The sequence below is a fragment of the Nocardia fodinahabitans genome (genome assembly GCF_052983615.1).
This window is the reverse complement of record NZ_JBRJJC010000001.1, coordinates 5883311-6113996: the sequence shown is the minus strand read 5'-3', so window position 1 is coordinate 6113996 and position 230686 is coordinate 5883311. Positions and strand designations below refer to the sequence as shown.

Below are 230686 nucleotides of genomic sequence, written 5' to 3'. Positions count from 1 at the left end.
AAGATGCCGATGGCGTTGGAGCCGCCGCCCACGCAGGCCACGACCGCGTCGGGCAGCCTGCCGACGCGCTCGGTGATCTGCTGGCGGGCCTCGATCCCGATGATGCGCTGGAAATCGCGCACCATCAGCGGGAACGGGTGCGGACCCGCGGCGGTGCCGAAGCAGTAGTAGGTGTCGTCGGCGTTGGAGACCCAGTCGCGCAGCGCCTCGTTGATGGCGTCCTTGAGGGTCTGCGAACCGGTGGTCACCGAGACGACCTCGGCGCCGAGCAGCCGCATCCTGGCCACGTTCAGCGCCTGGCGGGCGGTGTCGACCGCGCCCATGTAGATGACGCAGTTCAGGCCGAGCAGCGCGCACGCGGTCGCGGTGGCCACGCCGTGCTGGCCCGCGCCGGTCTCGGCGATGACCCGGGTCTTGCCCATCCGCTTGGCGAGCAGCGCCTGGCCGAGCACGTTGTTGATCTTGTGCGAGCCGGTGTGGTTGAGGTCCTCGCGCTTGAGGAAGATCCGCGCGCCGCCGGCGTGCTGGGCCAGGTTGGCGCACTCGAACACCGGCGACGGACGGCCGGTGTAGTCGCGCTGCAGCCGGTCGAGCTCGTCGAGGAACGAGTGGTCGGTGCGGACCTTGTCGTACTCGGCGGTGACCTCCTCGATCACCGCCATCAGCGCCTCGGGGACGTGCCGTCCGCCGTAGACGCCGAAGTGGCCGCCCGCATCGGGTTCGTAGTCGCTGTGCTGGGCAACGCCCGCACTGGCCTGGGGCAGAGTGGTCACCGGATGCTCCGCCGGGCCGGCTTCGGGCAGGACGGGTGGGTACCGGCGGTCACCAGCTCCGACACCGCCGCGCGCGGGTTGCCGCTGGTCACCAGACCTTCGCCGACGAGCACCGCGTCGGCGCCCGCACCGGCGTAGGCCAGCAGGTCGGCGGTGCCGCGGATGCCGGACTCGGCCACCCGGATGACCTCCGACGGCAGACCGGGGGCGATCCGCGCGAACACGTCGCGGTCGACCTCGAGAGTCTTGAGGTTGCGCGCGTTGACACCGATCACCGACGCGCCTGCTTCCAGCGCGCGATCGGCCTCTTCCTCGGTGTGCACCTCCACCAGGGCGGTCATGCCGAGGGATTCGGTGCGGTCGATGAGCGAGGACAGCACGTCCTGCTCGAGCGCGGCCACGATCAGCAGGATCACGTCGGCACCGTGGGCGCGGGCCTCGTGGATCTGGTACGGGCCGACGACGAAGTCCTTGCGCAGGACCGGGATGTTCACGGCGGCGCGGACGGCATCGAGATCGTCGAGCGAACCACCGAACCGCCGGCCCTCGGTGAGCACGCTGATGATGCGCGCGCCACCGTCTTCGTAGGCCTTGGCCAGGACGGAAGGATCGGGGATGTCGGCCAGCGCGCCCTTGGAGGGGCTGGCACGCTTCACCTCGGCGATGACACCGATCCCGTCCTCGTGCAACGCGACGTTCGCGTTCAGCGGCGCCTTGGCGGCGGCCGCTGCGGCTTTGATCGCCTGAAAATCGAGGAGGGCTTCGCGAGCGGCAACATCCGCCCGAACCCCGTCGAGAATCGAGTCGAGTACCGTCATCTGGCTCGAATCCTTTCTGGGGAGACGAACTTCTCACCTGAGAGTCCCCTCAGGCGCTGTCTCACCGATGCTTGACAACAATAAATGGCTGCCGCGTGTGTCACTGCGGCGGGGGTGCCGGGGGTCACGGGGCGCGGCCGGTCGACTTGTCGTCGCCGTCCGGCCCCTCGGCGGTGTCGGTCGGATCGGTGCCCGCGTCGAGCGCGTCCCACAACACCCGGTCCGACAGCGGCGCGGCGGCGCCGGTCTCCTCGCGCTGCTTGCTCACCTCCGCGCTGGCGTCGGCCCGGCGGAACACGGGGTTGTCGTATTTACCGGACAGCTGCGAGCTTCCCTCGCTGCGGCGCGTGAGCAACACCCCGGCGATCAGCGCCAGCACCGCGGCCACGATCGACAACAGCGCGGGCCCGACGTGCGCGTCGGCACTGCTGACGACCGCGCGCACCGGCAGCTCGGCCAGCGTCCCGGCCCGTTCCGCGGTCCGGCCCTCCCCCACGACCAGCGCGAATCCGGGCACCGCCGCCACCGCGGCGACGACCGCGACGACCACGCCGAGGAGCTGGCGCAGCGCGCCCTTCACCGCGAACACCGCCGCGATCGAGGCGACCAGCACCAGGGCCAGCGGGGTGAGCGCGCCGAACCAGGTGGCGCCGTCGAGCTCGTCGGTGCGCGGTTCGGTGAGCCCGTCGGCGGAGTGCACCGTCACCCAGGTCATCCGCGACGACGCCCACAACCCCGCCGCCGCCAGCGCCAGCAGCGCCACCGGGACGATGGGCTTGGCGGCCTTGGCGGTGCCTGCGGGCGCGTCGGTCACGAGGCGCCGTCCTCGTAGGTCCGCAGGGTCTGCGCGGCCGCGATCGCCTTGAGCACCGCCATGGCCTTGTTGCGGGCCTCGGTGTCCTCGTAGACCGGGTCGGAGTCGGCGACCACGCCCGCGCCGGCCTGCACGTAGGCGGTGCCGTCCTTGAGCAGCGCGGTGCGGATGGCGATGGCGGTATCGGCGTCGCCGGCGAAGTCGAGGTAGCCGACGACGCCGCCGTAGATGCCGCGCCGAGTCGGTTCGAGTTCCTCGATGAGCTCCATCGCCCGCACCTTCGGCGCGCCGGACAGCGTGCCCGCCGGGAAGCAGGCCTGCACCGCGTCGAGCGCGATCTTGCCCTCGGCGAGCTGACCGGACACCGTCGAGACCAGGTGCATGACGTGGCTGTAGCGCTCGACGTGGCGGTACTGGGTGACCCGCACCGTGCCGGGACGGCAAACCCGGCCCAGATCGTTGCGGCCCAGATCGACGAGCATCAGGTGCTCGGCGTTCTCCTTGTCGTCGGCCAGCAGGTCCTTCTCCAGCAGGATGTCGTCCTCGGCGCTCTGGCCGCGCCACCGGGTGCCCGCGATCGGGTGCGTCGTCGCGACGCCGTCCTTCACGGTGACCAGCGATTCGGGACTGGAGCCGACGATGGAGAACGCGGTGCCGCCGTCGCCGTCGGGGATGTGCATCAGATACATGTACGGGCTCGGGTTCGAGGCCCGCAGCATCCGGTAGACCGCCAGCGGGGAGCCGGTGTAGTCCATCTCGAAGCGCTGCGAGAGCACCACCTGGAATGCCTCGCCCGCCTCGATCTCCTTGATCAGGCGGCGCACGCCCGCGCCGAACTCCTCGGTGGTGCGCCTGCGCAGGTACTCCGGCTCGGGCCGGTCGAAGACCGACACGGTGGAGGGCGCGGGCGCGGCCAGCGCGGCGGTCATCCGGTCCAGCCGGGCGACGGCGTCGTCGTAGGCGGCGTCGGCGTTGTCGTCGGTGCCGTTCCAGTTCACCGCGTTGGCGATGAGGGTGATCGCGCCCTCGTGGTGGTCGAACGCGGCCAGGTCGGTGGCCAGCATCAGCACCAGTTCGGGCAGTTGCAGGTCGTCGGTGGCCAGCTCGGGCAACCGTTCGATCCGGCGCACCGCGTCGTAGCCGAGGTAGCCGACCAGGCCGCCGGTCAGCGGCGGCAGGCCGGGCAGCCGCTCGGTGCGCAGCAGTTCGAGGGTCTCGTGCAGCGCACGCAGCGGATCACCGCCCGACGGCGCGTCGGCGGGGACGGCGCCGAGCCAGGCGGCCTCGCCGTCGACGACGGTCAGCGCCGAAGGACTGCCCGCGCCGATGAACGACCAGCGCGACCACGAGCGACCGTTCTCGGCGGACTCGAACAGGAAGGTGCCCGGCCGGTCGTCGGCCAGCTTGCGGTAAGCCGAGAGCGGAGTCTCGGAGTCCGCCAGCACCTTTCGGGTCACCGGGACCACCCGGTGCTCGGCGGCGAGCAGCCGGAACTGCTCGCGGCTCGTGGTGGTTGATGTCGACGCGCCCTGCATATCCCCATCATCCCAGGCGGGTCGCGGCACCTGTGCGCTGACCCGACCCCGTGACGCGACAAGCGGTGATCGGCATCACTACACTCGCGCGCGTTCCATGTCGCATGCGGTATCCCCCTTTCCGAGAGGAGCAATGTTGTACCCCTCGCACCAGGGCGCTCAGGACGGCCGACTGGCCGCCCCGTCGCAACAGCACTACGGTCCCGGCCAGCTGTCCGCGGCGAGCGCGCTCACGTCGTTCGTCACCTACGCCAAAGAGATGCAGGATCTGGACGAGAAGGCCTATCCGGACGAGTACGCCGCGCACCGCGACCGGATCCGGCAACTCGAGCCGATGCTGCGCGTGCACGGCATCCTCGACGTGATGGAGATCCGCAACCCGGAGATCGCGGCCCTGATCAAGCGCTAGCCACCGTTCGGCGGGTGCGGTCCGTCGGGGGCGGCGCCGGTCGATCGGGACATGGTCCCCGTTCGCGTCAGCGGGCGGGGATCTTCCGTCCACCCGACCGGGTCGATAGGGTCGGGTCATGCAGCCAGGCCAGCGCGCTCCGCAGTTCGAGCTCCCCGACCAGTCCGCCCAGCTCCGCACGCTCGACGGCCTGCTCGCCGCCGGCCCGCTCGTGCTGTTCTTCTACCCGGCGGCCAATACCCCGGTATGCACCGCCGAGGCCTGCCACTTCCGCGATCTGAGCGCCGAGTTCGCCGCCCTCGGCGCCTCCTGCGCCGGCATCAGCACCGACAGCACCGAGGTGCAGGCCGGATTCGCCACCAAGCAGCGCCTGGACTACCCGGTGCTCTCCGACGCCGACGGCGCGGTGGCCGCGGCCTTCGGCGTCAAGCGCGGGCTGCTGGGCAAACTCGCCCCGGTCAAGCGCCACACCTTCGTCATCGACACCGACCGGACCATCCTGAAGGTCGTCACCGGCGAACTCCGCGCGGCCGTGCACGCCGACGAGGCGCTGGCCTTCCTGCGCGCCAGCGCGACCGCAGCGGAGTAACCGGCGAAACGCCGGACGCCGGATCGGCGTCCGGCGTCACGGCCGCCTCTACGCTGGGGAGATGACAACCGGCGAGGTGCAGTCGAACGGTCAGAAGTCCACGGCGACCGTGTGGCGCAACCGGGCGATCATCACGGTCGCCACGGCCGTCGTGCTGGTGATCGCCTATCTCATCCTGTCCTCGTTCATCCCGCGCTGGTGGGCGCAGCGACTGGCGAGCATGGTGCACGGCAGCTTCACCCAGGGCATCTGGTGGGGCCTGGTCTACGGACTGGTGTTCACCCTGGTTCCGCTGCTGCTGGTGCTGCTGGCGGTCCGCATGTGGAAACGCAAGGGCGGCAAGTTCATCGCGGGCGCCGCGGTGATCATCGCGCTGCTCCTCGCGCTGCCCAACCTGATGACGCTGACGATCGTGCTCGGCGGTAACAACGCGGCGCACGCGGGTCAGCGCATCCTCGACGTCGACGCGCCCGCCTTCCGCGGCGCCTGCCTGGTCGGCGCGATCGTGGCGGCGTTGATCTTCGCGCTCGTCCTCACTCTGATGGGCAAGCGCGGTCTGACCCGGCGCAAGGCCGCCAAGGCCGCCGAGAACCCGTCCGCCCAGACCACGCCGGTACCCGGTGAGTAATAGCTTCTCGGAATAGTCCCAGCAACACGCCACCGCAGCGGGGCTTCGGTGCCGACGCGGTGACCTAAGCTCCGTTCCCATGCCGATGGGGAGCAGCGAGACGACCACCGTCCTCGTGCTCGGCGCCGGTCCGTGCGGCCTCGATCAGCCCGGCCGCGGCCAAGGGCGCCAATCTGGCCATCCTCACCGCCCGGTCGCTCGCGGCGGTCCTGGTCGCCGCGGTCGGGCACGGCGACGAGTCCACCCTGCGGCGGCATTCGGCCGACTGTGTCCCGCGCATCCGGCGCGCGCACGAGTTCTCGCACTGGATGATCGGCCTGCTGCATCCGCCCACCGGCCCACACGCGGATTTCGATCGCGAGCTCCGGCGGGCCCGGCTGCACAGCCTGGCCACCTCACGACCACATCAGGACTTCTTCGCGGAGAACTCCGTCGGTATCTGAATCCAGGAGGATGCGTGACCCGTTCGCCGGCAGTCCAATCCCGGATCGACCCCCTCGATCGCGACCGCGTGGCCGAGGCCGTGCGGTTCGTCGGCACCCATGACACCGACAGCGTGCTCGCACGACTGTTGCCCCGCCTGAGCGAGGCCGAACGCGGGGCGATCGCCGACCGCTGCCGGTTCGCGCACACCGCGGTCATGGTGTTTCCGCCCGATCTCGCCGCACTCGACGACATGCTCGCGACGCACGACCTGACGATCGCCTCGAACGAGCCGAGCGTGGTGGTCCGGCAGCGGCTGGCGGCGCGGCACGGCCTCGACCCGCGGCGGATACCGGTCCGGATCGTGCGCGCCGAGCTCCCCGCGGCTGACGGAACACCCTGCGCGCTCGAGATCTTCGCGCTGCCCGCCGCGCCCGCCGAGGTGGCCGCGGCCGAGCGCGCCGAGACGCACGAGGCCCACATCGCGCTGGCCACCGGACACGTCGACCAGGTGACGCTCGCCGGACTGCGCGCGCTGCTCACCGGACCGGGCGGGTTGCGCCCCGACCACGGTGGCTACAACGACCGCGACGACGCGACCAGCTTCTATTTCCGCAGGCCGGGTGCGCGGACCGACCGGCGGGTGGAGCTCTGTGCCGCCGGTGCGCATCCCCGCGAACTCGCGCGGCACACGGGCGAATCCGCCGACCCCGCGACCCGGCTGCTCGGGCTGCTCACCGGTGCCTGGGCGACCCAGGCACTGGCCGTCACCGCCGCGTCCGGCATCGCCGACCGCCTCGCCGAGACACCGGGTGGCCCGCTCGGCGAGCTCGCCGCGGCGACCGGAACCGACCTCGACGCGCTCGGCCGGCTGCTGCGCTACCTGACCCAGCTCGAGATCGTCGAGCCGCTCGGCACGGGCTACACGCTCACCGAGATCGGCGCGCTGCTCGTCGCCGGCGCCCAGCCATCGCTGCAACCGCTGGTGTGCCTCTACGGCGGTGCGTTCTACCAGTCCTTCGGCGAACTCGGCTACGCCGTGCGGACCGGCCGGACGGCATTCGACAACCACTTCGGGATGCCTCACTTCGACTACTTCCGTGCCGACCCGGAGCGTGCGAGCTTGTTCGATCGGGCCATGGCGGCGAGCGCGTCGATCTCCGGCCAGGTCGCCGGGCTCGTCGGTACCGCCACCGCGCACACGGTGGTCGACGTCGGCGGCGGCACCGGCGAATTGCTGGCACGCGTGGTGGCGGCGGACCCGCAGCTACGCGGCATCCTGTTCGAGCGCGAGACCACCCTGCCGCGCGCGCGGGCGACGCTGGCGGCGGCGGGCTGCCTGTCCCGCTGTGAATTGGTGGGCGGGGACTTCGTCACCGCCGAGGTGCCGACCGGCGGTGACATCTACCTGCTGTCGCGGGTCCTGCACGACCGGGACGACTCGGACTGCCGAGCGATTCTGCGCGGTTGCGCCGCGGCGATGTCCGAGCATGCCCGGCTCTACATCGTCGAACGGCTGCTGCCCGAGGACGGGTCCCGTTCCCTCGCGCCCGCGTGGGACCTGCACATGCTGTGCAATGTCGGCGGCCGCGAACGAACCGTCACCCACTATCGCGCGATGCTGAAATCGGCCGGACTCGAGCTGATCGGGCACGACGAACTGCCGCTGGGATTCGCGCTGCTGCACGCCCGGCACGCCGGCTGACCGAATCACCCCGGCACCGGGTCCGCGCGCACCGCCGGTGCGCGCGGACCCGACAGCGACTGGGACGACGGGCATTTCGCGATACGGCGCCCGCGATGCTGTGAGTGACCTCACGACCGCGACCAACTCGCGGACGCCACAGCGACGTCGTGGCAAACTCGGTTCGGTGCGTGCCCAACTACACCCGCCCTGTCGTTCGGCCGCGAGGCAGTGCCGGCGATGACCCAGTGGCTCGACCCCGTCGAACAGCGCGCCTGGCAGGCGATCGTGGCGCTCATGGCCCGGATCCCGGGTGCGCTCGATACGCGGCTGCAGCGCGAGGCCGGGCTGACCCATTTCGAGTTCCGGGTGTTGAGCCTGCTCTCCGAGGAAGCGGGCCATCGCCTGCAGATGAGTGATCTCGCACACAAGGCAAATGCGTCGCTATCGCGACTGTCGCATGTGGTGTCGAAGCTGGAGCGGCTGGGCTGGGCCCGGCGCGACTCCACCGTGGGCAGGCGCGGCGTGCACGCGGTGCTCACCGACGCCGGTTTCGAGAAGGTACTCGCGGCCGCGCCGGGCTACGTGGACGCCGTGCGCAGACTGGCGCTCGACGGCCTCGACGCCGAACAGATCGCCCAGCTGGCCGATCTCGGGGAAGCCCTGTCGACGCGGCTGAACCGCGTGCTCGCCGAGGACGGGGACTAGTCGGCGGCCAGCAGCACGTCGGTGTCGAAGCAGGTGTGCGTGCCGGTGTGGCAGGCCGCGCCCTCCTGGTCGACGATCAGCAGGATCGTGTCGCCGTCGCAGTCGAGCCGCACCTCGTGCACGTACTGGGTGTGGCCCGAGGTCTCGCCCTTGACCCAGTACTGCTGACGCGAACGCGAGTAGTAGGTGCCCTTGCGGGTCTCGATGGTCCTGGCCAGCGCTTCGTCGTCCATCCAGGCCATCATCAGCACGTCGCCGGTCGACTTCTCCTGGGCGACGGCGGCGACCAGACCCGCCTCGTTGCGCTTGAGGCGTGCGGCGATGGCGGGATCCAGGCTCATGCCTCGTTTATAACAGCCGCGCCGGGACGACCCGACTGCCCGGTCCGCTAGCTCGATCGCCATGAGCGGTTCTACCCAGCTCGGAGACGCCGCGCACAGTGCGGCCGGTCGCCCAGCAGCCGCCCGGCGCGCGGCTGGTCCTCGGGGTGGTCCGGAACTACCGAGGTGCCGACCTCGAGCCCGGTGACCTCACGGCCGATCACCGCGTTCATCCCGGAATCAACCCGGCCACACCGGAATTCACCGCGATCGGCGCACGAGGATTCCCACTGCGCCCGCGACTTCAGCGGACGGTGATGCCGTCCGCGCGCATGGCGTCCTTGACCTGGCCGATGGTGAGATCGCCGAAGTGGAAGACGCTCGCGGCCAGCACCGCGTCGGCGCCGGCGTGCACGGCGGGCGGGAAGTGCGCGACCGCGCCCGCGCCGCCGCTGGCGATCACCGGCACCCGCACCGCGGCCCGGACGGCGGCGATCATCGGCAGGTCGAAGCCGGCCTTGGTGCCGTCGGCGTCCATCGAGTTCAGCAGGATCTCGCCGACGCCCAGTTCGGCGCCGCGGATGGCCCATTCGACCGCGTCGATGCCGGTGCCGCGCTTACCGCCGTGGGTGGTGACCTCCCAGCCGGACGGGGTGTCGGGCTGACCGTCCGGCACGGTGCGCGCGTCGACGGAGAGCACGATGCACTGCGAACCGAACCGCTGCGACATCTCCGAGAGCACCTCGGGGCGGGCGATGGCGGCGGTGTTCACCGACACCTTGTCCGCGCCGGCGCGCAGCAGCCGGTCGACGTCCGCCACGGTGCGCACGCCGCCACCGACGGTGAGCGGGATGAAGATCTGCTCGGCGGTGCGGGTCACCACATCGAGCATGGTGCCGCGATCGCCGGTGGAGGCGGTGACATCGAGGAAGGTGAGTTCGTCGGCACCCTGGGCGTCGTAGGTGGCGGCCAGTTCCACCGGGTCGCCCGCGTCGCGCAGGTTCTGGAAGTTGACGCCCTTGACCACCCGGCCCGCGTCGACGTCCAGGCACGGGATCACCCGGACGGCCAGCGTGCTCGGCGCCGCGGTATCCGGCCGTTCGTCGGTGCGCGGTGTCATGGTGTTCAGCCTCGTTCCTCTTCGCTGACCGTGCAAATCATTTCCAGGAGCTCCTCGTGCACGCCGGGGGCGGCGGCCAGCACCGAGCCGGAGGTGATCGTCCAAGGCGCGCCGGCCAGATCGGTGACGACGCCGCCCGCGGCCCGCACCAGCGCGACACCGGCCGCGTTGTCCCACGGATGGTGCCCGAACACGACCGCGCCGCCGAGCGCGCCCGAGGCGGTGAACGCCAGATCGATGCCCGTGGCGCCGTGCATGCGTACCCGCGAGGAGAGCCTGCTCAGCGCGCCGAGCAGGTCGAACCGGAACTGACCGGGGATGCGCCCGGCCGAGTCCACGTTGAACGCGCCGAAGCCGATCATCGCCTCGGCCAGCTTGCCGGGTTGCAGCGGCGGCAGCGCGACATCGTCGAGGTACACCGGGCCGCCCTGGATCGCCGCGTACCGGCGGCCGAGCAGCGGCAGCCAGGTCAGGCCGATCACCGGTTCGCCCTCATGGACGAGCGCCAGCAGGGTGCCCGACATGGGGTGGCCGGAAGAGTAGTTGAAGGTGCCGTCGATCGGGTCGAGCACCCAGGCCGTGCCGGAGGTGAGCGCCGGGCCGCCGAATTCCTCGCCGTGCACCGCGATCCCGGTGCGCTGCTGGAGTTCGGACGAGATGGTGCGTTCCAGCTCGAGATCGAGTTCGGTGGCGAAGTCGTTGCGGCCCTTGGTGACCGCGCTCGGCGCACCGATGCCCTCGACGAAACGCGGGACGACCCCGTCCAGTATCCGGGTGGCGACGGCCAGCAGGTCGGTCAGTTCGGCGGTGCTCGGTGCGGCGGTCATCGTCGGTGTCAGCGCACCGCGGCCAGGGCCTCGGGCAGCGTGAACCGGCCCGCGTACAGCGCCTTGCCGATGATCGCGCCCTCCACGCCCTCCTCGGCCAGCCCGGCGATGGCGACGAGGTCGTCGAGCACCGAGATGCCGCCGGAGGCGACGACCGGTGCCTCGGCGGCGTTGGCCACCTCGCTCAGCAGTTCCAGGTTGGGGCCGGTCAGCGTGCCGTCCTTGGAGACGTCGGTCACGACATAGCGCGCGCACCCGTCGCGTTCGAGGCGTTCGAGCGCCTCCCACAGGTCGCCGCCGTCGGTGACCCAGCCGCGACCGCGCAGCCGCCATTCCCCGTCGATCTGCTTGACGTCGAGCCCGACCGCGATGCGGTCGCCGTACTCGCCGAGCACCCGGGCGCACCACTGCGGGTTCTCGATCGCCGCGGTGCCGATATTGACCCGCGCGCACCCGGTGGCCAGTGCCGCTTCCAGGGACGCGTCGTCGCGGATGCCGCCGGACAGCTCGACCTTGACATCGAGTTCCCCGACGACCTGGGCGATCAGCTCCCGGTTGCTGCCCTTGCCGAAGGCCGCGTCCAGGTCGACCAGATGCACCCATTCGGCGCCGGCCTGCTGCCACGCCAGCGCCGCGTCCCTGGGCGACCCGTAGCTTGTTTCGCTACCGGCCTCTCCCTGCACGAGGCGCACGGCCTCCCCATTGGCGACATCGACGGCGGGCAACAGCACAAGACTCACGGGATCAGACTAGTAGGTCCGGACTGTCGATCTCCGCACCGGTCCACGCCCGGTGCGGCCCGTGTCACGTCGATCGGGTTCAGCTACAGCGGCGACGGAGTTCGGGGACGCCGCCGCCGGTGAGCTCGTCGAGGACGACGGCGCGGCCGACAACGGCGAGAGCGATCGCCTCGCCGGGTCCGCGGACCTCGGGCCCGTCACCCCACGCCCAGTCCACGTCGGTGGCGATGAAGCGCAGCCCCTTGGTCCGCTTGCCCGGGAACGCGAACGGGTCGGGGTAGGACAGCACCGCGATCAGGCGATCGGGGGCGATGATGCGCGGGCGGCGCAACGGCCGGCGGATGTCCTGCTGGTGCACCAGCAGGTCCGAGAGCATGAGCCGTGGCGAGAACCGCGACAGCCGACCCGACTCGTGCTCGAACATGTGCACCAGCTGCGCGGTCGGCAGGCCCGCGAAGGACGCCGCGAGCGCGTTGTTGATCCGGTCGACCGAGCCGCGATTGCGCGCCGCGGCGGCCGCGTAGTCGAGGGGACCGAGCGTGTCGGTCAGCAGGTGACCGACCACGTCACGCACCCGCCACCCCGCGCACAGCGACGGTGTCTCCCACTCCTGCTCGGTCAATCCACGTAGGAGTTCGATCAGCTCGGCACGTTCCGCGGCCAGCATCCCCCGAAAGCTCATGCCCGTCACTGTAGGGCGAGGTCCAGCGCCGCTGCCCCCGATTCCGGTGCACGAGAGCGAAATACATTCCGACGGGTCTGTCTGTCCACGGCCCCGCAATCGACCGGCACACGGGGGTGCGGCCCACGGCGTCGCGCCCGGTGCGACGCCGGGACAATGGGACGATGGTCGCTGGTCGGCCGCACCGTGACCGCGCGCCGCCCGACCGGCGCCACGAAGGAGAGGACGCCCGGACACCGTGGGCAAACAGAATCGGCGACGCCGCACCGGACGCCGGGCCGGGCCGACCGCCGGGCCGGTCCTGGACGCCGAAACGCTGGCCGACCCGACGCGGCTCGCCGAGGCGATCGCCACGGCCGCCGCGTCCGCGGCCCAGGGTGACGCCGCCGGGGTCCGGCGGTTCGTCGAGCAGCTGGCCGGTCCGGACCGGGTGCGCCCGGAGGTGGCGGCCGGTGTCGACCTGGCGGGCCGGCGAATCATCGCCCACGCCTTCGACTTCGGCTGGCTCCCGAGGGATGTCCACCAGGCCGCACGCCGCCGTCTCGACGAGTTCGCGGTCGGCTATCTGACCGATCTGATGGCCGATCATCGCGCCCCGTTCGCCGACGACACCGTGGACGAGATCTGGCAGGCCCAGCTCGACGAGCTCGGCGCCACCGTCTGGTGGACGCCACCGCACCTGATCCCCTGGGCCGACCGCGCGCTGCTCACCGGCGGGGAAGCCGTGACCACCGTCCTCGACGCCCTCGCGCTCCTGCTGCGCCTGCCGAAACTGGAGCCGATCCGTCCGCTGCCCGGCACCGCGCACCGTCACCGGACCGCGCATCACGGCGTCGACGAGAAGACCCTCGGCCGGGTCCGCGGGCTGCTCGCCAAGGCCGAGTCCACCGCCTTCCCCGAGGAGGCCGAAACCCTCTCGGCCAAGGCCCAGGAACTGATGACCAAGTACGCGATCGACCGCGTGCTCCTGGAGACACCCGTCGTCGACGCCGATCTCCCCGGCGCCCGCCGCCTCTGGCTCGACACTCCCTACACCGAGGCCAAGGCCCTGCTCATCGATCTCGTGGCCCGGGCCAATCGCTGTCGCGCGATCTTCGTCGCCGACTGGGACTTCGTCACCGTCGTCGGCGAGGACCCCGACCTCGACGCCGTCGAACTGCTGTCGACCTCCCTGCTCGTCCAAGCCACTCGCGCGATGATCGACACCCCATCGGCCGCCGGCGACTCCCGCTCGCGCGCCTACCGCAAGGCCTTTCTCACCGCCTATGCCACCCGCATCGGCGACCGCCTCACCACCGCCGCGGCCACCACGATCGCCGATGCCCCCGACCCCACCACCCTGCTCCCCCTCCTGGCCACCCACGACCATCGCGTCGAGAAGGCCTTCACCACCTACTTCCCCACCACCCGCTCCCGCGGCATCACCATCCGCAGTGCCGAAGGCTGGGACGCGGGGACCGAGGCCGCCGATCGCGCCCGGCTCGGCGACCGCTGAACCGATCCATCCTGACCGACCCGGGGCGAGTTCAGGGTTCGCCTCCGTCGAACGGGTGACGACACCACGCCCGATCCGTCATGAAGATGATCCGTATGGTCACTCCGAAATCGATCGTCTGCGGTGTCCTGATCGCGGTGGCGCCCGTCCTCGGCGGCTGCGGCGCCGCCGAGCAGCCGAGCCGGTCGGTCGCCACGGTCGCCGAACTGGTGGCGCAGGCCGATGCCGTGCCGACACCCCGGATCGAGTGGGCGCCCTGCGCGGAGGAAGCGCTGCGGGCCAGGGAATGCGCTCGGGTGGCGGTGCCGCTCGACTACGCCGATCCGTCGGGACGGCAACTGGAACTCGCTGTGGTCCGGCAGCCTGCCCGCGACCCGGAACACCGGATCGGCACCTTGTTCACCGCGGCGGGCGGACCCGGCGGCTCGGGGATCGAGTGGGCCGCGAAAGGTGAGTTGTTCCCCGGCGAGCTGAGCCGGCGATTCGATGTGATCACCTTCGACCAGCGCGGCGTCGGACGCAGCTCCTCGGTCCGCTGCTTCGCGAATCCCACTGCCCAGCAAGAATTCTGGCGCACCCTGGCGCTGCCACCCATCGGCACCGACCAGCAGGGAGCCACCGAGGACGCGAGCCGCCGACTCGCGGAGGGCTGCCTGCGCCATGACGGCGAGCTGATCGGCCATCTGACCGCCGTGGACGCGGCCCGCGATCTCGATCTCCTCCGGCGTGCCGTCGGTGACCCGGCACTGACCTACCAGGGCGGTTCCTACGCCAGCTACCTCGGCACCGTCTACGGCGCGCTGTTCGCCGATCGCGTTCGCGCACTGCAACTCTCCTCGATCCTCGATCCCGCCTCCTACACCACCGACACCCGCGCCGGCATCGACGCGACCGCGATCGGCACCGAGGAGGTTCTCGGCGAGTTCCTCCGCCTGTGCGCGGCGGCCGGGCCGCAGCGCTGCGCCTTCGCCGCGGGCGCGGCGTCGGCGGCGGACCTGCGCGCCCGCGACACCGCCCTGCTCGACCGGGCGAAGACGGCGGCGCTACCGGTCGGCCAGGGCGCGTCGACGGTGTCGGTGACCTACAGCGAGATCGTCCAGGCCCACGCCATGCTGCTCTACGACGCGACCCTGGGGTGGCCGGCGCTCGCGGCACTCCTGACCGAGCTCGAGCGGGGCCCCGCAGGCAATCCCGCTGTGGTGCGGACGGTCCTGACCGCGATCGGCTCGACCGGCGACTTCCTGGATTCCTTCGTCGCCATTTCCTGCGCGGACAATTCCCTCCCCCGGCAACCCCACCGCTGGCCGGAATTCGCCGCCGAATCCGCCGGCACCGCTCCCGTCTACGGCCCGTTCTGGCTCTACCTCCGCCAGCCGTGCGCCACCTGGCCCACCCCCGCCGACGGCTACCCCCAGCGCTACACCGGCCCATGGACCCAACGAGCCACCGTCCCCCCGCTGCTGTTCAACAACCGCTTCGATCCGGCCACCCCCCTCACCGCCGCCGAGCACGCCGCCGAAGCCATGGGCGAAGCCCGGCTGGTCGTCGTGACCGACGGTTACGGCCACGAACCGGCCGGCGCCTGCGTCACCGACCTCAGCCGGCGCTACCTCATCGACCTGCACCTCCCCGAACCGGGCACCACCTGCACGATCGGCCTGGCGCCCTTCAGCGAATGACGCGGGCGTTCGCCGCGACATGCCCTGACCGACACCAACAATCTACTTGACAGTCCCTGTCATATAGCTAGATACTTTCGCCAGACGGACAGTCAGGCGAGTACGGAGGTGTGGGGTGTCCTTGCGGGAGAGACAGCGGCGGCAGGTGCGTGCCGAGATTCAGCACGCGGCGTTCGCGTTGTTCGCGCGGTCCGGCTTCGACGAGGTGACCACCGAGCAGATCGCCGCGGCGGCGGGGATTTCGCCGAGTACCTATTTCCGGCACGTGCGCAGCAAGGAGGATCTGCTGCTCGACCCGGTGCGCGAGGGCGGCGCCGGGATCGCCGCCCTGCTCGAGGGCCGCCCCGACCAGGAACCGGCCGATACCGCACTGGCCCGGGCGATCCTGGACCGCTCGACCGCGCTGGGCACCGAGGAGCTCGAGCAGTGGCGCGCTGCCTTCGCCACCGCACCGCATCTGCTCGACCGGGTCGCGCTGATCCCACCGGATCACCGGGCGCGGCTGGTCGAGCTGGCCGCGCGGCGAATGGACACCGACCCGGTCACCGACAGCCGCCCCGGGCTGCTGGTGCATCTGATGCTCGCGGCCGCCGAGTTCGGCTATCTGCAGTGGTTGCGCAGCGCGCACACGCCCTCGGCCTCGCTCCCGGTCTGCGTCGAAGCGGCGGTGGCCGCGGTGCTCGACGACCGCTGGCGCACCCCGCGCTGACCCACCCGACGGATCGGACAGAAGAGGCAGATATGAAGCAGGACAGCATGATCCCCGAGACGGTGGATGTCGTGGTCGTCGGATCGGGTGCGGCGGGAATGGCCGCCGCGATCACCGCGGCCCACCACGGCCTGACGGTCGTGATGGTCGAGAAGGCGAGCCGCTGGGGCGGTTCGACGGCCCGCTCCGGTGGCGGGGTGTGGATTCCGGGCAACGCGGCGCTGGGCCGACAGTCCTCGCCCGACGATATCGACGACGCCCGCGCCTACCTCGCCGACATCGTCGGGGACGCCGTCGCACCCGAGATGATCGACACCTACCTCGATCGCGGGCCGGCGGCCTTCGAATTCCTGGCCCGCCACGCACCACTGACGATGCGCTGGGTTCCGGGCTACAGCGATTACTACCCCGAAGCGCCCGGCGGGCGAGCCCACGGCCGATCGGTCGAACCGAAGCCCTTCGACGCGCGCGGTCTCGGCGACGAGCTGGCCACCATGGAGCCCGACTATCTCCGGGCGCCGCGCAACATCGTCTTGACCCAAGCCGATTTCCGGCAGATCCATCTGGGACTGCGCAATCCGCGAAGCCCGTTCCGGGCGGCCAGGATCGGGGCCAGATGGCTGGGCGGCATGCTACGCGGCCGGCACCTGCTCGCCCGCGGTCAGGCGCTGAGTGCGATGCTGCGCCAAGGGATGCGCGACGCGGGAGTACCGCTGTTCCTGGAGACCGCGCTGGTCGAGCTGGCCGTGGCCGATGACCGGGTCGTCGGTGCCGTCGTCCGCCGCGACGGCGCCGAACAGGTGATCAGCGCGCGCCGTGGCGTGATTCTGGCCTGTGGCGGTTTCGAGCACAGCGCCGCCATGCGCAAGCAGTACCAGCGCGAGCCCATCGGCACGGACTGGACCGTGGGCGCGGCCGCCAACACCGGTGACGGCATCCGCGCCGGCCAATCCATCGGCGCGGCCACCGCGTTCATGGACGACGCCTGGTGGGGCCCGTCGATCCCGCTACCGCGCACGCCGTTCTTCTGCGTGTCCGAACGCAATCTGCCGGGCAGTCTCATCGTCAACGACCGCGCGCAGCGGTTCATGAACGAATCCCTGCCCTATGTCGAAGCGACCCATCGCATGTACGGCCGGGGCGACGGCCCGGCCGAGAATCTGCCCGCGTGGCTGATCTTCGACCAGCGCTACCGCAACCGCTATCTCTTCGCCGGCCTGCCCCCGCGCGCGCCCCTGCCCCGGCGCTGGTTCGATGCCGGAATCCTCACGCGCGCAGACACCGTCGGCGAACTCGCGGACAAGATCGGCGTCCCGGCGGACCGCCTCGCCGCCACGGTCACCCGGTTCAACCAGTTCGCCCGCACCGGTGTCGACGCGGACTTCGGCCGCGGCACCAGCGCCTACGACCGCTACTACGGCGACCCCCGCCAGCGCCCGAACCCCAACCTCGGCGCCCTCGACACCGGCCCCTACTACGCCGCCCAGCTCGTCCCCGGCGATCTCGGCACCAAGGGCGGCCTGCGCACCGACACGCACGGGCGCGTGCTGCGCACCGACGGAAAGACCATCGACGGCCTCTACGCCGCGGGCAACACCAGCGCACCCGTCATGGGACACACCTACGCCGGCCCCGGCGCGACCATCGGCCCCGCCATCGTCTTCGGCTACCTCGCCGCCGTCCACGCCGCCACCGCCTGACCGTCCACGGGCCGCACGACCCGCCCGTTCAGCGAGCGGGCTCGAGGACGACGACGGGGATTTCGCGACCGGCCCAGGCCTGGTAGTGGTCGAAGTCGGCGTAGGCGTCGACGAGCAGTGGCCACAGCCGCGCGCGCTCCTGGGGATCGGCGGTCCGCGCGCGGACCGGACGGCGGTCCCGGCCGATCTGGATGTGGGTATCGGGGGTGGCGCACAGGTTGTGGTACCACTGCGGATGTTTGGACAGTCCGCCCTGGGAGGCGACGACGATGATGTCGGCGCCGTCGACGATGTACAGCAACGGCGTGGTGTATTCGACCCCGGATTTGCGGCCTCGGTGGTCGAGCAGCAGGGTGGGGACAGGTTTGCGGAAGCCCGCGCCGACACGCCATTTCGCGCCGATCCGGCCACCGGTGCGCCGGTAGACCCACACCTGCGTCTTGCCCATGTACTTGAAGATCGTGGGCAGCTTCGGGGAGTCGAGGTGTTTCGGGCGCGGCGGTATTGCGGTCATCCGCCGACCATACATCGACACCGATGTGTATGGTCTGGATTGATCCGAGGCGGTGAAGGGAACAGCCGATGCGCACGCATGGATGGTCGGGAGCCACACCGGCCGACGACGATGAGGCGCGAGCCCGGATACTGACCGCCGCGCGGGTGGCGATCGACCGGTCCGGCAACGAGTTCAGCGTCGCCGAGATCGCGCGTGAGCTGGGCGTCACGCGCCAGACCGTCTACCGCTACTTCCCCAGTACCGGAGCGCTGCTGGCGGCGACGGCGATCGCGCACACCGGCCCGTTCCTGGATCTCCTGGCCGAGCGGCTCCGCGGTATCCGCGACCCCGCGACGGCGGTCGTCGAAGGCATCGCCTACACCCTCGAACAGCTGCCCCACGAGAAGTACCTCGGCCTGCTGCTCGCGCCGGGCCGAGCGAGCTCGCTCACCGCCGGGGTCACCTCGGACACCGCGCTGGCGTTCGGCCGCTCGATCCTGCACCGCTTCGACGTCGACTGGGCGAGCGCGGGCATCACCGGCACCCGCTTCGACGACCTGGTCGAGCACATGCTGCGGATCGTCCAGTCGTTCGTGATCGACCCGGGACGCCCACCGCGCCAGGGCGCCGGACTCCGCGCCTATCTCACCGCGTGGGTCGCCCCGGCGCTGCGCACGCCCAGCCGGTAAGGGCTCCGGCTACAGCGAATCGAGCCAGTTGCGCAGGAGCTGGGCGCCCGCGTCGCCGGATTTCTCCGGGTGGAACTGGGTGGCCGAGAGTGCGCCGTTCTCGACGGCGGCGAGGAACGGGACCCCGTGCTCGGCCCAGGTCAGCTTCGGGGGTGCGATGTGCTCGTTCTCCGGGAGTTCCCACTGCTGGGCGGCGTAGGAGTGGACGAAGTAGAAGCGGGTGTCGGCGTCGAGCCCGGCGAACAGGGTGCTGTCGGCGGGAGCTTTCACCGTGTTCCAGCCCATGTGCGGGAGGACCGGCGCGTCGAGGCGGGCGACCGTGCCGGGCCATTCGCCACAGCCTTCGGTCTCCACGCCGAACTCGACGCCACGGTCGAACAGGATCTGCATGCCGACGCAGATGCCGAGCACCGGACGCCCGCCGGCCAGGCGCTGGCCGATAATGCGATCACCGCGCACCGCACGCAGCCCGGCCATGCACGCCGCGTACGCGCCGACACCGGGGACGACCAGTCCGTCGGCGGCCAGCGCGGCCTGCGGATCGGCGGTCACTTCCACCTGGGCACCCGCCCGCACCAGCGCGCGCTCGGCGGAGTGCAGGTTGCCGGAGCCGTAATCGAGCAGGACGACCTTCGAACTCACAGCACGCCTTTCGTGGACGGGACGCCGCTCACCCGCGGGTCGATCTCGACGGCGGCCCGCAGTGCCCGGGCGACCGCCTTGAACTCGGCCTCGGTGATGTGGTGCTGGTCGCGGCCGTAGAGCACCCGCACGTGCAGCGCGATCCGCGCGTTCTGCGCGATCGACTCGAAGACGTGCTTGTTGAGCACGGTCGAGTACGACGCGCCGGGCCCCGCGCTGGGAATGATGGTGTGCACCAGGTGTTCCGGCTCGCCGGTGAACACGCAGTAGGGCCGCCCCGACACGTCGACGGCGGCGTGCGCGAGCGTCTCGTCCATGGGGATGAACGCGTCACCGAAGCGGCGGATGCCCTTCTTGTCGCCCAGCGCCTTGCCCAGCGCCTGGCCGAACACGATCGCGGTGTCCTCGACCGTGTGGTGCGCCTCGATCTCGATGTCGCCCTCGGCCCGTACGACGAGATCGAACCCACCGTGCTGGCCCAGCGCGGTCAGCATGTGATCGTAGAACGGGACACCGGTGGAGATCTCGGTCTGCCCGGTGCCGTCGAGGTTCAGTTCCACCAGGATCGACGATTCCTTGGTGACCCGTTCCACCCGTGCGGTTCTGCTCATGATGTGTTCCTCCACAGGGGGATTCGTCAGTGGGTCAGGTCGGTGGCCGCGATGCCGGCGCTCACCCGCAGGAACTCGTCGTTCTCCGCGGCGAGGCCGACGGTGGCGCGCAGGTAGCCGGGGATGCCGACGTCGCGGATGAGCACCCCGGCGTCGAGGTAGTGCTGCCAGGCGCGCGCGGCGTCGGTGAACCGGCCGAACAGGATGAAGTTGGCGTCGCTGGGGATCACCTCGAAGCCCTGCGCGGTCAGCGCGGCGGCGACCCGGTCGCGCTGCGCTGCCAATTCCGCGACGCTGCCGAGGGTTTCGTCGGCGTGCCGCAGGGCGGCGCGCGCGGCGGCCTGGGTGACCACCGAGAGGTGGTACGGCAGCCGCACCAGCAGGATCGCGTCGATCACGGCGGGCGAGGCGGCCAGGTACCCGAGGCGACCGCCGGCGAAGGCGAAGGCCTTGCTCATGGTGCGGGTGACCACGAGCTTGGTCGGGAACCGGTCGATCAGCGTGATCGCGCTCGGCGCGGCCGAGAACTCGCCGTAGGCCTCGTCCACGACGACGATGCCGGGCGCCGCGTCGAGGATCCGCTCGAGCTCGTCGATCGGGATGCTGTGCCCGGTCGGGTTGTTCGGGCTGGTCACGAACACCACGTCGGGGCGGCGCTCGGCGATCTGCGCGACGGCGTAGTCGATGTCGAGGGAGAAGTCGCCGCTGCGCTTGGCCTCGATCCACTCGGTGTCGATGCCCTCGGAGATGATCGGGTGCATCGAGTACGAGGGCACGAAACCCAGTGCGCTGCGGCCTGGTCCACCGAAGGCCTGCAGCAGCTGCTGCAGGATCTCGTTGGAGCCGTTGGCCGCCCACACGTTCGCGGCATCGACGGGCACGCCGGTCTGGCGGGTCAGGTACGCGGCGAGATCCGCGCGCAGGGCCACGGCGTCGCGGTCCGGGTACCGGTGCAGATCCGCGGCGGCCGCGCGCACGGATTCGGCGACATCGTCGATCAGCGCCGTGCTCGGCGGGTGCGGGTTCTCGTTGGTGTTGAGCTGCACCGGCACGGTCAATTGCGGTGCGCCGTAGGGCGATTTGCCGCGCAGGTTGTCGCGCAGCGGCAGCTGGTCCAGGGTCGCCGAGGCGCCGGGCACGGTGGGCGTACTCACGACAGGGCCTCGAAACGCGCCCGCACGGCCTGCCCGTGCGCGGGCAGGTCCTCGGCGTTGGCCAGGGCGACGACGTGACCGGCGACGTCCTTCAGCGCGGCCTCGGTGTACTCCACGATGTGGATGCCGCGCAGGAAGGTCTGCACGCTCAGCCCCGAGGAGTGCCGCGCGCAGCCCGCGGTGGGCAGCACGTGGTTGGACCCGGCACAGTAGTCGCCCAGGCTGACCGGTGCCCACGGCCCGACGAAGATCGCGCCCGCGCTGCGCACCCGCGCGGCGACGGCGGCGGCGTCGACGGTCTGGATCTCGAGGTGTTCGGCGGCGTAGGCGTCGACGACCCGCAGACCCTGGGTGATGTCGTCGACGAGGACGATCCCGGACTGCTTGCCGCTCAGCGCTTCCCGCACGCGGGCGTCGTGCTTGACGACAGTGAGCTGGGCGTTGAGGGCAGCGTCGACCGCGTCGGCCAGCGCCACCGAGTCGGTGACCAGCACACTGGCGGCGAGCACGTCGTGCTCGGCCTGGCTGATCAGGTCGGCGGCCACGTGCACCGGGTCGGCGGTGGCGTCGGCCAGGACCGCGATCTCGGTGGGGCCCGCCTCGGCGTCGATGCCGACCAGGCCGCGGCACAGCCGCTTGGCCGCGGTGACGTAGATGTTGCCGGGGCCGGTGATGAGGTCGACCGGCGCCAGCGGGGCGCCGTCGGTGTCGGTGCCACCGTAGGACAGCAGCGCCACGGCCTGCGCGCCGCCGACCGCCCACACCTCGTCGACGCCGAGCAGCGCGGCGGCGGCCAGGATCGTCGGGTGCGGCAGACCGCCGAACTGGGCCTGCGGCGGCGAGGCCACCACCAGTGACTCCACGCCCGCGGCCTGCGCCGGGACGACGTTCATCACGACCGAGGACGGGTAGACGGCATTGCCGCCGGGCACGTACAGCCCGACCCGCTCGACCGGCACCCACTTCTCGGTGACGGTGCCGCCGGGCACGACCTCGGTGACGGTGTCGGTGCGGCGCTGGTCGGCGTGCACCTTCCTGGTCCGCTCGATCGCGACCTCGAGCGCGGCCCGCACGGCCGGGTCCAGCTCCGCGAGCGCCTTGGCCAGTTCCGCGACGGGCACGCGCACCACGCTCGGGCGCACACCGTCGAACTTCTCGCTGTAGTCCAGCGCGGCCTCGGCGCCCCGGTCGCGGATGTCCTCGACGACCGGCCGCACGTGATGCAGCACCGAGTCCACGTCGACCCCGCCACGCGGCAGCGCGATGCGCAGCTCGGCAGTGGACGGAGTACGACCGCGCAGATCGACGCGGGCGAGCTCGATGCGGGGAGTCATATCGGGGTGCAGTCCTGTCTGTGCTGGGCTCAGGTCAGATACCAGCCTATCGGTCGCCCGCCATCGCTTTTCCGGCACATCCCGCCGAAGACGACGGACCCGGCGGGGTCACCCCCACCGGGTCCGTGCTCACTTCGTCGTTCGCGGGGCGAACCGCACCGACCTCAGCGGGTGTCGCCGTCGATGCGCAGGCTGCCGCCGGAGTTGACGACGCGCATGACCATGGCCTTGGTCTGGCCGTTGATGGTGATGCTGGCCAGGCGCATGTCGGTCGAGCCGTCGGCGTTGTTGCCCTTGACCGCGGTGATGCTGGCGAAGGTGTCGACGGTGCGGTCGTTCCAGTACTGCCGGAACGCGGCCTCACTGCCGTAGACCTTCTGCGCGGCCGGGGTCAGCAGCGACCAGGACCCCGCCGGATTGCTGAAGAAGTCCTCCACCAGCAGACCGGCCGAGCCGATGTCGACGGTGCCGACATTGGCGGTCTGCCCGAGCGCGACCGGGGCCGCGCTGCTCGAGGCCGGACCGGCCGTGGACTTCACCGAGGTCGACGGATTCGCCTGCACCTGCGGGGAATTCGAGTCCGAGCTGTTCAGGGCGCTCACCGCGACGGCGATCGCGGCGACCACGGCGCCGACGCCGGAACCGATCAGCACCGCACGGCCCTTGCCCGCCTGCTTGCGGGGCAGGGGCGCGGGCTGGGCCGCGGTCAGCGGATGCGCGGCCGTGTCGTGGCGCATCTGCGGACGCGGGTTCGACCGGATCTGGCGGGTGGTCGCGGTGGACGCGCCCGCGTGCGAAGTCCGGTTGCCGGACTGCCGGATGACCTGGGTCGCGGCCGCGGAGTTACGGCGGCTGTAGGCCTCGCTGGCGGGCACGAAGCCCGCGGGCACCGCGTCGGCGTCGGCGAACGCGGCCAGCGCCTCGCGCGCCTCGGTCATCGTGGGCCGGTCCAGCGGGTCCGGGCTGAGCAGGTCGAGCAGGAAATCGGTCGCCGGACCCGCGTTGCGCGGCTCGCGCACCTGGCCGTTGGCCGCGGCGTAGAGCACCGCCAGCGGGTTGGCGTTGGCACCGTAGGGCGGCTCGCCCTCGAGCGCGTGGAACAGGGTGGCACCGAGCGCGAACACGTCGGCGGCGGGCGTCGGATCGGAGCCGCGCGCGACCTCGGGTGCCAGGTAGGCGGCCGTGCCGCAGATCAGGCCCGTCTCGGTGAGGGTGACGTCACCGGCGGCGCGGGAGATGCCGAAGTCGGTGATCTTCACCTCACCGTGCTCGCCGAGCAGGATGTTGCCCGGCTTCACGTCACGGTGCACGAGTCCGGCCTGGTGGGCGGCGATCAGCGACGAAGCGACCATCTCGCCGATGCGGGCGACCTCGGTCAGCGGCAGCGGACCCTTCTGGCCCAGTTCGGCAGCCAGGCTGACCGACTTGAGATACTCCATCACCAGGCACGGATCACCGTTGTGCTCGGTGATGTCGAAGACGACGATGGCGTTGGGATGCTGGAAGCGTGCCGCGTTGCGGGCTTCCCGAATCGCACGCTGGCGCAGGACATCCCGCTCACCCTCGGGCAGGCTGGGCTTGATGTGGATCTGCTTCACAGCCACCGAGCGTTGGAGGCGTTCGTCGACAGCGCGCCATACAACGCCTGTGCCGCCGCTACCAATACGCTCGACCAGGCGGTAATGCTCCGCGATCTTCTGACCGGTATCGATGGCGCCTACTCCGAACCTTCTCGAAATTGTGACATCCCGCGTATTGACCATGGATATGGTCCGTCGACGAGTGTAGCTGGCCCGGTGTGGACCGCGTGCGGCAGCGTGGGTATTGCTCGCCCACAGAGCGTGACATAGATCATCGTTTGGCTCTCAGCATGCGTCCGGCCGCCTCGACCGCGGGGCCCGAGCTGCCCGCGTCGGCCACGAAGACGGCGAACGCGAGGTCACCGTCGATGCCGACGAACCAGCCGTGCGCGTGCTTGTCGTCGAGATATTCGGCGGTGCCGGTCTTGCCGAGCAGCCCCGGGATATCGCGCAGCGCGGTGGCGGTGCCCGCGGTCACCGTCTCGCTCATCATGGTCTCTATCTGCGACGTCACGCTCGCTGGCACCGGCGCGGAGGCGCGATCGGCGGTGCCGGGACGCCCACGCACGAGGGTGGGCGCCGGCGCGGAACCGTGCGCGAGCGAGGCGGCGACGAGCGCCATCCCGAACGGCGAGGCGGTGACGCTGCCCTGCCCGATGCTCGACTCGACCTGCTGCGCCGGATTCTGCGCGGCCGGAACCTTCCCGGTGACAGTCGTCAACCCGGGTGTCACATAATCCACTCCCAAACCGAGCTGCGCGGCCGCCGTAGTGAGCCCGTCGGCGGGTAATCGCACACCCAGCTCGGCCATCGTGGTGTTGCAGGAGCGCGCGAAGGCGGTGTGCAGCGGCACCTGCCCGAGATCGAAGCCGTTGTCGTTGGGAATCGTGCGGCCCTCGATGGTCGCGCGGCCGGGGCAGGGCAGCACCGTGTCGACGGTGACCCCGCCCGCCTGCAGCGCCGCCGAGACGGTAACGGTCTTGAAGGTCGATCCGGGCGGGTAGAGGCCGGTGAGCGCGATCGGGCCCTGCGCGTCGGCGGGCGCGTTCTGCGCGACGGCGAGCACCTCCCCCGTCGACGGTCGCAGCGCGACGATCGCGGCGGGCTGCGCGATCGGGGTCAGCGCGGCTTCGGCGGCGTTCTGCAGGTCGATGTCGACGGTGGTCGCGATATCGGCGGTCGGGGTCGCGTCGGGTCCGGCGATGCGCTGGGTGCCCTCGGCGGTCTGCGCGCGCACGGCCCAGCCCGCCGCGTTGTCGGCCTGCTGCTGCCACAACTCGGCCAGGCCGGCGGTGGTGGGACCGGCCAGGCTCTTGTCGACGGTGAGTAGCCGGGTCTGCGGCGCGAGCGTCACCCCGCGCACACCGGTCAGCGCCTGCTGCACCGGGGCGATATCGGCCTCCCGCAAGGCGACCGCGACCACCGGTTTGCCTTGCGCCGCCGCCAGATCCGCCCGCACCGTGGCCTCGGTGACGCCCTGTGGCGCGAGCAGCGCGGCGACGGCGGGCAGATCGGCATCGGGGGCGACGTTGACCAGCGTCACCACCTGCTGGGTCATCAGGTCACCGCCGGAGGAGTCGAGCACCCGCGCGGGTTTCGGATAGACGGGGCTGTAGCCGAGCGGGCCGAGTTCCAGGCCGGGCGCGACCGTGGTCGGGTTCCAGGTGATCTTCCAGCCGTCGGCCTCGGTGGCGGCGCCCTTGCTGGTGTAGGTCCACTCGTCGCGGCCCTCCGGGCCGAATTTCCAGGTGGATTCGAGGGTGAAGGTGTTGTCGTCGGTGGCCGAGACGCGCACCGCGTCGTTCTTGCCGAGGTTCTCGAACAGGGTGGTCAGCGTCGCGCGGGCCTGCTCGGGCGCATCGGTGAGCGCCGCCGCGGCGGCCGCGTCACCGCTGCTCAGCGCGGCGGCGAAGGACTCGGCGACCGTCTGCGGCTGATCCGGTCCGGACGAGCACGCGACGGGCATCAGGGCGAGCGCGAGGAGCAGGACCGGTGTCTTGCGGGAGAGGCGCACGCGACCGAGGGTAGCCGGACTCGCGGCGGCCGTAGGTACCTCGCGCTACCACCAGCCGGTGATCACGCCGATCTGACGGCCCAGCTCGGGCGCGAGCGAGCGCGCGTAGCTGGCCGTGAGGTGGTGTTCATCGCGGTAGATCAGGACATTGCCCTCCACCACCCGGCAGCGCTGCGGCCTGCACACGGCGTCGGAGAGGTCGAGCAGATAGACGTTCGGATAGCCGGCGGCCGGTTCCTCGGCCGGGTCGCGGGCATCGAGGGCGGCGGCGCGATCGAGCCCGCAGCTGTCGGGATCGCCGCGATGGGCCAGGCAGTCGGTGGCGCGGTAGAGCACGCCGTCGCGGCGCAGACGCGGAGTGTCGCGCAGCGCAAGCACATTCAGCCCGCGATCCTGCATGGCCGACCACACCTCGAGATATTCGCCGGGCACCTCGTCGCCGAGGCCGTCCTTGCGGTAGCGCGTCGACAGCGTGAGCACCCAGTCCGGCGGCTCGGCGGCGAGCCGGTCGAGCACCTCCCGCGACCACTCGTGGCACTCGGGGAACGGCCATTCGGCGTAGGACGGCTGGTCGGCGAGAGTGACCGGACAGCCCTCCTTGAGGTAGGAGATCACCCGGATACCGTGCTCGGCGCCGAGCAGTTCCAGCGCGGGAATCCAGTGCTCGGAATGCGATCCGCCGACGACCGCGATCGAGCGGGCGCCGTCGGGGTCACCGTAGACGCAGGTGCGGACCTCCCGGTTGGGGGTGATGCAGCCGTCGGTCGTCGGCGGTGGCGTGTCGGCCTGGCCTTCGAACACCGTGGGGCGCATCGGTTCCGGCGAGGAATCCGCGCCGGAGAGCAGGGCCGCCGCGCCCGGGTACCGCACGGTGTCCAGCGCCTGCGGCGGCACCGCCGGGTTGGCCCGCACCACCACCTGCCAGCCCACCGCCGAGACCAGGACCGTCACGGCGAGCGCGGTGACCAGCGGGCCGGTCGCCCGATGCCCGCCAGCCACGGGCTCCTGGCCGGTGGGCGACAGCCGCAGCGGCGTCTCGATCAGCCGGTTCGTCAGGTAGGCCAGCACCAGCGAGATGCCGATCACCACCAGTCCGTCGACCAGTCCGGCGTGCGCGCGACCGGTCTCGGCCAGGTAGAAGATCAGGATCGGCCAGTGCCACAGGTACAGCGGATAGGCCAGCGCCCCGAGTTCGGTGCAGCAGCGCCCGGCCAGCAGGCGGTTCGGCCAGGCTGTCACCGTCGCGGCACCGAAGCCGGAGGCGATCACCAGGCAGGCCGCGGCCACCGGCCACAGCGCCGCGACGCCGGGAAACTGATTGGCGCCGTCGAACATCGGGCCGCAGGACAGCACCATCAGCAGGCCCGCCGCGGCCGCGAGTCCGCGCAGCGCGCGCGGCACGCGCAGGTAGGGCGCGGCCACGGCGAGCGCGGCGCCCGCCAGCAGCTCCCAGGCCCGCGCGATGCTGTCGTAGTAGGTCCACGCCTGATGCTGGGCGGTGCCGAACGCGGCGTACCAGAACGAGAGCAGGCCCAGACCGGCCAGCGCGATCAGCAGCGTCGGGCGACCGGCCGCGCCGCGGCGGCGCAGCCACGCCCATCCGGCCAGGACCGCCAGGATCACCAGATAGAACTGGCCCTGCACCGACATCGACCACAGATGCTGCAATGGGCTGACCGAGGGGTCGGGCGCGAGATAGTCGAGCTCGGCGGTGGCCAGATACCAGTTCTGCGCGTAGAACATCGAGGCCAGCGTCTGCGCCGCGGTCTCCCCCAGCTGGGTGTAGGGCCGCAGCGCCACGGTGGCGACCGCGATCGCCGCCAGCACGACGACCAGCGAGGGCATCAGCCGGCGCGCGGTCCGGCGCGCGGTCGCGCCCGCGGCTACCCCACCCCGCCGTTCGACACCACGAACCACCGCGCCGGTGAAGAAGAACCCCGACAGCACCAGGAACACGTCGACGCCGCCGGACACCCGGCCCGCCCACACGTGAAACGCCACGACCAGCGCGATCGCCAGACCACGCAGCCCGTCCAGATCCCGACGCCGGACCGCCGGACCGGCGACCGGTCCGGGCCGGCTAGTCGCCTCCGGCTGAACCGGCAACGCGGATTGCACCTTCGGCACCAAACGACCCCACAGTTCGTTCCCCACACCACGGCGCAGGGGTTTGTTTCCCGGCAAGTAACCATCAATTTGCCGTAGCGACACCGTGGAAGCAAACCGCCGAGCCGTAGGTGGGACCGTGGATGTGAGCCGTCAGTCGGCGCGCCAGGGTGCGGTCGCCAAGGCCGCCGCGTCGGTGTCGTCGAGGTCGATGTCGAACACCTCGGTCAGGACTTTCGGCAGGTCGCTGGGGTCGAGCTCGCGCGCGGACGACGTGCCGTCGGGGTATTCGGTGGTCAGTGTCAGGTCGTCGAGGACGTGGTGCACCTCGGGCCGGAAGCGCTGCACGAACGGCCGGGTGGTGAACGGTGAGCGTGGCGAGGTCGACACGAAATGGTTGCCGACCGCGAAGTCGATCCGGTACTGCGGATCCAGGGTGAAGGCGTAGCGGTCCTGCCAGCCGTCGCGGGCGAACTGGTGCAGCACCCACAGGTCGTCGCCCAGCGCGCCGGTGCGGCGCTCGACCCGGAAGCGCCACTGCCCCAGCGCGAATTCGCCGTGCTCGTCGGTCAATTCGAACGGCGCGAGCGGCCCGGCGCCGAAGCCGACATCGCAGATCCACACCCGGGCGTCGTCGTCGGTGGTGACCCGGACCAGCGCGTGAGTGGCAGGCCGGATCGCGCCCGAGTCGAGCGCGCCCATGGTCACCCGGCCGCTGAGCCCGGTGACGCCGAAGCCCAGCCGCTCCAGCGCGGCGGCGAACAAGGTGACGTTCTCGTAGCAGTAGCCACCGCGACGCCGGGTCACCATCTTGTCCTGCAGGGTGGCCAGGTCGAGCGGGATCCCGCGCCCGAGGATGATCTCGAGGTTCTCGAACGGCATGGCCGTGGTGTGCGCGGCGACCAGCGCGCGCAGGGTCACGACGGTCGGTGTCCGTGGCCCGTCGTAGCCGATCCGCGCCAGATAGGCGTCCAGATCCAGATCTTCGCCCTGCCAGCGGTCCGCCCGCTGCGTCGGTTCGGTCACCATGCCCTCTTCTCGCCTCGACAACTTCCCGGACAACGCGATACCCGGGATCGATGTTCCGCCGCGCGCGTAGGCACAGGTCAGGCCGCGCATTTCGCGCCCGCCGGCGTCGCGGGCGCGGTGACCACACCCGCGGCCACGTCCACGACGTAGTCGCCGACGGCGGGCGCGAGCGGTTCGGTGCCCGCGAGCAGGCGCAGCACCACACACCCGCCCTCGAAGAACGCGGGCCCGATGTCGTGGTTGCCGGGCACGACGGCGCCGGACAGGTCGCGCCCGCTGACGACGGTGTAGAAGGAGAACGGCTTGCCCGCCGCCGTCAGCGCGTCCCGCAGTTCCACACTGGTGGTGAACGGCACGATGGCGTCGGCGGTGCCGTGGATCAGGAACGCCCGGCGCATGCTCATCCGGTCGGCGAGCAGGGCGGGCGAGCGCTCGGCGTAGGCGAGCGGGCAGCCGATCGGGGTGCAGCCGCCCGCGTCGCGTTCGATCTGGCGGGGCAGCGCGGGATCGACCGACGCGCCGGTGGCCCACATCGTGAAATCGTCGGCGGGACCGTAGTTGTCGACCCAGTAGTCGAACAGTCCGGCGGGCCCGTGCGCCACCGCGAGGCCGCTGGTGATGCCGCCCTGGCTCCAGCCCCACAGCACCGTGGTCGCCACGGCGGGGTGCGCGTCGCGGTACCACCGGGTCGCGGCGACCACGTCGTGCCAGCCCGCCCACAGATTCCACTCCCCGGCCCGCCACGGTCCGTCGGCGCTGCGCAGGTCCATCAGCAGGATCGGCGAGCCGCCGACCAGCGCCAGCGAGGTCATATACGGCGCGAAGTCGGCCGAGGAGCCGCCGTGCCCGTGCACCGCGACCACCAGCTGATCGTCCGAGATATCGCCCGGCGCACAGCGATACGGCTCGTACACCCGCCCGGTGGCCCGCTCACCGTCGACGGTGATGGCCACCGGGACGACGCTCACCCCCGGCGCGCACACCGGTTGCGCGACCGCGGCCTGCCCACCGACCAGCCCACCGCCCACCAGCACCAGCACCGCCGCGGCCACCCGGCCCCACTGCCTCATGCCGCGATTGTCCGCTGTCGCGGTCCACCGAGCCCACCGGAGGTGTCGCGACACGCGACGGGGACAACCGCGCACCGCGTCGGGTTCAGCGCAGCGCTTCCTCCGCCCCACGGTGCAGCTGCACCGGCGCGGTCTTGCTCGCGGTCTCGGCAGTGATGCCCTTGGCGGCCGGATTCGCCTGTTCCAGTTGCGGTGTGCGCGCCAACAACGTCTCGGTGAGCACGCAGGCCAGGTTCGCGTCGAGATCGTCGCGGACGACGAGCAGGTTGGGCACCACGATGGTCGGCACGTCGGCGGCCAGGCCGTAGGTGGCGGCGGGGATCGGCGCGGCCTCGTAGACCGGGTTGATCTCCTTCAGTTTCGGCAGCACCCCGGTGATGTCGAGGAAGCGGACCCTGTCCTTGGCGGTCGTGAACAGATCGGTGATGCCGGGCGTCGGCAGGCCGCCGGACCAGAACATCGCGTCGATCGAGCCGTCCTTGAGTCCGTCGACGGTCTTGGTGAGATCGAGGCGCTGGGCGGCGATATCGCTGTCGGGGTCGAGACCCGCGGCTTGCAGCACACGCTGCGCGATGACCTCGGTGCCGGATTTCGGCGAGCCGGTGGAGACGCGCTTGCCGCGCAGGTCGGCCAGGGAGTTGATCCCGGCTTCGGACCGCACGATGACCTGGGTGTAGTTGTCGTAGAGACGGGCCAGCGCGCGCACCGGCTGGGCGCTGGTGAAGCTGCCCTTGCCCGCCACCGCGTCGGCCGCGGAGTCGGCCAGCGAGAACCCGACCTGGTAGGTGCCACCGACAACCTGCTGAATGTTCTGCACCGAGGCGCCCGTCTCGGCCGCGGTAGCCTTGACCTTGCCGTCGGTGGCGGCCGAGATCTGCTCGGCGTAGGCATTGCCCAGCGCGAAGTAGACGCCGGTGGCGTTGCCCGTCGCGATGCCGATCCTGGTGTCCTGACGCACTTCACAGGTCACCGCGCCGCCTGCGTCGGTGGTCGGGGCGTCCTGGCGCCCACCGCATCCGGTGAGCAGCGCGGCCGCGGCGGACACCGCGACCACGGCGACAACTGTTCTGACCATGAGGTCCCCTCTCGTCGACGGCCACATCGCCGCCTGCTGATGTCCACGGATCACGGTGTGGCCGTGGCTGTCCGACGACGCCGATCGACGACGCCCGCGAGCGCGGCGGCGAGCAGCGCCGCGAGTCCGAGGACGGTCGCGGTCGGATTCGGGTAGAGCAGGGTCAGGCCCGCCGCGGCGGCCAGTCCGCGCGGTACCGGTCCGAGCGCGCCGATCCCGAACAACCAGCCGCCGGTGGCCGCCGCCAGCGCCGCGACGCCGACACAGGCGGCTGTGCTCACCCACAGCACGTCGAGCGGGGCACCACGGCCGAGCAGGTGCTGACCGGCGTCGGTGAGCACGAACATCAACGGCACCAGGAACGCGGGCAGCGCGTAGCGCAGGGCCGCCCACATGGTCGGCATCGTCTTCGCGCCGGTGACCGCGGCCGCGCCGACGGCGGCCAGCGCGGTCGGCGGGGTCACCTCCGAGAGCACCGAGAAGTAGAAGACGAACATCGCGGCGGCGGGCGCGGCGACGTCCAGGTCGAGCAGGGCGGGTCCGATGATCACCCAGCCGATGACGAACGAGGCCGTCACCGGCACCGCCAGCCCCAGCAGCGACAGTGCGATCGCCGCCAGCACGGCGGTGGTCGCCAGCACGACGGCGGGATCGTCCGAGAGCACCGAACCGGCGCGCACCAGCAGCGACGCCAGTTGCGCGCCGAGGCCGGTCTTGGTGGTCATCGCCGTGATCACCCCCGCCGCCGCGCACACTGCGACCACGGGCAGCGCCGCGCACATGCCCAGCGACAGCGTGCGCAGCGCCGCGAGCGCGAACCGGCCGGCGTCCTTCGCCGACCACCGTGGCCCGGGCCAGGGCTCCGCGTCGACGAGTTCGCTACCGGCGGCCGTCCGCGCGCGCAGTATCCGGTCGGGCACCGCCAGGATCAGCGCGAGCACCGTGGCGTAGACCACCGCGCGCGTCGCACTCATCCCGGCCAGCAGCAGCACCACGATCACGATCAGCGAGGAGAAGTGATACCCGAAGCGCCCCAGCAGTTTCCACCACGGGGTCGGCAGCGGCCCGTCGGCGAGGTCGGCGGGCGCGCGGCCCTCGGCGTGGATGCGCCGGGCATCGATCTCGACCGACAGCAGGATGCCGAGGTAGTAGAGCAGCGTCGGGATCAGCGCCCAGCCGAGCACCGTCACATACGACACGTTCAGGTATTCGGCGACGATGAAGGCCGCGACACCCAGGGTCGGCGGCGACAGGATCGCGCCGACACCCGCCGCCGCGAGCATGCCGCCCGCCTGTTCGGGCCGGTAGCCGGCTCGGCGCAGGATCGGCCAGGTGACCGCGCCGGTACTCACCGCGGTCGCGGTGCCCGATCCGGAGACGGTGCCGAGCAGGAATCCCGACACCACCGCGGTGCGGCCCGCCGCGCTGTGCGAGCGTCGGAACAGCGAGACCGACAGATCCACGAAGAACCGCGCGGCGCCGGAGAATTCGAGCACGGCGCCGTAGAGGGTGAACAGCACGATATAGCTGGCCGCCACGTCCAGCGGGGTGCCGTAGAAGCCGCTGCCAGAGTTGTACAGCGCGTCGACGATCTGGTCGATATCCAGCCCCGCGTGCGCGATCGCCCAGCTCTGCGGCAGCAGCCCGCCGTAGTACCCGTAGGCCAGGAACACCAGGCAGACCAGCGGCAGGATCCACCCCGTGGTGCGGCGGCAAGCTTCCAGGATCAACACCAGCAGCACCGCGCCGAACACGACGGACCGGGGCCAGCATGCCCTGGCGGTCCAGGAAGGCGTCGTATCCGCCGCCGCCCGCGCCGATCGTGAACGGCAGCACCGGATACAGGCACACGATCAGGGTCACCGCGGCCAGCACCCAGTCCAGCGGCGCGGGCCCGTCGGCCTTGTCGAGCCTGCCCCAGCCCGAGCGATAGCTCAGGAACACCAGCGGCAGCGCGATGGCGAGGAACACCACCAGGTAGTACTGGCTGCCCTGCGGCAGCGGCCGGAACACCTGCCACAGCGCCAGCGCCGCCAGCCCCAAGGCCACGACGCCGACCAGCCGGGCCGGGAAACCGGTGAGGGTGCGGGCCGGGCGTTCCTGGTCGTCGACGCCGAGTTCGGCCGAGGTCACGACCGGTGGCGCTGCGCTCATGAGCGCGACGATAACAACACCGACCTGCGCCCGGCGGCGAAAACGGCGACCGGGAATTCTGGACAAAAGTGACAGAACTCCCCCCGCCGTCGGGCCCGGTCGGCCTTGTGTCACAGCCGGATCCGGCGCTCGCCGGTCACCACGGCAGCAGCGGCTACGCGTGGATGTCGGTGGGCCCGCCTACGATCCGCGCATGCCTTCGATCGATACCGCGCAACGCCGGGCCCGCCTGGCGACCAGGCATCGGCTCGCGCCGTCGACCCGTTCGACCGAGCCGACCGAGATCGCGCGCTCGATGGTGGTGCTGCACGCCACCGATCCGGCCACGGTCTACCTGTCGGTCGGCGCGCGCGGTGTCGACCTCACCCCGGCCCACGTCGAGCGTGCGCTATACGACGACCGGACCCTGGTGCGCCTGCTCGCCATGCGACGCACCATGTTCGTGGCACCGACCGAGCTGGTCCCGGTGTTGCAGTCCTCGTGCTGCGACGCGCTGGCGATCAAACAGCGCAAGGCCTACGGCCGCTACATCGAGCAGGCGGGCGTCGTCGAAGGCGATGTCCAGGAATGGCTCTCCGACGTCGAGGCCGAGACGCACGCCGCCCTGCTCACCCGCGGCGCGGCCACCGGCGCCCAGCTGAGCAAGGACGTCCCCCGCCTGCGCACCCAGATCGATACAGCGCCGGGCAAGCCGTATTCGAAGCCGACCAGCATCACCACCTGGGTGCTGGTGGTGCTCGGCGCCGAGGGCCGGATCGTGCGCGGGCGCCCCAACGGCAGCTGGACCAGCAGCCAGTACACCTGGTCCCCCGCCGAAACCTGGCTCCCCCCAGACCTTTCCCCGGTCCCCGCCGCCGCAGCGCGAGTCGAGCTGGTGCGTCGGTGGTTGCGCGCGTTCGGCCCCGCCCCGGTGACCGATCTGAAATGGTGGACCGGCTGGACCCTCGGCGAGGTCCGCAAGACCCTGACCGAGCTCGACATCGTCGACGTCGACCTCGACGACGGCACCACCGGCATCGTCCTCGCCGACGACCTGGCACCGGCCCCGACCCCCGAACCCTGGGCCGCCCTCCTCCCCGCCCTGGACCCGACCCCCATGGGCTGGCAGTCCCGCGACTGGTTCCTCGGTCCCCACGCCCCCGCCCTCTTCGACCGCAACGGCAATATCGGCCCCACCATCTGGGCCGACGGCCGCATCGTCGGCGGCTGGGCCCAACGCCCCGACGGCGAGGTCGTCACCCACCTTCTCGAAGACGTCGGCACCGACACCAGGAAGCTCATCGACGCCGAAACCGACCGCACCACGACCTGGTTCGGCGATACCCGCGCCATCCCCCGCTTCCGCACCCCCCTCCAACGCGAACTCACCACATAGCCACCGGCACGGCGACCTTCCGCTCGACTCGGGGCGAGCACCATGACGCGTACCGCGAACGTTTCCGCTGCGCTGAAGTCAGTCGGTGGTGCGGTCCCGTCGGTCGAATATCCCGGTCAAGCCGCTGCGCACTGTCTCGACGTCGTCGATGTCGGCGCCGTAGGTCACCTCGTGCCGCGGTCCGAGCTGGTGCCCGAGCATGGCGCGGCGGCGAGGAGCGCGGTGCGATCGTAGGCCGTGGCGGCGGCGAAGGCGGGCGGTGCGCCGTCGAGGGACCAGGCCAGGTCGTTCGCGGCGTCGCCGAGGTGGGTGTCGCCGAAGTCGATCACGCCGGTGACGGGCTCACATATCCAAGCCGAGGTCCAGCACCCGCACCGAGTGCGTGAGGGCACCGATGGCGAGGTAGTCGACCCCGGTGCGGGCGTAGTCGGCGGCCTGCTCGATCGACAGACCGCCCGACGACTCGAGTTTCGTGTTCGGCGCGGCCGTGTTGCGACGCTGCACGGCGGCCTGGGTCTGCCACAGCGGGAAGTTGTCGAGCAGCACCAGCTCGACATTCTCGGCCAGCACCGCGTCGAGCTGCTCGAGGCTGTCGACCTCGACCTCGCAGGCGATAGCGGGGGCCAGCTCGCGTACGGCACGCAGCGCGTTGACGACCGAGCCCGCCGCGACGACGTGGTTGTCCTTGATCAGGGCCGCATCGCCCAGCCCCATCCGATGATTGACGCCACCGCCGACCCGCACCGCGTACTTCTGCAGCGCGCGCAGCCCGGGCAGCGTCTTACGGCTGTCCCGGATCTTGCAGTCGGTGCCTTCGACCTCGTCGACCCACGCGGCGGTGGCGGTCGCGATGCCGGACAGGTGGCACACCAGGTTCAGCATGGTCCGCTCGGCCGTGAGCAGGCCGCGGGTCGGCGCCTCGATGCTCAGCACCGAGGTACCCGGCTCCACCCGGGTGCCGTCGGCGACGCGGTCGGTGACGGTGTAGTCGCCCGCGCCGATCACCTCGTCGAGCACCAGCAGACCGACGTCGAGGCCCGCGACGGTGCCGTGCTGGCGGGAGACCACCGATGCCTTGCTCACCGCGTCGGCGGGCACGGTCGCGACCGTGGTGACGTCGGGTCCGTAGCGCAGGTCCTCGTCGAGGGCGGTACGGATCAGCGTCAGCAGTTCCTCGCGATCCAGGGCGGCATCCAGAGCCATCACTGCACTCCTGTTCTCGGGCGCGAAGTGCGCCCGTTCGATCCAGCGGAGATCCTCACCGGCCCGCCGGAATTGCGTGTGCGGCACCTGATGCCGCGTCCTGCCGGTCGGGCGTGCCACGTCGGCGCAGCTCGGACCGGTCTCCCGAGCACCGAGCCGTCTCGATCGACACTGCGCCGTCGATGCTCGCCGCCGCGCCGTGTGCACCGGTCGGTGACGAGGCCCGTCGTTCGCCGCGCACCGACGGGCGGTCGTTCACCGCGCACCGATCGGCACCGCGACGGCATCGACTGCGGCGGTGGACAGTTGGAGCGCCCCGTCCGCGCCGAGGCGAACCGCGGTGCTGTGCCGCTGATCCTCGACCGGACCCGGATACTCCGAGCGGGTGTGGCAGCCCCGGCTCTCGGCCCGGTCGGCGGCCGCGACCAGCAGCGCACGGGCGGTCAGCGTCAACGCGGCGTCCTCGATGCGGCGCAGCGTGCGCGCCGCGTCGAAGACTCCCTCGCCGGAGCCGGTCCCGTCGAGCGGCTGGACCGCCCGCGGTGCGGCGACATCGAGCGGCGACACCACCGACCGCGCTGCATCGATCCGCGCGAGCGCGGTGCCGAGCCCGGCACCGTCCCGCACGACGGACGCGTGCTCGGTCATCGCCTGCTGCACCACCGAACGCTCCGCGAATTCCACTGTCCACGAAGGAATCTCATCTACATCGGTCTGCACACCGACCCGCTCGACCGCCGCCACACCGGCGCGCTCACCCACGACCAGCCCCTCGAGCAGACTGTTGGACGCCAGTCGATTCGCTCCGTGCAGCCCGGTCCGGGCCACCTCGCCCGCGGCATAGAGCCCGGGCACCTCGGTCCGCCCGTCGGTGTCGGTCAGCACCCCGCCGCACTGGTAGTGCGCACCGGGTGCGACCGGAATCAGTTGCGCCGCAGGGTCGATTCCCGCCGCCAGGCAGGACGCGGTGATCGTCGGGAACCGCCGTGTGAAGCCGTCGATGTGGCGTGCGTCGAGGAACACGTGATCGGTCCCCGTCGCCCGCATCCGCTCCGCGATGGCCCGCGACACCACGTCGCGTGGCGCCAGGTCACCGCGCGGATGCACGCCCGCCGTCACCGAGTTGCCCTCGGCGTCGAGGAGAATCGCGCCCTCCCCGCGCACGGCCTCGCTGATCAACGGCCGCCTGCCCAGCCCGCCCGGGGTGTAGAGCACCGTCGGATGGAACTGCACGAATTCGAGATCGGCCACCGCCGCCCCGGCCCACAGGGCCAGCGCGACCCCGTCGCCGGTCGCGCCGGGCGGATTGGTGCTCGAGGCGTAGAGCTGACCGAGTCCACCGGTCGCGAGCAGCACCGCCGGGGTGCGCACGACACCGAAACCGTTGCCCGACACCGCGACAACGCCGCGCACGCCCTCGGAACCGGTCAGCACGCGCAGTGCGGCGGCACCGAACAGCACCGGCAGTCCGGCCGCGTTGAGCGCGCGCTGCACCTCCGCGCCGGTGGCGTCACCACCGGCGTGGATGATCCGGCGGGTGCTGTGCCCGCCCTCGCGGGTGCGCGAGATCTGGCCGTCGCGGCCGAGATCGAACACCGCGCCCAGGTCGGTCAGCGCGGCCACCGCCGCCTGCCCGCCCGCGACGATCGAGCGCACCGCCTCGACCTCGCACAGCCCGGCCCCGGCCTCGACCGTGTCGCGCACGTGCGAGTCGACCGAATCGCCCCGCGGCGCGACGACCGCGATGCCGCCCTGCGCGTACTGCGTCGAGGTGTCGGTGGGGCCGCCCTTGCTGAGGATGAGCACCCGCAGCCCGCGCAGCGACGCCGTGCGGGCCGCGGTGAGTCCCGCGACACCACCGCCGATGACCACCAGGTCGACCTCGGCCTCCCAGGAGACCGGAACCGTCGCCGTCATGGTCGTTACCGGCTCGATCGCGCGGCGAAGAGCGCGGTCACTCCCCACCGCCGGGGTTGCCGATCGCGATCATCCGCTGCACCGAGGCGCGGCCCGCCTCGGCCATCGCCAGATCGACGTGCACCTCGTCGGCACCCTCGACCAGGCAGCGCAGCAGCGCGGCCGGGGTGATCATCTTCATGTACTTGCAGGACGCGCGATCGTTGACGGCCTGGAAGTCGATGCCGGGCGCCGCCTTGCGCAGCTGGTGCAGCATGCCGACCTCGGTCGCCACCAGCACCTGGTTCGACGTCGAGGCCTTGGCCGCGTCGATCATGCCGCCGGTGGACAGGATGTGCACCCGCTCGGCCGGGAACGCGCCCTCGCCCGCCAGGTACAGCGCCGAGGTGGCGCAGCCGCACTCCGGGTGCACGAACAGCTCGGCGTCGGGGTGGGTGCGCGCCTGCTCGGTGAGCTCGTCACCGTTGATGCCGGCGTGCACGTGGCACTCGCCCGCCCAGATGTGCATGTTGGCACGACCGGTCTCGCGCTTGACGTGCGCGCCGAGGAACTGATCGGGCAGGAACAGCACCTCGACGTCCGGGTCGATCGAGGCGACCACGTCGACGGCGTTGGACGACGTGCAGCAGATGTCGGTGAGCGCCTTCACCTCGGCGGTCGTGTTGACGTAGGACACCACCTTCGCGTCCGGGTGCTCGGCCTTCCAGGCGCGCAGCTCCTCGGCGGAGATGGAGTCGGCCAGCGAGCAGCCCGCGCGCTGGTCCGGGATGAGGACCGTCTTGGCGGGGCTGAGGATCTTGGCGGTCTCGGCCATGAAGTGCACGCCGCAGAACACGATGGTGTCCTCTTCGGCTTCGGCCGCGATCCGCGACAGGGCCAGCGAGTCGCCGACGTGGTCGGCCACGTCCTGGATCTCGGGCAGCTGGTAGTTGTGCGCGAGGATCGTGGCGTTGCGCTCACGCGCCAGCCGCCGCACCTCCCGCGCCCACTCCGGCGTCGCTTCGACACCCGTGTACCCCGTGGGTCCGTCGAAGACCGAACCCATCAGCGTCGGCTGCGCGGTCGTCGTCGCCATGGTGGCTCCCTTCCTCGTGCGAACGGCGCCATCGCCTCGATTCGCACCAAACCAGGTTTTCGACTTAGAATCGAAAACGTGCCCCATAGTAACACCATCCACGAATCGCTGACCGCGGTGTTCCAGGTTCGCCGCTTCCCCGCCGACGTTTCCGCAGGTAGGGGCGCCGTGAGCCGATCGAGGCACCCAGAATTGGCGGTACTGCTGTGGGAACGCGCGCTCGACCCGCAGAAGGGCACCTGGTCGCTGCCCGGCGGCCGATTGCGCGACGACGAGGACCTCGACGCCTCGGCCCGCCGCCAGCTGGCCGAGAAGGTCGACGTCCGCGAGCTGGCCCATCTGGAGCAGCTCTCGGTGTTCAGCGCGCCCGACCGGGTCCCGGCGCCCCGCCGCATCGCCTCGGCCTATCTCGGCCTGGTCCCGCTGACCACCGAGCCCGAACTCCCCGCCGACACCACCTGGCACCCGGTCTCAGCCCTCCCGGACATGTCCTTCGACCACCGCACCGTCGTCGACCACGCCCGCACCCGCCTGGCCGCCAAACTCTCCTACACCAATATCGCCTACGCGCTCGCCCCCGACACCTTCACCATGTCGACCCTGCGCGAAATCTATTGCGCGGCACTTGGTTACGACGTCGACACGACCAACCTCCAGCGAGTCCTCTCCCGCCGCAAGGTGATCACCCCCACCGGCGACACCGCCCCCTCCGGCCGCGCGGGCGGGCGCCCCGCAGCGCTCTACCGATTCAGCGACTCCGGCCTGCGCGTCACCGACGAATTCGCCGCCCTGCGCCCGCCGACCTGAGCGCGCACCCCGCCGAATCTGTCGGTGGCCGCTGTCACACTACCGAGCATGGGCGACGACACAGCGAAGACACAGGTCACCTCCTACGACGATCCGGACGCGCCGTGGAACCGGAAGTTCACCGCGGACGAGATGACCGGCTGGAACGACGGCGTCATCCGCGAGTTCCGGGAGAACGACGGCCGGGTCGGCGGCGACTACCAGGGCGCCACCCTGCTGCTGCTGACCACGACCGGCGCCAGGAGCGGCAAGCCGCACGTCGTTCCGCTCGGCGCGCTGTATCGCGGGGACGTGCTGTACGTGAGTTCGTTCATCGAGGACCGCTATCCGGCCTGGTATCACAACGCGAAGGCCGATGCGCGGGTGACGATCGAGCTCGGCGGCGAGCAATTCGCGGCGACGGCAGAGGTACTCACCGGCGAGGCCTACGACGAGTTCGCGGCCTGGGCGCTGACGGAGAATCCGCTCCTGGCCGAGTACCAGGCCAAGGTCGACACGCCGCTGCCGCTGGTGATTCTGCGCCGCGCGCAGTGACTTCCCGGTAGCCGACGCCCGAGCTGCGCGCCGCGCCGTCCCGCGAAGATTCATCGTCACTTCGCCTGTCGCGCAACGGCTTACGCGCGCAGCAGGATGCCGAACAGCAGGGCATCGACACCCGCGGCGAACACCGCGTCGTTGTCGACCGGCGCGGCCGCCCCGCCAGATGCCGCGCCGAACAGCGCGGTCAGGTGCGGATAGTCGCGCACCGGATCGCCGGTCGAGGCCGCGGGCGCGCCGCCCAGATCACTGGTCGACAGGCCCGCGCTCTCCTGCGCGGCGAAGTTCGCACCCAGCCCGAGAGCATCGCGACACCCATCATCACGGCACCCGAGCGAATACCGCAGCGGCACTCGGGGCACGCAGGTGTTCCCGGCCCGCGACGAAGCCCTCGACGTCGTAGTGGTCCGAGCGGGTGTGGATCGGAGCTCGCTCGTCCCAGTGCGCCCGGTGGAGCCGGACCCAGTCGTCGGCGTCACCCGGCCGCGGTTCAGCTGTCGTACCGGCGATCTCGGTGCTTCGACGAGCGCCGGTAGGTTCGGCCGCTGGGCACGGCGGTGGCGGCGGACGAGCTGCGCAGCGCGTGCCGACGTCGCCAGGCGGCGAGATCGGGCCGCTCGGCGGGCTGTTCGGTGCTGGTCTTCTCGGTGGCGCGCACGGCCAGTCCTCCCCCGGAGCAAATGCTGACCGGTCGACGGTAGGTGAGCCGGCACCGTGCGCGCCACCGGTTTTCCGCACGGTCACCGCGCGCCGGTCCGGACCGCGACGACGAGGTGCGCCAGGGTGAGCAACAGGTCGCTGTCCGCGAGGACGGCGGGGCCGCCGTCGACGGGCTGCCCGCGCACCACCTGCCGCAGGAGCGTGCTCGCGGAGCGGACGGGGGAGCCGTCCGGTTCCGGGAACGCCGCGGTGGGCAGGTGGTCGGTGGCGGCGATCATCGTCACCCGTTCGGCGCCGCCCACACCTCGCCAGTCCCAGCTCAGCCACGTCCAGCGCAGTGCGGTGCGGTCGTCGACGACGGTGCGCATCCGCCCGACGATGCCGGCACCGAGGTCGAAATACGACGGTGGGCCGAATCGCGGTTCCGCCAGCCGGTAGAGCGCGAATTCCGGGTATCTGCCGATGCTGTCGGCGTTCCCGGCACTGATCACATCCATCGCCACCCGACGCTTGCGCCCGGCGACATCCCAGTCGGGATCGACCTCATCGGCCTCCAGCACCTGCCGACCACCGACGCTTCCTGGCCCGAAATACCTTGGTATCCAGGGAAACTCGCGACCATCGACAGCGTTCCAGCCGGGTGCGGTGACCCGCTCGCCCGCCACGACACCGGCGACCGTGGTGAACCCCGCTGCCTGGTCCCCCGGCAGCGGGATGCAGGCCAGCGCCACGGCGGCGACCAGAACCACACCGGCACCGGGCATTCCGATCAGCGCGGACCGCTCGACGCTCGCGGTTCGGACATCATCCGCCTCCGGTGAGCCCGATCGCCCGCCCGGCGCACCCACCGCCGCGAGACCACGGACGACCATCGCGACCGCGCAGGCGGCGAGCACCACCAGCACCCCGCCCGCGACCCGCTCGTCCCCGCCGAGCAGCGTCACCCACGTCCCGTACACCGGCGGCAGCAGCGCGAGCAGCAGCGCCCAGACCGGCCAGCACCGAACGGCGGGCCGCACCCCGAACACCAGCACGGTCGCGCTGATCACGAACATCCAGGCCGCCAGCAGGTCCAGGCGCAGCGGGACGTACTGCTCCCCCAGCCGCACCGTGAGCAGACCGAGCAGGCCCGCCGCGGCGGTCAGCCCCGCCAGCCCGAGAACCACGTCGGTGACCCGATCTCGTGGCACTTCCGGCGCGCGCCGCAGCGCGATACCGAGCGCGGCCATGCCGAGCAGAACGAGCAGTACCCCGCTGAACCCCGCGTACCCGCTGTCGACGAGCACACCGCTCGTCTGCCAGATCCGCCGGAACGCGACCGCGGTCGCGAGGACGACCAATGCCCACCCCGCCGCAGAACCCACCACCCGCCGCCCGCCGGAGCTCCTGATCGCCGGACCGGCGGTCGAAGTGGCTGGCGCGGACATGACGGCTCCGGTCTGTCGAGGCAGCGGGCGAGATCCCGGCCGGTTCAGTAGCGGTCGGGCTCCCAGGTGGACACCGCCCAGAGGACGGCCAGATCGAGCAGGATCACCACCACCGACCACCACGGGTAGTACGGCAGCGATGCGAAAATCGCGATGCCACACAGGATCTCGAGAATGCTCGCGACGAGCAGCAGGGCGACGGCCAGCATGGTGACGGCGGCGGCGACGCCCTGCGACACCGGACGCGGCGGGGCCGCCACCATCGTCGTCGTCACGGCCGCTCCGCTTCCCGCTCCTGTTCCGCTTCTTCGGGCACCGGCTTCGGCAGCGGCGCGCCGATCAGGACGTCGGCCCACCGCGTCGAGGGGTCGATATCGAGCAGCAGCGCCTTGACCAGCAGCGTCAGCGGGATGGCGAGCAGGGCTCCGAGCGCGCCGATCACCCACGCCCAGAACACCAACGACAGGAAGGTGATGGTCACGCCCAAACCGACGGCGTCACCGACGAATTTGGGCTGGATGATCGACTGGATGACGAAGTTGATCACCGAATAGACCACGATCACCCAGATCATCAGCACCGGCCCGCTGTCGAGCAGCGCCAGCAGCGCGGGCGGGATGACACCGATGACGAAGCCGATGTTCGGGATGTAGTTGGTGATGAACGACAGCAGCGCCCACAGGATCGGCAGCGGCACGCCCATCAACCACAGTGCGCCACCGTCGATCACCGCCACGATCGCGCCGAACACGGTGGACACGACCAGGTATTTGCGAGTGCCCTCGGCGAAGGTGAGCAGCGCGGTCGCGATGGCGGGGCGCTGCTTCTCCACTACGAGGATCCGCTTGTCCATCGTCATCCCGTCGACGGCCATGAACAGCAGCAGGGCAAGGACGAAGAACAGATTCGAGAAGACCCCGAGCACGCCGCCGAGCAGTTGCTCGATCACCTCGGCGATCTTGCCGACATCGATACCGTCGAGCACCTTGTGGACCTGGTCGGAGCTGACGCCCAGATCCGAGAGCAGTCCGCGGGCATTGTCGAGCAGCGAGTTCAGCTTGTCGCCGTATTCCGGGAGCAGCGAGGCCAGTTGCCACGCCGAGACCACCAGTGCCAAGCCGATCCCGAGCAGAATCGCCACCACCGCGGTCAGGGCGATGATCATTCCCGCCCACGAGGGCCACCCGCGCCGCCGCGCCCAGCGATGCAACGGCTGCACCGCGATGGTGAGCATGAGTGCCAGGAAGACCGGTCCGACGATGCCGGAGAAGACTTTCAGACCCCCGACCACGACCACGGCCGCGGCCAGCGACAGCAGCACGATCAGTCCGCGGGGAATCGACCAGGACGGCGCTGCGGCGCCCGCGCTCGGCTCGGACATCGGCTCTCCCTCGGTCTGGTGAACACAGCCGGAGAAGACTTCGCGCAGTGTCGCCCAGTCCTCCGGGACCGACGGTAGGGAGATCGCGGGCGTCGCACATCGCCCGTTCTGGGTGAAGTCCGGCTAGGCTACGCCGTCTTCATCTGCGGGGTCGGCGGCGGCGCTGTCGTCCGCTTGCCGAGTCTGCCGACCGCCCAGAAGGCCAGCTCCACCACCCAGAACAGCCACAGCGACAAGGTCACCACGATCACCGGCACCGCCAGGAACAGCAGCGACGGCACCGCGATCACGATCCAGCGCGCGATGTCACCCGGGGTCGCGCCGCGCAGGCGGCTGCCCAGACGCACTGCGGCCCACATCATCCAGCGCCGCGGCGTCGAGACCGCGAACTCGTGCAGGCAGCGGCGGAAGATGCCGTCGGCGTCGGCGCGGCCGACCATCTCGGTGCGGCACAGATAGTCGTGCAGGATCGCGGCGCGGGTGTAGGCGCCGTAGCGCGGGATCAGCCAGACCAGGGCCCGCGGCACCGAGGCGAAATCGGTGCGGAAGCCGGCCGGGACCGTGAACGTTTGCACCGCACCCTGATACGTGAGCGGTTCGACGAGCCGCCAGAATCTCGCGTCCAGCTCTTCGACGACCGGACCGCCTCCGATGAATCCCACGACCCACTCCTCCCGAGCCGCCCACCTGCCGATATCGGCGATGGTAGCGCTCGGCCGGGTCGTCCGAAGCGCTCAGCGGCGCGGTTGCGGACTCGAATCGAAATCGCCGCTGGGACGATATTCCCCGGCCTCGCCCGCCACCGGATAGTCGTCGAACTCGGCCGGTCGCAGGTCACCGAGCAGACCCGCCGAGCCCGAACCGAGATCGGTGCGCGGATGCAGCGCGGCCAGGAACAACAGCACGAGCGCGGCGAGGAACGGCTGGACGAGCAGTGCGAGGTCGGTGCCGACTTCGGCGGGCAGCGCGACGATCTGACCGACCGCGGGATCGTGCGGACGCGGATGCCTGCCTTCGGCGACCGCCTCGCCGACCCACATCATCACCGCCGCACCGAGTCCCGAGGCGAGCAGGATCCCGACGACCAGCGCGGGCCCGCGCACGCTGCGCACCCGCCACGCGGCGATCGTGGTCAGCACCGCGACCACCGCGCCCAGGCACAGGAACATCCCGACCGCGTCGAACAGGTGCAGGCTCTCGCCGGTGAGCACGGCGGCGCGACCGGGCTGGGTCACCCGCAGCCGTTCGGTCGGCGCGAGCAGACCCCAGGCCACCCCGGCCGCCGCGCTCGCCACGAGCACGACGACCGCGACGACACCGACGCCGATCACCTCACGGCGCAGGACCTCCGGACGCGGCGCGGCGCCGACCTCGGCCACCACTACCGGCGTTCCAGCTGCGCCGATTCGATGACCCCGTGCCGGGAGCACTTGGCCCACCAGCCGTCCGGGCTCACCTGCACGATCATCCGGCGGCCGCACTGCTCGCAGAAGCGCGGCGGCTCGAGCCCGAGCGCGGCGGCCGCGGGCATCGCGTCGTCGAGCCCCGGCACGATCCGCTTGCCGGTGAACGGGTTGTAGCGCTCGTCCATATCAGTCACCCTACTGCGCCTGCGTCTCAGAGGGTTTCGTTGAGCGCCTTGATCGGCATCTTCAGCTCACCCAGCAGATCGAGATCCGACTCGGCGGGACGGCCGAGGGTGGTCAGGTAGTTGCCGACGATGACGGCGTTGATGCCGCCGAGCATGCCCTGCTTGGCGCCCAGATCGCCGAGGGTGATCTCGCGGCCGCCGGCGAAACGCAGGATGGTGCGCGGCAGCGCCAGGCGGAACGCGGCGATGGCACGCAGCGCGTCGGCCGCGGGCAGCACCTCGAGGTCACCGAAGGGGGTGCCGGGACGCGGGTTGAGGAAGTTCAGCGGCACCTCGTCGGGCTCGAGCGAGGCCAGCTGCGCGGCGAACTCGGCGCGCTGCTCGATGGTCTCGCCCATGCCGAGGATGCCACCGCAGCAGACCTCCATGCCGGCTTCGCGGACCATGCGCAGGGTGTCCCAGCGCTCCTCGTAGGTGTGCGTGGTGACCACCTTCGGGAAGTGCGACTTGGCGGTCTCGAGGTTGTGGTTGTAGCGGTGCACGCCCATCGCGGCGAGCTGGTCGACCTGCTCCTGGTTCAGCATGCCCAGCGAGCAGGCGACCTGGATGTCGACCTCGTTGCGGATCGCCTCGACGCCCGCGGCGACCTGCGCCATCAGGCGCTCGTCCGGCCCACGGACCGCGGCGACGATGCAGAACTCGGTGGCGCCGGTCTTGGCCGTCTGCTTGGCCGCCTCGACCAGGCTGGGGATGTCGAGCCAGGCCGCGCGCACGGGCGACTGGAACAGACCCGACTGCGAGCAGAAGTGGCAGTCCTCCGGGCAGCCGCCGGTCTTGAGGCTGATGATGCCCTCGACCTCGACCTCGGGGCCGCACCACTTCATCCGCACCTCGTGGGCGAGCTCGAGCAGCGCTTCCAGGCGGTCGTCGCCCAGGCGCAGCACCTCGACGGTCTGCGCCTCGGTGAGGCCTTCACCGCGCTCGAGCACCTGCTCACGGGCGATGGCCAGAATGTCGGTCTGGACGGGTGCCTGTGTCACGACGTGATGTCCCTTCGACGGGGTGCGTGCACGTGCGCGGGTGTGATCCACCCGGCGTGGCCGTGCAACTTGAACGGTGTTCAGGCTAGGGTAGCGGGTACGAGTGAGACACGACACTCGGGTCGGTGAATCTCTGGGGAAGGACACGCGTGCAACTGCGGAAGACGGATGTGGTCGATGCCGCCGTCGCGATTCTGGACCAGTACGGTCTCGGCGATCTGACGATGCGACGGCTGGCCGGATCGCTGCAGGTCCAGCCGGGTGCGCTGTACTGGCACGTGAAGGACAAGCAGTCGCTGCTCGGCGCGGTCGCCGACCGGATCCTGACGCCGATGGACGAGCCGATCACCGCCGTCGAATGGCGCGAGCAGCTCACCGAACTCGCCCACCGGCTGCGCGACTGCCTGCTCGCCTACCGCGACGGCGCCGAACTGGTCTCGGCCACCTACGCCTCGCGCCTGACCACCAGCAAGGCGCGCGAACGCCTGGCCGGCATCGTCATCCGGGCCGGAATGACCAGGGAGGAAGCCGAACTCACGGCCTACACCCTGCTCTACTACGTGCTCGGCCAGACCGTGGACGAGCAGTCGCGCATGCAGATGGATTCCGTCGGCGCACTCGCCGACGACGCCTCACCGCTGCTCGACACCCCCGACCCGACCGCCCGCTTCGACTTCGGCCTGCAGTTGTTCATCGCGGGCGTGCGCACCATCCTGGGTACCCGCGTCCGCTAGGCACGACGCGGTTCGTACCGCTGCGCGTAGCGGGTCGGTGGTTCACCGAAGATCCGGCGGAAGTCGCGGCTGAGGTGCGCCTGGTCGGCATAACCCAGCTCGGCGGCGGTCGCGGCCCAGTCGATCGCGGCCCCGGCGCCGAGGCGTTCGGTGATCTCGTGCAGGCGGTAGCGGCGGACCACCCACTTCGGGCCGATCCCGACACAGTCGGCGAACAACCGCTGGAGCCCGCGCACCGTCAGGCCGAATCGGTCGGCGAGCGCGTCGACCCTGGTCACCGCGGTGTCCTCGGCGATCGCGGCCACCACCCGCGCGGCGAGCTCGGCCTGCGGATCAGCGGCGGGCAGGCGCTCGACGAGGAAGCGTTCCACCGAATCGACATCGGCCACCGTCGGCAACCCGGGGCCGAAAACCGTTGCGGCATCGACTGTCCGATCCCGCAAATCCGCCACCGGGCCGCCGAGGAACGGGCGGAACATACCGGGCCGGAACGCGACACCGAACACCGAACCAGCTCCGGCCAACTCGCGGTACACGTGTGACGACGACGGCCCGTGCAGCTCGGCACGCCCGTCCCGGAAGCTCAGATGGACGTTCGGCAGCGGTACCACCAGCTGCCGATACGGCTGTGCGTACTCCCAGGTGACAGCCCAGTACCGCGCTACATAGCGCGTCAGCTCCCCCGACGGCGCGGCGAACGCATGCCGTTGCGCCGCGCGCCAGGCGCCGCCGAGTTCCCGCGGATCGCGCTCCACGCGGCGAGTGTATGTCGCGTTTGTTCAAGACAGCACGGCACGGCGGTGGTTACCTCGGTGCATGTCCGAAACCGAACGCGTCGCCCGCGCCGCCGAACCACTCGCCAAGCTCCTGCGCACCATCACGGCGGACCAACTCGTCGCCCCGACGCCCTGCGCCGACTTCGATGTCCGCGCCCTGCTGAACCATCTGCTGTTCTGGGGCCCGTCCCTGGTCGGCGCGGCGAGCAAGGCCCCGATCGCCCCGCCCGCGGCCGCCGAAACCGACGTCGACCTGACCGCGGGCGACTGGTCGGCCGCCCTCGACACCCAGCTCGGCGATCTCGCCACCGCGTGGCGAAACCCCGAGGCGTGGCAGGGCACCACCCACCTGGGCGGGCCGACGGAACTCCCGGCGTCGCTGGTCGGCGGCATGGTCGTCGGCGAACTGGTCGTCCACGGCTGGGATCTCGCCCGCGCCCTCGGCACGACCGCCGACTGGGACGACGACCTGCTCCGCTACCTCCTCGACGAGACCGCCGCCACCGCCGACCAGGGCCGGGCGATGGGCATCTACGGCCCCGAGATCCCGGTCGCCCCCGACGCTCCCGTGCTCGACCGCATCCTCGGCCTCACCGGCCGCGACCCTGCCGGGAAGTAGACTGCCGGGCCCGCGGCGGCACTCGCCCGGGAACCAGCGGCAGATAGGCGGCGCCGGCCCGAGGACGGCCGGACCACCGACGACGTCGGCGGATTCGATTCTGCACGGCAGCTTGTCGAGCTCGCCGGACAACCGCAGCGCCGACTGCAATCGCGCCTGCTGATCGGCCACAACGAGCGTGGTGCCCGCGGGCACCACGCTCGGCAGGGGTGTGTCCGGGGCGGCAACACTGGCCGGTCCCCCGGTAGCTCGCCGGCACCGCGTGCCACGCTAGAGTTCGGTCGTCCTCCCCGGCGGGTGCGGGAATCCGGTGTAACTCCGGAACGGTCGCGCCACTGTGATCGCCTCGCGGCGAAAGTCAGACCTCCCTCGCCGGGCACCCTCTGAAAGGGCCGCGCCTTGCCTCTGGAGACACCGCGATGATCCGTGCCCGGACATCGCTCGCCTTCCCCCCTGCTCGGGGTGCTGTTGCTGGCCGCCATGATCGGCGCGACCGGCTTCGGCGCCGAGATCGTCCCCGTGTCCGCGGTGCTCGACACCCTCGGCGCCCGCCTGACCGGCACGACTCCCACCGATCTCGGCATCGACACCATCGTCTGGCAGCTCCGGGTGCCGCGCACCGTCCTGGCCGCCGTGGTCGGCGCCGGGCCTCGCGCTGGCGGGCGCGGCCATGCAGACACTGGTGCGCAACCCCCTCGCCGATCCCTACCTGCTGGGCGTCTCCTCCGGCGCGGGCGTAGGCGCGGCCGCGGTGATCACCTCGGGCCTGTTCGCGGGCGCGGGCATCTGGGCGCTCTCGGGCGGCGCGCTGGCCGGTGCGTTCGGCGCGGCCACCCTCGTCTTCCTCGTCGCCTTCGCCCAGGGCGGTCTCACCCCGCTGCGACTGGTCCTCACCGGCACCGTGCTCGGCTCGGCCTTCGCCGCGTTCAGCAGCTATCTGGTGTTCCGCAGTACCGATCCCGCCGCCGCGCAGTCGGTGCTGTTCTGGCTGCTCGGCAGCCTGGCCGGCGCGGACTGGACGACACTCGCGCTGCCGCTGGTCGTCGTGCTGGTCGCGGGTGTCGGCTTGATGGCCATCGCCGGCTGGCTCGACGCGCTCACGCTCGGCGCGACCACCGCGTCGTCGATCGGTGTCCCGGTGAGGGAACTGCGCATCGGGTTGTTCGTTCTGCTGGCGATTCTCGTCGGTGTGCTGGTCGCGGTGTCGGGCGGAATCGGCTTCGTCGGCCTGGTCGTCCCCCATGCCGCGCGCATGATCGTCGGTCCACGCCACCGCGATCTCCTCCCCGCCTGCGCCCTGTGCGGCGCGCTGTTCCTCGTCGTCGCCGACGCCGCGACCCGGGTCCTGGTGCGCCCCACCGAGATCCCCGTCGGCGTCCTGACCGGCTTGATCGGCGCACCCACCTTCCTGCTCCTGATGGGACGCCGGCGCTACCAGTTCGGCGCTTCATGACCACGCACGAAAACACCGCTCGGCGTCCGGCACCGTTCGCCGAGGGTCAGTCCGGCGAGCAGACGGGCGAGGACGGCACCGCATTGCCCACGCAACCGGTCGATTCCGCCGGTACGGATCATGACGACGACCGGTCTGACGCACGCACCGCTGCCGATGATCCCGGCGAGGCCGGTACCCATGTCCCTCAGGCGGCGACGGACGATCCCCTCGACGACCGGGTGAACGACGCCGAACACGGCGATACCGTCCGGGCTGTAGCCGACGCGAAGGTCGACCGCGTGGCCCGATCGAACACCGCGCTGCCCGCAGCCGTGCGGGCCGTCGAGCTGACCTGTTCGGTCGGCCGCCGGAATATCGTTGTCGGCGCGGACTTCTCGATCGAGCCCGGCGAGACAGTCGGCATCGTCGGCCCCAACGGCAGCGGCAAGACGACACTGTTGCGCACCCTAGCCGGTATCCGCAAACCCGCGCGCGGCCGCGTGCTCGTCGACGGCCGGGTCCTGCACGACCTTCGACCACGGCAGCGCGCCACCGAGGTCGCGCTGGTGGCCCAGGACGAGAGCCCGCCCGCCGACCTGCTCGTCGGCGAAGTGGTCGCGCTTGGCTTGACGCCCTATCTGCCACCGTGGGGTCTCGGCGCGCCGCGCGAGCGTCAGCAGGTGGCGGAAGCACTCGCGACAGTGGACCTTTCGGGTTTCGCCGACCGGCCGGTGCAGCAGTTGTCGGGTGGCGAGCGACAGCGAGTCCTGCTGGCCCGCGCCCTGCTGCAGGACACCCCCGTCCTGTTGCTGGACGAGCCGACCAACCACCTCGACGTCACCCACCAGCTCGAGCTTCTCGACCTGGTGCGCGGACTGCACCGCACCGTCGTCGCCGCCCTGCACGACCTATCGCTGGCCGACCGCTACTGCGACCGGATCATCGTGCTGCACAACGGCATCGCCCGCCCACCGGCACCGCCCGCCGAGGCACTGACCCCCGACGTCGTCGCCGAGGTGTTCGGCGTGGACGCCACCCGGGTCCGACACCCGGTGACCGGCGAAGACCATCTGTTGATCACCCCGCGAAAGGCTCGCTGATGAAGCACACCGGCCGGACCCTGGCCACCACCGCACTCGCCGCCGTCCTGGCGGCCTGCACCGGCACCTCGGCCGACATCGCGTCGACCGTCACGGTGCGCAACTGCGGCAAGGACACCACCTTCCCCGCACCCGCGCAGCGCCTGTTCGTCAACGACGGCAACCTCGTCTCGATGATCCTGGCGCTCGGCGCCCAGGACCAGGTGACCGCGGTGTCGAGCATCCAGCGCGACGCCGACACCCTGCGCAGGCACTACGGTGCCGCCGTCGTCGACGGGCTGAAGTCCGTGGCGCCCGAATACCCGTCGCGCGAAACCGTCCTCGCCCAGCGCCCGGACGTCATGGTCGCCGGCTGGAGCTACGGCTACGACGAGGCGAGCAACCTCACCCCCGCCTCCCTCCAGAAGGACGGGGTGGCGGCCTACATCCTCACCGAGAGCTGCCGCCAGCAGGACGGCGCGGCCGCACGCGGCACCGTCGAACCCTGGACCGCCCTGCGCACCGATCTGACCGATCTGGGCGCGATCACCGGCCACACCGACCGCGCGGCCGATGTCACCGCCGATCTCGACCGCCGACTCACCGCCCTCATCGCGGCCCCGAAGCCGGCGAAGGCCCCGACGGTCTTTCTGTTCGACAGTGGCACCGACACCATCTACTCCAGCGGCACATTCGGTGCGCCCCAGGCGATCCTCGAAGCCGCGGGTGCCCGCAACATCCTCGACGACGTCGCCGACACCTGGACCAAGGTCTCCTGGGAACGTCTGGCCGCCGCGGACCCGGACGCGATCATGTTCGTCGACTACCCCGGCCAGAGTTACGCGCAGAAGGTAGAACTGCTGCGTAGCAAGCCGGGCATCAACGGGCTGCGCGCCGTCCGCGACAGCCGGTTCTTCAATCTGCCGTACGCGCTGTGGACCAGCGGCCCGCTCAATATCGACGCCGCCGAACAAATCCGCAAGCAGCTCGAAGCGTGGAACCTGGTGCCCGCCTCGACCATCACGCCGCGCGCAGACGACGCGGTGCGCTGACCACACGCCGGGTGCGGCCGGTCAGTCGACCGTGCCGCGCTCGGCCAGGGCGGCGAGTTTCCGCAGCCCCATCCGCCAGTGCGTCTCGTTGTCGGCCGCCGTCAGACCCTTGGGCACATCCTCGTGCAGCACCTCCAGATCGGTGCCACCGTCGACGGCATCGCTCAGAGAGAACGTGATGGACTGCGCGCCCTCCATATCCGGCCTGCCGGTGACGAACTCCATCACCTCCACCACCTGCTCATCCGGAACCAACGTCAGGAACCGTCCGTAGTAGGCGTCGTGCTGGAGCTCCGGTATGCCTCTCTCGGGGGGTTCGTCGCTGGTCACGGTGATCGAGAACGAGCCGCCGGCCTCGGGTTCGAACCGGTGTACCTCACAGCTCATGCCGTCCGGCATCATCCACTGCTTCACCGCGTCCGCCTCGAGCAGCAGTCGATACACAGTCGCGCGGGGCGCGTTGATGTGCGTGCCGATCCTCGTGGTCGCCATAGCTCCACGGTAGTCCCCGAACCCGTCGAAGGGGCTTCGGGACGCGAACGCAAAAAGGCCCTCCAGCAATGCTGGAGGGCCTTTCGCAATGATGTTCCGGCGGTGTCCTACTCTCCCACACCCTGTCGAGTGCAGTACCATCGGCGCAGGTGGCCTTAGCTTCCGGGTTCGGAATGGGACCGGGCGTTTCCCCACCGCTATAACCGCCGTAACACTATGAAACTAGACAGCGCTCCCGGATTCACCGAACCCCGCAATGGGATCCAATGATCAGGTTTGCTGCAGTGTCTGTTGTTTCAGATACCGCACAGTGGACGCGTAACACCTTCGATAGTAAGCCCTCGGCCTATTAGTACCAGTCACCTACACCAGTCACCTGGCTTCCAGTTCCGGCCTATCAACCCCATGGTCTGTAGGGGGCCTTAACCCATCAAGTGGGAGAGAAACCTCATCTTGGAACAGGCTTCCCGCTTAGATGCTTTCAGCGGTTATCCCTTCCGAACGTAGCCAACCAGCAGTGCTCCTGGCGGAACAACTGGCACACCAGAGGTTCGTCCGTCCCGGTCCTCTCGTACTAGGGACAGCCTTCCTCAAGTTTCTAACGCGCGCGGCGGATAGAGACCGAACTGTCTCACGACGTTCTAAACCCAGCTCGCGTGCCGCTTTAATGGGCGAACAGCCCAACCCTTGGGACCTACTCCAGCCCCAGGATGCGACGAGCCGACATCGAGGTGCCAAACCATCCCGTCGATATGGACTCTTGGGGAAGATCAGCCTGTTATCCCCGGGGTACCTTTTATCCGTTGAGCGACACCGCTTCCACTTGCCGGTGCCGGATCACTAGTCCCGACTTTCGTCCCTGCTCGAGCTGTCACTCTCACAGTCAAGCTCCCTTGTGCACTTGCACTCGACACCTGATTGCCAACCAGGCTGAGGGAACCTTTGGGCGCCTCCGTTACATTTTGGGAGGCAACCGCCCCAGTTAAACTACCCACCAGGCACTGTCCCTGAACCAGATCATGGTCCGAGGTTAGAAGTCCAATACGATCAGAGTGGTATTTCAACGACGACTCCACCTGAACTGGCGTCCAAGTTTCACAGTCTCCCACCTATCCTACACAAACCGTACCGAACACCAATACCAAGCTATAGTGAAGGTCCCGGGGTCTTTTCGTCCTGCCGCGCGTAACGAGCATCTTTACTCGTAATGCAATTTCGCCGAGTCTGTGGTTGAGACAGCAGAGAAGTCGTTACGCCATTCGTGCAGGTCGGAACTTACCCGACAAGGAATTTCGCTACCTTAGGATGGTTATAGTTACCACCGCCGTTTACCGGGGCTTAAATTCTCAGCTTCGCGCCTAAACGCTAACCGGTCCTCTTAACCTTCCGGCACCGGGCAGGCGTCAGTCCGTATACATCGTCTTACGACTTCGCACGGACCTGTGTTTTTAGTAAACAGTCGCTTCTCTCTGGTCTCTGCGACCCCACCCAGCTCAGACCGTAAAGATCGTCACCAGATGTGGTCCCCCTTCTCCCGAAGTTACGGGGGCATTTTGCCGAGTTCCTTAACCACAGTTCTCTCGATCGCCTTAGTATTCTCTACCTGACCACCTGTGTCGGTTTGGGGTACGGGCCGTGTACCAACTCACTAGAGGCTTTTCTCGGCAGCATAGGATCACTGAATTCACCACAACGGCTACGCATCACCTCTCAGGCTATATGCAACACGGATTTGCCTATGTTGCGCCCTACAGGCTTACACCAGGTATTCCATCACCTGGCCCAGCTACCTTCCTGCGTCACCCCATCGCTTACCTACTACAGCGAAGGTCCCGTGCAGCAATCATCCCTCTCACCCGAAGGCTCGATAAGACAACATTTGGACAGTTAGTACCACTGATTCGATATTTGGCGCGGATACACGGGTACGGGAATATCAACCCGTTGTCCATCGACTACGCCTGTCGGCCTCGCCTTAGGTCCCGACTCACCCTGGGCGGATTAACCTGGCCCAGGAACCCTTGGTCATTCGGCGGACGAGTTTCTCACTCGTCTTTCGCTACTCATGCCTGCATTCTCACTCCCGTGGCCTCCACAGCTGGATCACTCCGCTGCTTCCACGGCCACAGGACGCTCCCCTACCCATCCCAGCTCCTGGCTCGAAAGCAGGATAATGCTGAAATGCCGCGGCTTCGGCGGTGTACTTGAGCCCCGCTACATTGTCGGCGCAGGATCACTTGACCAGTGAGCTATTACGCACTCTTTCAAGGGTGGCTGCTTCTAAGCCAACCTCCTGGTTGTCTAAGCGACCCCACATCCTTTTCCACTTAGTACACGCTTAGGGGCCTTAGCCGGCGATCTGGGCTGTTTCCCTCTCGACTACGAAGCTTATCCCCCGCAGTCTCACTGCCACGCTCTCACACACCGGCATTCGGAGTTTGGCTGACTTCGGTAAGCTTGTGGGCCCCCTAGGCCATCCAGTAGCTCTACCTCCGGCGTGAAACACGTGACGCTGCACCTAAATGCATTTCGGGGAGAACCAGCTATCACGGAGTTTGATTGGCCTTTCACCCCTACCCACAGCTCATCCCCTCAGTTTTCAACCTAAGTGGGTTCGGGCCTCCACGACGTCTTACCGTCGCTTCACCCTGGCCATGGGTAGATCACTCCGCTTCGGGTCCATAATGTGCGACTGGAACGCCCTATTCGGACTCGCTTTCGCTACGGCTACCCCACACGGGTTAACCTCGCCACACACCGATGACTCGCAGGCTCATTCTTCAAAAGGCACGCCATCACCCCACGTACAAGTACGAAGGCTCTGACGGATTGTAAGCGCACGGTTTCAGGTACTATTTCACTCCCCTCCCGGGGTACTTTTCACCTTTCCCTCACGGTACTAGTCCGCTATCGGTCACCAGGGAGTATTCAGGCTTACCGGGTGGTCCCGGCAGATTCACAGCAGATTTCACGGGCCCGCTGCTACTCGGGTATCTCCTACAACAGCCAAAGAGTTTTCGTCTACCGGACTATCACCGTCTATGGCGGGCCGTTCCAGACCACTTCGACTAACACTTTGGTTTCTTACTGTTGCTCAATTCGGCAGAATTGAGAAAGAAGACCCCACAACACCGCGTAGACAACGCCTGCCGGCTATCACATCTACACGGTTTAGCCTCATCCGCTTTCGCTCGCCACTACTCACGGAATCACTGTTGTTTTCTCTTCCTGTGGGTACTGAGATGTTTCACTTCCCCACGTTCCCTCCACACACCCTATATATTCAGATGCGGGTAACACGACATCACTCGTGCTGGGTTTCCCCATTCGGAAATCCTCGGATCTCAGCTCGGTTGACAGCTCCCCGAGGCTTATCGCAGCCTCCTACGTCCTTCATCGGCTCCTGGTGCCAAGGCATCCACCGTACGCTCTTAAACACTTACTAACAAAGATGCTCGCGTCCACTGTGCAGTTCTCAAACAACACACCCACTCGTAACCGTGTATCGAGATTTACTCGGCTACCGCCGGCAGTCTCTCGAAGATCCGAGTGGATCGTTTTTTGCCTAGAAAGAACGCGTGTTCTTTCAGGACCCAATAGTGTGTCGGTATATCACCACGACCAGCCACTTTGGGCTGATCTAATGCGATGAGTCAGTCAGTGTTCCACCCATGAGCGTCCGCAGTTCCACGAATGGGAACTAAACGGTCTCTGCCACAACCACATTCACCTCTGTGATGCGTCGTGGAGATGTGCTCCTTAGAAAGGAGGTGATCCAGCCGCACCTTCCGGTACGGCTACCTTGTTACGACTTCGTCCCAATCGCCGATCCCACCTTCGACGGCTCCCTCCCACGAGGGGTTAGGCCACCGGCTTCGGGTGTTACCGACTTTCATGACGTGACGGGCGGTGTGTACAAGGCCCGGGAACGTATTCACCGCAGCGTTGCTGATCTGCGATTACTAGCGACTCCAACTTCACGGGGTCGAGTTGCAGACCCCGATCCGAACTGAGACCGGCTTTAAGGGATTCGCTCCACCTCACGGTATCGCAGCCCTCTGTACCGGCCATTGTAGCATGTGTGAAGCCCTGGACATAAGGGGCATGATGACTTGACGTCGTCCCCACCTTCCTCCGAGTTGACCCCGGCAGTCTCTCACGAGTCCCCGCCATTACGCGCTGGCAACATAAGATAAGGGTTGCGCTCGTTGCGGGACTTAACCCAACATCTCACGACACGAGCTGACGACAGCCATGCACCACCTGTACACCGACCACAAGGGGGCCTACATCTCTGCAGGTTTCCGGTGTATGTCAAACCCAGGTAAGGTTCTTCGCGTTGCATCGAATTAATCCACATGCTCCGCCGCTTGTGCGGGCCCCCGTCAATTCCTTTGAGTTTTAGCCTTGCGGCCGTACTCCCCAGGCGGGGTACTTAATGCGTTAGCTACGGCACGGATCCCGTGGAAGGAAACCCACACCTAGTACCCACCGTTTACGGCGTGGACTACCAGGGTATCTAATCCTGTTCGCTACCCACGCTTTCGCTTCTCAGCGTCAGTTACTTCCCAGAGACCCGCCTTCGCCACCGGTGTTCCTCCTGATATCTGCGCATTTCACCGCTACACCAGGAATTCCAGTCTCCCCTGAAGTACTCTAGTCCGCCCGTATCGCCCGCAAGCTTGGGGTTGAGCCCCAAGTTTTCACGAACGACGCGACGAACCGCCTACAAGCTCTTTACGCCCAGTAATTCCGGACAACGCTCGCACCCTACGTATTACCGCGGCTGCTGGCACGTAGTTGGCCGGTGCTTCTTCTACAGGTACCGTCACTTGCGCTTCGTCCCTGTCGAAAGAGGTTTACAACCCGAAGGCCGTCATCCCTCACGCGGCGTCGCTGCATCAGGCTTTCGCCCATTGTGCAATATTCCCCACTGCTGCCTCCCGTAGGAGTCTGGGCCGTGTCTCAGTCCCAGTGTGGCCGGTCGCCCTCTCTCAGGCCGCTTACCCGTCGTCGCCTTGGTAGGCCATTACCCCACCAACAAGCTGATAGGCCGCGGGCCCATCTCGTACCGATAAATCTTTCCACCCACTGACATGCATCAGAAGGTCATATCCGGTATTAGACCCAGTTTCCCAGGCTTATCCCGAAGTACGAGGCAGATCACCCACGTGTTACTCACCCGTTCGCCGCTCGTGTACCCCGAAGGGCCTTACCGCTCGACTTGCATGTGTTAAGCACGCCGCCAGCGTTCGTCCTGAGCCAGGATCAAACTCTCCGTTGAAGACTCTTGAAACACCCGAAGGCGAATCAGAAATATCTAAACTAGAGTCCGAAAACCTAGCAAAGCCAAACACCAGCAAAAGTTTGCTGTTGTTTTAAATGTCCAACCTTCCAACCGGGGGGTATGGAAGGCCGGAACCAATAATAATATTGGCACTGACATTCATCGACACACTATTGAGTTCTCAAAGAACACACGCACAAGCATCCACCCACAACATTCCGTCGGGGCTTCAGTCAGGGCAAGGGTTCAAACTTTAGCGCAGGCCATCCACCGAAGCAAGTCCGGAAGACAGTGAGCCCACACACATGATCAGTCAGGCGCTCATCGTCCTACCTCGTTTCCCTGCACCATCCGCTAGCCTCGAGAGGCTCAGCAGTTCGGCACCGGGTCGGTGTCCGTGTCGCTCTGACTCGAATTAAGTTACGCATCGCCGATCATGAAGTCAAATCGGCTGGTCAGCGGGTGTTTCGCGCACAATCGATGATCATCGGCGCGCGCTCAGGGCCGCCAGTCGGCCAGGAACCAGCTCGGGGCGGCTGCGGTGAACCGCGCGCGGTCCCACTGCCCGGCCCCGGCGGGGATCGCGCCGAGCAACGGGGTCTCGGTGACGCGCGGTAGATCGTCGCGATTGCACTGCGAGGCGAGGTCGGGCTCGGCCGGCCAGGAGCCGATGACCAGTCCGGCGCAGGGCACGCCCGCGGCGGCCAGGGCGCGGGTGGTGAGTTCGCTGTGGTTGAGGGTGCCGAGGCCGGCGGCCGTCACGACGAGTACCGGTGCGCCGAGTTTCTGTGCCAGGTCGAGGAGGGTGAACTCCCCCATTCGCACGAGCAGGCCACCCGCGCCTTCGACCAGGACCAGATCGGCGTCGCTCAGCGCGTCGATGGCGGCGACCGTGTCCCCCAGGGTCAGCAGCGGCATGCCCGCGCGGCGGGCGGCGGTGTCGGGTGCGAGGGGTTCCGGGTAGCGGGCCAGCTCGACGGTGCGGGTCAGCCCGGACAGGCGGGTGACCTCGGCGAGGTCACCGGGCGCGCCGGGGGCGATGCCGGTCTGCGCGGGTTTGCACACCGCGACCGAGCGGCCCGCGGCCTGGGCGGCGGCGGCCACGGCCGCGGTGACGACGGTCTTGCCGATGTCGGTCGAGGTGCCGCTGATCAGCAGGAGGCTCATGCCGTCACCGGTTCCTCGTCACGGGCGGCGGCGAGCACGTCGCCGAGCACCTCGGCGATGGTGTCGAGTTCGGCGGGTGTGAGGTTCGCGCGCGCGGTGAGCCGCAGACGCGAGGTGCCCTCGGGGACCGACGGCGGACGGAAGCAGCCGACATCGAGGCCGCGCGCGCGGCAAGCCTGCGCGGCGTCGAAGGCGAGCTGCGCTTCGCCGAGGACGACCGACACGACGGCGGAGTCCGGTTCGGGCACCCCGGCGATGCGAGCGATATCGGCCGCGCGGTCGAGCACCCGCGACGCCATCGCGGGATCGCGGCGCAACAGCGCGAGCGCCGCGCGGGCCGCGCCGACCGCGGCGGGAGCCAGTCCGGTGTCGAAGATGAAGGTGCGGGCGGCATCGATGAGATGGGCGCGGATACGCGCGTCGCCCAGGACGACACCGCCCTGCGCGGCGAGAGCCTTGGACAGGGTCGCGGTGATCACCAGGTCGGGCTCGCCCGCCAGGCCCAGCTCGTGCACCAGACCACGACCGCCCGCGCCGCGGACGCCGAGTCCGTGCGCTTCGTCGACGATCAGGACCGCGCCGTTGGCCCGGCACACCCGGTGCAGGTCGGCGAGCGGGGCGAGGTCGCCGTCGGCGCTGAAGACCGAGTCGGTGAGGACCAGCGCGCGCTCCTCGGCGCGTTCGGCGAGCAGCCGTTCGACGGCGGCGACCTCGCGGTGCGGGGCGATCTCCACCCTGGCCCGCGACAGCCTGCACGCGTCGACCAGGGAGGCGTGGCTGCCCGCGTCGGAGACGACGAGAGTGCCACGACCGGCCAGCGCGGTCACCGCGCCGAGGTTCGCGGCATAGCCGGAGGCGAACACCAATCCGGTGTCGGCGCCGACGAATTCGGCCAGTTCGGCTTCGAGCTGGGCGTGCTCGGCGGTCGTCCCGGTGACGAGGCGGGAACCGGTGGACCCGGCACCCCAGCGGCGCACAGCCGCGATCGCGCCGTCGACGACCTCGGGATGGCGGACCAGGCCGAGGTAGTCGTTGGACGCGAGGTCGATCGCGGCCGACTCGGCGGGTCGCGGTCGCAGGTGTCTGCGTAGCCCGGCGTCGACCCGCTCGGCCGCGCGCTCGTCCAACCAGCTCAACGGATCCGTACTCACAGCTGAGGAGCTTACTTGAACGCCGTTCAGGCGGGGCGGTCGCGGCGTCATCCGAGGCTCGCCTCGACCGCGGCGCGCACGGCACCGGTGATGGTGGCGATGTCCTCGGTGCTGCTGATGAACGGCGGCATCGTGTAGACGAGGGTGCGGAACGGGCGCAGCCAGGCGCCCGCGTCGACGGCCGCGTCGGTGGCGGCCCGCATATCGACGGGGTCGTCGAGCTCGACGACGCCGATCGCCCCCAGCACCCGTACCTCGGCGACGCCGGGCAGCCCGGCGAGCGGCTCCAGGCCCACCCGCAACTCGGACTCGATCCGGGCGACCTCGCTGCGCCAGTCCCGCGATCGCAGCAGCTCGATCGAGGCGATCGCGACGGCGCAGGCCAGCGGATTGCCCATGAAGGTCGGCCCGTGCATGAGCCCGCCGTGCGCGGCGCTGATCGTCTCGGCGATCCGCGCGGTGCACAGCGTGGCGGCGAGGGTGAGATAGCCGCCGGTCAGCGCCTTGCCGACGCACATCACGTCCGGGGCGACGCCGACGTGGTCGGCGGCGAACAGCGCACCGGTCCGGCCGAATCCGGTGGCGATCTCGTCGAAGACGAGCAGCACGTCGTTCTCGTCGCAGATCCGGCGCAGTTCGGTGAGATAGCGCGGGTCGTGCCAGCGCATCCCGCCCGCGCCCTGGACCACCGGTTCGACGATCACCGCGGCCAGCTCGTCGCGATGACCCGCGACGGCCCGTTCGAGCTCGGCGACGTAGTCCGCCTCGAAGGTCGCCGGCGGTGCGGGGACGAAGACCTGCTCGGTGAGGACGTCGGTCCACAGCGCGTGCATGCCGCCGTCGGGGTCGCACACGCTCATCGGGGTGAAGGTGTCGCCGTGGTAGCCGCCGCGCCAGGTGAGCAGCCGGTGCTTGCCCGGCTTGCCGGCGCCGCGCCAGTACTGCAGGCACATCTTCGCCGCGACCTCGACCGAGACCGAGCCGGAATCGCAGAGGAAGACCTTGTCCAGACCGGCGGGGGTGAGCTCGACGAGCAGCTGGGTGAGCCGGGTGGCGGGTTCGTGGGTGAGGCCGCCGAACATGACGTGACTCATCCGCTGCGACTGCGCGAGCAGTGCGGCGTCGAGCACCGGGTGCCGGTAGCCGTGCACCGCCGCCCACCACGAGCTCATTCCGTCGACCAGTTCGCGACCGTCGGCCAGCGTCAGCCTGGTGCCCGCCGCGCTCGCGACGACCAGCGGTTCGGTGGTCGCGGGGAAGCCGCCGTAGGGATGCCAGACGTGCTCGGCATCGAGGGCGCTGATCTGCTCGGGGGTCAGGTCCACAGGTTTCCTCGTCGTCGCCCGGTGCCGTCACCGACGGCCTTGAACACCGTTCAAGTTATCACTCACCCGTCGGCTCCCGCGGGCCGATCGGCGATCGCCGCGGGAATGCGCGCCAGCCCGGCACGGACCCCGGCGAGCGCGGTCGCACCGAGTTCGGCCGCGATCGCCGCCTCGATCCGGCGGATGTGCTTGCCCGCCAGCGCGACCGCTCTGGCGCCCGCCGCGGTGGCCACGATCGAGCGCGCCCGGCGGCGGGCCCACACTGGCATCCCGACATCGGTGAGACCTGGACCGTCCGCGCCGGGCGCATCCGGTTCCGCGTCGACGGCACCGAGATCGTCGCCGGTCCGGGCGAGACGGTCGCGGCGCCGGCGCGGGCCGTGCACGAGTTCTGGAACGAGGCCGAGGACACCGTCATGGACCAGGTGATCCGCCCGCCGTTGCAGCACTGGGAGATGTTCGAGTTCTGGAGCGACCTGGACAACACCGGCCGGACCACCGCGAGCAGACTCCCCCGTAATCCGCTCGCGGCCTGGCCGGGCTGGCCCGGCGCACCGGCTACGCCCGGCGGCTGCTCGCCGCCACGAGCGCACCCGATGCCCGCTGACCAGGGGTGACGAAGCACCCACGCGCACCGCGCGCGGCCGGGGACCGGATTCCTCTACTGTCGTAGCATGTCGAGCCCGTACGACCGATCCGGTGAGGCGACCCCACTGGGCGTGTGGCCGGGCACCGCGTATCCGCTGGGCGCCACCTACGACGGCGCGGGCACGAATTTCTCGGTGTTCTCCGAGGTTGCCACGAGGGTGGAACTGAGCCTGATCGCCAAGGACGGCTCCGAGACCAGGGTCGAACTCGACGAGGTCGACGGATATGTCTGGCACGCTTATCTGCCCGCGATCACGCCGGGTCAGCGCTACGGGTTCCGCGTCCACGGCCCGTACGAGCCCGAGCTCGGACTGCGCTGCGATCCGAGCAAACTCCTGCTCGATCCGTACGGGAAGGCCTTCGACGGGCAGTTCGTCAACGACCCGTCGCTGTATACCTACGGCCTGGATTCGCTGGGCCACACCATGACCGGCGTGGTGATCAACCCGTTCTTCGACTGGGGGGCCGACCGGCCGCCGAACCGGCCCTACCACGAGACGGTGATCTACGAGGCGCACGTCAAGGGCATGACGATGACCCATCCCGACGTGCCGGAGGAACTGCGCGGCACGTACGCGGGCCTGGCGCATCCGGCGATCATCGGGCATCTGAAGAGCCTGGGCGTCACCGCGATCGAGCTCATGCCGGTGCACCAGTTCTTCCACGATCACGTGCTGACCGATCAGGGCCTGCGGAACTACTGGGGCTACAACAGCATCGGCTATCTCGCCCCGCACAACCAGTACTCCGCCCGCCCGCGCGGCGACGCCGCGGTCGCCGAATTCAAGGCGCTGGTGCGCGCGATGCACGCCGAGGGCATCGAGGTGATCCTCGACGTGGTGTACAACCACACCGGTGAGGGCAACCACCTCGGGCCGACGCTGAGCCTGCGCGGCATCGACAACGCCGCCTACTACCGGCTCGACGAGGCCGAGCCCGCGCACTACAAGGACTACACCGGCACCGGCAACAGCCTCAACGTGCGGCATCCGCACACCCTGCAGCTGATCATGGACTCGCTGCGCTACTGGATACTGGACATGCACGTCGACGGCTTCCGGTTCGACCTCGCCGCCACGCTGGCGCGCGAATTGCACGATGTGGACCGGCTTTCGGCGTTCTTCGACCTGGTGCACCAGGACCCGGTGGTGAGTCAGGTCAAGCTCATCGCCGAACCGTGGGATGTCGGCGAGGGTGGCTATCAGGTCGGCAACTTCCCGAGTCTGTGGACCGAGTGGAACGGCAAGTACCGCGACACCGTGCGCGACTACTGGCGCGGCGAGCCCGCGACGCTGGGCGAGTTCGCGTATCGGCTCACCGGTTCCTCGGATCTGTACGAGTCGACCGGCCGCCGCCCGAGCGCCAGCATCAACTTCGTCACCGCGCACGACGGCTTCACGCTGCGGGACCTGGTGTCCTACAACGAGAAACACAACGACGCCAACGGCGAGGGCAACCGCGACGGCGAGAGCCACAACCGGTCGTGGAACTGCGGCGTCGAGGGGCCGACCGACGATCCGGCGATCCTGGAACTGCGGGCGCGCCAGCAGCGCAACCTGCTGGCCACGCTGATCCTGAGCCAGGGCACGCCGATGCTGGCCCACGGCGACGAGATCGGGCGCACCCAGCTCGGCAACAACAATGTGTACTGCCAGGATTCGCCGCTGTCGTGGATGGACTGGACGCTGGCACGGACCAACGCCGACCTGCTGGAGTTCACCCGCTCGGCGATCACCCTGCGCACCGAGCACCCGATCTTCCGGCGTCGCCGCTTCCTGGCCGCGGGCCCGGGTGACGGCGAGGGCCGCAACCGCGAGATCGCCTGGTTCACCCCGGCGGGCGCCGAGATGGTTACCGACGACTGGCACAGCGGCTTCGGCAAGTCCCTGGCCGTGCTGCTCGACGGCGACGGGATTCCCGAGCCGGGACCGCGCGGCGAACGCATCAGCGACGACTCGTTCCTGCTGTGCTTCAATGCGCACGACGCAGCCCTCGATTTCGTGCTGCCGGGACCGGAGTTCGGTGCCGAATGGACCCTGGCCCTGGATTGTTCGACCCCCACCGGAGCGGCCGACGGGGCGTATCCCGCGGCCGCGTCGCTCCCCGTCCCCAGCCGCTGCCTGCTCGTCCTGCGCCGAACCGCCTAGCCGAAACGATGACCGAGACCTACGTGACCGATCCGCTGACCCTGCTGCACCGCGCGCCCATCCGGCCGAGCACGGTGCGCAGTACCTACCGGCTGCAACTGCGACCGGACGCGCTCACCTTCGGCGATGCCCGCGCCATCGCCGAATACCTGCAGCAGCTGGGGATCTCGCATCTGTATCTGTCCCCGATCCTGACCGCGGCGCACGGGTCGACGCACGGTTACGACGTCACCGATCCCACGACGGTGTCGGCGGCGCTGGGCGGGCCGACCGGGCTCAAGGCGCTCTCCGACGAGGTGCGCAGTCGCGGGATGGGGTTGATCGTCGACCTGGTACCCAATCACGTCGGTGTGGCCGATCCGCGGCAGAACCCGTGGTGGTGGGATGTGCTGCGCAACGGTCAGCAGTCCAAGTACGCCAAGTATTTCGACATCGACTGGAGTCCGGGCAACGGTGCGGGCGGGCGGCTCGCGCTGCCGGTGCTGCAGAGCGAGAACGACCCGGCCGCGCTGAGCGTCGACCGGTCCGGCCCGGAACCCATGCTGGCGCTGCACGATCTGCGATTCCCGATCGCGCCGGGCACCGACGGCGACCACGCGCTGCGCATCCACGACCGCCAGCACTACCGGCTGGTGAGCTGGAAGGCCGGCGTGTGCACCTATCGGCGGTTCTTCGCGGTGAGCAGCCTGGCCGCGCTCCGGCAGGAGGATCCCGAGGTCTTCGAGGCGACCCACCGCGAGCTGGCCGCCTGGTGTGAACACGATCTCATCGACGGCGTGCGGGTGGACCATCCCGACGGCCTGTCGCACCCGAGCGCCTATCTGACCCGGCTGCGCAGGCTGATCGGCCCGCAGCGGCTGCTGCTGGTGGAGAAGATCCTCGCCAACCGGGAACCGCTCGACGCGACACTGCCGGTCGACGGCACCACCGGCTACGACGCGCTCGCCGATCTCGGCGGCGTCCTGATCGATCCGGCGGGCGAGACCGCGATGACCGAGCTGTCCCAGCACGTCGCCGGGCACGGCAGCGACCGGGCCTGGTTCGGCGAGACCGAGCACCGGATCAAGCGCGCCGTCGCGGAGACCATTCTGGCGCCGGAGATCCGGCGGCTGGTCGCCGCGATCAAGCGCGACGGCAACGCGGGCAGCTTCGACACCCTCGCGGTGAGCAACGCGACGATCGAAGTGCTGGCGTTCATGCCGGTGTACCGGGTGGATTACGCGCCGCTGGCCGGGATCACCGCGGCGGTCGTCGCCGAGGTGGAGAAGCGCAATGCCGAGCTCACGGTGCCGCTGTCGGTACTGGTGACCGCGCTGTCGGTGGGTGGTGAGGCGGCGACCAGATTCTCCCAGGTGTGCGGCGCGATCACCGCGAAGTCGGTCGAGGACACCATGTTCTATCAGGGCGCGCGGCTGGTGTCGCTGCAGGAGGTGGGCGGCAATCCGGCCCGCTTCGGCCACTCCCTCAACGACTTCCACCTGTCCAACAGCGAACGCTCGCAGCGCTGGCCCGCCACCATGACGACGCTGTCGACCCACGACACCAAGCGCGGCGAAGATGTCCGCGCCCGGATCGGGGTGCTGTCGCAGGTAGCCGAGATCTGGTCGCAGCGGGTGCGGGGCTGGCTGGAGACGACGCCCGCGCCCGACGGCGCGACGGCACTGTTCCTGTTGCAGAACATGTTCGGGGTCTGGCCCGCCGACGGGCGGCCCGCGTCCTCGGTGCCGGGGTTGCGCGATCGCCTGCATCTGTTCGCGGAGAAGTCGATTCGCGAGGCGGGGACCAAGACGTCCTGGGAGGAACCGGACGCGGAGTTCGAGTCGTCGGTGCACGGCTGGCTGGACGCGGTGATCGACGGTCCGGTCGGCACGGGCATCGGCGATCTGGCCCACGAGCTGGCCCCGCACGCGTGGTCGGATGCGGTGGCGCAGAAGCTGTTACAGCTGTGCGGTCCGGGCATCCCGGACATCTATCAGGGCACCGAACTGTGGGAGGACTCCCTCGTCGACCCGGACAATCGCCGCCCGGTGAACTTCGCCGTGCGCGCCGGGTTGCTCCAATCCCTCACCGAGCCACCGACGCTGGACACCACGGGGGCGGCGAAGATGTGGGTGGTCGCCTACGCGCTGTGGTTGCGGCGGGAACGGCCGGAGTGCTTCGTCGGCGGCATGTACCGGCCGCTCTACGCGGTCGGCGAGCACGCGCAGCGGCTGGTCGCCTTCGGGCGCGGACCGGCGGGTGAGGCGCCCGAGGTGATCGTCGCGGCGACCAGGCACTCGGTCGGGCTGGCCGCCACCGGCTGGCTCGACACCACTCTGCGCCTGCCGGAAGGCAATTGGATCGACCGGCTCACCGGCACCACGTTCACGGGCAGTGTCCGGCTGGACAAGCTGTTCACCCGGTTGCCGGTGGCCCTGCTGGTGCGCTGAGCGACCTCACGGCCGGTGCGCGAGCACCGCGAACATGGTGACCGACAGGTGGAAGTCGCCGGTCGCGACGGCGCAGGACCCGGGCGATCTCGGCGGTCGCGGCGGCGGGGTCGTCGAGGTGCTGGAAGACCCGCTCGCAGCGGACCAGATCGACGGAGCCGTCCGGCAGCGGAAGCGCGGCGGCGGTGCCCTCGACGAACTCGGCGGCCGTGCCCCGGGCCCGGTCACGAGCGACCGCCAGCATGGCCGGGTTCGCGTCGACGCCGACGGCGCGCCCGTGCGGGCCCACCGGGTCGGCGAAGGCGAGAACCTCCGACCCGGTGCCGGAGCCGATGTCGAGAGCGGTGTCCCCGGCGCGCGGCGCGAGGATGTCCACGACCCAGCGCCGCATCCGGACGACGCCGGACAGCTCGGCCTGCCGGTCCAGCAGGGCCACCAGCAGATCGTCGGCCGCGCCCGCGGCGTCGGCGCGGAAGGACGGCAGCTGCTCGTCGGGAACGGCCATGCCGATGACGGTACGCCGCGCGAAACGCGCGGCCACGATGGTCGTGGCCGCGCGTTTCGAGGTCGCTGCTCAGTGGCCGGTACCGCGCAGTCCGCGGTACTGCAGTGCGGCGAAGGCGCCGACGGTGACCGCCTGCAGCACCCCCCACACCGCCCCGGCCACGGTCAGCCCGAGGGCTCCGGTGACCACGGCGACCAGGCTCGCCACGACCCAGGTCGCGTTGCCGATCGCGACCGCCGCCGCCCCGGTCCGGGACACCGGCGGCTTCCGGCCGACCACCGCGACCGCGAGGCCGTAGGCGGTGAGGAAGGCGCCGATCGCGAGTCCGGCCCGGGAGTCGAGGCCGAGCAGCCGCTCCAGCAGCGGTGCCAGGGCGAGGTAGGCGACGCCGTTGCCGGTGGTGACGACGGCGTCGAGGCGCAGCGAGAGCAGCAGTAGCGGCTCGCCCGGGGTGAGCAGGGTGGACAGGCGGGACGGGGCGGAGGCGGTGGTCATGGCGGATCTCCTTGGTTGTGCGGGGTGTCAGGCGGAGGCGGGGACTTGGTCGAGGAAGCCGTAGACACTGTCGATGCGGCCGTCGGTGAGGACGGCGACGTCGAAGCCGATCACCACGGCGTCACCGTCGGCGGGGCCGAGGCCCCAGGTGAAGCGCACCTGGTCGTGGTGGGCGTCGACTGGGCCGGCCAGGCGGAAGGTCCAGTCGGGGAACTGGGTCTGCACCCCGGCGATGGCGGCCTCGAGCTCGGCGTGGCCGGTGACGGCGACGAGCGGGTCGACGTAGCGGGCCTCGGGGGTGAACAGGCGGGTGACCGCGGCGCGGCGGGCGCCGGGTTCGCGGGTGTTCCAGGCCTCCAGGTACTGCGCGACGACGGTGTTCATCTCGACCTCCGAAATGTGCTGTGAGCTGGTGTTTCGCGGGTTGTTCCTGCGATGACACCTACGTTATGGCGCGGCGGGGGTCGGCCGAATCAGTCGTCTATAGGTACTTCTCGCCACGCGCATACCGCCGGTACCGGTACGGCGCTACCGTGGTGCGCATGCTGCACGGACGCGACACCGAACAGGCCACGATCGATGACCTGCTCACCGGGGCGCGCGCCGGACGCAGCGGCGCGCTGGTCCTGCGCGGTGAGGCCGGGATCGGCAAGACCGCCCTGCTGGATTACGCGGCGGCGCAGGGCATTCCGGCGATCCGCAGCGCCGGCATCGAGTCCGAGGCCGAATTGTCTTTCGCGGCACTGCATCTGCTGGTGCGGCCGGCGATGGAACTGGTGCGGCAGCTGCCACCACGGCAGCGCGACGCCATGGACGCCGCGTTCGGGCTGGGCGACAGCACGCCCGCGGATCTCATGCTGATCGGTCTGGCCGTGCTGACGCTGCTGGCCGAGGAAGCGGCCGAGGGACCCCTGCTGGTGCTGATCGACGACGCGCACTGGCTGGATCGGGCGACGGCCCAGACCCTGCTGTTCGCCGCGCGCCGACTCGACGCCGAGGGCGTGGTGATCCTGTTCGCCACCCGGTCCGGCCCCGACGATTTCCCCGCGCCGGGGCTGCCCGAACTGGCACTGTCCGGTTTGTGCGCCGACGCCGCCGCGGCGCTGCTCGACGCGGGCCCGACCCGGCTGTCGCCCGCGACGCGCTATCGGCTGCTCGCCGAGTCGGGCGGCAATCCCCTTGCCCTGCTGGAACTTCCGGCCGCGGCGGGGAACGCGGCGGATCCGAACCCGCTGCCGTTGACCCAGCGACTCCAGCTGGCCTTCCACGGCCGGGTCGCCCGCCTGCCCGCGGCGACCAGGACCATCCTGCTGGTCGCCGCGGCCGCGGTCGCCGAGGACCTGGCCCCGGTACTGCGCGCCGCCGCGACCCTCGGTGCGGGACTCGACGACCTGCAGCGGGCGCAGGACGCCGAGCTGGTGCGCACCGACGGGCAGGTGCTGACCTGGCGTCATCCGCTCTCCCGCGCCGCCGTCTATCAGGGTTCGGCGCTCACCGAGCGTCTGGCCGCCCACCGCGCCCTCGCCGCCGCGCTCGACGACGCCGACACCGCCGACCTGCGCGCCTGGCATCTCGCCTGCGCCGCGACCGGTCCCGACGAAGCCGCGGCCACCGCGCTGGAGCGCACCGCCGACCGGGCCAGGCGCCGCAATGGATTCCACGGCGCGGTCGCCGCCTACGACCGGGCCGCGGCGCTCAGTGCCGGCAGCGGCGCCCGGTTGCGCCGACTCGTCCTGGCCGCCGAGACCGCCACCGCGGCCGGGCTCACCGACCAGGCCGCGCGACTGGCCGAGCGCGCCGCGGCGATGGCGACCGACGACGCGATCGAGGCGCGCCTCGACGTGGTGCGCGCGCAGGCCGAATTCGCGGCGGGCAAACCGGGTTCCGCGCATCGGCGCCTGATGGCGGTGGCCGCACGGGAGACCGATCCGCGGGCCGCGGCGCGCATCGTCACCCGGGCGGTGCACACCGCCTGGTATCTCGGTCCCGCCGAGCTCGACGAGGTCGCGGCCTTGCTGGCCACGCTGCGGCTCGACGCCGACGACCCGGTCACCCCGATCGTGCGCTATCTGACCGGCTCGGTGGCCGGGCAGCGCACCGTCGAGCTGCGGGCGGCGGCGGAGGCGGCCCGCGCGAACGGCGCCGACAGTCCCGCCGACCTCGTCCAGCTGTGCGGCAGCGGGCTCGTCGTCGGCCAGGACGACCAGGTCGGCGAGCTGGCCGACGCGCTCATCGGCGAGGCCAGGGAGCAGGGCCGGATCGCGCTGCTCCCGCCCCTGCTGTTCTTCCGCTCCGAAGCCGAGCTGTTCGGTGGCCGGCCGGGCGAGAGCCGGATCGCCGCCGAGGAGGGACTGCGGATCGCCGAGGACATCGGTCAGCCGCAGTGGATCAGCCAGCTCACCGCGTTCCTGGCCTTCACGGCCGCGCTGCGCGGCGACGAGGAGTCCTGTCGCGCCTACGCCGATCGCGCGGTCGGCGAGGGCTTCGGTGGGGCGCAGGCGGTAGGCGCGCCGTGGACGCACGCGGCGCTGGCGCTGCTCGCGCTCGGGCAGGGCAGGCTGGACCAGGCGCAGGCCGAACTGGACCACATGACCGTCGAACCGGCCCGGCATCATGTCAGCGGGCTGCGCACACTGGCCGACCAGGTCGAGGTGGCGGTGCGGCTCGGCGACACCGAGCGGGCGGTCGCGGCGCAGGAACAGCTCGTGGCGTGGTCGGCGCGGGCCGGTCAGGAGTGGATCGCGGCGCTGGCCGCCAGGGGCGCCGCGATCCTCGCCGAGGGTGCCGATGCCGAGCGGCACTTCCTCGCCGCGCTGGCGGCCCAGCGCCCGTTCGACGAGGCCCGCACCCGGCTGCTCTACGGCGAATGGCTGCGACGCGACAAACGCAAGCTCGACGCGCGGACCCAGCTGGAACAGGCCCTCGACCTGTTCGACCGGCTCGACGCCGCGCCGTGGCGGGAACGCACCCGTACCGAACTCGCCGCACTCGGGGTCGGCGCCGCCGCCCGCCCGGCAGGCGGCCCGCTCAGCGTGCTCACCCCGCAGGAATCACAGATCGTGCGACTGGCGGCGCAGGGCTTGTCGAACCGGGAGATCGCGGCGCGGTTGTTCCTGAGTCACCGCACGGTCGGGCACCACCTGTACAAGGCGTATCCGAAATTGGGGGTGCTCTCCCGCGGGGAGCTGCGCGAGCTCGACCTAGCGGAGTGAGTGCGCCCTGGCGGCGCCGACCGACCAGCGCAGCGCGGCGACGGCGGCCGCGGCGAGCACGGCGGACTGTGCCGAACCGAGGATCAGCAGCAGCAGGGCACCGACGACGAGCCCGGCGACCAGCGCCTCGAGCTTGTAGACCGGCCACGCACTGCCCGCGATGTCGACCGTCGCGGAGGCTGCCGATGGGGTGACCACTGCCATGCACACAGGATAGACGGACATCGAAGTTCGGACCACCGAACTTTCCTGGGCGGCCCTGTCGGGAACATCACATCGCCACCGATCGTTGTGCAGGTCATGCCACTGACTGGAGAGTACGCACCGAGCACTTCGGACTGGGCTCGGACCCAGGCCGAGACCTACGAGAACTCCGGCGGAGCCGAAGGCACCTCGCTGCAGGGCAAGCCCGTCATCCTGCTGACCACCAAGGGCGCCAAGACCGGCAAGCTCCGCAAGACCCCGCTGATGCGCGTCGAGCACGACGGCGAGTACGCCGTCGTCGCCTCGCTGGGCGGCGCGCCCAAGCACCCGGTCTGGTATTTCAACATCAAGGCCGAGCCGCATGTCGAACTGCGCGACGGCACCGCCACCAAGGACTACACCGCTCGCGAGGTCTTCGGCGACGAGAAGGCGCTGTGGTGGGAACGCGCGGTCGCGGTGTGGCCGGACTACGCCGAGTACCAGAAGCAGACCGATCGCCAGATCCCCGTCTTCGTCCTCACTCCACGCTGACACCGCGTCGCCGGGCCCGTCACCGCGACGGGCCCGGCGACGGGAGGCGCGCTCTCGAGGCGCCAGACCCGCCTCGGTAGCATTTACCGGGTGTCCCCCATCGCTGACGTCGCCGAAGTGTCCGTAACCCGTCCGCCGCTGACCGCGGACGAGATCGACGCCGCCGCCAAGCGAATTTCCGACATCATCGAGCCGACACCGCTGCAGTACTCCGCGCGGCTGTCGGCGAGCACCGGTGCGCAGGTCTACCTCAAGCGCGAAGACCTCACCGCGGTGCGCTCGTACAAGCTGCGCGGCGCCTACAACCTGATGGTCCAGCTCACCGCCGCCGAGCGCGCGGCCGGTGTGGTAGCGGCCAGCGCGGGCAATCACGCCCAGGGCGTGGCCTTCGCCTGTCAGGCCATGGGCGTGCGCGGGCGCATCTACGTGCCGACCACCACTCCGAAGCAGAAGCGCGATCGCATCCGCGTGCACGGCGGCGAGTTCGTCGAACTGATCGCCATCGGCGAGACCTACGACGCGGCCGCCGCGGCCGCCGCCGACGATGTTGCCCGCACCGGCGCGACCATGGTGCCGCCGTTCGACGATCCGCGCACCGCCGCGGGCCAGGGCACCATCGCCGCCGAGTTCCTCGAGCAGCTGGGCACGGCGCCCGATCTGGTCATCGTTCCGGTCGGTGGCGGCGGCTGCCTCGCCGGCATCGGCACCTATCTGCGCGAACGCGCGCCGCAGGCCGGTCTGCTCGGCGTCGAGCCCGCGGGCGCGGCCTCGATGACCGCCGCGCTGGTGGCCGGCAGCCCGGTGACGCTGCCCGAGATCGACCCGTTCGTCGACGGCGCCGCCGTGCGCCGCATCGGCGAACTGCCGTATCAGGCGGCGTCCTCGTTCGGCGGCCGGGTGGTCTCGCACGCTTCGCTGCCGCTGCTCACCACCACCGAATCCCCCACCGGCACAGCCTCTTTCCGGATGATGCAGGTCGACGAGGGCGCGATCTGCACCGCGATGCTCGACCTGTACCAGAACGAGGGCATCATCGCCGAGCCCGCGGGCGCGCTGGCCACCGCGGCGCTGGCCGAGATCGAGATCGAGCCCGGCTCGACGGTGGTCGTGCTGGTCTCCGGCGGCAACAACGATGTCTCCCGCTACGGCGAGATCATCGAGCGCTCGCTGGTGCACCGGGGCCTCAAGCACTACTTCCTCGTCGACTTCCCGCAGGAACCCGGTGCGCTGCGCCGCTTCCTCGACGACGTGCTCGGCCCCGACGACGACATCACCATGTTCGAGTACGTCAAGCGCAACAACCGGGAGACCGGGGCGGCACTGGTCGGTATCGAGCTCGGCGCCACCGACGATCTGGCGTCGCTGCTGCATCGCATCGAGGAGTCCCCGATCCAGGCCGAGCGCCTGGAACCGGGTTCTCCCGCGTACCGCTACCTCACCTAGACGAGGCTCGACAGCCCCGGACTACGCCGCGGCGCGGTCCGGGCGCTGCGCGGCCGAGCGGGACGCGCGCGCGCCCGCCACGGCCAGCGGTAGCAGCCAGCCCATGGCGAGCTGGTCGTAGGGCAGCAGTCCCTGGTCGAGGCGGTTGTGCACGAAGGCGACCGAGAGTCCCGACTGCGGGTCGACCCAGCCGAAGGACCCGCCGAGCCCGATGTGGCCGAAGGCGTTGCGCGCGCCGGGCACCGGCATCGAGTGGTAGCCGAGGTGCCACATCATCGGGAAGTAGAACAGGGCGTGGTCGAGGCGGTAGGTCTGCACGCGCCGGATCGACCGGTGGGTGCCCGGCGCCAGGAACGGCCTGCCGTCGACGGTGAGCCCGTCGGCCAGCGCGGAGTACATCCTGGCCAGCCCCGACGCGGTGCACACGCCGTTGCCCGCGGGCATCTCGGAGTCGAGGATCGCCGGGTCGTCGCCGTCGAGGATGCTGTCCAGACCGGGAACGAACAGGCAGCGGGCCGCCGCGCCGAGCGGGCCGGGGATCCGCTGGCCGATCCGGTCGAGGAATCCGGCGGCGATCGGGTGGCCCGCCACGCTCAGGTGCGTGCCGGCCAGCCGCGCGTACTCGGTCGATGAACCGGCGGCCGGGCGGCCCAGGTGGATGCCGTCGATGCCGAGCGGATCGGTGACCTCGCTGCGGATGAGCTCGCTCATGCTCTGCCCGGTGGCGGCCCTGGCCAACCCGGCCAGCAGCCAGCCGTAGGTCAGCGCGTGGTAGGTCGGGATGCCGCGCAGCCGGTCGGGGGCGGCCAGCGCGAGCCGGTCCTCCATGAGTTCGTGATCGAGGGACTCGGCGGCGGTGGCGGCGACGGCGGGCAACGAGGACAGGCCGGCGCGGTGGGTGAGCACGTCGGCGACGGTGATCTTGCCCTTGCCGCGCGCGGCGAATCGCGGCCAGTATTCGGCGACCGGCGCCTGGTAGTCGATCAGGCCGCGATCGGCGAGCCGGTGGATGACGGTGGCGGCGACACCTTTGGTCGCGGAGAACACGATGGGCGCGGTATCCGCGGTCCACGGCCGGTCCCCCGCGCTACCGGTCCACAGATGGGCCAGGGGTTCGCCGTGCCGATAGATCGCGATGGCGCCGCCCGCGGCGCGGCGACGGCCGATCAGGGTGGCGAAGGCGCGCACCAGCGGACCGAATCCGGCCGCGGCGTAACCGCCCACACCGGCCGGAAGGGCAGCACTGTCCTGCCCGTAAGCGTCGTTGCTCATCGCTCAACAGTACGGACGTCCGTTCGCCAGAGCAACGGTCGGCTGCGGATTGTAGCCGAGCCGTGCCCTGACCGCATCACTGCGTGACCACGGCCCCCGCGCCCTCACTCTCCTCCAGGACGGCGAAGCTGTGTCCCGAAATGAGCGTTCCCGCACCGGATTCGGTAGCGGGCGCCCAGGCCAGCAGGACCCGCCCGTGCACCGGGATCACGGCCTCGTCCTCGGACAGGTTGCACACCACCGAGATCCGGCCGCGCCGCAGCACGAACCAGCGATCCGCCTCGTCGTAGTCGGCCCAGACCCGTTCCAGCCAGGGGTCGGTGAACTCGGACCTGGAACTGCGCAGGGCGAGCAGGGCGCGATAGCAGGCGAGCAGCCGCGCGTGCGGTTCGCGCGTCGGTTCGGTCCAGTCCAGCTTGGAACGGGTGAAGGTGTCCGGGTCCTGCGGGTCCGGTACCTCGTCGGTGGCCCAGCCGTGCTCGGCGAACTCGGCCCGGCGTCCGGTCGCGGTGGCCGCGGCGACGACCGGGTCGGTGTGCGAGGTGAAGAACTGGAACGGGGTCTGCGCACCCCATTCCTCGCCCATGAAGAGCATCGGTGTGCTCGCCGAGAGCAGCACCAGCGCCGCCTTCACCGCGAGCTGACCCGGGGTGAGGTAGGCGCTCGGGCGGTCGCCGACGGCCCGGTTGCCGATCTGGTCGTGGGTGCAGGTGTAGCCGAGCAGGGCACTGCCGGGAATCAGGTCGCGCGGGATCGGCGTGCCGTGGGTGCGGCCACGGAAGCTGGAATACGTCGCGGCGTGGAAGAACCCGTGCGTGAGGGTCTGCGCGAGACAGGCCAGGGAGCCGAAATCGGCGTAGTAGCCCTGCCGTTCGCCGGAAACGGCCGTGTGCACCGCGTGGTGCAGGTCGTCGTTCCACTGGCCGGTCAGTCCGTAGCCACCTGCCGCGCGGGGCGTGATCAGGCGGGGATCGTTGAGGTCGCTCTCGGCGATCAGGCTCAGCGGGCGGCCCAGATGCGCTGACAGCGCGGTGGTTTCGACGACGAGTTCTTCGAGCAGGTGGGTCGCGGTGCGGTCGACCAGTGCGTGCACGGCGTCGATGCGCAGCGCGTCGATGTGGAAGTCGCGCAGCCAGCGCAGGGCGTTGTCGATGATGTGGCGGCGGACGGCGTCGGAACCGGGACCGTCCAGGTTCAGGCTCTGGCCCCAGGTGTTGTGGCCCGAGGCGAGGTAGGGGCCGAAGCGGGGCAGGTAGTTCCCGGAGGGGCCGAGATGGTTGTAGACCACGTCCAGGCAGACCGCCAGGCCGCGCGCGTGGCACGCGTCGACGAAGCGTTGCAGGCCGTCGGGACCGCCGTAGCTCTCCTGCACCGCGTACCAGAGCACGCCGTCGTAGCCCCAGTTGTGGGTGCCGTCGAAGGCGTTGACCGGCATCAGCTCGACCGTGGTGACGCCGAGGGCGACCAGGTGATCGAGCCGGTCGATCGCCGCGTCGAAGGTGCCGTCCGGAGTGAAGGTGCCGATGTGCAGTTCGTAGAACACCGAACCGGCCAGCTGCCGGCCGGTCCAGTTCTGGTCGGTCCAGACCGCCGGGTCCAGGTCGTGCACGGCGGAGGGTTCGTGCACGCCGTCGGGCTGGCGCGGCGAGCGCGGGTCGGGCAGTACCGTCGGATCGTCGTCGATCAGGAACCCGTAGCGAGCACCCTGACCTGCATCGACGGTGACCGACCAGCGCCCGCCCCCATTGCGCCGCATCGCGTGTGTCACCCCGTCCAGTTGCAGCCGCACCGCCCCCGCCGCCGGCGCCCACACCCGAAACTGCCTCATGGCCCCAGCATCGCATGCGCGCGGTCATCGGGCAGGGCGACCGGCGCCACCGCGCTGCCCTCCCCGGCGCGGCGGACATTTCGACCTGGCGGCCCCGCGATGGACCGGCGGGCACAGCTGCGTCGGAGCCGACCGGGGATTTCGGGTGGCGCGCCGCAGGAGTAAACGGGTCAACCGTGGGCCACGACGCCGACCGGTCCTGCGCCGAAGCACAACTCGAGGTCGGGGGTGAGTGCGCGGACACGCAGGGCGGTGCCGCCACCGAGCAGGCGGAGGTAGACCGGGTGCAGGCCAGCCCTGACCTCGGCGACGGTTTCGGCGGCGCCCTCGAACGAGACGGCGATCGTGCCGTCGCGGTCGGCCAGGTAGTTCAGCTGGGCGGTCCACTCACGGATCTGCATCGGTCCGTCCAAGGGCAGCCGGACCGCCTGGCCGGGCGTCATCCGGTAACCGCACCCGGGTTCCGGGGCGGGCACGATCGAGCGGTTCCACCACACCTGGGCGTCGACGAGTTCGCCGTCGTCGGTGAACATCCGCAGGTGCGGTGTCGACCGGGCGAAAGTGTCCGGACCCGCGAGCGGGGCGAACACCCGGTCGGTCATGTTCTGGGGGAAGGCCAGGGGGTTCAGTACATTCCACGGGACCTCCTGCGGCAGCAGCGGCGCGTCCGTACCCGGGAGTGCGGCGCGCACCCCGGTGACGTAGGCGCGGGCCGGGCTCGGCTCCCAGGAGTGGGTGAAGGTGATGGTCGAATACACGCTGCTCACGACGAAGAGCACGGTCGCCGCCACGGTCATGACCGCCCGCACCGCAAGACCCCGCACCACGAGCCCGCCACCGCGCGGAATTCCCCAGCCGTCATCCGCCGCACCGCCGGGCAAGTCCTCCCTGCCGTCGACACGAACGCCATCGGCCGCCGGGGTGCCGGTTCGCCTACCGCGAGGCACGCGGTGCGAGGCAGTGATGATCAGGGCGAGTCCCACACAGGCGATGACGGCGACATCCGCGAAGTACCGCATGGACTGCAGGAGCAGCGCCGCGGTGCCCGGACCATCACGCAGCACCACGACGGGCGCGACAGTCGACACAACGTACGCGGCGGCGCACACCCAGACCGCACCGACCCGGACGCGCGTGCGGATCGTCCACGCCGCGAACAGGATCAGCCCCACCCAGCACAGCGCGACAGCGAGGCCGGGCGGAGCGGCCCACGGGGTGGCCGGCTGCCAGCGCTCCCACCGCCACGGTCCCCCGAACAGGGCGGGTACCAGGCCGTCCGAGAGTGCCTGGCGCAGCAGCGCGGTGGGCTGTTCGGGCCGGGAAAGTCCGCGCGGACGCTGGATGACCAGCAGAAAGAAGGCCGACCACGCCAGCAGTACCGCGCCCGCGGCCGTCCACAGGGCGGCGCCGCGCCGGGCAGCCGCGCGCACCGATTCGCCGGACACGGAGGCCGACAGCGCCACCACCGCGAACGCGACCGGCAGCACCACCACCGCCTTCTCGAAGCACAGCAGCGCCACCGCGGCCACCGCCGCGCCCGACACCGCGTACCGCCTGCGCCCTGTCCGCACGAGCCGGATCGCGTCCGCGCTCACCCAGGCGAGCGCGATCTGCAGCGGCAGCGCGTTCACCGCGGCCGACCACCAGGCGAAGGCGGGCACCGTCAACGGCACGAACAGGTAGAAGGTCAACGGCACCAGCAGGCGCGGCCCGGTCCCGAGCAACACGACGAGCAGCCGCAGCACCGCGAGCGAGGCGAGCAGCTGTAGGAGGACCAGGACAGCCGCCGCCGCACCCCACTGGAAGGGCGCCACCGCGGTCACCACCCAGGTCAGCACGAACGCCAATGGCATCACGTGTCCGTCGTGGCTGGTGAACAACAACTCGGCCGACCACAGCGGATGCCGCCCCACTTCGCCGATCAGGATGAAGTCGTCCCAGTAGAAGAACCCCGACGCCGCGACCCAGCCGCGCAGAACCAGCTGGGCCACGATCAGCCCGGCCGCGACGAGCAGTACGGCCCGCGGCGGCACCCGCGGGCGCGGCCGCGCGGGCCTCGCGGGTCGTGGTGGCGAATCGAGCCGAGTCGCTGACGTCACGTCTCTCGACGCTAGCCCGTCGCCCGCCGGGTTTCGATCAGCACCCGCCGAGGCATCACGATCAGCGACACCGGGATCACCGCGCGACCGGCTCAGCCCAGGCAGCCGGGACCGAGCAGTGCCTTCAGATCCCCCATCAATGCCGAGGACGGGCTCACCCGCCAGCTGTCGTCGAGCTTGAGCAGGGTGGTCTTCTCTCTGGCGCCGACGTGGCGGACATGCACGTCGGAGGTGCCGGGATGGCGCGAGAGCACCTTCTTTAGCTCACCGATCTTGTCCGGGGTGCACATCCTGGTCGTCATGACCACGGCCACCGGCTTGGCCACCCCGATCGCCGAAAGATCGGGCACGACAAGGTCGTTGGCGATCAGCGAGATGCGGTCGTCACGCACCGACACGCGCGCCTTGACCAGTACCACGGCGTCCTCGACCACGTCCATGCCGTAGACCGAGTACGACTGCGGGAAGAACAGCACCTCCACGCCACCGGTGAGGTCCTCGAGCTGCGCGGAAGCCCAGGCCAGGCCGTTCTTGTTGATGCGCCGGTTCACCGAGGCGAGGATGCCGCCGATGGTGACCTGCGCGCCGTCCTTGACGTCGCCTTCCAGGATCGCCGGGATGGGGGTGTCGACCTGGGCGGCCAGCACGTGCTCGACGCCGTTGAGCGGGTGCCCGGAGACGTAGAGGCCCAGCATCTCTCGCTCCAGGGCGAGCTTGTGCTTGGTCTCCCATTCGTCCTCGGGGACCTTCACGTTGAACACCGAGGCGACCGAGTCGTCACCGTCGTCCAGACCGCCGAACAGGTCGAACTGGCCGATCGCCTCGGCCTTCTTCGTCGACATCACCGCGTCGATCGCATCGGAGTGGATCAGCAGCAGGCCCTTGCGCGGATGCCCGAGCGAGTCGAAACCGCCCGCCTTGATGAGCGATTCGGTGACCTTCTTGGAGCAGGCGATCGCGTCGATCTTGTTCAGGTAGTCGGAGAAGTCGGTGAACTTCGACTTCTCCTTGCGCGCGGCGATGATCGAGGACACCACGTTGGCGCCGACGTTGCGGACCGCGCCCAGACCGAAGCGGATGTCCTTGCCGACCGAGGCGAAGTTCTGCTCGGACTCGTTGACATCCGGCGGCAGCACCGTGATGCCCATCTTGCGGCAGTCCGACAGGTAGATCGCGGCCTTGTCCTTGTCGTCACCGACGGAGGTGAGCAGCCCGGCCATGTACTCGGCCGGGTAGTTGGCCTTGAGGTAGGCGGTCCAGAAGGAGACCAGGCCGTAGCCGGCGGCGTGCGACTTGTTGAACGCGTAGCCGAGCGAACGGGAGGATGGTGTCCCACAGCGCCTTGATCGCGGGCTCGGAGAAGTCGTTGGCGAGCATGCCCTCGCGGAAGCCCGCGTAGGCCTCCTCCAGCACCGAGAGCTTCTTCTTACCCATGGCGCGGCGCAGAATATCGGCCTGGCCGAGGGAGTACCCGGCGACCTTCTGCGCGATCTGCATGATCTGTTCCTGATAGACGATCAGGCCGAAGGTGTCGGCCAGGATCTCTTTCAGCGGCTCTTCGAGCTCGGGGTGGATCGGTTTGACCTCTTGGCGCCCGTTCTTGCGGTCGGCGTAGTCGTTGTGGGCGTTCATGCCCATCGGGCCGGGGCGATACAGCGCGAGGACGGCGACGATGTCCTCGAAGCCGGTGGGCTGCATGCGGCGCAGCAGATCGCGCATGGCACTGCCGTCGAGCTGGAACACACCGAGCGTGTCGCCGCGGGCGAGCAGTTCGTAGGTGGCCGGGTCGTTGAGCGGCAGGTGATCCATGTCGAGATCGATGCCGCGGTTGGCCTTGATGTTCTCCAGGGCGTCACCGATGACGGTGAGGTTGCGCAGACCCAGGAAGTCCATCTTCAGCAGACCGATGGCCTCACACGACGGATAGTCCCAGCCGGTGATGATCGCACCGTCCTGCGCCCGCTTCCACACCGGGATCGCGTCGGTGAGCGGTTCCGACGACATGATGACCGCGCAGGCGTGCACGCCCGCGTTGCGGATCAGGCCCTCCAGGCCGCGCGCGGTCTCGTAGATCTTGGCGACATCGGGATTGGAGCCGATGAGCTCGCGGACCTCGGCCGCTTCCTTGTAGCGCTCGTGGTCCGGATCGGTGATGCCCGAGACCGAGATGTCCTTGGCCATGATCGGCGGCGGCAGCGCCTTGGTGATCTGGTCGGCGATGGCGAAACCGGGCTGGCCGAACAGGACTCGCGCGGAGTCCTTGATCGCGGCCTTGGTCTTGATGGTGCCGAAGGTGATCACCTGGGCGACCCGGTCGCTGCCCCACTTCTCGGTGGCGTAGCGGACCATCTCACCGCGGCGGCGATCGTCGAAGTCGATATCGATATCGGGCATCGACACGCGCTCGGGGTTGAGGAATCGCTCGAACAGCAGGCCGTGCGGGATCGGGTCGATATTGGTGATGCCCATCGCGTAGGCGACCAGCGAGCCCGCGGCCGAACCACGGCCGGGACCGACGCGGATGCCGACGTCGAGGGCGTGGCGGATCAGGTCACCGACGACGAGGAAGTAGGCGGGGAAACCCATTTCGCAGATGACGCCGAGCTCGTAGTCGGCGCGGGCGAGGTAGTCCTGCGGCGGGCCGTCGGGGAACCGGCGATCCAGTCCGTCGAGGACTTCCTTGCGCAGCCAGCTGGCCTGGGTGTGACCTTCGGGCACCGGGAAGACCGGCATCCGGTCGCGGTGGGCCCACACGTCGTCGTAGGACTGCACGCGTTCGCCGATGAGTTCGGTGTTGTCGCAGGCGCCGGGGACTTCCGCGTCCCAGATGGCGCGCATCTCCGCGGCCGACTTCAGGTAGTAGCCGTCACCGTCGAACTTGAAGCGGGTCGGGTCCGAGAGCGTCTTGCCGGTCTGGATGCACAGCAGCGCTTCGTGATTGGTCGACTGATCCTTGGTGACGTAATGGCAGTCGTTGGTGGCGATCGGCGGGATGTCGAGCTGCTTGCTGACATTGATCAGGCCCTCGCGGACCCGGCGCTCGATCGACAGACCGTGGTCCATCACCTCCAGGAAGAAGTTCTCCTTGCCGAAGATCTCCTGCCACTTCGCGGCGGCCTCGAGCGCCTCGCGTTCGTGACCGAGGCGCAGCCGGGTCTGCACCTCACCCGACGGGCAGCCCGTCGTGGCGATGATGCCCTCCGCGTACTGCGCGATGATCTCCTCGTCCATGCGCGCCCACTTGCCCAGCTGGCCCTCGATGGAGGCCAGGCTCGACAGTTTGAACAGGTTGCGCAGGCCGGTGGCGTTCTCGGCCACCATCGTCATATGGGTGTAGGCACCCGAACCCGAGACGTCGTCGCTCTTCTGCCCCGGATCGCCCCACTGCACACGCTTGGTGTCGAACCGCGAACCCGGCGCGATGTAGGCCTCGATGCCGATGATCGGCTTGATGCCGGCCTTCTTGGCACTGTTGTAGAACTCCGAGGCGCCGTACATATTGCCGTGGTCGGTCATGCCGACGGCGGTCATGCCCAGCCGTTCCGCCTCCGCGAACAGCGGCGAAATCTTCGCCGCACCATCGAGCATGGAGTACTCGGTGTGGTTGTGCAGGTGAACGAACGACCCGGACGACACGGTCAAGATGTCCTTTCGATTGCGGCACTCTCAACACCGCCGTAGCGGCGTTGAGAGTCTAGCTGGGGTTCTCCATCCTCCTTGCGCACTGTTCCAGCAGCCACCGACATACTTACATTTCCGCAGTTCAGAGGGCTATACATAGCCAATGGACTGCTAAAGGCGTCCTAGCTCAGGCCTGCCCCGAAGTCACCTTGGCGTCCTGTCGCTGGTCTGCCCCGGCGGTCATAATCGGCGGATGCCAGCCCTGCTGGCAGCGGATGTCCGGCGTCGTCGGACAGTCATGTTCTCAACGTGGCAATGGATCGATCGCGGTATGCAAAGGAGGGAGTTCGCGGTGACGACCAATGCAGTGGTGCTGGTGTGTGTGGTGGTCGTGCTGGTTGGCGCCGGGCTGGTGTGGCGGCGGACCCAGCGGGTGGTGACCACGCCTGCGCAGCGGGCGGTTCATCAGGCCTTGCATACCGCGTCGCTGGCGGCGGTGCCGTTGCGGCGGGGGCTGAGCGAGGAGGCGGCCGGGGCGGCGGCGCCGCATCTGCGGGCGCTGGCCGGGGCCGAGGCGTTGGGGGTCGTGGATGCCGACGCGACGTTGCTGGCCTGGGACGGGCCGCACACGGAGATGGTCGAGGTGTTCGCCGAGGCGGCGCGCCGGGCGATCGCCGAGGCGCGGGCCGTGCTGGTCACCGGGGACGAGCATTCGCTCATCGCGCAGCCGCTGCTGATCGACACCGGGGCGGCGGTGGGGGCGCTCGGGATGGTGACGACGGGGAAGCCGGGGCCGGGGATGCTGGGGGCGGCCGGCGAGGTGGCCCGGTATGCCTGCGGGCAGTTGGAACTGGCCGAGCTGGACGCCTCCAGGGCCCGGGTCGACCGGGCCGAACTGCGGGCGTTGCGGGCGCAGATCAGTCCGCATTTCATCTACAACGCGCTCAACACGATCGCCTCGTTCGTCCGCACCGATCCGGATCGCGCGCGCGAACTCATTCTCGAGTTCGCCGACTTCACCCGCTATTCCTTCCGCGCCACCGGCGAATTCACCGTCCTCGCCGACGAACTGCGCAATATCGAGCGCTATCTCGCCCTCGAACAGGCGCGCTTCGGCGATGCCCTGGACGTGCGCCTGCAGATCGCGCCGGAGGTACTCGGCGTGGTGCTGCCGTTCCTCGCCCTGCAGCCGCTGGTGGAGAACGCGGTGCGGCACGGGCTCGGCGGCGGCGGGCGCGGCGGCCAGCTCAGCATCGTCGCCACCGACGCGGGCACCGACTGCCTGATCAGCGTCGAGGACGACGGCATCGGCATGGACCCCGACCTCCTGCGCTCCGGCGCCCTCGACGCCGTCGACACCGGCACCGGCCCCGCCCGCACCGGCGAAGCCGCCCACGTCGGCCTCGCCAACGTCGACGACCGCCTCCGCGCCGCCTTCGGCAACGACTACGGTCTGGTCGTGGACACCGCCCCCGGCGCAGGCACGAAAGTCAGCATGCGTGTCCCGAAATTCCGCCCGGGAATCCGCGCCTGACCCATGACAGTCCGATGCCGGGAAGAGAGAGGGGACAGAGTGGGAACTGCTGCGGAACCCGGAATGGCCGACCAGTGGGCCGAGGGAATTCATCCTGATCTGCTGGCGGCGAAGCTCCGTGTCTACGACCCGAGCGGGCTCAGCTGCTCGCCTCCCGGACCGGAGGCGGAAAGCCAGGAATACGGCGCCTACGAATTCACCGTCGACCACCGCGCGGTCAGATTCCGCGTAGCGAAGACGACGTCGAAGAAGGTCGGCCAGTTCGTCACCCTGTGGAAGCGATCCGAGCAGGGACCGATCGAGCCCTGTGCCGCCGAAGACCCCATCGACCTTGTCGTCATCAGCGTCCGCGACGACCACCAGTACGGACAATTCGTCTTTCCCCGCGAGGTCCTCCGAACACGCGACGTCCTTTCCCACCATGGTTCAGGCGGCAAACGGGCGATCCGCGTCTACCCGCCGTGGTCGACCCCGACCAGCACACAGGCCGGCAACACCCAACGATGGCAGCTCGAGCACTTCCTGCCGATAGGCGACGCCAGTCCGATCGACACTGCTCGCGCGCGAGCGCTCTACCACGCATAGGACGCCGAGGGTTCGGGCGTTGTCCGCGACCCGCCCGGTTACGATGGACAGGTTGTGACCTGGAACACCGATGAGAACTCGACCGCACTGCGGGTGCTCGCTGTCGATGACGAGAAGCCGGCGCTCGACGAATTGGTGTATCTGCTGAGTACGCAGGTCGGGGTCGGGGAGATTCATCGGGCGGGTGAGGCGACGGGGGCGCTGCGGTTGCTGCGGGCGCATCCGATCGATGCGGTGTTCCTGGATATCGATATGCCGGGGCTGACGGGGATGGAGCTGGCGGGGATTCTGTCGGAGTTCGCCGAGCCGCCCGCGGTGGTGTTCGTGACGGCGCACGACGATCACGCGGTGGCGGCGTTCGATCTGGGGGCGGTGGATTATCTGCTCAAGCCGCTGCGGGGGGCGCGGCTGGCCGAGGCGGTGCGGCGGATCGTGGCGGCCCGGGTGTCGGTGCCCGCGGCGCCGCCGCCGGAGCCCGCGCATCCGAGTGAGGTGATTCCGGTCGAGCTGGGTGGGGTGACCACGCTGGTGCATCGGGCGGATGTGGCGTGGGTCGAGGCCGATGGGGACTACGCGCGGCTGCACACCGGTACGGGCTCGCATCTGGTGCGGATTCCGCTCTCGGCGCTCGAATCACGATGGGAGGACGCCGGATTCCTGCGCGTGCACCGGTCGTATCTGGTGGCCTTGCGGCTGGTCACCGGGATGCGCAGCACCGGAACCGGGACCGTGGTCTGCCTGCGTGCCGAGGGCGCGGCCGGGGCGGTGGAGCTGCCGGTGAGCAGGCGGCAGGTGCGCGAACTCAAGCAGCGGCTGGTGCACGGTCCGCGGCAGAACTGGTCGCAGCGGTGACGGGTCCGCAGCGGCCGCCGCGGGAACGGGTGGTGCTGGCGCAGCGGCGGGGTGCGCGCCAGATCCGTACCCGCACCGAGGTGGTGGAGCAGACCGATCTCGGGACGGCGCTGATCGGCGGTCTGATCCGGGCACAACTCGGATTGGCCTTGCGTCTGAGCCTGGTCGTGGTCGCGGTCTTCGGCGCACTGCCGGTGCTGTTCGGGATCGACACGGTCGCCGCGGCGACCGTCTTCGGCATCCGGCTGCCCTGGATCGTGCTCGGCGCGCTCGCGTTTCCCGCGCTGTACGCGGTGGGCCGCCTGTATGTGCGGCTGGCACAGCGCAACGAGGACGACTTCCTCGAGCTGGCCGAGGACTGACGCGTGGACGCCTTCGTGGGGCGCGATGTCCCGGCGCTGATCGGCCCCGCCACCACCGCCATGGCGCGTCGCGCGCCTGCGCCGCAGGCCCGGCGACGCACACCACTCGCGACCCGAGCCACGGTGACCACGCGGCGGCTCCGATGATGCCGGACAGTTCGGCGCTCACGATCGCGGCTCTGCTGATGGCCGCGTTCGCCACCATCGGGATCGGGTTCTACGGAGTTCGCCTCTCACGCACCACCTCCGACTTCCTGGTCGCGTCCCGGACAGTCGGCTCGCGCTGGAACGCCGCCGCGATCTCCGGCGAATACCTCTCCGCTGCCTCGTTTCTGGGTGTCGCCGGGTTGATCGCGAAGTACGGTGCCGACGCGCTCTGGTACCCGGTGGGCTTCACGGCCGGCTATCTGGGCCTGTTGATGTTCGTGGCGGCACCACTGCGCCGGTCCGGGGCCTACACCGTCCCCGACTTCGCCGAGTTCCGGCTGGGGTCGATCCGGTTGCGGCGCATGGCCGCCGGGCTGGTCGTCGTGGTCTGCGCGGTATACCTGATCCCGCAGTTCCAGGGCGCGGGGCTGACCCTGCACATCCTGCTCGGGGTCCCCCCGTGGGTGGGGGCCGTCGCGGTCGGGGCGATCGTGCTGGCGAATGTGATCGGCGGCGGCATGCGGTCGGTGACCTTGGTGCAGGCATTCCAGTACTGGCTGAAGCTGACGGCGGTGGCGCTGCCGGCACTGGTCCTCGGCCTGCATTTCCTGGCCGACGAACGGCCGGTCGACGCGCAGGCGCCGCCGGTGGTCGACCAGCGCACCACGGTCGACATCTCGACCGATGTCGTGGTGCACCTGGATGTGTCGCAGCTGGTGAGCGTCACCGGCACCCTCGACGGGCGGGTCGAGGACGGGCCGGTCCTGCTCACCCCCGGTGACCACACCCTGACCGAGGGCTCCGAACTGATCCTGGAACCGGGCTCGGCGGTGCCGGTGGTCGCCGGCGCGCCCGCCGACGGCGCGAGCTGGGTGGCCCCGGGTGGCGGGTTCGGCGGAGAGCATCCGCAGTACCAGGTGTTCTCGCTGATCGTGGCCACGTTCTTGGGCACCATGGGGCTGCCGCATGTGCTGGTCCGCTTCTACACCAACCGGGACGGTCCGTCCGCGCGCCGGACAGCGCTGACGGTGATCGGCCTGGTCGGGGTCTTCTACCTGTTCCCGATCCTGCTCGGCGTGTTCGCCCGGCTGTACGTGCCGCAGCTGCTGATCACCGGCGCCTCCGACGCCGCGGTGGTCCTGCTGCCCGGCGCGGTGCTCGGTGGACTCGGCGGCCAACTGCTGGCAGCCCTCGCGGCGGCGGGCGCCATCGCGGCGTTCCTGTCGACGTCGTCGGGGCTGCTGGTCAGTCTCGCGGGCGTGCTCAGTACCGATGTGCTGCGCGGACGGATCCGGGATTTCCGGGCCGCCGCGCTGGTCGCCGGGCTCGTCCCGCTGACGCTGGCCTTGACCGTCGCCTCGCTCGACCTGTCCCGCACGGTCGCGCTCGCCTTCTCGGTGGCCGCCTCGACCCTGTGTCCGCTGCTGGTGCTCGGCATCTGGTGGCGTGGACTGACCGCGGCGGGCGCGGCGAGCGGCCTGCTCACCGGCGGCATCACCGCCGGGGGCGCGACGGTGTTCGCCGTCCTCGGCGGCGTCTCGCCCGAGCTGGCCGGTGGCTGGCCGTCGGCGATCGTGGACTATCCGGGCGCGGTCAGCGTGCCACTGGCGTTCGCGGTGACGATCCTGGTCAGCCTGGCGACCAAGGGCCAGGACCCGCGCGCGGTCGCGGGGATCTTCCTGCGCCTGCACGCGCCGGAACGACTCGGTATGAGCGCTGATCGCGAGCCGGAAACCGCCGCTGACCGGTGATCTCGCGCTGACCGTTCGTCGCGCCATAGCGACCGTTCACCGCACCGGCGGCCACCTTCACCGAGTGACCCACGCCACATCATCCCGCGCTCATACTCGGCACCTTACGGTCATCCCACGCACGACCCCCTCACGCTAGGACCACATCGCATGACCGAGTCAAGGCCCGAAGGAGGCAGCCTGCGTAACCACGTAGGGCCTCTCGGGCGTGCACACAAGGACGCAGCATGACCGACACCGACACCGCACAAGCGCCCGACCGGCGCACGCCGGGTGCCGACGAATGGCTCGCCGTGCAGGCGAGCCCGCAGTTCCAGGATCTGCGTAATCATCTGCGCCGCTTCGTCTTCCCGATGACCGCACTGTTCCTGCTGTGGTACCTGAGCTATGTGTTGCTCGGCGCGTACGCGCACGACTTCATGGCGGCGAAGGTCTTCGGCAACATCAACGTGGGTCTGCTGCTCGGCCTCGGGCAGTTCGTCTCCACATTCCTGATCACCGGGCTCTACGTCCGTTTCGCCAATCGTGAGCTGGACCCGCGCGCCGCGGCCATTCGCGAATCTCTCGAGGAGGGCCGCGCGTGAACATTCTCGCCGCGGACACGACGGTGGGTAACCCCGTCGCCAATATCGCCATCTTCGCGCTGTTCGTCGCGGTCACCATGGTCGTGGTGATCCGGGCCAGCCGCAACAACGCCAGTGCCGCCGACTATTTCACCGGCGGTCGTGGCTTCTCCGGTCCGCAGAACGGCATCGCCATCGCCGGTGACTACCTGTCGGCGGCCAGCTTCCTCGGCATCGCGGGCGCGATCGCCGTCTACGGCTACGACGGGTTCCTGTACTCGATCGGCTTCCTGGTCGCCTGGCTGGTCGCGTTGCTACTGGTGGCCGAGATGCTGCGCAACACCGGCAAATTCACCATGGCCGACGTGCTCAGCTTCCGGTTGAAGGAAGGCCCGGTGCGCACCGCGGCCGCGCTGACCACCTTGACCGTGTCGCTGTTCTATCTGCTGGCGCAGATGGCGGGCGCCGGCGGTCTGGTCGCGCTGCTGCTCGACATCTCCAGTCGCGCGGGCCAATCGGTCGTGATCGCGATCGTGGGCGTGCTGATGATCGTCTACGTGCTGGTCGGCGGCATGAAGGGCACCACCTGGGTGCAGATCATCAAGGCGGTGCTGCTGATCGCGGGCGCCGCGCTGATGACGGTGATGGTGCTGGCGAAGTTCGGCTTCAACTTCTCCGACATCCTCGGTGCCGCGCAGGAATCGGTGAGCGAGTCGACGAACAAGGCGGTCGCCGCCCGCGATGTGCTCGCGCCCGGCGCGCAGTACGGCGGCAGCGACACCTCGAAGCTGAACTTCCTGTCGCTGGGTCTGGCGCTGGTGCTGGGCACCGCGGGTCTGCCACACGTGCTGATGCGCTTCTACACGGTCCCGACCGCGAAAGAAGCCCGACGCTCGGTGGTCTGGGCGATCAGCCTGATCGGCGCGTTCTACCTGTTCACCCTGGTGCTCGGGTACGGCGCGGCGGCCATCGTCGGCCCGGACAAGATCCTCGCCGCGGCCGGTGGCCAGAACTCGGCGGCCCCGCTGCTGGCGTTCGAACTCGGCGGCGTGATCCTGCTCGGTGTGATCTCGGCGGTCGCGTTCGCGACGATCCTGGCGGTCGTGGCCGGTCTGACCATCACCGCCTCGGCCTCGTTCGCCCACGACATCTACGCCAGCGTGATCAAGAAGGGCAACGTCGACGAGCGCAAGCAGGTGCGGGTCTCGCGGATCACCGCCGTGGTGATCGGGGTGCTCGCGATCGGGCTCGGCATCCTGGCCAACGGCCAGAACATCGCGTTCCTGGTGGCGCTGGCGTTCGCGGTGGCGGCGGCGGCGAACCTGCCGACGATCCTGTACTCGCTGTTCTGGAAGCGCTTCAACACCACCGGCGCGCTGTGGTCGATGTACGGCGGCCTGATCTCGACCATCGTGCTCATCGTGTTCTCCCCGGCGGTGTCGGGGACCAAGACCTCGATGATCACCGGGACCGATTTCCACTGGTTCCCGCTGTCCAACCCCGGCATCGTGTCCATCCCGCTGGCCTTCGCGCTCGGCGTGGTCGGCACCTTCGCCGGTGGCCGTGGCGAGCAGGTCGACACCGCCAAGGCCGCGGAGATGGAAGTGCGGGCCCTGACCGGCGTCGGTGCGGAGAAGGCGATCTCGCACTGACGTTGCCCTGCCCGTGCCGGTGGTTCCCCCACCACCGGCACGGGTCTCACCCCTGTTCGTTCGAAGGAGATTTCTTGTGACCGGTGCAGTCACCGACCCCACCAGGCCCGACCACGCGCCCAGCTACCCGCCCGCCGCGGAGTTCGTCGCGCGGGCGAATGCCGATGCCTCGCTGGCCGAGCGGGCCACCACCGACCGTGACGGTTTCTGGGCCGAGCAGGCGAACCGGCTGCACTGGCACAAGCCCTTCACCCAGGTGCTCGACTGGAGCGATGCCCCCGTCGCGCGCTGGTTCGCCGACGGCGAGCTCAATGTCGCCTACAACTGCGTCGACCGCCACGTCATCGACGGCCACGGCGACCAGGTCGCCATCCACTGGGAAGGCGAGCCCGGCGACTCCCGCGACATCACCTACCGCGAACTGCTGGAAGACGTCTCGCGCGCGGCCAACGCGTTCACCGCGCTCGGGCTGGTGGCGGGCGATCGCGTCGCGATCTACATGCCGATGATCCCCGAGGCGATCGTGTCGATGCTGGCCTGCGCGCGTTTGGGGCTCACGCATTCGGTGGTGTTCGCCGGCTTCTCGCCGACCGCACTGCGACAGCGAGTCGACGACGCGCAGGCGCGCCTGATCGTGACGACCGACGGGCAGTGGCGGCGCGGCAAGCCCGCCCCGCTGAAGTCGGCGGTGGACGAGGCGCTCGGCGACGAGCCGACCTCGGTCGAGCATGTGCTGGTAGTGCGGCGCACCGGTCTCGACGTGCCGTGGACCGAGGTCCGCGATCTCTGGTGGGACGAAACCGTCTCGCTCGCTTCGCCTTCGCACGAGGCACGGTCCTTCCCCGCCGAACACCCCCTGTTCATCCTCTACACCTCCGGCACCACCGGAAAACCCAAAGGCATCCTGCACACCACCGGCGGCTACCTCACCCAAACCGCCTACACCCACCACAACGTCTTCGACCACAAACCCGACGACGACGTCTACTGGTGCACCGCCGACATCGGCTGGGTCACCGGCCACAGCTACATCGTCTACGGACCACTGGCCAACCGCGCCACCCAGGTCGTCTACGAAGGCACCCCCAACTCCCCCAACGAACACCGCCACTTCGAAATCATCGAAAAATACGGCGTCACCATCTACTACACCGCACCCACACTCATCCGCACCTTCATGAAATGGGGACGCGACATCCCCGACGCCCACAACCTCACCACCCTGCGCCTGCTCGGCTCCGTCGGCGAACCCATCAACCCCGAAGCCTGGCGCTGGTACCGGGAAGTCATCGGCGCCAACACAACCCCCATCGTCGACACCTGGTGGCAGACCGAAACCGGCGCCATCATGATCTCCCCACTGCCCGGCGTCACCGCCACCAAGCCCGGCGCAGCGACGGCGCCGCTGCCGGGGATCTCGGCGAAGGTGGTCGACGACGACGGCACCCCGCTCGGCAACGACGCGTCGGGTCTGCTCGTGCTGGATGAGCCGTGGCCGTCGATGCTGCGCGGGATCTGGAACGACATGGACCGCTTCCGCGAAACCTATTGGCAGCGTTTCGCTGCCGAGGGTTGGTACTTCGCCGGTGACGGGGCCAAGCTCGACGCCGACGGCGACCTGTGGATCCTGGGCCGGGTCGACGACGTGATGAACGTGTCCGGACACCGCATCTCCACCGCCGAGGTCGAGTCCGCGCTCGTCGGGCATCCGGCGGTGGCCGAGGCCGCCGTCGTCGGGGCCAGCGACACCACCACCGGGCAGGGCATCGTCGCGTTCGTCATCCTCACCGGCTCGGACGCGCCGGACGACGCGCTGGTCACCGAGCTCAAGGCGGCCGTCTCGCTGGAGATCAGCCCGATCGCCCGGCCGCGCGAGATCTATCTGGTCCCCGAGCTGCCCAAGACCCGCAGCGGCAAGATCATGCGCAGGCTGCTGCGCGATGTGGCCGAGGGCCGCGAACTCGGCGACACCTCGACGCTGGTCGACCCGACCGTGTTCGAGGCGATCGCGAAGGGATGACCCGGCGATCTGACGCTCGCGCATGTCGGATGGGCACGGCATCCGACACAGCGGGCATGCTGTGAGGGTGGAGATCCCTATGTTCCCGCTGGGCGCGGTCTTGCTGCCCGGCGAGCCGTTGTCGTTGCAGATCTTCGAGCCGCGTTATGTCGCGCTGGTCGAGGACTGCCTCGATGGCCGGCGGGAGCCGGAGTTCGGTGTGGTCCTCATCGCGCGTGGGCACGAGGTCGGTGGCGGTGAGGTCCGCACCGACCTCGGGGTCCTCGCCCGCATCACCGATGTCGTCGAGCTGTCGGGCTCACGGTTCCGGTTGCGCTGTGCGGGCACCGAGCGGATCCGGGTCGACGAGTGGCTCACCGACGCGCCGTACCCGCGGGCCGAGGTGAGCGGGTGGCCCGACGGCGTGGGCGCCGACGACAACGATCTCCTGGCCGACCTGCGCAAACGCGCCGATCGGCTGCATACGCTCACCGCGCAACTCGCGCGGCGCTCCGGGATCCGGCGGCCACCGCCGTCGGCATCGCTGGAGGACCTGTCCGACGACCCGACCGTGCGCTCCTATGAGCTGGCCGCGCGCCTGCCGATCGGACCGACCGACCGGCAGGCGGCGCTGTCGGCGCCCGACCCGTACACCCGGCTGGAGAATCTCATCGTCGCGGTCGACGACGCGATCGCGATGATGGAGTTCCGCCTGCAGTGACGGCGCTCAGCCGACGGTGATCGCGACCTTCGCCCTGGCGTGCTCGGTTTCCAGGTAGTGGATCGCGGCGGGGACCTCGTCGAGGGGGTACGTCCGGTCGATGATCGGCCGGACCCGGCCGGATTCGACCAGGTCACGGAGTTCGTCGAGCGCCGCGCTGCTCTGGTTCGCCATGGGCACCCGGATCGTGGGGCGCACGAACAGGCGACTCAGCTGGGCACGGGCCATCAGCCCGATCGGGCCGAAAAGGCTACCGCCGGTGTAGTTTCCGCCGCCGGACAGGACCAGGCTGCCGGTCGGCTCGACCAGGCTCAGCAGTTCGCGCAGGCTCCGGCTGCCTGCCAGGTCGAGGACGGTGTCGTAGCGGCCGGTCACCGTGTCACGGGTGTAGTCGACAACCCGCGCGGCGCCGAGGCCGCGGATCAGCTCGACATTGCGGGTGCTGCACACCCCGGTGACCTCGGCGCCCGCGGCGAGCGCGAGCTGCACGGCGAAGGTACCGACCCCACCGGACGCGCCGATGATCAGCACCCGGTCCCCCGCCGTGACGTGCCGCAGGCAGGTCAGCGCGGTATTGGCCGCCAGCGGCACCGCCGCCGCCTCGGCGAAGCTCAGCCCCGCGGGTTTCGCGGCGACCACCGACCGATCGACCGCCAGGTACTCGGCGAACGCGCCGCTGGTCGACTCGCCGTACACCTGCGCACCCGGCCGCAGATCCGTCACCCCGGCCCCGACCGCCTCGACGGTCCCGGCGAAGTCCCCGCCGGGAATCGGTTGCGCGGGTCCACGCCGCCCGAACACCGACCGGTCCATCCACCGCGCGATCCGCGGATCCCCCCGCATGATGTGCCAGTCCCGCGCGTTGACCGACGCCCCGCGCACCCGGACCAGCACCTGCCCGTCCCCCGCCACGGGCCGCTCGACCTGGGCCACCTCCAGCATCGCCGAAGATCCGTATACCCGCTGCACGATCGCCTTCATGAGCGTGACTGTAAGCCCGCGCCCGTCCCGGCCACATCGGGGAAGTCCCGGAGAAATCGGCCCGAATCCGGCCCGTGGTCGAACCAAGGACCCGCCGATCCCGTTGATCCGTTGAGGAGCCGCCGGACCGCCCGGCCTCCGGCTCACATCGACAGTTCCGATCGGAGTTCCACGATGACCCGTCATGAGATCCAGCTCGACCGCAGGACCGTTGTCGTCGGTGCGGGGGTGCTCGCCGCGGCCGCGACGTTGACCGCCTGCGCGGGGCAGGACGAGAGTGCGCCCGCGGGGGCACAGGCCCCCGCGGGCGGGCCGACGGGGGCGTTGGCGAAGACCGCCGATGTGCCGGTGGGAGGTGGGGTGATCGTGGGCGACACGGTGATCACGCAGCCGGCGGCGGGGACGTTCGTCGGGTTGTCCTCGACGTGTACGCACGCGGGGTGCCGGGTCGGCTCGGTCGCCGGCGGCTCGATCAACTGCCCCTGTCACGGGAGCCGGTTCGGGCTCGACGGCAGCGTCACCGCTGGTCCTGCCACGGCGCCGCTGCCGTCGAAACCGGTACGGGTGGAGGGTGATTCGATCGTGCCCGCCTAGCGGGACCGGTCAGCCCGCCGCGTTCATCATCTCGTCCATGCGGCGCTGCATCTCCTCGGGCGTGACGTCTTCGATGTGGGTCGCCACCGTCCAGCGGTGGCCCCACGGATCTTCGAAGGCGCCGGTGCGGTCGCCGTAGAACTGGTCGGTCATCGGGTTGATCTCGGTCGCGCCCGCGGCGACGGCGGCGGCGAACGCGGCGTCGGCATCGGCGAGGTAGACCATCAGGTTGACCGGCGAACCGCCGACCGCCTTCGGGTCGAGGAAACCCATCTCCGGCGCCGGGTCGCCGACCATCAGCACCGAGTCGCCGACCAGGAGTTCACAGTGCGCCACGGTGCCGTCCGGACCGGGCATCCGCATGCGCTCGGTCGCGCCGAAGACCGCGGTGTAGAAGTTGATCGCGGCCGCGGCGCCCGCGCACGAGATTCCGGGACAGATACGCGGATAACCAGCGGGAAAGGGGGAAACATCAGACATCGGATACCTCCGTGTCGCGGTTGATGCTCGGACCGTTCGAGCCTATTCCCCGCACCCGGCCGGCGAAAGACCGACGGGCGAGCGGTCTTCCGACCGGCCCGAAAGACTGGTAGAACTTGTTTCAGTTTTATTGTCTGATCCGGAGGGCCGGAACATGCGGTACGGGCTCGTGTTGTTCACCAGTGACCGGGGCATCACGCCCGCCGATGCCGCTGCGGCGGCGGAGAACGCCGGATTCGACGCGTTCTACGTCCCCGAGCACACCCACATCCCGGTGGTGCGGGCCGCCGCGCATCCGCAGACCGGCGACTCCTCGCTGCCCGACGACCGCTACCTGCGCACGCTCGATCCGTGGGTCGCGCTGGCGACGGCGGCCGCGGTGACCGAGCGGATCACCCTGTCGACGGCGGTTGCGCTGCCCGCCGAGCACCATCCGATCACCCTCGCCAAGACCATCGCCTCGCTCGACCACCTCTCCGGCGGACGGGTGGAGCTCGGCGTCGGATTCGGCTGGAACACCGACGAACTCGCCCACCACGGCGTTCCGCCGAAGAAGCGGCGCACCGTACTGCGCGAGCACCTCGACGCGATGCGCACGATCTGGTCGCAGGAGGAAGCCGCATTCGACGGCGAGTTCGTGCGTTTCGGGCCGAGCTGGTCGTGGCCGAAGCCGACCAGCCCGACGATCCCGGTCCTGCTCGGCGCGGGCGGCACCGAGAAATCCTTCGGCTGGCTGGCCCAGCACGCCGACGGCTGGATCACCACCCCGACCGAGGGCGACCTCGGCGAGAAGATCGCGCTGCTGCACCGGGTCTGGCGGGAGTCCGGCCGCGAGGGCACGCCGCGGGTGATCGCGCTCGCCGGTCGCCACGATGCCGCCCAGCTCGCGCAGTGGGAAGAACTCGGCGTCACCGAGGTGGTCTTCGGCATGCCGGACCGCTCGGCCGACGAGGTGCGCGGCTACATCGCCCATCTCGGGAGCAAGATCGCGCCGCCGGTGCCCGCCGCGGGCTGAGAGCTGTCAGCCGCGCAGTTTACGAACCTGCGCGGCGGTGAGGTCGGCGAGCACCCCCGGGTCGACGGTCTCCGGCGCGGTGACCACGACCTGGACCAGGGTGTTGCCGACCTGCACCAGGGCCGTCGAGGAAGTGAGCGTGAGCCCTTCACTGGTGGCGGTCAGCGCGAAGGCCGAGCTCGCGTCGCCCGCGGGCGGCTGGGTGAGGGCGGTGGCGCGGTAGTCGATGTGCACGCCCGCGTCGTCCCCGGTGTAGGCGGCACAGCGCCGCGGCTGCGCCTGGAGCGCGTCGAAGGCGGCCGCCAGCGCGGCATCGGGATAACTCGCGGCGTCGATATCGATCGTGGCGTAGCTGGGCCCCGCGAACTGGACCGACGCGGCGGCCGACGACCCCGGCCGCTGCTCGGCGATCGGGGTGAGCAGGCGGCCGCAATCCGGTGGATCGGTGGGCGCGGCCGGCGGCACGGCTGTGTCCTCGGCGGACGTGCGCGGCGGAATGACGCTGAAGTCGCCGGGCAGGTCTTCGGCGGCCAGCAGTCCGGCCGCGAGCTGGGCGGGATCGCGCACGACGGTGCCGCTACCCGGTGCCGCGGTGGCGGCCGCGGGGAAGGAACCGGCGGGCTCGTCGTCGGCACCGCACCCGGCGACACCGGCGAGCGCGGCGCAGGCCGACGCGGCCGCGCCCGCGCGCAGCAGGGCCGACCGCATCATTCGGTCCAGGAGACGCGGGTCGACTGGGTCTGGACGAGGGTGCTCACGCTGCGCGCGTCGCGGTAGGTCTGCTGACCGCCGACATCGATGGCGCCCGAGACCGGCAGTGGGAGACCGAGATCGACGGTGATCGTGCCGGTGCCCTCCATGACGTAGCCCTCGATGTCGAGCGAGCCCGCGTTGTTGGGCAGCATCCACACCGTCTCGGTCGGGGTCTGGGTCACCTGCAGGTCGATGGTGAGCCGGTCGCCGTCGCGGCTGGTCAGGGTGGCGGTGGTGATCTGGTCGAGGGTGACGCCGCCGGTGATCTCCTGGTGCACCGTCCACACCGCACCCACGCCGACCGGCGCGTCCGGGAACGTGATCGAGCGGTACACGGCCTGGTAGAAGGCCTGTTCCAGGGCTGCGCGCGCGGAGTTGGGAGTATCCGGTGACGGCGCGAGCCGCAGTTCGGTGATCGCGCCCAGATCGCTCATCTCCAGGCCCGCGTGCGAGCCGTCGGCGGTGGTGAACGCCTTGTTCAGGGCCGGATCCGGCGTGGTGACGGTACCGACGGTGAGGTCGACGCCGTCGGTGCCGGCGCGGGCGGTCATCGGGATGGTCAGCGCGGCGGGCGAGAAGTCGCGCACGGGCTGATCGTTGACCTGCTGCTGGATGCGGTAGTCGGTGCGCAGCGTCACCTCCTGCGTGGTGCCCGCCGGGTAGCGGGGACGCAGCAGATCGCGCGGCTCGTCGCCGGCCGACACCAGAGTGGTGACCGCCGCCGTGATCGGCACCGTCACTTCCTTACCGATGCCCAGCGGCTCGAGGCCCTCGACATCGGCGGGCGATGCCGACCGGTCGGCGCACCCCGCGCCGAAGGTCGCGAACCCGAGCACGAGCGCCACGAGTAACACCCCGGGACGCGCGATGCGGGGTAAGCGAGAACTAGACAACACCGTCACAGCCATCAGCGTACGACCGCTTCCTGAGTAACAGCTGGGACTCCCGGGCACCGCGGCGCAGCACCGATCGCCACTAGGGAATGATGGTCGCGTGAGTGAAGACCGGCCATCCGACAACGCTGCCGTTCCCGAGACAGGCGACGACTCGGCGGCACCGGCCCCCGAGGTCGCGCCCGAGGCCACCGGAACGGACAAACCCGCTGGTCGCCGCCGCTTGACGACGCTGCTGATCATCGCCGCCGTGCTGTTCGGCCTCGACCTGCTGACCAAGTGCCTCGCCGTCGCCTTCATCGATCCGGGCGAATCGGTGCCGATCATCGGCGATTTCGCGCGCTTCACCCTGGTCCGCAACCCGGGCGCGGCGTTCTCGATGGCGACCGGCATGACCTGGCTGCTGACCCTGATCGCCGCGGCCGTGGTGATCGGCGTCATCCGGATCGGGCGCACGCTGCGCTCGCTGTGGTGGGCGATCGGCCTCGGCATGGTGCTCGGCGGCGCGCTGGGCAACCTGGTCGACCGGATCTTCCGCTACCCCGGCCCGCTGCAGGGTCACGTCGTCGATTTCGTCGCGGTGGGCTGGTGGCCGGTGTTCAACGTGGCCGACTCGGCCATCGTCTGCGGCGCGATCCTGCTCGTCGCGCTCACCGTGTTCGGCTTCGAGCCGGACGGCACCCGCAGCGGTCGCAAACACACCGAGGAGACCGCATGAGGGAAACAAGGACGATGCCCGTTCCCGACGGGCTGGACGGGATGCGGGTCGACGCGGGCCTGTCCCGGCTGCTCGGATTGTCGCGCACCGCGGTCGCCGCACTGGCCGAGGAAGGTTCGGTACAGCTCGACGGTCTCGCCGCGGGCAAATCCGACCGGCTGACCGCGGGCGCGTGGCTGGAAGTGGTCTTCCCCGAACCGAAGCGCGAGCTGACCGTGGAGGCCACCCCGGTGGAGGGGATGAAGATCCTCTACGCCGACGACGACATCGTCGCGGTGGACAAGCCGATCGGCGTGGCCGCGCACACCGGCGTCGGCTGGACCGGCCCGACCGTGGTCGGCGGCCTGGCCGCGATGGGCTACCGCATCTCCACCTCGGGCGCGCACGAACGGCAGGGCATCGTGCACCGTCTGGACGTGGGCACCTCGGGCGTGATGGTGGTCGCCCAGTCCGAGCACGCCTACACGATGCTCAAGCGCGCCTTCAAGCAGCGCACGGTCGACAAGCAATACCATGCCCTGGTGCAGGGACATCCCGATCCGAGCAGCGGCACCATCGACGCGCCGATCGGGCGGGCGCGCGGCAACGACTGGAAGTTCGCGGTCACCGGGGACGGCAGGCCCAGTGTCACCCACTACGACACGATCGAAGCCTTCCAGTCGGCCAGCCTGCTCGATGTCCATCTGGAAACCGGTCGCACGCACCAGATCCGGGTGCACTTCTCCGCCGTCCGCCACCCCTGTGCCGGTGACCTGACCTACGGCGCCGACCCGACCCTGGCCAAGCGCCTCGGGCTGGAACGGCAGTGGCTGCACGCGCGGCAGCTCGGTTTCCACCATCCCGCCGACGGTCGCTGGCTCGAGATCACCAGCGAGTACCCGGCCGACCTGGCGGGCGCACTGGACGTATTGCGCAATGCCTGACGACCCGCGGTCGTCCGAACCGGCGCCGGAGACGGCGCCGGACGACCGCGGGAGCGCCCAGGACCGCCGATTGCCGGGGCGGACGGCGCTGTACATCGCCGCTGCCGTCGTGCTGACCGTGGTCGTCGTCGTGCTCGGCATCCTCAATCCGCGCCCGTCCCTGGGCGTGACGACCGATCGGCTCGGTCCCGCCCAGGGCGAGCAGGTCGAGGACTATCTGCGCGAGGCCCGCGCCTCCCTCGACGGCACCGGCACCGATCCGCACTGGGCGCTCGTGTCGTTCACCGATTACCTGACCGCGCAACAGATTCCGGCCGCCGCCGACGGCCTGCGGGTCGCGGGCGTGATCCAGCACGTCCCGATCGACCGGGTGCAGACACCGGTGATCACCGTCGCGACACCGGCCGGTGACGAACCCGCCCTGCGGTCCGCCGACGCGGCGGCCGGACTGGTGGCCGCCCAGCGATTCCGTGATCAGCGCAGCGCCGACATCGCCCGCGTCACCGAGGCCAGGCTGCGCGCGGGCTGCGCGTGCACCGCCGGACTGGTCGTGCGCGGCACGCTGCCCGAATTGCGTGCGCTGGCAACACGACCCGGCGTCCGCGCGGTACAGGCGCTGCCCGCCGACGCGATCGCGGGCCGCTTCGCGGTGGCGCCGCTGCTGCCGCAGTCGACCGGGGTGATCGCGCCGACACCGGACGACGCCCCCGTCCCCACCGAGTGACCCTCAGCACCGCTGTTCCGGCCCGGCTACGCTCACGACGCCCGGGCCGGCGAGGACGGGCATCGTGGCGAAGTCCGGCTCACTCGGGCAGGGTGACCACACCGTCGAGGTAGCGGCGGCAGCGCCCGAGCAGCAGTACCCGATCGTCGGCGAGCTCGGCACGCAGGGTCCCACCGCGCCGGGAGAGCTGACGGGCGGTCAGCGTGGTGCGGCCCAGCTCGCGACTCCACAGCGGGACCAGCTGGGCGTGCGCCGAACCGGTGACGGGATCTTCCGGGATGCCGACACCGGGGGCGAACAGCCGGGAGACGACGTCGGTGGCGGTGCCGGGCGCGGTGATGATCGCGCCGCGGGCCAGAGCCGGGAAGGCGCCGAGATTCGGTGTGGCGGTGCGGACTTCGTCTTCGGAGGCCAGGACGATGACCTCGTCCTGACCGGTGTAGGCGCGGATCGGGGTGACGCCGAGGGCGGCGACCAGGGCCGGATCGGGGTCGACCCGCACCGAGGCGAGCGCGGGTAGATCCAGGACGTACTCGTCGTCGTCGGTCCGGTCGACGTGCAGCCAGCCGGAGCGGGTGTAGAAGCTGACCCGATCGTGCTCGGGATGCAGGTCCTCGATGATCTGGGTAGCCGAGGCGAGAGTGGCGTGCCCGCACATGTCCACCTCGACCGCCGGGGTGAACCAGCGCAGGTGGAAGGCGGGCCATTCGCCAGGCGGGCCGCCGGCGTCCGGGGGTAACTCGGAGGTGTAGAACGCGGTCTCGGCGAGGTTGTTCTCCTCGGCCAGCTGTTGCAGCAGCGCGTCCGGCAGCCAGCGGGGCAGCGGCATGACCGCGGCCGGGTTGCCCGAGAACGGTGCGTCGGCGAACGCGTCGATCTGGTGCAGCAATACCTCCATAGTGCGCAAAGGTACTCCAACACCGAATGTGCGTCCGGCGCAAGGGTTCTCGAGGCAAACCCGGCCTGGTCAGCGCGCCGTCAGGCGCCCTGGGCGCCCACCGCGGGCACGAACTTGCCGGTGTCGCCGGACAGCCGCGACTGCACCCACCACGCCAGCTCCACCAGCACGATGCCGACCGCGCCGCAGACGAACGCGGCCAGGGTCAACCGCGGGTTCGACGGGTCGAGCTTGAAGAACTCCCGGGTGAACGGAATCGTGAACAGCGCGATGTAGGCGAGCACCGACACCGCGATCAGCACCACCTTCCACCACACGTACGGCCGGGCGACCAGTGCCAGCACCCACACCGCGATCATGATCAGGGTGATCAGCGCGGTGGTGCCCGCCTGGATCTTCTGCGTCTCCGAGGCTTCCGGCCCGGCGTAGGCGATGAGGTAGGACACGAACGTCGCGACGCCGATCACCACGCCCGAGGGCACCGCCAGGCGCATGACCCGGCCGACGAAGCCGGTGCGGGCGCGCTCGTTGTTCGGCGCCAGCGACAGGATGAACGCCGGGATGCCGATGGTGAACCAGGCGGCGATGGTGACGTGGCGCGGCAGGAACGGATACCCGATCGGGTCGTAGCCGAAGATCTGCGAACCGACACCGGCCAGGCCGACCAGGAACGCCAGCAGCACCGAGTACACGGTCTTGGTGAGGAACAGATTCGAGACCCGCTCGATATTGCCGATCACCCGGCGGCCCTCGCCCACCACGTACGGCAGGGTCGCGAACTTGTTGTCCAGCAATACGATCTGGGCCACCGCGCGCGTGGCCGGGCTGCCCGCGCCCATCGCGACGCCGATGTCGGCGTCCTTGAGGGCGAGCACGTCGTTGACGCCGTCACCGGTCATGGCGACGGTGTGCCCGCGCGACTGCAGCGCACCGACCATGGCGCGCTTCTGGTCCGGGCGCACGCGACCGAAGGTGGTGTCGCGCTCGAGCACGTCGGCGAGCGCGTCGCGGTCCTCGGGCAGCGAGCGCGCGTCGACCGCGTGGTCGCCGCCGGGCAGGTCCAGCGAGGAGGCCACCGCGCCGACCGAGACGGCGTTGTCGCCGGAGATCACCTTGATCGAGACATGCTGGCTCGCGAAGTATTCCAGCGTGCCCTTGGCATCGGGGCGGACCCGCTGTTCGAGCACGACGAGCGCGGCGGGCTCGACCCGGCCGGGGGCGTCGTCGGCGTCGACCGGGCGGTCGGAGCGGGCCAGCAGCAGCACGCGCAGGCCCGAGGAGCCGAGGTCTTCGGCGCGCTCGGCGTCGGCGGAGGCGGGATCGAGCAGCACGTCGGGTGCGCCGAGCAGCCAATCACCGTGGGCGCCATAGGAGATGCCGCTCCACTTCTTGGCCGAGGAGAACGGGGCGATGGCGGTCTGCGGCCAATCCGGTGAGTCGGGGAAGGCCTCGGCGATGGCCTGCACGCTCGCGTTCGGGCGTGGATCGTCGCCCGCCAGCGCGGCCAGCACCTGCCGGACCTGGTCCTCGTCGAACGCGCCGAGCGGTTCGATCTGCGACAGGCGCATGCCGTTCTCGGTCAGGGTGCCGGTCTTGTCGGCGCACACCACGTCGACGCGGGCCAGGCCCTCGATCGCGGGCAGTTCCTGCACCAGGCAGTTGCGCTTGCCCAGGCGTACCACGCCCACCGCGAACGCGATGGAGGTCATCAGGACCAGGCCCTCGGGCACCATCGGCACCAGCGCGGCGACCATGCCGGTGACGGCGGGTCGCCAGGACTCCTTGCTGGAGACCAGCTGGTTGTAGATGCTCAGCGCGCCCGCCGGGATCAGCAGGTAGGTGATGAACTTGAGGATCTTGTCGATGCCGGAGCGCAGTTCCGAGTGCACCAGGGTGAACTTGCTGGCCTCCTCGGCCAGCTTGGCCGCGTAGGCGTCCTTGCCGACCTTGGTCGCGCGGTAGGCGCCCGAGCCCGACACCACGAAGCTGCCCGACATCACCGGGGCGCCCACACCCTTGTGGATCGGGTCGGCCTCACCGGTGAGCAGCGATTCGTCGACCTCGAGCGCGGCGGCTTCCTCGATCTCGCCGTCGACGACGATCTGGTCGCCGGCGCCCAGCTCGATCAGGTCGTCGAGGACCACCTCGCCCGGGGCGACCTCGTGGGCGACACCGTCGCGGCGCACCGTCGGCTTGGCCTGACTCACGATCGCCAGCTGGTCCAGCGTCCGTTTGGCCCGGATCTCCTGGATGATGCCGACCGCGCTGTTGGCCACGATGAGCAGGCCGAACATGCCGTCGATGATCGAGCCGGTGGACAGCACCAGCAGGAACAGCACGCCCAGAATGGCATTGATGCGGGTGAAGACATTCGCGCGCACGATCTCGCGCACGGACCGGCTGGCTCTGGCCGGTACATCGTTGGTTCGCCCGTCGCGGCGTCGTTCCTCGACCTGTGCTGCGGTGAGCCCGGTCGCCGCGGGCTCCTGCACGGAAATGGACATGCTCGTCAGGCTACGTCAGTCGTAACATGGGATGAATGCAGCGCAGCCCCTCTCCGCCCGGTGTCGTCTTCGGTACCGGCGCCTATCTGATCTGGGGCATGTTCCCCGCGTTCTTCGGGTTGCTGGCGTTCGCGTCGGCGGCCGAGGTGGTGGCCCAGCGCATCATCTGGACGCTGGTCGTCGTGTTGATCGTGCTCGCGCTGGCCGGGCGGCTGCGGGAGATGCGCGGGATCGACGCGCGGACCTGGCGGCTGGCGGCGGCGGCCTCGGCGGCGATCGCGATCAACTGGGGCACCTATGTGTACGGCGTGAATTCCGGGCAGGTCGTGGAGTGCGCGCTGGGGTACTTCATCAATCCGCTCGTCACCGTGGCGTTCGGCGTGGTGCTGTTCCGGGAACGGCTCACCCGCGCGCAGTGGCTGGCGCTGGGACTGGGCGCGCTGGCGGTGGTGGTGCTCACCGTCGACTACGGCAGGCCGCCGGTGATCGCCCTGGTGCTGGCCTGTTCGTTCGCCACCTACGGACTGGTCAAGAAGGTGATCAAGCTCGACGCGCTGCGCGGCATCGCCGCCGAGGGCATCGTCGCCGTCCCGTTCGCCCTGGCCTTCCTGATCGCGCTGATGGCCACCGGCCGCACCGAATTCACCTCCACCCCCGCACATTTCGGTCTGATGCTGGCCACCGGCCCGGTGACCCTGATCCCGCTGCTGCTGTTCGCGGTCGCCGCCCAGCGCGTCCCGCTCTCGACCATGGGCATCCTCCAGTACCTCACCCCGGCCCTCCAGATGGCCTGGGGCGTCGCCGTCATGCACGAACCCATGCCCGCCTCCCGCTGGGCCGGCTTCGCCCTCATCTGGGCCGCCCTGGCCGTCTTCACCACCGACGCCCTGCGCCGTGCCCGCCGCACCCGCCGCGATACCCCGGCCCCGGCTCCCGCCGACGAGGTCGCCACGTCCTGACCGGGCCGGATCCGCCCGCCGACACGGGCGCGCCGGGGGGCGAAAGCTTGGTGTGTCGCACAATCCGACCGGTAGGCTCGACAGCTGGACACACGGAGAGCGGGCGCCCGAGAGGGGTGGATTTCTGTGCATGATGCGGGGTTCTCTGATCGGGTGGCGGGGGTACTCGTCGGTGGGGCCGCGGGGGACGCGCTGGGGGCGGGATACGAGTTCACGGTGCCGGGGCCGGGGGTGGTGATCGACATGGTCGGGGGCGGACCGTTCCGCTGGGCGCCGGGCGAGTGGACCGACGACACCTCGATGGCGCTGGCGATCGTGCTGGCGGCGGTGAACGGGCCCGGTATCGATCTGGACGCGGTCGCGGCGGGGTTCCTCGCCTGGTACGACTCCGTGCCGCCCGATATCGGGAACCAGACCCGGACTGTGTTGTCGGCCCGGCCGTCCTCGGCGCTGAGCATGCAGGCGGTGGCGATGTCGCTGTCCGGCCGCACCGGCGGCAACGGCTCGCTCATGCGGACCGCGCCGGTCGCGCTGGCCTATCTCGACGACGCCGCGGCCTGCGTCGCGGCGGCGGGCCGGATCGGCATGCTGACGCACTACGACGAGCACGCCGTCGAGGCGTGCAAGATCTGGACCTACGCCGTTCGGCACGCGGTGCTGCACGCCGATTTCGAGGGCGTGCGCGAATACGTCGGCGGCTCACGGCAATCCGGGTATTGGCACGACCGCCTCGACGAAGCGGAGAAGGGCACCCCGGCCGACTTCCCGAACAACGGCTGGGTGGTGCACGCCCTGCAAACGGCGTGGTGGGCCATCACCAGCACCGACCAGTCGACGCCCGAGCACCTGCCCCGCGCACTGGAAGCCTGCGTGCGCGCGGGCAACGACACCGACACCACCGCCGCCATCGCCGGTGGTCTGCTCGGCGCCCGCTGGGGCGCGTCGGCGGTCCCGGCGCGCTGGCGGGCGCTCCTGCACGGCTATCCCGGTCTGACCGGAGCCGATCTCCCGGATCTCGCCCAGCGCATCGCCGCCCACGCCCGCTGAGAAGAACGTGAGGCGCTGCCCGGCCGTGCGCCGATGACGAACGGCCCCGGCGCGACCACAACTCCGCGCCGGGGCGGCCCGCCTACCAGGTGGTGATGATCGGGCCGGGAGTCCAGGTCCCCCAGCGGTTCTCCGCGTCGACCTGCGGTCGGGCCGGGACAGCTGCGGTGTCCAGCGGCAGGTACTGCTCGATCGAACCCCAGTCCCGATCCCAAGCGTGGTTCAGGTAGGTCGGCAGCGTACGGGCGGTGAACAGCAGCTGGGTCCAGCCGAGCGGCCCACCGCCTTCGTGGCTCTGCCACAGGTTGGTAATGGTGGCGCCGTTGCGGTCGGGCAGGATGCGGTACTCGGGTATGTCGGCGATGCCGTTGTAGGTCGGCAGGTGGTTCTGGCACGGGAAGTGCAGGCCCACCTCCCAATCCAGCAGCACAGGGGTCTCACGGCCGACAAGGGCACTGAGCGTGGTGGTTTGCGGCATCCGCGGCGGGGTGACCGCCAGCCACTGATCGGGTCCCAGATCCTTGTCCTGCGCGACCAACCGCACCACGCTGGTGTCGGCGGGCAGCTGGTCGAGCGGGACGCGCAGGTTGCGCCACATGGGCGCGGGACCGATGTCGATCGGCGCGACCTGACCGGTCACCGTGACGGTGCCGTCGGCGGCCGCGGTGCCGTATTCGACGGCCAGTTCCTGACCGGGGTGCACGATGCCGTCGGCGTCGACGGAGCGGATCCGGCCCGCCACCGACACCGCGAGCAGCGGACCGCGCGGGCCGTCGGGCAGGCGGAACCAGCCGGTGGTCAGCGCGGCGGGCTCCTGCGCGCCGGCGCGGTAGCTGCCCAGCACGGGCGTGGTCGCCGGGTCGAGACCGAACGGCAGGGCCAGCGAACCCTGCCGGGACTCCGAACCCGCCGAAGTCGACGCGTCGCGTAGCTTGTCGGGATCGTCGGAGACCGAATTCGCCTGGCCCGTAGTCGATTCCACCTCGTCGGAGGTGAGGACCGGAGCCACGCCGTCGGGCCGGAACCCGGTCGAGTCGCCGGCCATGGCGGTCGCCACGTCGCCGGTCAGTGGCGCGAGCATCGACGCGTTCGGGTCGGTCTCGACGAGCACCTCGTCGGCCATGCCGCAGCCGCCACCGAAGGCGGCCTCGAGGTTCGAGCCGGCCAGCGAGTAGGCCGGGTATTGCGCGAGGGTCGCCTTCGCGAAGGAGGCCACCTCGAACAGCACCATCATCGCGGCGACCACGGCGAGCACCGGCACCCGTGCCAGCCGCCCCGACCGGGTCGAGGGGCTCGGATGAATGTGGAACCACGCGGCGATCGCCAGGCACAGCACGGTCAGGCCGACGAACGCGGTCGAGATGCCGTAGCCCGCGACGCTCGGCGGCTTGTCCCACCAGGGAATACCCCACGACGAGACGTACCAGTAGCCGTTGGCGCCGACGAAGGTCATCGACAGCGCGAAGAAGACGGCCGCGGCGAACAGCGCGCGGTTGCGCAGCGGCCGCAGCACGGCCGGGCTCACCGCCACGGCGGTCACCGCGGCGACACAGGTGGCCAGGCCGGCGAACACGCCGAACTGGTGGGTCCACTTGGTCGGCGAGAACATCATCAGCACCATGGCGGCGAGGGTGATGCCGAGCAGCCTGCGGGTCGGGCCGACCGCGGTGCCGGGGATGTGCCCGCCGCGGCGCAGCATGGTGGCCGCGCAGACGATCAGCCCGAGCAGCATGGCGAAGACACCGAAGCGGCGGGTCAGCCAGCCGTCGGCATTGAGCTGCAGCAGGTACTGGTAGCGCAGGAACTCGAAGAACCAGGACTCCCCCGGCCCGATCTTGCCGTGCACCTCGAACATCTCCCGCACGCCGGCCAGGGTCCGGTCGGCGAACACGACCGTCAGCACCAGCGTGCCCGCGGCCAGGATCGGCAGCACCTGCGCGAGGTAGCCCACCGTCTTCGCCCGCCGCACGATCACCGCGGTGACGACGCGGGCACCGGCCACGAGCGCGCCCAGGCAGATCAGGCCCGACGGCGCCCCGGTGAGGGTGAACGCGGCGACGATCACCGCGACCGCGAACGGCAGCAGCCGCCGGGTCGCGATGGCCCGCTCGACCGAGACCCAGGTGACCAGCACGCCCAGCGCGACGACGAACTCCGCGCGCAGGCCGTTGTTGTAGGGCAGCCAGAACGCCAGGAACACCAGCGCCGCGGTCCAGGTCGCGGCCCGCTGACGGCGCACGGCCGTCCCGAGCCGGGGCAGCACCTCGCGGCTGATCAGCCACCAGGTCAGCAGGCCCGCGCCGAGGGCGGGCAGCCGCACCAGCGGGCTGACGGCGGAGATATGGGTGATCCAGCCGATGATGTCGGTGTAGGGCGTGTAGAACGGCCCCTCGTCGACGCTGAACCAGCGGTAGTAGTTCGACATGTTGCCCGAAGAGCGAGCGCCCCTGGCCATTCCGAGGATGTAGCCGTCGTCGGAGGTGTTGGCGCCGATGAAATGCCAGACGACCAGGACCGCGAATACCAGCCAGTCGACCGGCCGCAGACGCCACCAGCGCTGCGGCAGGAACCGGCGGGCCGAGCGGCCGTCGAGCGCGTCCAGGCGGTGCAGCGCGAACAGCGAGAGCGCGGTCGCGAGCAGGCACAGCACGATCACGCCGAGCTTGAGCCAGGTCGGCGAGGTGATGTAGCGCGAGTCGGCAACCACCCGCACATCCAGCCCCGCGGGCGGCGGGCCGGTCAGCTCGCTGAAGACGCCGACCACCTGCGGACGCAGGTCGGTGGGCAGCACCGCGCCGGACGCGCCGAGACCGGTCGCGGTGACCGCGGCTTCCTGCGGCGTGAGGGCGACGGAGATCGCGCAGCCGCTGCCCAGGACCTCGGCCAGCGGCACCGTCCACAGCAGCGTCGACCGGGAGACCACGTCGACGCGCCCCGCGCGTTCGGGCGTGTCGGCGACGACCTTGACGACGAAGCCGTACTTCTCCATGTCGGCCGACTGATGCGGGATCGTCGACACCGCGACGCCACCGGTCTCGGCGAGCGCGCTCAGCGCCGCGCACGGCACGGTCGCCGTCAGCTCGGCGGGCGCGTAGGCGACGAGCGGGGATTCGATCGAGGTGGTCGCGCCGCGCTGCGGCCAGGAGATCGTCGCGGTGTCGACCCGGACCGGCAGGAACGGGACGGCGATCGCGCTGAGGACACCGACGAGCGCGGCGACGATCGCGACGATGCGCACCCAGCGGTCGGGCCGAGCCCGTCGCACGGAGTCCGCAACATCCTCGGGCGGATGCCCCTGCCGCACGATCGTCTCTACCACGGGGCCCGATAGTAGCTGCGCGGACGACGGCTCGCGAAACACGTGCTGGTCACTCGCGATCGAGCAGGGTCGCTCAACGCGCGAACCCCGGCCTCGACGAGGTCGGGGCCGGGGTTCGCGGCGGGAGAATCAGGCGCAGGCGACCGACTGCTGCCCCAGGTTGGTGAGCATGCCGCAGGCCCAGGTCTTCTGGACCTTCCACTTGCCGTCCTCGGCCACGAACGGCACATCCACGACATTGGTCTGACCGTTGAGGGTGAAGTCGGCCTTCGCGTTCACGCTGTCACCGAACGAGGTCACCTCGGTGACCTGCACCTGCACACCGGCGTCCGTGGCCGCCACGGCCAACCGGTTCGGCAGCTCGGGATCGGCCGCGCCACCCTGCACGAAGTCCAGCTTCTGCTCGTTCGGGATCGACGGATCCAGCGCGGTGGTCAGCTGCTCGTTGAGCTGCTCCACGGTCGGCACCGCGGGCAGGTTCGCAGCGGTCGTGGCCACGGCCTTGGCGCTGGTGGTGGTCTTGGAGGCGGGCTTGTCACCCTTGTCGTCGCTGCACGCGCTCAGGCCGAGTGCGGCGACCACTGCCAGTCCGGCGATCGCGACACGTCCGGTCGTACGAAGCTTCAACTGCTCGTCCTTTGCGTTCGAGGTGGGAGTGGTTCCATCGCGGTAGCCGAGGCTACTTCACGTGAGGCTGTCGAGCGGATCTGCCCGCGTCAGATCCTTGTCGTCGGCTGGAAACGTACGCGCCGGGCCGGGGCCTGTCGAGCTGGTCTCGAATCGGACCGTCACCACGCCGTACCCCGCACCCTGGACCCAGCCGTGACCGAAGTCGGGGTGACTCACGTCCATACCGGGAAACCATTGTCCGGCAAGCGGATCGGGGGTGTCGACGGGCTCGCCGGGCGGTGGGGTTTCCTCGACCTGCTCGACGCTCAGGTCCTCGGGGACGGCCTGATCCAGTTCGGGGAACAGCGATTCCTGGCGGACCAGCGACAAACCGCCGTAGCCGACGCCGACGAGCCGGATCGGGCCGAGTTCGGCCGGGTCGATCGCCGAGCGTTGCGCGGCGGCGGCCAGCGTGGTCAGGTCGGCGGTGGCGTAGGGCAGGGTGAACGACCTGGTCACGATGCTCATGTCGGACTTCTTGAGTTTGAGCACCACGGTGCGGGCGGCGCGGCCGTCGCGCTCGAGCCTGCGGTGCGCGGCCGCCGCCATGGCGGTGATGGCCGTGCGCAGGTCGGGCAGGGTGACGATGTCGCGCTCGTAGGTGTTCTCGGCGCTGATCTGTTTGGCCTCGGCCCGTTCGGTGACCGGACGGTCGTCGATGCCGCGGGCGAGCCGGTGCAGGGCCGCGCCGATACTGCCGCCCAGGATCGAGGCGGCCTCCGATTCCGGCAGCGCGGCGAAGGCGCCGACCGTCTCGATGCCGAGACTGCGCAACCGGCTCTCCGCGACCGGGCCGATCCCCCACAGTTTGCGCACCGGCAGCCCGGCCAGCAGCCCGCTCTGTTCGGCCGGGGAGATCACCCGCATGCCGTCGGGTTTGGCCAGGCCGGAGCCGATCTTGGCGAGCTGCTTACCGGTACCGGCGCCGATCGAGGCGGTGAGCCCGGTGCGCGCGGTGACCAGGGCCCGCAGCATGGCGCAGTACTCCTCGACCTCGGCCACGCTCGCGCCCGCCAGTTCGGCGGGTTCGGCGAACGCCTCGTCGAACGACAGCGTCTCCAGCACCGGGATCCGGCTGCGCAGCGTGTCGAACACCGCGGCGCTGAGCACCGAGTACACCGCGCCGCGCGGCGGCACCACCACCGCCGACACGCCGATCAACCGCCGGGCCTGATGCATCGGCATGGCCGAGCGGGCGCCGTAGACCCGCGCCTCGTAGCTGGCCCCGGCGACCACCCCGCGCTGTCCCGCGCCACCGACGAGCACCGGCCGGCCGCGCAGGGTCGGCCGGGTGAGCTGTTCGACCGAGGCGAAGAACGCGTCCATATCGATGTGCAGCACCCAGCGGCGGGCGGTGACCGCCGCATCCGCCCTGGCCGGGGCGCCTGCGGTGTTGGCGTCGGTGCTCACGCCCGCAATCTACGCGGCGCCGCCGACACATTTTCACCAGCCGGATGACAGCCGTGGCACAGCGATCACCCAGCCGGATATGTGATGATCGGGGGATGAAGATCCGCAAGGCTGTCATTCCGGCTGCGGGAATCGGCTCCCGGCTGCTTCCGCTGACCAAGGCGACGCCGAAGGAGATGCTGCCGGTCGGCGACAAGCCGGTCATCGAGCACACCGTCCGGGAACTGGTCTCCTCCGGGATCACCGACATCACCATCGTCGTGAGCAGCGGCAAGTCGCTGATCCAGGACCACTTCCGCCCCAACCCGGCGCTGGTCGCGCAGCTGCGCGCCGACGGCAAGTCCGCCTACGCCGACGCGGTCGAGGAAGTCGGTGAGCTCTCGCGCGCCGGCCACATCACCTACCTCGACCAGCACGGTCCGTACGGCAACGGCACGCCGGTCCTCAATGCCGCGCGTCACCTGGGCGACGAGCCGATGCTGGTGCTGTGGCCCGACGACGTCTTCGTCGCCGAGGTGCCGCGCGCCCAGCAGCTCATCACCGCCTACGAGTCCACCGGCTGCCCCGTGCTCGCCCTGCTGCCGATGGCACCGGGTGAGTCGCAGCGCTACGGCGTTCCGGTGGTCCGCGAGGACCTCGACGACGGACTGTTGCGCATCTCCGGCCTGATGGAGAAGCCCAAGCCCGAGGACGCGCCGTCGGCCTACGCCGCCATCGGCGGGTACGTGGTGACCCCGGGCATCATCGAGGAGCTGCAGACCCAGACCGAGAACTGGTACACCCACCAGACCGGCGAGGTCTACCTGACCGACGCGATCAACAACTACGCCGCCAACCACGCGGTGTACGGCCAGGTCATCCAGGGTCGCTGGTACGACACCGGCAACCCGGCCGACTACCTGGTCGCCCAGTTCGCCTCGGCGCTGGCGCATCCCGAGTACGGGCCGCTGCTGCGCCAGCTGATCGACTGACGCTCAGAAGCGCCGGATCGTGAAGATGTCGAATTCCCGCAGGGGATGCAGCCCGACCGGAACGCCCCAGTCGTGGGCGTCGAGGATCTGGCCCAGCCCCGCGTAGATGCCGACGTGCGAGCCGTCGCCGTTGAGGATGACGACATCACCGGGCGCGAGCCCGCGGAAGGTCACCGGCATGCCGACCTTCGCCTGCTCCCAGGTGGTGCGCGGCAGGTCGACGCCGACCTGGCGGAAGGCCCACTGCACCAGCGCCGAGCAGTCCCACGCGTGGGGTCCCATGGCGCCCCACTCGTAGGGTTTGCCGATCTGGGTGGCGGCGGCGGTGAGTGCGCCGATCCCGGTCGCGCTGGGTAACGGGATCGCGCCGGAGCCACTGGAGCTGCCGGACGAGGAGCCGCCCGAGCCCGACGCGCTCCCGGTCTGTGACCAGGCGGGCCCGGCGAGGACGAGGGTGATGATGGTGGTGGCGACGAACCCGAAGGCCAACCGTCGCAGGACTTTTCGCCGCATATGCTGTTCCGCCTCCCCGCGATTCCTACCTGACGTAAGAGCGTGGCGGGAAACTCGCCGGGCCGAGGTCCCGGTGTCGGGCGTACCCGGCGAGCTACCCGTGTTCGGACGAGATCAGACGTAACACACAGCTACTGTCGCCTCAGCGGTTCCATGCGCATCAGCAGTAACACTTCGATTGTGCGGGAAGTTCCGACCGCTGTCACGCGTTTCAGCAACTTTCCAGCATCGTTACGATCGGCGGAGCCGGCGCACACGAACGGGGCGGGACCGAAAGTCGGTCCCGCCCCGTCGTTGTCGCCGGTCAAGCCTTGCGGACCTGGGCCTTCACGCCACCGGTGAGTTCGGCGGCCTCGGCGACCGTCACACCGAAATCGAGCGTGGTGGCGAGGACTTCACCGGCGATCAGCTCGCGATGGGTCTGCGCCCAGGCCAGCCGCTCGGCCGGGACCTCCAGGATGACGGTGATCCGGTCCGACACCTCGAGGCCCTGCGCCTTGCGGGTCTCCTGCAGATCGCGGATGAGGTCACGGGCCCAGCCCTCGGCCTCCAGTTCCTCGGTGACCACCGAGTTCAGCACCACCAGGCCGGCATTGCCGGGCAGGGCGGCGGTGGACTCGGGTTCGGCGGCCACCAGGCGCTGGGTGTACTCCTCGGGCAGCAGGGTGATCCCGGCGGCAGTGACGACACCCTCGGCGGATTCGCTCCACTCCCCCGCCTTGACCGCCTTGATCACCGTCTGGACCTCTTTGCCCAGCCGCGGGCCGGCGGCGCGCGCGTTCACGACCAGCTCGAAGCGGCCGTGCGCGTCGACGTCGGTGGTCAGGTCGACCTTCTTGACGTTGACCTCGTCGGCGATCAGCTCGGTGAACGGCGTGAGCCGTTCCGCGTCGGCCGCGGCGATGGTGACCTCCGCCAGCGGCAGCCGCACCCGCAGGTTCTGCGCCTTGCGCAGGCTGAGCACGGTGGAGCAGACCACCCGCACCTCGTCCATCGCGGCGACGAGCTCGGGATCGTGCGGCAGCTCGGTCTCGGCGGGCCAGTCGGCCAGGTGCACCGAGCGCTCACCGGTGAGCCCACGCCAGATGACCTCGCTGATCAGCGGCAGCAGCGGCGCGGCGAGGCGGGTGACCACCTCGAGCACCGTGTGCAGCGTGTCCACCGCGTCGCGATCCTCGGACCAGAACCGCGAACGCGACCGGCGCACATACCAATTGGTGAGCGCGTCGGCGAACGAGCGCAACTCGTCGGTGGCACCGGCGATGTCGTAGGTCTCGAGCGCCTCGGTGATCACGTCCCGGGTTACCGCGAGTTTGGCCAGGATGTACCGGTCCAGCACGTGCGGCGAATCCGTGCGCCACACACCGGGCTTCGAGGCGTAGAGCTGCAGGAAGGTCCACGCGTTCCACAGCGGGCGCAGCGCGTGGCTGACGCCCTCGCGGATGCCGCGCTCGGTGACGATGAGGTTGCCGCCCCGCAGGATCGGCGAACTCATCAGGAACCAGCGCATCGCGTCGGAACCGTCGCGGTCGAAGACCTCGTTGACGTCGGGGTAGTTGCCCTTCGACTTCGACATCTTCAGGCCGTCGTCGCCCAGCACGATGCCATGCGCGGCAACGGTTTTGAACGCGGGCGAGTCGAACAGCGCGGTCGCGAGCACGTGCAGCGTGTAGAACCAGCCGCGGGTCTGCCCGTTGTACTCGACGATGAAATCGCCGGGGAAGTGACTGTCGAACCACTCCTTGTTCTCGAACGGGTAGTGCACCTGGGCGAACGGCATCGAGCCCGACTCGAACCAGCAGTCGAGCACCTCCGAGACCCGGCGCATGGTCGACTTGCCGGTCGGATCATCGGGATTCGGCCGGGTCAGCTCGTCGATGTAGGGACGGTGCAGGTCGGCCGGGCGCACGCCGAAGTCGGCCGCCAGCTCGTCGAGCGAGCCGTAGACGTCCAGGCGCGGGTAGGCCGGATCGTCGGAGACCCACACCGGGATCGGGCTGCCCCAGTAGCGGTTACGGCTGATGTTCCAGTCGCGCGCGCCTTCGAGCCACTTGCCGAACTGGCCGTCACGGATGTGCTCGGGCACCCAGCTGATCCGCTGGTTCAGCTCGACCATCCGGTCGCGGAACTTGGTGACCGCGACGAACCAGGACGGCACGGCCATGTAGATCAGCGGCTGGCCGGAACGCCAGCTGTGCGGGTAGGAGTGCTCGATCGTCTCGTGCCGCAACAGCTTTCCGGCGGCCTTGAGATCCTTGATGATCACCGGGTTGGCGTCGAAGACCATCAGGCCCTCGTACGGCGGCACCATCGAGGTGAACTTGCCCGCCGGGTCCAGCGGCTGGACGATCTCGATCCCGTTCGCCGTGGCGACGTCCATGTCCTCCTCACCGAAAGCCGGCGCGAGGTGGACGACGCCGGTGCCGGAGTCGGTGGTGACGTAGTCGGCCTCGAGCACGCGGTGCGCGTTCGGGTGGCCGAGGAAGAAATCGAACGGCGGGCGGTAGGACAGGCCGGCCAGGGCGGCGCCGTCGTACTCGCCGAGCACTTCCGGCTCGTCGCCGAGCTCGCGGGCGTAGTGCGAGACCCGTTCGGCGGCAAGCACATAGCGCTTGTCGTCGGCGCCGCGCACATGCACGTAGCGCACGTCGGGGTGCACCGCGATCGCCAGGTTGGACGGCAGGGTCCACGGCGTGGTGGTCCAGATCAGCGCGTTGGCACCGTCGAGCGCCGCGAAGGGATGCTCGGCCGGGACGACCAGCTGCATGTCGACGGTGACCGCCGGGTCCTGCCGCATCTTGTACGCGTCGTCGAGGCGGGTCTCCTGGTTCGACAGCGGCGTCTGCTCGTACCAGCTGTAGGGCAGCACGCGGAAGCCCTGGTAGATCAGGCCCTTGTCGTAGAGCGACTTGAACGCCCACATCACCGACTCCATGAAGTCGAGATCGAGAGTCTTGTAGTCGTTGTCGAAGTCGACCCAGCGGGCCTGGCGGGTCACGTAATCGCGCCACTCGCCGGTGTAGCGCAGCACCGAGGACTTGCAGGCGGCGTTGAACTCGGCCAGCCCCATCTCGTCGATCTGCGACTTGTCGGTGATGCCGAGCTGCTTCTCGGCTTCGATCTCGGCGGGCAGGCCGTGGGTGTCCCAGCCGAAGCGGCGGTCGACCTTCTTGCCGCGCATGGTCTGGAAGCGCGGGATCAGGTCCTTGACGTAGCCGGTGAGCAGGTGGCCGTAGTGCGGCAGGCCGTTGGCGAAGGGCGGGCCGTCGTAGAACACGAACTCGGCGTCGCCGTCGCGGTTGGCCAGACTGGCGCGGAAGGTGTCGTCGCGCGCCCAGTAGTCGAGTACCTGCTGTTCGAGTTCCGGGAACGACGCGCCGGAACCGGCGCCGAAGTCGACCCGGGGGTACGCACCGGTGGTTGTCTCGTCCGCCATCGCGGATCTGCTCCTCGTGCCGCCGCGCCGTCGGCGCGAATCCTGGGCACGGGGACGATGCCGGCGCCGGTGCGCCGTACCGCGGTACCACCCCGTTTGCCCGTTCCGTCCCGAAGGAGCGGCGCGGGCCTCTCGTTGTGTGAGCTGTGACGGGCTCACCCGTTCGGTTCTACTGAGCGCGAGCGCCGTTCTTCCGAAGGCTCCCCGGTGATGGCCGGATCAGTGCCGTGTGTAGTTCGATTCTAACCGGGACCGTCCAGCGGATATTTCGCGCCGTCAGTCCCGCCGGGCGTGTCGTCCGGGTGGGACCGGGTCGTTCTCGGGTTTTCGGGTGGCCAGCGCACTCACGAGCAGCGTGGCGGCGCCGACGATACAGATCAGAATGCACCCCCACGCCCACAACACCGAACCGGTGGCGAGCGCCGCGACGAGCAGACCGAAACCGATAGCCGCGAGGACGAGCGTCAAGACGAGCATGCTGACTCCCAAGAACCCGAGCAGCCCGACGAAAGCTGGGCGTTTCCCGGGTCACACGGCGCGCCGTGTGACCCGGGTCCAGTTTACTTGCCGCCCTTGGCGAAGGAGGCGGGAGCCAGACTGTTGGCCGAACCGTTGGTTTCGCCGGCGAACTCGCCACCGTCGACCGGAACAGCCGAGCCGCGGTTCTCCAGCTCCTCCAGCTGCGACTCCAGGTACGACTTCAGCCGCACGCGGTACTCGCGCTCGAAGGTCTTCAGCTGCTCGATGCGGCTTTCCAGCACCGTGCGCTGCTGGGTGATGGTGGCCATGATCTCGGCGTGCTGGCGCTCGGCGTCGGCGGTCAGCGCCTCGGCCTTGTCCTTGGCCTGGCGGATCTGGGTGTCGGAGCGGTTCTGCGCGTCGGTCAGCATCGCGTCGGACTTCTGGCGCGCGTCGGCGATCATCGCTTCCGAGCGGGTGCGGGCGTCACCGACCAGTCGCTCGGAGTTTGCCCGCGCGTTCGAGAGCAGCCCCTCGGCCTCGGTCTTGGCGTCGGTGGTGAGGCGGTCGGCCATCTCCTGCGCCAGGGTGAGCACCTTCGCGGCCTGCATGTTCGCGTCCGGGCCGGAGTTGTCGCGCACCGGAGCGGCGACCGGCATCGGCGCGGGCGGTGCGGGTGGCACCGGCGGCGCGATCGGTTCCGGCGCCGGTGGCGGAGCCTGTTGGACGGGCGCCTTCACGGCGTTGACCGGCGCGGATGCGCGGTTCTTCTTGGCGTCGGCCAGCTCGGTGTCGAGTTCGGCGACCCGCTGACGCAAGTCGGCGTTCTCCTCGATCAGGCGCGAGAGCTCCTGCTCGACGAGATCCAGGAAGGCATCTACCTCGTCCTCGTTGTAGCCGCGCTTACCGATCGGCGGTTTGCTGAACGCGACGTTATGCACATCGGCGGGAGTCAGCGGCATCGAAGGATCCCTTCACGCGTCTTTTGGAGAACTAGCAAGCGGTCTTCTCGATTCAGTATGTCACACGGAGGTCACGGGCTGCCCGAGCCTACCCACGATAGACATCAGGATGAACACCACGAAGAGCAGGACCATTATCGACAGATCGAGCCGAATACCCCCGAGATTCACAGGAGGTATCAACCGCCTCAGGAGTTTCACCGGCGGGTCGGTCACCGTGAAGATCACCTCGAGGATGATCACCACCACGCCGGTCGGGCGCCAATCGCGCGCGAAACTGCGAATGAACTCGACGATCACCCGGCTGATCAGCAACAGCCAGAAGATGAAAAGCACCAGGTACAGAACCGCGAACAGGGCCACGTCTTCACTCTGCCGCAAAATCGGCGGCGTGCAAAATGGCCGCGCCGCGCAGTGCGCGGGCGGCCATCACGGTGTTGCGGATGTGGTGCCTATTTCTGGTTGTAGAAGCCGTTTTCGGCGATTCGGCGACGCTCTTCCGCCGATACGTCGACATCGGCGGGTGAGAGCAGGAACACCTTCGTCGCCACCTTGTCGAACGAACCGCGCAACGCGAACGCGAGCCCGGCCGCGAAATCGACCAGCCGTTTCGCATCGGCATTGCTCAGGTCGACCAGGTCCATGATGACCGGGTTGCCCTCGCGGAAACGCTCGCCGATGATCCTGGCCTCGCTGTAGTCCCGGGGACGCAGCGTGGTGATCTTGGACAAGGGACCTCCGTCCTCGAAGATCCCAGGCCGCCGCGCGGCGGCAGGCTCGGGGCGCATGCGCTCCTCCAGCCTGCGCTCCTCGGCGTCGGGATCGACCGCGAGCGCTCCACGCGTGGAGCCTCGCATGCCGGGTGCGACCCCGCCGGCCCGGAACGAGCGACCCGACGACGGCGCGGTCTCGATCCTGGTCGGGCGACGTGGCGTCTCGTAACGATCGTCGGCGTAGGTGTCGGCGACGTAATCGTCACGACGCGCCTGGTAGGCCGGTTTGTAGGCCGGCTGCGGGTAGTCGTCGGCCTCGTCCTCGAAACGGTCGGCGCCGTATCGGTCTTCGGCGTAGCGGTCGTAGCTGCGCGGGCGAGTGCGACCCGCGCGCTCTTCGGCGCCGCGAGGGGCGTGATCGTCGACGTAATCGTCTTCGTACTCGTCGAGCGGAACCATGCCGAAGTACGCCTTGAACTTGTGCAGCGTGCTCATCTGGTCGACCTTCCTTCGGCCCCGGTGGCGGCCGGGTGTTGAAGTTCTTGCTCAGCGCCTCGTCGGCCCAATCGTATGTGTCGAATGTGACTGATGAGGTTTCTTTGCTACGCCGAGGTTATCGGTCGCGCGCCCATCAAGGCGGTACCGACACGCACACACGTCGAACCGTGTTCGACCGCAACTTCCAAATCACCCGACATACCTGCAGAAAGTTCGGTGGCATCGGCGTGTCGAGCCAGCAGCGAAGTGTGCAAAGTCGCAAGATTCGCAAACGACGCATCACTCGCGGCGTCAAGGGGCGGAATCGCCATCAGACCGGCCAGATGCAGGCCGGGGGCCTTCGCCACGAGGTCGGCCAGGGCGGGCAGATCGGCCGGTGCGACACCCCCGCGCCCGGGGTCGTCGTCCAGGCTCACCTGGAGCAGGACACGCAGGGGCGCGGTACGCTCGCCGGCTGCCATGGCGTCCTGCGCGGCCCGGTCCAGCGCGGTTGCCAGACGTTCGCTGTCGACCGAGTGCACGGTGTGCGCCCAGCGCGCCACCGCGCGCGCCTTGTTCCGTTGTACACGGCCGATCATGTGCCATTCGACGTCGTCGTAGCCGAGCTCGGTGACCTTGGCCGAGGCCTCCTGCTCCCGCGACTCGCCGAACTCCCGCCTGCCGAGGCGGTAGAGGATGTCGACATCGGCGGCGGGGAAGAACTTCGTCACCGGCAGCAGCCGGACCGAACCGGCCGGTCGGCCCGCCGCAGCCACGGCGGCGTCGATGCGGGCCAGCAGACCGTCGAGCCGGGCCGAGAGTTCCGCGGCGCGGGCGGTGTCCTGATCGGCGGTCGTCACACCGTACCTCCGGTACGCGGTGCCGCCTCCTGGCGCTGACCGCTCATGCGGTGGGGTCCATCCAGATCACGCCGGCGATGCGGCCGGTCGGCGCACCACGGCGATGGCTGAACAGGGTCTTGTCCTCGATGGTGCAGCGCGGGTCCAGCGCGATCCCGCCGACACCGGCCTCGGTGAGCTGCCTGCTGATGCCCGCGCGCAGATCCAGACCAGGAGTTTTGCGGACCGTGGTGGTGGCGCTGCCGGGCAGGTGTGCCTCGACGTCGGCCCGCATCGCGGCCGGGACCTCGTACTGGCGGCCGGAGGCGGCGGGGCCGAGGAAGGCGCCGATCCGCTCGACGCGCGCGCCCACCGACACCATCGCGTCGAGCACCCTGGGCACGATCCCGATCCGGGCGCCGATACGGCCGGCGTGCACCGCGGCGATGACGCCCGCCTCGTCGTCGGAGAGCAGGATCGGCACGCAGTCGGCGGTGAGCACGACCAGGGCGAGGTTCGGCACCGTGGTGACCAGCGCGTCGGTCACCGGCACCGGTTCGGCGCGCGGCCCGTCGACGATCTCCACATTCCGCCCGTGCACCTGCTCCATCCACACCAGCCGGTCCGGGGTGAGCCCGATGCCCTCGGCCAGCCGAACCCGGTTGCGGCGCACGGCGTCCGGATCGTCCCCGACATGATCGCCCAGGTTGAACGAGTCGTACGGGGCGGCGGAGAAGCCACCGGCGCGGGTGGTGGTCACCCGGCGGACGGTCACGGTGGTGGGTGCGGAAGTCATGACTTCGAGCGTAGTGCCGTCCGGGCGGGGTCGGTCGCCCGTGGGCGGTGACGTCGGTCAACCTCGGCTGCCGCCCGGAGACTGGACAGCGGCGGCGAGCCGGAGCCGACGTTCCGCGCGACAGGCCAGAGCCAGGACGTCGAGGCAGTCGGCGCCGACCACGCTCAGCGAGGCAGGCCGCGGTCGGACGAGGCCGCGTCGCCGGAGTGGGCGCTCGTTCTGCCCAGCTCGTCGAGCTTGCGGGCGATGCCGGCGCGGCTGGTGAGGCCGAGCTTGCGCAGGACGCGGCCGAGGTGGTCCTCGACGGTGCGGGGGCTCAGGTAGAGGTGGGCCGCGATGTCCTTGTTCGCGTGGCCCTGCGCTGCCAGGTCGGCGACTTCCCGTTCGCGCCTGGTCAGGATGGTGGCGCCGGGCGAGCGGCTGCCTGCCAGGCGGCGCTGAGCCGTGGTGGTCTCGGCCAGCAGCCGTTGGGCGCCCGCGGCGGCGAAAACCGCGCGCGCCGAAGCGAATCGGCTCGTCGCCCGACCGAAGTCGCCGCGGCGGCCCGCGACGATACCCGCGATCAGTTCGGCCTGCGCTCGGTTGACCACCATTCCGGCACGGGCGAACGCGGCGATCGCCTGCTCGGCGGATGCTGCCGCGGTACCGAAATCCCCGACAGCGGCGGCATAATCGGCCCTGGCCAGTGCGGCCGCACCCACCTGGCTGCCCAGACCCTCCTCGGCGTTGTGCGCCGCGCGGGCCGAACCACCCAGACCCTCACCCGGCAGATGCGCCGCACAGGCCGAACGGCGCAGAGCCTCGCCTCGCGGGTGCGGCGCGCGGGACCCACTGCCCGCACTCTCGTCGGCGAGGCGCATGGCTCGGCGTGATGCGTCGCTCGAACTGCTGGTGCGAGTGTCCGAGTCGGTGGGAGCGGCGAGAATCCGTGTCGGTTTGCGATCGGCGTGTTCGGCCGGTAGGTCCGGCGCGGTGGAAACGGCATCGCCTGCACCGGTTGCGCGGGTGTCGGCGGCCAGTGTTTGCGAACGTGCCGCCGTGGTCGCTCGGGTGACCAGGTCAGCGGCTGCCGTCAGGTCGCCGTCGGCGATGGCGGCGTGGGCGGCCCGGGCGAGGTGGGTCGGGTGCAGTGGGCCGGGGCGGGTGGCGAAGGCCGGGACGGCAGATATCGAAGCGTCAGGGATCACAGAGAGGCCGGGCGCCGGCACACCCTGGACCGGCAGACCGGAGGCCGGCACACCCGGGACCGGCAGACCGGAGGCCGGCGCATCCCGGTCCGGCAGACCGGGCGCTGAGGCTCGAAGGTCCAGGGCACCGGGAGCCTGGACGGCCGGGACCGGGAGGCCCAGGGAGCGGGCGGTTTCGGCGAGGGTGGTCTCGACGACCTGGCGCCACCAGCGCATGGCGGGGCGTGGGAGGGCGGCGACGGTGTGCCACTGGGTGGTGACCGTGTCGGTGGGGGCGGTGAGGAGGAGGGTGCGAAGCTTGACCGCGCCGGCGAAGGAGAGCAGGTCGGGGTGGTGGAAGGTGGTGGCGGCGTCGGTCGCGGCGTCGGCGGCGGCGATCGCGGCGTCGAGGCGGCCGAGCTTGGCCAGGGAGTAGGCGCGGACGGTCTGGAGTTCGGCGAGGGCGTAGCTGCGGCCGAAGCGGTGGCTGACGCGGATGGCGCGGTCGAGGTGGACGAGGCCGTCGCGGTCGTGGTCGAGGAAGTAGGCGCACCAGCCCAGGGCGGGGATCGCGTGGACGACCTCGCGGAATCCGGCGTCGGTGAGGTTCTCGAAGGCCTGGTGGCAGCCGGGGTAGAGCTCGGCCGCGGTCCGGATCTGACCGTCGGCGACGAAACCGAGGCAGCGCAATGCCGTCGCCGCGGCGCGCACTGCCGGATCCGCGATCTCGGCGGAACCGAACAGGGCGTTGAGGCGGGCGTGCCCCTCGACGTCCTGGTGGTCCTGCAATTCCAGGATGGCCAGTTCCAGCTGGACCGGACCGTCACCGACGCGCCGGGGCAACGTCGCGGCGGCGGCGAGCAGGGTCCTGGCCTGATCGACCCGGCCACACATGCGGGCGCATCGCGCCGCGAGCAGCAGCGCTTCCAGCTGATGCGGGCCCGGCTCGGCGGCCGCCGGCTCGAGTGCTTCCGCCGCGCGCTCGCCCGCACCCGCGAGCAGCAATGCCCGGCCGAGTGCCACCGCGTCGGCGAGTGGATCGGTGACCGAGGGGGCGATCCGGTGGGCGAGCGCGAGCCAACGCGCGGCCGAGGCCGGTGCGTCGGCGAGGACCTGGTCGGCGGCCAGCCGCAGTTCGGTGCCCGCGAGCTCGTCGCGGCCGAGCAGGGCGTGCTCGAGCTGCGTGGCTCGCGCGGTCATCGGCGCGGCACGGGCACGCAGGGCCAGCGCGGCACGGCGGTGGGCCAGCGCCAGCCAGCCCTGCCCGGCCAGCCGATAGGCGGCCGTGCGGATCAGCGGGTGGACGAAGGTCACCGCGCCATCGATCGTGCGGACGACGCCACGGGCGACCAGCCCGTCGAGCGCGTCGGCCACCGTCACCGCGGGTAGATCCGCTGTCGCGGACAGCAGTTCGAGGTCGGGCGGGGCGCCACACACAGCAGCGGCCTGCGCGACCGAGCGTTCGAGCTCGGGCAGCTGGGCGAGTTCGGCACGGATCGTCCGGTCCACGGCCGCGTAGTCGGTCGAGGTGGGATCCGGGTTCTCCCCGCGCAGCGCACGGTCCAGTTCCCGGTCGGGCAGGTCGGCCAGCAGGGACAGATACAGCGGATTGCCCTGGGACGCGTCGAGCAACCGGGCGCGGCGACGGGGGTCCTCCGCCGGGAGCAGACCGTCGACATCGACGCCGGTGAACGGCGGTACCCGGACAGCGGCCGAGCGGACCAGCGGCACCCGCAGCAACCGGGTGAGCGACGGCGGACAGCCGCCGTCGCGGAAGGCTAGGAGCAGCCGGAATCCACCGACCGGCCGATTGCGGATCAGGAAGGCCAGCAGCCGAACCGATTCCGCGTCGGCCCACTGCGCATCGTCGACGACCAGCAAGGTCTCGACCGTGCCGAGCGCACGCCGCATCCCCCGGGCGAGCGCCGTGTCGGCGACTACGTCCGCCGAGGACACATCGGCTTCGGTGGCGGATCGGGTGCCAGGTGCGACGACCGCCGCGCGGGGCGCGAGGTCGCCGAGTTGTTCGGCGAGATCGTCGGCGAGATAGCGCGGTTGGGTGCGAGCGTCCTCGGCACCGGTGACCGAGAACACCCGGCACGGTGCGGTCTGGGCGAAGTGGGTGATCAAGCGGGACTTGCCGATTCCGGCGGGGCCCTCCACCAGCAGCAGCCAGGGGGCGTCGGGACCGGTGAAGGTGGAGGTCAGGATGGCGAGTTCGGCGGCGCGGCCGACGAAGGCGCGTTCGATCACCGCCACCACCCTCTCCTACCCGGTTTGTCCGGGGTGAGCCTAACCCGGGCCACCGACGGGCGAAATGCCGTGGTTTCCCGGATGCTCCGCGATCGGGCGTGGGGTTGGGTGGGCGAGGCCGATCACCGCCGAAGGGTCCGCGGTGAGGTTCTTCAGAAAGAAGGTTCGCATGACGTTCACCGGCAAGGGAATGGTTTCGCGGTTCACGCTCGCACTGCTGGCGGTCACGGCACTCGGTGCCGCAGGCTGCTCGGCCGTGGACAAGGTCACCGAGGTGGCCAAGGACGCGGGCAAGTCCGACACCGCCCGTTCGAAGGTCGGTGACTGCATCAACGTGATCTCGGCGTCGATGATCGACTCCAAGACCGAGCCCGTCCCCTGCTCGGCCGAGACCGCCGTCTACAAGGTCGTGCAGGTGCACGACCAGAAGGTCGAGTGCCACGAGGATTACACCTCCTACGAGGAGACCTTCGGCAGCGGCGGCACCCTCGCGTTCCTGTGTCTCGCCCCGAACTTCAAAGAAGGCAGCTGCTACAACGAGGGCATGATGACCGGCTACAAGTTCGTGCCGTGCACCGCCACCGAGGCCGACTTCAAGGTCGTCTCGCGCATCGACGGCCAGGTCGACGAGCAGCTGTGCGGCGAGGACGCCGACTCGGTGCTGGTGGTCAACGATCCGAAGACCACGTTCTGCCTGGGCAGCGCCAAGGGCTGACCCCCGGAAAACGAAAAAGCGCCCGGACTCCGCGGAGTCCGGGCGCTTCTCGTTGTGTTGCCTATCGACGCATGAAGATCGGCACTTCGATGTCGTCGTCATCGTCGCCGTCGTCGCCCTGGTCGGGGTTGTTGACGCGGTTCATGGCCTGCTCGGTGACCCGCTGACGCTCCGACTCCCGGTACCGCTCGGTATCGCGGTAGCTCGGCGCGCTGGTCCGCCCGCTCGACACCCCGCTGGTGGCGGGCTCGGTCGCGCGGACCGGTGCCTCGCTGCGCGCCTGACCGACCTCGCCCGCGCGCCCGGCGCCGATCGGGTTGGACCCGACCCGGGTGCTGTGCGATTCGGGCACCGCCCGCCGGGACGGGCCGCCACCGTCGAAGCCCGCCGCGATGACGGTGACGCGCACCTCGTCGCCCAGCGAATCGTCGATGACCGTACCGAAGATGATGTTGGCCTCGATGTGGGCCGCCTCCTGCACCAGCGAGGCCGCCTCGTTGATCTCGAACAGACCGAGATCGGAGCCGCCGGCAATCGAGAGCAGCACGCCGTGCGCGCCGTCCATCGACGCCTCGAGCAGCGGCGAGTTGATCGCCGTCTCCGCGGCCTTCACCGACCGGCCCTCACCGCGCGCCGAGCCGATGCCCATGAGCGCCGAACCGGCGCCGGACATGACGGACTTGACGTCGGCGAAGTCGACGTTGATCAGACCCGGGGTGGTGATCAGGTCGGTGATGCCCTGGACACCGTTGAGGAGCACCTCGTCGGCGGAGCGGAACGCGTCCATCAGGCTCACCGCCGCGTCGCCCAGCTGCAGCAGCCGGTCGTTCGGAATGACGATGAGGGTGTCGCACGACTCGCGAAGCAGGTTGATCCCCACCTCGGCCTGGTTCCCACGCCGCTTGCCCTCGAAAGAGAACGGCCGGGTCACGACACCTATGGTCAGCGCGCCCAGCTTGCGGGCGATGCTGGCGACGACGGGGGCGCCACCGGTACCGGTGCCACCGCCCTCGCCCGCGGTGACGAAGACCATGTCGGCGCCCTTGAGCACCTCTTCGATCTCGTCCTTGTGGTCTTCGGCGGCCTTGCGGCCGACTTCCGGATCGGCACCGGCGCCGAGGCCGCGAGTCAGCTCGCGGCCGACATCGAGTTTGACGTCGGCATCGCTCATCAGCAGGGCTTGGGCGTCGGTATTGACCGCGATGAACTCGACTCCCTTGAGTCCCTGTTCGATCATTCGGTTGACGGCGTTCACGCCGCCGCCGCCGATACCGACGACCTTGATCACTGCAAGGTAGTTGTGCGGGGGCGTCATGGGCTCTCGCCTTCCTTCGATCTTAAACCCTCAACCTCAACCATAGGGTTGGCGTTATGTCAAGTATCCGACTGCTGCGGAACGCTATTCGCAGCCACTGCGATCCCGGCGCAGGCGCGCCGAGACGAGAGCCAGAATCTTGTGCCACAAAGAGTGTCGCTCACTTTACCGTGACCAGATTCGGACTCGACACGTCGAACACGGTCCCCTCACGGGTCAGCAGCGGCAACACGACGGCAGCTTTGCGCTCGCCGTCGCCCGTGCCGCCCCACACTACCTTCCTACCGTCACGTAGGTTCAAGGAGACGTCCGAAATCGACCGTGCGACAACCTCACCCACCTGCACCGACAGCGCGGGTGGCAGCGTGACCAGCACATCGACCGCTGCCCTGGCCGCCGCGGGCCCGGTGAAGGCCCCCTCGGTGAGCAGCTTGGGCACCCCGATCGGCGGCGCCGGCTCGATCGCGAATTCGACGCTCTCGGCGTCGATCAGGTGCGCGCCGTCCGGTGATTCGATGTACAGCACCGGCGTTCGTTCCACCACGCTCACCAGCACGGTGGAGGGGAACTTGCGCTGCACCCGGACCGAGCGCACCTTGGGGATCGCGGCGACGCGCTGGGCGATCGCGGTGGTATCGATGCGCAACATCGAACGGCCGTCCGGGATTTCGAGCAGTCCCCGGACCTCCTCCTCGGAAACCGCGGCCAAGCCGTCGATCCGCACGGTACGCACCGACAACACCGGGGTGAACCACGCGAGCACGACGAGCACCGTCAGCACGAGGACGCCGACCACCGTCCAGAGCCGGTAGCCGCGCCACCCGCGCGCGGCGGGCATCGGCAATCTCACCGGCCGCCCTGTTGCGGCCGGGCGCGCAAACCGTCGAGGATCTGGCTGCCGAGCATGGTGACATCGCCGGCGCCCATGGTGATCACGACGTCGCCGGGCTGCGCGAGCGCGGCGACCTGCCTGCCCACCTTCGACATGTCCGGCTGGTAATGCACCGGGCTCGTCACCGCCTGCGCCACCAGCGCGCCGTTGACACCGGGCAGCGGCTCCTCGCGAGCGCCGTAGACGTCGAGCACGACGACCTCGTCGGCCAGACTCAGCGCGGTGCCGAACTCGGTGGCGAAGGTGGCGGTGCGGCTGTACAGATGCGGCTGGAACACCACGATCACCCGGCCACGCCGGGTCCGCGCGCCGTCGCTCGCCTCCTGGGCGACCAACTGGGCCGCGGCCTCGAGCACGGCGCGCACCTCGGTGGGATGGTGGGCGTAGTCGTCGAAGACGCGAACGCCGTTCTCCCGGCCGGTGAACTGGAACCGGCGGTGCACGCCACCGAACCCCTCCAGGCCCTGCACGATCTCGTCGATATCGGCGCCGGTGGACCTGGCGGCGAGCAGCGCGGCGAGCGCGTTGAGCGCCATGTGCCTGCCCGGTACCGACAGCCGCACCGTGCGCGGCGTGCTCTCCCCCGCCAGCTCGAATTCGACGATGCCGCCGATATCGCGCGGCTGCCAGTCGATCAGGCGCGCACCGACCGGCACCGGAGCGCCGGACAGATCACCGGAGCCGTAGCCGAGGATCTCGACGCCGCGCTCGCGCAGGCGCGGGGCGACGCGATGTGCCAGCGCCAGCGAGCCCGGGTCGTCCAGGCACACCACCAGCAGGCCGCCGGGGGCGAGCCGGTCGGCGAAGTCGTCGAACACCTGGATGTAGGCCTCGTCGGTGCCGAAGAAATCGAGGTGATCGGATTCGATATTGGTGACCACGGCGACGTCCGGGTCGTATTGCAGCAGTGAGCCGTCGGACTCGTCGGCCTCGGCGACGAAGATGTCACCGCTGCCGTGGTGGGCGTTGGTGCCCGCCTCGTTGAGCTCGCCGCCGACCGCGAACGACGGATCGGCGCCGCAGTGCTGCAGCGAGACGATCAGCATCGAGGTGGTCGAGGTCTTGCCGTGCGTGCCCGAGACCAGCAGGGTCTTGTGCCCGCGCATCAGCGCGGCGAGCACGGTCGGGCGCAGCAGCACCGGGATGTGGCGCCGATTCGCCTCGACCAGTTCCGGATTGGTCTTCGGGATCGCGGCATAGGTGGTGACGACGACCGTCGGGCCGCCGGGCAGCAGGTCGAGCGCGTCGGCGTCGTGGCCGATGCGGACCTGCGCGCCGCGCGCCCGCAGCGACAGCACGCCGCGGCTCTCGCGGGCATCCGAGCCGGAGACCGCGCCGCCACGGGCGAGCAGGATCCGGGCGATGCCGGACATGCCCGCACCGCCGATCCCGACCATGTGCACCCGTTCGAGTTCGGGCGGCAGCGCCGTCGCGATGTCCTCGCCGCTCGAGCTGCGTCCACTGTCGATGATCGGGCGGCCTGCGTGGTCACGCTCCGCTGCCGCCTCCGGCCGCTGACCGCTCATCGGGCGACCTCGGTGACAATCCTGGCCACCGTGTCGGCAGCGTCGCGATGGCCGGCGCCTGCGGCGGCGCGGCTCATCTCGGCGAGTCGAGCGGGGTCGAGCAGCAGCGGAATCACCTCATCGATCACGTATTTCGGGGTCAGGTCGGCGTCGGCGACAATTCTGCCACCGCCCTGGGCGACCACCGGCCTGGCGTTGAATTCCTGCTCGCCGTTGCCGTGCGGCAGCGGCACATAGAAGGCGGGCAGCCCGACCGCCGACACCTCGGCGACGGTCATCGCGCCGGAGCGGCAGACCACCGCGTCGGCGGCGGCGTAGGCCAGGTCCATCCGGGACAGGTACGGCACGGCGACATACGGCGCGGCCGCGTCGGCGGTGCTCACCTCGACGCTGTTCTTCGGGCCGTGCGCGTGCAGCACCGAGATGCCCGCGGCCGCCAGCTGCGGCGCGGCGCCGGCGACGGCCTCGTTGAGGCTGCGCGCCCCCTGCGAACCACCGAACACCAGCAGCACCGGGCCATCGGCGGGCAGGCCGAAGTGGGCGCGAGCCTCGGCGCGCAGGGCCGCGCGGTCGAGACCGGTGATGGAGGCGCGCACCGGGATGCCGACGACCTGGGCGTTCGCCAGGCCCGAATCGGGCACGGCGGCAAGCACCTTCGCCGCGATCTTGGCACCCACCTTGTTGGCGATGCCTGCCTTGGCGTTGGCCTCGTGCACGACCACCGGCACGGCGCGCTTGCGGCCGAACAGGCCGCCACGCGCGGCGAGGTAGGCGGGCAGGGCGACATAGCCGCCGAAGCCGATGATGACGTCGGCCTGTACCTCGTCGATGACGGCCCTGGTCGCCTTCACCGAGGCGCGCACCCGGCCGGGCAGGCGCAGCAGGTCGGCGGAGGGCTTGCGCGGCAACGGGACCGGTGGGATCAGCTCGAGCGGGTAGCCGCGTTCGGGAACGAGCTTCGTCTCCAGTCCGCGTTCGGTGCCCAGCGCGGTCACCCGGATCGACGCGTCGAGCGCGCGCAGGGCGTCGGCGACGGCGAGCGCGGGTTCGATATGGCCTGCGGTGCCTCCGCCTGCGACGATCACCGACAACCCGGGACGCGGGTGACTCACTTGGATCTACCTCGTTCTTTCGCGTGTGGCATCGGATAGGTCGGTTCCCATGCTCGGGTCGACCGTAGCGAACTGGTGCCGCGGCTCTGCGGGGCGCGTCGGCGACGGGGGGCCGGGCTCTCACGGCGCGCGGCCGGACGAGGCCGCTCGGCCCTGGCTTTCGAGGCGGACCGGCGCGGGGCGTCGGCCTTGAACGGCGTGTACACCTCGGGCACCGGCAGTCGCAGCATCCGGCTCACCCGACCGTCCTGCCCGGCCTGCAACGCCGAGACCGCCTCCGGTTCGTGCCGGGCGGCGCTGGCGATGATGCCGAACATGAACAGCGTGATGGCCAGCGAGGACCCACCGGCCGACACCAGCGGCAGCTGTAGACCGGTCACCGGCAGCAAGCCGACGACGTAGCCGATGTTGATCAGCGCCTGCGCGGTGATCCAGGTGGTGGCGGTCGCGGTGAGCAGCCGCAGGAACGGGTCGACCGAGCGCAGCGCGATCCGGATGCCCGCGTAGACGAACAGCGCGAACAGGGCCAGCACGAGCATGCAGCCGAGGAAGCCGAGCTCCTCGCCGATGATGGCGAAGATGAAGTCGTTGTGCGAGTTGGGCAGGTAGCTCCACTTCGCCCGGCTCTGGCCGAGGCCGCGACCCCAGATGCCGCCGTCGGCGAGGGAGTACTTGGCCTGGCGCGCCTGATAGTTGACGCCCTGCGGGTCGTCACCGGGGTTGAAGAACGCGCGCACCCGGTCGGAGCGATAGCCGGCCGACAGCGCCAGCACCGACGCCGCGACCACACCGGTGACCATGATCCCGACGAACAGCCGCACCGGCAGCCCGCCGAACCACAGCAGCGCCATCAGCACGATGCCGAGCGCGATCGTGGTCGACAGGTTCGGTTCCAGCACCACCAGCAGACACACCAGCAGACCGGCCGGCACCAGCGGCACCAGGATGTCCTTGAGCTGGGCGCCGCGGCGCGAGGCCAGCAGATGCGCGCCCCACACCACCAGCGTCACCTTGACGACCTCGGACGGCTGGATCGACAGCGGGCCGATGTCGAACCAGCGCCGCGCGCCACCGTGGATGGAGCCGATGCCGGGGATCAGCACCAGCACCAGCGCGAGCACCGAGATGCTGAAGATCGGGAACGACCACTGCCGCAGCAGCCGCAACGGCAGCCGTAGCGCGATATAGAAGGCGACGGCGCCGAGCGCGGCGAACATGGCCTGCTGGATGAACAGCGCGTACGCCGAACCGCCACCGGCGTAGGCCTCGACGCTCGACGCCGAGAGCACCATGACCAGACCGAGCACGGTCAGCAGGGTCGCGATGGTGACGATCAGATGGAAGGACGCGAGCGGACGGGCCAACCAGGCGCCGAAGCGCTCCCCCGCCCATCCCGGCTGTGCCGCGTTCCGTCTGCCCCGGCGCCCCACGTGGTTACGCACGTTGCCTCCTCCGGGCGCTGACGGTTCAGCCGGGCGCGTCTTTGTCATAGCGCCCGCCCGATGTCACCGTCTTCCAGTGCCGTCACCGCGTCCACGAAGCAGCGTCCGCGGTGGGTGTAGTCGTCGTACATGTCCAGGGAGGCGGCCGCGGGGGCGAGCAACACGGTGTCTCCGGCGCGGGCCAGACCCGCCGCGGCGCGGACCGCGCGGCCCATGACCGCTTCGGCACGCTGGGATCTCGACGACTCCATGTCTGCATCGTCTCGCGCATCCAGCTCGATGACCGGGACCTCGGGTGCGTGTCGCGCCAATGCGGCGGCGATCACCGGCGCGTCGGCACCGAACAGGACCGCGCCGACCAGCCGGTCGCCCACTTCCTCGATGAGGTCGTCGACGCTCGCGCCCTTGAGCAGACCGCCCGCCACCCAGACCACGTGCGGGTGCGCCAGGATCGCGGCGCGCGCGGCGTGCGGGTTGGTGGCCTTGGAGTCGTCGATGAAGTCGACCCCGCCCAGTTCACGGACGAACGCGGTGCGGTGCGGGCCCACCTTGTGCTCGGCGAGGCCTTCCTTCACGAACTGCGGCGCCACGTCGATCGCCCTGGTCAGCGCGGAGGCGGCGAGCGCATCGGCGATGCCTGCCGGGCCCTGCGGGCTGATGTCGGAGGTCTCGGCGAGGATCGCGGCCTTGGTGAACGCGCGGTCGAGCAGCTTGCCGTCGACCACGCCGAGTTCACCGTCGGCGGGCACGCCGATCCGGAAGCCGACGGTGCGCCGGGCCTTGGCCTTGCGGGCCAGCGAGCCCGCCACCGGATCGTCGAGGCCGACGACGCCGACCCGGCCGGTCAACGCGCGGGCCTTGGCGGCGGCATAGGCGTCGAGGCCGCCGTGCCAATCCAGGTGATCCTCGGCGACATTGAGCACGACGCCGGCCTCCGGGCGCACCGAGGGCGCCCAGTGCAGCTGGAACGAGGACAGCTCGACGGCGAGGACCTGCGGGCCGGGATTACGGCGCAGCGCGTCCAGGATCGGCAGGCCGATATTGCCGCAGGCCACGCTGGCGATGCCGGCGGCGCGCAGGATCGAGTGCGTCATCTGGGTGGTGGTGGTCTTGCCGTTGGTGCCGGTGATGACCAGCCACTTGCGGACCGGACCGTAGATCCGGGCCTGGTCGACCCACCAGGCGAACTCGACGTCACCCCAGACCGGGATGCCCTCGGTGACGGCGGAGACCAGCACCGGCGAATCCGGCCGCCAGCCCGGGCTGGTGATGACCAGCGCGAACCGGCTCAGATCGGCGTTCTCCAGCTCGACGCTGGTAGCGACCTCGAGACCCAGTTCGGCGGCCTCGGCCAGCGCCTTGGCGCCGCTGTCGGTGACCACCGGGTGCGCGCCGATATCGCGCAGCGGTTCGATCAGTGAGCGCCCGGAGACGCCCCAGCCCGCGACGAGAACGTCACGGCCACGCAGGAATTCGAGCATGGGGCCCGGGGAGCGGAGGGCGCGGGGAGAGTGTTCGACCATGTTCGTCCTCACCCGACCTGCGAAAGATATTCGCTGTAGAACAGTCCGAGACCCACGGCGGCGGCGATGCCTGCCAGGATCCAGAACCTGATGATCACCGTGGTTTCGGCCCACTTGCTCAACTCGAAGTGGTGATGGAACGGCGCCATCTTGAACAATCGGTTACGGGTGGTGCGGTAGACCGCCACCTGCAGCACCACCGACGCCGCCTCGGCGACGAACAGCGCGCCGATGACGACCATCAGCAGCTCGGTGCGGGTGGTGACCGACAGACCGGCCAGCATGCCGCCCAGCGCCAGCGAACCGGTGTCGCCCATGAAGATCTTGGCGGGCGCGGCGTTCCACCACAGGAAGCCGATGCACGCGGCGGCCGCGGCGGCGCACACCAGCGCCAGGTCCAGCGGGTCGCGCACGTCGTAGCAGCCGGCCTCGGGGCTGGTGGAGCAGGCGTTGCGGTACTGCCAGAAGGTGATGATCACGTACGCGCCGAGCACCAGGCTCATCGACCCCGCGGCCAGACCGTCCAGGCCGTCGGTCAGGTTGACCGCGTTGGACCAGGCCACCACCAGCAGGCAGACGAAGACGACGAACACGATCGCGCCCATCGACACCGTCGAGATGTCGCGCACGTAGGAGATGTGCTTACTGCCCGGGGTGAGCCCGTTCTGGCCGCGGAACTGCAGCACCAGCACCGCGAAGATGACCGCGGCGCCGATCTGGCCGATGTACTTGCCCGCGGCCGACAGGCCGAGGTTGCGCTGCTTGCGCAGCTTGATGAAGTCGTCGAGGAAACCGACCACACCGAGCGCGGTGGTCAGCCCGAGCACGAGCAGACCCGAGGCCGTCGGGCCCTCCGCGTCGTAGCCGATGCCGATCAGGTGCGAGCCGAGGTACCCCGCCCACATGCCGATCAGGATGGCGACGCCGCCCATGGTCGGGGTACCGCGCTTGGCCTGATGACTGGCCGGGCCGTCGACCCGGATCTCCTGGCCGAAGCCCTGTCTGGCGAAGACCCGGATCAGCAACGGCGTCAACAGGATCGACACCGCCAGTGCGATCCCCGCCGCGAATAGAATCTGCCTCATCGAGCCGCCTCCGTGCTACCTTCCCCTGCCCTGGTCAGGTGCTCGGCGACGGCCCACAGACCCACCGCCTTCGACGCCTTGACCAGTACCACATCGCCCGCGGCGATCTCGTCGTCGAGCAGCGCGATCGCCGCTTCGATATCGGGCACGAGGATCGACTCCTCGCCCCATGAGCCTTCCATCACCGCACCCTGGTGCATTCCCCGGGAGGGCCGTCCGGTGCCGACCACGATCAACCGGTCGACGTCGAGGCGGACCGCGAGGCGGCCGATCGCGTCGTGCTCGATCACCGAGGTGTCGCCGAGCTCGCCCATCTCGCCGAGCACGGCCCAGCTGCGGCGCGGCTCCTCGCCCGCCTCGGCCAGGGTGACCAGTGCCTTGAGCGCGGCCTTCACCGAGTCGGGGTTGGCGTTGTAGGAGTCGTTGATGACGGTGACGCCGTCGGCGGTGGTGCGCACGTCCATCCGGCGCGCCGAGGCCGCGGTGGCGCCGGACAGCGCCTGCGCGACGGTGGCCAGGTCGGCGCCACATTCCAGCGCGACGGCGGCCGCGGCCAGCGCGTTGCCGACCTGGTGCTCGCCGTGCACGGCCAACCGCACCGGGACGGACTCCCCGCCCGCGTGCAGGGTGAACCGGGCGCGGGCCTGCTCGTCGGTGACCACGTCGGTGGCGCGGATGTCGGCGTCACCGGCCAGGCCGACCCGCACGACGCGGGCCTCGGTCCGCGAGGCCATGGCGGCGACGTTCGGGTCGTCGGCGTTGAGCACGGCCAGGCCGTCGGCGGGCAGCGCCTCGACCAGCTCGCCCTTGGTCTCGGCGATGGCCTCGCGGCTGCCGAACTCACCCAGGTGCGCGGTGCCGACATTGAGCACGACACCGATCCGCGGCGGCGCGATGCGCGCCAGCGCGGCGATGTGGCCGGGTCCGCGGGCGGACAGCTCGAGCGCGAGGAACTTGGTGTCCAGACCGGCGCGCAGCGCGGTCCAGGGGTGCCCGAGTTCGTTGTTGAACGAGCCGGGCGGGGCGACGACCGGACCCAGCGGCGCCAGCACGGCGGCCAGCAGATCCTTGGTCGAGGTCTTGCCGGAGGACCCGGTGACGCCGACGACGGTCAGCCCCGTGTGCTCGGCCAGCCGCTCGGTGCTGGCCCGCGCCAGCGCGGCCAGGGCGGCCAGCACGGCAGCGCCGGAGCCGTCGCCGTCGTGGCTCAGCGCGACCGAGGTCGCCGGGACCGAGCCGCGGTCCGGCGCGACGACGATCGCGGGCACGCCGACCGGCCGGGCCGCCAGCACGGCGACCGCGCCCGCGGCCACCGCGGCGGCGGCGTAGTCGTGTCCGTCGGAGTTGGCGCCCGGCAGCGCGAGGAACAGATCGCCGGAACCGATTCGGCGCGAATCGAATTCGACCGACCCGGTCACCAGTGCCTGAGGGTCGGGTACGTCGTGCAGCTCGCCGCCGACGACGTCCGCGATCTCCCGCAGTGTCATCTCGATCATGAAACCGTCAAGTCCTCCGAGTCCGTCTGCGGACTGTGTCGTCTCCGCAGGGTTTCCAGCGCCGCCGCGACCACCTCGCGGTCGTCGAAGGGATGCTTGACGCCCTGGATCTCCTGCCCCGCCTCGTGGCCCTTGCCCGCGATGAGCACCACGTCGCCGGAACGCGCCCAGGCGAGGGCGGCGGCGATGGCCGCCGCGCGGTCACCGATCTCGCGGACCTCGCCGCGATCGGTGGCCGGGAGTTCGTGCGCACCGGCCACCACGGCGGCCCTGATGGCCGCCGGGTCCTCGGTGCGGGGATTGTCGTCGGTGACGATCAGCAGGTCGGCGCCGCGTGCGGCGGCCGCGCCCATCAGCGGGCGCTTGGCCGCGTCCCGGTCGCCACCGGCGCCGACGACGACGGCCAGCCTGCCGTGCCCGGCCTCGGTGAGGTGTCCGCGCAGGGTGGCCACCACCGATTCGACCGCGGCGGGCTTGTGCGCGTAGTCGACGACGGCGAGGAAGTCCTGGCCGCGCTCGACCCGCTGCATGCGACCGGGGACGTCGACCGTGGCCAGCGCGGCCGCGGCGACGGCCGGATCGACTCCGGCGGCGGCGCAGGTCGCGACGGCCAGCAGCGCGTTGGCGACGTTGTAGCGGCCGGGCAGCCGCAGCCGCACGGTCAGCTCGCCGTCCGGCCCGGCCGCGGTGAACTCCTGTTCCCCGCCGGTGGCGCGGACGTCACCGGTCACGTGCCAGGTCGCCGCGCCGCGATCGGCGGGCCCGGAGGCGGTAGCGGAGACCGTGATCGGCGCGGTGAGGTCGCCCGCGAGGCGGGTGCCCCACTCGTCGTCGACGCAGATCACCGCGGTGCGCGCGGCAACCGGCGAATCCGCGTCGAAGAGCTTGCGTTTGGCGGCGAAGTAGTCCTCGAAGTCGGCGTGGAAGTCGAGGTGGTCCTGGGACAGGTTGGTGAACGCGCCGACGGCGAAGCGCACGCCGTCGACCCGGCCCAGCGCCAGCGCGTGGCTGGAGACCTCCATCACGACCGCCTGCACGCCCTGCTCGACCATCGCGGCGAACATCGCGTGCAACTGGGGCGCCTCGGGCGTGGTGAGCGCGCTGGGCACCCGCCTGCCGCCGATGCGGGTCTCGATGGTGCCGATCAGCCCGGTGGACAGGCCCGCGGCGGCGAGCCCGGCCTCCACCAGGTACGAGGTGGTGGTCTTGCCGGAGGTGCCGGTGATGCCGATGATGCGCAACCGGTCGCTCGGGTGGCCGTAGATCTCGGCCGAGAGCTCGCCGAGCGCGGCGCGTGGCCGCTCGCGCACCAGGACCGGGACGGCGACCTCGCCGATCAGGGCGGCACCGTCGGCGTCGGTGTATACGGCCACAGCGCCGCGGTCGACGGCGTCGGCGGCGAAGCGCGCGCCGTGCGCGTTCGCGCCGGGCAGCGCGGCGAACAGGTCACCGGGGCGCACGGCGTTGGAACGCTGCTCGATGCCGGTGACGGTGATGTCGGTGGTCACCGGGGTCGCCACCGTGGCGCCGGTGAGGTCCAGCAGGGCCCGCAGCGACGTCGACGGCGGCGTGGTGGGCCGGAGCGCGTGCGGGCTGGACTGCGCGGGCACAAGGCTCCTCTCTGAGAGTGATCGAGCGCGTGGGCGAGACGAGCAGTCAGGTTACCGACGCGCGGTGTCGGAGGGACAACGCGGGTTGCCTAGGCGGAGGAGTTAGAGCCCGGCCTCCAGCACCAGCCGTTTGGGCTCCGGCGACGGCGGCACGCGGTCGCGCTGCAACGCCCAGGAGGCGATGCTGTGGAACAGCGGCGCGGCCGACCCGCCGCCACTGCCGTCGGAGCTGCGGACCGGCGCGTCGAGCATCATGCCGATCACGTATCGCGGGTTGTCGGCGGGCGCCATCCCGGCGAAGGTGATGTAGAACGACGACGACGAATAGCACCGGCAGGCCGGGTCGACCTTCTGCGCGGTACCGGTCTTGCCCGCCACCTGGTAGCCCTCGATGGCCGCCGGGGCGCCGGTGCCCATCTGGTAGCCCATCGGGTCCTTCTGCACGGTCGCCTGGAAGACGGTGCGCAGCGTGTTCGCGGTCTGCGGGCTCACCACGCGCACACCGTCGGGCTGCAGTTCCTCGGTGCGGGTGCCGTCGGGGGCGATCCTGGCCTTGACGATGCGCGGCGGGATGCGCAGGCCGTCGTTGGCGATGGCCTGGTACATGCCGGTCATCTGCAGGGTCGTCATCGAAAGGCCCTGGCCGATGGGCAGGTTCGCGAAGGTGCCGCCGGACCACTGATCGCGCGCAGGCACCTGGCCCGGGCTCTCGCCGGGCAGGCCGATCCCGGTGCGCTTGCCGAGGCCGAAGCGGTCGACCATGTCGGCGAAGCGGTCCTCGCCCACCCGCTGGGCGAGCATGAGAGTGCCCACGTTGGAAGACTTCCCGAAGATGCCGGTGGTCGTGTACGGCGCGGTGCCGTGCTGCCACGCGTCGTTGACGGTGACCCCCGACATCCGGATCGAACCGGGCACCTGCAGCACTTCGTCGGGCGTGGTGAGCCCGTATTCGATGGCGGCGGCCGCGGTGACGATCTTGTTCACCGAGCCGGGCTCGAACGGTTCGGCGACCGAGGGGTTGCTCATGTCGGCCGAGGCCCAATACTGCGGTCCCAGTGCGGGATTGAAGGTGTTGTCGTTGGCCATCGCCAGCACCTGGCCGGTCTTGGCGTCGAGCACCACCGCTGAGGCCGAGGACGCGCCGGAGAGCTGCTTGGCCTGCTGCACCTGCTGCTGGACGTAGTACTGCAGGTCCTCGTCGAGGGTCAGTTCCACGCCGTAGCCGTTCACCGCGGGCTGCTGGTCGCGGTAGCTGCCGGGAATCACCGCGCCGTCGGAACCGCGGTCGTAGGTGCGCGAACCGTCGGTGCCCGCGAGCACCGAGTCCAGCGCGGATTCCAGGCCGATCTGACCGTGCCCGTCCCAGCCGGTCGCGCCGACCACATTGGCCGCCAGTGCGCCACCGGGGTATTCGCGCAGGTCCTGCCGTTCGGCGCCGACTTCGGGGAACTTGGCCAAAATCTCCGCGGCCACCCGCGGATCCACATTGCGGGCCAGATACGTGAAGGTCTTGTCGCTGCGCAGCTTGTCGAGCAGCTCTTCTTCCTTGGGCGCCGCGGTGCCGAGCTTGTCGTGGACGAACTTCGCGATGTCCTTCAGCCGCTGCTCGGGATCGGGCGCGCTCGGCTTGGCCTTCTTGGCGTCGGCCAGCTGCTGGCGCACCCGGACCGGCTGGAAGGTCAGCGCTTTCGCGGTGATGGTGAAGGCGAGCTGGTTGCCGTGCCGGTCGGTGATCGGGCCGCGCACGGCGGCCTCGGTCTCCTTGGTGGTGCGCTGGGACGCGGCCTGCGCCGAGAGCGCGGGCGCGGCGAGGCTCTGGATGTAGAGCAGCTGCAGCGCCACCACCGCCAGCGTCGCCAGCAGGGTGACCCGGCCGACGCCGAGGCGCAACCGGATCGGCCGGTCCGGCGAGAGCGACCCCGAACGGCGGGCCCTCGACGAGACCGGCCCGCGTCGCTGCTGCGACGCGGGCCCGCTCTGCCTCATCGACCATCCTCCGGAGCGACGATCCGCGGTGACTCGCTCGGCGGCCCCGCGGCCCGGCCGGGTAGCCCTGCCGCGACACCCGCTGTAGGCGGCGGTGTGTCGGCCGGTGCGGGCGGCGGCGTGTCAGCCGATGCGACCGGCTCGCCCTGGTCGACGGGCGCGGCGACATCGACCCGGTCGGGCACGGTCACCGGCGCGATCGGCGCAGGTGCCTGACCCTCGGCGGGCGCGGGCGCCTGCTCGCCGGCGGGCGCGGGCGCCTGCTCGCCGGCGGGTGCGGGCGCCTGCCCCTCGGCGGGTGCGGGTGCTTGTCCCTCGGCGGGCGGGGCGGCGTCGACCGGGGCCAGCGGCGCCGGAGCCGGTGCGACAGCGGGCTGCGGCGCGACTGCCGGGGCCGGCGGCGCGGCGGGCGCCGGTGCGGGAGCTTCCGCCGCAGGCCCGCCCTGGGTGGCGGGCGCGGCGAGCACGTTCGCCGGCGTTCCGCTCGGCGTGGCCGGGCCCGCGGTCGAGGCGCCCGGCTGCACCGGAACCACCCGCTCGCCCTGGGCCTGCGCGTGTCCGGGCGCGGGGTTGGGGGTGGTGGTCGGCGGGCCGTTCAGCGGCGGCACCGGCGCGCCTTGCGCTGGCGTCGGCGTGCCGATGACGGTCACTTCCCCACCGGGACCGAGCACCAGCCGGGCCGGGTCCTTGGCCGGGATCATGCCCAGTTCCCTGGCGCGCGCGGCCAATTCGGGGGCCGAGTCGGCGGCGGCGACCTCGCGCTGCAATGCGGCCCGCTCGTCGGCGAGCTTGCGGTTGACCGCCCTGGCGTCACCGAGCTGGTAGCTGTCCTCGGCGGCGCGGGTGGTCAGCAACAGGGTCAGGGCCAGGCCGCAGCCGAGCAGTCCGATGATCGCGGTGACGAAGGGAATCCGCCCGGCCATCGTCGAGGCCCGTTCGGGCAGCTCGATCCCGTCGAGCAGCTGCTCCCTGGTGCGCTTGCGCGCGTAGGCCCGCTGCGCGGCACCGGATTTCACCCGTTCGGCCGCCTCGACGCGACGGGCCGTACGCCCCGGCACGGCGACGGTGCTCGTCCGCACGCTCATCGTGTCCCCTCCTGTGTCCTCCCTGACCTCTCCGCGATCCGTTCGGCCGCGCGCATCCGCACCGGAGCGGACCGCGGATTGACCTCGATCTCGGACTCGGTCGCTTTCTCCGCACCTCGGGTCAGCATCCGGAATTCCGGTCCCATGCCGGGCAGTTCGACCGGCAGGTCCATCGGTGACCTGGACACGATCCGTGGCGCGAACTCCTGCTTGACCAGCCGGTCCTCCAGCGACTGGTACGACATCACGCAGATCCGCCCGCCGACGCGCAGCGAATCCAGGGCCGCGGGCAGCGCGGCCCGCAGCGAGTCGAGCTCGCCGTTGACCTCCACCCGCAGGGCCTGGAACGTGCGCTTGGCCGGATGACCACCCGTGCGCCGCGCCGCAGCCGGAATGGTCGCGTAGAGCAGCTCGACCAGCTCGGCGCTGGTGGTGAACGGCTTGACCGCACGCCTGCGCAGCACCTCGGAGGCGATCTTGCCCGCGAACCGTTCGTCGCCATAGGTTTTCAGCACCCGGGCCAGGTCGCCGTGGCTGTAGGTGTTGAGCACATCGGCGGCGGTCGGGCCGGTGGTCGGGTCCATCCGCATGTCCAGCGGCGCGTCGACGGAGTAGGCGAAGCCGCGATCGGCCTCGTCGAGCTGCATCGACGACACCCCGAGGTCCATCAGAATCGCTGACACGGAACCGATCTCGGGCAGGCCGGCCTGGCTCAGCGCGTCGGCGATGCCGTCGTAGCGGGTATGCACCAGGGTGATCCGGTCGGCGTACGGCGCGAGCCGCTCGCCCGCCAATTTCAGCGCGGTGGTGTCGCGGTCGAGACCGACCAGGTGCGCATTCGGATAGGTGCGCAGGAAATGTTCGGCGTGCCCGCCCAGGCCGAGGGTCGCGTCGATGTAGACGGCGCCCGGTTCGCTCAGCGCGGGGCCGAGCAGTTCGTCGGCGCGGGTGAGCAGGACCGGCACATGACGGGGGTTCTCGGTGTCATGGTTCACCTCGACCTCCCGGGATACTGCCTCGCGTCGCAGACGGGTCGCCTTGCCACACAGTGCTTTTCGAATGAGATTGCGGTCTGAATGAAGCTGCCCCACCGCCCTTGCGGTGGAACCGGCGAATGCGTCGAGGTCTCTGACCGAGGCGCGGCACCTGGCGTCGGGGAAGTACGTCAGGGTCCGCGCCCGGGCAGAGGCCTCGCAGCACTCGCGTGCTCCGAGCTAGAAGATCCCGCCCAGCGACTCGTCTCTGGCTTGCGCGTAGTCCTCCTCGTGCTCGGCGAGGTAGGACTCCCACGCCTGCTTGTCCCATATCTCGAGGAAGTCGACCGAACCGATCACCACGCAATCTCGCGTGAGATCGGCATAGCGTCGATGGTCCGGCGACAACGTGATCCGGCCCTGTGCATCCGGACGTTGCTCGTCGGTGCCCGCCGCCAACGCTCGGACGAAAGCCCTTGCCCGCGGGTTGCTTCGAGACGCCGCGGCGGCCCGCCGCGCGAGCGCGGTGAACTCTTCCCTCGGATACACGGCCAGGCTGTGGTCTTGACCTTTGGTGACCATCAACCCTCCCGCCAGTTCGTCTCGAAACTTCGCAGGCAACGTCAGTCGCCCTTTGTCGTCCAGGCGGGGGGTGTAGGTACCGAGGAACATCTCGGCCACCTCCCTACTGGATCACCTCGCCGTACGGCCTCTCCTGTAGTGCGCGACCCACATTACCCCACTTTCCCCCACTTTCAATCGAAACCCCGGGTGATCTCGCTCCCCGCCAACACAATTCCGCAGGTCATTCCAGCTATCACCGAGATTCGGTGTTATCGCGTGTTCGGGCAACCCGCGCGGGTCGGAAACCCCTGGTTCCGACAACGTTCAGCAAACTTCGCAGGTGCTCTCGGCGGCGACGCCCACCGTGGGGGCGCGGTGGGGAACGGTGGGGAAAGTGGGGGAACCACCCTGACCACCGATCCGCCGAGCGCGCCACCCCGAAAACAGGCGAAGGCGGCGCCGCACCCGATCGGGTGCGGCGCCGCCTTCGATGCTGTTACGCCTCGGCTACAGCCGAGCTACTCCTGCTCGAACCTTCGGCGGAACCGGTCTTCCATGCGCTCGGAGAAACCGCCGGACTTGCGCGGGCGACCACCGCGTCCGGTCGAGCCACCCGTGGGGCCGGAGCCCGCGGCGGGGGTCTCGGTGGAGTCCGGCCGAGCGGACCTGCGCGAGTTGCCGATCATGAGCAGGACGCCCGCACCGAACATGGCGATGAAGCCGACGAGGCTGATGATCGGGAAACCGCCCGGCTTGAACGGGGCGGCGATGCCGGCGACGAGCAGGAACAGGCCGATGGCGAACAACGCCGCGGCCTGCAGTCTGCGTCGACTCGACGTGGAGCGAAGTCGTCCGCCGCGGACGGACGAGGCGAACTTCGGATCCTCAGCATAGAGAGCGCTCTCGATCTGTTCGAGCATGCGCTGCTCGTGCTCGGAGAGTGGCACGGTACCTCCCCCGGCACTAGGCGTGGCTGGTCGCCTCCGGGTAGGCGACGGGTAGCCGACCTTGGCGGCTATCTGCTCCCCATGATACGAGTTCGATCGAAGCCGTACCACCTACTCGGTGATAACTAAGCAGTCATGTCCCGGTCGCGACTCGGCTGCGGGCGTGTCTTGGCGGCGGCGACCAGCGCATCGTCGACGTCGTAGAGGAACGCGCCCACCCGTGAGCAGAACTCGTCGGCGCGGGTGTCGGTCACCGCGCGGTCCAGTCCGGCCTCCAGATCGGCCCGCAATTGCGAGTGCGCCTCGAAGTAGTCCGCCCACATCGCGAATTCGGGGCTCGCGCGGCGCAGCAGGACCCAGGCGCTGCGCGAGCGCGCCCGTGGCGCCCGATCGGCGCCGGTGAGGGCGATCATCGCGCCCGCGCCGCGCAGCGCGGCCAGGTAGGCGGTGCGGAACCGCTCACCCGGATCGTGCTCCCAGGCCGAATCGGTGAGCAGGGCGTCGGCTTGGCGGAGTAGCCCGCCCGCGCGACCGTCGTGCCCCGCGTGCTCCCGACCATCGTTGCGACCAGCCATCTGCTGCCCCTTTCGCCCCTCGCACAGATCGAACAAGCATTCGAACGTTTGAATTGAGATTGAATATAGGGACACCCACCGACAACTTCCGCGCCAGCGCGCCATCGACGAGAGCCATGACAGCCGTCACGCCGAATCACACCCCCGCACCCGTCGTCGTCGACCTCAGCGTCGCTGCCTTGCGCGCGCGCCTGCACGACGCCCTGTCGGTGTATGTCGCCGCCATGGACTATCCGCGCGGCACCGAACATCACCGCGCCCCGATGTGGACCGAGCACACCACCCGGGCCGGCTGGCGTGCCGTGGCCGCCGTGCTGCCCGACGACTCGGGCGGGGTCGACCTGCGCACCGCCCCGATCCTCGCGATCGCCTACGGCTACAGCGGCGCGCCGCGGCAGTGGTGGCACCAGCAGGTGCACACGGGGATGCGCCGGTGCGGCTGGCCCGAGGCCGCGACCCGCGAACTGCTCGCCGACTACTTCGAGCTCACCGAACTGCACGTGCATCCGGCGGCGCAGGGCCGCGGGATCGGCTCGACGCTGCTCGAGCGGCTGCTGGCCGACCGCACCGAGGCCGCCGTGCTGCTGTCCACGCCCGAGGTACCCGAGGAGGACAACCGGGCCTGGCGGTTGTACCGGCGGGCCGGATTCACCGATGTGATCCGCAATTTCGTGTTCGCGGGTGACACCCGGCCGTTCGCCATCCTGGGTCGGCGGCTGCCGCTGCCCGGGTCCGGCGCGTGAGGGCGGCAGGCACGACGGTCGTCGTCGGTTCGGGCCACAACGCGCTGGTCGCGGCCTGTTATCTGGCGAAGGCCGGGCAGCGGGTGCAGGTGCTCGAACGCGACGAGGTGCCCGGCGGCGCGGTGTCGACGGTCGAGCGGTTCCCCGGTCATCTGGTGGATCGCGGGTCGTCCGCGCACATCATGATCCGGCACACCGGGATCATCGAGGAGCTCGAGCTCGACCGCTTCGGACTGCGCTATATCGACTGCGATCCCTGGGGTTTCACGCCGTCGGACGGCGGGCGCGCGCCGATCGTCTTCCATCGCGATCTCGACCTGACCTGCGCCTCGATCGCCGCGGCCTGCGGTGCGCGCGAGGCCGACGCCTACCGCCGCTTCGTCGGCGTGTGGGGCGAGCGCAGCGCGCGGGTGATGCGCGCGTTCGGCGGTCCGCCGACGCCGGGCAGGCTCGTTCGCTCGTTCTGGGGACTGGACGCGCGCGACGGCGGCAGCGCCCTGTCGCGGGAGTTCCTGCAGACCGGTGACGCGCTGCTGGACTACTGGTTCGACGACGAACGCCTCAAGGCGTCGCTGGCCTGGTTCGGCGCGCAGTCGGGCCCGCCGATGTCGGAACCCGGGTCGGCGCCGATGGCCGGTTTCGCCGCGCTCATGCACACGCTGCCGCCCGGCCGGGCCGTGGGGGGAAGTGGGGCGCTCAGCGCGGCCCTGATCGCCCGGCTGCGCGCCGACGGCGGCGAACTGCACACCGGCGACGCCGTCACCGCCCTGCGCCGCAGCGGCGACGGCTGGCGGGTGACAACGGCCTCGGGCCGGAACCTGCACGCCGACACCGTGATCGCGGGCGCACACATCCTCGCGACCCTGGACTTGCTGCGGGCGGGCGATTTCGACGCGGCCACCCTGGACGACTGGCAGCGCCGGATCCGGGTCGGCCCCGGCATCGGCATGGTGGTGCGCCTGGCCACCGACCGGCTCCCCGACTACCCCGGTGCCTCCCCCGCCGAGTCCGCCCGCGGCCTGCAGTTCCTCGTCTCGGACCGGAACCAGCTGCGGCTCGCGCACGGCGCGGCCCTCGGTGGTGCGCTGCCGCCCCGGCCGGTGGTACTGGCGATGAGCTTCAGCGCGCTCGATCCCACCATCGCGCCGCCGGGCGAGCACCAGTTGTCGCTGTGGGCGCAGTGGCATCCCTACGCGCTCGCCGACGGCAGCGCGTGGGCGGCGCACGGCGAGCGCGAGGCCAACCGGATCATCGCCGAGGTCGAGCGATACGCCCCCGGCTTCGCGTCGTCGGTGCGGCAGCGGTTCGTGCAGACGCCGGTCGATCTGGAACGCGAGATGGGCTTGCGCGGCGGCAATGTCATGCACGTCGAGATGTCGCTGGACCAGATGATGCTCTGGCGCCCGCTGCCGGAGTTGTCGGGACAGCGGGTGCCGGGTGCGCCGGGCCTGTATCTGACGGGCGCGTCGACCCATCCGGGTGGCGGGGTGTCCGGCGCCAGTGGCCGCAGCGCCGCACGGCTCGTCCTCCGCGATCGCCGGACCCGCCGGTTCTCGTTGCCGCGCAGCCGATGAGGCCGGGACCGACCGTGCCCGACTCGGAACCGGCGCGACAGCGACCGAACTGCGCTTCGCCCCGCGTAGCCGGCCGGATCGCCCGCGTGCCGGTCGACGGGCCGCCCCGGTGATCGGCACCGAGCGCCACCGGCTCGTCGACCGGTCGGGCAGCCTCGTGGCCGCGTTCGGTCGATGGTTGCGAGCCGAGCCGTCGCGCGCGGTGCCGACCGCCACGGCGATCCTGCTGGTCCTGGTTCAGATCGCGTATCCGTTGAGCGCGGGCACGGTCCGTGACCGGATCACGATCGTCGTCGTCGCGCTCTCGGCGGCGACCGCGCTCCTGCACGCGGCGACGACTCGCGGCGGGCGCTGGGCCACGGGGTTTTTCGTCATCGTGTCCGGGCTCGGGCTCGCCGCCGAGATCGTCGGCACGGCCACCGGGTTTCCGTTCGGTAGTTATGCCTATGCGGTCGACCGGATCGGGCCCGCGCTCGCGGAGGTGCCGCTGGTGGTCCCGCTGGCGTGGACCGGCGGGCTGTATCCGATCTGGATCGTCGCGGGGCTGATCGTGCGCCGCGCGCCGGGTCGCGCCGGGCTGTTCGTCGTCGGCGCGGTCGGCTGGGATCTGTTCCTCGATCCGCAGATGGTGGCCGACGGCCAGTGGACCTGGGCGGTCACCGATGCCGGGTTGCCCGGTCTCCCCCAGATCCCGTCCACCAACTATCTCGGCTGGGCGCTCGTCGCCACGCTGATGGCGGTGCTGCTGACCCTGCTCGACCGGCGGTTACTGCCCGCCCACGACTCCTCGGTGGCGGTTCCGGTGGCGGTGTTCGTCTGGACCTGGCTCGGCTCGACCCTGGCCCACGCGGTGTTCCTCGGGCTGCCCGCCTCGGCGATCTGGGGGTTCCTCGGCCTGGCTCCACTCGGCATTCCGCTGCTCCTGCGTGGGCGCGCGCGAATCGGCGACCGCTCTTCCTGACCGGCCGGATCCGCCGAGCACGGCGGGTCGTCGTCGACGCCCACCCGTCACCGATTCGTGGGCGAATTGCCTGTTCGGCACCGCCCGGCACCTCCGGGTGGGCCCGTCGTGTGGGTTCTCGGGCCCGGGCCTGGCACGATGACACCCGTGCAGCCGAGTCTCGTCGCCGACATGCCTACTCCCTCACCGCGTCGTTCCGTGCGCGCGCGACGCGTCACCGCCGTCGCCGTCCTGCTGGCGATGCTGGTGCCCGCGCTGGCCGGGTGCCTGCGCGTGCAGGTGTCGATGGGCGTGTCGTCCAACGACCGGGTGTCGGGGCGCATCGTCGCCGCGGTGGTGCCCACCGGACCCACCGACAAGGGACCGCAGCTCAAAGCTCCGGACCAGCTGGCGGCGAAGGTGCGCGTCGAGAACTACAACCAGGACGGCTTCGTCGGCACCCAGGTGTTCTTCGACGACCTGTCCTTCGGCGAGGTCGGCCAGCTCGGCGGCCTGTCGGATCAGACCCAGGGCATGTTCACCCTGGAGTTCCAGCGCACCGGCGACCTGGTGAGTCTCAAGGGTCGCGTCGATCTGGAGTCGGTCCCGCCGCACGGCTCGGACGTGCAGTTCTCCATCGCCTTCCCCGCCCGCGTCGCCAAGACCAACGGCACCCGCGAGGGCGACAACACCGTGTCGTGGAAGCTGCCCGCAGGTGAGACCTCGACCCTGCGCGCCGAGGTGAAGTACGCCGACCCGAACACCCGCTCGTTCGCCGGCTGGGCAGGCATCGTCGGCGGTATCACCCTCGCGGTGGCCGCGCTGATCGCCGGTCTGGCCTTCCGCGACCGCAACCCCGGTCCGCCGAACGCGCCGCGCGGCGGCTTCTCGCCGCAGGAGATGTGGCGCGAGGTCGCCAGTCGCAGGCTGGGCCGCTGACATGGGCGCGGCGGGCCGCTACCTGACCTGGGCGGGCACCGGTCTCGCCGCGCTGGGTGCGACCACCGCCGCCTACAACCTGGTCACGCTGCGCAGCCTGCCGCGCCGGGTCGCGGGCGTGATCGAACCGGTGACGGTCTGCGTGCCCGCCCGCGACGAAGCCGAGCGGCTGCCCGATCTGATCGCCGACCTGCGCGCCCAGACCGGCGTCCCCCGGCTGCGCGTGCTGATCCTCGACGACGCCTCCACCGACCGCACCTACGAGGCGGCCCTGGCCGCGATCGGCGGTGACGACCGGTTCACCGTGCTGCGCTCGGCCGCCCACCCGGCGCCCGGCTGGACCGGCAAGGCCGCGGCGTGCGCCCGGCTCGCCGCCCGCACCGATGCCGCGGCCCTGGTCTTCGTCGACGCCGATGTCCGGCTCGCCCCGCACGCGATCGCCGCGTCGGTGACCGAGTTGCGCAGGCGCGGAGCGGGTCTGGTCTCGGCCTGGCCGGTGCAGGAGTCCGGCTCGACCACCGAGCGCCTGGTCCAGCCGCTGCTGGCGTGGTCGTGGGCGTCGACGCTGCCGGTCGGCCCGGCCAATCACAGTCTGCGGCCGTCGACCGCGGTGGCGTGCGGGCAGTTCCTCGCCGTCGACGCCGCCGCGTACCGCGCCGGTGGCGGCCACGCCGCCGTCGCCGCCAGCGCCACCGAGGATCTCGACCTGGCCAGGGCGCTGCGGCGGGCCGGTCATCGCACCGCCCTGGTGGCCGCGGGCCCGAGCGCGGGCACCCGGATGTACACCGGCGCGACCGAACTCACCGACGGCTACACGCGCTGGCTGTGGTCGGCTTACGGCGGCCGGGTCGACGCGGGCGCCGCAGTGGGCGCGCTGGCGGCCCTGGCCTACTGGCTGCCCCCGCTGGCCGCGCTCTGCGGCCGCGGCCGGATCCGCCACGCCGGACTACTCGGGTATCTCGCCGCCGTGGCGGGCCGCCTCGCCGCCCGCGCCACCGAGACCCGGCAGACGCCGACCCGCACCGACATCACCTCCGCGATCGCCCACCCGCTCGGCGTGGCGCACTACCTGGCGCTGTGGACCCGGTCGCACTATCGCCACCGCACCGGCACGCTGCGCTGGAAGCAGCGCCCCCTCGTCGCGCCCGAAACCGTGGGCGCCCAGCACGCCTGACCCGGCGTCCTCAGCGGTCGACGAGCCGGAACGCGAATTCCCGGCCCATCCCCTGCCCCATCGCCAGCGTCAGCCACAGCCGCATCACACCGTCGACGACATCGTGATTGCCCTCCCCGACGAAGACCGGCCGCAACCCGACCGCGGAGACCAGGTCCTCGACCGCCGCGCGATCCGCGGCCGCACACGAATAGAACAGGTCCGCGGGCGCACCGTCGAACCTCGGGTCCGCGAAGGCCTCCGCGCCCAGGCTGTTGAACGCCCGCGCGTACCGGGCCGACGGCGCGTGCTCGGCGAAGGTGCCTGCCGCATGCGCTGATCCGCCACCGAAACTGTAGGCGCACACCGACGATCGACGCTTCTTCATTCCTGACCGAGCCCCGGCGAAGACCACTCAGGGCACCTCGGTGATCCCGACGGTCGGGAAGAAGAAGCAGGAGCGGCCGGCGTTGTCGGTGGTGCCGAAGACGGCGGCCAGGACGGTGCCGCGGCCGGTGTCGACCGGGACGGCGCGGACACCGCCGATCGGGATGGCGGCGAAGAGGAAGTCACGGAGGGCGGTCTCGGCGATCGGGCGCAGTTCGGCGGGGACCTCGGGCGGGACCAGCGCGCGCACCACGTCGGCGATCGAGCCCATCGACGCCATGCCGCCGCGCCCGGTGCTGATGTTGAGCCAGGCCACCTGCATGCCGGAGGTCTTGGTGGCCGCGGTGTCGGGCGACAGGCCGTAGGGCAGGAAGGTGAACATCGTCTGGCCCGACTTCACGGCGGTGAGGTCGAGGCCGGGGATCTGCACGGCGTTCGCGGGCCACGGACCTGGCACCGCGCCCGCGACGGCGGGCACGAGACCCAGGCCGTCACCGCCGCAGTTCGCGGCGACCGTCGGGTACAGGAACGGCTGGATACCCAGCGCTTCCAGGGTGTCGACGACGGTCTGGTACGCGCCGAGCAGGTCACCGGGACCGGCCGTCTGCGTGGCGGGCGCGTCCCTGGTGACCGTCGCCGGCGCGGCCGCCGCGGTGGGCGCGGCCAGCAGCAGCGCGGCGGCGCAGGCCGCCAGCGTGGTCAGGGCGGTGTAACGACGCGGCTCGGTCACGACGCACTCCTCATCGACGCGGAGACATCCGACGCTACGCCGGTATCCGGCGGAATCCGCGCAGGTGAGGCGCGTCGATCCGTCGGCGCGTCGCGAACAGTGTGCACCGGCGCGGCCCCGGTTCCCAGCTCTGCGCTCACGCTGATCCTGACCGTTGTGCAGCATTGCGGCAGTGCCACATGCTGATTCGGTACCGGCCCCGGTGGCGGTTCACCGCGTGCGGCACCGCGCGCACCGTCACCACCCACCCGGCGGCGCGGCCGCTGGCGATCGGGCGGTCGAGGCCGACGGCACCCGGTCTACGGGAATCAGTCGAAGAGGTCGGCTGTCTCAGCTGCGTCGATCGCGCGCCTTAGCCAAGCATCGAGCTGGGTCAGGTCTCGGCAACCCTGGATACGCTCCCGCTGGTCGTCGGAGACAGCGAGTCGACGCGTACCGAGGACTGTCAGGATACTTGCCGCGGCAGCTTCTTCACGGCCCTCTTCACGGCCCTGCTCGACGTACTTGCGGGCGATCCGGCCCTGGTATTCGTAGGTCATCGTCATCAATTCCTCCAACCGTCGGCTGGCCGCCTCGGACAACACCTCATCGACCAGGTCATGGTACATCCGCGCACGCTCGTCATCGGTCTTCGTCAGGCCGACGAGGAGGGCGGTGAAGACCTCGTCGGAGTGGGGGCCGTTGCCGTGTGCCATGGCCGAGAGGACCGCACGTTCCGGGGAGGACGCGGCCTCCATGGGATCGGTCACCAGTGGCACGCGCTCAGGGCCGACGACAAGGGGCCGAAGGGCGAAGCCCGGGTGACCGAGGTCGATCGGTTCGGCCGCCCAGGTCGCTACGCGAGTGGTGGGGACGACGACCAGAAGTACTACGGGACACCGCAGACTTCGGCGATCAGTGTGGCGGCCAATGTGAGGTCCGCGCGGAACAACTCCAGGACACCTTCGTGCAGGTAACTGGGCATGCCAGGGATCCTAGGCCGCGAATTTCTTGATGCACCAACGACGTTCGGCGAGTCTGGTGCGCCGCGCCGTTGCTGTCCGAAATATCCAGAGCCGAGTCGGCTTGGACACAGGCGTGTCCGCAGCCCGCAGGCGCAGAGGAGATCGATCGATTGCCGCTGCCGCCCGAATCAGGTCTATACGTAGGCGTACAACAGCGGTAGCCTCTTTCCATACGCATCCGTACGGAGAGAGGTTTCTCATGCGAGTTCCGACAGTGGCGCATAGTGGGCGGGCGTGGCGTATTCACGAGATCGCCCCGGACTTCGAGGTCGAGGATGTGTGGCGTTTCCGGACGCCGGGTGGGGCGGCGGGGGATTTTCCGGCGCTGCTCGCGGCGTTGCAGGCAGCGCGGGCGTCGGAGTCTTCCGGGGTGACCGGGGTGTTGTTCGAGATCCGATGGAAGTTGGGGGCGATCTTGGGGTGGGATCGGGAGTCGGCGGGGACCGGGCGGCGGGTGGCGTCGCTGCGGGATCGGTTGCCCGCCGATCTGCGGGAGACGCCGCGGCCCGATGACGCGGGGAGTCCGTTCACCAGCCTGTATGCGCTCGACGACGAGTACGCGGCCGAGATCGCCAACGACACCATGCACGGGGTGATGCACCTGGGGTGGGTGCCCGACGACGACGGGCCCGGATACCACCTGCAGATGGCGGTGCTGGTGAAGCCGAACGGAGTGTTCGGGCGCGCCTATATGGCCTTCATCAAGCCGTTCCGGTACCTGATCGTCTATCCGGCGATGACCAGGAACTGGGAACGCGTGTGGAACGAGCTCACGCTCACGCGCTGAGCGGGGCCGCCGTCACGCCGTAGCCGAGGTTGGTGAGCACCTCGCTGGTCGCCTTCGCGAAGTTGAGGGTGATGAAGTGCAGGCAGGGGGCGCCCTCGTCGATCAGACGCTGGGCCATCTCGGTGGCGATCTGGATGCCCTCGGCGCGCACGGCCGCCTTGTCCTCTTCCGGGCCGGTGCCCGCGGCGCGGGTCAGCCGGGCCAGCACCGACGGCTCGAGCGGGCGGCCGCAGAGTTCCTCGGCGCGCTGCACGGTGCGCAACGAGGTGATCGGCATCAGCTCGGGGATGATCGGCTTGGCGCCCTCGATCGGGTCCATGGCCACCACCCGGTCGCGCAGCCGCAGGTAGTGCTCGACGTCGAAGAACATCTGGGTGATCGAATACTCCGCGCCCGCACGCAGTTTCGCGACCAGCTGCCGGGTGTCGTGATCGAGGTCGGGCGAGCGGTGGTGGCCCTGCGGGAACGACGCGACACCGACGTGGAAGTCGCCCAGGTCGCGCACGATGCGCACCAGTTCCTCGGCGTACTCGACGCCCTCGGGATGCTTGCGCCACTCGCCGAGCGGATCGCCCGGCGGGTCGCCGCGCAGGACGAGCAGGTTACGGATGCCGGAGTCGGCGTAGGAACCGACCAGCGCGCGCAGCTCGTCGATGCTGTGGCCGACCGCGGTGAGGTGGGCAACCGGGAGCAGGGTGGTCTCGGTGGCCAGTTCACCGGTGATCCGCACGGTGCGGTCCTTGGTGGAGCCGCCGGCGCCGTAGGTCATCGACACATAGGCCGGGTGCATGCACTCGAACTCGCGGACCGCGCGCCACAGCCGGGCCTCGCCCGCCGCGTCACGGGGCGGGTTGAACTCCACCGAGAAGGGCACGCCGCTGCCCGAGTGGGCACGTAAGCTCTGCACCACCGAGGGGGTGTTCGAGACGATCGACTGCTTCCGGGCGGGTCGATCAGGGGTCGAACGTCCCCGTCCATCGTCGAATGTCACCGGTTCAGTGTAGTGGTGCGCCCCGACACCGCGGCGCCGACCGGGAATCGCAGGCCGAAATCGGGCACGGACCTGCCACTCGATCGTCAAGTCGGCTGAACGAGACTTGCGCGGCACCGAATCGCCGGGTGTGGGGTCGGTCGCAGCGGCCCTGTGCGCCGACGACACCCCCGCGCCACCCGCGTATTCTGCGACGGAATGCCGGTGATCGCACCGCCGCGTGCGATTCGGTCCATCCGCTCGCCCACTTCCGCACCTGGAGGCCACCCTGTCCGCCGGAATCGGTACCCCGCTTTCCCGGTCCGTCGCCGACACCCCGGCTTCGGTCGATCTCGTCACGCTCACGCCGGGCACGCCCGCGTTCGTCGCCGCGGTCGAGCGGGTGCTGACCGATTTCTTCGCGTCCCGGCGCGAGATCGTCGAGCCGCTCGGCCCGGTCTTCGTCGATGCCGCCGCGGCGCTGGAACAGTTCGTCATCCGGGGCGGCAAGCGCACCAGGCCGGGCTTCGCCTGGACCGGCTGGCTCGGCGCGGGCGGCGATCCGGCCGGGCCGGACGCGGCCGCGGTGCTCACCGCCTGCTCGGCGTTGGAGCTGGTGCAGGCGTGCGCGCTGGTGCACGACGACATCATCGACTCCTCGCAGACCCGGCGCGGCTACCCGACGGTGCACATCGACTTCGCGGACCGGCATCGCGCGGCGGGCTGGCCCGGTGACGGCGCCGAGTACGGCCGGGCCGTCGCCATCCTGATCGGCGATCTCGCCCTGGCCTGGGCCGACGACCTGGTCCACGAGGCCGGGCTCGCCCCCGCCGCGCTGGCCCGGTTCGCGCCGGTGTGGGCGCGGATGCGGACCGAGGTGCTGGGCGGGCAGCTGCTCGACATCAACGGCGAGGCCGGTGGCGACGAATCGGTGGCGGCCGCGCTGCGGATCAACCGGTACAAGACCGCCGCGTACACGATCGAGCGCCCGCTGCACCTGGGCGCGGCGCTGGCCGGGGCCGACGACGCCCTGGTGGCGGCGCTGCGGACCTACGGCACCGACGTGGGCATCGCCTTCCAGCTGCGCGACGACCTGCTCGGGGTGTTCGGCGACCCCGCCGTCACCGGCAAGCCGTCCGGCGACGACCTGCGCGAAGGCAAGCGCACCGTGCTCATCGCCGAGGCGCTACGGCGCGCCGAGCCGGAGCCGGCCGCCCTGATCCGCACCGGACTCGGCACCGACCTCGACGACGCGGCGGTCGACCGCCTGCGCGCGCTGCTCACCGAACTCGGCGCGGTCGACGACGTGGAACGCCGGATCACCGAGCTCACCGACACCGGCCTGCGCGCCGTGGCGACGAGCAGCGCGACCACGCAGGCCAAGCAGCTGCTGCACGATATGGCGCTGGCCGCCACCCGCCGAACCGCCTGAGCACGCGATGAAAAGCATTGTGGGACCAGCGAATAATGTCGTCGTGGTCGGCGCGGGACTGGCCGGGCTTGCCGCGGCGCTGCATCTGCGCGGCGCGGGCCGCGAGGTGACCGTGCTCGAACGGGCCGATCATCCGGGCGGCCGGGTCGGGCGCTACCGGTTCGACGACTACGAGATCGACAACGGCGCCACCGTGCTCACGCTGCCGGAGCTGATCGACGAGGCGCTGGCCGCGGTAGGGCAGACGCGCGAGGACGTCGGTCTGCGGATCCACCGCCTCGCGCCCGCCTATCACGCGCGCTACGCCGACGGCACCGACATCCGCGTCTTCGACGACGCCGAGGCGATGGCCGCCGAGGTCGCCGCGACCTGCGGACCGGCCGAGGCCCGCAACTACCGGCGGCTGCGCGGCTGGCTGGGGCGGATCTACGACGCCGAGTACGACGAGTTCATGGACGCGAACTTCGATTCACCGCTGGACCTGGTGCGCAGCGGGACATCGCGCGCCGGGCTGACGGCGCTCGCCCGCCTCGGCGGCTTCGGCAAGCTGGGTCCGCGGGTGCGGTCCTATCTGCGCGACGAGCGGCTGGTCCGGCTGTTCACCTTCCAGGCGCTCTACGCCGGCACGGTGCCGGACAAGGCGCTGGCGCTCTACGGCGCGATCCCGAATATGGATACCTGCCTGGGCGTCTACTTCCCCGAGGGGGGCATGCGGGCGATCACCACCGCGCTCGCCGACGCGTTCACGGCGGCGGGCGGCACCCTGGTGCTCGGGGCCGAGGTCGCCGGCATCGACTACGCGACCGGCACGCGAACCACCGACGGTGCGTCGCCCGCCGGCGGCCGGCGCGCGACGGCGGTCCGCACCGCCGATGGACGTGGTTTCGCCTGTGATGCCGTCGTCCTGACCGCGGATCTCGGCTCGCTGCCCCGGTTCGGGCTGCGGTACCGGCGCGGACTGCGGGCGTCGCCGTCGGCGGTGGTCGCGCACGGCACCGTGCCCGCCGAGATCGCCGCACGGTGGCCGGTGCAGGCGCATCACACGATCGATTTCGGTGCCGCCTGGGCCACCACCTTCACCGAGATCTCCGCGCGCCGGGGGCGCGGACGGGTCATGAGCGATCCGTCCCTGTTGCTGACCCGGCCCGCGCTGACCGACTCCGGTCTGTACATCGACCGCGCCGACGGCCGCCACGAACCGTTCTCGCTGCTCGCGCCGTGCCCCAACCTGGACGCCGCGCCGTTGGACTGGGACCGCCTCGCCCCGGCGTATCTGCGCGAACTGCTCACGGAGCTGGAGCGGCGCGGCTACACCGGCATCGCCGAGCACTTCCGGATCGATCACGTCGACACCCCGGTCACCTGGGCGGCGCAGGGCATGATCGCCGGCACACCGTTCTCGGTGGCACATCTGTTCCGCCAAACCGGCCCGTTCCGGCCGCGCAATCTGCCAAGGGGCGTGGACAACGTCGTTCTCGCAGGTTGCGGCACCACTCCGGGGGTGGGTGTGCCCACCACGTTGTTGTCGGGCAAGCTGGCCGCGGCACGAATCACCGGCAGCCGGACGCGCAACGCCACCGACCACCGGGCTAGTGTTCCAACGTGAAGCCGTAAACTGACGGCCGACTTATCAGCTCGCGGTTGCGACCGCCGACCATCCGGGGGGACCGACCGAACATGCCGCCCCCTGAGACGACCGTAGGCCCCATGGACACCACGCGCACCCTCGAGCCGCAGCGCCACATGCCCACCGGGACCGATCCCGGCGTCCGGTCCCGGCTACGGACCGCGGGCGACTTCGTCCGCAGTCCCGAAGGCCACGCGGCCGTCATGGGGTTCTTCGGCGCGGTGATGATCACCTTCGGCGGTTTCGGCGCGGGCGCGGTGCGCAAGCGCGACCCGCTGCTCGAGGCCCTGCACCTGTCCTGGCTGCGGTTCGGCCACGGCTACGCGCTCTCGACGATCGTCATCTGGATCGGCGTGCTGATGATGATCACCGCGTGGGTTCGGCTGGGCCGCAACACCCTCGGCAAGGACGGCGTGCACGTCACGCTGAACGAGCTGCGGGCGATCGTCGGCATCTGGATCACGCCGCTGCTGTTCGCGGCGCCGATGTTCAGCCGCGACGCCTACTCCTATCTCGCCCAGGGCGCGCTGTTGCGCGACGGTTTCGACCCCTATCAGGTGGGTCCCGTCGCCAATCCCGGTGTGCTGCTGGACAATGTGAGCCCGGTCTGGACCACCACCACGGCGCCCTACGGCCCGATGTTCCTGCTCATCGGCCGCGTGCTCACCATGATCACCGGCGACAACGTCATCGCGGGCACCATCGCGCTGCGGGTCGTGATGCTGCCCGGCCTGGCCCTGATGATGTGGGCGGTGCCGTACCTGACCAAGCACCTGGGCGGTAAGCCGACCGTGGCGCTGTGGCTGGCGGTGCTCAACCCGCTCGTGCTGGTGCACCTGATCGGCGGCGTGCACAACGAGATGCTGATGGTCGGGCTGATGTGCGCGGGCATCGCGCTGGTGCTCGAACGCCACCATGTGGCGGGCATCGTCGTCGTCGCGATCGGCGTCGCGATCAAGGCCACCGCGGGCGTCGCGCTGCCGTTCCTGGTGTGGATCTGGATCCTGCACGAGAAGGAGCGCCGCGCCGCCGAACGAGGCGCCACCGAGGTCTCCGAGGACCAGCAGCATCCCGACGCGGCCCGCCCGTCGGCGGATATGCCGCATCCACTGTTCGTCTTCGCCAAGATCGCCGGTATCGGTGTCGGCGTGTTCGCGCTGGTGTTCGGTGCCGCCTCGGTGATCGCGGGGGTCGGGTTCGGCTGGGTCACCGCGCTGCAGGGCTCGAACAAGATCATCAACTGGCTGTCGCTGCCGACCATCCTGGCGCACATGGTCACCTGGGTGACCCCGCTGCGCCTGGACTCGGTGCTCAGCGTGACCCGCGAACTCTGCAAGATCGCCCTGGTGGTGTTGCTGGTCGCCATCTGGTGGCGGTTCCGGCACTCCGAGCGTGAGGCGGTGCTCGGCATCGTGATCGCGTTCGTCGCGATCGTGCTGCTCTCCCCCGCCGCGCTGCCCTGGTACTACTCGTGGCCGCTGGCGCTGGCCGCCGGTTTCGCGTTGTCGACCGTGACGCTGCAATGGCTGGTCGGGCTGTGCACCTGGTTGATGCTGGTGTTCCAGCCGGACGGGTCGATCGGGCTGTACAACTTCTGGCATGTCGCGCTGGCCACCTTCGCCGCCGTCGTCGCCGCGGTGTCGCTGCGTACCGTCGATCCACTGCACCTGCGTTCGGCCAGTTCCCGCCCCGTCACCAGGGAACCGGCGCCCACCCTCCGGGCATGAGCGATCGGCGTCCGGGCGCGGTCGCACCGAAGCACCCGGCTGTCCCGACCACGGGCAGCGTCGCCGGAGAAGACGACGGCACGGTGATCCCGCTCGAGACGGCATACGCGAGCTGTCGACGGATCGCGGCCGAGCACGGTCGCACGTACTACCTGGCGACCACCCTGCTCACGCCGCCGCGGCGACGAGCCGTCCACGCGCTGTACGCCTTCGCGCGCATGGTCGACGACATCGTCGACCACGCCGACAACCCGGCTCGCGTGCTCGACCCGCGCGACGGCGCGTTCCTCGCGGCACCGGACGCCACTGCCACGATCAGCCCCGCCCAGCACCTGGATCTGGTGGAGACACAGCTCCGCCTCGCCCTCGAGCACGGCGGCATCGACACCGGCGATCTGCGCCGCCGCCAGATCCTCACCGCCGCCGCCGACACCATCGGCCGCTACGACATCGCGCACACCCACTTCTGGACGTTCCTCGACGCCATGCGCATGGACGTTCCCGGCACCGCGGACCACCGCACCCGCTACGCCACCATGTCCGAACTGCGCGAGTACATGCGCGGTTCCGCGGCCGCCATCGGTCTGCAATTGCTGCCGGTGCTCGGCACGGTCGTCCCGGTCGCCGACGCCGAACCGGCCGCCGCCGCGCTGGGCGAGGCCTTCCAGCTCACCAACTTCCTGCGCGATGTCGCCGAGGACCTCGACCGCGACCGGATCTACCTGCCCACCGAGGAACTGGCCGCCTTCGGCGTCGACGAAGCCCGGCTGCGCGCGTGCCGTGCCACGGGCCGCACCGATCAGCCGCTGCGCCGCGCGCTGGCGCATCTGATCGCCGTCAATCGCGATATCTACCGCCGCGCCGAACCCGGCATCGAGTTGCTCGAGCCCCGGGTCCGTCCGGCGATCCGCACCGCGGCCGCGCTCTACGCCGAGATCCTCGACCGCATCGAGGCGGCGGATTTCCAGGTGTTCGAGCGACGTGCGACGGTGCCCAACCATCGCCGGATCCTCGTCGCCGCCAAGGGATTCGCCACCGTGCGACGCTGACGCCGACAGCAGGGCCGCGGCACCGACCCGTTCGGCCACGCGGCACGGGGTCAGCCCGCGGTCCATCCGACGACGTGGCGCGGCCCGACACCGGACGACGACGCCGGCAGCTCAGCCGGCGATCTCGGGGCGCTCGGCGAGACCGAGACGCAGATGCTCGCTGTGGTAGACGGCCTCGTCGAGCAGCTGGGCGACGTGCTGGTCGTAGAGGGTGTAGACGATGCTGCGGCCGGCGCGGGTACCGGTGACCAGGCCCAGATTGCGCAGCAGCCGCAGCTGATGCGAGACGGCGGACTGCTCCATCCCCACCGCCTCGGCGAGCTCGGTGACCGGGCGCGGGCCCTGACGCAGTTCGGAGAGGATCAGCAGCCTGCTCGGGGTGGCCAGCGCCTGCAGAGTGGTCGCCACGTGTGCGGCGGCCGCGGCGTCCAGGCGCGTCGACGGCCGGTCGCCTTCCACACCGTGTCCCATGGCGTGGAGTTTAGCGGACCAGATCACATGAATATCTCTTCATATGATCTGTTATTCTCAGGTCCTCGTTCCCCGCCTCGGAGGTGCCCTGTGGTCTCGCCCACCGCCACGCCGACCCGTTCGGCCGTCACCGGCGCGCGTGGCCCGACCGCCCGGACCGGGCTGTTCGCGATTCCCGAGATGCGCTGGGCCGCCGCGGCGACCGCGCTGTTCGCCCTCGGCCTGCTCGCGAAGCTGACCGGCGGACCGTCCTGGCTGTGGTGGTCGCTGCTGCTGGCCTGCTACCTCGTCGGCGGCTGGGAGCCGGGGCTGGCCGGCCTGAAAGCGTTGCGGGACAAGACCCTCGACGTCGATCTGCTGATGGTGGCGGCCGCGCTCGGGGCGGCGGCGATCGGCCAGGTCGTGGACGGGGCGCTGCTCATCGTCATCTTCGCGACCTCCGGCGCGCTCGAAGCGCTGGCCACCACCCGCACCGAGGACTCGGTGCGCGGCCTGCTCACGCTCGCCCCCGACACCGCGACCCGGCTCACCGACGACGGTGACCAGACCGTCGCCGCCGCCGAGCTCGCGGTCGGTGACGTGATCCTGGTCCGCCCGGGCGATCGGATCGCCGCCGACGGCCGCGTCGTCGACGGGGCGAGCGAGGTCGACCAAGCCACCATCACCGGCGAACCGCTCCCGGTGGACAAGGCCACCGGCGACGAGGTGTTCGCCGGGACGCTCAACGGCACCGGCGCGCTCCGGGTCCGCGTCGAGCGCCGGGCCGGGGATTCGGTGGTCGCGCGGATCGCGGCGCTGGTCGAGGAGGCGGGCCGCACCAAGGCCAGGACCCAGCTGTTCATCGAGAAGATCGAGCAGCGCTATTCGATCGGGATGGTCGTCGCGACCCTCGCCGTGTTCGTCGTCCCGCTGATCCTCGGTGCGGCGCTGCGGGATTCGCTACTGCGCGCGATGACGTTCATGATCGTGGCCTCCCCTTGCGCGGTGGTCCTGGCCACGATGCCGCCGCTGCTGGCCGCGATCGCCACCGCCGGCCGCCACGGTGTGCTGGTGAAGTCGGCCGTCGTGATGGAACAGCTGGGCACGACCACCCGGGTCGCCTTCGACAAGACCGGCACGCTCACCCGCGGGACCCCGGAACTCGTGGAGATCCACCCGCTGCCGGGCAGCGATGCCACCGAAGACCAGGTCCTGCGCCTGGCCGCCGCGGTCGAGCATCCCAGTGAGCATCCGTTGGCCGCGGCAACCGTGCGCGCCGCCCGGCAACGCGGTCTGGACTTCCCTGTCGTCCACGACTTCGCCGCACAACCCGGCCGTGGCGTGTCAGGGCGGGTCGACGGCCGCCTCGTGCGCATCGGCTCGCCCACCGTTCTCAGCGGCGATCCCAGTGCCTTTTCGACGTCTGTCGGCACCGGCGACCACGTGGTGGCCTACACAATCCCGGACTCCGACGCACCGGCCGCCCGCCGAGACCACGACACCGAGGCGGCGGGATCGTTCGGCGGCGCCCCCGTGGTCGGCATGCAGGGTGCAACCGACACCCACTCGGTCGCGAACGCCGCGCGAGCGCGGCACGCGTCGAGCGTCAGGCCGACGCGCTCGATCGCCGCCGAGGACATCGTCACGATGGTGCAGTCCCGTGGCCACACGGCGGTCGTGGCGCTGCGCGACGACGAACCCCTGGCGGTGCTCGGCTTCACCGATCAGGTCCGCCTCGAGGCGGCGGGCGCAGTGGCCGCGCTCACCGAATCCACCGGCAGCACACCGGTTCTGCTGACCGGCGACAACCCCGCCACCGCGAACTGGCTCGCCCGGCAGCTCGGAATCGGCGAGGTGCGCGCCGGATTGCTGCCGCACGACAAGGTCACGGCCGTGCGGAAGCTGGCGGCGGACGGCCACCGGGTGACCATGGTGGGTGACGGCATCAACGACGCGCCCGCCCTGGCCGCCGCGCAGGTGGGGATCGCGATGGGCGGGGCCGGCTCGGATCTGACGGTGCGGACCGCGGACGCCATCGTCGTCCGGGACGACCTGACCACCATCCCGGCCGTCATCGCGCTGTCACGGCGGGCACGCCGGGTGGTGCTGGCCAACCTCGCCATCGCGGCGAGCTTCATCGGCGTCCTGGTCGTCTGGGACCTGGTCGGCCACCTCCCCTTGCCGCTCGGGGTACTCGGGCACGAAGGTTCGACGGTCCTCGTCGGCCTCAACGGCCTACGACTGCTGCGCTCGTCCGCCTGGCGCCGGGCGCACGAGCAGGCGACCGGGCGCGGCGCGTCCTGAACGCAGGGCGTCGTCGGCTCGAGGCCGCAGGCCTGAGCCGCGTACTCGGCGAGCCACCGACCGGGCTCAGGGCCTACTCAACGGACGCAGGCTGCGGCACACCGACCAGGCTCAGCACAGATCGGCGGACGCAGGCTGCGCCGCCACCGACCAGGCACAACCCCAGGTCGACAGACGCGGACAGAGACGCCGCTGACCAGGCTCGAGGTCGGAGCGATGGACGCGGGCTACCGGGCCGCCGACCGGACACGCCATGGGCCGGGTGGGCGGGCGCTGGTGCGACGGCGCGGGATCAGAAGGGTTCGGCGGCGGCGCGGCGGACGACCTCGCGGGCCAGCGGGCCGTGCAGGGCGTCGACGGGGCGGCCGGGCAGCGAGTCGTCCACGGTGTAGATCCAGCGCAGGATGTCCTCGTCGGAGTACTTGCCGTCGCGCATCACGGTGATGAGGCCGGGCAGCATCCGGACGATCTCGTCGTTGTCGTCGAAGAAGCGGGACGGAATGCCGGCGACGCCGTTGCGGCGGATCGCGAGGAGCTGATGGTCACGCAGCAGCTGGTGCACCGCGGTGACCGGGATACCGAGTATGTCGGCGGCCTCGGGGAGCGAGACCACGGTTTCGGTGTCGGGCAGCACATCGTCGCTGCAAGGGAAGGCACTCACTCGCACAACCGTAGTACGTGCGGCCGCGCGCGCATCGGCTGGCATGCCATCATGACCCGGTTACGATCGTGGGGGCCGCACACGGTGGCCTGGTCGCTTGTCGCAGTGTCGCGAGGGGTGAGAAGTTTGTGAAAGCCGGAGGACGTCACTTGATCGGCCAGATGCTGGAAGGGCGCTATCGCATCGATGCGCCGATCGCGCGCGGCGGAATGTCGATGGTGTTCCGGGGCACCGACACCCGGCTGGATCGCCCGGTGGCGATCAAGGTGATGGATCCGAAGTTCGCCGGGGACCCCCAGTTCCTCACCCGCTTCGAGTTCGAGGCGCGGGCGGTGGCCAAGCTGAAGCATCCGTCGCTGGTCGCCGTGTACGACCAGGGCGTCGACGGTGAGTACCCGTTCCTGATCATGGAATTGGTCGAGGGCGGCACGCTGCGCGAACTGCTGCGCGAACGCGGTCCGATGCCGCCGCACGCCGTGCGCGCCGTCGCCGAGCCGGTCCTGCGCGCCATCGGCACCGCCCACGACGCCGGGCTCGTGCACCGCGACATCAAGCCGGAGAACGTGCTGATCTCCGACGCGGGCGAGGTGAAGATCGCCGACTTCGGCCTGGTCCGCGCCGTCGCCGCCGCCAACACCACCTCGGCCAGCGTCATCCTCGGCACCGCCGCCTACCTGGCGCCCGAACAGGTCACCACCGGCACCGCCGACGCCCGCAGCGACGTCTACTCCTTCGGCATCCTGATCTTCGAATTGCTCACCGGCCGGGTGCCGTTCACCGGCGACAACTCGCTGTCGGTGGCCTATCAGCGGGTCGAGAACGACGTGCCGCCGCCGAGCCAGTTCATCGGCGGCGTACCGCCGGAGCTCGACGCCCTGGTCACCAAGGCCACCTCCCGCGATCCCGAGCGCCGCTACGCCGATGCCAACGAGATGGCGGCGCAGCTGCAGATGATCGCCATGGAGCTGAACCTGCCGCCGTACCGGGTTCCGGCGCCCCGCGACTCGGCCGAACACCTCAGCGAGAGCTACCGCACCGGCGACGCGCGCCACCCCGGCGACCGCCCGGTCACCCCGAATCCCATTGCCGCGCACCCGATGCCGCATGCCCAGCCACAGCACACCAGGGTGGTCACCGCGCCCCGGCCGCGCCCCGACGAGTACTCCGCGGCGCACTCCCCCGCACCACAGCACAACCCGTTCGCGTCCAACGAGAACCCCTCGCGCCGGACCGGCCTGATCTGGGCGTCGATCGTCACCGCGCTGACCCTGCTGGTCGGCATCGGTGGCTGGTGGCTCGGGGTGGGCCGCTACACCGCCGTGCCGCCGATCGCGGGCATGGACTCCGAGCGCGCCGTCGCGGTGCTGCAAGAGGCCGGTTTCGAGACCGTGCTGCGCAACAAGGCCTCCGATACCATCCCGGCGGGCGGCGTGGTCGGTACCGACCCCTCGGCCGGTTCGCGGGTCACCAAGAGCTCCACCATCGCGGTGCTGATCTCCAACGGCAAGCCCCGGGTGCCCGACATCAAGCCCGGCGACCAGATCAGCGCCACCAACCAGGCGATCCGCGACGCGGGCCTGCAGCCGATCGACAGCGGCGAGGCCGCCAGCACCGCGCCGAAGGGCTCGCTGGCCAAGGTGGAGCCCGCGCCCGGCACCATCCTGCCGATGGGCGCCCAGGTGAAGGTGTACCGCAGCAAGGGCTCGCAGCCGGTCAATGTGCCGGATGTGCGGGGCAAGACCGCCGAGGAGGCGGCCAGGGCCCTGACCACCGCCGGGCTGACCGTGCGCGAGACCCGCGTGCAGTACGACAAGAGCGTCGAGGGCGACAAGGCGATCGGCACCGACCCCGCCGTCGGCACCACCCTGCAGTCCGGCGACAGCGTCACGCTGATCGTGTCGAACGCGGTGAAGGTGCCCAACGTGATGGGTCAGACCGTCGGCAACGCCCGCAGCAAACTCCAGCAGCTCGGCCTGCGGGTGGAGGTCAAGTCCATCACCGACTCCGACAGTTCACTGGTGATCGGCCAGGTCCCGGGCTTCAACTCGAACGTGGAGGCGGGCAGCGTCGTCACGCTCACCGCCCTGCCTTGAAGAGATCAGGCCCCGGACAAAGACGACAAGGAAAAGGAAAAGCCCGGACGCGGTCATCGCTGACCGCGTCCGGCCCGCACCGCCCGAACTCCCAGCCCCGCACATCCCGACCCCGAGGAGGGATCGGCCACGCAGTGGCCGGTTCGCGGCCGTCCCGTCGATCAGGCGCCGTTGCGTACGCGACGAAGGAGCAAGCAACGGTGCCTGATCGACGGGACCGAGGGGCCGCGAACTCGAGCGCGCCAGCGCTCCAACTAACGCAGCATCTCGGCGACCAGGAATGACAGCTCCAGCGACTGCTGGGTGTTCAGGCGCGGGTCGCACGCGGTCTCGTAGCGGTCCTCGAGGTCGAGGTCGGAGATGTCCTGCGCGCCGCCGAGGCACTCGGTGACGTTCTCGCCGGTCAGCTCGATGTGCAGGCCGCCCGGGTGGGTGCCCAGCGCGTGGTGCACCTCGAAGAAGCCCTGCACTTCGTCGACGATGCGGTCGAAGTGGCGGGTCTTGAAGCCGGTGGACGACTCGTGGGTGTTGCCGTGCATCGGGTCGCACTGCCAGATCACCTGGTGACCGGTGGCCTGCACCTTCTCGATGATGGGCGGCAGCACGTCGCGCACCTTGCCGTTGCCCATCCTGGCGACCAGGGTGAGCCGGCCCGGCTCGTTGTGCGGGTCGAGCCGCTCGACGTACTCCACGGCCTGATCGGGCGTGGTGGTGGGGCCGATCTTCAGGCCGATCGGGTTGGCCAGCAGCTCGGCCAGCGCGATGTGCGCGCCGTCGAGCTGACGGGTGCGCTCGCCGATCCACAGGAAGTGCGCCGAGAGGTCGTAGAGCAGCGGCTCGCCGGTCTCGCTCTGGCTCAGCCGCAGCATCGCGCGCTCGTAGTCGAGCACCAGCGCCTCGTGCGAGGCGTAGATGCGGGCCGACTTCAGGCTCGGGTCGTTGACCTGACAGGCGGTCATGAAACGCAGACCGCGGTCGATCTCCTCGGCCAGCGCCTCGTAGCGGGCGCCCGCGGGCGACTGGGCGACGAAGTCGCGGTTCCAGTCGTGCACCTGGTGCAGGTCGGCCATGCCGGCCGTGGTCAGCGCGCGGACCAGGTTCATCGCGGCGCTGGCGTTGGCGTAGGCGCGGACCAGGCGCGAGGGGTCGTGGCGGCGCAGCTGCTGGTCGGCGACCAGGGAGTTGACCATGTCGCCGCGGTAGGAGGTGAGCCCGAGCGCGTCGGTGTCCGAGGAGCGCGGCTTGGCGTACTGGCCGGCGATGCGGGCCACCTTCACCACCGGCAGGCTGGCGCCGTAGGTGAGGACGACGGCCATCTGCAGCAGCGTGCGGATGTTGCCGCGGATGTGCGGTTCGGTGTTGTCGGCGAAGGTCTCCGCGCAGTCACCGCCCTGCATGAGGAACGCCTCGCCGCGCGCGACGGCGGCGAGCTGGGTCTTGAGCTCCTCCACCTCGGCGGGCAAGCAGATCGGCGGCACACTCTCGAGCACGGTGCGCATCGTCGCGGCCTCGTCGGCGTCCCAGGACGGCTGCTGCAGCGCGGGCCGGGCCAGGGCGGCGTCGAGCCGGCTGCGCAGCTCGTCGGGCAGCGGCGGCAGTTCCGGCAGGCGGTCAATGGGTACGTCGACGGTCCAGGTCACCAGATCAGAATACGGAACCCGGGCGCAGAACCCCACCGCCGGGCCGGTCGAGCGTCCCGGGCCGGTGAGCTGTCCTCACGCCCGCCAAACAGGCGAGTTGGTGAACTCTGTGTGCTGGTCGCGACACGGCGACCGCACCGAGAAAGGTTGACCGACGATGAAGTGGAACCACCTGGCGACGCGCACCCCTGGCGGCACGGCGCTCGTGATCGGCCTCGCCACCCTCGCCATGGCCACCGCGGCCGGTGCGGCCGCTGCCGCGCCGGCCGACCATTCCCATCCGATGCTCGACACGACGTGCTCGGTGGAGCAGATCGAGGCCGCCCTCGCCACGCACGCGCCCGACCTCGCCCAGAAGCTCGCCGAGCACCCCGAGCATCGCCGGAAACTCACCGAGCTGCTGGCGAAGTCGCCCGAGGAACGACGGATCATCGTCCAGCAGCGGCAGGGCGAGCACGCCGGACACCACGACGGAAACGACGACGGGCAGCACGCCCGAATGCTCGAAGTACTCAGGGTGTGCGCGTCCTACTGACGGGCCGAGCGGTCCGCACCCGAGGGCTGTCGAACATGATCCGGACCGGGGATCACAGCGGCCGGCAGTGACACCGTGACCGTCAGCCCACCCGCGGGGTCGGCCGCCGCGCGCACGGTGCCGCCGTGCGCGTGCGCCACCGATGCGACGATCGACAGCCCGAGACCGGCGCCGCGGCGAGCGCCGGTCTCGGCGGCACGGCGGGTGGTCGCCGAGGCGCGGCGGAACGGCTCGAACAGGCCATCGAGCTCGAAGTCGGGAACCACCTGGCCGGTGTTGGCAACGATCAGCCGAACCGCGCCGGTCTCGGTGCCACACTCGATGCGCACCCGGCCGCCCGGATGGTTGTACCGCACCGCATTGTCGACGAGGTTGGATACCAGCCGCTCCAGCAGGATCGGGTCGCCATCGACCGGCGCGGTCAGCGCGTCGCAGTCGAGGGATACCCCGGCGCCGGTAGCCTCGGTCGCGCTGAGCCCGGACACATGCCGGGCGATGTCCGCCAGGTCGCAACGCCGTTGCTCGAGGAGTTGCTGCTCGCTCGATACCAGCAGCAGCAACCCGTCGATCAGCCGTTCGTGCCGCCCGTTGACGTCCAGCAGGGTCTCGCCCAGCTGCCGCAGCGACTCGGGCGCGTCGGGCCGGTCCAAGGCCACCTCGATCACGGTGCGGTTGATCGCCAGCGGCGTGCGGAGTTCGTGCGAGGCGTTGGCGACGAAACGTCGCTGGCCGTCGAAGGCGCGGTCGAGGCGTTCGAGCATGGCGTCGAAGGTGTCGGCGAGATCCTTGATCTCGTCGGGTGGCCCTTCCAGCGCGATCCGCTCGTGCAGGCTGCGATCGGCGACTCGGCGCGCGGTAGCGGTGACCCGCTGCAATGGCTGCAACGCGCGCCCGGCGAGCAGCCACCCGAAACCGGCGGCCGCGATCCCGACCACGGCCAGCGCCGTCAGCGACGAGAACAGCATCGCCCGCAGGACATCCCGGCGCTCCTGTTCGGCTTGCTCGGCGATCGCGGCGGCGAGCCGTTCGGTCGCCGGGAGCTGGTCCCCCAGTGCCAGGTGCTTACTGATGATCATGTGTGTCGTGGCCGCGGGCCGCCGATCCAGCCACTGCTCGAGCGAGAAGTACGTCACCGCGATCAGTACAGCTCCGGCCACGAAGAACGATCCGGCGTAGAGAACGGTCAGCCGTAGCCTGATGGTCGAGCGTGGGCGCCTCATCGAATCCGGTACCCCTCGCCCGGCTCGGTCTCGATCAGCGGTGGGCCGCCGAGCTTGCGGCGCAACATCATGATCGTGTACCTGACGACGCCGGTGAACGGATCGATGTTCTCGTCCCAGGCCTTCTCCAGCAGTTGTTCGGCCGAGACCACACCACCGTCGGCGCACATCAGCTCCCGCAGCACCGCGAACTCCTTGCGCGACAGTGCGATCGGCAGGCCGTCGCGGGTCAGGGTGCGGCGGTGGACGTCGAGACGCAGTCCGGCGCGGGTGAGGACCGGCGGTATCCCCGGACGCGCCCGGCGGCCCAGCGCCTGCACCCGGGCGACCAGTTCGGCGAACGCGAACGGCTTGGTCAGATAGTCGTCGGCGCCGAGGCCGAGCCCGGCGACCCGCTCACCGACCGCTGCCGCCGCGGTCAGCATCAGCACCCGGCTGCCCACCTCGTGCTCGACCATCCAGCCGCACACCTGGTCCCCCGACGCTCCGGGGATGTCACGATCGAGGACGACGACGTCGTAGTCGTTGACCGGTACTCGTTCCAGCGCGGCATCACCGTCGTAGACCACATCCACCGCCATCGCATGCCGTCGCAACCCCGTGCCGATCGCCTCGGCCAGTACCGTCTCGTCTTCGACCACAAGCACCCGCACGCGCGCCATCTTGCCCGCAGACCCTGTTTGTTCGCTGTGAGGTCGGCGTTTCCTGGATGTCGCCTACCCGTGCGCCCGGCTTCCGGACCATCGACATAGGGTTTCTCCCGACCCATCGTGGGTCACGGACCGCGTCGTCCTCCTCGGACGGTCACGGCCGCCCACCGGCACGAAGAGGCGATCTCCCTGCGATATTTCTACGACTCGGAATTCATCGAGGACGGCGTGACGATCGATCTGATCTCGATCGGCGTCGTCTGCGAGGACGGTCGCGAGTACTACGCGGTCTCCACCGAATTCGACGCGGGACGAGCCGGTCCGTGGGTGCGCAGACATGTGCTACCGAAGTTGCCGCCCACGGGATCGCCGCTGTATCGCTCCAGGGCACAGATCCGCGACGACCTGTTCAAGTTCTTCCTGCCCCGCCCGAGCGTGCAGCCGGAGCTGTGGGCCTGGGTCTCGGCCTACGACCACGTCGCGCTGTGCCAGCTCTGGGGTGACATGACCGCGCTGCCCAAGGGCATGCCGCGCTACACCAACGAGCTGCGCCAGCACTGGGCCGCGCACGGCAGCCCCGAGCTGCCGCCGATCCCCGACGATGCCCACGACGCGCTCGCCGACGCCAGGCACAACCTCGCCAAGTTCGACGCGATCGAGGCCTACCGGCGCACCCCGCGGCTGTAGAACACCCGAGACAACGAGGAAGGCCCCGAGTCGTAGCGACTCGGGGCCTTCCTCGTGTGCGTGCCGCGCGGTCAGTGACCGTGCGGCTCGTCACCGTGGGCGCGGGCCTGCTCCTCGGCGAGCGCCGTGAGCATCTTGTGCTCCTCGACGTGCTCGTTCTCGAAGTAGGCGTCGGACTCCGCCTGCGGGTCGGCCCGCAGGAAGCTACCGGTACCCGGCTTGCCCGCCGAACCCAGCTTGTTCATCTTCTTGGGCACCGGGGCACCCTGGTACTCCAGCGGGATCGCGTGGCCGTGGTCGTCGACCGGGCCCAGCGGCTGGTGCACCTCGATGTACTCACCGTGCGGCAGGCGCTTGATGACACCGGTCTCGATGCCGTGCTCGAGCACCGCCCGGTCACTGCGCTGCAGACCGATGCAGAACCGGTAGGCGACGAAGTACGCGATCGGGGGCAGCAGCAGCACGCCGATACGACCGATCCAGGTGGTCGCGTTCAGCGAGATGTCGAACTTCAGCGCGATGATGTCGTTGACACACGACAGCGTGAGCACCACGTAGAACGCGATCGCCATGGCACCGATGGCGGTACGCACCGGCACGTCGCGCGGACGCTGGAGCAGGTTGTGATGCGCCGTGTGGTCGTTGGTGAGGCGCTTCTCGATCCACGGGTAGGCGATCAGCAGCGTGAACACCAGACCCATGACCAGCGCGACCCAGAACACCGCCGGGATCGTGTAGCGACCCAGGTAGATCTCCCACGGCGGCATCAGACGCGCCATGCCGTCGGTCCACATCATGTAGAAGTCGGGCTGCGAACCCGCCGAGACCTGGGACGGGTTGTACGGACCCAGGTTCCAGATCGGGTTGATCTGCAGGATGCCGCCCATGATGCCGACGATGCCGAGGGTGAACGCGAAGAACGCGCCCTGGTCCGCGGCGAACACCGGCACGATGCGCGCGCCGACCACGTTGTTCTCGGTCCGGCCGGGGCCGGGGAACTGGGTGTGCTTCTGGTACCAGACCAGCGCGACGTGCGCGCCGATCAGCGCCAGGATGATGCCGGGCAGCAGCAGCACGTGCGCGATGTAGAGGCGCGGGATGATGATGTCGCCGGGGAAGTCGCCGCCGAACATCAACCAGTGCAGCCAGGTACCGACGACCGGGACACCGATGGTGATACCCGAGAACGCGGCGCGAAGACCGGTGCCCGAGAGCAGGTCGTCGGGCAGCGAGTAGCCGAAGAAGCCCTCGAACATCGCCAGAATCAGCAGCAGCGAGCCGATCACCCAGTTCGCCTCACGCGGCTTGCGGAACGCGCCGGTGAAGAAGATGCGGAACAGGTGGATGATGATCGACGCCGCGAACAGCAGGGCCGCCCAGTGGTGGATCTGCCGGACGAACAGACCGCCGCGCACCTCGAAGGAGATGTTCAGCGCGGTCTCGTAGGCCCGCGACATGCCGACGCCGCGCAGCGGCTGATAGGCACCGTCGTAGGTGACGTGCGCCATCGACGGGTCGAAGTACAGCGTCAGGTAGATACCCGACAGCAGCAGGATGATGAACGCGTACAGCGCGATCTCACCGAGTAGGAACGACCAGTGGGTCGGGAAGACCTTGTTGATCGACCGCTTCATGAACGCGGCGGCGCGATACCGCTCGTCCATCTCGTTGGCTTGGTTCGCCACCAGAGTGCTCATGAACGACGCTCCCAGAAGGCCGGGCCGAGCGGCTCGATGAAGTCGCCGTTGGCGACCAGGAAGCCCTCGGAGTTGACGGTGATCGGCAGCTGCGGGAGCGCGCGGGCGGCCGGACCGAAGACCGGCTTACCCCACTCGGTCGCCGAGAACTGCGACTGGTGGCAGGGGCACAGGATGCGGTTGGTCTGCTGCTCGAACAGCGAGGTGGGGCAGCCGAGGTGGGTGCAGATCTTCGAGTAGGCGAAGTAGTCGCCGTAGTTGAAGCTCTCCTGGCCCTTGCGCTTGATCGCCTTCTCCGCGTCGGCGGTGCGCAGGCGGATCAGCATGACCGCGTTGCGGATGCCGCGCAGCGACTGCAGCGTCTCGTGCTCGTTGCCGCGCCACTTCTCCTTCCACGGGAAGACGGTCTCCATGGCGCCCGCGTCCAGATCCTCCGGACGCACCAGCACGACATCCTGCGGGCGACCGGTGTCGCGGCGGATGTAGATGGTCTCGCCGGGGAAGTCCGGGGTCCAGCCCGAGACCCACAGCGGCGACTTGTCGCCCTTGGCCCACGGGTTCTTCACCATGCCGCCGACGAACACCAGCAGCGCGCCGATACCGAGCACGCCGACACCGGCGCCCGCGGTACCGAGCATCATCTTGCGGCGAGCCAGGGTGGAGGTGTCGAGCGCGTCCTGCAGCTCGGCCGCCAGGGTGCGGCGCTCGACCTCGTCGGACGGGCCGTCGTGGCGCTGCTGGATCGAGATCTCGGCGGGGATGAACCGCTTGCGGATCAGCACGACCGCGATACCGATGACCAGCACCGAGATGCCGAAGGTCAGACCGACCAGCGGGGTGAACAGCGAGTAGGCCGCATGGCCTTCGTCGCCGTTGCCCTTCCACTCCCACGGCCAGAACAGGAAGACACCGATCAGCGCGGCGGCGGCCAGGCCGGAGATGGCGAACCAGAACGTGACCGCGCGCTCGGCGCGCTTCTCGGCGCGGGTGCCGGGCACCGGCCAGCGCTCGCCGCGGTACGCGACGTCGACGCCGTCGCGCGCGGTACCGAGCTCGACCAGCTCGTCACGCGTCATCGCGTCCAGTTCGGCTTCGGTCGGTTCCCGACCCATGTCGTTGTGCTCCTGTCCACTCATGTGCGAGATCCGATCCACATCGCGGCACCCACCACGGCGGTGATGCCGATAACCCAGATCGCCAGACCTTCGGTCGCCGGGCCGAAACCGCCGAGGTCCCAGCCGCCGGGCGCCTTCTCTTCCGCGGCGTTCTTGACGTAGGCGATGATGTCGCGCTTCTCCTCCGGCGTCAGCTGCCGGTCGGAGAACTTCGGCATGTTCTGCGGGCCGGTGATCATGGCGTCGTAGATCTGCTGCTCGTTGGCCTCCGCCAGCGGCGGGGCGAACTTACCGCCGGAGAGCGCGCCACCACGGCCGGTGAAGTTGTGGCAGGAGGCGCAGTTCATGCGGAACAGCTCCGAGCCGCGGCCGATGTCGTCGCCACGCAGCGATTCCTGCGCGATCTCACCGTTGGCGTCGCGGATCACCGAGGGGCCACCGCCGTTGGCGGCGACGAACGCGCCGAGCGCGTCGGTCTGATGCGCGTCGAACTTCTCGGGCTTGCGCATGGCCTGGGCCTCGTTGCGCACCATCGGCATGCGGCCGGAGGACACCTGGAAGTAGACGGCGGCCTCGCCGACGCCGATCAGGCTGGGGCCACGATCTACCACGCCCTGCAGGTTCGCGCCGTGGCAGGTGATGCACGAGGTCTCGTAGAGCTGCTTGCCCTCGCGGATCAGCGCGGACTGGTCCTCGTTCGCGGTGGCGACCTGGGGCGCGGGGGTGAGTGCCGCGGCGAGGAAGCCGGCTCCGACCAGACCAACCAGCAACGCGAGGCCACCCGCGATACGACGGCGAACGCGACGCTGCTTACGCGCCTTGGTGGCCTGACCGTTGTCAGGGCCGGCGGGCTCGGGGGCCGACGGGGGAGATGAACTCATCTGTGTCCCTTTGGAGTAGACGGAACCGACTTGTGCAAATGCTGTGCGCCCGCGCGCTAGCGGACGAAGTAGATCGTGGCGAACAGCCCGATCCAGACGATGTCGACGAAGTGCCAGTAGTACGACACCACGATGGCGGCGGTGGCCTGGGCGGGCGTGAACTTGCTCAGCGTGGTGCGGACCAGCAGGAACACGAACGCGATCAGACCGCCGATCACGTGCAGACCGTGGAAGCCGGTGGTGATGTAGAAGACCGAGCCGTACGAGCTGCTGGAGATCGAGGTTCCCTCTTCCACCAGGTGGTAGTACTCGTAGCCCTGGCCGGCGACGAAGAACGCGCCCATCAGCAGGGTGATCATGTACCAGCGACGGAGGCCGAACACGTCGCCCTTCTCCGCGGCGAACACACCCATCTGGCATGTGAACGACGATGCGACCAGCACGGCCGTCACCGGAACGGCGAGCTTCATGTTCAGCTCGGTCGGCTCCGGGGGCCAGTTGCCGTGCGCTTGCGCGCGCGCAACGAAGTACATGGCGAAGAGGCCGGCGAAGAACATCAGCTCGCTCGACAGCCAGATGATGGTTCCGACGCTGACCATGTTGGGCCGGTTCAGCGAATGCACACGCTGAGTAATGGCCGATCCTGGGGTGCCTACTGCGGTCGTCACGGGGTAAGTATGACTCTTCGTAGTACGACAGCTGTACCCGGGTACGAAAGTTTGTCGCGAGAGTCGGAAAACCCACGCACAGAGGGGGTCTACGACCTCCGTCGGCGTGTTGGCGACGATCACGTGACAGCCCATTGTGACAGCGTTGGATGTGGATAACCTGAGACGAGGAGGCGGCGATGGTCGTGGTGCGGATGTGGCGGCGGTTGTTCGGCGGGCAGCGCGAGTCGCTCGACCCCGCGCGGACCGATCTGGTCGTGGTCGCGTCGAGCTTCGACGACGCCGAAGCCTGCTCGGCGGCGCTGGATCGGGCCGGTGAGCTCGATCGCGACGCCGACGCCGTGCTACGCCACCATCTGCGCCTGCCCGCGGACCGGATCGACGCGGCCGCCGAGATCGCCGGATACGACGGCTACGTGCGAGCCGAGGCCGTGGGCACCACCGCGGGCGAGCTGGTGCCGGTGGTCCTGCAGCGAGTGCAGCGCCTCGATCCGCTGACCTGTTCGCAGGAGCGATCCCGGATGGCCGGGCTCGCGCAGCGCCACGACGGCGTCGCCGACGGCTGGGACGCGCTGCAGCCACCGCGTCCCGCGCCGTAAACTCTGCCAACGGCGCAATAGGCTTGCGCCACCCCGCCGCGCCCGATCAGAGTTGCGCGATGGCGATGTCGAACGGAGATGCGGAGCAGATGAGCGTGCGCAGCTGGCCCCAGGTGCTCGGAACCCTCGCCGACGGCGGCGACCTGGCCGCGGACGACACCACCTGGGTGATCGACGAGATCTTCACCGACAACGCCACCGCGGCCCAGATCGCGGCCTTCGGCGTCGCCATGAAGATCAAGGGCCCCACCCCGACCGAGCTGGCCGGCATGGTCGCGGGCATGCTCGGGCACGCCCGCCTGGTGCACGTCGACGGCGACGCGGTCGACATCGTCGGCACCGGCGGCGACCGCTCCGGGTCGGTCAACATCTCCACCATGTCCTCGGTGGTCGTGGCGGCCGCCGGCGTGCCGGTGGTCAAGCACGGCAACCGGGCCGCGTCGTCCAAGGCGGGCGGCGCCGACGTGCTCGAGGCGCTGGGCGTGAAGCTGGCGCTGGGTCCGGAGTCGGTGGCGCGGTCGGTGCGCGAGGCCGGGATCGGCTTCTGTTTCGCGCCGCTGTTCCACTCGGGGCTGCGCTTCGCCGGTCCGGCGCGCAAGGAGATCGGCATCCCGACCGTGTTCAACGTGCTCGGCCCGCTCACCAACCCCGCCCAGCCGCGCGCCGGCCTGATCGGCTGCGCGTTCGCCGACCTGGCGCCGGTCATCGCGGGAGTGTTCGCCGAGCGTGGCGCGAGCGCACTGGTGGTGCGCGGCCGTGACGGGCTCGACGAGATCACGACCTCCGACGTCACCGACGTGTGGGTGGTCAGCGGCGGGCGGATCCGGCAGACCGTGCTCGATCCGATCCGGCTCGGGATTCCCCGCGTCGACCTGGACGCGCTGCGCGGCGGTGACGCCGTGGTCAACGCGGGCATCGCGCGCGAAGTGTTCGCGGGCGCGCCGGGCGCGGTGCGCGACGCGGTGCTGCTCAACTCGGCCGCCGCGATCGTCGCCTACGACCTCTCGCGCGGCGCGGGCGATGTCGACCTGGATCTGGACGCCGCCCTGACCGGCGGGCTCGAGCGCGCCGCCGCCGCGGTGGACAGCGGCGCGGCGGCGAAGCTGCTGCAGAGCTGGGCCGAGCTCACCCAGGTCCTCGACGAGTCCTGAGCGCGCGAAAGCCTCACTCCCCCAGCGAGAATCCGGCTTCCACGTCGGCGCTCGAGTACGACTTGAAGGCGATGTGGGTGGTGGTGCGCACCACGCCGGGCACCTTGTCGATGCCGCTGGTGACGACCTCGGCGATGCGCTCGTGATCGCGCACCCGCACGATCGCGATCAGATCGACGTCACCGGCGCAGGAGTACACCTCGGCGACTCCGGCGGTGTCGGCGAGGGCTTGCGCGGTCTCGGGGATACGAGAGTTCTCGGCCTGGATCAGCACGATCGCGGTAATCATGGGATCAGCGTAGAACTTCGGGGCGCTCGGTGGCCGCTTTGAACCGTCGCATCAGGTCCAGGCTCTTCACCCCGGGCGCCGATTCCACGGAACTGGACACGTCGACGCCGTACGGGCGGTGCCGGGCGATGGTGTCGGCGACGTTGTCGGCGTCGAGCCCGCCGGCCAGCACGACCTTGCCCGGCAGCGCACGCACCCAGTCGGGGAACTCCTCGAAGATCCCGGAGCCCGCGCTGGCGTCGTAGAAGAAGTACTCGCTGGTCTGTTCGGGTGCGGGCGGGGTGGACGAGCAGAACGCGAGATTCGGCAGGTCGGCCCACTGGTAGAGCTGCACCACGTCGAAGGCGTCGGCCACCTCGGCGACCTCGGCGGCCGCCAGAGCCACGACGAAGGTGGTGATCCGGCCGCGCGCGTAGCCGGCGAGGGCGCGGGCCTGCGCGGGCGTGCGGTACCGCTTGCTCTTGGGCGTGGCCATGACGCCGATCGCGGAGTAGCCGAGCTCGACGGCCCAGTCGATCTGTTCCTCGGTGGTCAGGCCGCACACCTTCACGAACATTCGCGCCTTCGCCCTTTCTTCCGCCGTCACCGGGCGTGACAGGCGGTTCCATGATCCTCCGGGCGCGCGGTCACCGTTCGGCCAGGTATCGCTCCTCCGGGCTGAGCGTGGTGGCGGCGGTGCGGGCCAGCTGGGCCCAGCCCTTCCAGCGGGCCGCGCCGTGCAGGGGTTCGCGGTAGCCCTCGCTGGTGCTGACGATGCGGGCGCCGGGCTCGGCCAGCCAGCGGGCGATGACGCCGACCTCCTCGGGGGGCGCGCCGCGCAAGGGGGGAATGTCGTCGTCGGGTAGCAGTCCGCAGCCGAAGCGAGCGTCGCCGGTGTCCGCCATGTCCGCGTAGGGCGCGGGTGTATCGACGGCGGTTGCCGTCGCCGTGACAGCCATCGGCGTGGTGGCACCGACCGACCGGCCGTGGGCGGCGCCCGCGTCACCCAGATCAGGGATGACGGTTTCGGCGGCCGCGACGATCTGGTCGACGACCGCCATGGGCGGGGTGCCGCGCCGGGCGGTGCCCGCGGCGGCGAGGCGGCCGTAGCGGATCACCGAGAACTCCCAGCCGCCCGCGCCGTCGGGCAGCGCGATGATCAGTTCCGCGAGCCGGGCCAGTGCGGCGAGGCGCTGGGTGCGGTGCAGCATGGTGACGACGGCGGCGGCGCGGTCACGCAGGCGGGCGGCTGCCTCGAAATGTTCAGCGGTGGAATGTGTTTCGATGCGGTCGAGCATCGCGCGCAGCAGGGCGTCGGAGCGGCCGGTGAGCAGGTCGCGCACCGCGTCGACGGCCGGGGCGTAGCCGGTGGCGTCCAGGTCGGCCGCGGGGCGCGCGGCCGGACAGCCGCCGACGACCGCGGGCGGGCAGGTGTGTCGCGCCGCGCGGGTGAGCCGGGTGGCGCAGGTCCGCAGGCCGGCGAATTCGGCGATCGTCGCCGCCACGTCGACGGCGTCGGTTCGGGAACCGAACGGCCCCAGCGCGATTCGTGTCGGGGTGCGTACCGCGACGAGCCGGGGGAACGCTTCGTCGCTGAGGGTGAGCCACCAGCCGCGCCGGGGGAATTTCGAGCGGCGGTTGTAGGGCGGCGCGTGCGCGGCCAGCAGACGTAGCTCGCGCACCCCCGCTTCCAGACCGTGCGCGCACACCACGTGGTCGACCCGGATCGCCAGTGCCACCATCTCTTTCATCCGGCCGCGGGTCTCCGATCCGGTGAAGTAGTTGCGGACGCGGCGGCGCAGGTTGACAGCCGTCCCTATATAGAGGACTTCATCGGACGGTCCACGGAACAGGTACACGCCGGGCGCGGTCGGCAGATCGCCGGCGAAAGTGCGCTTGGCGCGCTGGGTTCCGGTGACGCCGGGCAGGTAGTCGAGCAGCTCGGTCAGGCTGTGCACGCCCTGGTTGCCGACCCGGCCGATCAGCGCGTGCAGCACGTCGACGGTGGCGCGGGCGTCGTCGAGGGCGCGGTGCGTCGGCGTGGTCGAGGCACCCAGGATCTGAGCGAGCACGCCGAGCCGCGCCGAGGGCGCCTCGTCGCGGGTCAGCACCCGCCGGGCGAGCTTGACCGTGCACAGCACCTGCGGGTTCGGCCAGTCGATATCCTGCCGGGCTGCCGCGGCTTTGAGGAACGCGGTGTCGAAACGGGCGTTGTGCGCCACCAGGACCGCGCCCGCGGCGAACTCGAGGAAGCCGGGCAGCACCGCCTCGATCCGCGGCGCCTCGTACACCATCGCGGTGGTGATCCCGGTGATCTGCACGATCGCCGGCGGGATCGCGAACCCCGGATTCACCAGGGTCGCGAACTCCCCCAGCACTTCTCCCCCGCGCACCTTCACCGCTCCGATCTCGGTGATCGAGTCCCCGTCCGGGCTGGTCCCGGTCGTTTCCAGGTCGACGACGACGAAGGTGGTGTCGTACAGCGGTGTGTCGAGTTCGTCGAAGGCCAGCTGACGCGCGGCAGCCGGGAGCGGAACAGGATCGGGCACGGCGAGCAGCGTAGGACGAGGGTCCGACACGCTCGCCCTCGGCAATTCACCGCGAGACTTTCGTTCCGATGCGAACAAAATGACCTCGAGCAGACCCGAATGAGACCGGGCTCACAGTTTGCCGAACATCACATGACCGGGGCGAATTTCATCGGGTAAGACCGATTACCGATCCAAGGCCGCCGGAGCGCACGGCGCGCCGCCCGCGGGCACGACTGGGCGACCGACCGGTTCGACAGCCGACGAGCGGAGGCGACCTGGGGATTAACCCCTAGGGGTAGACCAATAGGCCGCGATCAAGCCGTCCACGACGCGCCGGGTAGCGGCCGGGAAGCTCCCCGAAGCCGACCTGGCGTTATCGTTTCGTGATTGGTGTGACGCAGCTCGCACGGAATGTTCGGGCGGATCGCCCGAATTGCCTTTCGGACCGATGTCCGACTTTACAAACCACCGTGATGTCTTCGTAACCTTTTCGAGACCTCACGGAGTCCACTCGGCCACGAACGGTTCGACGGGATGAAGCCCGCCGCGTCAAACGGACACGGCGTCGTGGGGCAGATTGGAAGTACCCGCATCATGGCGACCAACACCGTCAAGCGTCAGGCGCAGCGAGCCGTTGCCGCCGGAGCCGTCGGCGCTGCCACCATCGGCGCGTTCCTCCTGCCGGCCGCTCCCGCGTCGGCGACGCCGGTCACCGTCCCCGGTATCGGCACCTTCGAGGTGCCCAACGAGATCCCGCTGCCGCAGGGTATCCCCGGCATCGAGACCCCGTCGGTCCCGCAGGCCTTCACCGCGCCGCGCGCCACCGCCGCCGACATCGCCCTCGATGCCGCGCTGAGCAAGGTCGGCTCCCCCTACGTCTACGGCGCCGCGGGCCCGGACGCTTTCGACTGCTCGGGTCTGGTCCAGTGGGCCTACCGGCAGGCGGGCATGGAGCTGCCGCGTACCAGCGGCGCCCAGCTCGGTGCGGGCACCCCGGTCTCCTTCGAGGACCTGCGCCCCGGCGACCTGGTGTCCTTCTACGGCGGCGGCCACTCCGGCCTGTACGCGGGCGACGGCAACGTCGTGCACGCGGCCACCTCGGGCAGCCCGGTGCACGTCGCGTCGGTCTCCTCGATGCCGTTCGCGGGCGCTCGCCGCTTCTGATCGACGGGTACGGTGCGTCGTTCGCGGGGAAGGGCGCACCGTGACCCTTCCGTGGCCTACTGGACACGGGCATACGCGGTTCCGTAACCTGATCGAGACCTTCTCAGCGGACGAGAGGATCCGGTTCGGGTAAGGCGCTGCATCGGCGGACATCGAGAGAACGGGGCACGGCGCACTGTGACTGACCACCACCGGAACCCACGCGTTGCGCGGGGCATCGCCGGAGCCATGTCCGCCGCGATCCTGGTGTGCGCCACCTACGCCGCGGGCCCCGCCCTCGCCGATCCGGTCGCCCTGCCGACCACCGCCGGTGACGCCATCGCCCGGATGATCGACCTCTCCCGGCAGGCCGAGGCACTCAACCAGGCCTCGCTCGACGCGCAGTCCGATCTCGACGCCAAATGGGCCGTCCAGCGCGAGGCCGACGACAAGCTGGCCGCCAGCACCGCCGTCGCCGACGCCGCCCGCGCCGAGGTCCGCAAGTTCCAGCCGATGATCGATCGCACCGCGATCGCCACCTACACCGGCGCGCGCACCGATCGCATGTTCGCGGTGCTGTCGAGCAACTCACCGCAGCAGCTGCTGGACAAGATGTCCACGCTGGATGTGCTCGCGCAGCAGACCGCCGACGGCGTGCGCCAGTTCAAGAAGGCCGCCGACGCGGCCACCGCCGCCGAATCCGTGACCCGCGCGGCCGCTGATACCGCCCGCGCCGCGACCGCGGCCGCCGAGGCCGTGCGCGCCGACGTCGACCGCAAGCGCGCCGATCTCAGCGTGGCCACCACCCAGGTCGTCGAGGCCTGGGGCGCGCTCTCGGCCAAGGACAAGTCGACCCTGGCCGGTTCGCCCTTCCCGCCCGGCTTCGATCGCGACTCCCTGCTGCAGGGCCTGGTCCCCGGCAGCGGCACCAGCGCGCTGGCCGCCGCGCTGACCCGCATCGGCGACCCATATGTCTGGGGCGCCACCGGCCCCGACCGGTTCGACTGCTCCGGGCTGGTGCAGTGGGCCTTCAAGCAGGTCGGCAAGAACGTCCCGCGCACCAGCTCCCAGCAGGCGAACTTCGGCACCCCGGTGGCCAAGGACGACCTGCAGCCCGGCGACGTCGTGCTGTTCTACCCCGAGATCTCGCACGTGGGGATCTACGCGGGCAACGGCATGATGGTGCACGCCTCCACCTTCGGCGTCCCGGTCGCTGTCGCGCCGATCAACACCACCCCGTTCCACTCGGCCCGGCGATACTGAGCCGGCGGTGACCGATCCGTCCCGCCGCGCGTCCGGCCTACGATCCTGGTTCTCGGCCAACGGCCGCCTCGAATTCGCGCTCACGCTCGCCTCGGTCACCCTGTTGACCGGGGCGTGCGTCGCACTGATCCTGGTGCCGCGCAACGCCGGTCCGCTCCAGCTGGCCACCGACGAGGCCGAGGTGCTCGACACCACCGCCGACATCGACGACCCCCGGCTGACCCCGGTCCGCCGCGAGCTGCAGCCGTTCGGGCCGATCCTGGTGCGCCGGGTCGCCGCGGGTGGCGACGCCGACGCACTCGTGGTCGCCCACTCCGGGCACCGGAGCGACATCGACGTCCTCGAAAAGGAACTCGCCCCGGCGATCGCCGACGTGAGCACCGCGTGGGGCACTGACTGGAATCGCGCGCCGGTGCTCGTCGTCGCGAGCACGCCCACCGAGTTCACCGCACTGACCAGGGCGGCGGGCGCCTCGACCGGCGCCGATGTCGCCGCGGTCTCGCTCACCGGCTCCTACGTGCCCGGCACCCGGCCGACCGACCAGCGGATCGTGTTCAACCCCGATGCCCGCCGCCGGGTCGGCGACGAGGGCATGGCGACGCTGCTGCGCCACGAACTCACCCACGTCGCGACCAGGGCGGCCACCGCCGACGGCGCGCCGCTGTGGCTGGTCGAGGGCTACGCCGAGTACGTCGCGCAGCGCGCCGGGGCCACCACGTTCTCCCAGATCGCCCCCACGCTCACCACCCGGCTGCGCGCGGGCGCCCTGCCCACCGACCTGATCGGCGACGCCGAGTTCACCGGCACCGACGCGCCCTACGCCTACGAATCGGCCTGGAGCGCGTGCGCCTTCCTCGCCGACCGCTACGGCCCGGCCGCTCTCACCGCGCTGTACAGGAAGCTCGCGACCGGCCCACAGTCCCCCGCAGCCCAGGACGCCGCCTTCGCCGCCGTGCTCGGCACCTCGCGCGCCGATCTGCTCGACGGCTGGCGCGCCTGGTTACGGGGCCGCGCCGTCTGACCACCCGCCGCCCGATCACCACCCCTGGTCGAGTCACTCCGTGACACTCGCCCACCCGCCGCCCGACCACCACCCCTCATCGAGTCACTCCGTGACACTCACCTATTAGGTTGTTCACTTATGGCCCGAACTCTGCTGGTTACCAATGATTTCCCGCCTCGGCCGGGCGGCATCCAGTCCTATCTCAACGCGCTGGCCGATCAGCTGCCGCCGGACGACCTGGTCGTCTACGCGCCGCGCTGGCGCGGTGACAGCCACGAGAAGTTCGACGCCGCGCAGAAGTTCCGCGTCGTTCGGCATCCCACGACGCTCATGCTGCCGACTCCGGGCGTGATCAAGCGCGCGGGCAACCTGCTGCGCGAACACGACTGCGACACCGTGTGGTTCGGCGCGGCCGCCCCGCTGGCCGCGATGGCGCCGATGCTGCGGCGCGCGGGCGCCGAGCGCATCCTGGCCAGTACCCACGGCCACGAGGTCGGCTGGTCGATGCTGCCCGGCGCGCGGCAGGTGCTGCGCTCGATCGGCGAGCACACCGACGTCGTCACCTATGTCAGCAAGTACACCCGGGGCCGGTTCGCCTCGGCGTTCGGTCCGCGCGCCGCGCTGGAGTACCTGCCGCCGGGCGTCGACCCGGCCGAGTTCCGGCCCGACCCGGGCGCGCGCGCCGAACTGCGCGCCCGCTACGGCCTCGGTGACCGGCCGACTGTGCTGTGCCTGTCGCGCCTGGTCCCGCGCAAGGGTCAGGACATGCTGATCGTGGCGATGAGCGAGATCCGCGAACGCGTCGACGGCGCGGTCCTGGTGATCGCGGGCGGCGGACCCTACGAGATCCGGCTGCGCGGACTGGCCGAGGCGCTCGGGGTCACCGATTCCGTGGTGTTCACCGGGCGGGTGCCCTCGGGCGAGCTGGCCGCCCACCACACCATCGCCGACGTGTTCGCGATGCCGTGCCGCACCCGGGGCGCCGGGCTGGACGTCGAAGGCCTCGGGATCGTCTACCTGGAGGCCTCGGCCACCGGGGTGCCGGTCGTGGCGGGCAGTTCCGGCGGCGCGCCCGAGACCGTCCGGGAGGGCGAGACCGGTCTGGTCGTGCACGGACGCTCCGCCGAGCAGATCAGCGACGCCCTCGTCGAGCTGCTCACCGACCGCGACAAGGCGGCCGCCATGGGCGCCGCCGGGCGCGCGTGGGTGGAGGAGAACTGGCACTGGGACCGCCAGGGCGCCCGGCTGCGGGAGCTGCTGCGGTGACACCCCGGCCGCGTCCGGTGTGGCGTCCACTACGCTCAGCGAGGTGAGCAGTATCCAGGTCGCAGATCAGACCTTTCTCGCGGCGCCGCCCGCCGCGATCGCCGACGTGCTGAGCGCCACGAACAACTGGCGCCGCTGGTGGCCCGATCTCCGTCTCGACGTGCGGGAGGATCGCGGCGACAAGGGCATCCGCTGGACGGTGGCGGGCCCGCTGGACGGAACCATGGAAGTGTGGCTGGAGGCCGTCCCCGAGGGCGCGATCCTGCACTACTTCCTGCACGCCGAGCCCACCGTCGCCAAGCCGCTGACCCCGCGCGCGCTGACCGCGGCGAATCGGGCCCGCCGGGTGGCGGGCAAGCACATGTCGTTCGAATTGAAGGCACGGCTCGAGGCCGGTCGACCCGCGGGCGTCGCGCCCGTGGGCGCCGCGGCGTCCTGACACCACCGGCACCGACCGCTCGTCCCGCAGGAAAGGAACCGTTGTCCGCCATGGCCGACCGGACCCAGAGATCGATCGTCATCGAGGCGCCCTCGCAGCAGGTGATGGCCGTCATCGCGGACCTGGAGTCCTATCCGGAATGGGTGGCGGCCGCGCAGTCGGTCGAGGTGCTCGACACCGACGCCGCCGGCCGGGCGGCGACCGCGCGATTCGTGCTGGACGCCGGCGTCGTCAAGGACACCTACGTGCTGGCCTACACCTGGCGCTCCGACGGCCACGCGGTGAGCTGGCGGCTGCTCAGCGGTGACCTGCAGAAGGCCCAGGACGGCAGCTACGAACTGCGCGACCGGCCCGACGGCGGCACCGAGGTGGTCTACCAGCTGACCGTCGACTTGAACATCCCGATGATCGGCATGTTCAAGCGGAAGGCCGAGAAGGTGATCACCGATACGGCCTTGAAGGAACTGAAGAAGCGGGTCGAGGGCTGAGCGCCCCGGGCGGTACCCGCGTCGAACTGTTCGTCGGCAAGGGCGGAGTCGGCAAGACCACGCTGGCCTGCGCGACGGCCATGGCCTACGCCCGCGCCGGGCAGCGCGTGCTGATCGCCTCGCTCGACCAGGCGCATTCGCTCGGTGACGCGCTCGGATTCCGTTTCCCGCACGATCCGGGCACCGTCGCCGGGGTCGCCAGGGTGGCGCCCGGACTCGAGGTGATCGAAATCGACTCCCTCGCCCTGCTCGAGGACCGGTTCCGCGACGTGGTGCGGATGCTGGCCAAGGGCGGCGGCCACGATCACGGCGTCGACCTGACCGCGATCGATCCGGCCGAGCTGACCGGCCTGCCCGGCGTGCAGGAACTGCTGATGCTGGTGGAGATCGCCCAGTTCACCGAGGAGGACGACTGGGACGTCGTCGTCGTCGACTGCCCGCCTTCGGCCGACATGCTGCGTCTGGTCACCGCGCCGGACACCCTGCTCACCTACCTCGAACGGCTCTGGCCGCGGCACGCGCGCACGATGAGCGCGATCGGCCCCGACCTGCGCAAGGCGGTGCTGGCCGCCACGGTCGAGCGGATCGTCGGCGCCGTCACCGGGGTCCGCGACCTGCTCGCCGATCGCACCCGCACCAGCGCCCGGCTGATCACCGGTCCCGAACAGGTCGCCGTCGCCGAGTCCCGGCGCGTGCGTTCGGCGGCCGCGCTGCTCGGCCTGCGGCTGGACGCGGTGGTGGTGAACAAGGTGCTGCCGCAGGTGCCCCCGCCCGGCGAGAACGCCCACCCGGCCGTGCACTGGTACCTGAACCGGCGCGCCGAGCAGCTCGAGGTGGTGGCGCGGCTGCACGAGCAGATCACCGACGTCCCGATCCTGATCGCCCAGCACGCGGGTGCCGAGCCGGCCGGACTGAGTTCGCTGTCCGCGTTCTCCTACGCGGTCGACACGCTGCCCGGCCCGCACGCTCAGAGCGCACAATCGGGCGAACCGATGGTTCGATGGGAGTCGGGCTCCGGTGTCGACTCCGTGTACGCGATGCGGATGCGGCTGCCGGTGGTCGATCCCGGCACCTTGCGGCTGGGCCGAGTGGAGGACGATCTGATCGTGGGAGCCGACGGGGTACGCACACGCGTACGGCTCGCGCCGGTGCTGCAACGCTGCACGGTGGCGGGCGCCGAACTCGACGACGGTCATCTCGTGGTCCGCTTCCGGCCCGATCCGCAGCTCTGGCCCGCCGATCCGAACTACACGAAGGCCACCGCAGATGAGCAGTGACTCCCAGTCCGACCGCCGCGGCCACCACCCCGACGGCTTCGCCGAGTTCACCGAGGAGCTGCGGCTGCTGGCCGAAGTGCTGCTGGCCAGAGTCGAACCGGTGCTGCGCCGCACCGCCGCCGACGGGCAGGCCGATCTCGGCGGCTGCGCCTGGTGCCCGGTCTGCGCGGCCGCGGCGCTGGTGCGCGGCGACCACCACGACGTGGTCGCCGCCCTCGCCGAGCACGGCACCTCGATGGTGACGGTGCTGCGCGAAGCGCTCGCCGGTGTCCCCGTGGAGCCGGTGCTACCGCCGGAGTGGGCTGAATACGCTGCCGCACACCATGATTCGCACGATCCCGCGTGGTCTCACCAGCACGGCGCCACCGACGCCCGACCGGGTCACGGCACCGAAGGGCCGCACAACGGCGCCCACGGCCACGCCCCGGCGTCCGGCGACGGCACCCGGTCTGCCGCCGGCACCGGAGGGCAGCACAACGGTGCCGCGGGTCCGGACAGCGGCTCGGCGACCCCGGCCGATCCCGCGGACGAGTCCCGCTCCGCCCCGGACGAACACCCCGACACCGCGCCCCGATCCCGCCTCCGCTGGGGTTCGGCCCGTCCCGACGGCACCCCCCGCCCACGCCGGGTCGACGAATACACCGCGCCCCGGCCACCGGGCGCCCCGACCCGCACCGCGGCGGGCCCGCACGTCCCGGCCGACAACGACGCGGGCACCGGCCTCTTCGCGACGCAGGCGCCGCACCAGGCCGAGAACGCCGAGCGTCCCGGCGACGATCGATCACGGCCCACCCGCGCGCCACGCTCGCGTTATGTCGATATTCCGGTGACGATCCGGGGATGACACAGCGGATCGACCGTCAACACCTGCTCACCGTCGGCGTCGATGTCGGTGGCACGAACATCCGCGCCTCGGTCGTCGACGCCGAGGGCGAGCTACTCGATTCCGTGCAGGCACCGACGCCGCACTCGGCACGCGCGCTCGAGGACGCCATCGACCGCGCGGTCCGCGAACTGGCGGGCAGGCACCCGATCGCCGCGGTCGGCCTGGCCGTCGCCGGTTTCATCTCCGAGGACCGCTCCACGGTCCGGTTCGCGCCGCACCTGCCCTGGCAGGACGCCCCGGTCGCGCAGCGGCTGACCGCGCGGCTCGGGCTGCCGGTGATCCTGGAGCACGACGCGAACGCCGCGGGCTGGGCCGAGTACCACTTCGGGGCCGCCGCGGGCGGGCACACCGTGGTCCTGGTCGCGATCGGCACCGGCATCGGCGCCGCCCTGCTCATCGACGGAAAGCTCTACCGCGGTAGCCACGGCGTCGCCCCCGAACTCGGGCATCTGCAGGTGGTGCCGGAGGGCCGCGCCTGCGCCTGCGGCAAGCGCGGCTGCTGGGAGCGCTACTGCAGTGGCACCGCGCTGGCCGACACCGCGATCGAACTGCTGGCCACCGATCCGGTGCGCTCGGTGCTCGCCAGGGACGTCATCCGCGATCCCGGCTCGCTGACCGGCCGCCGGGTGGCGGGCGCGGCCCAGGACGGCGATCCGCTCGCGGTCCGGGTGATGGCCGATTTCGCGCGCTGGCTCGGGCTCGGCCTGGCCTTCGTCAGCGACATCTTCGATCCCGATCTGGTGGTGATCGCCGGTGGCGTGAGCAGTTCGGCGCCGCTGTTCCTCGACGAGGCGCGCGAGCACTACGCGAGCGCGGTCACCGGTGCCGGGCACCGCCCCCTGGCGCGACTGCGCACCACCCAGCTCGGAGAGGCAGCGGGCATGATCGGCGCGGCCGAATTGGCCAGGGCCGCGGTCGACACGCCGGTGGCGGGTCGCACCGGGAGATGAGTGTCACAACCATGCATTGCGGCTACCGTCCTGGGTTGGTTGTGACCTGCGACCAGCGGTAAAGTCGCTTTCCGACGAGGCTGCACACAACGATCCCGGTTCCGGTCCCGGGGAAAGGACGCCATGTTCTACTGGCTGCTCAAGTTCGTTCTCGTAGGACCGTTCATGCATCTGTACAACCGGCCCGAGGTGGAAGGCGTCGAGAACATCCCGACCGACGGTCCGGCGATCATGGCGGGTAATCACCTCTCCTTCGCCGACTGGCTGTTCGCGCCGCTGCTGAGCCCGCGCCGGATCAACTACCTCGCCAAGGCGGAGTACTTCACCACCCCCGGCATCAAGGGCCGCCTGCAGAAGTTCTTCTTCAGCGGCACCGGCCAGTACCCGATCGACCGCAGCGGCGCCTCCGCCGCCGAGGACGCGCTCAACGCGGCCCGCAAGCTGCTCGACGAGGGCAGACTGGTCGGCCTGTACCCGGAGGGCACCCGCTCCCCCGACGGCCGCCTGTACAAGGGCAAGACCGGCATGGCGCGGCTGGCACTGGAGACCGGCGTTCCGGTCATCCCGGTCGCCGTCATCGGCACCGACAAGGTGAGCCCGCCCGGACCGTTCAAGTGGCGTAGGCAGAAGGTCACCCTCAAGTTCGGTGCCCCGCTGGACTTCTCGCGCTACGAGGGCATGAGCGGTAACCGCTTCGTCGAGCGCGCCGTCACCGACGAGGTGATGTACGAGCTGATGCGCCTCACCGGCCAGGAATACGTCGACGTCTACGCGCACAGCCTGAAGAAGGGCGTCGCCCCCACCGACCGCCAGCTCGAGGCCACCCGCATCCCCGACACCGCCGCCGGCTGAGGCGTCATGCGGCGCCCGGCGCCGCGATGAGCTGACCCACAGCACCGGCCGACGGCAAGCGGATCATAAGCGCCGTCGGCCACACTGCTCACATGTTCAAGCAATTACTGGCCGCGGCCGGCGTCGGCGGCGCCGAGGTGGAAACCGAATTGTTCACCCCGGGTGCGCAACCCGGCGGGATCGTCGAGGGTGTGGTCCGGCTGCGTGGCGGCCGCGTCGACCAGTCGATCGGGCACGTGGCCGTCGAGTTCGTCACCCGCGTCGAGCGTGAATACGCCGACGGCGAGGAGCACGTCAGCGAGCACGGCTTCGGCCGGGCCGGGGTGGCCGGGCCGTTCACCCTGATCGCGGGCACGGTGGCCGAATTGCGGTTCGCCGCACCGGTTCCCTTCGAGACACCGATCACCTTCTTCGACGGCCGGCACCTGCCGGGCGCCGGTGTCGCGCTGCGCACCGTGGTCGACATCCACGGCGCCGTCGACGCCACCGACACCGATCCGCTCGGCATCGGGGCACTGCCCGCCCAGCACGTCGTGCTGGATGCCGTGCGGCGCATGGGCTTCGGGCTGCACCGCACCGATGTGGAGGCGGGCACCATCGCGGGCACGCCGCAGCTGCTGCCGTTCTATCAGGAGATCGAGTTCGGTCGCTCGCACCATTTTCCCCGGGTGAACCAGCTCGAACTCACCTTCGTCGCCGCCGAGCACGGCATGAGCGTCGTCCTGGAGGCCGATATCGAGGGCGGCTGGTTCCGCGAGGACCGCGACGGCATCGGCTCCTTCTGGGTCGACTACGCGCAACTGGCACACCACGACTGGACCACCGAGATCCATCGCACGCTGCAGGGGCTCGGCGCGCTCGGCTGAGCTACCCGCGCCGACCCGCGACGCGCCGCCCACCCGGTTGATAGCCTGCACAGAGCACGACGCCGGGCAGGCGTCGACTCATTCCGGCGGGGCAGTGAGGTGAACATGGTCGGTCGCGACCCCGAGCGCACGGTGGTGCCGTTCGCCCGCTCCGCTCCGGATCCGCGCACCGGCCATCCCCCCACCGGCAAGGTCGTGCGCGGCGCCCGGCTGGCCGCGGTCCCGGTCGCCTATGCCGGGCGGCGCATCGCCGGGTTCGGCAAGAAGGCGATCGGGCGGGCGCCCGAGGCCGTCGACCGCGACATCCGGGCGCGCACCGCCGAGCATCTGTTCCAGGTACTCGGCGAGCTCAAGGGCTGCGTCGCGAAACTGGGTCAGCTGCTCGGTCTGCTGGAGCTGGGTCTGGCCCCCGATCTGGCCGAACCGTTCCGGCAGGCGCTGGCGCGGCTGCACGATTCGGCGCCGGCCATGCTGCCCGCCGCCGTGCACACCGAACTCGCCGCGCATCTGGGCCCCGACTGGCGTTCGCTGTTCCTGGAATTCGACGACCGCGCTGCCGCGGCGGCGTCGGTCGGCCAGGTCCACCGCGCCCGCTGGCACGACGGCACACCGGTCGCGGTGAAGGTGATGTATCCCGGTGCGCGCCGTGCCGTCCTGGCCGACCTGCAAGCCCTGCGCCGCGCCACTCCGCTGTTCACGGCGCTGCTGCCCGGCGCGGACACCCGCCCGGTGATCGAGGCACTGTGCGAGGAGATCAACGCCGAACTCGACTACGCCCGCGAGGCGGCCAACCTGCGGGTGTTCGCGGCCGCCTTCGCCGACGATCCCGATGTGGTGCTGAGCCGGGTGATCGCTCAGCACGGCGACGTCCTGGTCACCGAGTGGCTCGACGGTGTCCCGTTGTCGCGGTTGATCATCCGTGGCGAGGCGGCCGAGCTCGACCGGCTCGGCGTGCTGATCCTGCGTTTCTTGTTCTCCGCGCCCGCCCGCGCCGGCCTGGTCTACGGCGACCCGCACCCGGGCAACTTCCTGCGTATGCCCGACGGCCGCCTCGGCGTCGTCGACTTCGGCGCGTGCACGCCGTGGCCCGCCGCCTTCCTCGATGTCGCGGGCGATGTCGGTGCCGCGGTGATCGCCGACTCCCCCGCCGACCTCGAGGCCGCCATCCGCCGCCACGGCTTCGTCGCACCGGGCCGCGAGCTCGACATCGCCACCGTGGCGGCCCGCCTGCAACCGGTGCGCGACGCCCTGCTGTCCCCCACCTACCCGCTCTCCGCCGACTGGCTGCGCAAGCAGGTCCGCATCGCCACCGACCTGCGCCTGTCGAACGTGTTGCGCCAGTTGACGATGCCGCCCGGCCATACCCCCATCCTGCGCTCCTTCCTCGGCGGCGTCGCCGTGCTGTGCCAGCTGCAGACCGAGGTCCCGCTCCGCGCCGAGTGCACCCGCTGGTACCCCGACACCGCCGCCGCGGTGGGTCTGTGAATCCGCCCGCCGCCTAGGATCGGCCCGTGGTGCACTGGGACATTCCGCGCACGCCGATGGGGGCGCTGCTGACGACCCGCCTCGGCGAGGAGCGTGGCGTCCCGACCGCGGTCTGTCTACGCGGCACCGGCCTCACCGCCGGGATGCTGGCGGATCCGGCCGCCGAGATCTCCGCGGCCGCCGAGCTGGCGGTGATCGCCAATCTGATCCGGGAACTCGGCGATCCGCCCGGCCTCGGTGTGCGGGCGGGCAGCCTGTTCCGGCTCACCTCCTACGGCATGTGGGGTTTCGCGCTGATCAGCAGCCCGACCCTGCGCTCGGCGATCCAGGCGGGCCTGCAGTTCATCGACCTCACCTTCGCCTTCAGCGATATCCAGGTGCGCCGCAGCGAGGAGGAACTCCAGCTGGTCCTCACCGCCCCCGATGTGGCCGCTCCGCTGCGGCGCTTCGTGATCGAACGCGATATGGCGGCCATCCAGATGCTGAACCGGGACCTGCTCGCGGCACCGATACCGATCAACCACGTGCGCTTCGCCTTTCCGCCGCCGCCCCCGGCGGCGGGCTGGCTCTACACCGAGACTTTCGGGCTGACACCGGAATTCGATGCCGGGGAGTGCCTGGCGGGATTCGACCAAGCCCTCGTCGATGCCCCGCTGCCGCAGGCGAACGAGCACACCGCCGCCGTCGCCATCGAGCACTGCCGCGAGCTGCTGGACCGGCGCGTCGCCCGCAGCGGGACCGCGGGGCAGGTGCGCGACATCCTCGTCGCGCAGCTCGCGCACCCGCCGGACGCGGCCCGGCTGGCAGCGATGCTGTTCGTCAGCGAACGCACCCTGCGGCACCGGCTGGCCAGGGAGGGTACCTCCTACCGAGCGCTGCTCGACGAGGTCCGCGAACGCATCGCCGAGGAGATGCTGGTGACCCGCGGCCTACCGGTCACCGAGATCGCCCACCGCCTCGGCTACGTCGAGGTCTCGAGCTTCTCCCAGGCGTTCCGCCGCTGGAAGGGCATGGGCCCCCGCGCCTATCGCGATCGACTCGCCACCCGCTGACGTCAGTTCCGCGCCGCCACCGCGTCGTCCAGGGCGGCCGGAAACCGGTGCTCGGGCGCCAGCCGGTAGTCGAGCAGGTACACCGGGTGGCCTGCCGCGTCGGCCAGGTGGGCCACCAGGGGTTCGCAGCAGCGATTCGGCCGCGCTCATCGGGCCGGCACGACCGGTTCGGTGGCCGGGGTGACGATGAACTCGGCGTCGTCGAACCGGCGCAGCCGCCTGCGATAGTCGAAGGTGAACCCCGGCCAATTGTTGGTGTTGCGGCCCGCCGCGGTGGTGTACCAGCTCGTGCAGCCGCTGTTCCACACCGTCGCGCTGATCGCGTCCTGCACTGCGGCAGTCGATCGCTGCTGGACCTCCGGCCGCACCTCGATCGCACGCGCGCCGCGGGCGAGCCGGTCCACTGCCTGGAGTACATAGCCGAACTGGGACTCGAGCATGTAGACGATCGAGTTGTGGCCCAGGTTGGTGTTCGGTCCGTAGAGGATGAACAGGTTCGGGAAGCCCGCGACCGTGATCCCGTGGTGGGCGTGCGCGCCCTCGCGCCAGACGTCGTCGAGGCGCAGGCCGTCACGGCCGTGCACCGTCATCGGCGCGAGGAACTCGTTGGCCTGGAATCCGGTGCCGAGCAACAGCGCGTCGACCTCGTGCAGAACGCCGTCGGCGGTGCGCAGGCCGGTCGGTTCGATGCGGGTGATCGACTCGGTCACCACGTCGACGTTCGGCCGGTTGAGGGCCTGGTAGTAGTCGTTGGAGATCAGGATCCGCTTGCACCCGATCTTCGTCGCGGGCGTGAGCCGTTCCCGTAGCGCCGCGTCGGGCACCTGCGCGGCCAGATAGCGTTCGAAACGCCGCTGCACCAACGCCATCGCCTGCGGGAACTTGGTGAATGCGAACGCGCGCGGCTCCAGCGCGAGATAGGTGGCCGCGCGCGAGAGCGCCAGCAGTCCCGGCACCCGGCGCAGCGCGGTGTGGGCGAGGGCGCTGTAGGCGTAGTCCGGCTTGGGGATGACGTGGGCGGCCTCGCGCTGGAACAGTTCGAGGCGCGCGGCCCGCTGCGCCACCCGGGGCACGAACTGGATCGCCGACGCGCCGGTGCCGATCACCGCGACGCGTTTGCCGTCGAGGTCGTAGTCGTGATCCCAGGTAGCGGAATGGAACATCGCACCGGCGAAGTCGTCGATACCCTCGATCGCCGGAACAGCCGGGCGGCTGAGCTGACCGGTCGCGGCCACCAGCGCGCGCACCCGGAACTCCTCGCCGTCGGCGACGCGCACCACCCACTCGCCACGGTCCGCGTCGTAGTCCGCCGAGGTCACCTCGGCGCCGAAGCGGATGTGCCGGCGCAGGTCGTACCGGTCGGCGACCTCGCGCAGGTAGGCCAGAATCTCCGGCTGCGCGGCGAAGCGGCGCGTCCAGTCCGATTTCGGGGCGAAGGAGAACGAGTACAGGTGGGACGGCACATCACACGCGGCACCCGGGTAGGTGTTGTCGCGCCAGGTGCCGCCGACGTCGTCGGCGCGTTCGAACAGCACGATGTCGTCGTAACCCGCCGCTTTCAGGCGCACGGCCATACCGAGCCCGGCGAATCCGGTCCCGATGATCCCCACCGAGGGACGAGTGGTGTGTGCAGTCATGCCGATCACGGTAGGTCCGCCGCGACCCGCGTCACAGTGCGCGAACGGCGGCAAAGTTACTCGATTCGGCAAGGTGACGAAACTTCCGTACGGCACCGTTCACGTGGCGTTGCCGCGCCCGCGTCCCGGCGTTCCGACCGGCGAGGCACCGTGACACCCATGGCTGGTTCAGATTTCGCGATGTCCCGGCGCACCCTGTTGCGCGCCACCGCCGTCGGTCTGGTGACCGCGCCCGCGCTCGCCGCGTGCGGCGACGGTCCCGGCCTGGTCGCGGCCAGGCCGACACTGACCCACGGCATCGCCGTCGGCGACCCGCGCAGCGACGGCGCGCTGATCTGGGCGCGCTCGGACCGGCCCGCGACGCTGGTCGTGGAGACCGCGGCGACCGAGAAGTTCAGCGACGTCAAGCGTTTCACCGGCCCTCTGCTCACCCCGGCCACCGACGGTACCGGCCGGGTACGCGTCAACGGCCTGCCCGCGGGTCAACTCGTGCACTACCGGGTGCGCCTGGAGGGCGAGGACGGCGCGAGCTCGGAGACCCTCACCGGCGTCTTCCGCACCGCCCCGACCGCGCCCGCCGACATCAGCCTGCTGTGGTCCGGCGACGTGGCAGGCCAGGGCTTCGGCATCAACCCCGAGCTGGGCGGCATGAAGGTCTTCGCCACCATGGCCGCCCGCGACCCGCACCTGTTCCTGCATTCCGGCGACTGCATCTACGCCGACAACGCGCTGAAGGAATCGGTGACCCTGCCCGACGGCCGGGTGTGGAAGAACATCACCACCGAGGCCAAGAACGCCCCCGCCGAGACCCTCGACCAGTTCCGCGGCAACTACGCCTACAACCTCACCGACGACAACTACCGCCGCTTCAACGCCGCCGTCGCCCAGGTGGTGCAGTGGGACGACCACGAGACCACCAACAACTGGTACCCCGGCGGCACCGTGGCCGCCGACAAGGGCTACACCGAGCGCAGCATGGACACCCTCGCCGCGCGTTCCTGGCAGGCCTTCCACGAGTGGATGCCGTTGGAGCCCAGGGAAGCCGTCGACGGTCGCCTGTACCGCAAGATCTCCTACGGCCCGCTGCTGGACGTCTTCGTCCTGGACATGCGCGCCTACAAGGACGCCAACGGCGCCAATACCGCACCGCAGGGCGCCGTCCTCGGGGCCGCGCAGACCAGGTGGCTCATCGAGGGCCTGCGTGATTCGAAGGCCACCTGGAAGATCGTGGCCGCCGATCTGCCGCTGGGCCTGATCGTCCCCGACGGCAAGACCGCCTTCGAGGGCCCGGCCAACGCCGCCCCCGGCGCGCCGACCGGCCGCGAGACCGAGATCGCCCAGGTGCTCTCGGCGATCAAGACGAACAAGGTCGCCGACGTCGTCTGGCTCACCGCCGACGTGCACTACACGGCGGCGCACCACTATTCGCCCGCGCGCGCCGCCTTCACCGATTTCGACGAGTTCTGGGAGTTCGTCTCCGGTCCGCTCAACGCCGGCGCCTTCGGACCGAACGAGCTCGATCCGACCTTCGGGCCGGAGGCGGTCTTCGTGCACGCGCCGCCGGCGCCGAACACCTCGCCGCTGGACGCGCAATACCAGCATTTCGGCGAGGTCCGCATCGACGGGCGCTCCGCCGAACTGACCGTCAACCTGTGCGACGCGACCGGGAAAGTCCTGTTCACGAAGCAACTCGCGCCTACGCGGAAGTAGGTCTGAGGTACCGTGCGCAAGAATCGCCCAGCTGTGGTTAGCTATGCGGTCATGGGCACGCCGCACTCCGTCATCTCCGAAGAATATCTCCCCCGGGACACCGCGGATGTCGTTCGCACTGTACGTGATTCGCGCGATCGTTCGGAACGGTTGACGGTTCGGGGCGGCGAACAGACCGAAGAATCCTATGGGCTGACCGATCAGCGCGCGGTGCTCTCGCTGCGCAAGATGAACTCGGTGCTCGACATCAACCTGGGCCGGCGGACGGTCCGGGTGCAGGCGGGTGCCAAGCTCTCCGAGATCGACCGCCGCCTCGGCGCGCACGGCCTCGGCCTGCCGGTGGTCGGCGACCATCGCGACATCACCGCGGGCGGCTTCGCCTCGGTAGGTGGCGTCAGCACCGCCTCGCATCGCTACGGCATGTTCATCGATCAGATCGTCGACCTCGAATACGTCGACCCCGACGGCCGGATCGGCACCTGCGGACGCGGCCACCACACCGAGCGGTTCCATCGCATCCTCGGCGCGGGCGGGCGGGCCGGCATCATCACCGCGCTGACCCTCGATGTCGTCGAGGTCGACAAGGACCACACCTGGCTCACCACCGACGCCGACCGGTTCCTCGATTTCGATTCCTTCGTCGAGCACGCCACCACCGAGATCACCAACCCGGGCAGCGCGGCGCTGCAGGTCGGCCGCTGGGTCGACACCGCGCCGCTCAAGGTGGCCCGCCCGGTCGGCACCGGCCAGGTGACCCTCGGCGCCGTCCGCTTCGGCCAGTGGTCGAGCCTGTACCCCACCGCCCCCACCCGCGGCCTGCGGGCGCGGCGCGAGGTCGGCACCCGCACCCGCAAGTCGCTGGGCGCCATCGCCTCCGCGGCGGGCGGCCGGGCGGGCATGCCGGTGCGCAACGCCGCGGCGGGCGCGCTGATGTTCGCGCCGAAGGTGCTCACCATGCGCGACGCGGAGTACCTGGCCGACACCGTCATCAGCTCCTCCGAGCGCGGCCCGGCCTACCGGGTCGGCGTGTTCGCCCCGCTGGCCAACTACGGCTCGGTGTTCTACGGCCTGCACGACCTGTTCGCCGACCACCGCGAACGCACCGGCTGCTTCACCGTCATCTCCGCGATGACCTACGGCGTGCGCTCCCCGTACCTGCGCGCCGAGGCCGCCGCCCGCGGCCTGTCCCCCGCCGACTACGGCCTGATCACCTTCACCTGCCGCCTGCGTCCCTCGGCATTGCCGTCGGAGCAGCTGCGCGAGATCGTCTCCGGCATCGACGACATCTGCCGCTCGGAGCAGGCGCTGCGCTACAGCGTCTAGCTCCCGGCACCGACTACACAGGAAGGGCCCCACCGGAATCCGGTGGGGCCCTTCCCTTGTGTCTGTGTAGTTGTCGCTCAGTGCTTCTCGGCGCCGAGGTAGTACTCGAACACCAGGCCCGCGGAGGCAGCGAGCACAAGGACGACGCCGAGGCCGATCAGCCAGAACTGGAAGAAGGCCAGGCCCAGCGCGGTCACCGAGCCGGCGGCGGCCAGGGTGATCGGCCAGAAGCTGCCGGGCGAGAAGAAGCCCAGGTCACCGGCGCCGTCGACGATCTCGGCCTCCTCGTAGTCCTCGGGCCGCAGGTCGATGCGGCGCGCGACGAACCGGAAGTAGGTACCGACGATCAGCGACAGGCCGGCACTGAGCACAATCGCGGTGGTACCGGCCCACTCGATGCCGGTCCGCGACTGCGCGGTGAAGAATCCGTACACGATGGCGACCAGCACGAAGAACGCCGTGAGCAGTTCGAAGATCCGCGCTTCGATCCTCATATCAGAATCCTCACTTGCTCTCGTTCACCGAAGCGCTCTTGATATCGCGCTTGGTGTTGAAGGGGTACGTGGAGGTGGCCACCGGCGACTCGCCGATCGACTCGAGCGCCTCGCCGTTGGTCTTGCCGTCGATGCGCGCCTGCATGTACTTGGCGTACTTCTCCGGCGAGACCGCGCGGACCTCGAAGTTCATCATCGAGTGGTAGGTGCCGCACATCTCGGCACAGCGGCCGACGAACGCGCCTTCCTTCTCGATCTCGGAGATCTGGAAGACGTTGTCGGACTGGTTTTCCTTCGGGTTCGGCATCACGTCGCGCTTGAACATGAACTCCGGCACCCAGAAGGAGTGGACCACGTCGGCGGCGGCGAGCTGGAACTCGATGCGCTTACCGGTCGGCAGCACCAGGACCGGGATCTCGGCACTGGAACCGACGGTCTCGACCTTGTCGTAGTGCAGGTACGAGAGGATGTCGTTGGCCGGCTTGCCGTGCAACGGACCCGGCTGCGGGTGACCCTCTTCGTTCTTGCGCTCCTCGTACTGCGCGAGCTGCTCTTCGTTCGCCAGCTCACGCTCGGAGTCGATACCGTTCCAGGTCAGCCCGCCGACGTTGTTGATGTTGCGGTAGCCGAACTTCCAGTTCCACTGGAAGGCGGTCACGTCGACCGTGACATCCGGGTTGTCCGTCTTCTCGATCACGTAGTTCTGCACGACCACGGTGAAGTAGAACAGGACCGCGATGATCACGAACGGGATCGCCGTGTAGGTCAGCTCCAGCGACACGTTGTAGCCCGTCTGGCGCGGGAACTCCGGGGAGTTCTTGCGCTTGCGGTGCATGATGACGGTCCAGAAGGTCAGACCCCAGACCAGCACGCCCATGGCGAGCGCGGCCAGCACGGACCAGGTCCACAGCTCCCGCATCCGGGTCGCCTGCGGCGTGATGCCCGAGGGCCAGCCGAACCGCAGCCAAACATTGTCGATCGAGCAGCCCGAGACGAGGACGGCAGTGATCCCCAAGGACACCGCCAGCCCGGCCCGTCGAAGGATGCGGCCCTGCCGACCCCGAACGGGTCGTGCCCCGATCTCTTCGCTCGCCTTGTGCGCCACGCTCACGCCTTCCTGGTCGCTACACATTCCGACACATTGCGTCGTCCGGGCCGCGATCCGCCCGTTCCGACACCGCTTTCAAGCACGTTTCAGGCCGCCCTCGAGTATTGCCGCTGTGACGCCTGCACACCTGAGAAGGACCTGAGTACTACGCAGCGTAGACCAAAGCGGGCGCTGTCTTGTCGCGGGGTCGTGTTCGACACTCCGCTGTGACCACACCGGACGCGGCGACCTGCGGTTTGCCGCTCGAAACGGGTCGCGGTCGCCGCGGCGACGGGTTGCGCGCGGCGCGTCGTGCGGGTGTGCGGCATACTCGGACACAGCGTTTCGGCCCGAGGAGTGGCCACCCCATCATCGAACGAGAGAAGGTTGCCGACACCGTGTGCGGACTGCTCGGATTCCTGACAGCTGATACGGCGACGACCGAGGTGGTCGATCAGGTGTACGACGCGCTGCACTGCCAGCGGCACCGCGGCCCCGACGAGAAGGGCACCTGGCACGACGATCACATGATCTTCGGCTTCAACCGGCTCTCCATCATCGATATCGAGCACTCGCACCAGCCGCTGCGCTGGGGCCCGGCGGACAACCCGCAGCGCTACGCGATGACTTTCAACGGCGAGATCTACAACTACCTGGAACTGCGCGAGCAGCTGGCCGCCGAGCACGGCGCCGAGTTCGGCGACGGCAAGATCTTCGCCACCGACGGTGACGGCGAGTCGATCGTGGCGGCCTTCCACTTCTGGGGCCCCGAGGCCGTGCGCAAGCTGCGCGGCATGTTCGCGTTCGCGATCTGGGACACCGAGACCCAGGAACTGTTCCTGGCGCGCGACCCGTTCGGCATCAAGCCGCTGTTCTACGGGACCGGCCCCGGCGGCACCGCCTTCGCCAGCGAGAAGAAGAGCGTCCTCGAACTGCTGAGCCCGCTCGGGGTCTCCGACGAGCTCGATCCGCGCGCGCTCGAGCACTACACGGTGCTGCAGTACGTGCCCGAGCCCGAGTCGCTGCACCGCAACATCCGCCGTCTCGAATCCGGCACCTACGCCACGGTGAAGGTCGGGCAGGCGCCGACGACCACCCGCTACTTCCGCCCCGACTTCCGGGTACGACCGTTTGCCGAGGGCGCCGCGCAGGCCCGCTACGCCGAGATCGCCGCGGCGCTCGAGGACTCGGTCGCCAAGCACATGCGCGCCGATGTCACCGTCGGCTCGTTCCTGTCCGGCGGCATCGACTCCACCGCCATCGCGGCGCTGGCCATGCGGCACAACCCGAAGCTGATCACCTTCACCACCGGGTTCGAGCGCGAGGGCTACTCCGAGGTCGACGTGGCCGCCGAGAGCGCCGCGCTGATCGGCGCGCGCCACATCGTCAAGGTGGTCTCCCCCGCCGAGTTCGCCGCCGCGATCCCGGAGATCGTCTGGTACCTCGACGACCCGGTAGCCGACCCCGCCCTGGTGCCGCTGTACTTCGTGGCCAAGGAGGCCCGCAAGCACGTCAAGGTGGTGCTCTCCGGTGAGGGTGCCGACGAGCTGTTCGGCGGCTACACCATCTACCGGGAGCCGTTGTCGCTCAAGCCCTTCGAGTACCTGCCGGCCGGGCTGCGCAAGCTGGTGGGCAAGCTCGGCGACAAGATCCCCGACGGCAGGCGCGGCAAGTCCCTGCTGCAGCGCGGGTCGCTCACCCTCGAGGACCGCTACTACGGCAATGCCCGCAGCTTCAACGACGCGCAGCTGCGCTCGGTGCTGCGCGAGTTCCGCCCCGAGTGGACCCATCAGGACGTCACCGCCCCGATCTACGCCCAGTCCGCGGGCTGGGACCCGGTCGCGCGCATGCAGCACCTGGACCTGTTCACCTGGCTGCGCGGCGACATCCTGGTCAAGGCCGACAAGATGACCATGGCCAACTCGCTGGAACTGCGCGTGCCGTTCCTGGACAACGAGGTCATGCGCGTCGCTCAGGGCCTGCCCTACGACCAGAAGATCACCAGGGAGACCTCGAAGTACGCGCTGCGCCAGGCCCTGGACGGGATCGTCCCCGACCACGTCCTCAACCGCGCCAAGCTCGGCTTCCCGGTCCCGCTGCGGCACTGGCTGCGCGGCACCGAGCTCTACGACTGGGCGCAGACCCAGATCGCCGAGTCCCAGACCGACCACCTGATCGACAAGGCCGCGGTCCTGCAGATGCTGCGCGACCACAAGGCCGGCCTGTCCGACCACAGCCGCCGCCTGTGGACCCTGCTGGTGTTCATGGTCTGGCACGGCATCTTCGTCGAGGACCGGATCAAGCCCGAGATCCAGGAGCCGGTCTACCCGGTCTCGCTGTAGTCCCCCGCGACGGACGAACGCCCCCTCGATCGCAAAGATCGAGGGGGCGTTCGGTTTCCGCTTACAGCAGCGCGGACAGCTCGTCGGCGGCGTCGGCGCCGTAGGCCTTGGTGAGGCGGACGAGGGCCTCGTCCTTGTTGAGGGTCCACTCCTGGGTGCCGGTGGTCTCCAGGACCAGCACGGCGATCAGGGAGCCGAGCTGGGCGGAGCGCTCCAGGCTCAGGCCGGCGCGGTGGGCGGTGAGGAAACCGGCGCGGAAGCCGTCGCCGACGCCGGTCGGGTCGACCTTGGCGACCTCGGGCACCACGCCGACGCGCACCTCGGTGCCGTCGGCGTCGACGACGAGCACGCCCTCGGAGCCCAGGGTGGTCACCCGGATACCGACCTTGGCGGCGATCTGCTCCTCGGTCAGGCCGGTCTTCTGCAGCAGCAGGCCCCACTCGTACTTGTTGGTGAACAGGTAGGCCGCGCCGTCGACCAGCTCGGCCGCTTGCTCGCCGTCGAGGCGGGCCAGCTGCTGGGACGGGTCGGCGGCGAAGGCGATGCGCTGGGCCTTGGCCTGGCGGGTGTGCGCGACCATCGCCTCGGGATCGTTCGCGCCGACCAGCACCAGCTCGACATCGTGCGCGTCGGCGATCGCGGCGACGTCGATATCGCGCGCCTCGCTCATCGCGCCCGGGTAGAACGAGGCGATCTGCGCCATCGCCTCGTCGGTGGTGCAGACGAACCGCGCGGTATGCGCCGTGCTCGACACGTGCACCGCCGAGCAGTCGACGCCGTTGGACTCCAGCCACTGCCGGTACTCGGCGAAGTCGGCGCCCACCGCGCCGACCAGCAGCGGACGCTGCTTCAGCAGGCCCATCGCGTACGCGATGTTGCCTGCCACGCCGCCGCGACGGATCTGCAGATCGTCGACGAGGAAACTCAGGGACACATGATCGAGCTGATCGGCGAGCAGCACATCGGCGAACTTGCCGGGAAAACGCATGAGGTGGTCGGTGGCGATGGACGCGGACACAGCAACAGACACGAGGCGAGGCCCCTTCGACACTAGGCGGGGGAACAGAAAAAGCCCGGGATCACCCGATCCCGGACTTCAACGGTAGCAAGCGCCACACCCCCTGTGGTTCACCTCCGCGCTACCACAACGTTTTCGGCCGCCCCGCGACCGAGGGGCGATACGTCACGGCGAAGCCGGAGTATCGCCCCTCGGTCGCGGGGTCACGAGGCCGAAAACTCGCGGCACCAGCCGCCAATCGACGCTGCCGAAAACTCGCGGCACCAGCCGCTAGTTGAACGAGTCGCCGCAGGCGCAGGAGCCGGTGGCGTTCGGGTTGTCGATGGTGAAGCCCTGCTTCTCGATGGTGTCGACGAAGTCGATCGAGGCGCCCTGGATGTAGGGGGCGCTCATGCGGTCGACGGCGAGCTTCACGCCGGAGAACTCGACGACGATGTCACCGTCGAGGACGCGGTCGTCGAAGAAGAGCTGGTAGCGCAGGCCGAGCACAGCCACCCGGCTGGACGGCGATGCGCAGGGCGAGGTCGTCGCGACCTTCCTGGTCGAGCAGCGCCTTCGCCTTGGCGGCGGCAGCGTCGGTCAGCGTCGCACCGTGGGTCTCGGTGGCGGTCTCGTTCTGCACAGTCATGGACACTCCTAAGTCGGCCGGCCCGCGTAACGGACCTCAGGTGCACAGCGCACGACTGATTTCAACACCATCGCGGCGGCTGCTATTCCTATTTTGCCACCCCCGCCACGCAGTGTGGATTCGACCTGGGTGGTTCACCCCACAGTACGCGTCGCGCCGGCGTGATCCAGCTCGCACTCCAGGCCCCGATGAGACCGCGCGCACCGCACAGCGGACCGCATTTCCCCCGGCTCGGCATCATCGAATAGCCTGGTGAACGTGAAATTGTTCCGTCGCGACGAGTCCAGCACCATCGACGAGTCCGTCGACCCCTTGGTGCCGGACGTCGAACAGACCGCCACCGCACCCGCCTCCACCACCCCGGGCAAGGGTCGCCCGACCCCGAAAAGGCGTGAGGCCGAAGGCAAACGGCGCGGCCCGGTCGCGCCCGCCCCGATGACCGCCAAGGAAGCCCGCGCCCGCCGCAAGGCCGCCAAGGGCTCCAAGGAAGACCGCAAGGCCGCCGCGGCCGACCGCCGCGCCGCCGTGCAGGATCGCCGCGCCCGGATGCTGGCCGGCGAGGACAAGTACCTGCTGCCCCGCGATCAGGGCCCGGTCCGCGCCTACGTGCGTGATCTGGTCGATGCCCGCCGCAACCTGGTCGGCCTGTTCATGCCGATGGCGCTGGTGCTGATCATGTCGATGTTCGTCGCCCCCGGGCTGCAGACCATCGTCACGCTGGCGATGCTGGTCATGATGGTGTTCATGATCATCGAGGGCTTCGTGCTCGGCAAGATCGTGAACAACCGGGTGATCGAGCGGTACCCCGACACCACCGACACCGGCTTCAAGCTCGGCTGGTACGCCTTCGTGCGTGCCTCGCAGATCCGCAAGATGCGCGCCCCCAAGCCGCGGGTCGGCCCCGGCGACGCCGTCTGAGTTCGTCCGGTCACGAATGCCGTTCCACCCGAGGGTGGGGCGGCATTTGCGTTCAGTGGTGACCGGGCCGGATGTTGGTGGCATAGCCGGCGATGGCGGCGAGCTCGGCTTCGATGCGCTGCGCGTCGCGGTCGACGACCCCGGTCGACCCGGCGGTTCCGCGCCCGATGAGGACGGCGAGTCCGATGATGGCGGCGAGGACGATCGAGAAAGTAACCATGGCAGAAATTTTGCGCTCGCCAGTTTTCAGCCGAAAGTGGCTGTTCTGTCATTGTGCGTAAAAATTCAGCCAGATAACATGGGGTGATGCTGTCCAAGGTGTCCGTCGTCCTCAACGACAAACTCGCCATGTTCGAATTCGGCGTCGTCTGTGAGGTCTTCGGCCTCGACCGCACCGCCGACGGTCTGCCCGGCTTCGACTTCAAGGTCTGCGGGGCCACCCCGGGCAAGCCGCTGCGCTCCACCACCCCCGGTGTGTCGGTGACGCCGGAGTACGGCCTCGACGAGCTCGCGCACGCCGATCTGGTCGCCGTTCCGGCCTTCCCGTTCACGCTCGGTCACCGCTACGACGAACGCGTCGTCGAGGCGGTCCGCGCGGCCTCGGACGCGGGCGCGATCGTGCTGACCGTCTGTTCCGGCGCGTTCCTGGCCGGTGCGGCCGGGCTGCTGGACGGGCGCAAGTGCACCACCCACTGGCGTTATGTCGACATCCTGGCTGCCCAGTTCCCCGCCGCCACCGTCGACCCGGACGTGCTGTTCGTCGACGAAGGCAACCTGATCACCAGCGCGGGCACGGCGGCCGGCATCGACGCCTGCCTGCACCTGGTGCGCCGCGAGATCGGCAGCGCCGCGGCCAACGGCATCGCCCGCCGGATGGTTGTGCCCCCGCAGCGCGACGGCGGCCAGCGCCAGTTCATCGAGCAGCCGGTGCCCGAGTGCCGGTCCGAGGGCCTGTCGACCATGCTGAGCTGGCTGTCCGAGAACCTCGCGCACCCGCATACCGTCGACGAGCTGGCCGCCAGGTCGAGCATGTCCACCCGCACCTTCGCCCGCCGCTTCGCCGCCGAGACCGGCACCACCCCGGTCAAGTGGCTCACCACCCAGCGGGTCCTGTTCGCCAAGCACCTGCTCGAGGCCACCGATCTGCCGCTCGAGCGCATCGCCGACCAGTCCGGCTTCGGCTCCGGGGCGCTGTTGCGGCATCACTTCCAGCGCCAGGTCGGCATCGCCCCCACCGAATACCGCCGCCGCTTCGGCGGCCCTACCCGCGAACCCGCCACCGATACCCGTCTCGCGCGGTGAGCGGATCGCCGGATCCGCCTGCTGCGGGGTGACGCCCTCCTCGTCGAACGAGCAGCAGCGGCGCCGAACATTGGTGAACAGCACAGTTCCCCACCCTGCCGGACTGTAGACCCTCAGCATCGCCTTGACCGACCCGTTCACCGCTCGCCACGCTGGGTGGGTGTTTCGCACTGGGTGGGAAAATCTCCGGACGCTGAGCAGAGCGCTCTCGATCGCCACGGTGGCCGTGGTCCTGTCGTCGATCGGTATGTCCGCCGCCGCGGCCGGTCCGCTCGCCGCGCCGGTATCGCGGGCTCCCGCAGGGGGTTTCGAGGAGCTGCTGGTCCCGTCGAGCATGGGACCGGTCAAGGTCCAGGTGCAGTGGGCCGCGCGGGGCGGAAGTTCGGCGCTGTATCTGCTCGACGGGCTGCGCGCACCCGCCGAGCACAGTCAATGGACCACCGACACCGATGTGCTGCGCCGATTCGCCGGTGACGACGTCACCTTGGTGTTCCCCGTCGGCGGGCACTCCAGCTTCTACACCGACTGGTACCGCCCGAGCAGCACCAATCGGCAAACCACGACCTACAAGTGGGAAACGTTCCTCACCCGCGAGCTGCCGGATTTCCTGGCCGGGTACGGGGTCTCGCGCACGAACAACGGGATCGTCGGCGTCTCGATGGGCGGCAATGCCGCGCTGACCCTGGCCGCCCATCACCGTGACCAGTTCCGGTTCGCCGGATCGTTCTCCGGCTTCCTCAACCCGACCTCCCCGATGTGGAACCAGGCCATGCGCGCCGCCATGCTCGACGAGGGCGGGTTCAATATCGACGACATGTGGGGCGCCGCGGGCGATCCCGCCTGGAGCCGCAACGACGCCACCGTCCAGGCCGAGCGGCTGCGCGGTCTGCCGGTCTACGTCACCAGCGGCAACGGCGTCCCCGGCCCGCTGGACCTGGCCAACGGCGTCGGCAACACGATCAACGCGGCAGGCATCGAGGCGTTCGCGGTGATCGCGGCCAGCGTCTTCCGCGACCGGACCGCGGCCCTCGGCATCCCCGCGCGGGTCGACTTCGGCAACGGCACCCACACCTGGCCGTACTGGCAGCAGTCGATCACCACCGCCCGCCCGATGATCCTCGACGCGCTCGGCGCCCACTGATTGCTACCGTGCTGGCATGCCAGCCAGCGTCGCCCCGACCCGCACCCTCGTCCTGGGCGGCGCCCGCTCCGGTAAGTCCGGCTTCGCCGAGAATCTGCTGGCCGACGCGTCCACGGTGCGCTACCTGGCCACGGCCGTGCTCGATCCCGCCGACGAGGATTTCGCCGCCCGGATCGCCGGGCACCGGGACCGGCGGCCCGCACACTGGACGACCGTCGAGAACACCGAGCCCGCCACGGTTCTCGCCACCGCGGCACCCGCGACGCTGCTCGACGACATCGGCACCTGGCTCACCGCCCGCCTCGATGCCAGGGCCGCCTGGGACGCCCCGCGCGGCACCGTCGCCCCCGACTGCGACGCGCTCGTGGCGGCCGTCGAGACCTACCGGCAGCGGCTGGTGATCGTGTCGCCCGAGGTCGGGATGGGCGTCATCCCGGCGACCCGCTCGGGCCGGTTGTTCCGCGACGAGATCGGCACCCTCAACCAGCACCTCGCGCGGGTGTGCGACGAGGCGTTCCTGATCGTCGCCGGGCTGCCGGTCCGGCTGAAATGAGCCGGGCCGGTCGGCGCGACACACCGTGATCCGGGCAAGATGAGCGTCGAACACCCGGCACCCCAGTCGAAAGGCTTGCAAGTGACACACGGATTCGGACCCGTCGCGGCCCCGGACGCGCAGGTCCGCGCGGCGGCCGAGCAGCGCCAGACGCAGCTCACGAAACCGGCCGGATCGCTGGGACGGCTCGAGACCCTCGGCAACTGGATCGCGGCCTGCCAGGGCGTGTGCCCGCCCCGGCAGTTCGAGCGGGCCCGGGTGGTGGTGTTCGCCGGGGATCACGGCGTCGCCCAGCACGGCGTCTCGGCCTACCCGAGCGAGGTCACCGGGCAGATGGTGGCGAACTTCCTGGCGGGCGGGGCGGCCGTCAACGCGCTCGCCGCGGTCGCGGGGGCGACGGTCCGGGTGGCCGATATCGCCGTCGCCGGTGACACCGATCCGTCGGTCGCCCAGCACAAGGTGCGCCGCGGCAGCGGCGCGATCGACCGCGAGGACGCGCTCACCGAGGACGAGGTTGCCGCCGCGCTGACGGCGGGCCGCGCGATCGCCGACGAGGAGATCGACGCAGGCGCCGACCTGCTGATCGCCGGCGACATGGGCATCGGCAACACCACCCCGGCCACCGTGCTGATCGCCACGCTGACCGGCACCGAGCCGGTCGCCGCCGTCGGGCGCGGCACCGGCGTCGACGACGCGGGCTGGATCCGCAAGGTCGCCGCCATCCGCGACGCCATGCGCCGGGCCCGGCCCGTCGCCACCGATCCGGTCGACCTGCTGCGGGTCGCCGCCGGCGCCGACTTCGCCGCCATGGCCGGGTTCCTGGCCCAGGCCGCGAGCCGCCGGACGCCGGTCGTGCTCGACGGTGTCGTCGTCACCGCCGCCGCGCTGATCGCCGAGGACCTCGCCGCGGGCGCCAAGGAATGGTGGCTGCCGGGCCATCGCTCCACCGAACCGGCCCACGACCTGGCATTGCAGCACCTGCGCCTGGAACCGCTGGTCGACCTGGGCATGCGCCTGGGCGAGGGCTCGGGCGCGCTCACCGCGCTGCCGATCCTGCGCGCCGCCGTCGCCACCCTGGCCGAGATGTCGACCTTCGCCGACGCGGGCGTCAGCACGGCCGACGAGCCGGACACCGTCGACCTGAGCAAGTGATCCCGGCGTCGACGGCCACCCTCCTGAGCCGGTCGTTCCCCGCGAGCGCCAGGTCGGGCCATCGCGCTCGACCTCGGCCCAGCGCACCGGGTGGCCGATCCGGCCACGACGCCGGACTCCGTTCTCCCCGGAAGCCGGGCGCGTCGTGAACAGCCTGCGCCTGGCCGTTTCCTGGCTCACCGTCCTGCCCGTGACCGGGCCCGACACCGTCGACCGGCGGGCAGCGGGCCACGCCATCGCGCTCGCACCGCTGGTCGGGCTGCTGCTCGGCGGGCTGGCTGCCGCGGCGATGCGTCTGTCGGTGGCCGCGGGGCTCACCGCGTTGCTGGCGGGCCTGCTCACCGTCGGACTGCTCGCCCTGCTCACCCGGGGCATGCATCTGGACGGGCTCGCCGACACCGTCGACGGCCTGGGCAGCTACGGTCCGCCCGAGCGGGCCAGGCAGATCATGAAGTCCGGCGGCGCGGGGCCGTTCGGTGTCGCGGCGCTGATCTTCGCCATCGCGATCCAGGCCGTCGCCTTCGCCGCGCTGGCCGGCGAGCACCGGTGGTTCGCGATCGTCCTCGCCGTCGTCCTGGGCCGGGTCGCGGTCGTGCTCGCCTGCCGTCGCGGTATCCGCGCGGCTCCCGACTCCGGATTCGGCACGCTGGTGGCGGGCACCCAGCCGCTCGGCCCGGTGCTGAGCTGGCCGATTCTGGCCGTCGCGGCGGCGGTGTTCGCGGTTCCAGCCAATCTCTGGCTCGGCCCGCTGGTCGCCGTCGCGGTGCTCGCGCTGACGATCCCGCTCACCCGGCATTGCGTCCGCCGCTTCGACGGGCTGTCCGGCGATGTGCTCGGCGCTGTCGTCGAGATCACTGTTTCACTTGCGGCCGTTGGGTTCTCACTCGCGAGCTAGTCCACCGCCCGGCGATGTGAAACCTGCATTGGTCACAAGCTCGGGGCGGCGGCGGTTGTGTGGTCGCACAGACAGTCCGCTCATCGGTACTCGGGTGCTCCCCCAGCACACCGGTGGCAATACAGTGTTGACATGTCTTCCGAGCGCCTCTACTTCCGCCAGCTGCTGTCCGGCCGGGATTACGCCGTCGGCGATCCGATCGCCACGCAGATGCGCAATTTCGCGTATCTGATCGGCGACCGGGAGACCGGCGAGACCGTCGTGGTCGATCCCGCCTACCAGGCAGCGGACCTGGTCGACGTCGCGACCGCCGACGGGATGACCGTCACCGGCGTGCTCGCCACCCACCACCATCCCGACCACGTCGGCGGCACCATGCTCGGCTTCACCCTCGGCGGCGTGCGTGAGCTGCTGGAGAAGACCAGCGTCGCGGTGCACGTGAACAAGCAGGAACTGGACTGGGTCGCCCAGACCACCGGGATCGCGCCGAGCGAGCTGACCGGCCACGACAACGGCGACAAGGTGAAGGTCGGCGCGCTCGAGATCGAATTACTGCACACCCCCGGCCACACCCCGGGCAGCCAGTGCTTCCTGTTCGACGGCCGCCTGATCTCCGGCGACACCCTGTTCGTCGACGGCTGCGGCCGCACCGACTTCCCCGGCGGCGACTCCGACGAGATGTTCCGCAGCCTGCGCCACCTCGCCGCCCTCGACGGCAACCCGGTCGTCTACCCCGGCCACTGGTATTCCGAACAGCCCAGTGCAGACCTGTCGTCGATCCGCGACAACAACTACGTCCTGCGCCCGCAAACCCTCCAGCAGTGGCAAGCCCTGATGCCGGGCTAGGCAGGTCAACTCGACCACGGACCCCGACCTCGAGGAGGGGCAGGCCGCGGAGCGGCCGTCGCGGCCGTCCCGTCGATCAGGCGCCGTTTCGTCAGCGACGAAGGAGCAAGAAACGGTGCCTGATCGACGGGACCAAGGGGCCGCGACCTCGAGCGCGCCAGCGCTCAATCAAACACCGCTCAATCACACACTCTTCATCCAGCCGTGGGTGTCGGCGAAGGTACCGCGCTGGATGCCGGTCAGCGTGTCGCGCAGCGCCATCGTCACCTCGCCGGGCTCACCGCCGCCGATGCTGAACTCGCCGTCGGCCGAGCGCACCCAGCCGACCGGGGTGATCACCGCGGCGGTGCCGCACGCGAAAACCTCACTGATCTCCCCGGATTCGGCACCCTTGCGCCATTCCTCGACCGAGACCTTGCGCTCCTCGACCGGGTAGCCGGAGTCGGCGGCCAGGGTGAGCAGCGAGTCGCGGGTGATGCCGGGCAGCAGCGAGCCGGACAGCTCCGGGGTCACCAGCCGGGCCTCGGAACCGGTGCCGTAGACGAAGAACAGGTTGTTGGTACCCATCTCCTCGACGTAGTGGCGCTCGCAGGCGTCGAGCCACACGACCTGGTCGCAGCCCTTCTCGGTGGCCTGGGCCTGGGCCAGCAGCGAGGCGGCGTAGTTGCCGGCCACCTTCGCCTCGCCGGTGCCGCCGGGAGCCGCGCGCACGTACTCGGTGGACAGCCACACCCGCACCGGCTTCACGCCGCGCGGGAAGTACGCGCCCGCCGGCGAGGCCAACAGCAGGTACTTGTAGGCCGCCGCCGGCTTGACGCCCAGGCCCGCCTCGGTGGAGAACATGAACGGGCGCAGGTACAGCGAGTCCTCGCCACCGGCGGCGGGCACCCAGTCGGCGTCCACGTCGAGCAGCTGACGCACGGATTCGACGAACAGCTCCTCCGGCAGCTCGGCCATCGCCATCCGGGCGGCCGAGCGGCGGAAGCGCGCCGCGTTGGCGTCGATCCGGAAGGTGGCGATGCTGCCGTCGGGCTGCCGGTAGGCCTTGAGACCCTCGAAGATCGCCTGCCCGTAGTGGAACACCATGGTCGCCGGGTCCATCGACAGCGGGCCGTACGGCTCGACCCGCGCGTTGCCCCACGCGCCGTCGGCGTAGTCGATCGACACCATGTGATCGGTGAAGAACCGCCCGAAACCGGGGGCCGCCAGTACCTCTTCCCGCCGCTGCGCCGAAACGGGCGCCGGATGCGGAATACGAGTGAACTGTGCAGCGACTGTCATGATGCGATCCTATCCATTGCGCGGAATTACTTCGTTTTGGTGTCGACGAACGGCGGCTTGACCACCTCGCAACGCAGCCTGCGCCCACGCACGTCGACCTCCACCTCGTCACCGGGCTCCAGCTTCGCGGTGGTGTCGAGCAGGGCCAGCGCGATGCCGACCTTCAGCGACGGCGAGAACGTCCCCGAGGTGGTCTCCCCGACGGGTTCGCCGTCGCGCAGCACGGTCTGGCCCTGCCGCAGCACGCCGCGATCGAGCGCCTTCAGCCCCATCAGGGTGCGGCGCGGGCCGTCGGCCTTCTCCTGCTCGAGCGCCGCCTTGCCCCAGAACTCCGGCTTCTTCCAGCCGACCGCCCAGCCGGTGCGGGCCTGGTTCGGGGTGATGTCGAGCGACAGTTCGTGGCCGTGCAGCGGATAGCCCATCTCGGTGCGCAGCGTGTCGCGCGCGCCCAGTCCGGCCGGCTGACCACCCGCGGCGACGACCTGCGCGGTGAGCGCGCGGAACACCGGCTCGGCGTCGGCCCAGCGGGGCAGCAGTTCGTAGCCGTGTTCACCGGTGTAGCCGGTCCGGCACACCCGCACCGGCCGGCCGTCCCATTCGGCGTCGGCGTAGGCCATGTATTCCATGTCGGTGGGCAGGCCGAGCGCGGCCAGCACCTCGGTGGACTTGGGGCCCTGCACGGCGAAGACCGCGTAGTCGCGGTGTTCGTCGGTCACGGTGATGCCCTCGGGCGCCACCTTGCGCAGCTCGGCGACGACGGCCGCGGTGTTCGCGGCGTTGGGGACGAGGAACACCTCGTCGTCACCGACGTAGTAGGCGATCAGATCGTCGATCACGCCGCCGTCGGCGGCGCAGCACAGCGTGTACTGGGCCTTGCCGGGGCGGATCCGGGCCAGATCGTTGGTCAGCGCCGAGTTCACGAACGCCGCCGCGCCGGGGCCCGCGACCGTCGCCTTGCCCAGGTGACTCACGTCGAACAGGCCGACCGTGGTGCGCACGGCGGTGTGCTCGCCGACGGTGCCGCCGTACTGCACGGGCATCTCCCACCCGCCGAACGGCGCGAAGGTGGCGCCGAGTTCGACGTGAACAGCGTGGATGGGGCCCTCGAGCAGCGCGTTGTCGGTCATGGGCGAGAGCTTATCGGTCCCTCCCGGCGCCGCGCGAACCTCCGCGCACGGGCATCCCCGCCGCTCCCGGCGTCCTGACCGCGGCGTCCGGGTCCGGCTTCGCCGAAAGCCGATGCCGGGCAACGGCGGTAAGGTCGTGGCCGTGAGTGAGATGTCCGGCCGCAAGTTCCGCACCGTCTCCCGGATGGACCGGGTGCTGAGCCGGACGGTGTCCAGGATCCCCGAGTCCGCGGCGGATCGTGGCATGCTGCGCCTGACCAAGTCGGCCAACACCGGCGGCCTGTGGCTGGCCACGGCAGCGGTGCTGGCGGTCAAGCCCGGCCAGCCACGGCGCGCCGCCCTGCGCGGGGTGATCGCGCTCGCCGGGTCGAGCTTCGCGGTGAATGTGGTGCTCAAGTCGCTGATCCCGCGCCGCCGTCCCCCGGCCGAGCTCATGCCGCACGGCAGGCGCCTGATCGACGCGCCGGTGTCGTCGTCGTTCCCGTCGGGACACAGCGCCAACGCGGCCGCCTTCGCCACCGCCGTCGCCCTGGAGAGCCCGCGCACCGCGCTCGCGGTCGCCCCGGTGGCCGCCGCCGTCGCCTATTCGCGCGTCCACACCGGCGCGCACTGGCCGTCCGACGTCCTCGTCGGCGCGGCCGTCGGCACCGGCGTCGCGCTGGCCACCCGCCGCTGGTGGCCGATTCGCGAATCCGACGAGGCCGAGGCGCACGTGGTGCGCGACGTGCCCGTCCTGGTCGACGGCAAAGGTCTGCTGCTGCTGATCAATCCGCGCTCCGGCGACTCCACCTACGACCCCACCGCCGATATCGCCGAGGCGCTGCCCGCGGCGACCCTGCTGCACACCGAGCCGGGCCGCGACGCCGTGGAGTTGTTGCAGGAGGCCATCGACTCCTCGACCGTCGCGGTCGGCGCGGCCGGTGGTGACGGCACCATCGCCGCGGCGGCGGCCGTCGCGGTGCGCAACGATCTGCCGCTGGTCGTCGTCCCGGCGGGCACCCTCAATCACTTCGCGCGCGACCTGGGCGTCTACGACCTGCGCGAGGTCGTGGACGCGACCGGCGCGGGCGAGGCCGTCGAAGTCGATATCGCCGCAGTGGAATTCGACACCCCCGACGGCCCGCGCACCCACTACCTGATCAACACCGCCAGCATCGGCGCCTACCCCGACCTGGTCCGCCTGCGCGAGCAGTGGGAGGGCCGCTGGGGCAAGTGGCCCGCGTTCGCTGCAGCGCTGATCGTCATGTTGCGCCGGGCCGAACCGACCCGCATCCGGATCGACGACCGCTGGCACGATCTGTGGTTCCTGTTCATCGGCAACGGTCCGTACCACCCGCACGGCGCGGTCCCCGCGTTCCGGTCCCGGCTGGACGAGGGGCTGCTCGACGTCCGCTGGCTGCGCGCCGATGTCCGGTTCTCCCGCACCAGGGCCGTCATCGCGCTGATGCTGGCGGCGATCGGGCACAGCCGGGTCTACGGCGAACGCCAGATGCACGAGCTGTCGGTCGCCGTGCACGTCCCCGTCCCGGTGGCCGCCGACGGCGAAGTCGTCGGCACCGCACGCGATCTGCGCTTCTCCATCGCGGGCCGCGTTGCGGTCTATCGTCGCGACGAGGACAACCCGCGCTGGGAGAACCGGGCGCGCCCGCACCATCGCCGCCCGCTGGCCTGGCTCACCGACCGCCGCCGCTGATTTCCTCACGAACCCGTCTCACCTCGATCACCATCGGCCACAACAGCCTTGCGCGGGCACCCGCACCTGTGGACATGATGGATTCATGAGCTCACCGGACGCCGCCCGTCCGATCACCGACACCGAAGCCACCCGCCGCTGGGACCCGTGGACCCCGAGCGTCGTCGCCGCCCGTCTCGATTCCTGCTTCGCGCCGTGGGCGGTCGCCGGCGGCTGGGCCGTCGACCTGTTCGCCGGGGGTATCTCGCGCGCCCATGACGACATCGAGATCGCCGTCCCCCGAACGGATTTCCCCGAGATCGCCGCCGCCTTCCCCGAATACGAGTGGGACATCATCGGCGACGGCCACCTCTGGCCCTACGCCGACGCCGCCGACCGCGACGACCTGCACCAGACCTGGCTCCGCGACCCCTACACCGGCGCGTTCCACCTCGATGTCTTCCGCGAACCGCACGACGGCGACACCTGGATCTGCCGCCGCGACCCGGCGATCACCCTCCCCTACCGGGACCTGATCCTCACCACGCCCACCGGCATCCCCTACCTGATCCCCGAAGTGGTCCTGCTGTTCAAGGCAAAGGCCAACCGCCCCAAGGACGACGCCGATTTCCGCCTGGCGCTGCCGCTGCTGTCCGAGGAGCGACGCGCGCGGCTGACATCGTGGCTGGAACTGGTCCACCCCGATCACCCCTGGTTGAGCCGAACCGCCGCCTGAACACTCGGCGCACCGAGTACCGCCGGGAGGGGAAACGGCGCCCGTCCGACGGCGCGCCCGACTCAGCTGGGCAGTCGGCACCAACGCTGCCGGTAGTCGGTCCAGTCCTGCGGCCTGGCCGCGAAATCCACATACAGTGCCACACCGAAGTTGGCGCGGCCCACGTCGGTTCGCGTCAAACCGAGCCGGATGCCACGGATGGCGGCGGCGACCGTCTCCGAGGAGCCGTCGTGACCCGGGTCGTCGGCCCAGAACGCGGGCGCGCCCAGGAGCAGGTCGACCTCGTGCGGGGTCACCTCGGTGGCCAATTCGGTCTGCTGGGCCAGGTATCCGCTGTAGAGCGCCTGCGTCGGCATCGCGGTGTCGTAGGACATGACCGCCACCTGATCGACCCGGCGCGCGACCTCGGCGAAATAGGCTTGGCTCCACCATTTCCCGTGGTCGGCGAGCGCGAGACCCACCGAGTGCAGGCCCGGCAGGGGATCGATGACGGGCGCCGACACCGACAGCGCCACCCCCGCCGCCGCGGTCACCGCCCTGGTCGCATCGAGCAGCGCGAGGAATCCCGGTGCCCCGGACCGGATCGGCTCCAGATCGTAGTGGATCCCGTCGAAGCCGTACTCCAGTACCCGCCGCGCCGAGGTGACCACGCGGTCGCGCGACTGCGCCGATTCCACATCCAGCCCGTCGAATTCGGGCTGCACGATGTCACCCAGCCACGACTGCACCCGGATCCCCGGCAGCTCGGCATGCACCGCGTCGACGAACCACCGCGCCCGCGGCGCCAGCTCGTCGCGCAGGCTCCCGTCGTGTTCCAGCGGTCCGGTGTGCACGTACAGATCCCTGATCCCGGTGCCCGCCAGCAACATCGCCAGCTGATCGATGTCGGCGTCGGTCTTGCGGCCGTCGACCCACGCGTGGCCGAGCCAGAACGCGTCCTTACCCCTGGTCCGCGCCTGCTCGGACTGCTCGCCGATGTTGTGCACCAGCAACGCCGTCACCACCCCCGCGACCGGCAACGACACCACGGCGAGCACCACGGCAACGACCACCGCGCCGCGCACCCGCCACGACCACGCCCGCCACTTCCCCCGCATTCCGGCCTCCCTCATGCCTGAGACCCCGAGATTACCCGAAGGTACCGACCCGCAGATTTCCGGCAAACCGCCCACCCATGAAAAGCTGTGCGCCGCTGTACAACTGAACGGAGCACCATGAAATACGCCGTCACCCTGGGATCGGCCGCCCTCGCGGCCTTCGCTTTCGCGATCGTGACACCGGCCGTGGCCACCGCCCAGCCGTCGGGCAACTGCCACAAGTCCTACTCCCCCTGCCTACCGATCGTGAGCGATGTCGACTGCGAGGGCGGCAGCGGGAACGGGCCGGTCTACACCGGGCGCGTCCAGGTGATCGGGCCCGACGAGTACGGCCTCGACCGTGACGGCGACGGCATCGGCTGCGAGTAGCACGAAAGGGGGCGTGCGATGCGGTGCATCGCACGCCCCCTTCGTGTTCGGGGTCAGCGGTCGATATCGGGCCCGCTGGTTCCCTCGCCCGGCTTGCCCAGGTCGGGCCCACCTTCGGGGCCGCCCGGGGTGCCGGAGCCCTGGCCCGAGCCGGGGGTGCCGTAGCCCGGCTGACCGCCTTCGGCCGGACCGCCGTAACCAGGCTGACCACCTTGGGCCGGACCGCCGTAACCAGGCTGACCGCCCTGGGCCGGGCCACCGTACCCGGGCTGACCACCCTGAGCGGGACCGCCGTAACCAGGCTGACCGCCTTCGGCCGGGCCACCGTAACCGGGCTGACCACCCTGAGCGGGACCGCCATAGCCGGGCTGACCACCTTGAGCCGGACCACCGTAACCGGGCTGACCACCTTGAGCCGGACCACCGTAACCGGGCTGACCGGGGTACCCGGGCTGACCGGGGTACCCGGGCTGACCCGGCTGGCCGAATCCGCCTGCGGGCCCGCCGTACTGCTGCGGGTAGCCGGGATCGACGACGGCCGTCGCCGCACCGACGACCGGACCGCCGGTCACCACCCGGTACGCGTAGGTCGAGGCGATGATCGTCAGCGGAATCGTCACCAGCAGGCCGAGACCGCACAGCAGCGCGCCGACGATGTTGATGCCGAACAGCGCCAGCGTCAGCAGCAGCAGCGGTCCCGCATTACTGGATATCGCCGAGAAACTCGATTTGATCGCCGTCACCGCGTCCTGGTTCCGGTCGATCACGAACTGCATGGTCCACCAGGTGAAGAACGCGATCACCAGACCCGGCAGGATGCACAGCACGAAGCCGATACCGGTCGCCAAACCGACCAGGATGCCGGCCAGGATCACCGCGCCGACATTGGTGAACTGGAAGAAATCACCGAATCCCGGTTTGCGCCCGTCGGTTTCGTGCAATGCGCCGCGCACGAACGCGGCGGAGATCAAGTAGCCGATGACGGCGCTGACGATGGTGCCGATGAACTGCCAGATACCGAAGCCGATGCTGATGCCACCGTCGGCATCGGTATCGGTCGTGTTCCCCAGGCCGAACAGGAAGTTGATCGCCACCTGGATGACGAACGCGATCAGCACGATGGCGATCCACACCACCGCGTTGTTCTTGAATTTGTCCCACCCGTAACCGATGGCGTCGCCGACACCGAGTTTCGGCCCCGCCGGTGGATACCCGGGTTGCTGCTGTCCATACGTCATCCGAATCGCATCCCCTCACCTTGTGCGACGACCGAGGCCGCCGATTATGAGTCTTCCGATCCGGCGCCACGGTCACGCCGATGGATCCGATCATTTCACACCACCCGCCCCACGTGCGGTTTTCCTGCGCCGAACCCGGCACAGCGGGTAATTCGGTCGCCCCGCGGGAAACGGCACCGCGGTTCGGCAGGATCGGCCGTGGACGAATTCGAAACGAATACCGACCGGATCATCGGCAGGAATGCGGCGGCGGCCGGGAATCTCGGCGGGTCGACCCACCGCACCGAATACCCCGCCAACGCGACCGCCCGCTCGCCCCGGCGCGAGACCGGGGCGAGCGGGTCGGGGAGGGCTACTTCTCGGCGTCGGCCCGCTTGGGCAGTTTCCAGCCCGGACGGGGGAAGTGGCAGGTGTAACCGTCGGGATAGCGGATCAGGTAGTCCTGATGCTCCGGCTCGGCGTCCCAGAACGTGCTCGCGGGGGTCACCTCGGTGACGACCTTGCCCGGCCACAAGCCGGAGTCGTCGACGTCGGCGATGGTGTCGATCGCCGTGCGGCGCTGGTCCTCGTCGAGGTAGAAGATCGCCGAGCGGTAGCTCGAGCCGATGTCGTTGCCCTGGCGATCCTTGGTGGTGGGGTCGTGGATCTGGAACAGGAACTCGAGCAGGGCCCGGTAGTCGGTCTGCGCCGGGTCGTATTCGATCTCGACGGCCTCGGCATGGCCGGGGTGGTTGCGATAGGTGGGGTGATCGTTGCTGCCACCGGTGTAGCCGACCCTGGTCGACAGCACGCCCGGTTGACGGCGGATCAGATCCTGCATGCCCCAGAAGCATCCACCGGCCAGAATCGCCTTACGGGTTTCGGTCACGCGTCCTCCTTCAGAGAGCTCCACGGTCGCACAGAACGGCCACAACCGCCTCTATGCAACTCCCCTGCCCGGCACGGAATTCCCGCCAGTAAGCTCGCCGCGCGAGCGATACCTCATGAACGTCCGTGTGTGCCCCAGCGTCACCGAGGAAACAGGAGGAATTCGGCGAAATGCCATGTAGCGTCGTTGCCCGGTATTCGATGATCGGATTGGCCGCAGCAGCTCTGAGCGCGGGTGCGGTGACCAGCGCGGGAGCCCATCCCGGCAGCACCGACACCGTCGAGCAGACCTCGACCTGCGAAGCCAGACAATCGCGACAGAACGACCTAGCACTACGCTCGCCCGACCTGGCGGCCACCGGCCAGATCGACGCCGTCTTGCTCGACGAGTCCACTCGCGACCCGATCACCGGCGGCAAGGTGGTCCTGACCGGCTTCGACGCCTGTGGCGACACCATCCACCGGCACCTGTCCACCGGTGCCGACGGCCAGGTCAGCTTCCGCGGCCTGCAGCCCGGCCGCTATCAGGTGCGGGCCTATCCCGGCGAGGCGACGGCGAAGACGGTCGCCACCGCCGATGTCGAACTGTCGACGCCGACGCTGAAAACGCTGCAGTTCACGGTCGCCAGCGGCCGCCGTTAGCCGCCGTTCGGGCCGGGTGCGCGCTGCCCGGCCCGAAACCCGGTGACACCGAGCACGGCCGCACGACCCGTGATACAAATCACCCCAGAGTGAGAAGGGGTGGTTTCCGTATGGAACCAACAGCCGAACAGCGGGCAGCGCTGGGCCTGATCTGTGACACATTCCTACCGGGCGACGAGGCCGGACTACCGCCGGCGACCACCCTCGGCACGGTCGACACGATCTTGCGGATCCTGGGCCGCAATCCACGGGAAGCGGATCGCAAGCAGCTGGGAATGTTGTTGGGGCTGTGGGATTCCCGCGTCTTCGGCCTGCTGACCGGCAGTGGCTTGCGCCGGTTCTCGTCGCTGTCGCAGCAGCGGCGCGAGGCCGCGCTGCTGCGGCTGGCCGATTCCGGGCTGGCACCGGCACGCGCGGTGTTCCAGGCGCTCGAGCAGGCCTCGCTGCTGGCCTACTACGTGACCCCCGGCCCGACCGGGACGAACCCGCTGTGGGAACAGATCGGCTATCCCACCCCGACCGGACCGCTGGCGAACGCTCCCGCGCCCGCGCTCACGCCACAGCGATTCACCGAATCCACCACGCTCGACTGCGATGTCGTCGTGGTCGGCTCGGGCGCCGGTGGCGGCGCGGCGGCCGCGGTGCTGGCCGAAGCCGGCCTCGACGTGGTGGTGCTCGAACGCGGAAACTACTACGACGACAAGGATTTCGGCAACGGCGAGCTCGACGCGCTGACCAGTCTGTACGCCGCCGGTCCGCCGGCGTCGGCGGAGGGGCAGATCACGCTGGTGGCGGGGTCCTGTCTCGGCGGCGGCACCGTGGTCAACTGGAGTACCTCGCTGCCCACCCCCGACCATGTCCGCAAGGAATGGGCCGAATCGGGTGTCCCGCAGTTCGCCGACGACGAGTTCGGTGACGCGCTCGACACGGTGCAGCGCCGGATCGGGGTGACCAGCGGACGATCGCCGCTCTCGGCCCGCGACGGCATCCTCGAACGCGGCGCCAAGGCGCTGGGCTGGGATGTCGACACCCTGCCGCGCAACGTCGGCGACGCCTGCGACGCCGCGGTCGAATGCGGTCGGTGTGGCTACGGCTGCCGGCTCGGCGCCAAGCAGTCGGTGACCAAGACCTGGCTCCAGGACGCCGCCGGGCACGGCGCGCGCCTGGTGGTCGACGCCGACGTCCGCACGATCACGGTGAAAGCCGGTCGGGCGGAATCGGTCTCGGCCCGCACCGCCGACGGCGTCGAGATCACGGTGCGGGCGCGCGCAGTCGTCGTCGCCGCAGGCGCGATCCAGACCCCGGCGCTGCTCCAGCGGTCGGGCCTGCGCAACAAGAACATCGGCAAGCACCTGCGCCTGCATCCCGCCGCCGCGGTGTTCGGGGTGTTCGAGGAAGAGATCCGGCCCTGGGAGGGCGCGCTGCAGGCGCGCATCAGCAGGCAGCACGCCGATCTCGACGGCAACGGCTACGGCGTCATCTACGAGACCGGACCGATCCATCCCGGCCTGGCGACCGGGTTCATGAGCTGGCGCGGCGCGGCCGCGCACCGCGCCACCATGCTCGAGTTCGCCCGCACCACCTCGATCGGCGTGATCACCCGCGACCGCGATCCCGGCACCGTCTCGATCGATAGCAGCGGTGAAGCGGTGGTGAAGTACCGGCTCTCCGACTACGACGCGAACCACCTGCACACCGGCATCGTCGGCGCGGCCTCGGTGCTCGAAGCCGCTGGCGCGCAACGCATCTACTCCGGTCATCAGGCGGGTGTCTCGTTCGAGCCCGGCGTGCGCGGCTCGCTCACGGAGTTCGACGCGGCCTGCAAGAAGGCGGGCTACGGGCCGGGCCGGTGCTCGCTGGGCGCGCTGCACATCATGGGCTCGGCCCGGATGGGCGGCAGCGCGGAGCTGTCGGCGACCAATCCGGACGGCGTCACCTGGGACGTGGACAACATCGTCGTGGCCGACGGATCCAGCTTCCCCACCGCCCCGGGCGTGAACCCGATGGTGACCATCGAGGCGATCGGCTACATGAACGCCAAGCGACTGGCGGCCAGGCTCACCTAGCCGTCGACCCGGCGGATCCCCGCGAGGACGGCGCGCAGCACCCCGAGGTCGGGACTGTCGACTGTGCGGTGCTGCGGGGCGCGGGCGATCAGCCTGCCCTCGTCGATCAGGTCGGCGATGAGCACCTTGGCCAGGTTCAGCGGCAGCCCCAGGTGCGCCGACACCTCGGCCACCGCCATCGGTGTCCGGCACAGGTCGACGATCGCGGCGTACTCGGGTTCGGCGCGGCGCAGTCGCGTGCCCGCACCGGCGTCGACGAGCAGGGTTGTGAGGTCGAGTTCGTCGCGCTCGGTCCGGCCGCGGCCGCGGGTCACCGCGTAGAGGCGCACGATCGGTCCGGCGTCCTCCTCGTACCAGTGCTCGCGCTCGTCGGTCATGCGCGCGGCGCGACGGCGGGGAACTGGCCGGAGATCGGCGCGGACTGATCGGTGGCCTCGGCCAGCGCCGAGGGAATCAGCACGATCGCGCGCACACCCCCGTAGACCGATTCGGACAGCCGCACCGAGATGTTGTGTCTGCCTGCCAGTTTCGCGACGACGAAGAGCCCGAGCCGGGAGCTGCCGGACAGCGTCGCCACACTGAATTCGGGTGGGTCGGCCAGCATCGCGTTGCGCTCGGCGAGATCGGCCTCCGGGATGCCCAGACCCTGGTCGATGATCTCCACCGCCACTCCGCGCCCGACCACGACCCCCGACACCACGACGTGCGCCTCCGGCGGCGAGAACGCCGTCGCGTTGTCCATCAGCTCGGCGAGCAGGTGGATCACGTCGGCGACGGCGTGACTGGCGATGCGCACCTCGGGCATCTGCTTGGTCTGGATCCGGGTGTAGTCCATGCTCTCCGCGATGGCACCGCGGACCAGTTCCAGCAGCGCGACGGGATTACGCCAGCGCCTGCCCGGCTGCTCGCCGCCGAGGATGATGAGGTTCTCGGCGTTGCGGCGGGTGCGGGTCGCGAGATGGTCGAGCTGGAACAGCAGTTCGAGCTGATCGGCGTTGCCCTCGTCGCGTTCGGCGCGGTCGAGCAGCGCGAGCTGGCGGTGCACGACCACCTGACTGCGGTGGGCGATATTGAGGAACACGGTATTGATGCCCGCCCTGGTCCGGGCTTCGGCGATCGCCGCCGACACCGCGGCGAGATGCGCGCGGTTGAACGCGGTCGCGACCTGGCCGAGTTCGTCGGAGCCGAAGTCCAGCCGGGAGGTCTCCGCGCGGGCCTCGACATGCTCGCCCGCCGCGAGCCTGCGCATGAGGTCGGGCATCCGCTCGTCGGCCAGTTCCAGGGTGTCGTGGCGCAACCGCCGCATGCGGGCGATGAACCGGTTGGCCAGCACCAGCGCCACCAGGAAGGCGCCCACCGCGAGCGCCGCGACGAGTGCGCCACCGAGCAGCGCGTTGCGGGTGTCGGTCTCGCCCTGCCGGCGGGCGATCACGTGCGCGTCGGCGCTCTGGTCCTCCCACAGCTGCTGCAAGGCGAGATTCACGTGCCGGGAGGCGTCCTGCCAACCCGCCAGGCTCAGCGGCAGCGCCACGTCCCCGCGATCGTCGGCGACCGGACCGCGGGTCACCAGCGCGTCCTGCATCGAGGTCACCTGCTGCCAGTCCGCGCTCGCGGTGATCGCACCGAGCTGGGCGAGCCGGGTGCCCTTCAGCACCGTGGCCGAATACGCCACCTCCCCACGGAATTCACCGACCCGGCGGCCGAAGTCGGCCAGTTCGGCGGCCGACATCCGGCCGTTGGTCAACGCCACCGAGCCGAGGGTGTCGGCCTGCGAGAGCGCCTCGGCGGCGCGCAATTGCTCGACGCCGTAACGGAGTTCGATGCCGATCTTCGCGTCCGGCGCCACCCGGGCCGCCAGCATGGACGCGGCGACGATCGTGCCGATCACCTGGGAGAAGAAGGTGAACACCCGATCCGGTGGGATCTGGAGCGCGTCCACTCCGCCGCGCACTGTCGGCACCATGGCGAAGAGCTTGTTGTAGCCCTCGATGTCGGCGGCGGAACCGTCCGGATCGAGCTCGCGCGCGGCGTCGCCCTTGGCCATCACCGCGGCGAGTGCCTCGTCGGAGCGCTGACGCGCGGTGACCAGGGCGGGCGTGGACGGCGGGTCACCGGCCAGCCGCAGCAGCGACAGCCTGCGTTCCTCCTGGAACGCCGACACCATCAGGATCGCCGGCGCGGTGGTGCTACTGGCCAGCTCGGCCCATTCGGTGGATTCGCGCGCCGAGTCCACCAGATACACCGCCCCGCCACCGCCGGTGACCAGCAGAGTCACGCTGGAGATCAGCACGATCGAGAGGAGCCGGATCCGTACGCTCACCCGGCCGCGAACACCGCGCCCGCCCCACCACGATGTCCCGAGCAACGAGCTACGCCAGTTCTTCACACCGAAACTTTCCGCTCCCGGAGCCGCCCCCGGCGCTCCGCTGCGTGCCTGCGCCCGCGAAACAGACGATCCGGCACGCTTGTCTTCGGGCCAGAGACTAACCGACCCGCCGCACCCGCGCGCGGTGTGCGAAGCACCCGAAAAAGTCGTCGTGTCAAGCAAACTCACAGCTTATGGACGGTGATCCGTCACGTGATCTCAGTGCGTGGCCGCCCGCACCCGATGCCGGGTCAGATGGCTCAGCACGGACTGGTTCGCCTCCCAGCCGTCGGGGAACTTCACCGGCACGCCGAGGTGGACCGGTTCGGCCGACGGGTGGGCGTCGAGCAGTTCGGGGATGCCGGCGCGGCCGACCAGGATGCAGGCGTGGCGGTGCCGGGAGGCGAGCACGCACAGGCGGCCCGCTTCGAGGTGGAAGGCGCTCGCGTCGCGACGGCCCGACAGCGGGTGCAGTACCAGGGTGACGTCGTACTCGCGGCCTTGCAGCCGGTTGGCGGTGTCGACGGTGACGGGCTCGGCGGCGGTGCCGCGCAGGGCGGTCCGCACCGCATCGGCCTGGTCGCGATGGGCGGTGCCGATGGCGACGCGGTCGGTGGTGACCGGGTGACTGCCCGATTCGGGAGTGCGCGGTGGCGCCGCGCTCGATCAGCCGGGCGGCGATCGCGGCGAGGGCGTGCACCGCCTCGCGATCGGTGCGCAGGGTGTGCCGGGCGGGCAGTTCGTACCAGCCCCAGCCTGTCGCGGCCGCTTCCTCGAGCACCGCGTCGATCGGTCCGCCGAGGCCGCGGGTGGTGAAATCCATACTGCGGTCACCGAATCCGGTGCCGGACTCGAAACCGGTGAACGGGTAGAAGGCCTGCGAGACGACCGGCGCCGCGGTGGCGGGCAAGCGCCATGACACCGGCAGCCGGTGGATCGGGATGTTGTCGTTGTTGGCCAGCATCACGCTCACCGCGCTCATCGTCGGATCCCAGGTGAGCCCGGCCCAGCGCGCGGTCTCGACGGTCGCGAACGGATCGAGCTGCCCCGGATCGCCGACGAACAGCCCGCGATCGAACCGATTCGCGATGCGCAACAACATGTCCGAGCGCATCTGATACGCCTCGTCGATGATCGCGTGCGACCAGCTGCCGTCGGTGATGGTGGCCCATTTGGCGGCGGTCCCGATGACGATCGTGCGATCGGCCAGGTCGGCGGGTTTGGTCGCGACGCGGACGTTCGCGTGCTGGTCGACCCGCTCGCTGGTGACGTAGGCGGTGCTGGAGAGGCGGCCGATGCGCATCGCCGGGTCGGCGCCCGCGAGACGGTCGATGAGGTCGTCGACCTGTTCGTTGGTCTGGGCGACGATCATCCGCTGGTCGTCGTCCTCGGCGAGCTGGCGGGCGGCGCGCACGACCAGTGTGGATTTGCCCGCGCCGGGCGGCGAGTCGACGACGATGGCGCGATGACTCGCGTCGCGCAGGTCGGTGAGAATGTTCGCGACGGCCTCGTCCGGCGTGGTCATTGCAGCTCCTCTCCTTCGTCGTCGGTGGGCGGCACCCATTCCGGCGGCGGGCCGCCGTGCGTCCACGGGGTGTCCTCGCGCGCGGGCAGATTCAGCTGACCGTTGAACGGCGACGGCGAGAACCGCGCGAACCCGAGGGCCTCGCCGTCGGTCGGCACCGAGCCCGGTTCGGCGACGAGCTTGCGGCCCATCCCGCCCGAGAGTTCGAGAACCATGCTGTCGCCATCGATCTCGACGACGACCCCGCTCTGCTTCGGCCGCTCCACACACGTCAGCTCCTCGCCGACGACCGCCAGGAACGGATCGGTGGTGCGGATGTGGATGTGCGGGCGCAGTTTCGGGCGCGCGCCCGAGCGGTCGACGCGGTCCGGTTCGCTGTGCACGACGGTGCCGCGAAAGGCCGCCCCGGTGACCCGATGCTCGAGCATCCGCAGCGGATCGTCGAAGGCGCACTGGGCCTGCAACGCCTCCAGCGCTCGCTCGCGTTCGAGCAGCCTGCGCACCGCGCGCACGGCGGGATCGCGCCGGGCCTGCGGCGTGCCCTCCGCCACCTCGGCCGCGAAATAGGAGAACGCGCCGCGATCGTCGGTCCACCGGTGCTCCACGCTGGCGCCCGGCGGCAGCGCGCGCAGCAGGTCGAGCGCCCGCCACATCAGCTGCCAGGTGGGTTCGAGCTGACCACGCAGCGACCGCTCGAGCCGTTCGGCGGCCACGGCTCTGGCGTTCTCGTCCACGGCGGCGTTGTAGGCGGCGATCAGCGGCGCGAGCTCCTCGTTGTCGAAGCCGGGATCGGTGGCCGGGCCCGCGGGCGGCGACTGCAACGGGTCCTCGGCGATGGCCGCGGCCTCCGCGCCGGTGCGGCCCGGCGGCGGGTCGATCCAGCCGAGCAGGGCGGCCAGATTACCGTCCTCCAGCGCGGATTGGCCGGTGGCCCAGTGCGCCGCGAGCGCCGAGGTCATCGCGGGCAGCACCGCCGAACCGGGATGTTCGGCGCGGTCGCCGAACCAGGTCAGCCAGCGGCCCAGCAGCGGAATCGATAACGGCACCGGGGTGTCGCCGTCGGTGCGGTGGAAGCGGACCGAGCGGCCCAGCAGCTTCAGGAAGTTCACCCCGCCCTCGTTCGGCGTCCAGATCTGGGGCGCGTCGAGGCAGCGGGTGTAGGTCTCACCCGCCTTGCTGGTGAGTTCCTCGCTGTCGGCCAGGAACGACGAAAGATAGGGCAGCACGATGTCGGCCAGTTGTTCGATGAACCGCAGCCGCAGGACCCGGTCACGCGGCTGCGGCACGATCAGCACGTTCTGGTCGCCGCGCGCGGTGCCGATCATGATCGCCAGCGGCGCCGCGGCCTCACCGGCCAGCCGCAGCGGCACCGCCACCAGCGGCCGCTCGGCCAGGTGCAGGTGGCGCACCGCCGCGGTCGGCTGCGCCCGGCCCGCGCGAACCGCCTCGGCCTTGGCCAGGGCCGACAGCACGCTCATGCCTCCGCCTCGCTGTCGGCTGTGCCCATCTGCCGCTCGCTGCCCTCGCTCATCCGGCGATCTCCAGCCGCAGCCGGTGCGCGGTGCGCAGCATGGCGGTGATGTCGGCGTGCTCGGGTCCCGGTTGCAGCGTCCCGTCGGCCAGACCGAGGACGGTGTGCAGGTTCTCGATGCCGCCGACCTCGTCGCACACGCCGCGGCCGAGCGCGTCGACCGAACCGCAGGTCCTGGCCTCGTCGCGGCAGGCGAACGCGAGCTCGCAGCTCGACATGCACTCGGGGGCGTACCGGGCGGGGATCGCCGCGATCGTCTTCTCCAGGTCCTCCCCCGGCGCGAAGGTGGCCTCGGGCGGCAGCAATTCGAGCAGCTCGGGAATGGCGGTGAGCCGGGTCAGCTGGCGGGAGACCACCGCGAGCTGCTTGCGCAGATCGACCAGGGCGGCCGTCGGCCGGTTGGTGAAGTCCTTCGCGCACACCAGGATCGTGTTGTGCGAGACCAGCTCCGGCGACTCGCCGATCTCGGTCATCAGCTCGCGCAACGCGATCACATACACCGCGGACTGGCGCGCCGCCGCCGCGACCTGGGCCGGGTCGGCCTGCCCGTCGATCACCGGGAACGCCTTGATCTCGACGACGTGGAACTTGCCGTCGAGCTGCACGGCGACCACGTCGGGCTCCAGATAGGCGGTGGCGCCCGCGATGTCGAGGCGCAGCATCGGATGGTCGAACAGGGTGCCGTCGCCCGCGGCGATCGTCGATTTCAGCAGCTGCCTGGTGCGCTGATATCGCACGGCGTTGCCGGTGTTCTCACCGACCGAGTTCAGGTCGTGATAGGCCACTTCGGGGATGGTGAGGCCGAGCTTGTCGCGCAGCAGCGCCAGCAGTTCCGCGCAGCCATTGGCCTTCACCATCGACTCGAAGGCGTTGCCGCGGGTAATGGCGAACTGGGACTGACCGAACTGTGGTGGGAAACCGAGCGATTGGGCGATCACGGTCTTGTCGACCGCGGCCGCGTCGAGCAGGGCGCGCCGGGCGCACCCGGGATTGGCCGTGAGCGCGGCGATGGTGCGGGCGTTGTGCCTGGTCGCGGGCGCCGCGCCGCGCAACTGGTCCAGCTGTGCTGCGAGAGTGCTCATTTCACCTCGATTCGTCGCCGGTCGGCCACCCCGAGCCGAACACCGAATAGTTGTGCGGCCGGATCGGCCAGCTGTTCGGCCGCCCGGCGCGCGGCCGCGTCGCGCTGCCGTGCGTCCTCGTCCTCGTGGACCGCCAGCTCACGCCGGGCGGCCTCGATCACCTCCGCCGGATCAAGCATGTCCGGCGCGCCGGACACGCCAGGAATCGATACGGCGAGCCGCCACAGTACGCGCTGTCCGGCCTGTGTCGCGGCAGGCTGCGCCGAAAGATGCCCGGCCAGGCGGATCGCCGAGATCAACAGGCCGACACGCGGACTCAGCGGACCCACCATCCGGCGCTCCAGCGGCCACGAACTGACCGCCAGCAACCCCCGCGCCTGCGACAGCAGATCCGTCGTGAGCGCCGCGCACAGGTAGTACGGGCGGGCATAGGGCGCCGAACGGAACGAGCGTTCCTCGTCGCGGCGCAGGCTGGTGAGCCGGGCGGGCAGCAGTTCGCCGGAGAAGAATGCCTCGTGCACGGCCAGCACGAGTTTGGGCGAGGACGGCACCGACAGCAGCGTCAGCGCGCGGTGCACGTGCTCGCGCACCGGCACGGCGGGCGCGTCGGCCCGCTCCGGCGCGTCGGCTGGTTCCGGGATCGAGCCGAGGACGACCGCGTCCCAGGCGGATTCGGTCTTGCGCAGCTGTGCGCGCAGCTGACGGGCGGTCGCGCGGTCACCGGACGCGGCGGCACGGCGCACCTCGGCGCGGAGGTCGGCGATGCGCTCCTCCAGCTCCTCGGCCGTGTCCGTCACGAGCGTGAGCGTATTCAGCGGTTCCAGTGTTGTCCAGTGTTTGCCAGTATTCACCACCGGATTGCCGCGCGGCCCACAACGCGGATCCGCCCCCGTAGCCCGGGGTCACCAGAATTTGCCCTCCGCCGCCGGACGGCGTAGCACTGCGGGACGGTACGGGTCAGCCTCGGTGCCACATGGGCAGCAGGGTCGGTCCGCCGTCGGGCAACTCGATCGGATCACCCTCGTGCGCGAATCCGTGGCGGGCGTAGAGCCGCGACGACCGGACCGTGCTGGCTTCCAGGAACGCCGTTTCGCCGGCGTCGGCACACGCCGCGAGCCGGTCGGCGAGGATCGCGCCGCCCGCGCCTTTGCCCCGATGTTCGGGCACGGTGACGATGACATGCAGGTAGCGGTGCGGGAATTCGCGCGGATGCGCGGCGGCGACCAGGCTCGACACCGCCGCCATCCGCTGGAACGACACGACATCGGGCGCCGCCTCCAGCAGCGCGCGCGCTTCGTCGGCTTCGGCGGCGAGCCGGTCGGCGGAGGTGACCGTCTGCCACAGCGACACCGCCCAGATGTCCTCGCCGTCGCCCGCGACCCACACCTCGTCCTCGGCCATGGCCTTCGCCACGAACTGCGGTCCGAACGTGGTGCGATAGGCCTGCTCGACCTCCGGGTCGCCGGCCCGGATCCACGCCGAGACGACCTCGTCCAGGCTCGCCGCGACGAAAGCGTCGGCGACGGCGGCGAGCTCGTCGGGTCGGGCCTGTCTGACGTGGGCATTCATCGGTCTCTCCTCCTGGGTGAACAGCGTCCGTAGTCGCCAATCTAGGAGTGCGACAGCAGGGTTACGAGGATTTCGTCACACTGGTTGGTGTGCGGAAATCGACGCTGTGCGTGCACTGTGGACGCGAGGTGGAGCAGGCCGACCGAGGCAGGGTGCGCCGCTATTGCTCACGGTCGTGTCAGGGGCGGGCCTACCGGGCCCGCCGGGACCGGCGCCCGCCGGTGCGCCGCGCCCGGCCGACGAGGTTGTCCCCGGTCCACATCGCCGCCACGGCGATCGAGGTCGCCGACCGGGACGGGCTCGACGGCCTCACCATGCGCCGCCTGGCCGGCGAACTCGGCGTCGCGACCGCCGCGCTGTACCGGCACTTCCCGGATCGCGAGGCCCTGCTGGCGGCGATGACGGAACTGGCCCTCGCGGAAATACCCGCACCCGCGCCTGCTCCGCACTGGCGGGCGGTGCTGGCGACCGAAGCCGACGGGGAATGGCGGCTCTACCGGCGTCATCCGTGGATCCTCACCGTGCTCGCCCGCACTCGGCCGCCGCTGGGCCCAGCCCTGCTCGACTCGCTGGAACGCTCTTTCGCCGCGCTCGACGAACTCGACCTGACCAGCGCCGAGATGCTCACGATCTATCTCGCCTACTCCGGCATGGTCCAGGGACTGGCGCTGATGTGGAGCACCGATCGCGGCGACCGCATCGGTGCCGCGGCGATCGCGACCGCCGACCCGGTGCGCGCCGAACTCGCCGAACTCCTCGACCCGCGCGCCCGCCCGGTGCTGCACCGGATGTTCGCCGCCGAGCCACACGGACCCGACCTCTCCTTCGACGAACTGCTCACCGCCGGTGTCGCACTACTGCTCGACGGCGTCGCGATGCGGCACCCGAGGCCGACCGCATAATCTGGGGCGATGACCGCTGTTGCAGATCGTTCACTCGGACCGGAATTGGCACGTACCGAAACCATCAACCCGGACACCGATGTATTGGTGATCGGCTTGACATCCTCGGAGAACGGACCGGCCATCGTCCCCGCCGACCTGTTCGGCGACGTGCTCACCGCCGAGGTTCGCGCGGAGCTGCTCGATGCTCTCGGCGCGGTCGGCGCGAAGGGCAAGCCCGAGGAACTCACCCGGGTGCCCGCGCCCGCGGCCCTGGCCGATGTGACCAGCGTGCTCGCGGTCGGCCTCGGCGCGGCCGACAAGGTCGACGCCGAGCAGGTGCGCCGCAGCGCCGGTGTGGCCGGGCGCGCGCTCAGCGGCACCGAACTCGTCGCGACCACCCTCTCGGGCGTCGACCTCGCCGCCGCGGCGGAGGGCTTCTATCTCGGCGCGTACACCTTCACCTCCTTCAAATCGGCCAAGAGCGCGCCGAAGCCGGACGAGCAGCCGGTGCTGCGCGTCGAATTGCTGGTTCCCGAGCCCGAATTCGGTGTGCTGGAACTGCTGCGCGGCCAGCTCGTCGCCGAAGCCGTCGCGACCGCGCGCGATTTCGTCAACACGCCGCCGAGCGCGCTGTACCCGGCCGAGTTCGCCGAGCGGGCCCGCGTGCTCGCCGAGGCAGCCGGGCTCGAGGTCGAGGTGCTCGACGAGGAGGCGCTCGCCGCGGGCGGCTACGGCGGCATCGTCGGCGTCGGCCAGGGCTCGGCGCGACCGCCGCGCCTGGTGCGCATCACCTACGCGGGTGGCCCCAAGAAGATCGCGCTCGTCGGCAAGGGCATCACCTTCGACACCGGTGGCATCTCGATCAAGCCCGCGGCCAACATGGAGAACATGACCTCCGACATGGCGGGCGCCGCGGCGGTCATCGCGACCACCCTGCTGGCCGCCCGGCTCGGCCTGCCGGTCACCGTCACCGCGACCGTGCCGATGGCCGAGAACATGCCCTCGGCTACCGCGCAGCGCCCCGGCGACGTGCTCACCCAGTACGGCGGCACCACCGTCGAGGTGCTCAACACCGACGCCGAGGGCAGGCTCATCCTGGCCGACGCGATCGTGCGCGCCGCCGAGGACGAGCCCGACTACCTGATCGACGTCGCCACCCTGACCGGTGCCCAGATGGTCGCCCTCGGCACCCGCACGCCCGGCGTGATGGGCACCGAGGAGTTCCGCGACCGCGTCGCCGCCGCGTCGCGGTCGGTCGGTGAGCACGGCTGGGCGATGCCGCTGCCCGCCGAGCTGCGCGCCGATCTCAACTCCAAGGTCGCCGACCTGGCCAATGTCGCACCGCACCGGTGGGGCGGAATGCTCTCGGCCGCACTGTTCCTCAAGGAGTTCGTGCCCGAGGGCGTGCAGTGGGCGCACCTGGATGTCGCGGGTCCGGCGTACAACACCGGCGGGCCGTTCGGCTACATCGGCAAGGGCGGCACCGGTGTCCCGGTGCGCACCCTGATCACCGTGATCGAGGAGATCGGCGCGGAGTAGTCACTCCTGCTGTTCCCTGGCCCGCCGCTGCTCGATGCGGCGGCGGGCATCGTAGTCGCGCATGCGCTGTGGATAGCCCGTGCGGTTGACGTCGTAGACCGGAATCTTCAGCGCGCCGGCCAATCGCCGCGCACCCCGCTCACCGACGATGCGCCGGGTCCATTCACCGTCCGAAGCGACCAGAACCGCTGTGACATCGGTCACAGCGGTTTTCGGTTCGACGAACGCCTCGACGCCGCGCCGGGCGCGCGCCCAGTCGGCGAGCGCGGCGATCTCCGACGCGCTGTCGCGAGCGACTGTCCTGCTCCGGCCGCGCGCACCGCGGAAACGATCCAGCAAACCCACCGGTAACAACCTCCTGCGCTCCGACGGAAATCTGCTCACCGCCGTACATTCCATGGTGCCAGCTCTGCCCGGAATGCCGCCCTGCGCTACGTCGGTGACGAGCGGGTGCAAGGATGGTTGCCGGAACAAGAAACCGACGATTCCCGGACGCCTCGCTCTTACGGCGGGGTGGACGTACGCCGCGACCCGCGACGGGTGTCTGCCGGGGTCGAAGCACTGTTGTATTACCCGTCTAACAGTCAGATCAGAGGAGACAGAGGACATGGCCTTCTCCGTCCAGATGCCGGCTCTTGGTGAGAGCGTCACCGAGGGAACGGTGACCAGGTGGCTGAAGCAGGAAGGAGACACGGTCGAGGTCGACGAACCGCTGCTCGAAGTCTCCACCGACAAAGTCGATACCGAGATCCCGTCGCCCACCGCCGGTGTGCTGTCGAAGATCGTCGCCCAGGAAGACGACGTCGTCGAGGTCGGCGGTGAGCTCGGTGTGATCAGCGACGCCGGCGAAGCCGCCGCTGCCGCTCCCGCACCGGCTGCCGCGCCTGCCGAACCCGCTCCGGCTCCGGCCCCCGCGCCTGCCCCCGCCGCCGCGGCTCCCGCCCCGGCCCCGGCACCCGCGCCCGCCGCTGCCCCCGCCGCCGCTTCCGGCACGCCCGTGAAGATGCCCGAACTCGGCGAGTCGGTCACCGAAGGCACCGTGACCCGCTGGCTCAAGGCCGTGGGTGACACCGTCGCCGTCGACGAGCCGCTGCTCGAGGTGTCCACCGACAAGGTCGACACCGAGATCCCGTCGCCCGTCGCCGGCACGCTGCTGGAGATCTCGGCGCAGGAAGACGACATCATCGCCGTCGGTGGTCAGCTGGGTGTGATCGGTAGCGGTGCTCCCGCGGCCGCTCCGGCTCCCGCGCCTGCTCCCGCTCCGGCCCCGGCTCCCGCGCCCGCTCCGGCTCCCGCGCCCGCCGCGGCGGCTCCCGCCCCGGCTCCGGCACCTGCCCCCGCGCCGGCTCCCGCGCCTGCTCCGGCTCCCGCGTCGGCTCCTGCCCCGGCGGCCACCGCCAACGGCAGCGCCCCGTATGTGACCCCGCTGGTCCGCAAGCTGGCCGACGAGAACAACGTCGACCTGGCGACCCTCACCGGTTCCGGTGTCGGTGGCCGCATCCGCAAGCAGGATGTGCTCGCCGCCGCCGAGGCCAAGAAGGCGCCCGCGCCCGCCGCGGCTCCGGCCGCCGCTGCCGCGCCCGCCGCCCCGGCCAAGCAGGCCGCCGCGCCGAAGCTGGCCGGTCTGGTCGGTACCACGCAGAAGGCCAGCCGGATCCGGCAGATCACCGCGACCAAGACGCGCGAATCGCTGCAGACCACCGCGCAGCTGACCCAGGTCCACGAGGCCGACGTCACCAAGATCGCGCATCTGCGTCAGCTCGCCAAGGCCTCGTTCAAGTCGCGTGAGGGCGTCAACCTGACGTACCTGCCGTTCTTCGCGAAGGCCGTGGTCGAGGCGCTCGGTGTGCACCCGAACGTGAACGCCTCCTACAACGAGGACACCAAGGAGATCACCTACCACGCGTCGGTGCACCTGGGTATCGCGGTCGACACCGAGCAGGGTCTGCTCTCGCCGGTCATCCACAACGCCAGCGACCTGTCGCTGGCCGGGCTGGCCCGCGCGATCGCCGACATCGCCACCCGCGCCCGCACCGGTGGCCTGAAGCCGGACGAGCTGTCCGGCGGCACCTTCACCATCACCAATATCGGCTCCGAGGGCGCGCTGTTCGACACCCCGATCCTGCTTCCGCCGCAGGCGGGCATGCTCGGCACCGGCGCGATCATCAAGCGCCCGGTGGTGGTGACCGACGAGGCCGGTAGCGAGTCCATCGGCGTGCGCTCGATGGTGTACCTGCCGCTGACCTACGATCACCGGCTCATCGACGGCGCCGACGCCGGTCGCTTCCTCACCACCATCCGGCACCGGTTGGAAGAGGCGGCGTTCGAGGCCGATCTCGGTCTGTAGTCGAGGAATCCGGCCGAAGATGAAGGTGGTGATCGCCGGTTCGTCCGGGCTGATCGGGACAGCGCTCGTCGCGGCTCTGCGCCGCGACGGGCACGAGGTGTCGCGATTGGTGCGCCGCGCTCCCGCGGCACCGGACGAATTCGCGTGGGATCCCGCGCGCGCCCAGCTCGACGAGCGGGCGTTGCGCGGGGCCGACGCGGTGGTGAACCTGTGCGGCGCGAGCATCGGCGCGCGCCGATGGAACGGCAGTTACAAGCAGTTGCTGCGCGACAGCCGGATCACCCCCACCGACGTCCTGGCCACCGCGGTCGCCGCCGCCGCGGTGCCGACGCTGGTCAACGCCAGCGGCGTGCACTACTACGGCGGCGACACCGGCGACGCGGTGGTCGACGAGACCTCCCCCGCCGGAACCGGTTTCCTCGCGACCCTGTGCCGCGACTGGGAAGCCGCGACCGAACCGGCCAGTTCGGCGGGCGTGCGCACCGTCCTGGTCCGCAGCGCCGTGGTCCTGGCCCGCAACGGCGGCATGCTGAGCATGCTGCAACCGCTGTACTGGCTGGGCCTGGGCGGACGCCTCGGCAGCGGCCGCCAGTACACCCCGTGGGTCTCCCTCGACGACGAGGTCGGCGCGATCGTGTTCGCGCTCACCCATGCCGAGGTCGACGGCCCGATCAACGCCGCCGGTCCGGCACCGGTCACCAACGCGGAGTTCAACCGCGCTCTCGGCCGCGCCCTGCACCGGCCCACCCCGCTACTCGTCCCCGGTTTCGCCCTGCGCGCCCTGGTCGGCGAGTTCGCCGACGAGGCCATCCTGCACGGCCCGCGCGCCATCCCCGCCGCGCTGGAGCAGGCGGGCTACACCTTC

204 protein-coding genes, 3 rRNA genes and 5 pseudogenes (2 of these 212 cut by a window edge) are annotated in these 230686 nt (G+C 70.3%); 92 read left to right on the top strand and 120 right to left on the bottom strand.

Features of this window, described 5'->3' with window-relative positions:
- The 4 genes from trpB to NV348_RS28710 form a co-directional block, all read right to left on the bottom strand.
- A protein-coding gene (gene trpB / locus NV348_RS28725) for a tryptophan synthase subunit beta (RefSeq protein ID WP_447149646.1) crosses the window boundary here: on the bottom strand, positions 1-773 show its 5' portion. 490 nt of this gene lie to the left of the window's left edge; only the first 773 of its 1263 coding nucleotides appear in the window; the start codon lies at positions 771-773; its stop codon lies beyond the left edge, outside the window.
- Positions 770-1591 (bottom strand): indole-3-glycerol phosphate synthase TrpC, encoded by an 822-nt coding sequence (gene trpC / locus NV348_RS28720; RefSeq protein ID WP_447149645.1) that lies wholly within the window; start codon positions 1589-1591, stop codon positions 770-772. Before trpC ends, trpB begins: the two co-directional genes overlap by 4 nt.
- A gap of 124 nt (positions 1592-1715) precedes the next feature.
- On the bottom strand, positions 1716-2405 hold the full coding sequence (locus tag NV348_RS28715) for a TIGR02234 family membrane protein (RefSeq protein ID WP_447149644.1): 690 nt from the start codon (positions 2403-2405) through the stop codon (positions 1716-1718).
- Positions 2402-3940: an anthranilate synthase component I gene (locus tag NV348_RS28710; protein ID WP_447149643.1), complete on the bottom strand. Its 1539-nt coding sequence runs from the start codon at positions 3938-3940 to the stop codon at positions 2402-2404. The genes NV348_RS28715 and NV348_RS28710 overlap by 4 nt, the downstream gene beginning before the upstream one ends.
- A gap of 133 nt (positions 3941-4073) precedes the next feature.
- Here NV348_RS28710 and NV348_RS28705 point away from each other — a divergent pair, with 133 nt between their 5' ends.
- The 6 genes from NV348_RS28705 (at position 4074) to NV348_RS28680 (ending at position 8381) form a co-directional block, all read left to right on the top strand.
- The gene (locus NV348_RS28705; RefSeq protein WP_447149642.1) at positions 4074-4349 is read left to right on the top strand and encodes a hypothetical protein; all 276 of its coding nucleotides are present in this window, start codon (positions 4074-4076) and stop codon (positions 4347-4349) included.
- Between the two features lie 118 nt (positions 4350-4467).
- Positions 4468-4938: a peroxiredoxin gene (locus NV348_RS28700; protein ID WP_447149641.1), complete on the top strand. Its 471-nt coding sequence runs from the start codon at positions 4468-4470 to the stop codon at positions 4936-4938.
- A 61-nt stretch (positions 4939-4999) separates the two neighbouring features.
- The gene (locus tag NV348_RS28695; protein WP_447149640.1) at positions 5000-5566 is read left to right on the top strand and encodes a permease; all 567 of its coding nucleotides are present in this window, start codon (positions 5000-5002) and stop codon (positions 5564-5566) included.
- Between the two features lie 308 nt (positions 5567-5874).
- Positions 5875-6009, top strand: coding sequence for a hypothetical protein (locus NV348_RS28690; protein ID WP_447149639.1), 135 nt, complete (start codon positions 5875-5877; stop codon positions 6007-6009).
- A gap of 14 nt (positions 6010-6023) precedes the next feature.
- Positions 6024-7694, top strand: coding sequence for a methyltransferase (locus NV348_RS28685; protein WP_447149638.1), 1671 nt, complete (start codon positions 6024-6026; stop codon positions 7692-7694).
- Positions 7695-7913: 219 nt separating this feature from the next.
- On the top strand, positions 7914-8381 hold the full coding sequence (locus tag NV348_RS28680; RefSeq protein WP_447149637.1) for a MarR family winged helix-turn-helix transcriptional regulator: 468 nt from the start codon (positions 7914-7916) through the stop codon (positions 8379-8381).
- Here the strand turns inward: NV348_RS28680 and hisI are convergent.
- The 5 genes from hisI to NV348_RS28655 all read right to left on the bottom strand — a co-directional run bounded on the left by hisI (position 8378) and on the right by NV348_RS28655 (position 12070).
- Positions 8378-8722 (bottom strand): phosphoribosyl-AMP cyclohydrolase, encoded by a 345-nt coding sequence (gene hisI, locus NV348_RS28675; protein ID WP_189033976.1) that lies wholly within the window; start codon positions 8720-8722, stop codon positions 8378-8380. The genes NV348_RS28680 and hisI overlap by 4 nt on opposite strands.
- A 283-nt stretch (positions 8723-9005) precedes the next feature.
- On the bottom strand, positions 9006-9821 hold the full coding sequence (hisF, locus tag NV348_RS28670) for an imidazole glycerol phosphate synthase subunit HisF (RefSeq protein WP_218716878.1): 816 nt from the start codon (positions 9819-9821) through the stop codon (positions 9006-9008).
- A 5-nt stretch (positions 9822-9826) separates the two neighbouring features.
- On the bottom strand, positions 9827-10648 hold the full coding sequence (locus NV348_RS28665; RefSeq protein WP_447149636.1) for an inositol monophosphatase family protein: 822 nt from the start codon (positions 10646-10648) through the stop codon (positions 9827-9829).
- 8 nt (positions 10649-10656) lie between these two features.
- A complete protein-coding gene (priA, locus tag NV348_RS28660; RefSeq protein ID WP_358098919.1) occupies positions 10657-11388 on the bottom strand; it encodes a bifunctional 1-(5-phosphoribosyl)-5-((5-phosphoribosylamino)methylideneamino)imidazole-4-carboxamide isomerase/phosphoribosylanthranilate isomerase PriA in 732 nt (243 codons plus the stop codon).
- A gap of 79 nt (positions 11389-11467) precedes the next feature.
- Positions 11468-12070 carry a maleylpyruvate isomerase family mycothiol-dependent enzyme gene (locus NV348_RS28655; protein WP_447149635.1) on the bottom strand — a complete coding sequence of 201 codons (603 nt, stop codon included), beginning with the start codon at positions 12068-12070 and terminating at the stop codon, positions 11468-11470.
- Between the two features lie 238 nt (positions 12071-12308).
- Between NV348_RS28655 and NV348_RS28650 the strand changes: the two genes are divergently transcribed.
- The 4 genes from NV348_RS28650 to kstD all read left to right on the top strand — a co-directional run bounded on the left by NV348_RS28650 (position 12309) and on the right by kstD (position 17653).
- A complete protein-coding gene (locus tag NV348_RS28650; RefSeq protein WP_447149634.1) occupies positions 12309-13565 on the top strand; it encodes a DUF2786 domain-containing protein in 1257 nt (418 codons plus the stop codon).
- Positions 13566-13660: 95 nt separating this feature from the next.
- Positions 13661-15244 (top strand): alpha/beta hydrolase, encoded by a 1584-nt coding sequence (locus tag NV348_RS28645; protein ID WP_447149633.1) that lies wholly within the window; start codon positions 13661-13663, stop codon positions 15242-15244.
- Positions 15245-15359: 115 nt separating this feature from the next.
- Positions 15360-15953 carry a TetR/AcrR family transcriptional regulator gene (locus NV348_RS28640; protein ID WP_447149632.1) on the top strand — a complete coding sequence of 198 codons (594 nt, stop codon included), beginning with the start codon at positions 15360-15362 and terminating at the stop codon, positions 15951-15953.
- Between the two features lie 32 nt (positions 15954-15985).
- Positions 15986-17653 (top strand): 3-oxosteroid 1-dehydrogenase, encoded by a 1668-nt coding sequence (kstD, locus tag NV348_RS28635; protein ID WP_447149631.1) that lies wholly within the window; start codon positions 15986-15988, stop codon positions 17651-17653.
- A gap of 28 nt (positions 17654-17681) precedes the next feature.
- Here kstD and NV348_RS28630 read toward each other — a convergent pair whose 3' ends face one another.
- A complete protein-coding gene (locus tag NV348_RS28630; protein WP_447149630.1) occupies positions 17682-18167 on the bottom strand; it encodes a nitroreductase family deazaflavin-dependent oxidoreductase in 486 nt (161 codons plus the stop codon).
- A 68-nt stretch (positions 18168-18235) separates the two neighbouring features.
- Here NV348_RS28630 and NV348_RS28625 point away from each other — a divergent pair, with 68 nt between their 5' ends.
- The gene (locus NV348_RS28625) at positions 18236-18838 is read left to right on the top strand and encodes a TetR/AcrR family transcriptional regulator (RefSeq protein ID WP_447149629.1); all 603 of its coding nucleotides are present in this window, start codon (positions 18236-18238) and stop codon (positions 18836-18838) included.
- A gap of 9 nt (positions 18839-18847) precedes the next feature.
- Here the strand turns inward: NV348_RS28625 and hisH are convergent, their stop codons facing one another.
- From hisH to NV348_RS28570, 11 genes and pseudogenes are all read right to left on the bottom strand, one after another.
- Positions 18848-19480, bottom strand: a complete 633-nt coding sequence (gene hisH / locus NV348_RS28620) for an imidazole glycerol phosphate synthase subunit HisH (protein WP_447149628.1) — start codon at positions 19478-19480, stop codon at positions 18848-18850.
- On the bottom strand, positions 19477-20091 hold the full coding sequence (hisB, locus tag NV348_RS28615; protein WP_030203827.1) for an imidazoleglycerol-phosphate dehydratase HisB: 615 nt from the start codon (positions 20089-20091) through the stop codon (positions 19477-19479). The genes hisH and hisB overlap by 4 nt, the downstream gene beginning before the upstream one ends.
- Before the next feature lie 26 nt (positions 20092-20117).
- A complete protein-coding gene (locus NV348_RS28610; RefSeq protein WP_447149627.1) occupies positions 20118-21245 on the bottom strand; it encodes a histidinol-phosphate transaminase in 1128 nt (375 codons plus the stop codon).
- Positions 21242-22579, bottom strand: coding sequence for a histidinol dehydrogenase (gene hisD, locus NV348_RS28605; protein ID WP_447149626.1), 1338 nt, complete (start codon positions 22577-22579; stop codon positions 21242-21244). The genes NV348_RS28610 and hisD overlap by 4 nt, the downstream gene beginning before the upstream one ends.
- Positions 22580-22743: 164 nt before the next feature.
- The gene (locus NV348_RS28600) at positions 22744-24342 is read right to left on the bottom strand and encodes a serine/threonine-protein kinase (RefSeq protein WP_447149625.1); all 1599 of its coding nucleotides are present in this window, start codon (positions 24340-24342) and stop codon (positions 22744-22746) included.
- 88 nt (positions 24343-24430) lie between these two features.
- Positions 24431-26173 (bottom strand): penicillin-binding transpeptidase domain-containing protein, encoded by a 1743-nt coding sequence (locus NV348_RS28595; protein ID WP_447149624.1) that lies wholly within the window; start codon positions 26171-26173, stop codon positions 24431-24433.
- A 45-nt stretch (positions 26174-26218) separates the two neighbouring features.
- Entirely contained in the window at positions 26219-28279 is a 2061-nt protein-coding gene (locus NV348_RS28590; RefSeq protein WP_447149623.1) for an acyltransferase family protein, read from the bottom strand.
- Between the two features lie 153 nt (positions 28280-28432).
- Positions 28433-29308, bottom strand: a complete 876-nt coding sequence (locus tag NV348_RS28585; protein ID WP_447149622.1) for an arylamine N-acetyltransferase family protein — start codon at positions 29306-29308, stop codon at positions 28433-28435.
- A gap of 77 nt (positions 29309-29385) precedes the next feature.
- Positions 29386-30378: an alpha/beta hydrolase family protein gene (locus tag NV348_RS28580; protein WP_447149621.1), complete on the bottom strand. Its 993-nt coding sequence runs from the start codon at positions 30376-30378 to the stop codon at positions 29386-29388.
- An 85-nt stretch (positions 30379-30463) separates the two neighbouring features.
- Positions 30464-31453 (bottom strand): TAXI family TRAP transporter solute-binding subunit, encoded by a 990-nt coding sequence (locus NV348_RS28575; protein WP_447149620.1) that lies wholly within the window; start codon positions 31451-31453, stop codon positions 30464-30466.
- Positions 31454-31503: 50 nt separating this feature from the next.
- Positions 31504-33607 (bottom strand): annotated as a pseudogene (locus tag NV348_RS28570) (TRAP transporter permease).
- 193 nt (positions 33608-33800) lie between these two features.
- Between NV348_RS28570 and NV348_RS28565 the strand changes: the two are divergent.
- Complete coding sequence (locus tag NV348_RS28565; RefSeq protein WP_447149619.1) at positions 33801-34982, top strand: winged helix DNA-binding domain-containing protein; 1182 nt, start codon at positions 33801-33803, stop codon at positions 34980-34982.
- A gap of 164 nt (positions 34983-35146) precedes the next feature.
- On the opposite strand, the gene NV348_RS28560 is transcribed toward NV348_RS28565, so the two are convergent.
- The 4 genes from NV348_RS28560 to nadA form a co-directional block, all read right to left on the bottom strand.
- Positions 35147-35311 carry a hypothetical protein gene (locus NV348_RS28560; protein WP_447149618.1) on the bottom strand — a complete coding sequence of 55 codons (165 nt, stop codon included), beginning with the start codon at positions 35309-35311 and terminating at the stop codon, positions 35147-35149.
- Between the two features lie 13 nt (positions 35312-35324).
- Positions 35325-36185 carry a carboxylating nicotinate-nucleotide diphosphorylase gene (nadC, locus tag NV348_RS28555; protein ID WP_447149617.1) on the bottom strand — a complete coding sequence of 287 codons (861 nt, stop codon included), beginning with the start codon at positions 36183-36185 and terminating at the stop codon, positions 35325-35327.
- 255 nt (positions 36186-36440) lie between these two features.
- Entirely contained in the window at positions 36441-38102 is a 1662-nt protein-coding gene (locus NV348_RS28550) for an L-aspartate oxidase (RefSeq protein WP_447149616.1), read from the bottom strand.
- Positions 38103-38139: 37 nt separating this feature from the next.
- On the bottom strand, positions 38140-39177 hold the full coding sequence (gene nadA / locus NV348_RS28545) for a quinolinate synthase NadA (protein ID WP_218717292.1): 1038 nt from the start codon (positions 39175-39177) through the stop codon (positions 38140-38142).
- Between the two features lie 78 nt (positions 39178-39255).
- Between nadA and NV348_RS28540 the strand changes: the two genes are divergently transcribed.
- Entirely contained in the window at positions 39256-39984 is a 729-nt protein-coding gene (locus tag NV348_RS28540; RefSeq protein WP_447149615.1) for an NUDIX hydrolase, read from the top strand.
- A gap of 48 nt (positions 39985-40032) precedes the next feature.
- Complete coding sequence (locus NV348_RS28535; protein ID WP_447149614.1) at positions 40033-40518, top strand: nitroreductase/quinone reductase family protein; 486 nt, start codon at positions 40033-40035, stop codon at positions 40516-40518.
- An 80-nt stretch (positions 40519-40598) separates the two neighbouring features.
- Here NV348_RS28535 and NV348_RS28530 read toward each other — a convergent pair whose 3' ends face one another.
- The 9 genes from NV348_RS28530 to bioB form a co-directional block, all read right to left on the bottom strand.
- Complete coding sequence (locus NV348_RS28530; RefSeq protein ID WP_447149613.1) at positions 40599-40883, bottom strand: hypothetical protein; 285 nt, start codon at positions 40881-40883, stop codon at positions 40599-40601.
- Between the two features lie 128 nt (positions 40884-41011).
- Positions 41012-41179, bottom strand: coding sequence for a hypothetical protein (locus NV348_RS28525; protein ID WP_447149612.1), 168 nt, complete (start codon positions 41177-41179; stop codon positions 41012-41014).
- Between the two features lie 82 nt (positions 41180-41261).
- The gene (locus tag NV348_RS28520) at positions 41262-42608 is read right to left on the bottom strand and encodes a hypothetical protein (protein ID WP_447149611.1); all 1347 of its coding nucleotides are present in this window, start codon (positions 42606-42608) and stop codon (positions 41262-41264) included.
- Between the two features lie 44 nt (positions 42609-42652).
- Positions 42653-42883 (bottom strand): DUF7144 family membrane protein, encoded by a 231-nt coding sequence (locus NV348_RS28515; RefSeq protein WP_447149610.1) that lies wholly within the window; start codon positions 42881-42883, stop codon positions 42653-42655.
- A complete protein-coding gene (locus NV348_RS28510; protein WP_447149609.1) occupies positions 42880-43989 on the bottom strand; it encodes an AI-2E family transporter in 1110 nt (369 codons plus the stop codon). Before NV348_RS28510 ends, NV348_RS28515 begins: the two co-directional genes overlap by 4 nt.
- 128 nt (positions 43990-44117) lie before the next feature.
- On the bottom strand, positions 44118-44651 hold the full coding sequence (locus tag NV348_RS28505; RefSeq protein ID WP_447149608.1) for a DUF1353 domain-containing protein: 534 nt from the start codon (positions 44649-44651) through the stop codon (positions 44118-44120).
- Between the two features lie 72 nt (positions 44652-44723).
- Complete coding sequence (locus NV348_RS28500; protein WP_447149607.1) at positions 44724-45368, bottom strand: DUF2567 domain-containing protein; 645 nt, start codon at positions 45366-45368, stop codon at positions 44724-44726.
- A 2-nt stretch (positions 45369-45370) separates the two neighbouring features.
- Positions 45371-45580: a biotin synthase auxiliary protein BsaP gene (gene bsaP, locus NV348_RS28495; RefSeq protein ID WP_189033945.1), complete on the bottom strand. Its 210-nt coding sequence runs from the start codon at positions 45578-45580 to the stop codon at positions 45371-45373.
- A 26-nt stretch (positions 45581-45606) separates the two neighbouring features.
- Positions 45607-46620 (bottom strand): biotin synthase BioB, encoded by a 1014-nt coding sequence (gene bioB / locus NV348_RS28490; RefSeq protein ID WP_019046302.1) that lies wholly within the window; start codon positions 46618-46620, stop codon positions 45607-45609.
- A 149-nt stretch (positions 46621-46769) separates the two neighbouring features.
- Here bioB and NV348_RS28485 point away from each other — a divergent pair, with 149 nt between their 5' ends.
- The gene (locus NV348_RS28485) at positions 46770-47354 is read left to right on the top strand and encodes a TetR/AcrR family transcriptional regulator C-terminal domain-containing protein (protein WP_447149606.1); all 585 of its coding nucleotides are present in this window, start codon (positions 46770-46772) and stop codon (positions 47352-47354) included.
- On the opposite strand, the gene NV348_RS28480 is transcribed toward NV348_RS28485, so the two are convergent.
- Positions 47351-48109 (bottom strand): AraC family transcriptional regulator, encoded by a 759-nt coding sequence (locus tag NV348_RS28480; protein ID WP_447149605.1) that lies wholly within the window; start codon positions 48107-48109, stop codon positions 47351-47353. The two genes, NV348_RS28485 and NV348_RS28480, sit on opposite strands and share 4 nt — an antisense overlap.
- Before the next feature lie 61 nt (positions 48110-48170).
- On the opposite strand from NV348_RS28480, the gene NV348_RS28475 reads away from it, so the two are divergent.
- From NV348_RS28475 to NV348_RS28460, 4 genes are all read left to right on the top strand, one after another.
- Entirely contained in the window at positions 48171-48749 is a 579-nt protein-coding gene (locus NV348_RS28475; protein WP_447149604.1) for a TIGR03086 family metal-binding protein, read from the top strand.
- Positions 48750-49419: 670 nt separating this feature from the next.
- Positions 49420-50202: a FecCD family ABC transporter permease gene (locus NV348_RS28470; protein ID WP_447149603.1), complete on the top strand. Its 783-nt coding sequence runs from the start codon at positions 49420-49422 to the stop codon at positions 50200-50202.
- Positions 50199-51284, top strand: coding sequence for an ABC transporter ATP-binding protein (locus NV348_RS28465; RefSeq protein WP_447149602.1), 1086 nt, complete (start codon positions 50199-50201; stop codon positions 51282-51284). Before NV348_RS28470 ends, NV348_RS28465 begins: the two co-directional genes overlap by 4 nt.
- Positions 51284-52315: an ABC transporter substrate-binding protein gene (locus NV348_RS28460; protein ID WP_447149601.1), complete on the top strand. Its 1032-nt coding sequence runs from the start codon at positions 51284-51286 to the stop codon at positions 52313-52315. Before NV348_RS28465 ends, NV348_RS28460 begins: the two co-directional genes overlap by 1 nt.
- 21 nt (positions 52316-52336) lie before the next feature.
- Here the strand turns inward: NV348_RS28460 and NV348_RS28455 are convergent, their stop codons facing one another.
- The 8 genes from NV348_RS28455 to NV348_RS28420 form a co-directional block, all read right to left on the bottom strand.
- The gene (locus NV348_RS28455) at positions 52337-52807 is read right to left on the bottom strand and encodes an SRPBCC domain-containing protein (protein WP_447149600.1); all 471 of its coding nucleotides are present in this window, start codon (positions 52805-52807) and stop codon (positions 52337-52339) included.
- Positions 52808-52901: 94 nt separating this feature from the next.
- Positions 52902-53018, bottom strand: a 5S ribosomal RNA gene (gene rrf, locus NV348_RS28450).
- Between the two features lie 118 nt (positions 53019-53136).
- A 23S ribosomal RNA gene (locus NV348_RS28445) occupies positions 53137-56252 on the bottom strand.
- Between the two features lie 318 nt (positions 56253-56570).
- Positions 56571-58091, bottom strand: a 16S ribosomal RNA gene (locus NV348_RS28440).
- The 16S, 23S and 5S rRNA genes sit together here, the layout of an rRNA operon.
- 501 nt (positions 58092-58592) lie before the next feature.
- Positions 58593-59261 carry a dethiobiotin synthase gene (gene bioD, locus NV348_RS28435; protein ID WP_447149599.1) on the bottom strand — a complete coding sequence of 223 codons (669 nt, stop codon included), beginning with the start codon at positions 59259-59261 and terminating at the stop codon, positions 58593-58595.
- Positions 59258-60463: an 8-amino-7-oxononanoate synthase gene (locus NV348_RS28430; RefSeq protein WP_447149598.1), complete on the bottom strand. Its 1206-nt coding sequence runs from the start codon at positions 60461-60463 to the stop codon at positions 59258-59260. Before NV348_RS28430 ends, bioD begins: the two co-directional genes overlap by 4 nt.
- Positions 60460-61737 carry an adenosylmethionine--8-amino-7-oxononanoate transaminase gene (locus NV348_RS28425; RefSeq protein WP_447149597.1) on the bottom strand — a complete coding sequence of 426 codons (1278 nt, stop codon included), beginning with the start codon at positions 61735-61737 and terminating at the stop codon, positions 60460-60462. The genes NV348_RS28430 and NV348_RS28425 overlap by 4 nt, the downstream gene beginning before the upstream one ends.
- Before the next feature lie 62 nt (positions 61738-61799).
- Positions 61800-62006, bottom strand: a complete 207-nt coding sequence (locus NV348_RS28420; protein ID WP_447151232.1) for a hypothetical protein — start codon at positions 62004-62006, stop codon at positions 61800-61802.
- A 6-nt stretch (positions 62007-62012) separates the two neighbouring features.
- On the opposite strand from NV348_RS28420, the pseudogene NV348_RS28415 reads away from it, so the two are divergent.
- From NV348_RS28415 to treY, 4 genes and pseudogenes are all read left to right on the top strand, one after another.
- Positions 62013-62090 (top strand): annotated as a pseudogene (locus NV348_RS28415) (cupin domain-containing protein); the annotation flags it as partial.
- A 27-nt stretch (positions 62091-62117) separates the two neighbouring features.
- Complete coding sequence (locus NV348_RS28410; RefSeq protein ID WP_447151231.1) at positions 62118-62354, top strand: hypothetical protein; 237 nt, start codon at positions 62118-62120, stop codon at positions 62352-62354.
- Positions 62355-62411: 57 nt separating this feature from the next.
- On the top strand, positions 62412-64532 hold the full coding sequence (gene glgX, locus NV348_RS28405) for a glycogen debranching protein GlgX (protein ID WP_447149596.1): 2121 nt from the start codon (positions 62412-62414) through the stop codon (positions 64530-64532).
- Positions 64533-64540: 8 nt separating this feature from the next.
- Positions 64541-66961 (top strand): malto-oligosyltrehalose synthase, encoded by a 2421-nt coding sequence (treY, locus tag NV348_RS28400; protein ID WP_447149595.1) that lies wholly within the window; start codon positions 64541-64543, stop codon positions 66959-66961.
- Here the strand turns inward: treY and NV348_RS28395 are convergent.
- The 3 genes from NV348_RS28395 to NV348_RS28385 form a co-directional block, all read right to left on the bottom strand.
- Entirely contained in the window at positions 66927-67466 is a 540-nt protein-coding gene (locus NV348_RS28395) for a methyltransferase domain-containing protein (protein ID WP_447149594.1), read from the bottom strand. The genes treY and NV348_RS28395 overlap by 35 nt on opposite strands.
- 69 nt (positions 67467-67535) lie before the next feature.
- The gene (locus NV348_RS28390) at positions 67536-67961 is read right to left on the bottom strand and encodes a hypothetical protein (RefSeq protein ID WP_447149593.1); all 426 of its coding nucleotides are present in this window, start codon (positions 67959-67961) and stop codon (positions 67536-67538) included.
- A 27-nt stretch (positions 67962-67988) separates the two neighbouring features.
- Positions 67989-68345, bottom strand: a complete 357-nt coding sequence (locus NV348_RS28385; RefSeq protein WP_447149592.1) for a nuclear transport factor 2 family protein — start codon at positions 68343-68345, stop codon at positions 67989-67991.
- A gap of 158 nt (positions 68346-68503) precedes the next feature.
- Between NV348_RS28385 and NV348_RS28380 the strand changes: the two genes are divergently transcribed.
- Positions 68504-71173: an AAA family ATPase gene (locus tag NV348_RS28380; protein WP_447149591.1), complete on the top strand. Its 2670-nt coding sequence runs from the start codon at positions 68504-68506 to the stop codon at positions 71171-71173.
- On the opposite strand, the gene NV348_RS28375 is transcribed toward NV348_RS28380, so the two are convergent.
- Positions 71162-71377, bottom strand: a complete 216-nt coding sequence (locus NV348_RS28375) for a hypothetical protein (protein ID WP_189034831.1) — start codon at positions 71375-71377, stop codon at positions 71162-71164. The genes NV348_RS28380 and NV348_RS28375 overlap by 12 nt on opposite strands.
- Before the next feature lie 96 nt (positions 71378-71473).
- Between NV348_RS28375 and NV348_RS28370 the strand changes: the two genes are divergently transcribed.
- The gene (locus NV348_RS28370; protein WP_447149590.1) at positions 71474-71908 is read left to right on the top strand and encodes a nitroreductase family deazaflavin-dependent oxidoreductase; all 435 of its coding nucleotides are present in this window, start codon (positions 71474-71476) and stop codon (positions 71906-71908) included.
- Between the two features lie 90 nt (positions 71909-71998).
- On the top strand, positions 71999-73351 hold the full coding sequence (gene ilvA / locus NV348_RS28365; RefSeq protein WP_447149589.1) for a threonine ammonia-lyase IlvA: 1353 nt from the start codon (positions 71999-72001) through the stop codon (positions 73349-73351).
- Between the two features lie 21 nt (positions 73352-73372).
- On the opposite strand, the gene NV348_RS28360 is transcribed toward ilvA, so the two are convergent.
- The 4 genes and pseudogenes from NV348_RS28360 to dnaE all read right to left on the bottom strand — a co-directional run bounded on the left by NV348_RS28360 (position 73373) and on the right by dnaE (position 82138).
- Entirely contained in the window at positions 73373-74623 is a 1251-nt protein-coding gene (locus NV348_RS28360; protein ID WP_447149588.1) for a serine hydrolase domain-containing protein, read from the bottom strand.
- A gap of 76 nt (positions 74624-74699) precedes the next feature.
- Positions 74700-76451: a malto-oligosyltrehalose trehalohydrolase gene (treZ, locus tag NV348_RS28355; RefSeq protein ID WP_447149587.1), complete on the bottom strand. Its 1752-nt coding sequence runs from the start codon at positions 76449-76451 to the stop codon at positions 74700-74702.
- Between the two features lie 170 nt (positions 76452-76621).
- Positions 76622-78550: a hypothetical protein gene (locus tag NV348_RS28350; protein ID WP_447149586.1), complete on the bottom strand. Its 1929-nt coding sequence runs from the start codon at positions 78548-78550 to the stop codon at positions 76622-76624.
- A gap of 92 nt (positions 78551-78642) precedes the next feature.
- Positions 78643-82138, bottom strand: a pseudogene (gene dnaE, locus NV348_RS28345) (DNA polymerase III subunit alpha).
- Positions 82139-82502: 364 nt separating this feature from the next.
- On the opposite strand from dnaE, the gene NV348_RS28340 reads away from it, so the two are divergent.
- The 9 genes from NV348_RS28340 to NV348_RS28300 all read left to right on the top strand — a co-directional run bounded on the left by NV348_RS28340 (position 82503) and on the right by NV348_RS28300 (position 92337).
- On the top strand, positions 82503-83705 hold the full coding sequence (locus tag NV348_RS28340) for a sensor histidine kinase (protein ID WP_447149585.1): 1203 nt from the start codon (positions 82503-82505) through the stop codon (positions 83703-83705).
- Positions 83706-83768: 63 nt separating this feature from the next.
- On the top strand, positions 83769-84290 hold the full coding sequence (locus tag NV348_RS28335) for a MepB family protein (RefSeq protein ID WP_447149584.1): 522 nt from the start codon (positions 83769-83771) through the stop codon (positions 84288-84290).
- Between the two features lie 54 nt (positions 84291-84344).
- A complete protein-coding gene (locus tag NV348_RS28330) occupies positions 84345-85142 on the top strand; it encodes a LytR/AlgR family response regulator transcription factor (RefSeq protein ID WP_447149583.1) in 798 nt (265 codons plus the stop codon).
- Entirely contained in the window at positions 85139-85504 is a 366-nt protein-coding gene (locus tag NV348_RS28325; RefSeq protein WP_447149582.1) for a hypothetical protein, read from the top strand. Before NV348_RS28330 ends, NV348_RS28325 begins: the two co-directional genes overlap by 4 nt.
- A gap of 143 nt (positions 85505-85647) precedes the next feature.
- The gene (locus tag NV348_RS28320; RefSeq protein ID WP_447149581.1) at positions 85648-87402 is read left to right on the top strand and encodes a sodium/solute symporter; all 1755 of its coding nucleotides are present in this window, start codon (positions 85648-85650) and stop codon (positions 87400-87402) included.
- 227 nt (positions 87403-87629) lie between these two features.
- A complete protein-coding gene (locus NV348_RS28315; RefSeq protein WP_447149580.1) occupies positions 87630-87986 on the top strand; it encodes a DUF485 domain-containing protein in 357 nt (118 codons plus the stop codon).
- A complete protein-coding gene (locus NV348_RS28310) occupies positions 87983-89617 on the top strand; it encodes a monocarboxylic acid transporter (RefSeq protein ID WP_447149579.1) in 1635 nt (544 codons plus the stop codon). Before NV348_RS28315 ends, NV348_RS28310 begins: the two co-directional genes overlap by 4 nt.
- Before the next feature lie 76 nt (positions 89618-89693).
- Entirely contained in the window at positions 89694-91637 is a 1944-nt protein-coding gene (acs, locus tag NV348_RS28305; RefSeq protein ID WP_447149578.1) for an acetate--CoA ligase, read from the top strand.
- Between the two features lie 67 nt (positions 91638-91704).
- A complete protein-coding gene (locus NV348_RS28300) occupies positions 91705-92337 on the top strand; it encodes an LON peptidase substrate-binding domain-containing protein (protein ID WP_447149577.1) in 633 nt (210 codons plus the stop codon).
- Between the two features lie 6 nt (positions 92338-92343).
- Here NV348_RS28300 and NV348_RS28295 read toward each other — a convergent pair whose 3' ends face one another.
- Positions 92344-93318 carry an NAD(P)-dependent alcohol dehydrogenase gene (locus NV348_RS28295; RefSeq protein ID WP_447149576.1) on the bottom strand — a complete coding sequence of 325 codons (975 nt, stop codon included), beginning with the start codon at positions 93316-93318 and terminating at the stop codon, positions 92344-92346.
- Between the two features lie 174 nt (positions 93319-93492).
- Here NV348_RS28295 and NV348_RS28290 point away from each other — a divergent pair, with 174 nt between their 5' ends.
- Entirely contained in the window at positions 93493-93912 is a 420-nt protein-coding gene (locus NV348_RS28290; protein ID WP_447149575.1) for a Rieske (2Fe-2S) protein, read from the top strand.
- Between the two features lie 9 nt (positions 93913-93921).
- Here NV348_RS28290 and NV348_RS28285 read toward each other — a convergent pair whose 3' ends face one another.
- Positions 93922-94392 (bottom strand): VOC family protein, encoded by a 471-nt coding sequence (locus NV348_RS28285; RefSeq protein ID WP_447149574.1) that lies wholly within the window; start codon positions 94390-94392, stop codon positions 93922-93924.
- Positions 94393-94546: 154 nt separating this feature from the next.
- Here NV348_RS28285 and NV348_RS28280 point away from each other — a divergent pair, with 154 nt between their 5' ends.
- Positions 94547-95407, top strand: coding sequence for a TIGR03619 family F420-dependent LLM class oxidoreductase (locus NV348_RS28280; RefSeq protein ID WP_447149573.1), 861 nt, complete (start codon positions 94547-94549; stop codon positions 95405-95407).
- A 6-nt stretch (positions 95408-95413) separates the two neighbouring features.
- Here NV348_RS28280 and NV348_RS28275 read toward each other — a convergent pair whose 3' ends face one another.
- Positions 95414-96118, bottom strand: coding sequence for a hypothetical protein (locus NV348_RS28275; protein WP_447149572.1), 705 nt, complete (start codon positions 96116-96118; stop codon positions 95414-95416).
- Positions 96115-97068, bottom strand: coding sequence for a hypothetical protein (locus NV348_RS28270; protein WP_447149571.1), 954 nt, complete (start codon positions 97066-97068; stop codon positions 96115-96117). The genes NV348_RS28275 and NV348_RS28270 overlap by 4 nt, the downstream gene beginning before the upstream one ends.
- Positions 97069-97153: 85 nt before the next feature.
- On the opposite strand from NV348_RS28270, the gene lspA reads away from it, so the two are divergent.
- Genes lspA through NV348_RS28255 form a run of 3 tightly spaced genes read left to right on the top strand, consistent with a single transcriptional unit; the run spans position 97154 to position 99418 of the window.
- A complete protein-coding gene (gene lspA, locus NV348_RS28265; RefSeq protein ID WP_447149570.1) occupies positions 97154-97771 on the top strand; it encodes a signal peptidase II in 618 nt (205 codons plus the stop codon).
- Positions 97768-98694, top strand: a complete 927-nt coding sequence (locus NV348_RS28260) for an RluA family pseudouridine synthase (protein WP_447149569.1) — start codon at positions 97768-97770, stop codon at positions 98692-98694. Before lspA ends, NV348_RS28260 begins: the two co-directional genes overlap by 4 nt.
- The gene (locus tag NV348_RS28255; protein WP_447149568.1) at positions 98687-99418 is read left to right on the top strand and encodes a hypothetical protein; all 732 of its coding nucleotides are present in this window, start codon (positions 98687-98689) and stop codon (positions 99416-99418) included. The genes NV348_RS28260 and NV348_RS28255 overlap by 8 nt, the downstream gene beginning before the upstream one ends.
- Positions 99419-99497: 79 nt before the next feature.
- Here the strand turns inward: NV348_RS28255 and NV348_RS28250 are convergent, their stop codons facing one another.
- Positions 99498-100316: a PhzF family phenazine biosynthesis protein gene (locus tag NV348_RS28250; RefSeq protein WP_447149567.1), complete on the bottom strand. Its 819-nt coding sequence runs from the start codon at positions 100314-100316 to the stop codon at positions 99498-99500.
- A gap of 80 nt (positions 100317-100396) precedes the next feature.
- Positions 100397-102820: a cation-translocating P-type ATPase gene (locus tag NV348_RS28245; protein WP_447149566.1), complete on the bottom strand. Its 2424-nt coding sequence runs from the start codon at positions 102818-102820 to the stop codon at positions 100397-100399.
- Positions 102821-102855: 35 nt separating this feature from the next.
- Between NV348_RS28245 and rarD the strand changes: the two genes are divergently transcribed.
- Positions 102856-103779: an EamA family transporter RarD gene (rarD, locus tag NV348_RS28240; RefSeq protein WP_447149565.1), complete on the top strand. Its 924-nt coding sequence runs from the start codon at positions 102856-102858 to the stop codon at positions 103777-103779.
- A 153-nt stretch (positions 103780-103932) separates the two neighbouring features.
- Entirely contained in the window at positions 103933-104826 is an 894-nt protein-coding gene (locus NV348_RS28235) for an ADP-ribosylglycohydrolase family protein (RefSeq protein WP_447149564.1), read from the top strand.
- A gap of 82 nt (positions 104827-104908) precedes the next feature.
- Here NV348_RS28235 and NV348_RS28230 read toward each other — a convergent pair whose 3' ends face one another.
- From NV348_RS28230 to NV348_RS28220, 3 genes are all read right to left on the bottom strand, one after another.
- On the bottom strand, positions 104909-108145 hold the full coding sequence (locus NV348_RS28230; protein ID WP_447149563.1) for an arabinosyltransferase domain-containing protein: 3237 nt from the start codon (positions 108143-108145) through the stop codon (positions 104909-104911).
- A 129-nt stretch (positions 108146-108274) separates the two neighbouring features.
- Positions 108275-108772 (bottom strand): WKL family lipoprotein, encoded by a 498-nt coding sequence (locus tag NV348_RS28225; protein ID WP_447149562.1) that lies wholly within the window; start codon positions 108770-108772, stop codon positions 108275-108277.
- 57 nt (positions 108773-108829) lie between these two features.
- Entirely contained in the window at positions 108830-110140 is a 1311-nt protein-coding gene (locus NV348_RS28220) for a DNA polymerase IV (protein WP_447151168.1), read from the bottom strand.
- 179 nt (positions 110141-110319) lie between these two features.
- Between NV348_RS28220 and NV348_RS28215 the strand changes: the two genes are divergently transcribed.
- Entirely contained in the window at positions 110320-111195 is an 876-nt protein-coding gene (locus NV348_RS28215; protein WP_447149561.1) for a UTP--glucose-1-phosphate uridylyltransferase, read from the top strand.
- A 3-nt stretch (positions 111196-111198) separates the two neighbouring features.
- Here the strand turns inward: NV348_RS28215 and NV348_RS28210 are convergent, their stop codons facing one another.
- The 9 genes from NV348_RS28210 to NV348_RS28170 form a co-directional block, all read right to left on the bottom strand.
- The gene (locus NV348_RS28210; RefSeq protein WP_447149560.1) at positions 111199-111708 is read right to left on the bottom strand and encodes an NlpC/P60 family protein; all 510 of its coding nucleotides are present in this window, start codon (positions 111706-111708) and stop codon (positions 111199-111201) included.
- 304 nt (positions 111709-112012) lie between these two features.
- Complete coding sequence (gene ileS / locus NV348_RS28205; protein ID WP_447149559.1) at positions 112013-115144, bottom strand: isoleucine--tRNA ligase; 3132 nt, start codon at positions 115142-115144, stop codon at positions 112013-112015.
- Between the two features lie 276 nt (positions 115145-115420).
- Entirely contained in the window at positions 115421-115621 is a 201-nt protein-coding gene (locus NV348_RS28200; protein ID WP_316573332.1) for a hypothetical protein, read from the bottom strand.
- 83 nt (positions 115622-115704) lie between these two features.
- Positions 115705-116565, bottom strand: coding sequence for a DivIVA-like cell division protein Wag31 (gene wag31, locus NV348_RS28195; protein ID WP_447149558.1), 861 nt, complete (start codon positions 116563-116565; stop codon positions 115705-115707).
- Between the two features lie 60 nt (positions 116566-116625).
- Positions 116626-116928 carry a YggT family protein gene (locus NV348_RS28190; RefSeq protein ID WP_019046242.1) on the bottom strand — a complete coding sequence of 101 codons (303 nt, stop codon included), beginning with the start codon at positions 116926-116928 and terminating at the stop codon, positions 116626-116628.
- Positions 116929-117017: 89 nt separating this feature from the next.
- Positions 117018-117773 (bottom strand): cell division protein SepF, encoded by a 756-nt coding sequence (locus NV348_RS28185; RefSeq protein WP_447149557.1) that lies wholly within the window; start codon positions 117771-117773, stop codon positions 117018-117020.
- A 107-nt stretch (positions 117774-117880) separates the two neighbouring features.
- Entirely contained in the window at positions 117881-118615 is a 735-nt protein-coding gene (locus tag NV348_RS28180) for a YggS family pyridoxal phosphate-dependent enzyme (RefSeq protein ID WP_447149556.1), read from the bottom strand.
- A gap of 43 nt (positions 118616-118658) precedes the next feature.
- Positions 118659-119390: a peptidoglycan editing factor PgeF gene (pgeF, locus tag NV348_RS28175; RefSeq protein ID WP_447149555.1), complete on the bottom strand. Its 732-nt coding sequence runs from the start codon at positions 119388-119390 to the stop codon at positions 118659-118661.
- 164 nt (positions 119391-119554) lie between these two features.
- Entirely contained in the window at positions 119555-122815 is a 3261-nt protein-coding gene (locus NV348_RS28170; RefSeq protein WP_447149554.1) for an AAA family ATPase, read from the bottom strand.
- 163 nt (positions 122816-122978) lie between these two features.
- Here NV348_RS28170 and NV348_RS28165 point away from each other — a divergent pair, with 163 nt between their 5' ends.
- Positions 122979-123524, top strand: a complete 546-nt coding sequence (locus NV348_RS28165) for an LppU/SCO3897 family protein (RefSeq protein WP_447149553.1) — start codon at positions 122979-122981, stop codon at positions 123522-123524.
- Between the two features lie 61 nt (positions 123525-123585).
- Here the strand turns inward: NV348_RS28165 and ftsZ are convergent, their stop codons facing one another.
- From ftsZ to NV348_RS28090, 15 genes are all read right to left on the bottom strand, one after another.
- Entirely contained in the window at positions 123586-124839 is a 1254-nt protein-coding gene (gene ftsZ, locus NV348_RS28160; protein WP_218716000.1) for a cell division protein FtsZ, read from the bottom strand.
- Positions 124840-124999: 160 nt separating this feature from the next.
- Entirely contained in the window at positions 125000-125677 is a 678-nt protein-coding gene (locus NV348_RS28155) for a cell division protein FtsQ/DivIB (RefSeq protein ID WP_447151167.1), read from the bottom strand.
- An 8-nt stretch (positions 125678-125685) separates the two neighbouring features.
- A complete protein-coding gene (gene murC / locus NV348_RS28150) occupies positions 125686-127128 on the bottom strand; it encodes a UDP-N-acetylmuramate--L-alanine ligase (protein WP_447151166.1) in 1443 nt (480 codons plus the stop codon).
- A 125-nt stretch (positions 127129-127253) separates the two neighbouring features.
- Positions 127254-128369: an undecaprenyldiphospho-muramoylpentapeptide beta-N-acetylglucosaminyltransferase gene (gene murG / locus NV348_RS28145; protein WP_447149552.1), complete on the bottom strand. Its 1116-nt coding sequence runs from the start codon at positions 128367-128369 to the stop codon at positions 127254-127256.
- Entirely contained in the window at positions 128366-129859 is a 1494-nt protein-coding gene (gene ftsW, locus NV348_RS28140; RefSeq protein WP_447149551.1) for a putative lipid II flippase FtsW, read from the bottom strand. The genes murG and ftsW overlap by 4 nt, the downstream gene beginning before the upstream one ends.
- Positions 129856-131292 carry a UDP-N-acetylmuramoyl-L-alanine--D-glutamate ligase gene (gene murD / locus NV348_RS28135; RefSeq protein WP_447151165.1) on the bottom strand — a complete coding sequence of 479 codons (1437 nt, stop codon included), beginning with the start codon at positions 131290-131292 and terminating at the stop codon, positions 129856-129858. The genes ftsW and murD overlap by 4 nt, the downstream gene beginning before the upstream one ends.
- 50 nt (positions 131293-131342) lie before the next feature.
- Positions 131343-132419, bottom strand: a complete 1077-nt coding sequence (gene mraY, locus NV348_RS28130; RefSeq protein ID WP_447149550.1) for a phospho-N-acetylmuramoyl-pentapeptide-transferase — start codon at positions 132417-132419, stop codon at positions 131343-131345.
- Positions 132416-133915, bottom strand: a complete 1500-nt coding sequence (locus NV348_RS28125; protein WP_447149549.1) for a UDP-N-acetylmuramoyl-tripeptide--D-alanyl-D-alanine ligase — start codon at positions 133913-133915, stop codon at positions 132416-132418. The genes mraY and NV348_RS28125 overlap by 4 nt, the downstream gene beginning before the upstream one ends.
- Positions 133912-135525: a UDP-N-acetylmuramoyl-L-alanyl-D-glutamate--2,6-diaminopimelate ligase gene (locus NV348_RS28120; protein WP_447149548.1), complete on the bottom strand. Its 1614-nt coding sequence runs from the start codon at positions 135523-135525 to the stop codon at positions 133912-133914. The genes NV348_RS28125 and NV348_RS28120 overlap by 4 nt, the downstream gene beginning before the upstream one ends.
- Positions 135526-135627: 102 nt before the next feature.
- Positions 135628-137511, bottom strand: coding sequence for a peptidoglycan D,D-transpeptidase FtsI family protein (locus tag NV348_RS28115; protein WP_447149547.1), 1884 nt, complete (start codon positions 137509-137511; stop codon positions 135628-135630).
- Complete coding sequence (gene ftsL / locus NV348_RS28110) at positions 137508-138596, bottom strand: cell division protein FtsL (protein ID WP_447149546.1); 1089 nt, start codon at positions 138594-138596, stop codon at positions 137508-137510. Before ftsL ends, NV348_RS28115 begins: the two co-directional genes overlap by 4 nt.
- Positions 138593-139591 (bottom strand): 16S rRNA (cytosine(1402)-N(4))-methyltransferase RsmH, encoded by a 999-nt coding sequence (gene rsmH, locus NV348_RS28105; RefSeq protein WP_447149545.1) that lies wholly within the window; start codon positions 139589-139591, stop codon positions 138593-138595. Before rsmH ends, ftsL begins: the two co-directional genes overlap by 4 nt.
- Before the next feature lie 219 nt (positions 139592-139810).
- Positions 139811-140242 carry a division/cell wall cluster transcriptional repressor MraZ gene (mraZ, locus tag NV348_RS28100; RefSeq protein WP_447151164.1) on the bottom strand — a complete coding sequence of 144 codons (432 nt, stop codon included), beginning with the start codon at positions 140240-140242 and terminating at the stop codon, positions 139811-139813.
- Between the two features lie 410 nt (positions 140243-140652).
- Positions 140653-141081 (bottom strand): SCO2097 family morphological protein, encoded by a 429-nt coding sequence (locus tag NV348_RS28095; RefSeq protein ID WP_447149544.1) that lies wholly within the window; start codon positions 141079-141081, stop codon positions 140653-140655.
- 125 nt (positions 141082-141206) lie between these two features.
- Positions 141207-141656, bottom strand: coding sequence for an SAV_6107 family HEPN domain-containing protein (locus NV348_RS28090; protein WP_447149543.1), 450 nt, complete (start codon positions 141654-141656; stop codon positions 141207-141209).
- Between the two features lie 116 nt (positions 141657-141772).
- Between NV348_RS28090 and NV348_RS28085 the strand changes: the two genes are divergently transcribed.
- From NV348_RS28085 to NV348_RS28065, 5 genes are all read left to right on the top strand, one after another.
- Positions 141773-142399, top strand: coding sequence for a GNAT family N-acetyltransferase (locus tag NV348_RS28085; protein ID WP_447149542.1), 627 nt, complete (start codon positions 141773-141775; stop codon positions 142397-142399).
- Positions 142396-143973: a phytoene desaturase family protein gene (locus NV348_RS28080; protein WP_447149541.1), complete on the top strand. Its 1578-nt coding sequence runs from the start codon at positions 142396-142398 to the stop codon at positions 143971-143973. The genes NV348_RS28085 and NV348_RS28080 overlap by 4 nt, the downstream gene beginning before the upstream one ends.
- Before the next feature lie 178 nt (positions 143974-144151).
- A complete protein-coding gene (locus NV348_RS28075) occupies positions 144152-144934 on the top strand; it encodes a carotenoid biosynthesis protein (RefSeq protein ID WP_447151163.1) in 783 nt (260 codons plus the stop codon).
- A 171-nt stretch (positions 144935-145105) separates the two neighbouring features.
- The gene (locus NV348_RS28070) at positions 145106-145852 is read left to right on the top strand and encodes an LppM family (lipo)protein (protein ID WP_447151162.1); all 747 of its coding nucleotides are present in this window, start codon (positions 145106-145108) and stop codon (positions 145850-145852) included.
- Position 145853: 1 nt separating this feature from the next.
- Positions 145854-147026 (top strand): glycosyltransferase family 2 protein, encoded by a 1173-nt coding sequence (locus NV348_RS28065; protein WP_447149540.1) that lies wholly within the window; start codon positions 145854-145856, stop codon positions 147024-147026.
- A 10-nt stretch (positions 147027-147036) separates the two neighbouring features.
- On the opposite strand, the gene NV348_RS28060 is transcribed toward NV348_RS28065, so the two are convergent.
- From NV348_RS28060 to NV348_RS28050, 3 genes are all read right to left on the bottom strand, one after another.
- The gene (locus NV348_RS28060) at positions 147037-147393 is read right to left on the bottom strand and encodes a hypothetical protein (protein ID WP_447149539.1); all 357 of its coding nucleotides are present in this window, start codon (positions 147391-147393) and stop codon (positions 147037-147039) included.
- 27 nt (positions 147394-147420) lie between these two features.
- On the bottom strand, positions 147421-148122 hold the full coding sequence (locus NV348_RS28055) for a hypothetical protein (RefSeq protein WP_447149538.1): 702 nt from the start codon (positions 148120-148122) through the stop codon (positions 147421-147423).
- A 308-nt stretch (positions 148123-148430) separates the two neighbouring features.
- A complete protein-coding gene (locus NV348_RS28050) occupies positions 148431-148871 on the bottom strand; it encodes a hypothetical protein (protein WP_447149537.1) in 441 nt (146 codons plus the stop codon).
- 454 nt (positions 148872-149325) lie between these two features.
- On the opposite strand from NV348_RS28050, the gene NV348_RS28045 reads away from it, so the two are divergent.
- Complete coding sequence (locus tag NV348_RS28045; protein ID WP_447149536.1) at positions 149326-149913, top strand: DUF2867 domain-containing protein; 588 nt, start codon at positions 149326-149328, stop codon at positions 149911-149913.
- On the opposite strand, the gene NV348_RS28040 is transcribed toward NV348_RS28045, so the two are convergent.
- Positions 149903-150904 (bottom strand): methylenetetrahydrofolate reductase, encoded by a 1002-nt coding sequence (locus NV348_RS28040; RefSeq protein ID WP_447149535.1) that lies wholly within the window; start codon positions 150902-150904, stop codon positions 149903-149905. The genes NV348_RS28045 and NV348_RS28040 overlap by 11 nt on opposite strands.
- Positions 150905-151160: 256 nt before the next feature.
- On the opposite strand from NV348_RS28040, the gene NV348_RS28035 reads away from it, so the two are divergent.
- The 4 genes from NV348_RS28035 to NV348_RS28020 all read left to right on the top strand — a co-directional run bounded on the left by NV348_RS28035 (position 151161) and on the right by NV348_RS28020 (position 156718).
- Positions 151161-152315: a polyprenyl synthetase family protein gene (locus NV348_RS28035; protein WP_447151161.1), complete on the top strand. Its 1155-nt coding sequence runs from the start codon at positions 151161-151163 to the stop codon at positions 152313-152315.
- A gap of 7 nt (positions 152316-152322) precedes the next feature.
- Entirely contained in the window at positions 152323-153921 is a 1599-nt protein-coding gene (gene crtI / locus NV348_RS28030; RefSeq protein WP_447149534.1) for a phytoene desaturase family protein, read from the top strand.
- 101 nt (positions 153922-154022) lie between these two features.
- Positions 154023-155669, top strand: coding sequence for an alpha-(1->6)-mannopyranosyltransferase A (locus NV348_RS28025; protein WP_447149533.1), 1647 nt, complete (start codon positions 154023-154025; stop codon positions 155667-155669).
- Positions 155670-155752: 83 nt separating this feature from the next.
- The gene (locus NV348_RS28020) at positions 155753-156718 is read left to right on the top strand and encodes a phytoene/squalene synthase family protein (RefSeq protein WP_447151160.1); all 966 of its coding nucleotides are present in this window, start codon (positions 155753-155755) and stop codon (positions 156716-156718) included.
- 111 nt (positions 156719-156829) lie between these two features.
- On the opposite strand, the gene NV348_RS28015 is transcribed toward NV348_RS28020, so the two are convergent.
- Positions 156830-157189 (bottom strand): ArsR/SmtB family transcription factor, encoded by a 360-nt coding sequence (locus NV348_RS28015; RefSeq protein ID WP_447149532.1) that lies wholly within the window; start codon positions 157187-157189, stop codon positions 156830-156832.
- 90 nt (positions 157190-157279) lie between these two features.
- Here NV348_RS28015 and NV348_RS28010 point away from each other — a divergent pair, with 90 nt between their 5' ends.
- Positions 157280-159472 carry a heavy metal translocating P-type ATPase gene (locus NV348_RS28010; protein ID WP_447149531.1) on the top strand — a complete coding sequence of 731 codons (2193 nt, stop codon included), beginning with the start codon at positions 157280-157282 and terminating at the stop codon, positions 159470-159472.
- Positions 159473-159764: 292 nt separating this feature from the next.
- Here the strand turns inward: NV348_RS28010 and NV348_RS28005 are convergent, their stop codons facing one another.
- Positions 159765-160133 carry an Rv2175c family DNA-binding protein gene (locus tag NV348_RS28005; protein ID WP_447149530.1) on the bottom strand — a complete coding sequence of 123 codons (369 nt, stop codon included), beginning with the start codon at positions 160131-160133 and terminating at the stop codon, positions 159765-159767.
- A gap of 128 nt (positions 160134-160261) precedes the next feature.
- Between NV348_RS28005 and pknB the strand changes: the two genes are divergently transcribed.
- Complete coding sequence (gene pknB / locus NV348_RS28000) at positions 160262-162226, top strand: Stk1 family PASTA domain-containing Ser/Thr kinase (RefSeq protein ID WP_447149529.1); 1965 nt, start codon at positions 160262-160264, stop codon at positions 162224-162226.
- A 254-nt stretch (positions 162227-162480) separates the two neighbouring features.
- Here pknB and NV348_RS27995 read toward each other — a convergent pair whose 3' ends face one another.
- On the bottom strand, positions 162481-163866 hold the full coding sequence (locus NV348_RS27995; protein WP_447149528.1) for a class II 3-deoxy-7-phosphoheptulonate synthase: 1386 nt from the start codon (positions 163864-163866) through the stop codon (positions 162481-162483).
- Positions 163867-164023: 157 nt separating this feature from the next.
- Between NV348_RS27995 and NV348_RS27990 the strand changes: the two genes are divergently transcribed.
- Complete coding sequence (locus NV348_RS27990; protein WP_447149527.1) at positions 164024-164401, top strand: hemophore-related protein; 378 nt, start codon at positions 164024-164026, stop codon at positions 164399-164401.
- Here the strand turns inward: NV348_RS27990 and NV348_RS27985 are convergent.
- A complete protein-coding gene (locus NV348_RS27985) occupies positions 164395-165621 on the bottom strand; it encodes a sensor histidine kinase (RefSeq protein WP_447149526.1) in 1227 nt (408 codons plus the stop codon). The two genes, NV348_RS27990 and NV348_RS27985, sit on opposite strands and share 7 nt — an antisense overlap.
- The gene (locus NV348_RS27980; RefSeq protein WP_447149525.1) at positions 165618-166274 is read right to left on the bottom strand and encodes a response regulator transcription factor; all 657 of its coding nucleotides are present in this window, start codon (positions 166272-166274) and stop codon (positions 165618-165620) included. Before NV348_RS27980 ends, NV348_RS27985 begins: the two co-directional genes overlap by 4 nt.
- Positions 166275-166460: 186 nt before the next feature.
- On the opposite strand from NV348_RS27980, the gene NV348_RS27975 reads away from it, so the two are divergent.
- Positions 166461-166958: a polyadenylate-specific 3'-exoribonuclease AS gene (locus NV348_RS27975; RefSeq protein WP_447151159.1), complete on the top strand. Its 498-nt coding sequence runs from the start codon at positions 166461-166463 to the stop codon at positions 166956-166958.
- Positions 166959-167029: 71 nt separating this feature from the next.
- Here NV348_RS27975 and qcrB read toward each other — a convergent pair whose 3' ends face one another.
- The 4 genes from qcrB to ctaE are packed head-to-tail and all read right to left on the bottom strand — an operon-like array spanning position 167030 to position 171319.
- Complete coding sequence (gene qcrB / locus NV348_RS27970) at positions 167030-168655, bottom strand: cytochrome bc1 complex cytochrome b subunit (RefSeq protein WP_447149524.1); 1626 nt, start codon at positions 168653-168655, stop codon at positions 167030-167032.
- The gene (qcrA, locus tag NV348_RS27965) at positions 168652-169791 is read right to left on the bottom strand and encodes a cytochrome bc1 complex Rieske iron-sulfur subunit (protein ID WP_447149523.1); all 1140 of its coding nucleotides are present in this window, start codon (positions 169789-169791) and stop codon (positions 168652-168654) included. The genes qcrB and qcrA overlap by 4 nt, the downstream gene beginning before the upstream one ends.
- On the bottom strand, positions 169788-170651 hold the full coding sequence (gene qcrC / locus NV348_RS27960; protein ID WP_447149522.1) for a cytochrome bc1 complex diheme cytochrome c subunit: 864 nt from the start codon (positions 170649-170651) through the stop codon (positions 169788-169790). Before qcrC ends, qcrA begins: the two co-directional genes overlap by 4 nt.
- Before the next feature lie 56 nt (positions 170652-170707).
- Positions 170708-171319 carry an aa3-type cytochrome oxidase subunit III gene (ctaE, locus tag NV348_RS27955; RefSeq protein ID WP_447149521.1) on the bottom strand — a complete coding sequence of 204 codons (612 nt, stop codon included), beginning with the start codon at positions 171317-171319 and terminating at the stop codon, positions 170708-170710.
- Between the two features lie 179 nt (positions 171320-171498).
- Between ctaE and NV348_RS27950 the strand changes: the two genes are divergently transcribed.
- Both NV348_RS27950 and trpD read left to right on the top strand, forming a co-directional pair.
- Positions 171499-171918 carry a hypothetical protein gene (locus tag NV348_RS27950; RefSeq protein WP_447149520.1) on the top strand — a complete coding sequence of 140 codons (420 nt, stop codon included), beginning with the start codon at positions 171499-171501 and terminating at the stop codon, positions 171916-171918.
- 89 nt (positions 171919-172007) lie between these two features.
- The gene (trpD, locus tag NV348_RS27945) at positions 172008-173069 is read left to right on the top strand and encodes an anthranilate phosphoribosyltransferase (RefSeq protein WP_447151158.1); all 1062 of its coding nucleotides are present in this window, start codon (positions 172008-172010) and stop codon (positions 173067-173069) included.
- 13 nt (positions 173070-173082) lie between these two features.
- Here trpD and NV348_RS27940 read toward each other — a convergent pair whose 3' ends face one another.
- The 3 genes from NV348_RS27940 to NV348_RS27930 form a co-directional block, all read right to left on the bottom strand.
- Complete coding sequence (locus tag NV348_RS27940) at positions 173083-173358, bottom strand: Lrp/AsnC family transcriptional regulator (RefSeq protein ID WP_218717263.1); 276 nt, start codon at positions 173356-173358, stop codon at positions 173083-173085.
- A 4-nt stretch (positions 173359-173362) separates the two neighbouring features.
- Positions 173363-173914 carry a phosphoribosylanthranilate isomerase gene (gene trpF, locus NV348_RS27935; protein WP_447149519.1) on the bottom strand — a complete coding sequence of 184 codons (552 nt, stop codon included), beginning with the start codon at positions 173912-173914 and terminating at the stop codon, positions 173363-173365.
- Between the two features lie 70 nt (positions 173915-173984).
- A complete protein-coding gene (locus NV348_RS27930; protein ID WP_447149518.1) occupies positions 173985-175886 on the bottom strand; it encodes a DEDD exonuclease domain-containing protein in 1902 nt (633 codons plus the stop codon).
- Positions 175887-176462: 576 nt separating this feature from the next.
- Here NV348_RS27930 and NV348_RS27925 point away from each other — a divergent pair.
- The 13 genes from NV348_RS27925 (at position 176463) to NV348_RS27865 (ending at position 188838) form a co-directional block, all read left to right on the top strand.
- On the top strand, positions 176463-177032 hold the full coding sequence (locus NV348_RS27925; RefSeq protein WP_447149517.1) for a C40 family peptidase: 570 nt from the start codon (positions 176463-176465) through the stop codon (positions 177030-177032).
- Positions 177033-177260: 228 nt separating this feature from the next.
- A complete protein-coding gene (locus NV348_RS27920; RefSeq protein ID WP_447149516.1) occupies positions 177261-178274 on the top strand; it encodes an NlpC/P60 family protein in 1014 nt (337 codons plus the stop codon).
- A 7-nt stretch (positions 178275-178281) separates the two neighbouring features.
- Complete coding sequence (locus NV348_RS27915; protein ID WP_447149515.1) at positions 178282-179295, top strand: hypothetical protein; 1014 nt, start codon at positions 178282-178284, stop codon at positions 179293-179295.
- 120 nt (positions 179296-179415) lie between these two features.
- Positions 179416-180543: a glycosyltransferase family 4 protein gene (locus NV348_RS27910; protein WP_447149514.1), complete on the top strand. Its 1128-nt coding sequence runs from the start codon at positions 179416-179418 to the stop codon at positions 180541-180543.
- A 43-nt stretch (positions 180544-180586) separates the two neighbouring features.
- Positions 180587-180982: a polyketide cyclase / dehydrase and lipid transport gene (locus NV348_RS27905; RefSeq protein ID WP_447149513.1), complete on the top strand. Its 396-nt coding sequence runs from the start codon at positions 180587-180589 to the stop codon at positions 180980-180982.
- A 50-nt stretch (positions 180983-181032) separates the two neighbouring features.
- Entirely contained in the window at positions 181033-181470 is a 438-nt protein-coding gene (locus tag NV348_RS27900) for an SRPBCC family protein (protein WP_447149512.1), read from the top strand.
- Positions 181467-182747 carry an ArsA family ATPase gene (locus NV348_RS27895; protein ID WP_447151157.1) on the top strand — a complete coding sequence of 427 codons (1281 nt, stop codon included), beginning with the start codon at positions 181467-181469 and terminating at the stop codon, positions 182745-182747. Before NV348_RS27900 ends, NV348_RS27895 begins: the two co-directional genes overlap by 4 nt.
- Complete coding sequence (locus NV348_RS27890) at positions 182737-183591, top strand: hypothetical protein (protein WP_447149511.1); 855 nt, start codon at positions 182737-182739, stop codon at positions 183589-183591. Before NV348_RS27895 ends, NV348_RS27890 begins: the two co-directional genes overlap by 11 nt.
- A complete protein-coding gene (locus NV348_RS27885; protein WP_447149510.1) occupies positions 183588-184583 on the top strand; it encodes an ROK family protein in 996 nt (331 codons plus the stop codon). The genes NV348_RS27890 and NV348_RS27885 overlap by 4 nt, the downstream gene beginning before the upstream one ends.
- Positions 184584-184706: 123 nt before the next feature.
- Positions 184707-185435, top strand: coding sequence for a lysophospholipid acyltransferase family protein (locus NV348_RS27880; RefSeq protein WP_447149509.1), 729 nt, complete (start codon positions 184707-184709; stop codon positions 185433-185435).
- A 92-nt stretch (positions 185436-185527) separates the two neighbouring features.
- Positions 185528-186301 (top strand): sporulation protein, encoded by a 774-nt coding sequence (locus NV348_RS27875; protein WP_447149508.1) that lies wholly within the window; start codon positions 185528-185530, stop codon positions 186299-186301.
- 105 nt (positions 186302-186406) lie between these two features.
- A complete protein-coding gene (locus NV348_RS27870; protein ID WP_447149507.1) occupies positions 186407-187786 on the top strand; it encodes an ABC1 kinase family protein in 1380 nt (459 codons plus the stop codon).
- Positions 187787-187812: 26 nt separating this feature from the next.
- Positions 187813-188838, top strand: coding sequence for an AraC family transcriptional regulator (locus tag NV348_RS27865; RefSeq protein WP_447149506.1), 1026 nt, complete (start codon positions 187813-187815; stop codon positions 188836-188838).
- A gap of 11 nt (positions 188839-188849) precedes the next feature.
- On the opposite strand, the pseudogene NV348_RS27860 reads toward NV348_RS27865, so the two are convergent.
- A pseudogene (locus tag NV348_RS27860) lies at positions 188850-188957 on the bottom strand (alpha/beta hydrolase fold domain-containing protein); the annotation flags it as partial.
- A gap of 27 nt (positions 188958-188984) precedes the next feature.
- Entirely contained in the window at positions 188985-190475 is a 1491-nt protein-coding gene (locus NV348_RS27855) for a flavin-containing monooxygenase (RefSeq protein ID WP_447149505.1), read from the bottom strand.
- A 159-nt stretch (positions 190476-190634) separates the two neighbouring features.
- Here NV348_RS27855 and NV348_RS27850 point away from each other — a divergent pair, with 159 nt between their 5' ends.
- Complete coding sequence (locus tag NV348_RS27850; protein ID WP_447149504.1) at positions 190635-192185, top strand: alkaline phosphatase D family protein; 1551 nt, start codon at positions 190635-190637, stop codon at positions 192183-192185.
- A 51-nt stretch (positions 192186-192236) separates the two neighbouring features.
- Positions 192237-193508, top strand: a complete 1272-nt coding sequence (locus NV348_RS27845) for an FAD-binding oxidoreductase (RefSeq protein WP_447149503.1) — start codon at positions 192237-192239, stop codon at positions 193506-193508.
- A 77-nt stretch (positions 193509-193585) separates the two neighbouring features.
- On the opposite strand, the gene NV348_RS27840 is transcribed toward NV348_RS27845, so the two are convergent.
- Together NV348_RS27840 and ctaC are read right to left on the bottom strand one after the other, a co-directional pair.
- The gene (locus NV348_RS27840; protein ID WP_447149502.1) at positions 193586-194002 is read right to left on the bottom strand and encodes a cytochrome c oxidase subunit 4; all 417 of its coding nucleotides are present in this window, start codon (positions 194000-194002) and stop codon (positions 193586-193588) included.
- Between the two features lie 10 nt (positions 194003-194012).
- A complete protein-coding gene (ctaC, locus tag NV348_RS27835; RefSeq protein WP_447149501.1) occupies positions 194013-195134 on the bottom strand; it encodes an aa3-type cytochrome oxidase subunit II in 1122 nt (373 codons plus the stop codon).
- Positions 195135-195487: 353 nt separating this feature from the next.
- On the opposite strand from ctaC, the gene asnB reads away from it, so the two are divergent.
- Complete coding sequence (gene asnB / locus NV348_RS27830; RefSeq protein ID WP_447149500.1) at positions 195488-197431, top strand: asparagine synthase (glutamine-hydrolyzing); 1944 nt, start codon at positions 195488-195490, stop codon at positions 197429-197431.
- Positions 197432-197492: 61 nt separating this feature from the next.
- Here asnB and NV348_RS27825 read toward each other — a convergent pair whose 3' ends face one another.
- Together NV348_RS27825 and erpA are read right to left on the bottom strand one after the other, a co-directional pair.
- Entirely contained in the window at positions 197493-198419 is a 927-nt protein-coding gene (locus tag NV348_RS27825; protein WP_447151156.1) for a carbohydrate kinase family protein, read from the bottom strand.
- 300 nt (positions 198420-198719) lie between these two features.
- Positions 198720-199077: pseudogene (gene erpA / locus NV348_RS27820) on the bottom strand (iron-sulfur cluster insertion protein ErpA).
- Positions 199078-199335: 258 nt separating this feature from the next.
- Here erpA and NV348_RS27815 point away from each other — a divergent pair.
- Positions 199336-199995: a DUF3043 domain-containing protein gene (locus NV348_RS27815; RefSeq protein ID WP_447149499.1), complete on the top strand. Its 660-nt coding sequence runs from the start codon at positions 199336-199338 to the stop codon at positions 199993-199995.
- A 52-nt stretch (positions 199996-200047) separates the two neighbouring features.
- On the opposite strand, the gene NV348_RS27810 is transcribed toward NV348_RS27815, so the two are convergent.
- Positions 200048-200215, bottom strand: a complete 168-nt coding sequence (locus tag NV348_RS27810) for a hypothetical protein (RefSeq protein ID WP_447149498.1) — start codon at positions 200213-200215, stop codon at positions 200048-200050.
- Between the two features lie 86 nt (positions 200216-200301).
- On the opposite strand from NV348_RS27810, the gene NV348_RS27805 reads away from it, so the two are divergent.
- The 6 genes from NV348_RS27805 (at position 200302) to NV348_RS27780 (ending at position 205884) form a co-directional block, all read left to right on the top strand.
- On the top strand, positions 200302-201297 hold the full coding sequence (locus NV348_RS27805) for a helix-turn-helix domain-containing protein (protein ID WP_447149497.1): 996 nt from the start codon (positions 200302-200304) through the stop codon (positions 201295-201297).
- A 247-nt stretch (positions 201298-201544) separates the two neighbouring features.
- Complete coding sequence (locus NV348_RS27800; protein ID WP_447151155.1) at positions 201545-202438, top strand: alpha/beta hydrolase; 894 nt, start codon at positions 201545-201547, stop codon at positions 202436-202438.
- A 16-nt stretch (positions 202439-202454) separates the two neighbouring features.
- A complete protein-coding gene (locus tag NV348_RS27795) occupies positions 202455-202991 on the top strand; it encodes a bifunctional adenosylcobinamide kinase/adenosylcobinamide-phosphate guanylyltransferase (RefSeq protein ID WP_447149496.1) in 537 nt (178 codons plus the stop codon).
- 39 nt (positions 202992-203030) lie between these two features.
- Positions 203031-204143, top strand: coding sequence for a nicotinate-nucleotide--dimethylbenzimidazole phosphoribosyltransferase (cobT, locus tag NV348_RS27790; RefSeq protein ID WP_447149495.1), 1113 nt, complete (start codon positions 203031-203033; stop codon positions 204141-204143).
- A gap of 145 nt (positions 204144-204288) precedes the next feature.
- Positions 204289-205038 carry an adenosylcobinamide-GDP ribazoletransferase gene (locus NV348_RS27785; RefSeq protein ID WP_447149494.1) on the top strand — a complete coding sequence of 250 codons (750 nt, stop codon included), beginning with the start codon at positions 204289-204291 and terminating at the stop codon, positions 205036-205038.
- A 132-nt stretch (positions 205039-205170) separates the two neighbouring features.
- Positions 205171-205884: an MBL fold metallo-hydrolase gene (locus tag NV348_RS27780; protein ID WP_447149493.1), complete on the top strand. Its 714-nt coding sequence runs from the start codon at positions 205171-205173 to the stop codon at positions 205882-205884.
- 183 nt (positions 205885-206067) lie between these two features.
- On the opposite strand, the gene NV348_RS27775 is transcribed toward NV348_RS27780, so the two are convergent.
- Positions 206068-207165, bottom strand: a complete 1098-nt coding sequence (locus NV348_RS27775; RefSeq protein WP_447149492.1) for a branched-chain amino acid aminotransferase — start codon at positions 207163-207165, stop codon at positions 206068-206070.
- Positions 207166-207191: 26 nt separating this feature from the next.
- Complete coding sequence (gene gcvT / locus NV348_RS27770) at positions 207192-208292, bottom strand: glycine cleavage system aminomethyltransferase GcvT (protein ID WP_447149491.1); 1101 nt, start codon at positions 208290-208292, stop codon at positions 207192-207194.
- 151 nt (positions 208293-208443) lie between these two features.
- On the opposite strand from gcvT, the gene NV348_RS27765 reads away from it, so the two are divergent.
- The gene (locus NV348_RS27765) at positions 208444-209985 is read left to right on the top strand and encodes a bifunctional phosphatase PAP2/diacylglycerol kinase family protein (RefSeq protein WP_447151154.1); all 1542 of its coding nucleotides are present in this window, start codon (positions 208444-208446) and stop codon (positions 209983-209985) included.
- Positions 209986-210070: 85 nt separating this feature from the next.
- Complete coding sequence (locus NV348_RS27760; RefSeq protein ID WP_447149490.1) at positions 210071-210700, top strand: nucleotidyltransferase domain-containing protein; 630 nt, start codon at positions 210071-210073, stop codon at positions 210698-210700.
- A 62-nt stretch (positions 210701-210762) separates the two neighbouring features.
- On the opposite strand, the gene NV348_RS27755 is transcribed toward NV348_RS27760, so the two are convergent.
- Positions 210763-211797, bottom strand: coding sequence for a glycoside hydrolase family 18 protein (locus NV348_RS27755; RefSeq protein ID WP_447149489.1), 1035 nt, complete (start codon positions 211795-211797; stop codon positions 210763-210765).
- Between the two features lie 117 nt (positions 211798-211914).
- Between NV348_RS27755 and NV348_RS27750 the strand changes: the two genes are divergently transcribed.
- A complete protein-coding gene (locus NV348_RS27750) occupies positions 211915-212166 on the top strand; it encodes a hypothetical protein (RefSeq protein ID WP_447149488.1) in 252 nt (83 codons plus the stop codon).
- A gap of 53 nt (positions 212167-212219) precedes the next feature.
- Here the strand turns inward: NV348_RS27750 and NV348_RS27745 are convergent, their stop codons facing one another.
- Both NV348_RS27745 and msrA read right to left on the bottom strand, forming a co-directional pair.
- Positions 212220-213404, bottom strand: coding sequence for a hypothetical protein (locus tag NV348_RS27745; protein ID WP_447149487.1), 1185 nt, complete (start codon positions 213402-213404; stop codon positions 212220-212222).
- Positions 213405-213756: 352 nt separating this feature from the next.
- A complete protein-coding gene (gene msrA / locus NV348_RS27740; RefSeq protein ID WP_447149486.1) occupies positions 213757-214272 on the bottom strand; it encodes a peptide-methionine (S)-S-oxide reductase MsrA in 516 nt (171 codons plus the stop codon).
- Positions 214273-214481: 209 nt separating this feature from the next.
- Between msrA and NV348_RS27735 the strand changes: the two genes are divergently transcribed.
- Together NV348_RS27735 and NV348_RS27730 are read left to right on the top strand one after the other, a co-directional pair.
- Positions 214482-214913 carry a hypothetical protein gene (locus NV348_RS27735; RefSeq protein ID WP_447149485.1) on the top strand — a complete coding sequence of 144 codons (432 nt, stop codon included), beginning with the start codon at positions 214482-214484 and terminating at the stop codon, positions 214911-214913.
- 110 nt (positions 214914-215023) lie between these two features.
- On the top strand, positions 215024-216979 hold the full coding sequence (locus NV348_RS27730; RefSeq protein WP_447149484.1) for a GMC family oxidoreductase N-terminal domain-containing protein: 1956 nt from the start codon (positions 215024-215026) through the stop codon (positions 216977-216979).
- On the opposite strand, the gene NV348_RS27725 is transcribed toward NV348_RS27730, so the two are convergent.
- From NV348_RS27725 to NV348_RS27695, 7 genes are all read right to left on the bottom strand, one after another.
- Positions 216976-217356: a DUF742 domain-containing protein gene (locus tag NV348_RS27725; protein ID WP_447149483.1), complete on the bottom strand. Its 381-nt coding sequence runs from the start codon at positions 217354-217356 to the stop codon at positions 216976-216978. The two genes, NV348_RS27730 and NV348_RS27725, sit on opposite strands and share 4 nt — an antisense overlap.
- Positions 217353-219299 carry a sensor histidine kinase gene (locus NV348_RS27720; protein ID WP_447149482.1) on the bottom strand — a complete coding sequence of 649 codons (1947 nt, stop codon included), beginning with the start codon at positions 219297-219299 and terminating at the stop codon, positions 217353-217355. The genes NV348_RS27725 and NV348_RS27720 overlap by 4 nt, the downstream gene beginning before the upstream one ends.
- A gap of 220 nt (positions 219300-219519) precedes the next feature.
- On the bottom strand, positions 219520-220869 hold the full coding sequence (locus NV348_RS27715; RefSeq protein WP_447149481.1) for an AAA family ATPase: 1350 nt from the start codon (positions 220867-220869) through the stop codon (positions 219520-219522).
- A complete protein-coding gene (locus NV348_RS27710) occupies positions 220866-222347 on the bottom strand; it encodes a hypothetical protein (RefSeq protein ID WP_447149480.1) in 1482 nt (493 codons plus the stop codon). Before NV348_RS27710 ends, NV348_RS27715 begins: the two co-directional genes overlap by 4 nt.
- 49 nt (positions 222348-222396) lie before the next feature.
- The gene (locus NV348_RS27705) at positions 222397-223482 is read right to left on the bottom strand and encodes a hypothetical protein (RefSeq protein WP_218717152.1); all 1086 of its coding nucleotides are present in this window, start codon (positions 223480-223482) and stop codon (positions 222397-222399) included.
- Positions 223479-224279, bottom strand: coding sequence for a hypothetical protein (locus tag NV348_RS27700; RefSeq protein ID WP_447149479.1), 801 nt, complete (start codon positions 224277-224279; stop codon positions 223479-223481). Before NV348_RS27700 ends, NV348_RS27705 begins: the two co-directional genes overlap by 4 nt.
- A gap of 160 nt (positions 224280-224439) precedes the next feature.
- On the bottom strand, positions 224440-225051 hold the full coding sequence (locus NV348_RS27695) for a GNAT family N-acetyltransferase (RefSeq protein ID WP_447149478.1): 612 nt from the start codon (positions 225049-225051) through the stop codon (positions 224440-224442).
- A gap of 89 nt (positions 225052-225140) precedes the next feature.
- On the opposite strand from NV348_RS27695, the gene NV348_RS27690 reads away from it, so the two are divergent.
- Both NV348_RS27690 and NV348_RS27685 read left to right on the top strand, forming a co-directional pair.
- Positions 225141-225953, top strand: a complete 813-nt coding sequence (locus tag NV348_RS27690; protein ID WP_447149477.1) for a TetR family transcriptional regulator — start codon at positions 225141-225143, stop codon at positions 225951-225953.
- A gap of 9 nt (positions 225954-225962) precedes the next feature.
- Entirely contained in the window at positions 225963-227474 is a 1512-nt protein-coding gene (locus NV348_RS27685) for a leucyl aminopeptidase (protein ID WP_447149476.1), read from the top strand.
- On the opposite strand, the gene NV348_RS27680 is transcribed toward NV348_RS27685, so the two are convergent.
- Positions 227475-227819: an oxidoreductase gene (locus tag NV348_RS27680; protein ID WP_447149475.1), complete on the bottom strand. Its 345-nt coding sequence runs from the start codon at positions 227817-227819 to the stop codon at positions 227475-227477.
- Positions 227820-228081: 262 nt separating this feature from the next.
- Here NV348_RS27680 and sucB point away from each other — a divergent pair, with 262 nt between their 5' ends.
- The gene (sucB, locus tag NV348_RS27675) at positions 228082-229821 is read left to right on the top strand and encodes a 2-oxoglutarate dehydrogenase, E2 component, dihydrolipoamide succinyltransferase (protein ID WP_447149474.1); all 1740 of its coding nucleotides are present in this window, start codon (positions 228082-228084) and stop codon (positions 229819-229821) included.
- A 19-nt stretch (positions 229822-229840) separates the two neighbouring features.
- Positions 229841-230686, top strand: the 5' portion of a protein-coding gene (locus NV348_RS27670) for a TIGR01777 family oxidoreductase (RefSeq protein WP_447149473.1). The gene runs 60 nt beyond the window's last position; only the first 846 of its 906 coding nucleotides appear in the window; the start codon lies at positions 229841-229843; its stop codon lies off the right edge, out of view.

What these genes read in the sequence shown, in the direction of transcription:
- NV348_RS28535 (WP_447149614.1), top strand. Translation starts at nt 40,033, where the DNA reads ATGGGCGACGACACAGCGAAGACACAGGTCACCTCCTACGACGATCCG.
- NV348_RS28335 (WP_447149584.1), top strand. Translation starts at nt 83,769, where the DNA reads ATGGCCGACCAGTGGGCCGAGGGAATTCATCCTGATCTGCTGGCGGCG.
- NV348_RS28695 (WP_447149640.1), top strand. Translation starts at nt 5,000, where the DNA reads ATGACAACCGGCGAGGTGCAGTCGAACGGTCAGAAGTCCACGGCGACC.
- NV348_RS28395 (WP_447149594.1), bottom strand. Translation starts at nt 67,466, where the DNA reads ATGGCCGTTCCCGACGAGCAGCTGCCGTCCTTCCGCGCCGACGCCGCG.
- trpD (WP_447151158.1), top strand. Translation starts at nt 172,008, where the DNA reads ATGAGCGTGCGCAGCTGGCCCCAGGTGCTCGGAACCCTCGCCGACGGC.
- murC (WP_447151166.1), bottom strand. Translation starts at nt 127,128, where the DNA reads ATGGTCGGGATCGGCGGTGCGGGCATGTCCGGCATCGCCCGGATCCTG.
- NV348_RS28705 (WP_447149642.1), top strand. Translation starts at nt 4,074, where the DNA reads ATGTTGTACCCCTCGCACCAGGGCGCTCAGGACGGCCGACTGGCCGCC.
- NV348_RS28370 (WP_447149590.1), top strand. Translation starts at nt 71,474, where the DNA reads ATGCCACTGACTGGAGAGTACGCACCGAGCACTTCGGACTGGGCTCGG.
- NV348_RS28550 (WP_447149616.1), bottom strand. Translation starts at nt 38,102, where the DNA reads ATGACGGCGACGGTTCCGGTCTCCTGGGAGGCCGAGGTCGACCTGGTG.
- NV348_RS28655 (WP_447149635.1), bottom strand. Translation starts at nt 12,070, where the DNA reads ATGAGCTTTCGGGGGATGCTGGCCGCGGAACGTGCCGAGCTGATCGAA.
- NV348_RS28260 (WP_447149569.1), top strand. Translation starts at nt 97,768, where the DNA reads ATGAGGGAAACAAGGACGATGCCCGTTCCCGACGGGCTGGACGGGATG.
- treY (WP_447149595.1), top strand. Translation starts at nt 64,541, where the DNA reads ATGACCGAGACCTACGTGACCGATCCGCTGACCCTGCTGCACCGCGCG.
- NV348_RS28290 (WP_447149575.1), top strand. Translation starts at nt 93,493, where the DNA reads ATGACCCGTCATGAGATCCAGCTCGACCGCAGGACCGTTGTCGTCGGT.
- NV348_RS27760 (WP_447149490.1), top strand. Translation starts at nt 210,071, where the DNA reads ATGAGCTCACCGGACGCCGCCCGTCCGATCACCGACACCGAAGCCACC.
- NV348_RS28285 (WP_447149574.1), bottom strand. Translation starts at nt 94,392, where the DNA reads ATGTCTGATGTTTCCCCCTTTCCCGCTGGTTATCCGCGTATCTGTCCC.
- NV348_RS27800 (WP_447151155.1), top strand. Translation starts at nt 201,545, where the DNA reads ATGTCCGCCGCCGCGGCCGGTCCGCTCGCCGCGCCGGTATCGCGGGCT.
- nadA (WP_218717292.1), bottom strand. Translation starts at nt 39,177, where the DNA reads ATGGCGACGACGACCGCGCAGCCGACGCTGATGGGTTCGGTCTTCGAC.
- NV348_RS28460 (WP_447149601.1), top strand. Translation starts at nt 51,284, where the DNA reads ATGAAGCACACCGGCCGGACCCTGGCCACCACCGCACTCGCCGCCGTC.
- NV348_RS27805 (WP_447149497.1), top strand. Translation starts at nt 200,302, where the DNA reads ATGCTGTCCAAGGTGTCCGTCGTCCTCAACGACAAACTCGCCATGTTC.
- NV348_RS28015 (WP_447149532.1), bottom strand. Translation starts at nt 157,189, where the DNA reads ATGGGACACGGTGTGGAAGGCGACCGGCCGTCGACGCGCCTGGACGCC.
- NV348_RS27855 (WP_447149505.1), bottom strand. Translation starts at nt 190,475, where the DNA reads ATGACTGCACACACCACTCGTCCCTCGGTGGGGATCATCGGGACCGGA.
- NV348_RS28385 (WP_447149592.1), bottom strand. Translation starts at nt 68,345, where the DNA reads ATGAACACCGTCGTCGCGCAGTACCTGGAGGCCTGGAACACCCGCGAA.
- NV348_RS28155 (WP_447151167.1), bottom strand. Translation starts at nt 125,677, where the DNA reads ATGCCCGCCGCGCGCGGGTGGCGCGGCTACCGGCTCTGGACGGTGGTC.
- NV348_RS28520 (WP_447149611.1), bottom strand. Translation starts at nt 42,608, where the DNA reads ATGTCCGCGCCAGCCACTTCGACCGCCGGTCCGGCGATCAGGAGCTCC.
- NV348_RS27685 (WP_447149476.1), top strand. Translation starts at nt 225,963, where the DNA reads ATGACCGCTGTTGCAGATCGTTCACTCGGACCGGAATTGGCACGTACC.
- NV348_RS28470 (WP_447149603.1), top strand. Translation starts at nt 49,420, where the DNA reads ATGCAGACACTGGTGCGCAACCCCCTCGCCGATCCCTACCTGCTGGGC.
- NV348_RS28185 (WP_447149557.1), bottom strand. Translation starts at nt 117,773, where the DNA reads ATGAGCACGCTGCACAAGTTCAAGGCGTACTTCGGCATGGTTCCGCTC.
- NV348_RS28340 (WP_447149585.1), top strand. Translation starts at nt 82,503, where the DNA reads ATGCAAAGGAGGGAGTTCGCGGTGACGACCAATGCAGTGGTGCTGGTG.
- NV348_RS27750 (WP_447149488.1), top strand. Translation starts at nt 211,915, where the DNA reads ATGAAATACGCCGTCACCCTGGGATCGGCCGCCCTCGCGGCCTTCGCT.
- NV348_RS27880 (WP_447149509.1), top strand. Translation starts at nt 184,707, where the DNA reads ATGTTCTACTGGCTGCTCAAGTTCGTTCTCGTAGGACCGTTCATGCAT.
- NV348_RS27875 (WP_447149508.1), top strand. Translation starts at nt 185,528, where the DNA reads ATGTTCAAGCAATTACTGGCCGCGGCCGGCGTCGGCGGCGCCGAGGTG.
- bsaP (WP_189033945.1), bottom strand. Translation starts at nt 45,580, where the DNA reads ATGGACGAGCGCTACAACCCGTTCACCGGCAAGCGGATCGTGCCGGGG.
- NV348_RS27725 (WP_447149483.1), bottom strand. Translation starts at nt 217,356, where the DNA reads ATGACCGACGAGCGCGAGCACTGGTACGAGGAGGACGCCGGACCGATC.
- NV348_RS27920 (WP_447149516.1), top strand. Translation starts at nt 177,261, where the DNA reads ATGTCCGCCGCGATCCTGGTGTGCGCCACCTACGCCGCGGGCCCCGCC.
- NV348_RS27695 (WP_447149478.1), bottom strand. Translation starts at nt 225,051, where the DNA reads ATGAATGCCCACGTCAGACAGGCCCGACCCGACGAGCTCGCCGCCGTC.
- NV348_RS27910 (WP_447149514.1), top strand. Translation starts at nt 179,416, where the DNA reads ATGGCCCGAACTCTGCTGGTTACCAATGATTTCCCGCCTCGGCCGGGC.
- NV348_RS28465 (WP_447149602.1), top strand. Translation starts at nt 50,199, where the DNA reads ATGACCACGCACGAAAACACCGCTCGGCGTCCGGCACCGTTCGCCGAG.
- pgeF (WP_447149555.1), bottom strand. Translation starts at nt 119,390, where the DNA reads ATGACTTCCGCACCCACCACCGTGACCGTCCGCCGGGTGACCACCACC.
- NV348_RS28510 (WP_447149609.1), bottom strand. Translation starts at nt 43,989, where the DNA reads ATGTCCGAGCCGAGCGCGGGCGCCGCAGCGCCGTCCTGGTCGATTCCC.
- NV348_RS27775 (WP_447149492.1), bottom strand. Translation starts at nt 207,165, where the DNA reads ATGACAGTCGCTGCACAGTTCACTCGTATTCCGCATCCGGCGCCCGTT.
- mraY (WP_447149550.1), bottom strand. Translation starts at nt 132,419, where the DNA reads ATGAGGCAGATTCTATTCGCGGCGGGGATCGCACTGGCGGTGTCGATC.
- NV348_RS28430 (WP_447149598.1), bottom strand. Translation starts at nt 60,463, where the DNA reads ATGACGCCGCGACCGCCCCGCCTGAACGGCGTTCAAGTAAGCTCCTCA.
- NV348_RS27795 (WP_447149496.1), top strand. Translation starts at nt 202,455, where the DNA reads ATGCCAGCCAGCGTCGCCCCGACCCGCACCCTCGTCCTGGGCGGCGCC.
- NV348_RS27710 (WP_447149480.1), bottom strand. Translation starts at nt 222,347, where the DNA reads ATGAGCGTGCTGTCGGCCCTGGCCAAGGCCGAGGCGGTTCGCGCGGGC.
- NV348_RS28600 (WP_447149625.1), bottom strand. Translation starts at nt 24,342, where the DNA reads ATGGTCAATACGCGGGATGTCACAATTTCGAGAAGGTTCGGAGTAGGC.
- NV348_RS28690 (WP_447149639.1), top strand. Translation starts at nt 5,875, where the DNA reads ATGATCGGCCTGCTGCATCCGCCCACCGGCCCACACGCGGATTTCGAT.
- NV348_RS28280 (WP_447149573.1), top strand. Translation starts at nt 94,547, where the DNA reads ATGCGGTACGGGCTCGTGTTGTTCACCAGTGACCGGGGCATCACGCCC.
- NV348_RS27870 (WP_447149507.1), top strand. Translation starts at nt 186,407, where the DNA reads ATGGTCGGTCGCGACCCCGAGCGCACGGTGGTGCCGTTCGCCCGCTCC.
- NV348_RS27990 (WP_447149527.1), top strand. Translation starts at nt 164,024, where the DNA reads ATGAAGTGGAACCACCTGGCGACGCGCACCCCTGGCGGCACGGCGCTC.
- NV348_RS28090 (WP_447149543.1), bottom strand. Translation starts at nt 141,656, where the DNA reads ATGGCTGGTCGCAACGATGGTCGGGAGCACGCGGGGCACGACGGTCGC.
- bioD (WP_447149599.1), bottom strand. Translation starts at nt 59,261, where the DNA reads ATGAGCCTCCTGCTGATCAGCGGCACCTCGACCGACATCGGCAAGACC.
- NV348_RS28710 (WP_447149643.1), bottom strand. Translation starts at nt 3,940, where the DNA reads ATGCAGGGCGCGTCGACATCAACCACCACGAGCCGCGAGCAGTTCCGG.
- NV348_RS28255 (WP_447149568.1), top strand. Translation starts at nt 98,687, where the DNA reads ATGCCTGACGACCCGCGGTCGTCCGAACCGGCGCCGGAGACGGCGCCG.
- NV348_RS28575 (WP_447149620.1), bottom strand. Translation starts at nt 31,453, where the DNA reads ATGGTCAGAACAGTTGTCGCCGTGGTCGCGGTGTCCGCCGCGGCCGCG.
- NV348_RS28630 (WP_447149630.1), bottom strand. Translation starts at nt 18,167, where the DNA reads ATGACCGCAATACCGCCGCGCCCGAAACACCTCGACTCCCCGAAGCTG.
- NV348_RS28045 (WP_447149536.1), top strand. Translation starts at nt 149,326, where the DNA reads ATGCGAGTTCCGACAGTGGCGCATAGTGGGCGGGCGTGGCGTATTCAC.
- NV348_RS28455 (WP_447149600.1), bottom strand. Translation starts at nt 52,807, where the DNA reads ATGGCGACCACGAGGATCGGCACGCACATCAACGCGCCCCGCGCGACT.
- hisF (WP_218716878.1), bottom strand. Translation starts at nt 9,821, where the DNA reads ATGACACCGCGCACCGACGAACGGCCGGATACCGCGGCGCCGAGCACG.
- NV348_RS27765 (WP_447151154.1), top strand. Translation starts at nt 208,444, where the DNA reads ATGTCCGGCCGCAAGTTCCGCACCGTCTCCCGGATGGACCGGGTGCTG.
- NV348_RS28475 (WP_447149604.1), top strand. Translation starts at nt 48,171, where the DNA reads ATGTCCGAAACCGAACGCGTCGCCCGCGCCGCCGAACCACTCGCCAAG.
- cobT (WP_447149495.1), top strand. Translation starts at nt 203,031, where the DNA reads ATGAGCGTCGAACACCCGGCACCCCAGTCGAAAGGCTTGCAAGTGACA.
- qcrB (WP_447149524.1), bottom strand. Translation starts at nt 168,655, where the DNA reads ATGAGCACTCTGGTGGCGAACCAAGCCAACGAGATGGACGAGCGGTAT.
- NV348_RS28565 (WP_447149619.1), top strand. Translation starts at nt 33,801, where the DNA reads ATGCCTTCGATCGATACCGCGCAACGCCGGGCCCGCCTGGCGACCAGG.
- NV348_RS27780 (WP_447149493.1), top strand. Translation starts at nt 205,171, where the DNA reads ATGTCTTCCGAGCGCCTCTACTTCCGCCAGCTGCTGTCCGGCCGGGAT.
- ftsL (WP_447149546.1), bottom strand. Translation starts at nt 138,596, where the DNA reads ATGAGCGTGCGGACGAGCACCGTCGCCGTGCCGGGGCGTACGGCCCGT.
- ftsZ (WP_218716000.1), bottom strand. Translation starts at nt 124,839, where the DNA reads ATGACGCCCCCGCACAACTACCTTGCAGTGATCAAGGTCGTCGGTATC.
- nadC (WP_447149617.1), bottom strand. Translation starts at nt 36,185, where the DNA reads ATGGCTCTGGATGCCGCCCTGGATCGCGAGGAACTGCTGACGCTGATC.
- trpC (WP_447149645.1), bottom strand. Translation starts at nt 1,591, where the DNA reads ATGACGGTACTCGACTCGATTCTCGACGGGGTTCGGGCGGATGTTGCC.
- sucB (WP_447149474.1), top strand. Translation starts at nt 228,082, where the DNA reads ATGGCCTTCTCCGTCCAGATGCCGGCTCTTGGTGAGAGCGTCACCGAG.
- wag31 (WP_447149558.1), bottom strand. Translation starts at nt 116,565, where the DNA reads ATGCCGCTGACTCCCGCCGATGTGCATAACGTCGCGTTCAGCAAACCG.
- NV348_RS27810 (WP_447149498.1), bottom strand. Translation starts at nt 200,215, where the DNA reads ATGGTTACTTTCTCGATCGTCCTCGCCGCCATCATCGGACTCGCCGTC.
- rarD (WP_447149565.1), top strand. Translation starts at nt 102,856, where the DNA reads ATGCAGCGCAGCCCCTCTCCGCCCGGTGTCGTCTTCGGTACCGGCGCC.
- NV348_RS28215 (WP_447149561.1), top strand. Translation starts at nt 110,320, where the DNA reads ATGAAGATCCGCAAGGCTGTCATTCCGGCTGCGGGAATCGGCTCCCGG.
- NV348_RS28270 (WP_447149571.1), bottom strand. Translation starts at nt 97,068, where the DNA reads ATGGCTGTGACGGTGTTGTCTAGTTCTCGCTTACCCCGCATCGCGCGT.
- NV348_RS27885 (WP_447149510.1), top strand. Translation starts at nt 183,588, where the DNA reads ATGACACAGCGGATCGACCGTCAACACCTGCTCACCGTCGGCGTCGAT.
- NV348_RS28700 (WP_447149641.1), top strand. Translation starts at nt 4,468, where the DNA reads ATGCAGCCAGGCCAGCGCGCTCCGCAGTTCGAGCTCCCCGACCAGTCC.
- NV348_RS27730 (WP_447149484.1), top strand. Translation starts at nt 215,024, where the DNA reads ATGGAACCAACAGCCGAACAGCGGGCAGCGCTGGGCCTGATCTGTGAC.
- NV348_RS27755 (WP_447149489.1), bottom strand. Translation starts at nt 211,797, where the DNA reads ATGCGGGGGAAGTGGCGGGCGTGGTCGTGGCGGGTGCGCGGCGCGGTG.
- NV348_RS27705 (WP_218717152.1), bottom strand. Translation starts at nt 223,482, where the DNA reads ATGAGCACTCTCGCAGCACAGCTGGACCAGTTGCGCGGCGCGGCGCCC.
- NV348_RS28315 (WP_447149580.1), top strand. Translation starts at nt 87,630, where the DNA reads ATGACCGACACCGACACCGCACAAGCGCCCGACCGGCGCACGCCGGGT.
- NV348_RS28025 (WP_447149533.1), top strand. Translation starts at nt 154,023, where the DNA reads ATGGACACCACGCGCACCCTCGAGCCGCAGCGCCACATGCCCACCGGG.
- NV348_RS28125 (WP_447149549.1), bottom strand. Translation starts at nt 133,915, where the DNA reads ATGATCGAGATGACACTGCGGGAGATCGCGGACGTCGTCGGCGGCGAG.
- NV348_RS28210 (WP_447149560.1), bottom strand. Translation starts at nt 111,708, where the DNA reads ATGCGGCGAAAAGTCCTGCGACGGTTGGCCTTCGGGTTCGTCGCCACC.
- NV348_RS28220 (WP_447151168.1), bottom strand. Translation starts at nt 110,140, where the DNA reads ATGGACGCGTTCTTCGCCTCGGTCGAACAGCTCACCCGGCCGACCCTG.
- NV348_RS28065 (WP_447149540.1), top strand. Translation starts at nt 145,854, where the DNA reads ATGGGCGCGGCGGGCCGCTACCTGACCTGGGCGGGCACCGGTCTCGCC.
- hisD (WP_447149626.1), bottom strand. Translation starts at nt 22,579, where the DNA reads ATGACTCCCCGCATCGAGCTCGCCCGCGTCGATCTGCGCGGTCGTACT.
- gcvT (WP_447149491.1), bottom strand. Translation starts at nt 208,292, where the DNA reads ATGACCGACAACGCGCTGCTCGAGGGCCCCATCCACGCTGTTCACGTC.
- NV348_RS27745 (WP_447149487.1), bottom strand. Translation starts at nt 213,404, where the DNA reads ATGACGTATGGACAGCAGCAACCCGGGTATCCACCGGCGGGGCCGAAA.
- crtI (WP_447149534.1), top strand. Translation starts at nt 152,323, where the DNA reads ATGAAAAGCATTGTGGGACCAGCGAATAATGTCGTCGTGGTCGGCGCG.
- NV348_RS28115 (WP_447149547.1), bottom strand. Translation starts at nt 137,511, where the DNA reads ATGAGGCAGAGCGGGCCCGCGTCGCAGCAGCGACGCGGGCCGGTCTCG.
- NV348_RS27940 (WP_218717263.1), bottom strand. Translation starts at nt 173,358, where the DNA reads ATGATTACCGCGATCGTGCTGATCCAGGCCGAGAACTCTCGTATCCCC.
- NV348_RS28275 (WP_447149572.1), bottom strand. Translation starts at nt 96,118, where the DNA reads ATGATGCGGTCGGCCCTGCTGCGCGCGGGCGCGGCCGCGTCGGCCTGC.
- NV348_RS28420 (WP_447151232.1), bottom strand. Translation starts at nt 62,006, where the DNA reads ATGCCAGTGTGGGCCCGCCGCCGGGCGCGCTCGATCGTGGCCACCGCG.
- NV348_RS27840 (WP_447149502.1), bottom strand. Translation starts at nt 194,002, where the DNA reads ATGAGGATCGAAGCGCGGATCTTCGAACTGCTCACGGCGTTCTTCGTG.
- NV348_RS28320 (WP_447149581.1), top strand. Translation starts at nt 85,648, where the DNA reads ATGATGCCGGACAGTTCGGCGCTCACGATCGCGGCTCTGCTGATGGCC.
- NV348_RS27715 (WP_447149481.1), bottom strand. Translation starts at nt 220,869, where the DNA reads ATGACCACGCCGGACGAGGCCGTCGCGAACATTCTCACCGACCTGCGC.
- NV348_RS28375 (WP_189034831.1), bottom strand. Translation starts at nt 71,377, where the DNA reads ATGGCAGTGGTCACCCCATCGGCAGCCTCCGCGACGGTCGACATCGCG.
- murD (WP_447151165.1), bottom strand. Translation starts at nt 131,292, where the DNA reads ATGCTCGAATTCCTGCGTGGCCGTGACGTTCTCGTCGCGGGCTGGGGC.
- kstD (WP_447149631.1), top strand. Translation starts at nt 15,986, where the DNA reads ATGAAGCAGGACAGCATGATCCCCGAGACGGTGGATGTCGTGGTCGTC.
- NV348_RS28380 (WP_447149591.1), top strand. Translation starts at nt 68,504, where the DNA reads ATGCTGCACGGACGCGACACCGAACAGGCCACGATCGATGACCTGCTC.
- NV348_RS28665 (WP_447149636.1), bottom strand. Translation starts at nt 10,648, where the DNA reads ATGACCGCCGCACCGAGCACCGCCGAACTGACCGACCTGCTGGCCGTC.
- NV348_RS28250 (WP_447149567.1), bottom strand. Translation starts at nt 100,316, where the DNA reads ATGGAGGTATTGCTGCACCAGATCGACGCGTTCGCCGACGCACCGTTC.
- NV348_RS28200 (WP_316573332.1), bottom strand. Translation starts at nt 115,621, where the DNA reads ATGCTCGTCTTGACGCTCGTCCTCGCGGCTATCGGTTTCGGTCTGCTC.
- NV348_RS28680 (WP_447149637.1), top strand. Translation starts at nt 7,914, where the DNA reads ATGACCCAGTGGCTCGACCCCGTCGAACAGCGCGCCTGGCAGGCGATC.
- NV348_RS28085 (WP_447149542.1), top strand. Translation starts at nt 141,773, where the DNA reads ATGACAGCCGTCACGCCGAATCACACCCCCGCACCCGTCGTCGTCGAC.
- ftsW (WP_447149551.1), bottom strand. Translation starts at nt 129,859, where the DNA reads ATGACAAAGACGCGCCCGGCTGAACCGTCAGCGCCCGGAGGAGGCAAC.
- NV348_RS27825 (WP_447151156.1), bottom strand. Translation starts at nt 198,419, where the DNA reads ATGCGTTTTCCCGGCAAGTTCGCCGATGTGCTGCTCGCCGATCAGCTC.
- NV348_RS28245 (WP_447149566.1), bottom strand. Translation starts at nt 102,820, where the DNA reads ATGTCCATTTCCGTGCAGGAGCCCGCGGCGACCGGGCTCACCGCAGCA.
- NV348_RS28645 (WP_447149633.1), top strand. Translation starts at nt 13,661, where the DNA reads ATGGTCACTCCGAAATCGATCGTCTGCGGTGTCCTGATCGCGGTGGCG.
- NV348_RS28580 (WP_447149621.1), bottom strand. Translation starts at nt 30,378, where the DNA reads ATGAGGCAGTGGGGCCGGGTGGCCGCGGCGGTGCTGGTGCTGGTGGGC.
- NV348_RS28070 (WP_447151162.1), top strand. Translation starts at nt 145,106, where the DNA reads ATGCCTACTCCCTCACCGCGTCGTTCCGTGCGCGCGCGACGCGTCACC.
- NV348_RS27925 (WP_447149517.1), top strand. Translation starts at nt 176,463, where the DNA reads ATGGCGACCAACACCGTCAAGCGTCAGGCGCAGCGAGCCGTTGCCGCC.
- treZ (WP_447149587.1), bottom strand. Translation starts at nt 76,451, where the DNA reads ATGAGGCAGTTTCGGGTGTGGGCGCCGGCGGCGGGGGCGGTGCGGCTG.
- NV348_RS28360 (WP_447149588.1), bottom strand. Translation starts at nt 74,623, where the DNA reads ATGAGCAACGACGCTTACGGGCAGGACAGTGCTGCCCTTCCGGCCGGT.
- ctaC (WP_447149501.1), bottom strand. Translation starts at nt 195,134, where the DNA reads ATGTGTAGCGACCAGGAAGGCGTGAGCGTGGCGCACAAGGCGAGCGAA.
- NV348_RS27845 (WP_447149503.1), top strand. Translation starts at nt 192,237, where the DNA reads ATGGGCACGCCGCACTCCGTCATCTCCGAAGAATATCTCCCCCGGGAC.
- qcrC (WP_447149522.1), bottom strand. Translation starts at nt 170,651, where the DNA reads ATGAGTTCATCTCCCCCGTCGGCCCCCGAGCCCGCCGGCCCTGACAAC.
- ileS (WP_447149559.1), bottom strand. Translation starts at nt 115,144, where the DNA reads ATGGCGGACGAGACAACCACCGGTGCGTACCCCCGGGTCGACTTCGGC.
- NV348_RS27900 (WP_447149512.1), top strand. Translation starts at nt 181,033, where the DNA reads ATGGCCGACCGGACCCAGAGATCGATCGTCATCGAGGCGCCCTCGCAG.
- NV348_RS27850 (WP_447149504.1), top strand. Translation starts at nt 190,635, where the DNA reads ATGGCTGGTTCAGATTTCGCGATGTCCCGGCGCACCCTGTTGCGCGCC.
- NV348_RS27985 (WP_447149526.1), bottom strand. Translation starts at nt 165,621, where the DNA reads ATGAGGCGCCCACGCTCGACCATCAGGCTACGGCTGACCGTTCTCTAC.
- NV348_RS28390 (WP_447149593.1), bottom strand. Translation starts at nt 67,961, where the DNA reads ATGACCACCGCCTCCGCCCCGTCCCGCCTGTCCACCCTGCTCACCCCG.
- NV348_RS28060 (WP_447149539.1), bottom strand. Translation starts at nt 147,393, where the DNA reads ATGAAGAAGCGTCGATCGTCGGTGTGCGCCTACAGTTTCGGTGGCGGA.
- NV348_RS28165 (WP_447149553.1), top strand. Translation starts at nt 122,979, where the DNA reads ATGACGTTCACCGGCAAGGGAATGGTTTCGCGGTTCACGCTCGCACTG.
- qcrA (WP_447149523.1), bottom strand. Translation starts at nt 169,791, where the DNA reads ATGAGTGGACAGGAGCACAACGACATGGGTCGGGAACCGACCGAAGCC.
- hisB (WP_030203827.1), bottom strand. Translation starts at nt 20,091, where the DNA reads ATGAGCAGAACCGCACGGGTGGAACGGGTCACCAAGGAATCGTCGATC.
- hisI (WP_189033976.1), bottom strand. Translation starts at nt 8,722, where the DNA reads ATGAGCCTGGATCCCGCCATCGCCGCACGCCTCAAGCGCAACGAGGCG.
- mraZ (WP_447151164.1), bottom strand. Translation starts at nt 140,242, where the DNA reads ATGTTCCTCGGTACCTACACCCCCCGCCTGGACGACAAAGGGCGACTG.
- NV348_RS28585 (WP_447149622.1), bottom strand. Translation starts at nt 29,308, where the DNA reads ATGGTGACCGAACCGACGCAGCGGGCGGACCGCTGGCAGGGCGAAGAT.
- trpF (WP_447149519.1), bottom strand. Translation starts at nt 173,914, where the DNA reads ATGTTCGTGAAGGTGTGCGGCCTGACCACCGAGGAACAGATCGACTGG.
- NV348_RS28625 (WP_447149629.1), top strand. Translation starts at nt 18,236, where the DNA reads ATGCGCACGCATGGATGGTCGGGAGCCACACCGGCCGACGACGATGAG.
- glgX (WP_447149596.1), top strand. Translation starts at nt 62,412, where the DNA reads ATGTCGAGCCCGTACGACCGATCCGGTGAGGCGACCCCACTGGGCGTG.
- NV348_RS28295 (WP_447149576.1), bottom strand. Translation starts at nt 93,318, where the DNA reads ATGAAGGCGATCGTGCAGCGGGTATACGGATCTTCGGCGATGCTGGAG.
- NV348_RS27890 (WP_447149511.1), top strand. Translation starts at nt 182,737, where the DNA reads ATGAGCAGTGACTCCCAGTCCGACCGCCGCGGCCACCACCCCGACGGC.
- NV348_RS27950 (WP_447149520.1), top strand. Translation starts at nt 171,499, where the DNA reads ATGGTCGTGGTGCGGATGTGGCGGCGGTTGTTCGGCGGGCAGCGCGAG.